Source organism: Clostridium sp. 1001283B150210_160208_E6, assembly GCF_015669365.1.
Taxonomy (GTDB): domain Bacteria; phylum Bacillota; class Clostridia; order Clostridiales; family Clostridiaceae; genus Clostridium; species Clostridium paraputrificum.
In genome coordinates, this window is record NZ_JADPAA010000002.1 from 82,572 (window position 1) to 313,257 (window position 230,686).

Annotated in this window: 231 protein-coding genes, 1 riboswitch and 1 other annotated feature (2 of these 233 only partly in view); of the genes, 21 read left to right on the forward strand and 210 right to left on the reverse strand. The window is 30.1% G+C overall.

The window, feature by feature from the left end:
* Positions 1-1,727 carry part of the coding region annotated (locus I4V16_RS03080; protein WP_195966515.1) for a SpaA isopeptide-forming pilin-related protein on the reverse strand (this coding region is incomplete at its 3' end). Its footprint begins 268 nt before the window's first position, so 1,727 of the 1,995 annotated nt are shown.
* Between the two features lie 264 nt (positions 1,728-1,991).
* Here I4V16_RS03080 and I4V16_RS03085 point away from each other — a divergent pair.
* The 3 genes from I4V16_RS03085 to I4V16_RS03095 all read left to right on the forward strand — a co-directional run bounded on the left by I4V16_RS03085 (position 1,992) and on the right by I4V16_RS03095 (position 5,402).
* Positions 1,992-2,843 carry an aldo/keto reductase gene (locus I4V16_RS03085; protein WP_099329131.1) on the forward strand — a complete coding sequence of 284 codons (852 nt, stop codon included), beginning with the start codon at positions 1,992-1,994 and terminating at the stop codon, positions 2,841-2,843.
* Positions 2,844-2,985: 142 nt separating this feature from the next.
* Positions 2,986-4,239 carry an MFS transporter gene (locus I4V16_RS03090; protein WP_195572583.1) on the forward strand — a complete coding sequence of 418 codons (1,254 nt, stop codon included), beginning with the start codon at positions 2,986-2,988 and terminating at the stop codon, positions 4,237-4,239.
* A gap of 62 nt (positions 4,240-4,301) precedes the next feature.
* On the forward strand, positions 4,302-5,402 hold the full coding sequence (locus I4V16_RS03095; protein WP_099329133.1) for an ArsR family transcriptional regulator: 1,101 nt from the start codon (positions 4,302-4,304) through the stop codon (positions 5,400-5,402).
* A 173-nt stretch (positions 5,403-5,575) separates the two neighbouring features.
* Here the strand turns inward: I4V16_RS03095 and I4V16_RS03100 are convergent, their stop codons facing one another.
* From I4V16_RS03100 to abc-f, 6 genes are all read right to left on the reverse strand, one after another.
* Positions 5,576-6,121 (reverse strand): phosphohydrolase, encoded by a 546-nt coding sequence (locus tag I4V16_RS03100; RefSeq protein WP_099329134.1) that lies wholly within the window; start codon positions 6,119-6,121, stop codon positions 5,576-5,578.
* Between the two features lie 559 nt (positions 6,122-6,680).
* Positions 6,681-9,434 (reverse strand): glycosyl hydrolase family 18 protein, encoded by a 2,754-nt coding sequence (locus I4V16_RS03105; protein WP_195966516.1) that lies wholly within the window; start codon positions 9,432-9,434, stop codon positions 6,681-6,683.
* Positions 9,435-9,852: 418 nt separating this feature from the next.
* A complete protein-coding gene (locus I4V16_RS03110) occupies positions 9,853-10,383 on the reverse strand; it encodes a 2'-5' RNA ligase family protein (protein ID WP_195631502.1) in 531 nt (176 codons plus the stop codon).
* Positions 10,384-10,385: 2 nt separating this feature from the next.
* Positions 10,386-10,700, reverse strand: coding sequence for a hypothetical protein (locus I4V16_RS03115; RefSeq protein WP_195966517.1), 315 nt, complete (start codon positions 10,698-10,700; stop codon positions 10,386-10,388).
* Between the two features lie 55 nt (positions 10,701-10,755).
* Complete coding sequence (gene gltS / locus I4V16_RS03120) at positions 10,756-11,952, reverse strand: sodium/glutamate symporter (RefSeq protein ID WP_049176985.1); 1,197 nt, start codon at positions 11,950-11,952, stop codon at positions 10,756-10,758.
* A 71-nt stretch (positions 11,953-12,023) separates the two neighbouring features.
* Positions 12,024-13,655: a ribosomal protection-like ABC-F family protein gene (abc-f, locus tag I4V16_RS03125; protein ID WP_049176984.1), complete on the reverse strand. Its 1,632-nt coding sequence runs from the start codon at positions 13,653-13,655 to the stop codon at positions 12,024-12,026.
* 310 nt (positions 13,656-13,965) lie between these two features.
* Between abc-f and I4V16_RS03130 the strand changes: the two genes are divergently transcribed.
* The gene (locus I4V16_RS03130; RefSeq protein WP_099329139.1) at positions 13,966-14,412 is read left to right on the forward strand and encodes a hypothetical protein; all 447 of its coding nucleotides are present in this window, start codon (positions 13,966-13,968) and stop codon (positions 14,410-14,412) included.
* Positions 14,413-14,437: 25 nt separating this feature from the next.
* On the opposite strand, the gene I4V16_RS03135 is transcribed toward I4V16_RS03130, so the two are convergent.
* The 10 genes from I4V16_RS03135 to I4V16_RS03180 form a co-directional block, all read right to left on the reverse strand.
* Positions 14,438-14,839: a hypothetical protein gene (locus I4V16_RS03135; protein WP_049176982.1), complete on the reverse strand. Its 402-nt coding sequence runs from the start codon at positions 14,837-14,839 to the stop codon at positions 14,438-14,440.
* Between the two features lie 47 nt (positions 14,840-14,886).
* On the reverse strand, positions 14,887-16,044 hold the full coding sequence (locus I4V16_RS03140) for an alanine--glyoxylate aminotransferase family protein (protein ID WP_099329140.1): 1,158 nt from the start codon (positions 16,042-16,044) through the stop codon (positions 14,887-14,889).
* 155 nt (positions 16,045-16,199) lie between these two features.
* Positions 16,200-16,529 (reverse strand): hypothetical protein, encoded by a 330-nt coding sequence (locus I4V16_RS03145; protein ID WP_049176980.1) that lies wholly within the window; start codon positions 16,527-16,529, stop codon positions 16,200-16,202.
* Positions 16,530-16,846: 317 nt separating this feature from the next.
* Positions 16,847-17,167: a rhodanese-like domain-containing protein gene (locus tag I4V16_RS03150; protein ID WP_099329141.1), complete on the reverse strand. Its 321-nt coding sequence runs from the start codon at positions 17,165-17,167 to the stop codon at positions 16,847-16,849.
* Between the two features lie 107 nt (positions 17,168-17,274).
* On the reverse strand, positions 17,275-18,249 hold the full coding sequence (locus I4V16_RS03155) for an SPFH domain-containing protein (protein WP_049176978.1): 975 nt from the start codon (positions 18,247-18,249) through the stop codon (positions 17,275-17,277).
* Between the two features lie 12 nt (positions 18,250-18,261).
* The gene (locus tag I4V16_RS03160; protein ID WP_049176993.1) at positions 18,262-19,320 is read right to left on the reverse strand and encodes a hypothetical protein; all 1,059 of its coding nucleotides are present in this window, start codon (positions 19,318-19,320) and stop codon (positions 18,262-18,264) included.
* A 13-nt stretch (positions 19,321-19,333) separates the two neighbouring features.
* Positions 19,334-19,963 carry a PspA/IM30 family protein gene (locus tag I4V16_RS03165; RefSeq protein ID WP_049176976.1) on the reverse strand — a complete coding sequence of 210 codons (630 nt, stop codon included), beginning with the start codon at positions 19,961-19,963 and terminating at the stop codon, positions 19,334-19,336.
* 152 nt (positions 19,964-20,115) lie between these two features.
* Positions 20,116-20,889, reverse strand: coding sequence for an ABC transporter ATP-binding protein (locus I4V16_RS03170; RefSeq protein ID WP_099329142.1), 774 nt, complete (start codon positions 20,887-20,889; stop codon positions 20,116-20,118).
* Between the two features lie 6 nt (positions 20,890-20,895).
* Positions 20,896-21,684 carry a hypothetical protein gene (locus tag I4V16_RS03175; RefSeq protein ID WP_195966518.1) on the reverse strand — a complete coding sequence of 263 codons (789 nt, stop codon included), beginning with the start codon at positions 21,682-21,684 and terminating at the stop codon, positions 20,896-20,898.
* A 7-nt stretch (positions 21,685-21,691) separates the two neighbouring features.
* Positions 21,692-22,180, reverse strand: a complete 489-nt coding sequence (locus tag I4V16_RS03180) for a hypothetical protein (RefSeq protein ID WP_195966519.1) — start codon at positions 22,178-22,180, stop codon at positions 21,692-21,694.
* A 129-nt stretch (positions 22,181-22,309) separates the two neighbouring features.
* Here I4V16_RS03180 and I4V16_RS03185 point away from each other — a divergent pair, with 129 nt between their 5' ends.
* The 3 genes from I4V16_RS03185 (at position 22,310) to I4V16_RS03195 (ending at position 24,124) form a co-directional block, all read left to right on the forward strand.
* On the forward strand, positions 22,310-22,633 hold the full coding sequence (locus tag I4V16_RS03185) for a hypothetical protein (RefSeq protein ID WP_049176971.1): 324 nt from the start codon (positions 22,310-22,312) through the stop codon (positions 22,631-22,633).
* A gap of 133 nt (positions 22,634-22,766) precedes the next feature.
* Positions 22,767-23,339, forward strand: coding sequence for a LemA family protein (locus I4V16_RS03190; protein WP_049176992.1), 573 nt, complete (start codon positions 22,767-22,769; stop codon positions 23,337-23,339).
* Positions 23,340-23,341: 2 nt separating this feature from the next.
* The gene (locus tag I4V16_RS03195) at positions 23,342-24,124 is read left to right on the forward strand and encodes a TPM domain-containing protein (RefSeq protein WP_195966520.1); all 783 of its coding nucleotides are present in this window, start codon (positions 23,342-23,344) and stop codon (positions 24,122-24,124) included.
* Positions 24,125-24,170: 46 nt separating this feature from the next.
* Here I4V16_RS03195 and I4V16_RS03200 read toward each other — a convergent pair whose 3' ends face one another.
* From I4V16_RS03200 to I4V16_RS03215, 4 genes are all read right to left on the reverse strand, one after another.
* Positions 24,171-25,559, reverse strand: coding sequence for a methyl-accepting chemotaxis protein (locus tag I4V16_RS03200; protein ID WP_111938169.1), 1,389 nt, complete (start codon positions 25,557-25,559; stop codon positions 24,171-24,173).
* 106 nt (positions 25,560-25,665) lie between these two features.
* Positions 25,666-25,983 (reverse strand): DUF1540 domain-containing protein, encoded by a 318-nt coding sequence (locus tag I4V16_RS03205; protein WP_049176966.1) that lies wholly within the window; start codon positions 25,981-25,983, stop codon positions 25,666-25,668.
* A 6-nt stretch (positions 25,984-25,989) separates the two neighbouring features.
* Positions 25,990-26,541 (reverse strand): NADH peroxidase, encoded by a 552-nt coding sequence (locus I4V16_RS03210; protein ID WP_049176964.1) that lies wholly within the window; start codon positions 26,539-26,541, stop codon positions 25,990-25,992.
* Positions 26,542-26,664: 123 nt separating this feature from the next.
* Positions 26,665-26,883, reverse strand: a complete 219-nt coding sequence (locus I4V16_RS03215; protein WP_049176963.1) for a hypothetical protein — start codon at positions 26,881-26,883, stop codon at positions 26,665-26,667.
* A 117-nt stretch (positions 26,884-27,000) separates the two neighbouring features.
* Here I4V16_RS03215 and I4V16_RS03220 point away from each other — a divergent pair, with 117 nt between their 5' ends.
* On the forward strand, positions 27,001-27,981 hold the full coding sequence (locus I4V16_RS03220) for an amidase domain-containing protein (protein WP_111938168.1): 981 nt from the start codon (positions 27,001-27,003) through the stop codon (positions 27,979-27,981).
* Between the two features lie 24 nt (positions 27,982-28,005).
* Here the strand turns inward: I4V16_RS03220 and I4V16_RS03225 are convergent, their stop codons facing one another.
* Both I4V16_RS03225 and I4V16_RS03230 read right to left on the reverse strand, forming a co-directional pair.
* Entirely contained in the window at positions 28,006-28,548 is a 543-nt protein-coding gene (locus tag I4V16_RS03225) for a hypothetical protein (RefSeq protein ID WP_153061851.1), read from the reverse strand.
* A 97-nt stretch (positions 28,549-28,645) separates the two neighbouring features.
* Positions 28,646-29,029: a hypothetical protein gene (locus tag I4V16_RS03230; RefSeq protein WP_049176957.1), complete on the reverse strand. Its 384-nt coding sequence runs from the start codon at positions 29,027-29,029 to the stop codon at positions 28,646-28,648.
* 186 nt (positions 29,030-29,215) lie between these two features.
* Between I4V16_RS03230 and I4V16_RS03235 the strand changes: the two genes are divergently transcribed.
* Positions 29,216-29,560 carry a phenylpyruvate tautomerase MIF-related protein gene (locus tag I4V16_RS03235; protein ID WP_049176955.1) on the forward strand — a complete coding sequence of 115 codons (345 nt, stop codon included), beginning with the start codon at positions 29,216-29,218 and terminating at the stop codon, positions 29,558-29,560.
* A gap of 50 nt (positions 29,561-29,610) precedes the next feature.
* Here the strand turns inward: I4V16_RS03235 and glpK are convergent, their stop codons facing one another.
* The 38 genes from glpK to I4V16_RS03430 form a co-directional block, all read right to left on the reverse strand.
* Positions 29,611-31,095 carry a glycerol kinase GlpK gene (gene glpK / locus I4V16_RS03240; RefSeq protein WP_049176953.1) on the reverse strand — a complete coding sequence of 495 codons (1,485 nt, stop codon included), beginning with the start codon at positions 31,093-31,095 and terminating at the stop codon, positions 29,611-29,613.
* Positions 31,096-31,200: 105 nt separating this feature from the next.
* A complete protein-coding gene (gene purB / locus I4V16_RS03245; RefSeq protein ID WP_049176951.1) occupies positions 31,201-32,631 on the reverse strand; it encodes an adenylosuccinate lyase in 1,431 nt (476 codons plus the stop codon).
* Between the two features lie 427 nt (positions 32,632-33,058).
* A complete protein-coding gene (locus tag I4V16_RS03255) occupies positions 33,059-33,319 on the reverse strand; it encodes an HPr family phosphocarrier protein (protein WP_027097561.1) in 261 nt (86 codons plus the stop codon).
* A gap of 127 nt (positions 33,320-33,446) precedes the next feature.
* Positions 33,447-33,707, reverse strand: coding sequence for a stage V sporulation protein S (locus I4V16_RS03260; protein ID WP_027097560.1), 261 nt, complete (start codon positions 33,705-33,707; stop codon positions 33,447-33,449).
* Positions 33,708-33,883: 176 nt separating this feature from the next.
* Positions 33,884-35,425, reverse strand: a complete 1,542-nt coding sequence (gene rny, locus I4V16_RS03265) for a ribonuclease Y (RefSeq protein ID WP_049176949.1) — start codon at positions 35,423-35,425, stop codon at positions 33,884-33,886.
* A gap of 350 nt (positions 35,426-35,775) precedes the next feature.
* On the reverse strand, positions 35,776-36,825 hold the full coding sequence (gene recA / locus I4V16_RS03270; protein WP_049176948.1) for a recombinase RecA: 1,050 nt from the start codon (positions 36,823-36,825) through the stop codon (positions 35,776-35,778).
* A 265-nt stretch (positions 36,826-37,090) separates the two neighbouring features.
* Positions 37,091-37,681 carry a CDP-diacylglycerol--glycerol-3-phosphate 3-phosphatidyltransferase gene (gene pgsA / locus I4V16_RS03275; RefSeq protein ID WP_027097557.1) on the reverse strand — a complete coding sequence of 197 codons (591 nt, stop codon included), beginning with the start codon at positions 37,679-37,681 and terminating at the stop codon, positions 37,091-37,093.
* Complete coding sequence (rimO, locus tag I4V16_RS03280) at positions 37,665-39,002, reverse strand: 30S ribosomal protein S12 methylthiotransferase RimO (protein WP_049176946.1); 1,338 nt, start codon at positions 39,000-39,002, stop codon at positions 37,665-37,667. The genes pgsA and rimO overlap by 17 nt, the downstream gene beginning before the upstream one ends.
* 78 nt (positions 39,003-39,080) lie before the next feature.
* On the reverse strand, positions 39,081-41,453 hold the full coding sequence (locus I4V16_RS03285) for a DNA translocase FtsK (protein ID WP_049176944.1): 2,373 nt from the start codon (positions 41,451-41,453) through the stop codon (positions 39,081-39,083).
* Between the two features lie 80 nt (positions 41,454-41,533).
* Complete coding sequence (locus tag I4V16_RS03290) at positions 41,534-42,259, reverse strand: ATP-dependent Clp protease proteolytic subunit (RefSeq protein ID WP_049176943.1); 726 nt, start codon at positions 42,257-42,259, stop codon at positions 41,534-41,536.
* 70 nt (positions 42,260-42,329) lie between these two features.
* On the reverse strand, positions 42,330-43,526 hold the full coding sequence (gene dapG / locus I4V16_RS03295) for an aspartate kinase (protein WP_049176941.1): 1,197 nt from the start codon (positions 43,524-43,526) through the stop codon (positions 42,330-42,332).
* 17 nt (positions 43,527-43,543) lie between these two features.
* A complete protein-coding gene (locus I4V16_RS03300; RefSeq protein ID WP_027097552.1) occupies positions 43,544-43,825 on the reverse strand; it encodes a YlmC/YmxH family sporulation protein in 282 nt (93 codons plus the stop codon).
* Between the two features lie 56 nt (positions 43,826-43,881).
* Positions 43,882-45,189 carry a pitrilysin family protein gene (locus I4V16_RS03305; RefSeq protein ID WP_049176939.1) on the reverse strand — a complete coding sequence of 436 codons (1,308 nt, stop codon included), beginning with the start codon at positions 45,187-45,189 and terminating at the stop codon, positions 43,882-43,884.
* Positions 45,190-45,312: 123 nt separating this feature from the next.
* Complete coding sequence (locus I4V16_RS03310) at positions 45,313-47,424, reverse strand: polyribonucleotide nucleotidyltransferase (RefSeq protein WP_049176936.1); 2,112 nt, start codon at positions 47,422-47,424, stop codon at positions 45,313-45,315.
* Between the two features lie 84 nt (positions 47,425-47,508).
* The gene (rpsO, locus tag I4V16_RS03315; protein WP_027097549.1) at positions 47,509-47,772 is read right to left on the reverse strand and encodes a 30S ribosomal protein S15; all 264 of its coding nucleotides are present in this window, start codon (positions 47,770-47,772) and stop codon (positions 47,509-47,511) included.
* Positions 47,773-47,892: 120 nt separating this feature from the next.
* Positions 47,893-48,819 carry a bifunctional riboflavin kinase/FAD synthetase gene (locus I4V16_RS03320; RefSeq protein ID WP_049176934.1) on the reverse strand — a complete coding sequence of 309 codons (927 nt, stop codon included), beginning with the start codon at positions 48,817-48,819 and terminating at the stop codon, positions 47,893-47,895.
* Between the two features lie 16 nt (positions 48,820-48,835).
* Positions 48,836-49,711, reverse strand: a complete 876-nt coding sequence (gene truB / locus I4V16_RS03325) for a tRNA pseudouridine(55) synthase TruB (protein ID WP_049176932.1) — start codon at positions 49,709-49,711, stop codon at positions 48,836-48,838.
* Between the two features lie 2 nt (positions 49,712-49,713).
* On the reverse strand, positions 49,714-50,685 hold the full coding sequence (locus I4V16_RS03330) for a bifunctional oligoribonuclease/PAP phosphatase NrnA (RefSeq protein WP_049176931.1): 972 nt from the start codon (positions 50,683-50,685) through the stop codon (positions 49,714-49,716).
* A 1-nt stretch (position 50,686) separates the two neighbouring features.
* Positions 50,687-51,037 (reverse strand): 30S ribosome-binding factor RbfA, encoded by a 351-nt coding sequence (gene rbfA / locus I4V16_RS03335; RefSeq protein WP_049176929.1) that lies wholly within the window; start codon positions 51,035-51,037, stop codon positions 50,687-50,689.
* Between the two features lie 13 nt (positions 51,038-51,050).
* Positions 51,051-53,132: a translation initiation factor IF-2 gene (gene infB, locus I4V16_RS03340; protein ID WP_049176927.1), complete on the reverse strand. Its 2,082-nt coding sequence runs from the start codon at positions 53,130-53,132 to the stop codon at positions 51,051-51,053.
* A gap of 19 nt (positions 53,133-53,151) precedes the next feature.
* Entirely contained in the window at positions 53,152-53,466 is a 315-nt protein-coding gene (locus I4V16_RS03345; protein WP_049176925.1) for a 50S ribosomal protein L7ae-like protein, read from the reverse strand.
* Positions 53,459-53,725 carry a YlxR family protein gene (locus tag I4V16_RS03350; protein ID WP_049176924.1) on the reverse strand — a complete coding sequence of 89 codons (267 nt, stop codon included), beginning with the start codon at positions 53,723-53,725 and terminating at the stop codon, positions 53,459-53,461. The genes I4V16_RS03345 and I4V16_RS03350 overlap by 8 nt, the downstream gene beginning before the upstream one ends.
* 12 nt (positions 53,726-53,737) lie before the next feature.
* Positions 53,738-54,820: a transcription termination factor NusA gene (nusA, locus tag I4V16_RS03355; protein WP_027097541.1), complete on the reverse strand. Its 1,083-nt coding sequence runs from the start codon at positions 54,818-54,820 to the stop codon at positions 53,738-53,740.
* Positions 54,821-54,836: 16 nt separating this feature from the next.
* Positions 54,837-55,298, reverse strand: coding sequence for a ribosome maturation factor RimP (gene rimP, locus I4V16_RS03360; RefSeq protein ID WP_049176923.1), 462 nt, complete (start codon positions 55,296-55,298; stop codon positions 54,837-54,839).
* Positions 55,299-55,693: 395 nt separating this feature from the next.
* The gene (ispG, locus tag I4V16_RS03365; RefSeq protein WP_049176921.1) at positions 55,694-56,743 is read right to left on the reverse strand and encodes a flavodoxin-dependent (E)-4-hydroxy-3-methylbut-2-enyl-diphosphate synthase; all 1,050 of its coding nucleotides are present in this window, start codon (positions 56,741-56,743) and stop codon (positions 55,694-55,696) included.
* A gap of 14 nt (positions 56,744-56,757) precedes the next feature.
* Complete coding sequence (locus I4V16_RS03370) at positions 56,758-57,771, reverse strand: M50 family metallopeptidase (protein ID WP_049176918.1); 1,014 nt, start codon at positions 57,769-57,771, stop codon at positions 56,758-56,760.
* An 11-nt stretch (positions 57,772-57,782) separates the two neighbouring features.
* Entirely contained in the window at positions 57,783-58,943 is a 1,161-nt protein-coding gene (dxr, locus tag I4V16_RS03375; protein ID WP_049176917.1) for a 1-deoxy-D-xylulose-5-phosphate reductoisomerase, read from the reverse strand.
* A 19-nt stretch (positions 58,944-58,962) separates the two neighbouring features.
* On the reverse strand, positions 58,963-59,886 hold the full coding sequence (locus tag I4V16_RS03380; protein WP_242974230.1) for an AI-2E family transporter: 924 nt from the start codon (positions 59,884-59,886) through the stop codon (positions 58,963-58,965).
* Positions 59,887-60,014: 128 nt separating this feature from the next.
* Positions 60,015-60,809, reverse strand: a complete 795-nt coding sequence (locus I4V16_RS03385) for a phosphatidate cytidylyltransferase (RefSeq protein WP_099329154.1) — start codon at positions 60,807-60,809, stop codon at positions 60,015-60,017.
* 15 nt (positions 60,810-60,824) lie between these two features.
* Positions 60,825-61,595, reverse strand: a complete 771-nt coding sequence (locus tag I4V16_RS03390) for an isoprenyl transferase (RefSeq protein ID WP_195541905.1) — start codon at positions 61,593-61,595, stop codon at positions 60,825-60,827.
* Between the two features lie 69 nt (positions 61,596-61,664).
* Complete coding sequence (frr, locus tag I4V16_RS03395; RefSeq protein ID WP_027097533.1) at positions 61,665-62,222, reverse strand: ribosome recycling factor; 558 nt, start codon at positions 62,220-62,222, stop codon at positions 61,665-61,667.
* 10 nt (positions 62,223-62,232) lie between these two features.
* Entirely contained in the window at positions 62,233-62,946 is a 714-nt protein-coding gene (gene pyrH, locus I4V16_RS03400; RefSeq protein WP_027097532.1) for a UMP kinase, read from the reverse strand.
* A gap of 70 nt (positions 62,947-63,016) precedes the next feature.
* Positions 63,017-63,928, reverse strand: coding sequence for a translation elongation factor Ts (tsf, locus tag I4V16_RS03405; RefSeq protein ID WP_099329156.1), 912 nt, complete (start codon positions 63,926-63,928; stop codon positions 63,017-63,019).
* A 90-nt stretch (positions 63,929-64,018) separates the two neighbouring features.
* Positions 64,019-64,720, reverse strand: a complete 702-nt coding sequence (rpsB, locus tag I4V16_RS03410; protein WP_027097530.1) for a 30S ribosomal protein S2 — start codon at positions 64,718-64,720, stop codon at positions 64,019-64,021.
* A gap of 309 nt (positions 64,721-65,029) precedes the next feature.
* Positions 65,030-65,806, reverse strand: coding sequence for a GTP-sensing pleiotropic transcriptional regulator CodY (gene codY / locus I4V16_RS03415; protein ID WP_111937891.1), 777 nt, complete (start codon positions 65,804-65,806; stop codon positions 65,030-65,032).
* A 153-nt stretch (positions 65,807-65,959) separates the two neighbouring features.
* On the reverse strand, positions 65,960-68,065 hold the full coding sequence (gene topA, locus I4V16_RS03420) for a type I DNA topoisomerase (RefSeq protein ID WP_099329158.1): 2,106 nt from the start codon (positions 68,063-68,065) through the stop codon (positions 65,960-65,962).
* 41 nt (positions 68,066-68,106) lie between these two features.
* Positions 68,107-69,117 (reverse strand): DNA-processing protein DprA, encoded by a 1,011-nt coding sequence (gene dprA / locus I4V16_RS03425; protein ID WP_049176904.1) that lies wholly within the window; start codon positions 69,115-69,117, stop codon positions 68,107-68,109.
* A 15-nt stretch (positions 69,118-69,132) separates the two neighbouring features.
* Entirely contained in the window at positions 69,133-70,656 is a 1,524-nt protein-coding gene (locus I4V16_RS03430; protein ID WP_049176991.1) for a YifB family Mg chelatase-like AAA ATPase, read from the reverse strand.
* A gap of 184 nt (positions 70,657-70,840) precedes the next feature.
* Here I4V16_RS03430 and I4V16_RS03435 point away from each other — a divergent pair, with 184 nt between their 5' ends.
* A complete protein-coding gene (locus I4V16_RS03435) occupies positions 70,841-71,197 on the forward strand; it encodes a YraN family protein (protein ID WP_243282784.1) in 357 nt (118 codons plus the stop codon).
* Positions 71,198-71,250: 53 nt separating this feature from the next.
* Here the strand turns inward: I4V16_RS03435 and I4V16_RS03440 are convergent, their stop codons facing one another.
* The 20 genes from I4V16_RS03440 to pta all read right to left on the reverse strand — a co-directional run bounded on the left by I4V16_RS03440 (position 71,251) and on the right by pta (position 87,964).
* On the reverse strand, positions 71,251-72,057 hold the full coding sequence (locus I4V16_RS03440) for a ribonuclease HII (RefSeq protein WP_049176900.1): 807 nt from the start codon (positions 72,055-72,057) through the stop codon (positions 71,251-71,253).
* A gap of 16 nt (positions 72,058-72,073) precedes the next feature.
* Positions 72,074-72,916, reverse strand: coding sequence for a ribosome biogenesis GTPase YlqF (ylqF, locus tag I4V16_RS03445; protein ID WP_049176898.1), 843 nt, complete (start codon positions 72,914-72,916; stop codon positions 72,074-72,076).
* Between the two features lie 81 nt (positions 72,917-72,997).
* Complete coding sequence (gene rplS / locus I4V16_RS03450) at positions 72,998-73,345, reverse strand: 50S ribosomal protein L19 (protein ID WP_027097522.1); 348 nt, start codon at positions 73,343-73,345, stop codon at positions 72,998-73,000.
* Between the two features lie 120 nt (positions 73,346-73,465).
* Complete coding sequence (trmD, locus tag I4V16_RS03455) at positions 73,466-74,182, reverse strand: tRNA (guanosine(37)-N1)-methyltransferase TrmD (RefSeq protein ID WP_049176896.1); 717 nt, start codon at positions 74,180-74,182, stop codon at positions 73,466-73,468.
* Positions 74,172-74,669, reverse strand: a complete 498-nt coding sequence (gene rimM / locus I4V16_RS03460) for a ribosome maturation factor RimM (protein WP_049176894.1) — start codon at positions 74,667-74,669, stop codon at positions 74,172-74,174. Before rimM ends, trmD begins: the two co-directional genes overlap by 11 nt.
* Before the next feature lie 58 nt (positions 74,670-74,727).
* A complete protein-coding gene (locus tag I4V16_RS03465) occupies positions 74,728-74,955 on the reverse strand; it encodes a KH domain-containing protein (RefSeq protein ID WP_027097519.1) in 228 nt (75 codons plus the stop codon).
* Positions 74,956-75,001: 46 nt separating this feature from the next.
* The gene (rpsP, locus tag I4V16_RS03470) at positions 75,002-75,247 is read right to left on the reverse strand and encodes a 30S ribosomal protein S16 (RefSeq protein WP_027097518.1); all 246 of its coding nucleotides are present in this window, start codon (positions 75,245-75,247) and stop codon (positions 75,002-75,004) included.
* Between the two features lie 36 nt (positions 75,248-75,283).
* Positions 75,284-76,639 carry a signal recognition particle protein gene (ffh, locus tag I4V16_RS03475; RefSeq protein WP_049176892.1) on the reverse strand — a complete coding sequence of 452 codons (1,356 nt, stop codon included), beginning with the start codon at positions 76,637-76,639 and terminating at the stop codon, positions 75,284-75,286.
* Positions 76,640-76,658: 19 nt separating this feature from the next.
* The gene (locus I4V16_RS03480) at positions 76,659-76,988 is read right to left on the reverse strand and encodes a putative DNA-binding protein (RefSeq protein ID WP_027097516.1); all 330 of its coding nucleotides are present in this window, start codon (positions 76,986-76,988) and stop codon (positions 76,659-76,661) included.
* Between the two features lie 81 nt (positions 76,989-77,069).
* Positions 77,070-77,981, reverse strand: coding sequence for a signal recognition particle-docking protein FtsY (ftsY, locus tag I4V16_RS03485; protein ID WP_049176891.1), 912 nt, complete (start codon positions 77,979-77,981; stop codon positions 77,070-77,072).
* A gap of 17 nt (positions 77,982-77,998) precedes the next feature.
* Positions 77,999-81,553 carry a chromosome segregation protein SMC gene (gene smc / locus I4V16_RS03490; RefSeq protein ID WP_111937890.1) on the reverse strand — a complete coding sequence of 1,185 codons (3,555 nt, stop codon included), beginning with the start codon at positions 81,551-81,553 and terminating at the stop codon, positions 77,999-78,001.
* Between the two features lie 15 nt (positions 81,554-81,568).
* Positions 81,569-81,664, reverse strand: a complete 96-nt coding sequence (locus tag I4V16_RS03495; RefSeq protein WP_193394351.1) for a DUF4044 domain-containing protein — start codon at positions 81,662-81,664, stop codon at positions 81,569-81,571.
* Positions 81,665-81,788: 124 nt separating this feature from the next.
* On the reverse strand, positions 81,789-82,787 hold the full coding sequence (locus I4V16_RS03500; RefSeq protein ID WP_195541906.1) for a radical SAM protein: 999 nt from the start codon (positions 82,785-82,787) through the stop codon (positions 81,789-81,791).
* A complete protein-coding gene (gene rnc, locus I4V16_RS03505; RefSeq protein ID WP_049176886.1) occupies positions 82,780-83,478 on the reverse strand; it encodes a ribonuclease III in 699 nt (232 codons plus the stop codon). Before rnc ends, I4V16_RS03500 begins: the two co-directional genes overlap by 8 nt.
* Before the next feature lie 98 nt (positions 83,479-83,576).
* The gene (gene acpP / locus I4V16_RS03510; protein WP_049176885.1) at positions 83,577-83,807 is read right to left on the reverse strand and encodes an acyl carrier protein; all 231 of its coding nucleotides are present in this window, start codon (positions 83,805-83,807) and stop codon (positions 83,577-83,579) included.
* 84 nt (positions 83,808-83,891) lie between these two features.
* Positions 83,892-84,890 carry a phosphate acyltransferase PlsX gene (plsX, locus tag I4V16_RS03515; RefSeq protein WP_049176883.1) on the reverse strand — a complete coding sequence of 333 codons (999 nt, stop codon included), beginning with the start codon at positions 84,888-84,890 and terminating at the stop codon, positions 83,892-83,894.
* 56 nt (positions 84,891-84,946) lie between these two features.
* A complete protein-coding gene (gene rpmF / locus I4V16_RS03520; protein ID WP_027097509.1) occupies positions 84,947-85,129 on the reverse strand; it encodes a 50S ribosomal protein L32 in 183 nt (60 codons plus the stop codon).
* 2 nt (positions 85,130-85,131) lie between these two features.
* Positions 85,132-85,641, reverse strand: coding sequence for a DUF177 domain-containing protein (locus tag I4V16_RS03525; protein WP_049176881.1), 510 nt, complete (start codon positions 85,639-85,641; stop codon positions 85,132-85,134).
* A 97-nt stretch (positions 85,642-85,738) separates the two neighbouring features.
* Positions 85,739-86,935 carry an acetate kinase gene (locus tag I4V16_RS03530; RefSeq protein WP_195966521.1) on the reverse strand — a complete coding sequence of 399 codons (1,197 nt, stop codon included), beginning with the start codon at positions 86,933-86,935 and terminating at the stop codon, positions 85,739-85,741.
* 27 nt (positions 86,936-86,962) lie between these two features.
* Positions 86,963-87,964, reverse strand: coding sequence for a phosphate acetyltransferase (pta, locus tag I4V16_RS03535; RefSeq protein ID WP_111937888.1), 1,002 nt, complete (start codon positions 87,962-87,964; stop codon positions 86,963-86,965).
* Between the two features lie 214 nt (positions 87,965-88,178).
* Here pta and I4V16_RS03540 point away from each other — a divergent pair, with 214 nt between their 5' ends.
* Complete coding sequence (locus I4V16_RS03540) at positions 88,179-89,390, forward strand: nucleotidyltransferase (protein WP_049176876.1); 1,212 nt, start codon at positions 88,179-88,181, stop codon at positions 89,388-89,390.
* A 50-nt stretch (positions 89,391-89,440) separates the two neighbouring features.
* Positions 89,441-90,616, forward strand: a complete 1,176-nt coding sequence (gene ylbJ, locus I4V16_RS03545) for a sporulation integral membrane protein YlbJ (RefSeq protein WP_049176874.1) — start codon at positions 89,441-89,443, stop codon at positions 90,614-90,616.
* Here the strand turns inward: ylbJ and I4V16_RS03550 are convergent.
* From I4V16_RS03550 to I4V16_RS03575, 6 genes are all read right to left on the reverse strand, one after another.
* Positions 90,596-91,141, reverse strand: coding sequence for a hypothetical protein (locus I4V16_RS03550; RefSeq protein ID WP_049176872.1), 546 nt, complete (start codon positions 91,139-91,141; stop codon positions 90,596-90,598). The two genes, ylbJ and I4V16_RS03550, sit on opposite strands and share 21 nt — an antisense overlap.
* 13 nt (positions 91,142-91,154) lie before the next feature.
* The gene (coaD, locus tag I4V16_RS03555) at positions 91,155-91,634 is read right to left on the reverse strand and encodes a pantetheine-phosphate adenylyltransferase (RefSeq protein ID WP_027097502.1); all 480 of its coding nucleotides are present in this window, start codon (positions 91,632-91,634) and stop codon (positions 91,155-91,157) included.
* A 10-nt stretch (positions 91,635-91,644) separates the two neighbouring features.
* A complete protein-coding gene (gene rsmD, locus I4V16_RS03560) occupies positions 91,645-92,193 on the reverse strand; it encodes a 16S rRNA (guanine(966)-N(2))-methyltransferase RsmD (protein WP_049176871.1) in 549 nt (182 codons plus the stop codon).
* A gap of 66 nt (positions 92,194-92,259) precedes the next feature.
* Complete coding sequence (gene recG, locus I4V16_RS03565) at positions 92,260-94,296, reverse strand: ATP-dependent DNA helicase RecG (protein ID WP_049176869.1); 2,037 nt, start codon at positions 94,294-94,296, stop codon at positions 92,260-92,262.
* Positions 94,297-94,349: 53 nt separating this feature from the next.
* A complete protein-coding gene (locus I4V16_RS03570; RefSeq protein ID WP_099329164.1) occupies positions 94,350-95,999 on the reverse strand; it encodes a DAK2 domain-containing protein in 1,650 nt (549 codons plus the stop codon).
* An 11-nt stretch (positions 96,000-96,010) separates the two neighbouring features.
* Positions 96,011-96,361, reverse strand: coding sequence for an Asp23/Gls24 family envelope stress response protein (locus tag I4V16_RS03575; protein ID WP_027097498.1), 351 nt, complete (start codon positions 96,359-96,361; stop codon positions 96,011-96,013).
* A gap of 197 nt (positions 96,362-96,558) precedes the next feature.
* Here I4V16_RS03575 and rpmB point away from each other — a divergent pair, with 197 nt between their 5' ends.
* The gene (gene rpmB, locus I4V16_RS03580; protein WP_027097497.1) at positions 96,559-96,750 is read left to right on the forward strand and encodes a 50S ribosomal protein L28; all 192 of its coding nucleotides are present in this window, start codon (positions 96,559-96,561) and stop codon (positions 96,748-96,750) included.
* Between the two features lie 272 nt (positions 96,751-97,022).
* Here rpmB and I4V16_RS03585 read toward each other — a convergent pair whose 3' ends face one another.
* From I4V16_RS03585 to I4V16_RS03675, 19 genes are all read right to left on the reverse strand, one after another.
* Positions 97,023-97,658, reverse strand: coding sequence for a thiamine diphosphokinase (locus I4V16_RS03585; RefSeq protein ID WP_049176865.1), 636 nt, complete (start codon positions 97,656-97,658; stop codon positions 97,023-97,025).
* Positions 97,658-98,308, reverse strand: coding sequence for a ribulose-phosphate 3-epimerase (rpe, locus tag I4V16_RS03590; protein WP_049176863.1), 651 nt, complete (start codon positions 98,306-98,308; stop codon positions 97,658-97,660). The genes I4V16_RS03585 and rpe overlap by 1 nt, the downstream gene beginning before the upstream one ends.
* Positions 98,302-99,171: a ribosome small subunit-dependent GTPase A gene (rsgA, locus tag I4V16_RS03595; RefSeq protein WP_049176860.1), complete on the reverse strand. Its 870-nt coding sequence runs from the start codon at positions 99,169-99,171 to the stop codon at positions 98,302-98,304. The genes rpe and rsgA overlap by 7 nt, the downstream gene beginning before the upstream one ends.
* A 110-nt stretch (positions 99,172-99,281) precedes the next feature.
* On the reverse strand, positions 99,282-101,249 hold the full coding sequence (pknB, locus tag I4V16_RS03600; RefSeq protein ID WP_195572613.1) for a Stk1 family PASTA domain-containing Ser/Thr kinase: 1,968 nt from the start codon (positions 101,247-101,249) through the stop codon (positions 99,282-99,284).
* A gap of 1 nt (position 101,250) precedes the next feature.
* On the reverse strand, positions 101,251-101,970 hold the full coding sequence (locus I4V16_RS03605) for a Stp1/IreP family PP2C-type Ser/Thr phosphatase (protein WP_195572615.1): 720 nt from the start codon (positions 101,968-101,970) through the stop codon (positions 101,251-101,253).
* Between the two features lie 20 nt (positions 101,971-101,990).
* Entirely contained in the window at positions 101,991-103,034 is a 1,044-nt protein-coding gene (gene rlmN / locus I4V16_RS03610; protein ID WP_195572617.1) for a 23S rRNA (adenine(2503)-C(2))-methyltransferase RlmN, read from the reverse strand.
* Positions 103,035-103,042: 8 nt separating this feature from the next.
* Positions 103,043-104,362: a 16S rRNA (cytosine(967)-C(5))-methyltransferase RsmB gene (gene rsmB / locus I4V16_RS03615; protein WP_195572619.1), complete on the reverse strand. Its 1,320-nt coding sequence runs from the start codon at positions 104,360-104,362 to the stop codon at positions 103,043-103,045.
* 12 nt (positions 104,363-104,374) lie between these two features.
* Positions 104,375-105,064: a zinc metallopeptidase gene (locus tag I4V16_RS03620; protein ID WP_195617837.1), complete on the reverse strand. Its 690-nt coding sequence runs from the start codon at positions 105,062-105,064 to the stop codon at positions 104,375-104,377.
* Positions 105,065-105,078: 14 nt separating this feature from the next.
* Complete coding sequence (gene fmt, locus I4V16_RS03625) at positions 105,079-106,005, reverse strand: methionyl-tRNA formyltransferase (protein ID WP_195617835.1); 927 nt, start codon at positions 106,003-106,005, stop codon at positions 105,079-105,081.
* Positions 106,006-106,023: 18 nt separating this feature from the next.
* Positions 106,024-106,467 carry a peptide deformylase gene (gene def, locus I4V16_RS03630; RefSeq protein WP_195572625.1) on the reverse strand — a complete coding sequence of 148 codons (444 nt, stop codon included), beginning with the start codon at positions 106,465-106,467 and terminating at the stop codon, positions 106,024-106,026.
* Positions 106,468-106,478: 11 nt separating this feature from the next.
* Positions 106,479-108,686, reverse strand: coding sequence for a primosomal protein N' (gene priA / locus I4V16_RS03635; protein ID WP_195572627.1), 2,208 nt, complete (start codon positions 108,684-108,686; stop codon positions 106,479-106,481).
* Positions 108,687-108,731: 45 nt separating this feature from the next.
* The gene (coaBC, locus tag I4V16_RS03640; RefSeq protein WP_195617830.1) at positions 108,732-109,922 is read right to left on the reverse strand and encodes a bifunctional phosphopantothenoylcysteine decarboxylase/phosphopantothenate--cysteine ligase CoaBC; all 1,191 of its coding nucleotides are present in this window, start codon (positions 109,920-109,922) and stop codon (positions 108,732-108,734) included.
* Between the two features lie 2 nt (positions 109,923-109,924).
* A complete protein-coding gene (gene rpoZ / locus I4V16_RS03645) occupies positions 109,925-110,143 on the reverse strand; it encodes a DNA-directed RNA polymerase subunit omega (RefSeq protein WP_027097484.1) in 219 nt (72 codons plus the stop codon).
* Positions 110,136-110,759, reverse strand: coding sequence for a guanylate kinase (gene gmk, locus I4V16_RS03650; RefSeq protein WP_195966522.1), 624 nt, complete (start codon positions 110,757-110,759; stop codon positions 110,136-110,138). Before gmk ends, rpoZ begins: the two co-directional genes overlap by 8 nt.
* A 1-nt stretch (position 110,760) precedes the next feature.
* Positions 110,761-111,030: a DUF370 domain-containing protein gene (locus tag I4V16_RS03655; protein ID WP_027097482.1), complete on the reverse strand. Its 270-nt coding sequence runs from the start codon at positions 111,028-111,030 to the stop codon at positions 110,761-110,763.
* Between the two features lie 19 nt (positions 111,031-111,049).
* Positions 111,050-111,931 carry a YicC/YloC family endoribonuclease gene (locus I4V16_RS03660; protein ID WP_049176845.1) on the reverse strand — a complete coding sequence of 294 codons (882 nt, stop codon included), beginning with the start codon at positions 111,929-111,931 and terminating at the stop codon, positions 111,050-111,052.
* Positions 111,932-112,699: 768 nt separating this feature from the next.
* A complete protein-coding gene (locus I4V16_RS03665) occupies positions 112,700-114,067 on the reverse strand; it encodes an NCS2 family permease (RefSeq protein WP_049176843.1) in 1,368 nt (455 codons plus the stop codon).
* Between the two features lie 80 nt (positions 114,068-114,147).
* A riboswitch (purine riboswitch) is annotated at positions 114,148-114,245 on the reverse strand.
* A gap of 86 nt (positions 114,246-114,331) precedes the next feature.
* Positions 114,332-115,327 carry an asparaginase gene (locus I4V16_RS03670; RefSeq protein WP_049176842.1) on the reverse strand — a complete coding sequence of 332 codons (996 nt, stop codon included), beginning with the start codon at positions 115,325-115,327 and terminating at the stop codon, positions 114,332-114,334.
* Positions 115,328-115,504: 177 nt separating this feature from the next.
* Positions 115,505-115,918: a PBECR2 nuclease fold domain-containing protein gene (locus I4V16_RS03675; protein WP_049176841.1), complete on the reverse strand. Its 414-nt coding sequence runs from the start codon at positions 115,916-115,918 to the stop codon at positions 115,505-115,507.
* Between the two features lie 150 nt (positions 115,919-116,068).
* Between I4V16_RS03675 and I4V16_RS03680 the strand changes: the two genes are divergently transcribed.
* The gene (locus tag I4V16_RS03680) at positions 116,069-117,094 is read left to right on the forward strand and encodes a branched-chain amino acid aminotransferase (RefSeq protein WP_195572635.1); all 1,026 of its coding nucleotides are present in this window, start codon (positions 116,069-116,071) and stop codon (positions 117,092-117,094) included.
* Between the two features lie 32 nt (positions 117,095-117,126).
* Here I4V16_RS03680 and spoIVA read toward each other — a convergent pair whose 3' ends face one another.
* A complete protein-coding gene (spoIVA, locus tag I4V16_RS03685; protein WP_195966523.1) occupies positions 117,127-118,605 on the reverse strand; it encodes a stage IV sporulation protein A in 1,479 nt (492 codons plus the stop codon).
* 242 nt (positions 118,606-118,847) lie between these two features.
* Between spoIVA and I4V16_RS03690 the strand changes: the two genes are divergently transcribed.
* On the forward strand, positions 118,848-119,372 hold the full coding sequence (locus I4V16_RS03690; RefSeq protein WP_195572637.1) for a hypothetical protein: 525 nt from the start codon (positions 118,848-118,850) through the stop codon (positions 119,370-119,372).
* Between the two features lie 31 nt (positions 119,373-119,403).
* Here the strand turns inward: I4V16_RS03690 and I4V16_RS03695 are convergent, their stop codons facing one another.
* The 39 genes from I4V16_RS03695 to I4V16_RS03885 form a co-directional block, all read right to left on the reverse strand.
* On the reverse strand, positions 119,404-120,396 hold the full coding sequence (locus tag I4V16_RS03695; RefSeq protein WP_195572639.1) for an NAD(P)H-dependent glycerol-3-phosphate dehydrogenase: 993 nt from the start codon (positions 120,394-120,396) through the stop codon (positions 119,404-119,406).
* Positions 120,396-121,715, reverse strand: a complete 1,320-nt coding sequence (gene der / locus I4V16_RS03700; RefSeq protein WP_027097473.1) for a ribosome biogenesis GTPase Der — start codon at positions 121,713-121,715, stop codon at positions 120,396-120,398. Before der ends, I4V16_RS03695 begins: the two co-directional genes overlap by 1 nt.
* On the reverse strand, positions 121,715-123,049 hold the full coding sequence (locus I4V16_RS03705) for a DUF512 domain-containing protein (protein WP_195631510.1): 1,335 nt from the start codon (positions 123,047-123,049) through the stop codon (positions 121,715-121,717). The genes der and I4V16_RS03705 overlap by 1 nt, the downstream gene beginning before the upstream one ends.
* Positions 123,050-123,254: 205 nt before the next feature.
* Entirely contained in the window at positions 123,255-125,252 is a 1,998-nt protein-coding gene (locus I4V16_RS03710) for a methyl-accepting chemotaxis protein (protein ID WP_195631511.1), read from the reverse strand.
* Positions 125,253-125,368: 116 nt separating this feature from the next.
* The gene (gene phoU / locus I4V16_RS03715; RefSeq protein ID WP_111937871.1) at positions 125,369-126,031 is read right to left on the reverse strand and encodes a phosphate signaling complex protein PhoU; all 663 of its coding nucleotides are present in this window, start codon (positions 126,029-126,031) and stop codon (positions 125,369-125,371) included.
* A gap of 15 nt (positions 126,032-126,046) precedes the next feature.
* Positions 126,047-126,796 carry a phosphate ABC transporter ATP-binding protein PstB gene (gene pstB / locus I4V16_RS03720; RefSeq protein WP_027097469.1) on the reverse strand — a complete coding sequence of 250 codons (750 nt, stop codon included), beginning with the start codon at positions 126,794-126,796 and terminating at the stop codon, positions 126,047-126,049.
* Between the two features lie 9 nt (positions 126,797-126,805).
* Positions 126,806-127,687: a phosphate ABC transporter permease PstA gene (gene pstA, locus I4V16_RS03725; protein ID WP_111937872.1), complete on the reverse strand. Its 882-nt coding sequence runs from the start codon at positions 127,685-127,687 to the stop codon at positions 126,806-126,808.
* The gene (pstC, locus tag I4V16_RS03730) at positions 127,687-128,577 is read right to left on the reverse strand and encodes a phosphate ABC transporter permease subunit PstC (protein ID WP_111937873.1); all 891 of its coding nucleotides are present in this window, start codon (positions 128,575-128,577) and stop codon (positions 127,687-127,689) included. The genes pstA and pstC overlap by 1 nt, the downstream gene beginning before the upstream one ends.
* Positions 128,578-128,596: 19 nt before the next feature.
* The gene (locus I4V16_RS03735; protein ID WP_111937874.1) at positions 128,597-129,466 is read right to left on the reverse strand and encodes a phosphate ABC transporter substrate-binding protein; all 870 of its coding nucleotides are present in this window, start codon (positions 129,464-129,466) and stop codon (positions 128,597-128,599) included.
* A gap of 194 nt (positions 129,467-129,660) precedes the next feature.
* The gene (locus I4V16_RS03740) at positions 129,661-131,337 is read right to left on the reverse strand and encodes a HAMP domain-containing sensor histidine kinase (RefSeq protein ID WP_111937875.1); all 1,677 of its coding nucleotides are present in this window, start codon (positions 131,335-131,337) and stop codon (positions 129,661-129,663) included.
* A gap of 1 nt (position 131,338) precedes the next feature.
* Positions 131,339-132,037 (reverse strand): response regulator transcription factor, encoded by a 699-nt coding sequence (locus I4V16_RS03745; RefSeq protein WP_049176821.1) that lies wholly within the window; start codon positions 132,035-132,037, stop codon positions 131,339-131,341.
* A gap of 13 nt (positions 132,038-132,050) precedes the next feature.
* On the reverse strand, positions 132,051-132,785 hold the full coding sequence (gene pgeF / locus I4V16_RS03750; protein ID WP_195572642.1) for a peptidoglycan editing factor PgeF: 735 nt from the start codon (positions 132,783-132,785) through the stop codon (positions 132,051-132,053).
* 145 nt (positions 132,786-132,930) lie between these two features.
* Positions 132,931-133,383: a transcriptional regulator NrdR gene (nrdR, locus tag I4V16_RS03755; RefSeq protein ID WP_027097462.1), complete on the reverse strand. Its 453-nt coding sequence runs from the start codon at positions 133,381-133,383 to the stop codon at positions 132,931-132,933.
* Between the two features lie 74 nt (positions 133,384-133,457).
* The gene (locus I4V16_RS03760; RefSeq protein WP_049176818.1) at positions 133,458-133,724 is read right to left on the reverse strand and encodes a YlmC/YmxH family sporulation protein; all 267 of its coding nucleotides are present in this window, start codon (positions 133,722-133,724) and stop codon (positions 133,458-133,460) included.
* A 312-nt stretch (positions 133,725-134,036) separates the two neighbouring features.
* On the reverse strand, positions 134,037-134,810 hold the full coding sequence (gene sigG, locus I4V16_RS03765; protein WP_049179053.1) for an RNA polymerase sporulation sigma factor SigG: 774 nt from the start codon (positions 134,808-134,810) through the stop codon (positions 134,037-134,039).
* A gap of 81 nt (positions 134,811-134,891) precedes the next feature.
* Positions 134,892-135,596: an RNA polymerase sporulation sigma factor SigE gene (gene sigE, locus I4V16_RS03770; protein WP_027097459.1), complete on the reverse strand. Its 705-nt coding sequence runs from the start codon at positions 135,594-135,596 to the stop codon at positions 134,892-134,894.
* A gap of 11 nt (positions 135,597-135,607) precedes the next feature.
* Positions 135,608-136,411, reverse strand: a complete 804-nt coding sequence (locus tag I4V16_RS03775; protein ID WP_099329819.1) for a sigma-E processing peptidase SpoIIGA — start codon at positions 136,409-136,411, stop codon at positions 135,608-135,610.
* A 366-nt stretch (positions 136,412-136,777) separates the two neighbouring features.
* Positions 136,778-137,899: a cell division protein FtsZ gene (gene ftsZ / locus I4V16_RS03780; protein WP_099329818.1), complete on the reverse strand. Its 1,122-nt coding sequence runs from the start codon at positions 137,897-137,899 to the stop codon at positions 136,778-136,780.
* A 13-nt stretch (positions 137,900-137,912) separates the two neighbouring features.
* A complete protein-coding gene (locus I4V16_RS03785; protein ID WP_099329817.1) occupies positions 137,913-139,130 on the reverse strand; it encodes a cell division FtsA domain-containing protein in 1,218 nt (405 codons plus the stop codon).
* Positions 139,131-139,411: 281 nt separating this feature from the next.
* Positions 139,412-140,467, reverse strand: coding sequence for a type IV pilus twitching motility protein PilT (locus I4V16_RS03790; protein ID WP_049179046.1), 1,056 nt, complete (start codon positions 140,465-140,467; stop codon positions 139,412-139,414).
* A 104-nt stretch (positions 140,468-140,571) separates the two neighbouring features.
* Positions 140,572-141,270 carry an RNA polymerase sporulation sigma factor SigK gene (gene sigK / locus I4V16_RS03795; RefSeq protein ID WP_027097454.1) on the reverse strand — a complete coding sequence of 233 codons (699 nt, stop codon included), beginning with the start codon at positions 141,268-141,270 and terminating at the stop codon, positions 140,572-140,574.
* 142 nt (positions 141,271-141,412) lie between these two features.
* Positions 141,413-142,951: a penicillin-binding transpeptidase domain-containing protein gene (locus I4V16_RS03800; RefSeq protein WP_099329821.1), complete on the reverse strand. Its 1,539-nt coding sequence runs from the start codon at positions 142,949-142,951 to the stop codon at positions 141,413-141,415.
* Positions 142,952-143,074: 123 nt separating this feature from the next.
* Positions 143,075-143,692 (reverse strand): uridine kinase, encoded by a 618-nt coding sequence (udk, locus tag I4V16_RS03805; protein ID WP_049179045.1) that lies wholly within the window; start codon positions 143,690-143,692, stop codon positions 143,075-143,077.
* 22 nt (positions 143,693-143,714) lie between these two features.
* A complete protein-coding gene (locus tag I4V16_RS03810) occupies positions 143,715-144,950 on the reverse strand; it encodes a U32 family peptidase (RefSeq protein ID WP_049179044.1) in 1,236 nt (411 codons plus the stop codon).
* A gap of 5 nt (positions 144,951-144,955) precedes the next feature.
* Positions 144,956-145,600, reverse strand: a complete 645-nt coding sequence (locus I4V16_RS03815) for an O-methyltransferase (RefSeq protein ID WP_049179043.1) — start codon at positions 145,598-145,600, stop codon at positions 144,956-144,958.
* A gap of 14 nt (positions 145,601-145,614) precedes the next feature.
* A complete protein-coding gene (gene mltG, locus I4V16_RS03820; protein ID WP_049179042.1) occupies positions 145,615-146,667 on the reverse strand; it encodes an endolytic transglycosylase MltG in 1,053 nt (350 codons plus the stop codon).
* Positions 146,668-146,749: 82 nt separating this feature from the next.
* Entirely contained in the window at positions 146,750-148,576 is a 1,827-nt protein-coding gene (typA, locus tag I4V16_RS03825; RefSeq protein ID WP_049179041.1) for a translational GTPase TypA, read from the reverse strand.
* A 136-nt stretch (positions 148,577-148,712) separates the two neighbouring features.
* Entirely contained in the window at positions 148,713-150,380 is a 1,668-nt protein-coding gene (locus tag I4V16_RS03830; RefSeq protein ID WP_099329816.1) for a ribonuclease J, read from the reverse strand.
* Between the two features lie 40 nt (positions 150,381-150,420).
* Positions 150,421-150,882: a Fur family transcriptional regulator gene (locus I4V16_RS03835; RefSeq protein WP_049179039.1), complete on the reverse strand. Its 462-nt coding sequence runs from the start codon at positions 150,880-150,882 to the stop codon at positions 150,421-150,423.
* Positions 150,883-150,908: 26 nt separating this feature from the next.
* The gene (locus I4V16_RS03840; RefSeq protein WP_027097445.1) at positions 150,909-151,178 is read right to left on the reverse strand and encodes a DUF1292 domain-containing protein; all 270 of its coding nucleotides are present in this window, start codon (positions 151,176-151,178) and stop codon (positions 150,909-150,911) included.
* Between the two features lie 75 nt (positions 151,179-151,253).
* Positions 151,254-151,673, reverse strand: a complete 420-nt coding sequence (ruvX, locus tag I4V16_RS03845; RefSeq protein ID WP_099329815.1) for a Holliday junction resolvase RuvX — start codon at positions 151,671-151,673, stop codon at positions 151,254-151,256.
* A 52-nt stretch (positions 151,674-151,725) separates the two neighbouring features.
* Positions 151,726-151,983: an IreB family regulatory phosphoprotein gene (locus I4V16_RS03850; RefSeq protein WP_027097443.1), complete on the reverse strand. Its 258-nt coding sequence runs from the start codon at positions 151,981-151,983 to the stop codon at positions 151,726-151,728.
* Between the two features lie 134 nt (positions 151,984-152,117).
* Positions 152,118-154,757 carry an alanine--tRNA ligase gene (gene alaS, locus I4V16_RS03855; RefSeq protein WP_195966524.1) on the reverse strand — a complete coding sequence of 880 codons (2,640 nt, stop codon included), beginning with the start codon at positions 154,755-154,757 and terminating at the stop codon, positions 152,118-152,120.
* A gap of 53 nt (positions 154,758-154,810) precedes the next feature.
* Positions 154,811-154,990 (reverse strand) — a binding site (T-box leader).
* A gap of 73 nt (positions 154,991-155,063) precedes the next feature.
* On the reverse strand, positions 155,064-156,095 hold the full coding sequence (locus I4V16_RS03860) for an AI-2E family transporter (protein WP_111937878.1): 1,032 nt from the start codon (positions 156,093-156,095) through the stop codon (positions 155,064-155,066).
* Entirely contained in the window at positions 156,073-156,573 is a 501-nt protein-coding gene (locus I4V16_RS03865) for a PRC-barrel domain-containing protein (protein ID WP_111937879.1), read from the reverse strand. The genes I4V16_RS03860 and I4V16_RS03865 overlap by 23 nt, the downstream gene beginning before the upstream one ends.
* Positions 156,574-156,687: 114 nt before the next feature.
* Entirely contained in the window at positions 156,688-157,764 is a 1,077-nt protein-coding gene (gene mnmA, locus I4V16_RS03870; RefSeq protein WP_049179034.1) for a tRNA 2-thiouridine(34) synthase MnmA, read from the reverse strand.
* Positions 157,765-157,773: 9 nt separating this feature from the next.
* Positions 157,774-158,211 carry a Fe-S cluster assembly scaffold protein NifU gene (gene nifU, locus I4V16_RS03875; RefSeq protein ID WP_027097438.1) on the reverse strand — a complete coding sequence of 146 codons (438 nt, stop codon included), beginning with the start codon at positions 158,209-158,211 and terminating at the stop codon, positions 157,774-157,776.
* A gap of 2 nt (positions 158,212-158,213) precedes the next feature.
* Positions 158,214-159,395, reverse strand: coding sequence for a cysteine desulfurase NifS (gene nifS / locus I4V16_RS03880; RefSeq protein ID WP_049179033.1), 1,182 nt, complete (start codon positions 159,393-159,395; stop codon positions 158,214-158,216).
* Positions 159,396-159,407: 12 nt separating this feature from the next.
* Entirely contained in the window at positions 159,408-159,851 is a 444-nt protein-coding gene (locus tag I4V16_RS03885) for an Rrf2 family transcriptional regulator (protein WP_049179032.1), read from the reverse strand.
* A gap of 154 nt (positions 159,852-160,005) precedes the next feature.
* On the opposite strand from I4V16_RS03885, the gene I4V16_RS03890 reads away from it, so the two are divergent.
* Positions 160,006-161,751 (forward strand): glycosyl hydrolase family 18 protein, encoded by a 1,746-nt coding sequence (locus tag I4V16_RS03890; RefSeq protein WP_099329813.1) that lies wholly within the window; start codon positions 160,006-160,008, stop codon positions 161,749-161,751.
* 48 nt (positions 161,752-161,799) lie between these two features.
* Here the strand turns inward: I4V16_RS03890 and I4V16_RS03895 are convergent, their stop codons facing one another.
* The 4 genes from I4V16_RS03895 to I4V16_RS03910 form a co-directional block, all read right to left on the reverse strand.
* Entirely contained in the window at positions 161,800-163,071 is a 1,272-nt protein-coding gene (locus tag I4V16_RS03895; RefSeq protein ID WP_049179031.1) for a replication-associated recombination protein A, read from the reverse strand.
* A gap of 93 nt (positions 163,072-163,164) precedes the next feature.
* Positions 163,165-163,962, reverse strand: coding sequence for an ATP-binding cassette domain-containing protein (locus I4V16_RS03900; RefSeq protein ID WP_049179030.1), 798 nt, complete (start codon positions 163,960-163,962; stop codon positions 163,165-163,167).
* Positions 163,922-164,848 (reverse strand): ABC transporter permease, encoded by a 927-nt coding sequence (locus I4V16_RS03905; protein WP_347707994.1) that lies wholly within the window; start codon positions 164,846-164,848, stop codon positions 163,922-163,924. Before I4V16_RS03905 ends, I4V16_RS03900 begins: the two co-directional genes overlap by 41 nt.
* Positions 164,848-165,849, reverse strand: a complete 1,002-nt coding sequence (locus tag I4V16_RS03910) for an ABC transporter substrate-binding protein (RefSeq protein WP_049179029.1) — start codon at positions 165,847-165,849, stop codon at positions 164,848-164,850. Before I4V16_RS03910 ends, I4V16_RS03905 begins: the two co-directional genes overlap by 1 nt.
* Before the next feature lie 280 nt (positions 165,850-166,129).
* Between I4V16_RS03910 and I4V16_RS03915 the strand changes: the two genes are divergently transcribed.
* Positions 166,130-166,936, forward strand: a complete 807-nt coding sequence (locus I4V16_RS03915; protein WP_049179028.1) for a mechanosensitive ion channel domain-containing protein — start codon at positions 166,130-166,132, stop codon at positions 166,934-166,936.
* A gap of 40 nt (positions 166,937-166,976) precedes the next feature.
* Here the strand turns inward: I4V16_RS03915 and I4V16_RS03920 are convergent, their stop codons facing one another.
* The 4 genes from I4V16_RS03920 to I4V16_RS03935 all read right to left on the reverse strand — a co-directional run bounded on the left by I4V16_RS03920 (position 166,977) and on the right by I4V16_RS03935 (position 172,072).
* Complete coding sequence (locus I4V16_RS03920) at positions 166,977-167,648, reverse strand: SprT family zinc-dependent metalloprotease (protein WP_049179027.1); 672 nt, start codon at positions 167,646-167,648, stop codon at positions 166,977-166,979.
* A gap of 639 nt (positions 167,649-168,287) precedes the next feature.
* On the reverse strand, positions 168,288-169,613 hold the full coding sequence (locus I4V16_RS03925) for a 6-phospho-alpha-glucosidase (RefSeq protein ID WP_195617499.1): 1,326 nt from the start codon (positions 169,611-169,613) through the stop codon (positions 168,288-168,290).
* Positions 169,614-169,652: 39 nt separating this feature from the next.
* Entirely contained in the window at positions 169,653-171,215 is a 1,563-nt protein-coding gene (locus I4V16_RS03930) for a PTS transporter subunit EIIC (RefSeq protein WP_049179025.1), read from the reverse strand.
* A gap of 71 nt (positions 171,216-171,286) precedes the next feature.
* Complete coding sequence (locus I4V16_RS03935; protein WP_049179024.1) at positions 171,287-172,072, reverse strand: carbohydrate deacetylase; 786 nt, start codon at positions 172,070-172,072, stop codon at positions 171,287-171,289.
* 237 nt (positions 172,073-172,309) lie between these two features.
* Between I4V16_RS03935 and I4V16_RS03940 the strand changes: the two genes are divergently transcribed.
* Positions 172,310-173,029 (forward strand): MurR/RpiR family transcriptional regulator, encoded by a 720-nt coding sequence (locus I4V16_RS03940; protein ID WP_049179023.1) that lies wholly within the window; start codon positions 172,310-172,312, stop codon positions 173,027-173,029.
* A 465-nt stretch (positions 173,030-173,494) separates the two neighbouring features.
* Here I4V16_RS03940 and I4V16_RS03945 read toward each other — a convergent pair whose 3' ends face one another.
* The 4 genes from I4V16_RS03945 to I4V16_RS03960 all read right to left on the reverse strand — a co-directional run bounded on the left by I4V16_RS03945 (position 173,495) and on the right by I4V16_RS03960 (position 177,518).
* Positions 173,495-175,054: a DNA mismatch repair protein MutS gene (locus I4V16_RS03945; protein ID WP_049179022.1), complete on the reverse strand. Its 1,560-nt coding sequence runs from the start codon at positions 175,052-175,054 to the stop codon at positions 173,495-173,497.
* 275 nt (positions 175,055-175,329) lie between these two features.
* A complete protein-coding gene (locus I4V16_RS03950) occupies positions 175,330-175,989 on the reverse strand; it encodes a response regulator transcription factor (RefSeq protein ID WP_049179021.1) in 660 nt (219 codons plus the stop codon).
* 3 nt (positions 175,990-175,992) lie between these two features.
* Entirely contained in the window at positions 175,993-177,135 is a 1,143-nt protein-coding gene (locus I4V16_RS03955) for a sensor histidine kinase (protein ID WP_049179020.1), read from the reverse strand.
* 146 nt (positions 177,136-177,281) lie between these two features.
* Positions 177,282-177,518: a TIGR04540 family protein gene (locus I4V16_RS03960; RefSeq protein WP_049179019.1), complete on the reverse strand. Its 237-nt coding sequence runs from the start codon at positions 177,516-177,518 to the stop codon at positions 177,282-177,284.
* 157 nt (positions 177,519-177,675) lie between these two features.
* Here I4V16_RS03960 and I4V16_RS03965 point away from each other — a divergent pair, with 157 nt between their 5' ends.
* Positions 177,676-178,083 (forward strand): hypothetical protein, encoded by a 408-nt coding sequence (locus tag I4V16_RS03965; RefSeq protein WP_195617484.1) that lies wholly within the window; start codon positions 177,676-177,678, stop codon positions 178,081-178,083.
* Between the two features lie 62 nt (positions 178,084-178,145).
* On the opposite strand, the gene I4V16_RS03970 is transcribed toward I4V16_RS03965, so the two are convergent.
* The 7 genes from I4V16_RS03970 to I4V16_RS04000 form a co-directional block, all read right to left on the reverse strand.
* Positions 178,146-180,101: a TetM/TetW/TetO/TetS family tetracycline resistance ribosomal protection protein gene (locus I4V16_RS03970; protein ID WP_111937882.1), complete on the reverse strand. Its 1,956-nt coding sequence runs from the start codon at positions 180,099-180,101 to the stop codon at positions 178,146-178,148.
* A 90-nt stretch (positions 180,102-180,191) separates the two neighbouring features.
* Positions 180,192-180,368, reverse strand: a complete 177-nt coding sequence (locus tag I4V16_RS03975; RefSeq protein WP_027097418.1) for a (2Fe-2S)-binding protein — start codon at positions 180,366-180,368, stop codon at positions 180,192-180,194.
* A 48-nt stretch (positions 180,369-180,416) separates the two neighbouring features.
* Positions 180,417-180,599, reverse strand: a complete 183-nt coding sequence (locus tag I4V16_RS03980) for a ferredoxin (RefSeq protein WP_049179016.1) — start codon at positions 180,597-180,599, stop codon at positions 180,417-180,419.
* Between the two features lie 100 nt (positions 180,600-180,699).
* Positions 180,700-181,470 (reverse strand): endonuclease/exonuclease/phosphatase family protein, encoded by a 771-nt coding sequence (locus I4V16_RS03985; RefSeq protein ID WP_099329810.1) that lies wholly within the window; start codon positions 181,468-181,470, stop codon positions 180,700-180,702.
* Positions 181,471-181,777: 307 nt separating this feature from the next.
* Positions 181,778-182,407, reverse strand: coding sequence for a DUF488 domain-containing protein (locus tag I4V16_RS03990; protein WP_099329809.1), 630 nt, complete (start codon positions 182,405-182,407; stop codon positions 181,778-181,780).
* A 32-nt stretch (positions 182,408-182,439) separates the two neighbouring features.
* Positions 182,440-182,853: a hypothetical protein gene (locus I4V16_RS03995; RefSeq protein ID WP_049179014.1), complete on the reverse strand. Its 414-nt coding sequence runs from the start codon at positions 182,851-182,853 to the stop codon at positions 182,440-182,442.
* A gap of 12 nt (positions 182,854-182,865) precedes the next feature.
* Positions 182,866-183,366 carry a gamma carbonic anhydrase family protein gene (locus I4V16_RS04000; protein ID WP_099329808.1) on the reverse strand — a complete coding sequence of 167 codons (501 nt, stop codon included), beginning with the start codon at positions 183,364-183,366 and terminating at the stop codon, positions 182,866-182,868.
* Between the two features lie 107 nt (positions 183,367-183,473).
* Between I4V16_RS04000 and I4V16_RS04005 the strand changes: the two genes are divergently transcribed.
* Positions 183,474-184,565, forward strand: a complete 1,092-nt coding sequence (locus I4V16_RS04005; RefSeq protein WP_099330183.1) for a heavy metal-binding domain-containing protein — start codon at positions 183,474-183,476, stop codon at positions 184,563-184,565.
* A gap of 56 nt (positions 184,566-184,621) precedes the next feature.
* Here the strand turns inward: I4V16_RS04005 and I4V16_RS04010 are convergent, their stop codons facing one another.
* From I4V16_RS04010 to I4V16_RS04090, 17 genes are all read right to left on the reverse strand, one after another.
* Positions 184,622-186,970, reverse strand: coding sequence for a PAS domain-containing sensor histidine kinase (locus I4V16_RS04010; RefSeq protein ID WP_053089765.1), 2,349 nt, complete (start codon positions 186,968-186,970; stop codon positions 184,622-184,624).
* Positions 186,971-186,991: 21 nt separating this feature from the next.
* Positions 186,992-189,823 (reverse strand): helicase C-terminal domain-containing protein, encoded by a 2,832-nt coding sequence (locus I4V16_RS04015; protein WP_065423225.1) that lies wholly within the window; start codon positions 189,821-189,823, stop codon positions 186,992-186,994.
* Between the two features lie 322 nt (positions 189,824-190,145).
* Positions 190,146-191,339, reverse strand: coding sequence for an acetate kinase (locus tag I4V16_RS04020; RefSeq protein WP_049180298.1), 1,194 nt, complete (start codon positions 191,337-191,339; stop codon positions 190,146-190,148).
* 334 nt (positions 191,340-191,673) lie between these two features.
* The gene (locus tag I4V16_RS04025; protein ID WP_049180297.1) at positions 191,674-192,090 is read right to left on the reverse strand and encodes a HutP family protein; all 417 of its coding nucleotides are present in this window, start codon (positions 192,088-192,090) and stop codon (positions 191,674-191,676) included.
* Between the two features lie 32 nt (positions 192,091-192,122).
* Entirely contained in the window at positions 192,123-193,055 is a 933-nt protein-coding gene (locus I4V16_RS04030) for a DUF4003 family protein (RefSeq protein WP_049180295.1), read from the reverse strand.
* 147 nt (positions 193,056-193,202) lie between these two features.
* The gene (locus I4V16_RS04035) at positions 193,203-194,012 is read right to left on the reverse strand and encodes an acetyl-CoA carboxylase carboxyltransferase subunit alpha (RefSeq protein WP_049180292.1); all 810 of its coding nucleotides are present in this window, start codon (positions 194,010-194,012) and stop codon (positions 193,203-193,205) included.
* Positions 194,005-194,871 carry an acetyl-CoA carboxylase, carboxyltransferase subunit beta gene (gene accD / locus I4V16_RS04040; protein WP_195573284.1) on the reverse strand — a complete coding sequence of 289 codons (867 nt, stop codon included), beginning with the start codon at positions 194,869-194,871 and terminating at the stop codon, positions 194,005-194,007. Before accD ends, I4V16_RS04035 begins: the two co-directional genes overlap by 8 nt.
* A complete protein-coding gene (locus tag I4V16_RS04045; RefSeq protein WP_099330182.1) occupies positions 194,864-196,216 on the reverse strand; it encodes an acetyl-CoA carboxylase biotin carboxylase subunit in 1,353 nt (450 codons plus the stop codon). The genes accD and I4V16_RS04045 overlap by 8 nt, the downstream gene beginning before the upstream one ends.
* Positions 196,217-196,225: 9 nt before the next feature.
* Positions 196,226-196,648 (reverse strand): 3-hydroxyacyl-ACP dehydratase FabZ, encoded by a 423-nt coding sequence (gene fabZ / locus I4V16_RS04050; protein ID WP_049180287.1) that lies wholly within the window; start codon positions 196,646-196,648, stop codon positions 196,226-196,228.
* 3 nt (positions 196,649-196,651) lie between these two features.
* Positions 196,652-197,143: an acetyl-CoA carboxylase biotin carboxyl carrier protein gene (gene accB / locus I4V16_RS04055; protein ID WP_049180285.1), complete on the reverse strand. Its 492-nt coding sequence runs from the start codon at positions 197,141-197,143 to the stop codon at positions 196,652-196,654.
* 18 nt (positions 197,144-197,161) lie between these two features.
* Entirely contained in the window at positions 197,162-198,397 is a 1,236-nt protein-coding gene (fabF, locus tag I4V16_RS04060; RefSeq protein WP_049180284.1) for a beta-ketoacyl-ACP synthase II, read from the reverse strand.
* Positions 198,398-198,409: 12 nt separating this feature from the next.
* Positions 198,410-199,150 carry a 3-oxoacyl-[acyl-carrier-protein] reductase gene (gene fabG, locus I4V16_RS04065; protein ID WP_049180282.1) on the reverse strand — a complete coding sequence of 247 codons (741 nt, stop codon included), beginning with the start codon at positions 199,148-199,150 and terminating at the stop codon, positions 198,410-198,412.
* A gap of 9 nt (positions 199,151-199,159) precedes the next feature.
* Positions 199,160-200,104, reverse strand: a complete 945-nt coding sequence (gene fabD / locus I4V16_RS04070; RefSeq protein WP_049180281.1) for an ACP S-malonyltransferase — start codon at positions 200,102-200,104, stop codon at positions 199,160-199,162.
* Positions 200,097-201,035: an enoyl-[acyl-carrier-protein] reductase FabK gene (fabK, locus tag I4V16_RS04075; protein WP_049180279.1), complete on the reverse strand. Its 939-nt coding sequence runs from the start codon at positions 201,033-201,035 to the stop codon at positions 200,097-200,099. The genes fabD and fabK overlap by 8 nt, the downstream gene beginning before the upstream one ends.
* A gap of 119 nt (positions 201,036-201,154) precedes the next feature.
* Positions 201,155-201,379, reverse strand: a complete 225-nt coding sequence (gene acpP, locus I4V16_RS04080; protein WP_049180277.1) for an acyl carrier protein — start codon at positions 201,377-201,379, stop codon at positions 201,155-201,157.
* Between the two features lie 60 nt (positions 201,380-201,439).
* The gene (locus I4V16_RS04085) at positions 201,440-202,417 is read right to left on the reverse strand and encodes a beta-ketoacyl-ACP synthase III (RefSeq protein ID WP_195966525.1); all 978 of its coding nucleotides are present in this window, start codon (positions 202,415-202,417) and stop codon (positions 201,440-201,442) included.
* 10 nt (positions 202,418-202,427) lie between these two features.
* On the reverse strand, positions 202,428-202,880 hold the full coding sequence (locus tag I4V16_RS04090) for a MarR family transcriptional regulator (RefSeq protein WP_049180275.1): 453 nt from the start codon (positions 202,878-202,880) through the stop codon (positions 202,428-202,430).
* Between the two features lie 232 nt (positions 202,881-203,112).
* On the opposite strand from I4V16_RS04090, the gene I4V16_RS04095 reads away from it, so the two are divergent.
* Positions 203,113-204,096, forward strand: a complete 984-nt coding sequence (locus tag I4V16_RS04095; RefSeq protein ID WP_049180273.1) for an alpha/beta hydrolase — start codon at positions 203,113-203,115, stop codon at positions 204,094-204,096.
* Between the two features lie 57 nt (positions 204,097-204,153).
* On the opposite strand, the gene I4V16_RS04100 is transcribed toward I4V16_RS04095, so the two are convergent.
* The 28 genes from I4V16_RS04100 to I4V16_RS04235 form a co-directional block, all read right to left on the reverse strand.
* The gene (locus I4V16_RS04100; protein WP_195573280.1) at positions 204,154-204,567 is read right to left on the reverse strand and encodes a DUF3592 domain-containing protein; all 414 of its coding nucleotides are present in this window, start codon (positions 204,565-204,567) and stop codon (positions 204,154-204,156) included.
* Positions 204,568-204,635: 68 nt separating this feature from the next.
* A complete protein-coding gene (locus tag I4V16_RS04105; RefSeq protein WP_195966526.1) occupies positions 204,636-205,130 on the reverse strand; it encodes a flavin reductase in 495 nt (164 codons plus the stop codon).
* A gap of 53 nt (positions 205,131-205,183) precedes the next feature.
* Positions 205,184-206,077, reverse strand: a complete 894-nt coding sequence (locus tag I4V16_RS04110) for a tetratricopeptide repeat protein (protein ID WP_111938210.1) — start codon at positions 206,075-206,077, stop codon at positions 205,184-205,186.
* A gap of 96 nt (positions 206,078-206,173) precedes the next feature.
* On the reverse strand, positions 206,174-206,995 hold the full coding sequence (locus tag I4V16_RS04115; protein WP_243282785.1) for an energy-coupling factor transporter transmembrane component T: 822 nt from the start codon (positions 206,993-206,995) through the stop codon (positions 206,174-206,176).
* A 4-nt stretch (positions 206,996-206,999) separates the two neighbouring features.
* Complete coding sequence (locus tag I4V16_RS04120) at positions 207,000-208,709, reverse strand: ABC transporter ATP-binding protein (RefSeq protein ID WP_195966528.1); 1,710 nt, start codon at positions 208,707-208,709, stop codon at positions 207,000-207,002.
* 149 nt (positions 208,710-208,858) lie between these two features.
* Positions 208,859-209,305 carry a GNAT family N-acetyltransferase gene (locus I4V16_RS04125; protein ID WP_195542386.1) on the reverse strand — a complete coding sequence of 149 codons (447 nt, stop codon included), beginning with the start codon at positions 209,303-209,305 and terminating at the stop codon, positions 208,859-208,861.
* A 22-nt stretch (positions 209,306-209,327) separates the two neighbouring features.
* Entirely contained in the window at positions 209,328-210,008 is a 681-nt protein-coding gene (locus I4V16_RS04130; protein WP_195966529.1) for an HD domain-containing protein, read from the reverse strand.
* A 1,116-nt stretch (positions 210,009-211,124) separates the two neighbouring features.
* On the reverse strand, positions 211,125-211,676 hold the full coding sequence (locus I4V16_RS04135; protein ID WP_111938212.1) for an ECF-type riboflavin transporter substrate-binding protein: 552 nt from the start codon (positions 211,674-211,676) through the stop codon (positions 211,125-211,127).
* Between the two features lie 96 nt (positions 211,677-211,772).
* Entirely contained in the window at positions 211,773-212,567 is a 795-nt protein-coding gene (locus tag I4V16_RS04140; RefSeq protein ID WP_049180260.1) for an RnfABCDGE type electron transport complex subunit B, read from the reverse strand.
* A 13-nt stretch (positions 212,568-212,580) separates the two neighbouring features.
* The gene (locus I4V16_RS04145) at positions 212,581-213,159 is read right to left on the reverse strand and encodes an electron transport complex protein RnfA (protein WP_049180259.1); all 579 of its coding nucleotides are present in this window, start codon (positions 213,157-213,159) and stop codon (positions 212,581-212,583) included.
* A gap of 19 nt (positions 213,160-213,178) precedes the next feature.
* Positions 213,179-213,865 (reverse strand): electron transport complex subunit E, encoded by a 687-nt coding sequence (locus I4V16_RS04150; RefSeq protein WP_027097384.1) that lies wholly within the window; start codon positions 213,863-213,865, stop codon positions 213,179-213,181.
* 22 nt (positions 213,866-213,887) lie between these two features.
* Positions 213,888-214,499, reverse strand: coding sequence for an RnfABCDGE type electron transport complex subunit G (locus tag I4V16_RS04155; protein WP_049180257.1), 612 nt, complete (start codon positions 214,497-214,499; stop codon positions 213,888-213,890).
* Positions 214,500-214,501: 2 nt separating this feature from the next.
* Complete coding sequence (locus I4V16_RS04160) at positions 214,502-215,395, reverse strand: RnfABCDGE type electron transport complex subunit D (protein ID WP_242974279.1); 894 nt, start codon at positions 215,393-215,395, stop codon at positions 214,502-214,504.
* Between the two features lie 33 nt (positions 215,396-215,428).
* Positions 215,429-216,592 carry a 4Fe-4S dicluster domain-containing protein gene (locus I4V16_RS04165; RefSeq protein WP_195573268.1) on the reverse strand — a complete coding sequence of 388 codons (1,164 nt, stop codon included), beginning with the start codon at positions 216,590-216,592 and terminating at the stop codon, positions 215,429-215,431.
* A 282-nt stretch (positions 216,593-216,874) separates the two neighbouring features.
* Positions 216,875-217,639: a DUF4097 family beta strand repeat-containing protein gene (locus I4V16_RS04170; protein ID WP_099330117.1), complete on the reverse strand. Its 765-nt coding sequence runs from the start codon at positions 217,637-217,639 to the stop codon at positions 216,875-216,877.
* A gap of 161 nt (positions 217,640-217,800) precedes the next feature.
* The gene (locus I4V16_RS04175; RefSeq protein WP_049180250.1) at positions 217,801-218,094 is read right to left on the reverse strand and encodes a nitrous oxide-stimulated promoter family protein; all 294 of its coding nucleotides are present in this window, start codon (positions 218,092-218,094) and stop codon (positions 217,801-217,803) included.
* Complete coding sequence (locus I4V16_RS04180) at positions 218,087-218,482, reverse strand: YbaN family protein (RefSeq protein WP_049180306.1); 396 nt, start codon at positions 218,480-218,482, stop codon at positions 218,087-218,089. The genes I4V16_RS04175 and I4V16_RS04180 overlap by 8 nt, the downstream gene beginning before the upstream one ends.
* A 54-nt stretch (positions 218,483-218,536) precedes the next feature.
* A complete protein-coding gene (cydC, locus tag I4V16_RS04185; protein WP_195966530.1) occupies positions 218,537-220,207 on the reverse strand; it encodes a thiol reductant ABC exporter subunit CydC in 1,671 nt (556 codons plus the stop codon).
* The gene (locus I4V16_RS04190) at positions 220,207-221,946 is read right to left on the reverse strand and encodes an ABC transporter ATP-binding protein/permease (RefSeq protein ID WP_195966531.1); all 1,740 of its coding nucleotides are present in this window, start codon (positions 221,944-221,946) and stop codon (positions 220,207-220,209) included. Before I4V16_RS04190 ends, cydC begins: the two co-directional genes overlap by 1 nt.
* A gap of 300 nt (positions 221,947-222,246) precedes the next feature.
* A complete protein-coding gene (locus I4V16_RS04195; protein WP_195966532.1) occupies positions 222,247-223,692 on the reverse strand; it encodes a DEAD/DEAH box helicase in 1,446 nt (481 codons plus the stop codon).
* 138 nt (positions 223,693-223,830) lie between these two features.
* Positions 223,831-224,727, reverse strand: coding sequence for a hypothetical protein (locus tag I4V16_RS04200; protein ID WP_195966533.1), 897 nt, complete (start codon positions 224,725-224,727; stop codon positions 223,831-223,833).
* A 68-nt stretch (positions 224,728-224,795) separates the two neighbouring features.
* The gene (locus I4V16_RS04205; protein ID WP_195966534.1) at positions 224,796-225,179 is read right to left on the reverse strand and encodes a hypothetical protein; all 384 of its coding nucleotides are present in this window, start codon (positions 225,177-225,179) and stop codon (positions 224,796-224,798) included.
* A gap of 188 nt (positions 225,180-225,367) precedes the next feature.
* Complete coding sequence (locus tag I4V16_RS04210) at positions 225,368-226,435, reverse strand: ABC transporter permease (protein ID WP_195966535.1); 1,068 nt, start codon at positions 226,433-226,435, stop codon at positions 225,368-225,370.
* The gene (locus I4V16_RS04215) at positions 226,426-227,520 is read right to left on the reverse strand and encodes an ABC transporter permease (RefSeq protein ID WP_195573260.1); all 1,095 of its coding nucleotides are present in this window, start codon (positions 227,518-227,520) and stop codon (positions 226,426-226,428) included. The genes I4V16_RS04210 and I4V16_RS04215 overlap by 10 nt, the downstream gene beginning before the upstream one ends.
* A gap of 12 nt (positions 227,521-227,532) precedes the next feature.
* Positions 227,533-228,468 carry an ABC transporter ATP-binding protein gene (locus tag I4V16_RS04220; RefSeq protein ID WP_099330112.1) on the reverse strand — a complete coding sequence of 312 codons (936 nt, stop codon included), beginning with the start codon at positions 228,466-228,468 and terminating at the stop codon, positions 227,533-227,535.
* 85 nt (positions 228,469-228,553) lie between these two features.
* The gene (locus tag I4V16_RS04225) at positions 228,554-229,195 is read right to left on the reverse strand and encodes a response regulator transcription factor (RefSeq protein ID WP_049180235.1); all 642 of its coding nucleotides are present in this window, start codon (positions 229,193-229,195) and stop codon (positions 228,554-228,556) included.
* A 1-nt stretch (position 229,196) separates the two neighbouring features.
* Positions 229,197-230,348: a sensor histidine kinase gene (locus I4V16_RS04230; RefSeq protein ID WP_195573258.1), complete on the reverse strand. Its 1,152-nt coding sequence runs from the start codon at positions 230,346-230,348 to the stop codon at positions 229,197-229,199.
* Positions 230,349-230,442: 94 nt separating this feature from the next.
* Positions 230,443-230,686 carry the end of a S8 family peptidase gene (locus I4V16_RS04235; protein ID WP_195573256.1) on the reverse strand. Its footprint extends 1,517 nt past the window's final position, so only the last 244 of its 1,761 coding nucleotides appear in the window; its start codon lies beyond the right edge, outside the window; its stop codon occupies positions 230,443-230,445.

A 230,686-nucleotide genomic window follows, 5' to 3' on the forward strand; every position in this document is an offset into this window, starting at 1 on the left:
GTGTAGCTTCCGTATGGAAGTTCCTTTGAAGTTCCTACTCCGTTTTCGTCAGTAGTTATTGTATCTACTACAGTTCCTTCGGAATCCTTAACTTCAAATACTGCTCCTGATAACTTAACACCTTCATCAGCACCATCTACTTTTAGGATATTTATCTTACCTAAAATCTTTGTATTTTCAAATGTTAGCTCTATTGTTTCTCCATTTGAATCTATTGTTACATTCTTAGATTCTCCTGATAACTCATATCCTGATGGTGCACTTACTTCTGCTACTGTGTAGCTTCCGTATGGAAGTTCCTTTGAAGTTCCTACTCCGTTTTCGTCAGTAGTTATTGTATCTACTACAGTTCCTTCGGAATCCTTAACCTCAAATACTGCTCCTGGTAACTTAATATTTTCATCAGCACTATCTACCTTTAGAATATTTATCTTTCCTAAGATCTTTGTATTAGTTATTGTTTTATAAGTTATTCCTTCTGAATTTACATTAACAGTAATTCTATCAGAAGATAATACATATCCTACTGGTGCTGTTTTCTCTACTAATGTATATTCTCCATATTCTAGATTTCCAAGGCTACCTTTTCCTTGAGAATCAGTTGTTATGGTTCCCTTTAGTTTTTCTTCTGAATCATATACTTCAAATACCGCTCCAGATAGCTTAATGCTACTATTTTTACTATCTACTTTTTCTATTTCTATTGACCCTTTTGAATCCAAGTCCCAATTCCACCTACTAGTGAAATTATGAAGTTCAAATCCGCCTTCTTGATGTAATGAAGATGCGAATAATTGGCCATTTACTGATGAACCATTACCATGAACTTTAGCCTTTGGTGCAACAACGCTACCTATAACTGCATAATTATTTATCTCTACTGTTTCAGCATTAGGGAATACCCAAATAAAATTCGATGCAATTTTAAATAATGGAGAATCCTTTGGTAAACTGCTTCCCCATACATCTGCACCATCATATCTAACACTACCACCACTAAACTTAATATCTTTAGCATTGCTATAAATAACATATTGTTTGTCTAAATCCACACTTCCTTTTAAATCTAAGGACGGAATTATGCCTGAATCTAGCTTAACTTTTACGATATTTTTTTCATTATTGGTAATAATATTTTTACCATATAAATTATCTTCAAAGATTCCGTTAGTTTCTATACCTTCTATATATCCAATAGTATTTGAAACCTTGCTCTTAAATTTAGAAATAGCATTTTTTATATTCTGTCTAGTTGAATACTCCACATCTGATCCTGTTACTGTAAACCCTTGATTATCTTCTTGTGCAAGCAAGACTCTGCTTCCATATACAGTTATATTACTACCATTGATCTTATCCCATTTGCCACTTGTCATTACAGTTGGCATTCCGTTATCTTCGTACTTGCTACCTATTCCTGTGTAACCTGATGCAGCACTTGCTCCAAAATCCATACTATTATCTAAATATGGAACATGCATATCTCCTCCTACAGCAACTGCACCTTCATTATCACCACCTTTAGAAATATACGCATAATTTTTATTATCATATGAAACTAAATTATCATCCCCAAATAAAATACCATTATAGTGTTCTATAGTACCGTACTTCTTATTTTCTTCTTCTTCTGTTGTTGCATTAATAGTTCTAGCCGGAATTATTTGTGTAATAACAAATAATATCCCCACCCACGCTGCTAGTTTCCTTTTAAAACTCTTTTTCATCCTTTCTTTACCCTCACCTGCTCTCACAAAAATTTATTTTACATTATATAGGTATTATTCTTTATTTACTTATATTTCTAAATTGACATATAAATTTAATAAAAAATTCACCCAAAGTTATTATTTACCATTTTCTTACAGTTGTTAATACAGAAAATTAATTATTATATAATTAAAATAGTAATTTAAAAACGTAACAATTCCAAAATGTGGTAATATAAGGTATAATGTTATATATAGAAGAATTAAGGAGGTATTTATGATATGAATAATTTAAACGATACTTATACTCTTAGTAATGGTGTGAATATTCCTTGTGTAGGTTTTGGTACATGGCAAACTCCAAATGGAGAAACTGCTACAAATTCAGTTTTGGAAGCTATAAAATGTGGATATCGTCACATTGATACTGCAGCTTGTTATGGCAACGAAGAAAGTGTTGGCAAAGCTATTAAGCTTTCTGGAATCAATAGAGAAGATTTATTTGTAACAAGTAAACTTTGGAATACTGATCAAGGATATGAAAGTACTTTAAAAGCTTTTAATAAAACCATAAAAGACTTAGACTTAGACTACTTAGATTTATATCTAATTCATTGGCCTGTAGTGAAAGGGCATAAAGAAGATTGGGAAAAATCAATTTGTGAAACTTGGAAAGCTTTTGAAAAGCTTTATAGCGAAGGTAAAATTAGGGCCATTGGAGTAAGTAATTTTAAACCACATCATTTAAAAGTTATCTTTGAAAATTGTAATATTAAACCAATGGTTAATCAGATTGAACTACATCCAAGCCATAATCAAGATGAAACAGTTAAATTCTGTAGGAATAATAATATATTAGTTGAAGCTTGGGGACCTCTTTCCACTGGTAGAATATTTAAAGTTAAAGAAATGCAGGATATAGCTGATAAATATAGTAAATCAATTGCTCAAATAACTTTACGTTGGCATATTCAAAATGAAATTCTGCCACTTCCTAAGTCAGTTACTCCAAGTAGAATAAAAGAAAATTCTATGATATTTGACTTTGAATTATTAAAAGAAGATATGGAATTAATACAAAACTTAAAAGGTTGCGAAGGCTCTGGAATAGATCCTGATAATATTAATTTTTAAATATAAAAGAAGCTTAATGGTTTTAAGCTTCTTTTATATTTGTCGAACACTTTTATTTGATATTCATAAAATATAGTATTACACTATAATCAAACATTGAGTTTCATGCTTATCTAACCATTATAAAAGGGGGCTATATTTTATGAATGATTCTATAACCTATAAAGATATTTTTAAACAGAAAGAAGCATTTAAGCTTTTTATTGCCAATATTGTTAGTAGATTTGGGGATTCTATAGATTCAATTGCTTTCACATGGCTAGTTTACGAAATTACAAATAATCCATCTTGGTCTGCAATTATATTTGGAGTAAATATGCTTCCATCTATTATCTTTCAACCATTTGCTGGGGTATGGGTAGAAAAAATGGATAAGAAAAGAATTATGATTATAACAGATGTTATAAGAGGGGGATGCGTTTCTCTAATAGCACTACTCTTTATTTTAGGCCTATTAAATCCATTTATATTGCTGTTTATAACTTTTATTAACTCCACTGTAGAAGCATTTAGACTTCCTGCAAGTTCTTCTATTCTTCCTAAACTATTGCCTACAGATTATTACGAATATGCTATATCTTTTAGTAATACAGCATGTAAAATTTCAGAATTAGTAGGGCTTGCAGTCGCTGGTGGTATTATTGCAACATTTGGTATGCAAACAGCTATTTTATTAGATGCAATTACATTTATTATGTCAGCTATTATAATAAGCTTCATAAAGTTAAATACTCATGTTAGTAAATCTTTTTCTTCTTTTAGTGAGAAAAGCACTTACTTCACTGACTTAAAAGACGGATTTAAGTATATAAAAACAAAAAAAATTATATTAACCTTATGTATTATATGTGCACTTTTAAATACAGGACTTGTACCACTAAATTCGCTTCAAGCTCCACTTGTAAAGACTGTTTTTAATGGTAATGTAGGACTTCTTACTATTTTAAGTGTTACTCTTAGCTTAGGTATGATTATTGGTTCTCTTATTTATCCTACAATAAATAAGCGTATTAAAAATACACTCCTTATGTCTATATCTGGCTTATTTTTAGGGATTTATTATATATTAATAATCTTTATATCCACTTTAAATTTATCTTATTTTATGGCAAATATTCTATTGGGAATAATCTCTGCTATACTTGGACTATTTGTATCATTGCTCTCTGCTTCGTTACAAGTTTTATTTATTAAATCTGTAGAAGAAAACTATTTATCAAGGTGTAGTGCAATTTTTAATGCTTCTTCATGCTCTACAGTACCAGCTATGTCTTTCATTATTTCTATTGCATCATCTTCTATGTCCGTTAATAGTATATTCTTAATCAATGGTTTTTTACTCAGCTTTATATTTTCCCTATATTTATTTAAATTTATAAATAAAGGAGAGTTATAACTGCTGATTAAGTTCTTTTAAAAGTTAACAATAATTGCTATTATATACTTGAGGTGTTTATTTTGAAAACAATTTTAAAAAAAGATATAAATTATTATTCTGAATCACTAGATCTTCTAAAATTAATGACTAATGACTTTAGCTTTGAAGATTTAAAAAATAGATTAAAAAGAAATTATCCCTTATGTAATGACTATACAAGCACCGTAATAGATATAATATCAAGGGTTGCTACCAAAGTATTTTCAAATTTGGATTTTTCAAAAGAAAGATTAGACTTCTTTTTTAAAGATTTAAACTTAAATGATTTGAGCATTGCAGATATATTACTCTTAAATCAAAACAGATTTTTAGATATTTCATTAGAAGAACAAATCACTTTAATTAAAAATCTAAGTTATAAAGAAAAGATTTATAACTTTGCCCAACTTCTTTCTTCCAATGATATTGCAGGTACAGAGCTTAAAAATACTGAAATTGCTTCTTTTAAGGAACTTGTATCTCTTATATCATCATTAGATACAAGTATAGAAAACAAGTGGAATATTCAACTGGCTTTTTTAAATATAGACTCATTAATAGAAGAACTTTCATCAATACTAAATACTTGCGTACTTCAACTAAAAAAATATGATAAAGAATTCTCTAAGTTGACTAAAGATTTTATAGATTATTGGGAACCATTTATTGAGCAAAATGATATATTGCATTTTCTTACCTCTTCTCTAAACTATGATTTAGGTTCTGGATATGAAGAAATAATTGTATCTCACTCAATATTAAACCCTTCAAATATTTCATTTTCTTTAGATAATGATAATAAAAATAAAAATGTTATAAAAATTGGTGTTTTATTTAATGATAAATTTACTATTGAAACTAGAGTTAATTCAAATCATTTGGAAGTATATCAAAATCTAAAGCTTCTAGGTGATAAAAGTAAATTTGATATATTAGTATCTATTAAAGATACTTCTGCATATGGCCAAGAACTATCTGAAAAATTCAACCTTTCTACTTCAACAATATCACACCATATGACTGCACTAATAAACGCTAGATTTGTTAAAGTTGAAAAGAAAAATAATAGAATTTACTACAGTATGAATAAAGATATTCTTGAAAATTTTCTAAATGAAGTTAATAATCTACTACTAAAATAAGAAGAGCCATAAACTCTTCTTTTATTTTTCAAAAAAATTATTTTTTTTGTATATTTATTTTTTTATTTGTCCATAATACTAATGTAATCATAATAACCTACTATATATGGTAGCAATACCATATATAATCCCCCTATGTCAAAGGACAGTCCCTAACCAAGACTGTCCTATTTTTATGCATAGATTTTTATTTCATCAAATAATTCTAAGAATTCCCTTTCAACTTCATTCATAAGAACAAAATCTAATGAATAGTTACCCACTAAATCCTCTCCTACAATTTCATGAAAATTCATAAGGTACTTCATCTCATATTTTAGCATTGAGTCATCAACATTTTTAATTAGATTAAGCTCCTCTTCTGTTAAGTCTCCAATACCATACTTCTTATAAATTGCATTTTGTAATTTATCTTCTATAATAAGATATTCTTTAAGTTCCTTTTTAACAGGTCTTGTAATATCTGAAAGATACGCTTCCGACCCATCATGTAACAAACAAGCAAGCTGAACCCTATTTGAATATCCTCTTGCCTTTGCTTCTTTAGCACAATTTATTGAATGTTGTGCTACACTATAGAAATTATTAGTATGTCCATTCCCCCTACATGTTAAAGACAATGCATGTCCAATATCTTCTATTAGAATTTCCTCTTCTCTTGGATCTAAAGGATAAAACTTAACCTCTTTTCCTGTATATATAAAATCACCTTTTCTCATGTTATCTCCTTTCAAAATAGAAACCACACTATAAGTGTGAAACTATCTATAAAATAAAAATTACTTATGGAACTTCCATGTATTATCCTCTCACCTATACATCGATAATCACTATGGACCACTCAAATATTAACACAGAATCATGTGAAAAAAAACCCTTGAAGAGCGTATTACTATTCAGCCTCCCCTTAAAGATAAATTAACGTCGTATAAAATAGTTGAGGGAATAAATGAACCAATTAAAAAGATTTGTACAAATTCCTTCGGTCACTTTAATACTAACACCAAGAAATATTTATATATTATTTTAAATATATAAATATAAAAAGAAATAAATATATAAATATATGAATACATAAATATATAAATATATAGTAAAATTCCGGGTTTGTAGGAGCTTTCACGATAAAATTCTAAAAGGAATTTATTTATGATAAGATTGCTAGAATAACTACTAAACTACTTTTTATATTTATTTAAACACCTTGTTCACACTTACTAATTCTCTTCAAAAAAGTGGACCCTGCACAAAAATGCAAGATCCATTTTTTATTTTATACTATTCTGCAACTCCTAAGTCCTTCCAAATTACAGCCATAGTTCCTGGAGTTATTCCTGTTGTAGAATACCATACACATTCATATTTATGTCCATTATAAATTACTATATCTCCCATGACATAAGTTTTAGTAGCACTATAGTCATCCTTAGGGACTGTTGTAGTTTTTGTAACTGTTACTCCTGCCTTTACAGTTCTTTCTGCACCTTTACTATCCTTAACTGAGTACACTAACTCATATTTTCCTGCCTTAGTTGTATCTACAGTTCCTGTAATAACTATTTTACTAGTTAAATCTCCATCTTCCTTATCTAAAGCTTTAATTCCAGCTAATGGATCAAAAGTGGCTCCAACTAATATACCTGAATCTTTTACTCCCCATAAAGTAGGAAGGTAATTGCCACTTGGTTGTTGTATTTCTTGTGTTGGATCTAGTTCAATAACAATTTCAGCTGGGCCTAAGTCCTGCCATATTACAGCCATAGTTCCTGGAGTTATTCCTGATGCAGAATACCATATACATTCATACCTTCTACCACCATAAACTACTATATCACCTTTTGTATAAGACTTATTTGCAACATAATTATCAGCTTCAATTATTGTTTTTTTAGCAACAGTGATTATAGCTTTAAGAACTCTTTCTCCTCCATTACTGTCCTTAACTGAATAAGTCAAGCTATATTGTCCTTCTTTACTTACATCTACAACACCTGTAACAACTATTTTACTAGTTATATCTCCATCTTCTTTATCAGAAGCTGTTATTCCTTCTAATGGATTAAACTTATCTCCTATTGCTATTTTCTTGTTTCTAACTCCAGCAATATTAGGTATAGTATTTCCATCAGGAGTTAGGGTTTCCTCATCTGATGAATATCCATATAATGTTTGCATTCCATAGGTTTGTGAAGACTTATAAACTTTTTGATTCATAGTAAGACTAATTACACCTTCTAAATTATCAACAGATTCCTTTGTATCTAATGTATACGTCTTACTTTCACCAGGCTTTATAAATTTACCATCGTAAGTATCACTTAATTTTATAGCATACTTGCCATCCTCTTCTACTACATTAGAGCTTTCTAATGGATATTGTACTCCAGATATAGTAAGACCGTAGGTTTCTAGATATAATGTTGGATTCATTAAGGTTTTTGCAGGTAATTCTACTGCACTTAATACCTCATCCGATTCAGACAGTCTTTCATTATTTGTAATTGTTATTTTTAATTCACCATTTCCGCTACTTCCCATTATCGCCTTTGTAGGTTCTATTTTTGCGGTAACGTTTACTTTATAGTTAGAAACATTATATTGAGGCAAACTTACTGATCCAAATAAGGCATCTTTAGTGGCTTTGGTTAATTCATCACGCTTTGTAGATGTAGTTGATTTATCCATTGATGCCATCCAAGCAATCATTCCACCAAGGTTATTCTCCTTCACATATTTACATTTCTCTTGTATTGACCTTACATTATCATAGCTAAAGAAAGCACCTGTTGTAGGATTATATAAATATGGAGCCTTAGCCTCATCATCCCAATACTCTTTTAATCCAGAATATTTTGCTTTTAATCCATCTAAAGCATTGTATGACCATACCCCTGTCATACGGCCACCCTCACCATTCTTTAATGGCGCCTCAGGCCAAGCACCTGTTGTTGGCGTTCCATCTGCATCTGTTGTAACTAAGGCTGCATCTCCAAACAAACCAGGTGTTGTGGTAGATGTTCCCTCACTACTAACTTTTTCCCAACCACGAGTATAATAAGCTGCACCAATTACTATTTTCTCAGATGGTGCTCCTTGGGATAGATAGTACTTAACACTTTCATCTACAGATAATCCCTTACCCTTAAATGGATCTTTAGAATTAGTATATAATCCTGTTTGGTGTCCGCTAATATTATCCCATGCTCCTCTCATATCATAGGTCATGATATTAGCAAAGTCTACTAAACTAAATAATTTGGGTACATCTATTCCTGCAGATACTTTTTTTATTGGAGCTGGTAGGGCTACTGAAAGTTCATAAGTTTTATTTAACTCTTTACCTTGAGTATCTAGAGCATTTCTTAAATCTTGCAATAAAGAAATAAAGTCTTCTTTATCAGCTGGAGTACTATATTTTGTTCCTTCATCCCGTGAGTTATCACAAAGGTCAGGTTCCCTTACAAAGGTTGGATACTCCCAATCCACATCAACAAAGTCCATGTTAGTATATTTAATAAATGCCATTACATTCTGTACAAACTTAGCACGAGTTTCTTTATTGGCACAGACTGTTGAAAAATCTCCTGATTTAGACCACCCACCTAATGAAATGCCAATCTTTAAATTAGGATTTTCACTCTTTAGTACTTTAAATCCATTTAAAATACCAGCGTTAGGTTCACCAGCTAAGACGTCACTGTTTCCTACTGCATGAGTCATTGCAGCATCTTTATCGGTAAATTGTAGATTGCCATCCTTATCAAAATCTAAAAATGCAAAGTTAAGATGTGTTAGTTGATCCGCAGGTATATCCTTTGGATTAAACTGTTTCTGACCTCCCCATATAGACCAATCACCATAATACATAACATTACGGTACTTTTGTAATCCTTGTGCTTCAACAGTCATAACTGATCCATTCTCCTTTAGATCAGCAGCTATTACAGGAACTGTACTTGTCATAAGTATAGAAGCAATTGTAGCTATGGCTACCATTGCTTTAGCATTTTTATAAAATGCTTTTTTTAACATGACTTAACTCTCCTTCATTGATATATAATTTATTTTCCATGGGAAACAATATCAATCATTTTAAAGCAAAACCAAGAAGCAATTCTATATTTAATTATATTCTATAAAAGTCACAGTAATACATATATTGACAAAAGTAAATTTATTTAATAAAAAAATCGCCAAGGCGACTGTGGAGCCGTCGATTTTTTTCGCCCATCTGCATAAGTGATATTACAAATTTAAATTTTGTAAATAGAACTTACTCATTAGAGCTTCCGAAGCTTGCCTGAGGAAAATCTTACAGGGGCATATATTTTATTTTTTATTCTTTAGGAAGAATATGAACTAATGTATCGCTAAATTGTTGAAGTTATCCACAATTTAATTGAAGCTATAATTTCCTAAAGAATAAAAAAACCACACTATAAGTGTGGTCTTATTCATTAAACGCGTATTCTTTATGGACCTTCCATGTATTATCCTGCCAATTATATATTGTTACATTATCAAAGCTACAATTAAAGTTACAAGGATATTCATTTACATAATCCCAAAGCTCATTATAGATATCTCTTATTTTTTTCGAAGAGATAGTCACATGAATTATTTTATTTTTCCCATCTTTTTTATCGAAATTTATATAGGATACTTTTGATAATTCATCAATAAGTCTATCATGGACCTCTTTCCCTTCCTTAGACATCTTTACATCCATATATATAACCCTATCATCAAAATGGTTATATCCTTCTATCTTATAAGGAGTTTTGCTATACTTTTTAGTAAAGTTCTCAAGAATATATTCTATTTCTTTTATTTCGTCCTCTACCTCAAAAGGTGCTTTTATTGTAAAGTGTGCAGGAAGTTTAGAGGATTTTGCTTTGAACTTATTAAATATTTCTCTTCTTAGATCGTTATTAAAATCCCCTCCCTCTCCATGCACAACTGAAACTATAACATACCTCATTATTATCTCCTATCTATAAGATGTGTTGAAGCAAAATCTGGCCCATTATGATTATTTTGGGTCCTATCCACTACTTCATCTCCCCTATCTGATACATCTAATGAATCCATAACCTTATTCTTTGAATTATAAGTTTCTAGTGGCATTTGTAATTTTATTTGTTCACCATTAGAAAAGTCTTCACCTATATTCATTGTTGTTAACTCACTACTCATTTGAGTCACCATCTCAACATCATCATTTGTATTACTTATCTCATTAATATTAGTTTTAGCTTTTTCTACTATCTCTTCAAACTTATTTTTATACTTTTCCATATTAAGTCCTCCTAAAAATAAAAACTAGAGTATTTCAACTCTAGTCTTTACTTAACTACCTTAATATATTTATAAACAATGTTAATACTGCTGTATTAACAAAATCAATGAATAAACAACCTACTATTGGAACGACTAAATATGGAGTTGGTGCATATCCAAACTTTACTGTTAAGGCATCCATATTAGCTACTGCATTTGGAGTCGCTCCCATACCAAAGCCACAATTAGCTGATGCAAAAACTGCTGCGTCATAATCTTTCCCCATAATTCTAAAGGTTATAAAATATGCAAAGAATCCCATTAATAAAGCTTGCGCTATTAACATAAATACCATAGGAAGTGCTAAATCAAATAACTCCCATAATTTTAGTCCCATTAATGCCATAGCTAAAAAGAATGAAAGACTTATTCCACCTATAGTTTCAATCTCTTTATCTTCAAGCTCTACCTTTCTAAAATCACAGATATTTCTTATAACTGCAGCTGCTACCATAGCACCAATATATGATGGGAAAGTTAATCCTAAATCTTGAATGAATTTTGAAATGATTGACCCTATCCCCATAGCTAAAAATATCCACGCAACACCATTCATCAATCTTTTATGACAAAGTATAGCTTGATTGTCCTCATGAAAATCGCTAAGCGGCAATGAATGGTCTTCTGAATGCTTTGGTGTATCTATATTTTTTCTTTCAATTAAATTTTTTGCTACAAAACCTCCAATAAAGCTTCCCATAACTAATCCAAATGTAGCTGAAGCAAATGAAACTGTAGTAGCACCAGCCACCCCCATCTCTTCTAATAATGGTCCAAAGGAGCCTGCTGTTCCATGACCACCTACCATTGGTATAGACCCAGTACATAAACCTAATAAAGGATCTAGATTAAATACAGTTGCTAAACTTGCCCCTAAAACATCTTGTAAAATTACTAAAACAGTAGCTAAAGCTAAAAATATTCCTACTTTTAGCCCACCTTTTTTTAGTACTTTTAAACTAGCTGTATATCCTACACTAGTAAAAAATGCAGTCATAAAAACACTTTGAAGTGTTATATCTAAATTTATCATAGCCATATTAGTTATTCTTAAAATTAGTACTAATACAGCAAATAATAACCCTCCTATTACTGGAGCTGGTATACAATATTTTGAAAGTAATTTTACTTTCTTTCTTAAATACAGACCTATATAAAACACTATTGTTGCAAGTGCCATAGTCTCAAATATATCTAAATTAATTATCATAAACTTGTTCCTCCAAAACTCTTCTAATGTAAATTAAAAAATCATCTTTAGCTGTGATATTTTTCTATCTATTAGATATTATTCAGCTTTTCTAAGATTTTATTATATTCTTCTTCTAACTTTTCCTTAATAATATCACTTTTTTCTATTGATAACCTTGATAGAACCTCTGAAAGTTTCGTCCTTAAAAGCATTTTCTCATCTTCTTTATTATTCCTTACTTTTTTATTATGACTCTGAGAATAATCATAATAATTTCCGTTAAAAGTTATAAGCTTACAGTCTTTAATTTCAAAAATCTTATTACAAATAGAAGATATTAATTTTCTGTCATGACTTATTATAATAAACCCTTTATCAGTTCCACTAAGAGCTTGCTCTAAAGCTGATATAGAATTTATATCTAAGTAATTAGTAGGCTCATCTAATATTAAAAAGTTATTGTCATCTAATAATATCTTACATAAACTCACTTTAACTTTCTCGCCGCCGCTTAGTATTCCTACATTCTTATGAACATCATCTCTTTTAAATCCAAATCCACTAAGGCATATCCTTATAAAACTCTCATCAAACCTAGAGTTATATTTTATATTTTCTAAAATACTTAAATTCTCATTTAAGATTTTTTGTTCCTGGTCAAAATAACCAATCTTCACTCTTTTATTAACTTTTATATTATCGCTATTATTTATAATTTCTTTAATCAATGAGGTTTTACCCGAACCGTTATCTCCTATTAAAGCAACCTTATCCCCCTTATTAATTACAAAATTACTATCTTTAATAAGAGTTTTATTTCCATGCTTTATGGATATATTTTTACCCTCAACAACAATTTTGGAATATATATCTAGTCCATCTTGAACTTTTATTTTTATATTTTCAACTTCTTTTGGCTTTTCTTTTACCTCTAGATGTTCAATTCTACTTTTTAACCCTTTTATATTACCATCAAGCTTTTTCTTTCCCTTTTGTCCACCCATCTTATGAAGTCTAGCTTCAGAGTTTCCCATTCTTTTAGGTACTCTCTTTATAGAATTCTTAATTTTATCCTTTCCAACTATAGCTCTTTCAAGATGCTCTTTTTCATCAATGTATTTAATGTATTCTCTTTCTTGACTTAACTTTTCCAATTCTTTAACTTCTAAATATTTAGAATAATTCCCATTATACTTTTTAACTTTACCATCCTTTAGTTCTATGATTACGTTACAAACATTATCTAAGAACTCTCTATCATGAGATACTAACAAAAGTCCCCCATCATATTCTAACAATACTTTTTCTAGAGAATCTATTGTACTTCTATCTAAATTAGAAGTAATCTCATCTCCAATTATAAGTTTGCATCTCTTTTTTAACGCATTTGTTATCTTAAACTTTATTTTTTCGCCTCCAGACAAATGCTTCTCAAAAAGTTTTGGTGCTTTAATATTAGTAGAATTCCACTCATAATCAAAGTCACATTCTTCAACAAAATCTACACCTTGGCTTATATAGGAATAACTATTACATATAGTTACTTCTCCACTATCCCTTTCCTCTTCACCAATAAGTATCTTAATCAAGGTTGATTTTCCCGAACCATTCTCACCAACTAATCCAATTCTATCACCTTGGAATATTTTTAGTTCATCTATATCCAGAATTATTCTATCTCCATAACTTTTTTTAACATTAAATAAGCTTCCTAACAACAAAAAAATCCCTCCAATCTTAAACGGAGAGAGCAGAAAAATAACGTAATGTAAAACTAATCTACCCTCAAACTTGCACAACAAAAAAACCTTATTATAAGGTGAATTTTTTCTTATTGCACTAAAATTTAACAATAGATTATATTCTCATTTCTTAAATACCTATGCCTTTCTTTAACTTTTAAAAAACTTACGTTCATATTATATCACACTTGTTCATTTTATCAATAATTATGTAAATGTCACAAGTTTTATCCAACTTGAATAACTTATAATAGAAAGCAATCACCTGAATAGGCCAAAGGAGGATACTATGACTATCAACTCAAAATCTTTTGATACCTTCGAGGAGTTGTCTCAAGAATTGGATCTTATAGGCTTTATGTCTGCTTATACTAACATACAATTATCCGAGATAAATACTTATATTAAGTTTGATAATATTGAGTTTGGTGGAGCTAATGATATCACTTATAATAAGGAGGAGAGTTCTTTTTCTATAACTGAAAACCATACCTATATTCTTCTTTCTAGGTATATTGGAAAAAATATTGCTAATAGCATTAATTCTTTTATTATTTATGCTAATAACATCCCAATAAGTTCTTTAACTCAAGAAACTTCAGCTAATGGTGAACTTAATTGTAACAACTATATTTTTTATACCTCTACCACACCTACTAATATAAAAATACTTAATACTGGAGAAAATAATATACAAGGCTTTAAGTGTAAATTTCTCATATTAGAAATAGATTAAAAAAGAAGGAGTTATTCTCCTTCTTTTAAATATTTAAAGATAATATCCTATCTTCAAATTCTTTTCGCTGTTTCCCATTTATATCACCTAAGTTAATTTGAAACTTTTTATTTTCTTTAGTAACTACTATAACTTCATTCTTGGTTTTATCACTCTCTACATTTTCAATACTATCAATAACAATTTCCTTTTTAGTAATCATCCCCAAAAGTTCAATCTTATTATCAGAAAATTTTAAAGTAGTTAAATAACTTTTTGCAAATCCTAATGCAATTAATATACAAGCTAATATGTATGTAATAATTATGAAATCTGACTGATTTTCATATAATTCACTTGCTTTTATTGATATAAGCAAAAAAGCTGCAGCTACATAAATTAATGAATATATAATATTTAATGTAGTTCCTCTATAATTCTTTATCATTTTATCCTCCAAAAAACAACTTATTTCTCTCAATTATATAATATTTTTTATAAAGAATAAATAGATGAATAATAAACATTAAATAAATCTAATAGACTTTTTTCTGATTCATATCCTAAATCTTCTAAAGCTCTCCCTATGAAGTTTAATGCATATGATATTTTCTCTACCCTAGCATTCTCTCCCATATGTCCAATTCTAATTATTTCATTATCATAAGGTTTAAGTGATGTTGAAATTATTGAGTTATATTTATCATTTATATAATTTTTTAATTTAATTGCCCCAATATATTCAGGAACTTTAACAGCTGTTACAGTATTACAAAATCCATTTTCTAAAAACAATTCTAGCCCAAACTCTTGAAGTGCCTTTCTTGTAGCCTCAGCAACTTTACTGTGCCTAAGTATTACGTTCTCTATTCCTTCTTTAAGTATATTATCTAAAGCTACATCTAGCGCCATAATATCACTAATAGGCATTGTGTAAGGGAACCATTTTTCTCTATAATAATTCTTCCATATATTTAAATTGCAATAAAATCCTACAACAGGAGTTTTCCTACTTTCCATAACTTCCTTAGCCCTATTGCTTAAAGTTACTGTAGTCAATCCAGTAGGTGCTGAAAAAGCCTTTTGAGAGCCTCCTAAAAGTACATCTATTTTCCAATCATCGCCTCTAACCTCTTCTCCACCCATTCCTGCAACAGAATCTACTACAGACAAGATTCCATACTCATTTAATAACCTACATATTTTAGAAAGATTATTTTTAACTCCAGTAGGAGTATCACAATGTACTAAGGTTGCATATTTAAAATCATGATCTCTCTGTAAAAACTCGTTTAATTTCTCAGTATCAATTTCTTTTCTATAATCTGATGAGTAATACACTCCATCCCCACCATACATTTTTACAAAATCCATAAACCCTTTTCCAAAGATACCATTATCAATAACTAAAACCCTATCTCCTGGTTCTGTTAAAGTTGCACAAGCAGCCTCTAAACCTAATATCCCTTCTCCACATAATATATATGTTTCATTTTTAGTGTTAAGAATTTTGCTAACTTTATTACATGTATTTTTATAAAATTCAACAAAATCAATGTCCATATCTGGATTAGTAGTTACTTTAGCTCTTTCTAATCTAACATTTTCTCTTACATTTGTTGGTCCAGGTGTATAAACAAATTTATTATTCATCCCCAATCTTCCTTTCCCTATGAATATAGATAAATACTAACATAGCCTAAATACTTATTCAATTGTACTGATACAATACCTTGCTCAATTAATGTATATAAAAAAGGTTATTGTATATTTCAACAATAACCCTTTAATATTATAAATTTATCTTATTATTTCTTATCTAATTTATTATTCCACTTATGTCCACAACATGCACATACTAAATCTAAATTTTTAGATGATACACTTCCTAAAACATTGCCATCAAAATCTGTAAGCATAGCTTCACCACCAGTATTTAGAATCTTGTACTTTTTCTTTGTGGTTTTTAAATTTGTAGCTAAACATTTTGGACAATATAAAATACCTTCTTCAGTATATTTCTCTATTTTTAGCTTATCATCTTTTTCCTTCATCTTTAAAAACTTTTCTGCTTCTTTAGCTTGCACTAACATTAAGCTTTCCTTTTGAGACCTCTTTAATAATTCTAAAAAACCCATCCTTATTCCTCCCCTTGTAAGCTTAATTATATATTACATCATTTTTTTTTATAAAAAAAGGGTGGAATAAATTTTAAACTTATTCCACCTAGTAATTATAATTTTTTATGAATTTAGGATTAATATTAGTTTACCAAACTAATATTTTTTTATACCCAAATAATTTATATTTTAAATTTTATTTGTTTAAAATAATTTATTCCGTCAATAATTAAAATATAAATAACTTTCAAATCAATATTTTAATTTCATATATGATTTAAACCCAGACTTAGAGCGAAAATAATTTGCTCTATTTTTTTATCTATTTATTACATTTAAATAGGTTCTAATCTTCCTGTATATCCTAATGTACCATATGACAAGTTATATAATTTTTCAAATCCTGCATCATTAAGTATATTACATGCAACAACACTTCTATGACCTGCTCTACAATAAACTAAAATCGGTTTATCTTTATAATCTTCTAACTGCTCAATTTCCCATTCAAGTTCTTCTACAGGAATATTAATAGAATTTGGTATATTGCCTGCTTTAAATTCATTATATCTTCTAACATCTAGAATTACTAATTCTTTATTATTTTCTATAAAAGCCTGTGCTTCTTTATCACCTAAATTTTTTATAAAATCCATCACTTTACCTCTTATGTTTTAAATTTATACTTATTATATTATTTGAATAATAAATTTTCAATAATACAAATAAACTCTAGTAAAATTATTTACTAGAGTTCTTATATTTATGAAAGTTTTTGACCACACTCACTACAGAACTTTCCTCCAGAAGTCTTTGTTCCACAACTTGGACAGAACTTTGGATAAGCTCCATTGCTTGAATCTTGAGTATTATTATTCGTAGTAGTATTACTATTTTGTTGCATATTATTCATCATTTGTTGTCCCATTGACATACCCATTTGCATTGCTACCATATCAGATGCAACATTACCACCATTCATTTTTCCAGATGTCATTCCTTCAACCATACTAACTTGTTGATATTTACTCATATCCCCAACCATACTTTGAGAAGCTATTTTATTAATCATTTTTTGAACTTCTTCAGGATATGAAAAACTTGCTATATTAAAATTAGTTATAGATATTCCAATTTTACTCATTTCATAGTCTAAATCCTCACAAATTCCTCTTGATATATCAAAAGAATTAGCTTGAAGATTAAACATATCTTTTCCCTCTTTAACTATCCACTTCATTAAAAGTTGATCAAGGAAAGATAAAACTCTCTCTTTAGTTTCATCAATTGAATATTGATGCTTTATACCAGCTATTTTATCTATAAAAGCCATATGGTCTGAAAGCTTACAATTAAATGTTCCATTTGCTCTTACAGGCATTCCTCCTGGTAATGCTTGATTAGGAATATTTATAGCTTGTCTTGTTCCCCATCTTACAGTAAACTCTTTTGTATTAATGAATAATACCTCAGCTCTTATTCCACTATTAAATCCAAATTTAAAGCCTTTTAATGTAGATAAGAAAGGAATAATTTCAGATTCAATATCATAACTTCCTTCATCGGTAAATACACCTTCAAGTTTTCCATTATACATGAATATGGCATCTTGCCCTGGACGAATTATTAATCTTGAACCTTTTTTAATTTCTTTATTGTCCCATTTCCAAAATAATAAATCATCTCTATACTCTTCCCATTCAACTACATTTGAAAATTGTTTTGAAAATAAACCCATGCTCTTCTCCTCCTATGAATTGCTTAAATACATAAATAAACAAAATACTATAATTAAAACTATCACTATTAATACTATTTTGGCAATACTATATGGATATAATCCACTAACTTTTCCTGTTTGACCATTTATCATAACAGTATAATTTTTACCTTTATAGTCATATGTTGTAGAATATACAGGAATTAAAATATACTTATATGTTTCATTAGAATATCCACCACTTAACCTTACACTTCTAACTCTATCATATCTACGTCTAACATTACTTTCTGCCATAGATCTTACTCCATCATTCATAATACCTATTGCATCCCTATGGCCACCTTCTAATCCTACGCTATAGTTCTCTGATAAATGCCCTGATATATAATCAGGTGAATAAGGTAATAACTGCTTTAAATTAAATGGTTCTATTCCTTTAAATAGACCACTCTTATATCTAATTGAAGCTGGCACTTGTATATCATCAAAGAAATTTTCTATATGCCCTGAGGTAAAATACCAATCAGTAACTACCTTACGATATGTCTTACCATCTGCTCCTGTTCTAGTTACAGTCCTATCTCTTCCACCTTCTGCAGTGTAATTAAAAGAAGCTTGTGCATCAAATGTCCAATAAGGTACATAAATGCTTTGAAATCCACCTCTTTGATATAAATTCTTTAGTTCATTTGGTGCTAATAGTCTTTTTTTCATCCAAGTATTAAATCTTTCATGAGCATCATTTTTATCAATTTTAAAAGGAACAACACCATCAGGTATTAATGTTTCCTCTTGCTTATCTGCTAAAACGTAGGCAGAACCACAATAAGGACATTTTTTAGCCGTCTCTAATCCTGAAACCTCAATTAAAGCTCCACAACCTTTACATTCCATTGTTTGAGTTTCTTTCATTTCTACCTTTATACTTCTTTTAGCATCTATTGTTAATGTATGTTCCTCTATAATTCCATCATTAGATTTTACATTCTCACTATTACCACAGTTTGGACATTTTAAGCATTGAGCTTTAGCATCAAACTCCATTACACCACCACAGCCCTCACATTTGTAAACTGTACTAGACATATTACCCTCCCCCTTATTCTTTTTCTAACTCATCAAATAATCTCTTTAATTCCTCTTCCTCTGCTTTATCACTTGATAAATCATTTAATTCCTCCAAAGCTTTAGCCTTAAATAACTTTTTGTCTGCCTCTTCCTCTAATCTTGAAACCTTATCCTCTATAGACCCACCATTTTTTCCTGGAAGATTTCTCTCTTCAATCACTTTAGCACTATCTAATGTATTTTTAATTGTATTCATTCTTTCCTTTAAGCTGTTAATATCTTTTGTCAATTTTTCTTCCATCTGTTTCATCTTATTGGAATTGTCCAAAATCATATTGTAATCACTAACTAGTTTACTTTCTTTAATCTTAAGCTCATTTACTTTATCTAGAAACTCACTTTCCCTTGAACTATCCCTATCATCTTGAGCTCTTCTTAAATATCTCTCAGCTTTTGTTATCTCATCTCTGCATTCATTTAAACTTCTCTTCATTCTCTTTTCCTCAGTTATAATAGTTGCAGTCTCTGACCTAATACTTCCTAAATCATCTTCGATTTTTCTTAAATATTCGTTAACCAGCTTTTCTGGAGCATCTTCCTTAGTTAAAATAGAATTAATGTTTGATGTCATTATGTTTGTAAATCTTTTTATAATACTCATAGCTCCCCCTTATATATACCATTTATTTATGCCTATCTCTTAATATAATATTAATTTTACTGTAGATTACTGTCAATATAAACTATTCTTTACATATCTATAATATTAAAAAAACCAGAGTAAAATTCTATACTCTAGCTTTTTATTATTTATTATTCCATTTCATTTAATAAACTTTGTGATTCCTTAGATGTCATGTCCACTATTTTGTAAAAGAATTCTTTTTGTGATAAACCTTTTCTTTCTAAATGCGCTTCTATTTTCCCATCTTTTATTAGTAATATTCTTTCACAGTAACTTGCTATCATTGAATCATGAGTTACCATTACTATTGTTTTTCCTTCTTTACTATTTAATTCTTTTAAAGTCTTTAATAACTCATGAGAATTCTTACTATCAAGGTTTCCTGTAGGTTCATCAGCAACAATTATAGAAGGATTATTTACTAGAGCCCTTGCAATTGCAGCCCTTTGTCTTTGTCCCCCAGAACACTCATTAGGATATTTATCTACCACTTCTTCTATTCCTAATCTTTTTGCATACTCAACTGTTTTTTCCCTAATTTCTTTTGTGCCTAACTTTTTAGATAGGGTTAGGGGGATAGCTATATTTTCTCCAACAGTTATATTATCAATCAAATTAAACTCTTGAAATATAAATCCTATATTTTCATACCTAAACTTACTTAATTGAGTATCATACATTGAACATACTTCTATTCCATTTAATTCAACTAGTCCTTTTGTTGGATTGTCTATTGTAGAAACTATATTTAAAAGGGTAGTTTTTCCTGAACCTGATGGTCCCATTATCCCTACAAATTCCCCTTTATAAACCTCTAAATTTATATTATCTAATGCTATTGTCTTACTTGTTGCAGTTCCATATATCTTTGTTAAATTTTGAACCTCTATAACTTTTTCCATCTCTAATCACCCCTTAATCATTCTAAACACTCTATCTTTATATAACTTATAGGATATACCCCCTAATATAATAATAGTAATTAAGGGTACTATAATTATTTGAATTAACTCTTTTATTAATAAATAATTTTTAATTACTGATGAAGTTCCCATTATAATTAAAGGAATAAATGTTAACACTAAAAATATAGAGTAAAATATAAACATTTCCTTTTTTATAATAGATTTTAATTTTTTATCACTATACCCAATAAACTTTAAATTTCTATAAATTATTTTTCTGTTATTTATTTCAATTAACATCTTAAAAATAATTGCAAAACTTAATAAAGCTAATAAACTAAATAATTGTATATTAGTTATAAATATAGTTGAATATGACACATTTATAGAATTTAATACAGGTCCTATTGTAGATGTTATTGCCACCATTATAAATGCCATTAGAGGGGATATTTTCATTATTAAATTTATTACATTTCCTGACCATACACTTCTTTCAGAATCATATAGCTTTCCAGTTTTCCTTTTTTTATCTAAATATTTGGGAATACCAAATCTTATGGTTCCCATAGCACCTCCAACACACATAATCATATTTAACCAAATTACAGGGCCAACGTTTTCTCCTGCAAGATAATATGTTGATACTAATCCTAAAAGATATGTTATAAAATACATAGCCGTTGGCTTTTTTAATAGCCTTTTATCTTTTTCAAATGTAGTTCTATTATAATTCATAAGTTCCAAAATAGTTCTTCTATAGCAAAAACCTGTAGATACTAAAACAGACATAACAAATTCAATTATTATAACCCCCTATAGTAAGTCCTATTGCCTCTGGAGATATATATAATATTGATCTTTCTATTTCTAAATTTATTTTTATAAAATAATTATATATTGGTGAAGATAGTACAGCCAGTACTAATCCAATAGTAATTCCAATGCCTTGTAATATGATATTTTGAACCCCTATATAAATAGCTGTCTTTTCAACTGATCCTCCACTTATCCCAATAATACCTATATCACGTACTTTCGTAGTTCCATAATAATTACTAATATAGCAACACATTAAAAAAGCTATAATTACAATTACAAGCATTATTGTCATATTAGATGTTAGTATTTCACCACTCATATCACTAGAATAAAATATTCCTTTATCATAAGTAGAATTCAGAATATTAAATATTACTATAACTGAAATTGCGTAGGTTCCTATACATACATAATATTCTTTTAAATTTTTAAGTAAGTTGTCTTTTGCCATTCTAATAAAATTCATATATTCATCTCCCCACAACAAATTACATATATTAACATTATAACATTTATGGTATTATTTACAATATATTGTATTAATCACCACGGTATGTTACTATATTTAAAAACTTATAAAAAAGGAGGAAATAAAATGTTTATACCATATCCTATGCTAATAATATTCAATCAAACCTCTATGCTTATAAAGGATGTTAATATTACTTCCACACATCCATTATGGAAAGAGAAATGTAAAAAAATTAAAAAGAATGATAACAAAAGCTTCGGATTGGGTAAGTTCACACAAAATGGAGTTACTGACATAATTATTTCTTTTAAAGATTCTGAAGGTAATTCTCACGAAGTTATAGCCGCAAAGGATGTTTGCATGAAAGGTATGCCTAAAGTGAAAATGTTCATTAAAGATAGTGAAGATGGTAATTATATAGCTGATTATAAATTAGATTTCGAATAATTATATATAAAAATTTTAAAGTGTGCTGTTATAAAAATATTAATTATTATGACAGCACACTTTTATTATATAAATATATTTTTTATTGCACATACTAACAATATAAGAAAGGAGTGATACTATGAATTTTAAAATGAGTAATGGACTAAAAATAGCTTTAATAGTTCTAGCTGTAATTCTAGTTATTGCTATTCCCATTGTTGGTAGCTATAATAGCTTAGTTAATTTAGAACAAACTGTTAATAAAGCGGAATCAAATATTGATACTCAACTTCAAAGACGTTCAGATTTAATTCCAAACCTTGTTAACACAGTAAAAGGATATGCATCTCAAGAAAAAGATATATTTACTGACATAGCAAATGCAAGAAGTAAACTTGCTGGAGCCACTTCAGTAACAGAACAAGCAGATGCAGATAGCCAATTGTCTAATGCATTATCTCGACTTCTTGTTGTTGTTGAAAGATATCCAGACCTTAAATCAAATCAAAACTTCAGGGACCTTTCAGTACAACTAGAGGGTACTGAAAATAGAATTGCCGTTGCTAGACAAGACTATAATACTGCTGTAACAAACTATAATGCTAAAAGGAGAAGATTTCCTACAACAATTATTTCATCACTCTTTGGATTTCAAGAAAAACCTTTATATAAAGCTAGTGCAGGTGCAGCTGATGTGCCTTCAGTAGATTTTAATCAACAATAAAGATGAAATCTAAAGTATTTAAATTCTTATCTTCTCTTTTATTGATACTGCTATTAAGTTTCAACTCCGTAAGTTCAGTGATTTCTATACCTAATCAAACAAATCTTAAATATTTAAATGATTATGTTGGAGTTATAAATGAGCCTGAGAAAGGAAATATACTTGGAATAGGACGAGAGCTTGAACTAAAAACAGGTGCACAAGCCACTATAGTAATTATTAACTCAACTAATGGAACACCTATTGAAAATTATTCATTAGAGTTATTTCGTAATTGGGGAATTGGCCAAAAAAATAAGGATAATGGTTTATTAATTCTTATTTCAATTGATGATAAGACTTGGAGAGTTGAAGTTGGCAGAGGATTAGAGGGTGCTATTCCTGATGCTTTAAGCAATAGAGTTATGGAAACCTTAGGTAAACCAAGCTTCTTAGAAGGAAACTATAGCCAAGGGTTAATGAATTCCTATAGTACATTTTGTGATATAATTGCTAAAGAATACAATGTAACTTTAGATAAATCCTTAGATCTTACAGTCCCTAGTTATGGTAATACAACAGAAAATTCATCAAGAGGTTTTGCATTTTCAGGAGGTATAATACTCATTTTATTTTTGCTGGATATCATACTGAATCGTGGAAGGATTTCTTCTACCCTTCTTCAAATAATATTTTGGAGTAATATTGGTAGAGGTGGTCCTAGAGGAGGATCCGGTGGAGGCGGCAACTTTGGTGGCTTTGGTGGAGGATCTTCAAATGGTGGAGGATCTTCTGGAGGATGGTAAAAAGGACATACAAGAATCTTCCGTTTCTTGTATGTCCTTTTTTATATTAATCCTCTTCTGTTGGACCCTCTAGTTCAAATTTATTAACGTACACTGAGGTATTATCAGCATTCTTTTCCAATTCCTTTGCATATTCTGCTAAGTGACTTGAAGATTCCTTAGTTGCCTCTGAGGATACTGCAATTTCTTCAGCTGAACTAAATATCTGTTGATTTACTAAAGACAATGTTTGTATTTGTTCCATAATAATATTGCTACTCTTATAAATCATATTTGAACTATTTGCTAAATTACTCATCTTCGGAGCCATAGTGGCTACAGACTCTGATATATTAGCAAATGATTTAATAGACTTTTCTACCCCTATCCACTGCTTGTCCAATTCAACTTTCATACTTGATGTATTATCAACAAGATTTTTAGAATTAATAAGTACATTATTAATTAACTGATTAATTGAAATAGATGATTCCTTAGTCTTTTCTGATAACTTTCTTATTTCATCTGCAACAACAGTAAATCCTCTTCCAGCTTCACCAGCTCTTGCAGCTTCAATTGCAGCATTTAATGCAAGAAGATTTGTTTGTTCTGCTACATTATTAATTAACTCAGTAATATCGTTTACCTTTTTTATATTATCATTCATTGCTTCTAATGTATTTAAGAAGGTCATAAAAATATTATTAAATCCTTTTAAAGAATTAGTTAGCTCTTTTAAATCTGCATTACTTTCAACAGCATTATTATCTACAGTCACTGTCATATCAGAAACTGTTTTTATATCCTGTGCTACTTCTTGAACCATGCTTGTAAGAGTATTTATTTTCTCAATCATTCCCTCAATATTTGATGATTCATCAGAAATCGCTTTCACTATACTATTTATAGATGAAGAAATATTACTTGTAGTATCCTTTAATTCAGAAGAAACACTAGTTAGAGCTAAGGATTGATTGTTCATAGAATATGTTGATTCTCCCAATTCTTTTATCATATCTATTGTAGATTTTTGCATAATGTCTAATGCTCTACATATTGCTCCAATTTCATCTTCCCTCTTAAAATATTTATCTTTAATTTTATAATGATATACCCCATTTGTTAAATATTCTATATGTAATCTTAAGCCGTTTAATAGCCTTGCAGTTTTACCATAAAACTTCCAAGAATACATTGCTGCTACAACAATAGCTAATATACTAAATATTAATAAAATTCCTAAAATTAAATTTAGAGATGAATTTATTGATGCAGTAACCCTCTCCATTTCATCTGGAAAAACAACCTCTTTTAAGTTACTAGAAATTATTATACCAGAAATAATTCTCGACAATCCCACAATCCCCAATACAACAAAAGATAAAATTAAAATCGTAGTTCTCGTTGTATTGTACTTAAAACTTTTTTTTGCGTCAAAATTTGCATTTAACCTCATAATATTCCCCTATACCCTTTCCCTCTTTTTATGTATAAAATAATTCTTTTTTACAAATTATCCATAAATTAATGGTAGCATTAATTTATGGATAATTCAATTAAAACTATTCTAGTTTAAAACTATGACACTTAGTTTCTGTATACACTTCTACATTATTTCCGGCTACTTGTATTCCCTCTAATGAGCATAAATTATTATCATGATACTTACATGATTTCACAAAACATACTAGGCTATCGCACTCCCCTTCAGAATTTGTATTGTTTGTAAGATCACTATATAAAAGCCTATTTAAGAAAGATCCACAGCATGTTTCTTCATCTACTGCCGCTGCTTTTCCCCCTATATTAACTCTATTAGCATAACAAGTTCCACACTTATTATGTGAACAATTTGTAACACTACAATCTATTCTATTCATACCATCTTACCTCTTTCCACTAAAATATCTGTCTAATAATCCCTTAAACGCTCTTCCATGTCTAGCTTCATCTTTACACATTTCATGAACAGTATCATGTATAGCATCTAGATTATTTTGTTTTGCTACTGTAGCAAGCTTTTTCTTACCTTCACAAGCTCCATATTCTGCTTCTACCCTAGCTTCCAAATTTGATTTAGTATCTGCAACTACTACTTCCCCTAATATTTCTGCAAATTTTGCTGCATGTTCAGCTTCCTCATAAGCAATTCTCTTATAAGCTTCTGCAACTTCTGGATATCCTTCCCTATCTGCCTGACGAGACATAGCAAGATACATACCTACTTCTGTGCACTCACCCATAAAATTTGCTCTTAAATCATCAATAACCTCTGATGATAAATCTTTAGCAATTCCAATTCTATGTTCATCAGCCCATTGTAAATCACCTTTAATTTCTTCAAACTTTGAACTGTCTACTTTACAAATAGGACAAATTTCTGGTGGTTCACTACCTTCATGTATATAACCACAAACAGTACAAATAAACTTTTTCATTATCTTACCTCCTATATATTCTTCATTACTATTATTCCTATCTTTCCATTTAATAATTCTATTTGCCAAGAAAAAAAGAGAAATTGTTCTACAATTTCTCTTTTAATCTTATTATTCTATTTTCTAAGCCCATATATTTAATATTGCCAATATACTAACCACTATAATTGTTATAAAAGAACATACCATGGATATTATAGTAAACTTCATAGCCTTCTTACTCATAACTTCATTTTCTTCCTCTGATTCACTTACTCTCTTTGATATTTTTCTTCCATATATATATAAAGAAATATTAATTGCTATCATGACAAAAATTATCGATATTAATAAAATCTTCATTATAAATCCTCCTCTTATTGTAACAAAATTAATTTCAAAAACATTATATCATCTACATTCACATTTATCCATACATTCAATATATACTGTAATATCTAAAGAAAATAGGAGGTTATAATGGTAAAGCTATACATCTATAAATTATTCTATCTTCTACAAAACCCATCATCTAATTTTAAAAAATTATCATCCCATATAATGAATGATAGTATTTTAAAAGAAATTTCTCTACAAAATAAATATAAAAATAAAATAAGAAAAACCTTTGGATATAATATTCAAGATGAAAAATATAAAATAGAAAACATATCTATTGATAAAGAAAAAACAATATTCCGAGTAAAAATTTCAACTATTCATTCTTTTAATTATATTAATAGCACATTAAAGACAAGATCCTCTGAAAGACTGTACTTTATCCTTATCTTAAAAAAAGTAAATAGACTTTGGACTATATTAGATATGTGTAACAAAGACATCTTTCCTTCTACATATGATAAACTCTCAAAAAGAACTCTATTTTATAACATTAAGGAATGTCTTGACTTAGACTATAGATTAAAGTTTTTAGAGAATCAATTATCTTCTCTTAATTCTTTTCTTATAGATTATAAAAGAATGGTTAGGACCTCAAACTCACTTATCCCTTTTAGAGGAAGCAACTATAATTCTAAATTAGCTAGCGAATATGCACAAAAACATGCTTTAAATTATAATACTAAATATAAAAGCTTTGATACTTCTGGAGGAGACTGTACAAATTTTGTATCTCAATGTTTACATGCAGGCAATATTCCAATAACAAATAGTTGGAGACCTTATAGCACTTCTTGGATAAGAGTTAATGAATTATATAATTACCTTATCAAAAATGGTATTGGTGTTGATATAACCTCAAAACACCCTTATAAAGAAGGTGATGTAATACAATTTTATGCTAATAGCAAAGGATACTTTTCTCACTCTGGTGTAATAACCAAAGCTCTTGGCTACGGTGAATATTTATATTGTTGTCATAGCTATGATAAGCTAAACTTTCCTCTTAGCGAAATATTTCCTTTTATGTACGATAAAATACGTGTAATTCAACCAAAATAAAAACGGGAATTTTAACTCCCGTTTTTATACTTTATATACCTTCTTCATCTTAAATTTCTTATTTGCTTTCTTTTGATTTGCTTCTTTTAATAATCTCTTCTCTCTATCATTAGTGGATTCCTCATAATCGTCACTACTCATTATTTCTTCAGGAAAATATCCACTTATATTTTCTTCCTTTGTCTCTACATTAATAACTTTATAAATTCCAAACTTCCTACTTAAAGTAACTATTCCCTTTCTATACTCTACATCTAACAAACTTAAATCTTTTTTTTCTTTTCTATATCTACATATACAAATAAAAATATATACATTTTCTAAATCATTTAAATATCTACTTCCAATCATTCTAAATGTACAAATTGTCTTTTCTTTTTTCTTCTTTGAAACAAAAGTATCTTCAATATATTTTTCTATAGTTTCTCTCTTAGTGAAACTAAGACCTAACACTGATGGCAAATCTGAAATAAAACCTATTCCAAGTAATACAAGCAATATTACCAAGATGATTATAGCCTGACCTATCCACAAATGCTGTAGCATTGCTTCACCCCTTCTCTTCATTGATTAATTACATAATACTATAAAACTTTTCTTACTTCTATAGTATAGATATTTTATGTAAATATCCATACCAGTAAGTAAAAAAGATAGCCTTTAGCTATCTTCTTTCAAAATAATCCTTAAGAATTTTTTTATCTAAGTTATTAATTTCAAAATTATCTATATCATTTATATTAATCCATTTTGCTTCTTTGTAGTTCTTATCCAAAGTTACTTTTTCCTTTAGTGTACCTAAGTATACCATAACACTTTCATCTTCATTTATAGAATATTCATTTATAGGCTCTAACTCAAAAACAATAGATTTCAATACATCCTTAACACCTCTATGTATTGTTTTTTCATGCTCTTCCTTACTTCTCTTCTTTTGATTTAAAAGAGACCATTCTTCAATTTGTCCTCTTTTAACCTTTTTCTTAAGCAATAATACGTTATTAAAATCATCTCTTATAATTAGGCTACAACTGACAACCGTGGACATAATGCTCCCCCCTATTAATAAATTACTTTTTCTATATTTTATCATATTTTGACTAATTAAGCCATTATTTTGTTGTTTTTTTAATCTAAATAAAATTTGCAAAAAGTCATTTTAATTTGTAGAGTTCAAGATTAATTGCTATAATATGGATATAAAACATATCATTTATGATTAGGGGTGATTTAAATGCCATATATTAATTCTAAAGTAACAGTAAGTTTATCAGAGGATAAAGTTAATAAGCTAAAGGAAGAACTAGGAAAAATAATTTGTGACATTCCTGGGAAAAGTGAAAACTTTCTAATGGTAGGTTTTGAAGATAATTACACACTTTATTTTAAAGGCGAGAAACTTAAACTTGGAGCTTTTATAGAAGTAAAAATTTTCGGTAAAACCTCAAAAGATTCATTAAATACAATGACAAAGCACTTATGTGAATTATTCACTAGAGAACTTGGAATACCTGGTGAGACTATATATGTCAAATATGAAGAGGTGGATAATTGGGGATGGAATGGTTCTAACTTTTAGTATACCTATTAAAATTAAGAAGCATAGTTTGTACTATGCTTCTATTTATATTATTCTTCCCATCCTAAACTTCTCTCTACAGCTTTTTTCCACTTAGAATAAAGCTTATTTCTCTCTTCCTCTGCCATGTTTGGATAATACCTTTCACTTTCATACCATCCCTTTGATAATTCATTTCTATCCTTCCAAAATCCTACTGCTAATCCTGCAAGATAAGCTGCTCCCAATGCTGTAGTTTCTGTTATTATTGGTCTAGAAACTTCTATATTCATAATATCTGATTGAAATTGCATTAAAAGTTTATTTCTACTTGCTCCACCATCAACCTTTAACCTTTTTATCTTTATATTTGATTCTTTTTCCATTGTCTCCATTACTTCTTTTGATTGATAAGCAATAGACTCTAGGGCTGCACGAATTATATGGTTTTTGTTAGTTCCTCTTGTTAAACCAAAAATAGTTCCTCTTGCATACATATCCCAATAAGGAGCTCCTAATCCAACAAATGCAGGTACCAAGTAAACTCCTCCATTATCTTTTACTTTACTAGCAAAATATTCGCTATCACTTGCATCACTTATTAATTTAAGCTCATCTCTGAGCCATTGAATTACTGCTCCTCCTACAAATACAGAACCCTCTAATGCATATTGAACCTTGTTTTCAATGCCAATTGCAATGGTTGTAAGCAAACCTTCTTTACTTTCTACCAATTCTTCTCCTGTATTCATTAATAAGAAGCACCCAGTACCATATGTATTCTTAGCCTCTCCCTTATTAAAAGCAGTCTGACCAAATAATGCTGCTTGTTGATCTCCAGCAATTCCTGCAATAGGAACTCTCCACTCTTTTAAACTTGTGTACCCATATACTTCTGAAGAACTTTTCACCTGTGGTAACATGGATAATGGAATATTGAAAATCCTTAATAATTCCTCATCCCACTTTAATTCTCTTATGTTATATAACATAGTTCTTGAAGCATTTGTATAATCAGTAACATGCACTTCGCCTTCTGTCATCTTCCAAGTAAGCCATGTATCAACTGTTCCAAATAATAACTCTCCTCTATCAGCTTTTTCCCTAGCACCTTCTACATTATCTAAAATCCACTTAATTTTAGTTGCAGAAAAATATGCATCAGGAATTAAACCTGTTTTCTTTTGTACATATTTATCTATTCCACTATCCTTCAATTGGTCAATCATCTTTGAAGTACGTCTACATTGCCATACAATTGCATTATAAATTGGTTCACCTGTTGTCTTATCCCATACTATAGTAGTTTCTCTTTGATTTGTAATGCCTATTGCAGCTATATCTTTAGGGCTAATATTAATCTTTGCCATTACTTCTTGAAGTACACCATATTGACTAGCCCAAATCTCCATAGGATTATGCTCTACCCATCCCTCTTTAGGGTAAATTTGTGTTATTTCCTTTTGACTTACCCCTAATATATTTTGATTTTTATCAAATACAATAGCTCTTGAACTTGTTGTTCCTTGATCTAAAGCAATAATATATTTTTTCATAATTAATTTCCTACTCCTTTTATTAGACAGTGTAAATGTTTTCTTTAACAATAACTATTATAGCAGAAAAAGCCCAAGCATACCATGCTCGGACTTTTTAATAAACTATACATTAATTTCACTATGAATATCAACAGCATCCTTATTATCTTCTATGATTGGAGTAATATACTCATCAATAAATTCAACAACTTGGCTTGGGGCTCTACCTACAAACTTAGTTGGATCTATTATAGCTAAAATTTCTTCTTTTGAAAGATTAAAGCTATCATCTGCAATGATTCTCTTAATAAGATCATTATCTAAGCCTTCACCCTTAACTCTTTGAGCTGCAGCCATTGAATGTTCTCTAATTCTTTCATGAAGTTCTTGTCTATCTCCGCCTCTTTTTACTGATTCCATCATAATATTTTCAGTAGCCATAAATGGTAGTTCATTATTAACATGAGCTGCTATTACTTTATCATAAACAACCATATTTTCTGATATATTTATATAAAGATTTAATACACCATCTAAAGCTAAGAAAGCTTCTGCTACTGAAATTCTCTTATTTGCAGAGTCATCTAGAGTTCTTTCAAACCATTGAGTTGAAGCAGTTATTGCTGGATTTAATGCATCAACTATAACGTATCTAGCAAGAGCTCCCATTCTTTCACTTCTCATAGGGTTTCTTTTATACGCCATAGCTGAGGAACCAATTTGATGCTTTTCAAAGGGCTCTTCCATCTCCTTCATATTTTGAAGTAATCTTAAATCATTTGAGAACTTATAAGCACTTTGTGCAACTTCTGATAATGTATTTAAGATTATTGAATCAAGCTTTCTTGGATAAGTTTGACCTGTTACTCCAAAACTCTTATCAAATCCCATTTTTTCAGCAACCATTTTATCAAGAGCTTTAACTTTAGCTTCATCTCCTTCAAAAAGGTTCATGAAACTTGCTTGAGTACCAGTTGTTCCCTTAACCCCTCTTAACTTTAAAGTTGATAATAAATGGTCTATATTCTCAATATCCATTACTAAATCTTGCATCCATAAGGTAGCTCTCTTACCAACAGTAGTTAATTGTGCAGGTTGGAAATGTGTAAATCCTAGAGTAGGCATATCCTTATATTGCATAGCAAATTTACTTAATCTATCTAATACTGTTACTATCTTCTTCTTAACTAATAAAAGTGCATCTCTCATAATTATTACATCTGTATTATCACCTACATAACAACTTGTAGCACCTAAGTGTATGATTCCTTTTGCACTTGGACATTGTAATCCATATGCATATACATGACTCATTACATCATGTCTTACTTCTTTTTCTCTCTTAATTGCATCTTCATAATTTATATTATCAATATGAGCTTTTAACTCATTAATTTGTTCATCTGTTATGTTTAAGCCTAATTCTTTTTCACACTCAGCTAAAGCAACCCATAACTTTCTCCAAGTTGTGAACTTCATATCATCTGAAAATATGTAACTCATTTCTTTTGATGCATATCTTGAATTCAATGGACTATTATATAAATTTCTCATCACTTACCTCCACACGAATATATTTTTATTTTTCTAAAACATCATTCGTATTATATCATATATTTTTAAGTTTTACATTACTTTATGAAAAAAATATTTCACCTAGTAATATTTATGTTTTGTTTACATATAAATTAGATTAGAATAAACTTTTGATAGGAGTGAACTATATAATGTGCAAATTAAATATTTTCGATAAAATTTCATTTTTAATTTCTCTTTTAGGTGGGCTCAATTATGGCATACTTGCTTTAATAAATATCAATATTTTTTATATACTTTCATTTGGTTCTGCCTTAATACTTAGAATCTTCTATTTTCTTATATTCTTAAGTAGTATTGACTTAATATCACTAGTATTTAGATGTAAATATATTTTTGAAAACAAATAAAAGGTTCCTCTTACGAGAAACCTTTTTTTGACATACTAGTCTTCTAAGTTTTCAATTAACTTAACTATTTCTTCAACAGCTAAAGCTTCATCATCACCGTTAGCAATAACGTTTATTACAGAATCCTTAGTTACAGCTAATGAAAGAACTCCTATTAAGCTCTTAACGTTTGCTTTCTTACCATTGAATTCTATGCTTACATCTGATTTGAAAGATGAAGCCTTCTTAACTAATAAAGTTGCTGGTCTAGCATGTAAACCAGTTCCATTCTTAACTACAACTTCTTTTGAAACCATTACATTCACCTCTTTAAATATTCTATAAGCTTTCACTTAACTTTTATTATTATATATGAGATTGAAAAGAATTTCAAGACTTTTATAAATCTTATCTTTTATACCATAATAAAGGTGAGGTTATTTCTTATCTAGGTTGTACTATTAACTTAATTGCAGTTCTTTCTTCACCATCAATTTCTATATCAGTGAATGCTGGAATGCAAACGATATCTTTACCGCTTGGTGCAACAAAGCCTCTAGCGATAGCTATAGCCTTAACAGCTTGATTTATTGCTCCTGCCCCTACAGCTTGTATTTCTACAATATTTTTTTCTTTTATAATTGCAGCTAGAGCACCTGCAACTGAATTTGGATTGGATTTTGTTGATACTTTTAATACTTCCATTTCTATTTCTCCTCCCAGACCTACTAATCGTTTACAAAATAAAATATAATTACTTTCTCTATTAAATATATTCTATGTAAACTTTTAAAATCCTTTTTTTTAACTACTTTTTTTCTAAAATAATAATAAATTTAAAAGAGTTGTTAATATTGAATAATATTAACAACTCTGATTCTTTATTTTGCAAAATCTACTGCTCTAGTTTCTCTTATAACATTTATCTTTATTTGTCCTGGATATTCTAGCTGTTCTTCAATGCTCTTAACAATATTATGTGCAAGTTCAACCGCACCTAAATCGTCAACATGATCTGGTTTAACCATAATTCTAATCTCTCTACCAGCTTGAATGGCATATGATTTTTCTACACCTTCATACGAATTTGCAATTTCTTCTAATTTCTCTAATCTCTTGATATAGGCTTCTAGAGTTTCTCTTCTTGCACCTGGTCTAGCTGCTGATATAGCATCTGCTGCTTGAACCAATATAGCTTCTAAAGATTGCATTTCAACATCGCCGTGATGGGCCGCAATTGCATTAACTACTATTGGTGACTCATGATACTTTTTAGCAAGATCTCCACCTATTAAAGCGTGAGGTCCCTCTTGCTCTTGATCTACAGCCTTTCCAATATCGTGTAGTAAGCCAGCTCTTCTAGCTAGAGTAACATCTAATCCTAATTCTGAAGCCATTAAACCAGCCAAATATGAAACTTCTATGGAATGTTTTAGAACATTTTGTCCATAACTTGTTCTATATTTCAATCTACCAAGTAGTCTTATAAGTTCTGGATGAAGTCCATGCACACCAGTTTCTAGTGCTGCTTGTTCTCCTTCTTCCTTAATGTCATTTTCAACATCTTTTTGAGCTCTTTCAACCATCTCTTCGATTCTTGCCGGATGTATTCTGCCATCCACTATTAACTTTTCTAGTGCCATCCTAGCAACTTCTCTCCTAATTGGATCAAAACTTGATAAGATAACTGCTTCCGGAGTATCATCTATAATTAGATCTACTCCTGTTAATGTCTCTAGGGTTCTAATGTTTCTACCTTCTCTACCTATTATTCTACCCTTCATTTCATCATTTGGTAAGGCTACTACATGTACTGTTGTTTCAGACACATGGTCTGCAGCACATCTTTGAATAGCAGTGGTAATGATTTCTCTTGCCTTTTTATCTGCTTCTTCCTTTGCCCTACTCTCGATGTCCTTAATCATTAAAGCTGCATCATGAGATACTTCTTTACGAACTTCTTCTAAAAGGATTTGTCTTGCTTCATCAGATGATAACCCAGAAACTCTTTCAAGTTCTTCTCTTCTTTGGTTATAAACCTCTTGAACCTTTTCCTCCATTTTTTGAACTTCGTTCACTCTCTCATTTAGTGCATCTTCTTTCTTTTGTAAAGAGTCACTCTTTTTATCTAAAGACTCTTCTCTTTGTATTAATCTTCTTTCAAGCCTTTGAACTTCATTTCTTCTTTCTCGTGAATCTCTTTCACAATCAGTTCTTAATCTATGAACTTCTTCTTTTGCCTCCAAAATAGCTTCTTTCTTTAAAGCTTCTGCTTCTTTCTTTGAACTTTCTAAAACAGTTGTAGCTTCTTTTTCAAGTAATTCTATTTTCTTTTTTGATGCTGCTTGAATCGTTTTATAAAATACTATTCCTAAAACTAATAAAACAACAATGTCTATTAATATTATCATATACGTTTGCACGTAAACACCTCCTAGCTTGTAAACTTTCTATTATAAGTAAACAAGAAAGCATAGTAGGTATCATATAATTCTCACTGTTTATAGGAATATGATAAACCAGTATTTGTTATTATTTTATCTGAAAAATCAAATTATGTCAAGTTAGCACGTCTTTATAAGTATTCCCTTTATTATATTATCAATACACTATTTTACTAGCTTTTCCTCCTATTTTCTATTTATTTCGCCTATTATGAAAACCTTTTTATTCTTTTTTATTATCTATTTTTCATATTTTTTCTTCCTATCATTCACCTTTATTTTCTTTACATATAACATACAACAAAAAAGAGACGGTATACCGTCTCTTTTTACTCTTTATCTGTAGATACTTCTTGTTTAACAGCAACTTCACCAACGTATAAAGGTAAAGAATGCTTCTCTCTAATTTGATTTTCAATTTCTAATGCTACTTCAGGATTATCCTTTAAGTAAATCTTAGCATTTTCTCTACCCTGACCTAATCTAACATCTCCATAAGAGAACCAAGCTCCACTCTTTTGTACTATTCCTTCCTTAACTCCAACATCTACTATATTACCTGTTCTTGAGATACCTTCATTGTACATAATATCAAACTCAGCTTGTTTAAATGGAGGGGCTACCTTATTCTTCATTACTTTTACTCTAGTTCTATTACCTATTATAGCATCAGCTTGCTTGATTGAATCTATTCTTCTAACATCTAATCTTACAGAAGCATAGAATTTAAGCGCTCTACCACCTGTTGTAGTTTCTGGATTACCAAACATAACTCCAACCTTTTCTCTTAATTGGTTTATGAATATTGCAACACAATTAGTTTTACTAATAGTTCCTGCTAACTTTCTTAATGCTTGAGACATAAGTCTTGCCTGTAACCCTACGTGAGAATCACCCATTTCTCCTTCAATTTCTGCTCTTGGTACTAATGCAGCAACAGAGTCAACTACAAGAACATCAATAGCACCAGATCTAACTAAGGCTTCTGCTATTTCAAGACCTTGTTCTCCTGTATCTGGTTGTGAAACTATAAGATTTTCAGTATCAACACCAATCTTTCTTGCATAACTAGGATCTAAAGCATGTTCAGCATCAATGAAAGCTACTGCTCCCCCTGCCTTTTGAGCTTCAGCAGCAATATGTAATGCAACTGTTGTTTTACCTGAACTTTCAGGTCCATATATTTCTACTATTCTTCCCTTTGGAACTCCACCAATTCCAAGTGCTATATCAAGATCTAAACATCCTGTTGATATAGAATCGATACTTAATGTACTATCTTCTCCTAATTTCATTACAGAACCTTTACCAAATTGCTTTTCTATTTGGCTCATAGCACTTTCTATAGCCTTTAATTTATCCATATTTATGTTACTCATTTTTATTCCTACACCTCTTTCATAAACGAACTTATGTTCTATAATCATATTATATAGTATTTATTATTTATAGTCAACACAAAACTTTCTTTTCTCCATTTTATGGCAAATTCTTCTTTAGTATTATCCTAACTGATTGTTTTTATACATCTATATATTTTTTATTAAATTTTATAAAAAATTACTAATTTAACTGCTAAAGTTACCTTTAAATTATCCAAAAAAGAGATCGTGCTAAATATATTAGTACGATCTCACATGTATCTTATTTATTCATATCAATTGTATGCTTATTCTTTCTAAAATAATCCCAACCAGATATTAATGTTATTACTACAGATATATTTAACATCCAACTAGGTACATTCATGAAGAACCAATTCCAAACACTACTTGATTCAACTAAATTTGTTAAGTATGAAGATGTAGTAATATTAAATTGTAATAACAATAGCACTATAGCTATTATTTGTATTACTGTCTTTATCTTACCCCACCAACTAGCAGCTATTACTTTTCCTTCTGAAGCTGCTATTGTTCTTAATCCAGATACAGCAAACTCTCTTGCAATTATAACTATAGCTGCCCAACTAGGTACCATTTGTAGCTCTACTAAAGATATTAAAGCTGATGTTACAAGCAGCTTGTCTGCAAGGGGGTCCATAAACTTTCCAAAGTTAGTAATTTGATTCCTGCTCCTAGCTATATACCCATCTAACTTATCTGTAAGTGACGCTAAAATAAATATAAATGTTGCAATAAATGTACCATATGGTATACCTTGAACAGCAATAAATATCAAAAAGATGGGAACTAAAAAGATTCTAATTACAGTTAATTTATTTGCAAGATTCATAAACCACAACTCCCATTAAATCATAATCGGCACAATTAGTAATCTTAACTTTAACTATTGCCCCAGTTTTTATATTCTCTTCTGAATCAAAGAATACTACACCATCTATTTCAGGAGCCATTTCATAACTTCTTCCATAGTAATATTCTCCATTATGTCCTTCAACAAGAATATCATAAATATTACTAATTTTCAATTCATTTATTTCTTTTGCCACTTCTTGTTGAACTAACATTAAGTTTCTTTCTCTAATTTCCTTTATCTCTTCAGGCACTTGATTTTCCATCTTTGCAGCTGGTGTTCCCTCTTCTTGAGAATATTTAAACACCCCTACATTATCTAATTTATAATCTTGTAAAAACTTTGTTAATTCATTAAAATCTTCTTCTGTTTCACCTGGGAACCCTACAATTAAAGAAGTTCTTACTACAATACCAGGAATTCTCTCTCTTAATGTTTCAATCTTATTTATTATAGCTTCTTTGCTTGTTTTTCTTGCCATTAATCTTAAAATGTTATTGCTTATATGTTGTATTGGTAAATCTAAATATTTAACCACCTTATTGTTATTAGCTATTTCATCTATTAATTCATCATAGATTTCTTCTGGATAACAATATAATAATCTTATCCATTCAATTCCTTCAACCTTTGATAATTCTCTTAATAATTCATGTAACTTTTGGCCACCATAAAGATCTGTACCATACATAGTTAGGTCTTGAGCTATTAAAATTAATTCTTTTACACCACTCTTACTTAATAATTCTGCTTCTTTTATAATACTTTCTTTATCTCTACTTCTAAATTTTCCTCTTATTTTAGGAATAATACAATAAGTACAGAAATTGTTGCATCCTTCTGCTATCCTTAGATATGCTGTATGAGATTTTGTTGTAAGAATTCTTATACCTTCATTAATCTTTTGATCTGAATAATTTACTTCTATTAACTTTTCATCATTATTAATGAAGTTCATTATATACTCATTAATCTTTTCGTAGTCATTAACTCCAAGAGTAATATCTATTTCTGGCATTAATTCTTGTAGCTCTTTTCCGTATCTTTGTGTAAGACAACCTGTAGCTATCAACATTTTACACTTATACTTATTCTTGTATTCTGCCATCTCTAAAATTGTATCTATAGATTCTTGCTTTGCTGACTCTATAAAACCACAAGTATTTACTATTATTATATCTGCTTCCTTTGGATTATTTGTTATTTCGTATTGCTCACTCATTCTACCTAGAATTATTTCTGCATCTACTCTATTCTTATCGCAGCCTAAGCTAACCATTCCAACTTTATACTTTTTCAAATGTGTTTCCTCCTGTGTATTACTCTACTTTAATACTATATCAAAAACATTTTATATCGCTTTTATAAGTATTACAAGTTAATTTTCTTCCATATTATCTGAATTATGGAGTAAATCTTCTTTTTTCATCAAAACTTGCCTTGGTCTACTTCCATCTTTAGGTGAAATTATTCCCCTTTCTTCTAGCTGATCCATTATTCTAGAAGCTCTATTAAAGCCAACTCTTAGTCTTCTTTGCAAGAAAGATGTTGATGCCTGCTCATATTCAATTACTAAATTTATAGCTTCTGGTAACAACTCGTCAGCATCATCACTACCATCTATATTCTTGCCTTCTGTTTCATTATTTATATGATTTAAAATAGATTCTTCATAAACTGCATCTTTTTCTTCTGACTTAATAAATTCTATTACCTTTTCAACTTCCTCTTCTGAGATGAAACATCCTTGAACTCTTTGAGGTTTACTTTCTCCAACAGGATAATAAAGCATATCACCTTTACCAAGTAATTTTTCAGCTCCAGCTGAATCTAGTATTGTTCTTGAGTCAACTTGTGAAGAAACAGCAAATGAAATTCTAGATGGTATGTTAGCTTTTATAACACCTGTAATTACGTCTACAGATGGTCTTTGAGTTGCTATTACAAGATGCATACCAGCAGCTCTTGCCATTTGTGCCAACCTTCCTATATAATCTTCCACATCATTAGGACAAACCATCATTAAGTCAGCAAGCTCATCTACAATTATAACTATATAAGGTAGCTTCTCCTCAATAATTCCTTTATCCATTAAAGCATTGTATGAATCAATATTTCTTACTCCCATTTCAGCAAAAAGATTATATCTTTTTGTCATCTCATTAACAGCCCAATTTAATGCAGCCGCCGCTTTCTTTGGGTCTGTTACTACAGGAATTAAAAGATGAGGTATTCCATTATAAACATTTAACTCAACAACCTTAGGGTCCACCATAAGTAATTTAACTTCATCAGGAGAATATTTATATAATAAACTTATAATTAAAGAATTAATACATACACTCTTACCAGAACCAGTAGCCCCTGCAATTAATGTATGTGGCATCTTACTTAAATCTCCTACAACGCAAGCTCCTCCTATATCTTTTCCTAAAGCAAAGGCTAACTTTTTATTACTACTAGTAAACTCTTTTGAATCTAGTACTTCTCTTAAAAATACTGGTGTTTGCTTTTTATTTGGCACTTCTATACCAACTGCTGCCTTTCCAGGAATAGGTGCTTCAATTCTTACCCCAGAAGCTGCAAGACCTAATGCTATATCATCTGATAAATTTACTATTTTACTAACTTTTACACCGGGACTAGGCTGAAGTTCAAATCTAGTTACTGAAGGTCCCTTTGTAACTTGCACAACTTTTGCATCTACTCCAAAACTTCCTAGAGTTTCTTCTAGCTTATTTGCACTATCAATTAACTCTTTTTTATCAGAGCTATTTAATTTAGTTTTATTATTAACATTTAAAAGATCTGTATTAGGGAATACATATTCTTTTTTCTCAATTTCTTCTTTGTCTTCATTTAGTATATCTTCAATTTCTTTATTCACACTTTCCTTTATTCCGTTATCAAGCTTTTCTTTTTTAACAGAAGGCATAGCTTCCTCCCTGTTAATAAATGAAGATATTTCTTTTTCTGTGTTATTTTCTACAGCCACTTCAAGCTCATCATCAATAGTTGCATTTTTCATAAAATCAAGAATCTTTATTTTATGATTTACCCCCTTTAAAAACTCTTCCCTATTTGGCTCTAGTTTTTCTTCTTTTTCAATTACATTTATAAAGTCATTTCTTTCCTCGTTTTTGATTGTTGGTGAAATTTCTCTTCTCTTTTTAAATTCTTTCCTTTTTACATTTGCTCTTTCACCTAAATCAAAAATTGAAATACTAAATGTTAGTATAGCAGCTATAATTAGAAGAGCTATATACACAATAAATGAACCTACAAATCCAAGTATTTTAAATAAAGGATAAGATATAAGGTGTCCAACAAGACCTCCATTAAATCCATAATCAGCTTTTACTATCCTTTGAATTATATCACTCATACCCTTTCCAAAGGTAATATTACTTAATGATTCTACATAAAATGTTCCTGAAAATAAAATAATTACCCCAACAAATAGAGTAATACCATAAAACTTTTTATCAAGATTTATTTTTCCTCTTCCCTTTAAATAATTATATCCTAAATAAATTAAATAAATAGGTACTACATAAGCTCCTATTCCTAATAGTAAATGTGATATCTTCTGTGAAAATGTAGATAAAAATCCAGCTAGGTTTGTATATATTGATACTGCGCTCAGTATTCCACATGCTATAAATATAATTCCAGTAATTTCACTATTATGACTTTGTACTTTTTTCTTTGTTTCTTTTGTATTTTTTCTTTTACTATTACTTCTACTCACTTAAAATCACCCCATCATAATAATTTCTACACTTTCTCCTTAATTCCTTTTTAGAAAGAAAAAAAATAGGGCTTACTTCCCTATTTTTCATCTCCTATTAATTCATTTAATTTTTCAAGGGCTTTACTTATTCCCCCAACTTCATCTATAAGTCCACAATCTACAGCTTGCTTACCAATCAACATAGTTCCTACATCATTTAATAATTCATCTGTTTGCATCATAAACTCTTCTAATGTTTCTAGTTTAATATTCGAAGTTCTTACAATAAAATCATTGATTCTCTCTTGCATCTTCTTAAAGTAATCGAAAGTTTGTGAAACTCCTATAATAAATCCATTCATTCTTATTGGATGAATTATCATAGTAGCTGATGGAGTTATAAAAGAATAGTCAGAAGAAGTAGCTAAAGGTACTCCAATAGAGTGACCTCCTCCTATAACTATTGAAACCGTTGGTTTAGAAATTGAATTTATCATTTCTGATATTGCAAGACCAGCTTCAACATCTCCTCCTACTGTGTTTAGTACGATTAGTACACCTTTTACATTTTTATTTTGTTCTATAGAAATTAGTTGTGGTATTACGTGTTCGTACTTAGTTGCTTTGGTTTGGGCTGGTGAAACATTATGCCCTTCAATTTGCCCTATTATTGAAAGGACTTGAATTCTTTCATTTGGTACTGCCATCGTTGTGTTACCATATTCCTTAACAGATTTCATTTTCTCATTGTTTTCTTTTAATTCTTCTTGTGTTTCTTCACTTCCAGATTTTGTTGATTTATTTGTTAATTTAATATCCTCCATAAAAACATTCCTCCTGTACAGTTTTATTTTGTACAGGAGGAATGTTTTTATACTTTATAAAGATACAATTTTAAAGTTTAAAGGCTTTATGAAGAGCATTTATAGCTTTTTCTAAGTTTTCGGTATGAATTAAACACCAAATAGTCATATGTGAATCTGCAGTTTGTAATACCTCTATATTGCTATCGCTTAATGTTTTGTAAATTTTCGCCATAACACCAGGTATTCCCTTCATTCCTGCTCCTACTAAAGCTATAGTACTACAGTCATCTATTAATGTATATTTCAAATTTAATTTATCAAATATATCTTTTACAATATCCTTTGCTGCTTTAGATATTGTGAATACTTGTTGCCTTGGAAAAATATTAATTAAATCTAAACTAATCTTATTTGCAGCTATTATTTCTAACACATCATTATATCTATCATTCCCCTTATTATCATCAAGATTTAAGGTAACCTGAATTCTATCATCATGATTTGTTATGCTTGTAATTAGTCTTCTCTTCTTTCTATCTCCTACATTATTAATTAATGTACCTATTGTATCATTTAAAGTATTTTTAATCATAATAGGAATATTACCTTCTCTAGCATACTCAATAGCCTTAGGATGTATTACCTTAGAACCTTGGTCTGCAAGTTGGAACACCTCATCATAACTTATAATATCAATTACTGATGCACTCTTTACTATTCTAGGATCTGCAGTCATTACCCCATCAACATCTGTATATATTTCAATTCTTTCTGCATCTAACATTACTCCAAGTATTGAAGCTGTAGTATCGCTTCCACCTCTTCCTAATGTAGTGAAATATCCATTCTCTGTTATTCCCTGGAATCCAGTTACAACAGGAACTCTTCCTTGTGATATTACATCTAATATTTCTTTTTCATTAGTTGAAATTAAAGTTGCTTCACCAAAATTTTTATTAGTAATTACTCCAGCTTGTCCTCCTGTCATAGGAAAAGCATCAATGTTTTTACTACTCATATCTGATGACATTACAACAGAACTAATTATTTCTCCACAGCACATTAAAAGATCTGCTGCTAACTTATTTTCTTTTATAAAATTTTCATTAACTAAAGAAAGTAAAGTATCAGTTGCATATGGACTGCCCTTTCTACCCATTGCTGATACAACAACTACAGGACTATATCCATTATCAATTGACTCCTTTACTTTCGCCATTACTTTTTCTCTATTCTCCTTGGTAGAAACTGATGTACCGCCAAACTTTTGTATAACTATTTTCAAGTCATTACCTCCAGATTTTATAGCTTAGCTCTCTTTACATCATTATCTTCTGCATCAAGTATTATAGTTCTTGATCCAATCTTCTTTACACACTCCCATGGAATCTCTAAAAACTCTCTAGACCTACTGAATAGCCCCATCTTACTTCCAGTAGTATTTATAATAAGATATCGTATCTTTCCATCATCATCTACTACTAAATCATTATTTTGAAGATAATCGTACTTTTCTCCATCATTAATGTTTATAAGTTCATATCTTTCTATTTCACTAAGTAACTTTATGTTTTCTCCTGACATAAAAATCCCTCCTTATTACCTACATAATACATATGATATAAAGAGAGATTTTATTCTTATATTTCTATTTTTCCAGAATTATTTTTATTATTATATGCTTTATCAGAGTCTAATATTATAGAGTTTAACTTATCAGATTCAACATTTTGTCCTACGTAAGAAGTATTTAATACTCCACTTCCAAAGCATTCCTTTAATACAAAATCAATATCATCCATATTGATTCTATCAACTTTTTCTATAACCTCTTCTTGAGTAGTTACTCTATTTTTAAATAATACAGATTTTGCATTGCTAAACATTCTCGAACTAGTACTTTCTAATCCTAAAATATAATTTGCTTTTATCTTTTCCTTATTAACATCTAATAAATCCTTACTTATACCTTCTTTAACGAATCTATTTAACTCATGTTTAATAGCATCTAAAGCCTTTTCGCCATAATTCTTTCCAAGACCAGCATATATATTTAATACTCCTGCACCTTGATATGGTTGAGGGTAACAATAAATACTATAGCATAAACCTAGTTGCTCCCTTACTCTTTGGAATAGTATAGATGATGCTCCACCACCAAATATATTACTTAATAATACAAGGCCATATCCCTTATCATGGCCAAAAGGAAGCCCCTTTAACCCAAGGCTTACATGAAGTTGCTCTATCTCCTTTGTAGCTGTCATGGAGTTTAATTGTACTAAAGTTTCACCATAAGTTGGAACATAGATATTATCGCTTTTCCACCCTCCAAAATATTGTTCTACTAAAGTCTCCACTTCCCTCTCATCAAACTTACCACATATAGATATTACTGTGTTGTATGGAGTATATTTTTCTTTTATAAAATTCTTTATTTTATCTCTAGTAAAACTTTTAACCTTATCTATTGTCCCTAAAATTGGGTAGGCTAAGGAATTATTATCAAAGCATGCTTTTGAATGTAAATCCTCAAGAACATCTTCTGGATTGTCCTCACTCATATTAATTTCTTCAATAACTACTCCCTTTTCCCTTTCTATTTCATCCCCATCAAACTTTGAGTTTAATATCATATCTGAAAGCACTTCTAAGGATAAATCTAAATGAGTGTATAAATTTTTAACATAGTAACAAGTAGCTTCCTTACTTGTAAATGCATTTATTTGTCCACCTATATTCTCAATTGATTCTGCAATTTCTTTTGCCGTTCTCTTATCTGTTCCCTTAAAAAACATATGTTCAATAAAATGTGATATTCCATTAACTTCAGGAGTTTCATTTCTAGAACCATTTTGTATCATTATCCCTACGCTTATAGAGTTTACCCCATCTACTTTTTCTGTTATTACTCTTAACCCATTTTTTAAAGTATAAAAATTATACATATTTTCCTCCTATAATAAAAATCACGAATTCTCTTTATATAGTATAAAGTAATTCGTGGTATCTTATTCTATATTTCAATATATATAGAAAAAAGGCAATGAATTGCCCTTTTTATGTTCATATTATTCTTGTTCTTTATTTTCTTCGTTTTCAGCTAAAGCATCTTTTCTAGAAAGGTTAACTCTTCCTTGGTTATCTATTTCTACAACCTTTACTAAGATTTCATCACCAACAGTAACTACATCTTCAACCTTATTAACTCTTTCCTTAGCTAGCTTAGATATATGAACTAATCCTTCTTTATTTGGAAGAACTTCTACAAAAGCACCAAAAGTAGTTATCTTTGTAACCTTACCTAAGTACACTTCACCAACTTGAACTTCCTTAGTAATACCTTCAATAATTTTAAGTGCTGCATTAACTCCATCATGATCAGGTGAAGATACGAATACTGTACCATCTTCCTTAATATCAATCTTAACTCCAGTATCAGCTATAATCTTGTTTATAACCTTACCACCAGTTCCAATTACGTCTCTAATTTTTTCTGGATCTATTTGAATAATAGATGTTTTTGGAGCGTATAGAGAAACTTCTTCTCTAGGACTTCCTATACATTCATTTATCTTATCTAAGATAAATAATCTAGCTTTTCTAGCATCTTTAATAGCATTTTCAACTACATTAAATGAGAAACCTTGAAGCTTAGTATCAACTTGAATTGATGTAATACCTTCTGTTGTACCAGCTACCTTAAAGTCCATATCTCCAAAGAAATCTTCTATTCCTTGAATATCAGTTAATACTGCTTCTTCACTTAAATCTTCAGATGTGATTAATCCCATTGCAATACCTGCTGCTGGTCTCTTTATTGGAACACCTGCATCTAATAATGCTAATGTTGAACCACAAACTGATGCTTGTGAAGTAGAACCATTAGAACTTAAAACTTCAGATACTAATCTAATAGTATATGGGAATTCTTCTTCTGATGGTATTAATGGTTCAAGAGCTCTTTCTGCTAATGCTCCATGACCAATTTCTCTTCTTCCTGGTCCTCTTAATGGTTTAACTTCTCCAACACTATATCCTGGGAAGTTATAATGATGCATGTATCTCTTAGTAGTTTCGCTTTCATCTATACCATCTAATACTTGAATATCTCCAACTGAACCTAATGTAGCAACTGTCATTACTTGAGTTAATCCTCTTGTAAATAAACCTGTACCATGAGTTCTTGGTAATATACCAACTTCACAGCTTATTGGTCTTACTTCATCAAAAGCTCTTCCATCTGGTCTTCTCTTTTCTTTTAATAACATATGTCTTACAACTTTCTTTTGCATGTTATAAAGAACTTCTTTTATATCACCAGTCTTATCAGCGTACTTTTCACCAAATTCTTCAGATACCTTTTCATTGATTTCATCAATTGCTAAGTTTCTTTCATCCTTATCAGTGATGTACATTGCCTTCTGAACCATTTCTCCTGCAAACTCAGTTATATCCTTTTCTACATCTAAATCAACATGGTATAATTCAGGAACTTCTTTTTCTTTTCCCATTGTAGCCATAGCTTCTTCTTGGAATGAAATTATATCTTGACATCTTTCAAATCCATATTCTATAGCCTTTATCATTGTATCTTCTGGAATTTCGTTACCTCCAGCTTCAATCATCATAACCTTTTCTTTTGTTGCACAAACAGTAAGGTGCATGATTGATTCTTCTCTTTCTTCAGCATTTGGATTAACTACAAAGTTTCCATCTATTAATCCTATTTGAACTGCTGCCACTGGAATTGTATAAGGAATGCTTGATAAACATAATGCCATTGATGCTGCATTAATTGCTAAAATTTCTGGTAAGTTATCCTTTTCAACTGAAACCACTGTACATACAACTTGAACATCATTTCTATATCCCTTTGGGAATAATGGTCTTATTGTTCTATCTACTGCTCTACCGTTTAGAATTGCTTTTTCTGTAGGTCTACCTTCTCTCTTTATAAATCCACCTGGAATTTTACCTACTGAATATAATCTTTCTTCATATTCAACGCTTAATGGGAAGAAATCTATACCTTCTCTAGGTTGTTCTGAAGCATTAACATTTGTTAATATTACTGTATCCCCATAACTCATAAAAATTGCTGCATTTGATAACATCCCTATCTTACCAAATTCAACCTTCATCTCTCTACCAGCAATGGTTTTGCTTAATACTTTATTCATGATAGGACCTCCCTTCACTATCTACATTTTACATAATTTTCTTGTAATTTTAAAATAATAGAGCGGAGTTATCCGCTCTAAAGATTATCTTCTTAAACCTAATTTTTTGATAATAGCTCTGTATCTTTCGATATCTTGAGACTCTAAGTAATTTAGAAGACCTCTTCTTTGACCAACCATCATTAATAATCCTCTTCTTGAGTGGTGATCCTTCTTGTGAGTCTTTAAGTGACCAGTTAAAGAATTGATTCTTTCTGTTAATAATGCGATTTGAACTTCTGGAGAACCAGTATCTTGTTCATTTCTTCCAAATTCTTTAATTATTTCTAACTTTTTTGCCTTATCCATGCGTAATGCACCTCCATAATTTATCGCCTTAGTGCCATGTATAAAGTTGGCATTCTTTAAACATAGGACTAGGTTCCTAATGGCTATTATAACAAAAGCCATTCTTATTGTAAATATTTTTTATAAGTTTACAAAGAACTTTTCCTCTAGAGCATAATCTTTATCTTTTTTTAATTGAATAACTAAATCATCTATTGAGTTAAACTTTTTCTCATCACGTATCTTTTTAATAAAGTATACTTTTATATTATGCCCATATAAATCATTATTAAAATCTAAAATATAAGTTTCTATTGTTAATTTATCACCATTAACAGTTGGATTATTACCTACAGATGTTATTCCCTTATATATTTTACCTTGCCATTGTACATTAGTATAATATACACCTTTTCTAGGAATTAAAGCTTCCTTTGAATAATCTAAATTAGCTGTTGGAAAACCTATAGTTCTTCCAAGCTTCTTACCATGTACCACTTTACCTTTTATAATGTAAGGTCTATTAAGCATCTTCATAGCTTTATCAACATTACCATTAAGTAATTCGTCCCTAATTCTAGTACTACTTATAACTTCATTTTCATAATTGCAAGGTTCCATTACATAAAGTTCATATCCATACTTAGTTGATAATTCTTTTAACATCTCTATATTTCCAATATTCTTATATCCAAATCTATAATTGAATCCAACAACAATTCCTTTTACTTTAAACTTTTCACATAAATATTTTATAAATCCCTCTGGGGTTAATTTCATATATTCTTCATTAAATTCTTCAAAGTATATTAAATCAACACCTAAAGCTTCTAATATCTCTTCCTTACTCTCATTATCCATAAGTAGTTTAGGAGGAGTTGCTCCTTTTATTAAAGTTCTTGGATGATTTTTAAAAGTATATACTATACTTCTACCTTTGTTTTCATTTGCTAGCTCAATAATCTTATTTACTAATGATAAATGTCCTGAATGTAAACCATCAAAGCTACCAAGGGCAACATAACTATATGTACCTTCTTCTAAAAATCTATTAAGCTTCTCATTCATACTTCATTAGCTCCTACTATATTAATAGTTTTTCAATTTTAAATCCGTTAAGTTCTCTTTTCCCAAGGCCTAAAAATTTATCATTTTCATCATAAACTCTATATAGAATATTATTGTCTATTTTTTCATTTGTTAATCTTCTATCCATTACTCTAACACCATTTATAAGTAACTTGCTAAACCCTTCATTAACTTTAAGTTTAGGATAGGATTTTAATGCATCCTCTATTGATATAATATAATTATGTATGTTTTCACTAGTTAAATCCTTAATATTAATGCTATCTCTTTCATGAAAACAAGATGTTTCAGTTCTTCTAAGCTCTGTCATACAAGCCCCTACTTTTAATTCTTCACCAATATCGTAGCAAAGGCTTCTTATATATGTTCCCTTAGAACAAGTTACTTCCATAGATATATAAGGAAGATTAATTTCTATATCTTTAATATCATATATAGTTATGGGTCTTCCTTCTCTCTCTACTTCTATTCCTTTTCTTGCAAGTTCATATAGCCTTACTCCATTTTTCTTTAGGGCAGAATACATAGGTGGAACTTGATTATATGTTCCTTTAAATTTATTTATAGCTTCTAATGTCTCTTCAACTGTAATATTAGAAGTGTCCGTTTCTGATAATATTTCACCTTCTAAATCATATGTAGTTGTAGTAACTCCAAGCTTAAATTTCACCTTGTAGCTCTTCTTATCATTCATAATGTAATCTATTATCTTGGTTGCCTTTCCTAAACATACTGGTAAGACACCAATTGCTTCTGGATCAAGAGTGCCTGTATGTCCAACTTTTTTCTCACAAGCAACTTTTTTTACAATTCTTACAACATCAAAAGATGACATTCCTGAATTTTTAAATATATTTAATACACCATTCATATCTATATCTCTTTTTCTATTTCAATTATTACTTTATTGAAAGCTTCTTCTAATGAAACATTTTTCATTTTAAATCCAGCAGCTTTTATATGGCCACCACCACCTAAGACCTCTGCAACTTTTCTAACATCAAAATCTTCTCTTGATCTTAAACTTCCCTTTACTCCATCTTCAACTTCTTTTAATACTAAGGCAACTTTTACTCCCTTTATCCCTAATGCCATAGAAATAACATCAGAAGTATCTACGTTCCCTAAATTATAAGAGTCTAAAAGTTTTTTAGAAAGTTTTATAGCTGATAATTTTCCATCAAGTAAAAGCTCTAAATTATTTAAAGCTTCGCCAATAAGTTTAATTTTTTCATAAGGTCTATTATCAAATAGATTATTATGAATTTTAGTATTATTAACCCCAATGGCTATCAGCTCAGATGCTATTTTATGAGTTCTTTCTGTTACATTTGAATGTCTAAATCCACCTGTATCTGTAACTAGGGATGTATATACACATCTTCCTATTTTCTCATTAATTTCATCCTTTTCTTTAAAATCAAAGCCTAATTCTTTTAGAAGTAAATAAACAATTTCTGCTGTTGCAGCAGATGATGCTTCAACATAATTACTTGTTCCATAGTTTTCATTAGTAACATGGTGATCTATGTTTATAAGCTTACCATCATAATTTTCAAGATTTGCACATATTCTTTCATAATTACCACAATCTAAAACGATAACCATATCTGTTCCTTCTAGAGGTTCAGGTATATCACCATTAATTTCTTCTCCTAGAGGTAGGAAAGAGAGGTTATCTGCGATAACTTCTCTTGATATTATATATGAATCTTTTCCTAGTTCTCTAAGCCCATTTAATAGGGCTAATGTACTTCCTAACGCATCTCCATCTGGGGATATATGAAATGTTAGCCCTATTTTCTTACTTTCAATAATATCTTTTGAAATATCTTTTAAAGTCATATTATTTATCTTTAATCTTTTCTATCAAACTATCTATATGCATACCATAGTCAATAGAATCATCTATTTCAAAAATTATTTGTGGATTATGCCTTAAATTAATTCTTTGTGCTATCTCTCTTCTTACAAAACCTGCTGCACTCTTTAGTGCATCAAGATTGCTTTTCTTCTCTTCTTCACTATTTGCAAATATACTTACATATACCTTTGCATATCTTAAATCTTTAGTAACTTTTACAGAAGTTACAGAAATCATAGCTGTAAGTCTTGGATCTTTAATTTCATTTCTAATTAAATTACTTACTTCTCTTTTAACTTCTTCATTTATTCTGCCGCCTCTATAATTTGGCATTTATATCACCTCTTTAAAGCTCTTTTCTCTTTATAGCTTCTATCTTGAATGATTCAATAATATCGCCTTCTTTAATATCATTGAACTTTTCAACACTTAAGCCGCACTCATATCCAGCTGCTACTTCTTTAACGTCATCTTTAAATCTCTTTAATGAAGCTAAAGAGCTTTCAAATATAACTATACCATCTCTAATAACTCTTATATCAGAGTTTCTTAGAATCTTACCATCTAATACATAGCATCCTGCAATTGTACCAACATTAGAAATCTTATAAGTTTCTCTAACTTCTGCCTTACCAAGAACAACTTCTTTGTATTCTGGTTCAAGCATACCAACCATAGCTGATTTAACATCTTCTATAGCATCGTATATTATTCTATATGTCTTAACATCAACCTTTTCTCTTTCTGATGCAGCTATTGCATTTGAGTCTGGTCTTACGTTAAATCCAATTACTATAGCATTTGAAGCTGTTGCAAGAGTTATATCTGTTTCTGTTATTGCACCAACAGCACCATGAATTACTCTTACCTTAACATCATCTGTTGAAAGTTTTTCAAGAGATTGTCTTATAGCTTCTACTGAACCTTGTACGTCAGCCTTAACTATAATAGCTAATTCCTTAACTGTACCTTCTTTGATTTGGCTATATAAATCTTCTAATGATACTCTATGGGAAGCATTTAAAGTTTCATTCTTTATCTTATCTTTTCTTGCTTCTGCCATAGTTCTAGCAGTCTTTTCATCCTTAACTTGGATAAATCTATCTCCTGCTGCTGGAACTTCTGATAACCCTAAGATTTCTACTGGAATTGATGGTCCTGCTGATTTAATCTTCTTACCTTGGTCATCAAACATAGCTCTTATTCTTCCATAAGTAGAACCTACAAGTATAGAATCTCCTACACTTAAAGTACCACTTTGAACTAATAATGATGCAACAGGTCCTCTTCCCTTATCAAGCTTAGCTTCTACAACTGTTCCCTTAGCTTTTCTATCTGGGTTAGCCTTTAATTCTTGCATTTCAGCAGTTAATATAATCATTTCTAATAATTGATCAATATTTTGGCCTTCCTTAGCTGATACTGGTACACATATAGTATCTCCACCCCAGTCTTCTGCTACTAATCCAAATTCAGTTAATTCTTGCTTAACTCTATCAATATTAGCACCTGGTCTATCTATCTTATTAATAGCAACTATCATAGGAACTTCTGCAGCTTTACAATGGTTTATAGCTTCTTTAGTTTGTGGCATTATTCCGTCATCTGCTGCAACAACTAATATAACTATATCTGTAACTTGAGCTCCTCTAGCTCTCATTGCTGTGAAAGCTTCGTGTCCTGGAGTATCAAGGAATGTAATTTCTTCTCCATTTAATGTTACTGTGTAAGCACCTATATGTTGAGTAATTCCACCAGCTTCTGTTTTAGTTACTCTTGTTTTTCTAATAGCATCAAGTAAAGATGTCTTACCATGGTCAACGTGACCCATTACTGTTACTATTGGTGGTCTCTTAACTAAGTTTTCATCATCTTCTGCATCTACTTCTAAGCTTTCTAGTTCAGATGATACTTCTTTCTTTTCATATAAGATTTCATACTTATCACATAACTTTGCAGCTGTTTCAAAGTCGATTTCTTGGTTAACAGCAGCCATTACACCTAAGAACATTAAATTCTTAATAACATCTGCATATGGCTTTTGTAAAGAATCTGCTAATTCTTTAACTGTAATAGTTTCACCAATTTCTAAGATTGTGTTTTCAGCAAATTCTTGTTCTCTTCTTGCCTTTTCTTCAGCAATTTGCTTTCTAGTTTTCTTTTTCTTTCCGTTACCCTTATTAACTTCTTCATTTAATTGTTCTTCGTACTCTTCAACAATGCTACCATTATCTGCTGATACTTCCTTTGTAGCTTCATCTTTATTTGGCTCACCTAATAATTCCTTTATTAAAGCTGCATCTTCATCTTCTATTACGCTCATATGATTTTTCACTTCAACGTTAAATTCTGTCATTAATAATTCTATTAGTTCCTTTGAGCTTACATTTAATTCTTTTGCTAATTCATATACTCTAATTTTTGACATACAGTCACCCCCGAATATTTTACTTCATATATTTTTCCTCCTCGTAAAGAGCATTAAGCTTATTAGCCATATTCTGGTCTAAAATAGCTAGGATTTTAACCTCTGGTCTTCCAACTGCTCCTCCTAATTCCTCTTTTGAGAAATCTTCAATATATGGTATATTATTTTCCTTACAATGATTTTTAAACTTTTTTCTTGTCGCTTCTGATGCATCTGGAGAAATTATAAATAGAAAAAGCTTTCTTCTATTTCTCTCCTCATTGCATTTACTGTAACCCTCTAATATGTTACCTGACCTTTTTGCTAAACCTAAAAAATTAAAAAACTTATTCATTCTCAATTTCTTCCTTTAGCCTATTATATATATCTTCGCTTATAGCTACATCTAGGTTTCTACTTAATCTCTTAGCTTTAAATGCCTTTTCTAAGCATTCTCCACTTTTACATATATAAGCACCTCTACCTGATTTCTTTCCAGTTAAATCAACAGAAACTTCACCCTCTGGACTTTTAACAACTCTTATTAATTCCTTCTTAGGCTTCATTTCCATGCATCCTGTACACATTCTTAATGGTATCTTCTTAACTTTCATAAAAACACCTCATTATTCAGTTACAGTAGCTTCTTCACTTTCTTTTAAAGCTTCTGCTTGAGATTTGCTCTTTATATCTATCTTCCAGTTAGTTAACTTAGCTGCTAATCTAACGTTTTGACCTTCTTTACCTATTGCAAGTGATAATTGATTATCATCAACTACAACCTTTGCAGACTTGTTATCTTCATCTACTTCTACACTTAATACCTTTGCTGGACTTAAAGCATTTGAAATAAATTCTTCTGGAGATTTACTCCACTTAATTATATCTATCTTTTCATTCTTTAATTCATTTACTATATTTTGAACTCTTGCACCCTTAGGTCCAACACAAGCTCCCATTGGATCTACAGATTCATCATTTGAGTAAACAGCTATCTTACTTCTAGATCCTGCTTCTCTTGAAATGCTCTTTATTTCTACAACTCCATTATAGATTTCAGGAACTTCAAGTTCAAATAATCTCTTAACTAATCCTGGATGTGTTCTAGAAACATGTATTTGAGCTCCCTTTGATCCATTCTTAACTTCAACTATATAAAGCTTAAGCTTTTCGTTGAACTTATATTCTTCATTAGGTATTTGCTCATTTGGTCCTATTACTCCCTCAAGCTTTCCAAGGTTAACAAAAACCATTCCCTTATCTTTTCTTAAGATTGTACCAGTAATAATATCAAATTCTTTTTCCTTGTATTCATTGTAAATGATATTTCTTTCAGCTTCTTTTATTCTTTGTGTTACTACTTGCTTAGCTAATTGCGCTGCAACTCTACCAAAGTTCTTTGGAGTAACTTCTATTTCTACAATATCATCTACATCATATTTTGGGCTTATTTCCTTAGCTTCTTCTAAAGAGATTTCAGTTACATCATCGTATACTTCATCACAAACTACTTTTTGTGCATATACATGTATTTCCCCTGTTTCTCTATGCATGCTAACCCTAACATTTTGAGCTGAAGTATTAATATTTGCATAATTCTTTTTATATGCTGCAACTAATGCATCCTCTATTGTTGTGAATATTAATTCTTCACTAATCCCCTTTTCTTTTACTAGTTCTTTTAGAGCGCCTATAAACTCTTCATTCATTATTATATCCTCCTTGCTATATCTCCCCATCCAAATTAGCTTTTTTTATCTTATTTTTTGGTATAGTAACATCTTCTCCATTATTAACAACTATTGAATCTTCTGTTACATCTTTTAATATACCATTAAAATTTTTACTTCCATTAACTGCTCCATTTAGCTTAATTGCTACTTCTCTTCCTACAAATCTCTTATAGTGGTTATCATTATATAAACCTCTATTAAGACCTGGTGAAGATACTTCTAAATAATATGAATCTGGAATTGGATCCTCTTCATCTAGCATAGTACTAACTCTTCTAGAAAGCGTTTCGCAATCTGTAAGACTTATGCTTCCTTCTTCCTTATCTATGTATATTCTTAGAAAATTCTCTCCGCTCTCTTTAACATACTCAACATAGTATAATTCATAGTTTAATTCATCTGCAATTGGTTGTATTAGAGCTGATACCTTTTCTACTAACCCATCTTTTTGCATCTTTAAACCTCCTTTACAATATTCAATTTTCTCAAGATTATTATTCCCAAATACTAGTTTAATATTTTTTACCTAATCAAAAACGCAACTATTGTAGTAGTTGCGTTACAAATAGAAAGAGCGGGTATTTCCTCCCACTCCTTTTTTCTAGCTATCTGAAATAAAATCTTCTTAAATTAGAATATCATACTTTTTTCAATAATACAAGTAATTAGATAAAATTTTACATCAATTAGGGTTTATCACAATCTATTCCTCCATCTATACACCCCTCTCTTAAGGCTAAAGATGCAATCACCATTTATCTTCACTTAAAAATAAGGCTCCTTATATTGAATTATGCAAAAAGAGACTTAGTCAAAATCTAAGTCCCTTCATCATATTTCTATATTTAATTAAAGTAACTCTATTTCCTTCATTAATTCTTCAATTAAATCCTCTTCTTTGCACTTTTTAATTATTTCACCTTTTTTAAATATAATGCCTTCGCCTTTACCGCCAGCTATACCAATATCAGCCTCTCTAGCCTCTCCTGGTCCATTAACTATGCATCCCATAACAGCAACTTTTATATCTTTATTATTACCTTCAAGTCTTCTCTCAACTTCATTTGCAATTTCAATAAGCTTTATTTGTGTTCTTCCACATGTTGGACAAGAAACAAATTCTAGGCCACCTTTTCTTAATCCTAAAGCCTTTAACATTTCCTTTGCAACCTTAATTTCCTCAATTGGATCACTTGTAAGAGAAACTCTTATAGTATCTCCTATTCCTTCTGCAAGTAATGTACCAATACCTATACTTGACTTTATTGTTCCTCTAAATGGAGTTCCTGACTCAGTAACCCCTAAATGAAGAGGATAATCAACCTTTTCACTCATAAGTCTATAAGCATCTATCATCATTCTAACATCTGAGGATTTAATAGAGATTACTATATCATTAAAATCTACTGCTTCTAATATTTTAACATGAGCTAGCGCGCTTTCTACTAATCCTTTAGCTGTAGGCTTTCCATCTCTCTCTAGAATCTCTTTTTCTAAAGAACCTGAATTCACACCAATTCTTATTGGAATATTTTTAGCCTTACAAGCTTCAGCAACCATTCTCACTCTTTCAATACTTCCAATATTTCCCGGATTAATTCTAACTGCTGATATACCATTTTCAACAACTTTAAGAGCTAATCTATAATCAAAATGTATATCTGCAACTACTGGAATAGGTGATTGTTTTACTATTTCTTTAATTGCTTCAGCAGCCTCCATATCAGGCACTGTACATCTTATAATTTCACATCCTGCGTTATAAAGCTCTCTAATTTGCTTTAATGTAGCTTCAACATCTCTTGTATCTGTATTAGTCATAGATTGGATTGTAACAGGAGCATCTCCTCCTACATATACCTTTCCTACTTTTACTTTTCTTGTTAACTTTCTATCCATTTTATCCTACACTCCTAAAAACTAATAGGGAAAATTATATCCTTTATTGTTACTAAGATCATAATACCTATAAGTAGCATAAATCCTACTGTATTTAGAGCCCCTACTATTTTGTCTGGTACCTTTCTTCTTGTTATTAATTCTATAAATAATATAACTGCCCATCCACCATCTAAAGCTGGGAATGGTAATAAATTAAACACTGCTATGCTAACAGAAAGTATTGCAACAAGCTTCATTAAGTTCCATACACCTACTTCTGCTGCACCTGCTGACATCTTAATTATTGTAACAGGACCTCCAACATCAGTTTTTAAGTTGGCTTCTCCTGTAAATATCATTTTTAACCCTTTAAAAGTTTGAGAAATCAAAGATGCAGTTTCATTAAAACTTTCCTTTATACTACTTAATATACTAGGATTTTCTTCACCCTTGAAATAAACTCCTATCATATATCTTCCTTCATCCTCTATGTATGCAGGTTGTATAGTTACTGTATCTTTTAGTCCTCCTCTTTCATACTCAAGGTCAATTGTTTTTCCTTTATTCATATTTACGCCAACAGAAATATCGCTATTTGTAAACACTTTGCTTCCATTTACTCTAGTTATTCTATCTCCTGGCATTAATCCTGCTGAAGCAGCTGGTGTTCCAGCCTCAATTCTATCTAAGCTTGTAGTTGCAAATCCAAAAATATTAAATATAGTACTTAAAATAACTATTGCTAAAACAAAATTCATGAAAGCTCCAGCTAATATTATAGAAATTCTTCTTAGTGGTGATTTAGCTGAAAAACTCCTCTCGTCATCTACAGCTTCTTCTTCCCCTAACATTTGAACATATCCACCTATAGGTAATAATGAAAGGGAATATCTTGTTTCTTTTCCTTGATGGGAAAGTATTTTTGGTCCCATACCTATAGAAAATTCAACAACCTTAACACCATTTAATTTTGCTGCTATAAAGTGTCCAAATTCATGTACTATGATTAATAAACCAAACCCTAAAATCGCCAAAATATAATTCAATGTCTTTCCTCCTAACCTCTATTACGCGCTACATATTCTCTTACTTTTCTATCTAATTCAATTACGTTATCTAAGGATAACTCTTTTTGGCATTCAACACTAAAGTAATTTATAGCTTCTTCAATAATATCTCCTATTTCTAAGAATTTTATCTTCTTATCTAAGAAAAATTGTACAGCAACTTCATTAGCAGCATTTAAAACTGTTGGAACTAAGCCACCCTTTTTCCCAGCTTCATACGCAAGTCTTAGACATTTAAATGTTTCTAAATCTGGTTTCTCAAAAGTTAATTTTGATATTTCCCAAAAATCAATAGATTTAGCTACTTCTTTTTTTCTCTCTGGATAATTCAATGCGTATTGTATAGGAAGCCTCATATCTGGAGATCCCAGTTGAGCTATTATACTTGCATCTTTATATTCAACCATAGAATGTATAATGCTTTGAGGATGAACTACAACTTGAATATTATCATAACTACAATTAAACAACCAATGAGCTTCAATTACTTCAAGTCCTTTATTCATTAATGTAGCTGAATCTATTGTAATCTTCTTTCCCATACTCCAATTTGGATGATTAAGAGCCTCTTCTAAAGTTATCTCCTTTAAATCATCTATTTTTCTTCCTCTAAAAGGACCACCAGATGCAGTTAATATTATCTTCTTTAAGCTATCTAAGCTATTTCCTCTTAAAGACTGAAATATAGCACTATGTTCTGAATCAACTGGAAGAATTTTTACTCCATTATCCTTTGCTGCCTGCATAACTAATTCCCCTGCAACAACAAGAGTCTCCTTATTTGCAAGAGCAATGTCTTTCTTTGCTTCAATAGCTGCCATTGTAGGCTTTAACCCTATCATTCCTACAACTGAAGTAACAACAATATCTATTTCTTCAAGGGATGCTATTTTTATTAGCCCTTCCATTCCTTCAAGAACCTCAATATTAAAATTATTCTCAGTGCAATATTCTTTTATCTTTAAAGCTGAGTCACTATCCATCATTCCTACATATTTTGGCTTAAACTCATCTATTATTTCTATCATCTTTCCTACAGATGAATTAGCAGTTACCCCAATTAATTCTAACTCTTTATTAGATTTTCTAATTACATCTAAAGTTTGAAGTCCTATTGACCCTGTTCCCCCTAATATTGAAAGTTTCTTCATGTCCTTATCCTCCTAATTGCTACTTATCTTCTCCATAGATTATATCCTTAGCTAGAATCCCATACATAGGGCCTACAACTATTCCAAGAATCCCAAATAACTTAATACCTATATATATAGATAATAAAACTAATAAGGGATGTAATTCTAGTTTATCACTTAAAAATTTTGCTTCAAGAACTTCTCTAATAACTTGAACTAAAATATATAAGCATATTAACCCAAAAGCTACTATATAATCTTCTACTATAATATTGTATATTATTATAGGTACAAATACAATTATTGTTCCTACATAAGGTAATATGTCTAATATTCCACAAATAACACCAAGTAAAACTGCTTTTGGCACCCTAAACACCATAAATCCTATAATTATTTCAAGAGTTGATATTAATACTAATATAACCTGAATACCTATCATTTGCTTAAAGTTACCACCTTGATACTTAGCTTTATACAATATATCTTTTGGTATCAATCTTTTAACTAAATCCTTCATTTTTTCTTTATCTACTAAAATAAAAAAAGCACATATATTGCCTATAAAGAATGCTGCTATTCCTTCTCCTGTTGTTATAGCGCCTGTTTTTATAAAATCCTGATTTAATATAGATATAACACTACCCGCAATACTTTTCCCATCTCCTATATCAATAAATCCAATATAAGTTCTAATTAAATCTTCTATAAGTTTAATATTTCCCTCATAAAGTTTTTTTAATAAAACGAATATACTGCCACCAAGATAAATAATAAATATCACTAAGGCTAAATTTACAAATAAAATTGATAATGCTCCTGCAATTTTATCATGTACATTTAACTTTATAAAAAACTTGTATAACGGATTTGCAATAAGAAACATTATAACCATCCATATAAAGGGTTTGAAATAGTATTTTATAGTTAATGTTAGAACCGTTATTATTAATAAAAGCATAATCAAATCAATTAGTTTCTTATATCTTCTTCTAAACTCCAAAAAACCCCCTCCCTTGCACATACATTAAAATATATGCAAAGAAAAGGGGTTATATTTACAGAAATAAAACATAATATTTTTTTAATTTACAATGATAATATAAAAGTTAAGTAATAAAATACTATCAATCCTGAGAATAATATTGAATCAAACCTATCTAATATACCACCATGACCCGGAATAAGATTACTATAATCCTTTATTCCAACATATCTTTTTACAGAAGATGCTACTAAGTCACCAAACTGACTAAATACTCCACATAATGCTCCTATAATAAAGAAATGATATATTGGGAAAGTAGCTATATATCCTTGGGCAACAAATCCTAATATTCCACAAGAAATTGTTGACCCTATAAGTCCTCCAATAGAACCCTCTATAGTTTTCTTAGGACTTACTTTTGGACATAACTTTGTTTTTCCAAATAATCTACCAGCATAATATGCAGTCGTATCTGTCATCCATGATCCTATAAATATTAGCCATACATAAAAAGCTCCACCACTTTTTTCACTTACTAGGTATATAAAACTGAACAAAATGCCCACATATAAGAATCCTAGCAAAGTAATTGCAACATCAATAAAGTTATACTTTAAATCTATTACTGGTATTATTAAAAGTATAAATGTTGCTAAAATTATCATAAAAATAAGCTTTTCAAAATCATTATTAAACAAATAGAATAGTATTAATAAAATATATCCTACCATTTCAATTGGTTTAAAATCTTTTTCTTTTAACGCTTTATAAAATTCATACATTCCAAAAGCAGATAAAATGAAAGTAAATATTTTTAGAGGTAAACCTCCCCAAAATATAAATAATATAAATGGTGCTATCATAAGTGCACCTAGATATCTGTTATCTGATTTCAATACCTTCACCCCAATCTATTTTATTCCACCAAAACGTCTATCTCTGTTTTGGTAATCATAAATTGCTCTTTGTAAATCCTTCTCCTTAAAATCAGGCCAATTAATATCTGAATACCAAAACTCTGAATATGCACATTGCCATAAAAGAAAATTACTTAATCTTTGTTCTCCTGATGGTCGAATTATTATGTCTGGATCTGGCATTCCTGCAGTATATAAATAATTATTCACTAGACTATCATCTATATTATTTATATCTATTTTTTCATCTTTATAATCATTGGCTATTGCTTTTATTGCTCTTATAATTTCATCTCTTCCACCATAATTTAAAGCTACATTCATAACTATTCCATTATTATTTTTTGTTCTTTCTTTCGCTCTCTCTATTTCACCTATACACTCTTCTGGTAGTCTAGAGATATCTCCAAGAACATTTATAACAACACCATTTCTATCTAATTCATCTATTTCTTGCTTCAAGTATTGAACAAGTAACTTCATTAGCGCTCCAACTTCTTCTTTAGGTCTCTTCCAATTTTCAGTTGAAAATGCATATAAAGTCATGTATTTAATGCCAAGTCTATCCCCTTCTTTAATTATGCGTCTTATGGTTTCTACACCAGCTTTATGACCCATAGTTCTTGGAAGATTCCTTTGTTTTGCCCATCTTCCATTACCATCCATTATAATAGCTACATGTTTAGGGATATTATTCATATCTAATTCTATATTTTCGTCATTATCGAAGTTATTCTTTTTCTTATTCTTAAAAAAACTAAACAAGGTTGGCCCCTCCCATAATATCTAATTAACAAAAAACCTGCCCTAGGAGCAGGTTTTTTATTTGCTAGCCTAAATTGACATTATTTCCTTTTCCTTAGCTGAAATTATGTTGTCAATTTCTTTAACGTAAGAATCAGTTATTTTTTGAACTTGATCCTCACCCTTCTTAATTTCATCTTCTGATATATCTGAATCCTTCTTTAATGCCTTTATCTTTTCATTAGCATCTCTTCTTACAGATCTAACTGCAACTTTAGCATCTTCACCTGTTTTTTTAACATTCTTAACTAAGTTCTTTCTAGTTTCTTCTGTTAATTCAGGTATTATTAATCTTATTACTGAACCATCATTTGAAGGATTTAATCCTAAATCCGACTTAAGTATAGCTCTTTCTATATCTTTTAGTAATGGTTTTTCCCAAGGTGTTATCATAAGTACTCTTGGTTCTGGAGCAGATACATTGGCAACTTGATTAAGTGGACATAAACTTCCATAATACTCTACTTGAATTCTGTCAAGCATAGTTGGATTAGCTCTTCCTGCTTTCATAGTCGATAGCTCTGAATTAAGAACTGAAATAGTCTTTTTCATTTTTTCTTCTGAATTCTTAATAATGTCCTTGATCATTTTAACCCTCCTACTTTTTTGATACAAGCGTTCCTATTTTTTCGCCTTGTGCAGCTCTTTTGATATTTCCAGGTTCATCTAAACCAAATACAAGTATAGGAATATTATTATCCATACATAAAGAAGTAGCTGTTGAATCCATTACTTGTAATCCTTGTTCAAGAACCTCTATATATGATAGTGTATCATATTTTTTAGCATCTGAATACTTATGAGGATCCTTATCGTATACTCCATCAACTTTTTTAGCTAATAATATTACATCTGCTTCTATTTCTGCTGCTCTTAGTGCTGCAGTTGTATCAGTTGAAAAATAAGGATTTCCAGTTCCTGCTGCAAAAATTACAACTCTTCCTTTTTCAAGATGTCTCATAGCTCTTCTTCTAATGAAAGGTTCTGCAACTTCCTTCATTTCTATAGCAGTTTGAACTCTTGTCATTACTCCAACTTGTTCTAACGAATCTTGTAATGCTAAAGCATTTATACAAGTAGCTAGCATTCCCATGTAGTCAGCAGTAGTTCTATCCATACCTTCACCGCTTCTACCTCTCCAAATGTTACCGCCACCAACAACGGCACCTACTTCAATACCCATATTTACAAGTTCTTTAATTTCTAAAGCTATTCTTGTAGCTACATTAAAATCTAAACCGAATCCATTTTCTCCTGCTAAAGCTTCACCTGATATCTTTAGCATCACTCTCTTATACTTAGAATTAGACATCTCTATACCTCCAACGTAAATTCCTATATCTTTAAAAAAAGAGAACACTTAGTGTTCTCTTTGGTTTTAACTATTTACCCATTTGCTTTGCAACTTCTGCAGCAAAATCTTCAACAACTTTTTCTATACCTTCGCCTCTTTCAAATCTTACGAAGCTATTAACAGTGATTGGAGAACCAACTTCTTTAGATTTTTCTTCAACAAGCTTTGTTATGCTCTTATCTCCATCTTTAACCCAAGCTTGATCTACAAGACATACTTCTTTATAGTATTTCTTGATTCTTCCTTCAACCATTTTATCAACGATCTTTTCTGGCTTACCTTCATTAAGAGCTTGAACTCTGTAGATTTCTCTTTCCTTTTCTACAGCTTCCTTATCAACACCTTCTTCATTTAAGAATAATGGATTTGCAGCTGCAACTTGCATACAAAGTTCTTTAGCTAAATCTACAACAACTTGAGATTCAGTTTCGCATCCTAATTCAACAACAACACCGATTCTTCCACCACCGTGAATATAAGTTTGAACTGCACCATTAGCAACTTCAACTTTCTTGAATCTTCTTACTGTCATGTTTTCACCTAAAGTAGCAATTAAAGCAGTTAAAGCTTCTTGAACTGTTTGTTCTTCATTGTACTTTTCGTTTAAGAATTCTTCAACAGTTGTAGCTGTTGTATCAACAACCATCTTAGCTAGTGAATCAGCAAAAGCTACGAATTGTTCATTAGCAGCAACGAAGTCTGTTTCACAGTTAACTTCTACAATACCAGCCTTTTTATTATCTTCTGTAATATATGTCTTAACAAGACCTTCAGCAGCAACTCTTCCTGCTTTCTTTGCAGCAGCAGCTAATCCTTTTTCTCTTAAGAATTCTACAGCCTTTTCTATATCTCCATTAGTTTCTGTTAAAGCCTTTTTGCAGTCCATCATTCCTGCGCCAGTCATTTCTCTTAATTCCTTAACTGATTTTGCAGTTATCATATTCATTTCCTCCTTTATATTAAGTAACCCTTATCATTTAGGTTAAAAGGTAAATGAAGAATTCTTCACCTACCTTTTTTACATAGCTAATTATTCAGCTAATTGCTCACCTTGTCTTCCTTCGATGATTCCGTCAGCCATTTTAGCAGTTATTAACTTAACGGCTCTTATAGCATCATCGTTACCTGGAATTACGTAATCAACTTCTTCTGGGTCACAGTTAGTGTCAACTATAGCTACTACAGGAATTCCTAAAATCTTAGCTTCTGAAATAGCATTCTTTTCTTTTCTTGGGTCAACTATGAACATAGCTCCGATGTTTTCGCAGTCTAAGTTTCTGATTCCACCAAGGTTCTTTTCTAACTTTTCTAATTCTCCCTTAAGCTTTATAACTTCTTTCTTTGGAAGAACTTCGAAAGTTCCATCTTCTTGCATTCTTTCGATTTCAGCTAATCTCTTAATTCTAGTCTTTATTGTTTCGAAGTTAGTTAACATTCCACCTAACCATCTGTTGTTAACAAAGTGCATGTTTGATCTTATAGCTTCTTCTTGGATAGCTTCTTGAGCTTGTTTCTTAGTTCCAACGAATAAGATATCTTTTCCTTCTGCAGCAACTTCCTTAATAAAGTTGTAAGCTTCTTCAGCCTTCTTTACAGTCTTTTGTAAATCTATGATATAGATTCCGTTTCTTTCTGTAAAGATGTAAGGAGCCATCTTAGGGTTCCATCTTCTAGTTTGGTGACCAAAGTGTACACCAGCTTCTAATAATTGTTTCATTGATATTACTGACATTTTCTTACCTCCTGGTTTTTCCTCCACTACCTTCTTCACAAGTAGCTACCTAATAGGCACCAACTACCTGCATTGGGTAATGTGTGTATTTTATTACCTTTGTTAGTATACCACAAGGTTTTTATTGTATCAACAAAATTTTATATTATTTTTATCCATCTCAAAAATAATATAAAATATACTCATTACAATTTTCCCCTTCATAAAAAATAACTATTCATAAAATACACTTTTCCACATAATAATGTATTTTATAATTTTATATATTAAAAAATCTGTATCTAAAACAGATACAGATTTTAAAACAAACTATTTAATCTTTTTTAACTCATCTAATAACTTTTCATTAAGTATTCTTATATGAGTTCCCTTCATTCCAAGAGATCTTGATTCTATTACTCCAGCACTTTCAAATTTTCTTAAAGCATTAACTATAACACTTCTTGTTATACCAACCTTATCAGCTATCTTTGAAGCTACTAAAAGCCCTTCAGTTCCATCTAATTCATCAAATATATGTTCTACAGCTTCTAGTTCTGAATAAGATAAAGTTCCAATAGCTAGTTGTACAACAGCTTTCTTTCTTGCTTCTTCCTCTATCTCAACTTGTTTTCCTCTAAGCATTTCTATTCCAACTATTGTTGCACTATATTCAACTAAAACCAAATCATCATCAGTAAAACTTCTACCAAATCTTGCAAGTTGTAATGTTCCTAATCTCTCTCTATTTCCTACTATAGGAACAATTGTAGACAGCTTGTCTTCTGCCATACAATCTCCTTCACCTTCAAAAACACAATAACCTTTATTAGGTAAATTAGATATAGTTTCTGTAATATTAAGAAGTTTTTCATTGTAATCTGCTGGAAATCTTCTTTCCTCCATTATTTTCTTCTTCATCACATGACATTCGAAATCTTTTGCGAAAGTATATCCTAATATTTTTCCTTTTCTACTAGCAATATACACATTACATTCTAACACTTCGCTTAAAAGCTTACATATATCTTCAAAAGCAACTGGCTCTGTTCCTGATTTCTGCAATATCTTGTTCAACATCCTTGTTTTGCTAAGTAATGATGACATATAACTCCCCCTTAAATAATCTATTAAAATTCAAGTATATTTTAAATTTTCATAATTTTTAAAATTTTTATTCTTTTTACTATAGACTATCTCAGTTTATCATACAGAGCCATTTATTTCAACTCCATTTTTGTTCTTTCGACATTTTTATTACTATTGATTATCTTCTTTGTCAGTTTTTTCTTCCTTCTTAATAACTTCTTTATATCCACATTCACTATTTGAACATTGTACATAATTTCCATCTTTTTTAGAATATTTTAAAACCATATACGCGTTACACTTAGGACACTTGTCTTTTACCGGTTCATTCCAGCTTACAAACTTACATTCAGGATATCCAGAACATCCAAAGAACTTTTTACCTTTTTTACTCTTTTTAACAACAATCTTTTTACCACATTCAGGACATGGCACATCTAGCTCTTCCACTATTGGCTTAGCATTTTTGCATTCAGGATAACCTGGACATGCAAGAAAGTCACCATATCTTCCTCTTTTTATAACCATCATTCTTCCACACTTATCACATGGAACATCACTAACTTTATCTTCAATCACTACTTTTGCAACTTCTTTTTCAGCCTTATCTATAGCTACCTTCAATGGTTTGAAGAATTCATCTACAACTTCTCTCCATTCTTCGCTACCCTCTTCAATATGATCCAGCTTCTTTTCCATATCAGCAGTAAACTCTACATCTACAATTTGATTGAAATAATCACTTAAAATCTTATTTACTATAAATCCTAACTCTGTAGGAATAAGATTCTTCTTTTCTCTAAGTACATAACCTCTACTTAATATTGTTGAAATAGTAGGTACATATGTACTTGGTCTTCCTATTCCCTTTTCCTCCATAAGTTTTACAAATGAAGCTTCAGTAAATCTTGCAGGAGGTTGAGTAAAGTGTTGCTTTCCTTCTATGGATTCCTTCTTTAAAACTTCCCCTTCTTCTAAAACTGGAAGAATAACTCCTTCTGCATCTTCCTCATTAGAATACTGATATAGTTTCATAAAACCATCAAAGTCAATTGTTGACCCACTAGCTTTAAATTTATAATCACCATTCGTTATATCTATTGAATTTGTATTCAATCTGCATGAAGCCATTTGACTTGCCATAAATCTATTCCAAATTAATGTATATAATTTATATTGCTCACTAGTTAAATTTGCTTTTGCAACCTCCGGAGTAATTTCAACATAAGTAGGTCTAATAGCTTCATGAGCATCTTGGATATTTTTCTTTCCTTTATACTCCCTAGGCTTTTCTGGTGAATATTCTTCTCCATAAGTACTCTTAATAAATTCTAAAGCCTTTCCTTGAGCTTCTTCTGAAATTCTAACAGAGTCTGTTCTCATATATGTTATAAGACCAACCGTTCCATGTCCCTTAACTTCAACACCTTCATATAAAACTTGTGCTACAGACATGGTTCTCTTTGTCATAAAATTAAGCTTTTTACTTGCTTCTTGTTGAAGTGTACTTGTAGTAAATGGTGGAAGTGGATTTTTAACCTTTTTACCTTTTTTGATCCCAGCTACTACAAATTCACCTTTTTCTAGTTCTTTAACTATAATTTTAGCTTCATCTTCATTTTTTATTTCAATCTTTTTGCCATTTTTTGTAGACAACTTAATAGGAAATTTCTTTCTTTCCTTTTTCATTACACAATCAACTGTCCAATACTCTTCTGCATTAAAAGCTTTTATCTCTTCTTCTCTATCACAGATAAGCTTTAAAGCTGCTGATTGAACTCTACCTGCACTTAGCCCCCACTTTACATTTCTCCATAAAATAGGACTAATCTCATATCCAACTAGTCTATCTAATACTCTTCTAGCTTGTTGAGCATCAACTAAATTTATATTTATTTTTCTAGCTTGTTTTATTGATCCTTTTACAGCAGTCTTAGTAATTTCATTAAATACTATTCTACATTGAGAATCTTCTGATATCTTTAAAAGATTTGCTAAATGCCACGAAATTGCTTCTCCCTCACGGTCGGGGTCAGTTGCAAGATAAACTTTATCAGCTTTTTTTGCTGCTTTTCTTAACTTATCTATTAATTCTCCCTTACCTCTTATTGATATATACTTTGGCTCATAATTATTTTCTATATCAACACCCATTTTACTTTTAGGCAAATCTCTAACATGCCCCATAGATGCTTCAACTGTATAATTTTTTCCTAAATATTTTGCGATTGTCTTAGCCTTTGCAGGTGACTCTACTATAACTAAATTTTGACCCATATAAAAACTCCATTTTTATGGAGCCTTCACCCCCTTAAAACTCACGTAATCTTTGCATAATAATTGCCAGGAAGGCTAACTATTTCATTTCTAATTTGCATTTCAAATAATACCTTAAACAAAGCAGCCCTGTCAATACAAGACTTTTCAACGATTTCATCTATATGTGTTGGCGCCTTTGCTATAACAGATAATATTTTTCTCTTTATTGGAGATATTATTCCTTCTTTCTTTGGAATTTTTAATTCCAAAATAGAATATAGATCCCCCATTCCACTAAAAATCTGTGCACCATCTCTAATAAGCTTATTACATCCATTACTTCCTTTTGAAAAAATTGATCCAGGAACAGCCATTACTGATTTTCCTTGTTCTGCAGCATAATTAGCCGTAATTAAAGAACCACTTTTACTCGATGCCTCAGCAACTATTACTAATCTACTTAACCCACTAATTATCCTATTTCTCATTGGAAAATGGTATGGAAGTGGCTTAGTGCCTGGTAGAAATTCCGAAATAATCAATCCAGTATCTTCAACATTTTTAAATAATGATGCATTTTGTTTTGGATATACAATATCTATACCACAACCTAAAACAACAATAGTGTTTCCACCATCTTCTAATGCTGTTTTATGTGCTACTGAATCTATCCCTTTAGCACCTCCGCTTATTATTGTGATATTATAGCTAATTAATTCTTTTGTCAATAGTTTTGTAATTTGTGCACCATACTGAGTACACATTCTTGAGCCAACTATACCAACTATATCTTCATTAAGTAATTCTATATTTCCCTTATAAAACAAACCATATGGTGGTTCATCTATATTCTTTAAATCCTCAGGATATTGGGGATCACTATATGTAACAAGCCCTATATTATCTTTAGCTAATATCCCTACATATTCCTCTGCATCTTGTAATGAAGAATTACTAAAAGTACTGTTTAATTCATCATAAACAACTTTTTCGTTTCCATATCTCTCAATAAGAGAAATTTTATCCGAATTTGATATATTTAACATTATTAACCATATCTTATATTTCATAAACTGTCTACCCCTTTACACAATTTCTCCATGATAATCCCTCCTATAATTTATTCCCTCTAGAATGTTTTCTTCTAATATATCCTTATTTCCATCTAAGTCTGCAATAGTTCTTGATATCTTTATAAGCTTTCCATATCCTCTTAATGAAGGACTATTTAAATCAAAATAACTTTCTAATATGCTCTCTATACTTTTTGAAACTCTACACAATTCAAAAACATCTTTTCCTCTTATTTCTGAATTATATTTATACTTAGTCCCTTTTAACCTTTCTTTCTGAACTTCTATTGCCTTAATTACTCTCTCCTTCATTTTCAAGGAAGAATACATTTCATTATTATTTCTTATTTCTTTATATCCTACCTTTGGTACATAATTATATAGATCAATTCTGTCCCTTAAAGCTTTTGACATTCTATTTAAATATTTCATCTTTTGATTCTCACTACAAGTACATCCATCTACATCGCCATTTTCTAACCCACTCTTACCACATGGACAAACATTAAATGAACCTATCATTATAAAATCACATGGTAATTCATAACTTCCATATAATCTATTAATTTTTATTTTTCCCTCTTCTAATGGTTCTCTCAAAACCTCTAGCACATCTCTTTTAAACTCTAATATCTCATCTAAAAACAGCACCCCTCTATGTGCTAAAGTAATTTCTCCAGCTTTAGCAATATTTCCTCCACCAATTAAAGCTCCTTTTGTAATTGAATGATGAGGATTTCTAAATGGTCTTTTTACATTACATAATTTATCGTTTCCAGCTATACTATAAACCTTAGCAACCTCAAGTTCTTCCTCTTTAGTTAAATCAGGTAATATGGATTGAAGCGCATTTGCTAACATAGTTTTCCCTGCTCCTGTACTACCGTAAATAAGTATATTATGATTTCCTGCAGCAACTATTTCCATTGCTCTTTTAGAACTTTCTTGCCCTATAATATCGCTGAAATCTAAATACTTTTCCCTAGATACTTCTTCTAATAAAAATGAATCATAAGGCAACATATCTCTATAATTCAAAAAAGATATACTTTCTTTTAAATTACTTAAAGGATAATATTTTGCCTCCTTAATATACTTACATTCATTTAAGTTTTCATAAGGTAATACAAAATTCATTTTCCCTTCACTAACACCAGCTAATATTATTGGCAGTGTCCCCTTTACCCCTTTAATATCTCCTGCTAATGATAACTCTCCAAATAAAATGTAATCTTCTATATACTCAGAGTTAATTTGCTTAGAGCAAGCTAGTATACCAATAGCAATAGGTAAATCTAATAATGAGCCTATCTTTTTTACATCCGCTGGTGCTAAGTTAACTACTATCCTTCCTAGAGGAAATTCGAATCCACTATTTACTATTGCTGATCTCACTCTTTCTTTAGCTTCTTTTATAGCAGCATCTGGTAGTCCAACAATACTGAAGTATGGAATCCCTCTTGTAATATCAACTTCAACATCTATAAGCTGCCCTTCTAATCCAGAGTAAGTGGCACTAATTATTTTTATTGCCATGCGCTCAATCCCTTCTATACAATTTCCTCTTAGATTATTACCAATATAATTTATACTAAACATAAAACCCCGCTTACATTAACCAAATAAAGGTAATAATTATTTATATAAATAAAAAAATATATAAACACATAAATATACAAATACTTAAATATATAAATACGGGAGTTATAAAATGAAAAATATGAACAAACTAATAGGCAACCACGGTGAAGACATCGCTGCTAATTATTATTTAAATAATGGCTACACTACTCTTGATAGAAATTTTCTAATTAAAAAAGGTGAGCTGGATCTAATTGTAAAAAAAGATGACGTCATAGTATTTGTTGAAGTGAAATCTAGAAGTAACAACTCCTTCGGTACTCCTTGCGAATCAGTAACATTCTCAAAGCAAAAAAATATAAAGTACTTATCTAAATACTATTTAACTATTCATAATCTCTATAACTATTATGTTAGATATGATGTGGCAGAAATATATTTTAACTACTACGATAATTCGTACAAATTAAATATAATAAGTGATGCTTTTAGATAAAATAAAAAACAAAAAAGAACTCTTAAATAAAACTTTAGAGTTCTTTTAAATAATTATAATATTTTTGTTAAAAAACTTTTTCTATGTATTTCACATGGCCCAATTGTTTTTAAAGCTTCTACATGCTTAACAGTTCCATATCCTGCATTTTCATCAAAATAATATTCAGGATACTTCTTTGAATATTCTTTCATTAAGTTATCTCTATATACCTTTGCTAAGATCGAAGCAGCAGCAATAGTAGCACTTTTAGCATCACCTTTAATAACATATTTATTCTCTATAGTAATATTTTTTACCAAATAACCATCAGACAAAACTAAATCAGGTTTTATTTTCAAACCATAGCAGGCTTCTAAGAATACATTATTATTGCAATAAGCAATTCCTTTACTGTCTATATCTTCATTTGATTCTTCAGCTATATGATACGCAAGTGCTTTTTCTTTTATTATTTGGGCTAATTCTTCTCTCTTCTTTTCAGAAATCTTTTTAGAATCATTTAGCCATAAAATTAGTTCATCATCAATTACATTTAAATCTAAAATTACAGCACAAGACACAATAGGGCCAGCAAGCGGACCTCTTCCAACTTCATCTACACCCGCAATATATTGATAGTTTCCAAAACTCTTATCAAAAGCATACATTACTTTAACTCTAGAAATCTCTTTAATAATTTTATCTCTATTCTTTTGAAGAGATTCTCCTAGCTTTACAACATTTTTTCTACTATCAGAAAGGAGTAAATCTATGTATCTTTTAATTAATTCGCTATTATAATCTTTTTCTATATTTATATTAGAAACAATTTTCTTTATCTCATTAAACTTAAGTTGATTAAAATCTACACTATTCATACCCTAATACCTTTCACTATGGACGTTCCAAAGTTATATTTCCAATTTTTCCGCCTCTAAATTCATCTAAAAGAATAACTGCTATTCTCATATAATCAATTTCGCTACCCTTCATTAAACATCCTCTTTTTCTAGCTATAGCATCCAAAGTATCTAAAGGATTTTCAAATATCTCATCAATTTTATATCTTTCCTTTAACTTTTCAGGATAATAAGTTTGTAATCTTTCTACAAGTTTATAAGCTAATTCTTCTGAATCCATTACTTCATCCTTAATAGCTCCTGTAAAAGCAAGATTTAGTGCTGTTTCTTCATCTTCAAACTTTGGCCATAAAACACCTGGCGTATCAAGCATTTCTACACCTAACGGAGTTTTTATCCATTGCTTATTTTTAGTAACTCCAGCCCTATCTCCTGTCTTAGCTATATTATTCTTAGCCATTTTATTTATAAATGTAGACTTACCACAGTTAGGAACACCTACAACCATTACTCTTGTTATTATTTTTACTAAACCTTTTGCCTTTAATCTATCATGCTTTTCTTTTAATAACTCCAGAATTGCAGGCTTAATTGCATTAAGGCCACTTCCAGTTAAACAATTAACTTCAAGTACCTTAACATTTTCAGAAGATAAGTGCTTAATCCATTGCTTTGTAACACTCTTTTCTGTTAAATCACTCTTGTTTAATAAAATTATTCTTGGCTTATCTCCCACCAATTTATCTATATCTGGATTTGCTGAACTTCTAGGAATTCTAGCATCCCTTATTTCTATAACAGCATCCACTAACTTTAAATTTTCTTTTATTTCTCTTTGAGTCTTTTTCATATGACCTGGAAACCAGTTTATTGCCATATAATTTCCCTCCTTCACGCTAGTTTAATTCTAAATATTAAAAAAGGAGACTTCATAAAAGTCCCCATTTTTATAAAGAAATTATCTAACTAATTCTTTAACCTTAGCAGCCTTACCTACTCTGTCTCTTAAGTAGTATAACTTAGCTCTTCTTACTTTACCTCTTCTAGTAACTTCAATCTTTTCGATGATTGGAGCGTTCATAGGGAAAGTTCTTTCAACACCAGTTCCGTAAGCAACTCTTCTTACAGTGAAAGTTTCTCTGATTCCACCGTTTTGCTTTTTAATAACTGTTCCTTCGAAAGCTTGAACTCTTTCTCTGTTACCTTCTTTAATCTTTACGTGAACTCTTACGTTGTCACCAACGTTGAATTGTGGTAAATCAGTTCTGATTTGTTCTTGCTCTATAGCTCTTAATATTTCGTTCATTGTGCATTCCCTCCTTAAAGATAATTTGACGTTCTTACCGAAGCCTAGTTCAGCAGAGGAGCGCCCGTACTAGCACAAACTATATTCTAGCATACAACTTTATCTAACGCAACATAAATATTATAATCTATCATCCTTTAAAATTTTCATATCCTCTTTAGTAAGTTGAATGTTTTTATAGAGATCTTTTCTTCTTTCTTTTGTTATAAGTAAAGATTGTTTTCTTCTCCACTTCCTTATATTTTCGTGATGACCAGAAAGCAATACTTCAGGTACTCTTTCACCTTCATATACTTCTGGTCTAGTATATTGTGGATATTCTAATAAGCCATCAGAATAAGATTCATCCATAAAACTTTCTTCTTTACCTAAAACACCTGGTATAAGTCTTAAAACAGAATCAATAACAGGAATAGCTGCCATTTCTCCTCCAGTAAGAACAAAATCACCTAAAGATACTTCCATATCAATATACTTATATGCTCTTTCATCTATACCTTCATAATGACCACATAAGAAAATTAAATTTTCTTCTTTTGAAAGTTCTTGTGCCATTTCTTGGTTAAAGGTTTTACCTCTAGGTCCTAGAAAAATTACCTTTCCTGAATTCTTTTCTTTTGCAGCTTTTATAGAATCAATTATTGGTTGAGGTGTCATAACCATTCCTGCACCTCCACCATATGGATAATCATCAACTTTCTTATGTTTATTTAAAGAATAATCTCTTATATTATAATACTCTAAATTTACAAGACCTTTTTCCTTAGCTCTTCCTATAATAGAATGATCAAATATGGAAAACATCTCCGGAAAGAGAGTTAAAATACTAATCCTCATCTTGCCATTCTCCTACTGGTCTTATAAGAACTTTCTTTTCATCTATATTAACATCTAGTACTATATCTCTTAACACTGGAATTAATAATTGTTTAGGTTTTTCAATCCAATAAACATCATTATTAGGAGTTTGCAATACATCGTATATTTTACCTAAGTCTTTCCCATCTGTATCATATACTGTGCATCCCACTAAATCTACAACATAATAAGTATCCTCAGGTAGTTCAGGCTCTTGTTCCCTTAAAACTTGTAGATACTTTTGCTTATACATTTCTGCATCATTCATAGAGTCTATTCCCTCTAATTTAAGAATAACTCTATCCTTTTGGAACTTTACTCCTTGGATTTCAACCCACTTATCATCAATTAAAACTTTTCCATATCTTTTAAAATTGTTAACATCATCAGTAAAAGACATTACCTTTACTTCTCCCTTTATTCCATGAGTATTAACAATTTGACCTACTTTGAAATATTCACTCACACTTGTTCCCTCCTGTGTAAATGTATAAAAAGAGTTAGGTACACCCTAACTCTTTCATTTAGATTATTTCTACTACTACTCTTTTTTCTTCTTTAATTGCTGCAGCCTTTACTACGGTTCTAATAGCTTTCGCTATTCTTCCTTGTTTCCCAATAACTTTACCCATATCATCTTGAGCAACTTTAAGTTCTAAAATAATTGATTGCTCACCAACTACTTCATTTACTTCAACTTGCTCTGGATGATCAACTAAAGCTTTGGCTAATATTTCAACTAATTCTTTCATATAGTGCCTGTAATTATACTATAACTACAGTGTTCACCTCCAAAAATTACTTGTTAAGGCCTGCTTGGTCGAATAATCTCTTAACTACATCTGTAGGTTGAGCACCATCGTTTAACCATTTAGTAGCTTTTTCTTCATTAATCTTAACTTCAGCTGGTTCAGTTATTGGATTGTAGTATCCAATTTCTTCGATGAATCTACCATCTCTTGGGCTTCTTGAATCAGCAACTACTATTCTGTAGAAAGGAGCCTTCTTAGCACCCATTCTTCTTAGTCTTATCTTTACTGCCATTGTAATTTCACCTCCTTTTAAAATGTACTTATATTTCTAACTCATGAAAGGCATTTTTCCAAATAAACCTTTTCTAGATTTCTTTGTTAATGATTTAACCTGTTTCATCTGTTTCTTCATTGCTTCATAGCCTTTAATAAGTTTATTAACTTCTTGAATTGTTGTACCTGCACCTAATGCAACCCTCTTTTTTCTAGAGGAGGATCCAATTAAAAGCGAAGGATTTCTTCTTTCCTTTAAAGTCATTGATTGAATAATAGCTTTAGTTTTATCTAATTGCTTTTCACTCTTTTCAAAATCAATTTTCCCAACATTTTGAGATTCCATTCCAGGAATCATCTCCATAATCTTGTTTAAAGGACCAAGCTTTTTCATCTGTTCCATTGCAGTTAAGAAATCTTCAAAATTTAGTTCATTGGTCATCATCTTCTTAGCTAAGTCACCAGCTTCTTTTTCATCAATAGCCTCTTGTGCCTTTTCTATTAAAGATAATACATCTCCCATTCCTAAAATTCTTGATGCCATTCTCTCTGGATGGAAAACTTCAAAATCGCTCATTTTTTCCCCAACACCAATATACTTAATTGGTTTTTCAGTAATGCTTCTTATTGATAAAGCTGCACCACCTCTTGTGTCACCATCTAACTTTGTCAAGATAACTCCTGAAACATCAAGTTCTTTATTAAAACTTTCCGCAACATTAACAGCATCTTGACCAGTCATAGAGTCAACAACCAATAGTATTTCGTTAGGTTCAACTGCAGATTTCACATCTTTAAGTTCTTGCATAAGTTCTTCATCAATATGTAATCTACCAGCTGTATCTATAATAATTACATTATTACCATCATTTCTTCCTTGTTTAATTGCTGCTTTAGCAATATCAACAGGTGATACTTTATCTCCCATAGTAAATACAGGAATATCTATTTGTTTACCAACTACTTGTAATTGCTTAATTGCTGCAGGTCTATATATATCACATGCAACTAATAAAGGCTTTTTATTGTCCTTTCTTAATTGAAGTGCTAATTTTCCACACATAGTTGTTTTACCAGCACCTTGTAAACCTACTAGCATAATTACAGTTGGTCCATAACTTGAATAATTTAATTTACTCTCACTACCGCCCATAAGATTAGTAAGTTCTTCGTTAACTATTTTTATAACTTGTTGCCCTGGTGTTAAGCTTTCTAGAACGTCGCCTCCAACACACTTAGAACTAACATTAGATACAAAAGTTTTTACAACCTTATAGTTAACATCTGCTTCTAATAAAGCAAGCTTTACCTCTCTCATAGCCTCTTTTATATCTTTTTCATTAAGCTTCCCTTTTCCCCTTAATTTCTTAAAGGTACTTTGAAGTTTTTCTGATAATCCTTCAAAAGCCATATTAAACCTCCTAAATATATTACAACTCTTCTAACTTAAATCTTAATTCTTCAAGTTCTTCATTAGATAAAGAATACTTTTCCTTAAAGTCTTTTAAAAGAACTGTAATCTTTTTTTCACGTTTTATACTCTTTTGAAGTAAGTGAAGCTTACTCTCATATGATAGAAGTAGCTTGTAACATCTTTTAATTAAATCATGGATAGCTTGACGGCTTGTGTTATTTAATTCAGCAATTTCAGCCAAGGATAAATCCTCATTATAATAAAGCTCCATAATGTTACCTTGTTTTTCTGTTAATAATGGACCATAAAAATCCATTAATAAAGAAATTTCAACTCTATCTTCCATATAATCACCTTACCCACAAAAGAGATAATAACAGAATAATTTATGGGTGTCAAGTATTTTTACTTAACACCTGTAGAAATATTAAAATAAAGCTTCTGCAAAAGCTTCTGCATCAAATTCTTGTAAATCTTCTATACCTTCTCCAACTCCAATATACCTAACTGGAATATTTAAAGTTTGTTTAATTGATATTACAACTCCACCCTTTGCAGTACCGTCTAACTTTGTAAGTATTATTCCGTCGATAGGACATGCTTCCATAAATTGTTTTGCTTGTATAACAGCATTTTGTCCTGTTGTTCCATCCAATACTAATAAGGTTTCTTTTTTAGCTTCACTATATTCTCTATCAATTATTCTATTTATTTTGGATAATTCATTCATAAGATTCTTTTTATTGTGCAGTCTACCTGCAGTATCACAAATAAGTATATCTGCACTTCTTGATTTTGCAGCAGTTACAGCGTCAAATACTACAGCTGCAGGGTCTGACCCTTCACTTTGCTTAATTATATCAACACCAGCTCTTTGACTCCACACCTCTAGTTGGTCAATGGCAGCAGCTCTAAATGTATCTGCTGCTGCTAAAAGAACTTTTTTGCCTTCTGCTTTATTCTTAGCTGCAAGTTTTCCAATAGAAGTTGTTTTACCAACTCCATTAACACCAATAACTAAAAGAACCTTTTTGCCTTCTTGATCTTCCTCTTCTTCAGCTCCTTCCATCATCATCTCTTTAATAACAGATTTTAATGTTGGAATTACTAACTCTGTATCATTTATTTTTTCTTTTCTAATCTTCTCTCTTAGCTTTTCTATGATTTCCATAGTTGTATCCATACCAATATCAGAAGTTATTAAAATCTCTTCTAACTCTTCATATAAATCCTCATCAATTGTTACTGCTAACTTTAAAGCTTCGTTAATCTTATCAGTTAATCCATTTCTTGTTTTTGATAATCCATCCTTAAGTTTGTCAAATAATTTTCCAAACATACTTCTTCCTCCTAGTTCTATTTTGTTAAGTCTACTGATACAACCTTTGATATACCCTTTTCTTCCATTGTAACTCCATACATTACATCACTAGCTTCCATTGTACCTTTTCTGTGAGTAATAACTATAAACTGAGTTCCTTTGGAGAATTCTTTCAAGAATTCAGCATATCTATATACATTAGCATCATCAAGTGCTGCTTCAATTTCATCTAATATACAGAATGGAGTTGGCTTCATCTTTAATATTGCAAACAATAATGCAATGGCAGATAAAACTTTTTCTCCCCCTGACATAAGATTAATATTTTGAAGTTTCTTTCCTGGTGGCTCTACATTTATGTCTATATTGGCAGTTAATTCATCACCTTCTGCAAGAATAAGTTCTGCACTACCACCCTTAAATAATTCTTTAAAAGTTTCATTGAAGTTTTTATTTAACACCTTAAAGTTCTCTTTAAATAATTCCTTCATTTTAGTAGTCATTTCATATATTACAGATAAAAGTTCTTCTTTTGATTTTTGTAAATCTTCTTCTTGAGAAGACATAAACTCATACTTTTCTTTAACTTCATCATACTCTTCAATAGCAGCTAAATTAACAGTTCCAAGGGCTGTAATTTTTCTCTTATAACTATTGATACTTTCTTTTATATCATGGACACTCTCAATATCTACCGCTATTTCCTCTGCTTCAGCTAATGTAAGGTCCAACTCCTCATTTAACTTTGTATAATGATTATCTTTTTCCATTTCATATTTAGCTCTCTGCACTTCTTGCTTGTTTAATTCGCCTTCTTCTTTATTTATTATATCTAAGGTTTCGTTTATTAAACTATCTTTAATCTTAAAGTCTTCTTTTAATTTAGCTTTTTCTACTTCCTCTTCTTTAAAACTTTCCTCAAGTTCAACAAGTCTATTCTTCTCTATCTCAATTCTATCTAATCTTTCATGTATATTATTATTTAAGATTTGAATATTCTCTCTATTGTCTTTATTTTCATCTTCCATCAACTTAGCTTTTGAAATATTCTCATCTATTTCTTTTTCTTTCCTTGATATTTCACTTAACTTACCAGTTAATGCTTCATCTAAAGATGCCTTATTAACCTTAAGTTCCGTAATATATTCTCTTTCTTTATTAAGCTTCTCCCTAGCAACCTTTACTTCATCTTCTAGAGATATAGCTCTTTCTTTATTCCAACTATTTTGCTCTTCTATTTTTTCTAGCTCATTAGTTTTTTCCTTTAATTTATCATTTAATCTTTGTATATCTTCGTCATTTCTTTTAGACTCAAGCTTAGAAACCTCTAAACTATTTTTTAGCTTTTCAGATTCATTTTTTAAAGAAATTATTTCAGATTCATTCTTTGCAACTTCAACATTCTTAGCATGAATTTCATCTCTATCATTTAATATACTTTCATCTAAATCTGATACTTTCTTTTTAAAACTATTGTACTCATTTAAGGATTCTTGTAATTTTTGCTTTTTACTTTCTAATAACTCACCTATCTCTTCAATTTCTCTTTTTCTTCCAAGAATATTAGTGTGCTTACCCTGTATACTTCCCCCAGTTAAAGCTCCTCCTGGAGATATTAATTCTCCTGATAAAGTTACTATTCTATAGCTATTATTACTATTTCTTGATAGTTTTAAGGCTGAATCCATATCACTACATACAATAGTTCTTCCTAAAGCATTATTAATAGCTTTGGTATACTTTTCATCATATTTTATTATCTCTGATGCTATTCCTATAAATCCTTCCATTGAAGTAATTCTTGAATCCAATGACAGCTTGTTTCCTCTTATATTATCTAGAGGTAAGAATGTTGCTCTTCCTATATTATTCTTTTTCAAATAATTAATAAGATCTTTTGCTATCCTTTCATTCTCAGTAATTACATTGGATATACCAGCACCTAAAGCTATTTCTATAGCTGTTTCATAATCTTTTTCAACAGTAAAAACTTCTCCAAGAACTTTAGTCCCATCTGCTTTTGGTGTTAAGCCCTTCTCTATTCTTTCCATAAGAATTTTTACTGACCTATTATATCCTTCATAGTGCTTTTCTAAATTGGATAACATATTTTTATTTGCTTCAAGTTCGTTAATATTTTTATTAAGAAGTTTTATCTCATTATCCCTTTTGGTTATTTTAGAATTTAATATTCCTATTTCTTTCCTCTTCTCATATATAGAAGCTTCTAATTTTCCTATTTCATCTTTTATTGTCTCTACCTTATTTTTTAAACTTTCTAAAGTAGCAATATTTATCTTTATATTTCCTTCTAAAGACTGAATAGAAGATTTTAATGTTTGCTCCTTTTCAATCCTTAACTTAATTTCATTATTTATTAATGTAACAGAGTTTTTAATTTCAGAATTACCTCTTAATAACTCAAATTCATCCTCTTTTAACTTTTTAAGTTCTTCATCCATATTATTAATATTTTTTATGGACTCGCTATTCTTATTTTCCAATAAAGAGATTTCATCTTCCTTCTCTCTTTGTTCTTCCCTTTTTATTAAAAGTTCCTGTTCAACTCTGTCTTTTTCCTCTTTTATAATAGAAATTTTATTTTTATACTCATCTAAACTTAAAGTATTCTTCTCCATTATAGTTTCAAGGTTTTTAATACGCTCTCTAAATACATCTATATCATTTGAGATTTTAGATATACTTTCTTTTTTCTCATAATACTCAGCTTTTTCTTGTATTGTCTTATTTTCTATTTCTTCTATTTTACTCTCTATTTCTTTTAACTTTTCTTTTTCAGTTAGTAAAAGATTTTTCTTTTCATCTAATTTATTTCTCTTTTGTATTACAGCTTCACTGTACTCTTTTAATGTTTTTTCAATATTATTTATATAATGAACTAACAAAGACACTTCACTTACCCTTAAAGTATCATATAGTCCTCTATATTCAATAGCTTTTTCTCTCTCTATTCTTAATGGTTCAATTCTCTCTTCATATGTAGATATAATATCTCTAATTCTCACAAGGTTTTCATCTGTATTAGAAAGTTTCTTTTCAGCTTCTTCTTTTCTAGATTTATACTTTACAATACCAGCTGCTTCCTCTAATAAAGATCTTCTTTCTTCAGGTTTTCCACTAAGAATAGCTTCAATCTTACCTTGTCCTATTAATGAATATCCTTCTTTACCTATACCAGTATCCATAAATAGCTGAGTAATATCCTTTAATCTACACTTAGTTCCATTTAAAAGATATTCAGTCTCACCTGATCTAAATATTCTTCTTGAAACAGTAATTTCATTGTAATCAGAACTTAATGAACCATCTGTATTATCAAGAGTTAAAGATACTTGGGCTAATCCTACAGGTTTTCTATATTGAGTTCCTGCAAAGATTACATCCTCCATCTTGCCTCCTCTTAATGTCTTAACACTTTGTTCACCCAGAACCCATCTAACTGAGTCAGAAATATTACTCTTCCCACTTCCATTTGGTCCAACTACAGCAGTTACACCTTTTTTAAACCTTAATTCTGTTTTGTCTGCAAAGGATTTAAATCCTCTTATTTCTAGCGACTTTAAAAACAATACGCCCACTCCTTACTAGTGAAATATAGCTGGAATTAATCCCATTATAAAAATAATCACCATAAATGTTGCTAATATATATTTCAATTTATCTCTTGTCTTCTTTTTCATAAAAACACTTCCTATCTTCTTTATAAGTTTATCTTAACCTTGTACAAAATTCAATATTTCTTAACTCTTAAGAACAAAATAACCTGAATTATAACGCTTCTTATAATTCAGGCTACATCTCCATTTATTTAAAAATAATCTGTCCTCTTTCTAAGGCGTCATCTCTTTGAACATCTATTACGAATCCATCAGATAATAACTCTTTAAAATACTTTTTCTTATTTGCATATAACTTACTTAAATCCCTACTATTTAAACAGATTATTCCCTTTTTACTTTCCTTAAAGGCTTCACGTATTCTATCACTAATAAGACTACCTTCAACTAGCTCTCTAAAGGCTGGGTGGAATGGACCGTCTACAATATCTTTTCCTTCAGTAATAGTATCTGTAGGCTGAAGTCCTATTCTTATAACTTGAACACCAGCTTCCAAATACATTTTATATAACTTTTTACATATAGAAACCGCTTCATCTAGTGTATAAGGAATATACTCCCCCCTATTATACATAACTGCCATTGGAGTATCCTTAATAACAAGAGAAGGATATATTCTACAAACGTCAGGCTTCATACTAATAGACCTTTCAACTGTTTCTATATCTTTTTCAAAACTATCCCTAGGTAATCCAGGCATAATTTGATGCCCTAGTGTAAAGCCATACTTTTTTATAAGTTTTGATGCATCTTCAACCTGTTTAATTGTATGCCCTCGTCCTGCACCTATTAAAACATCCCCAACTAATGATTGCACTCCTAATTCAATTATATCTACGCTATACTCTTGTAAATAACTTAGTATATAATCATTAATATAGTCTGGCCTAGTTGACATTCTTATCTTATCTACAAGACCTTTATCTTTATATTCTTTTGCAACAGAAAGTAACTCTCTTTGTTTTTCTTCTCTTATTCCTGTGAATGTTCCTCCAAAGAATGAAATTTCTATAGTTGCATCTTTATTATCAATTGTTTGTAAATACTCTTCAACAGTATCGTATACCGTTTGGGCTGTAACACTTTCTTTTGATCCTGTTATTCTATCTTGGTTACAGAATACGCACTTATGTGGACAACCTTCTTGTGGCACAAACAACGGTATAATATAATAATTTTTACTCATCAATGACCTCCAGTTTAACTAGTGCTTCTTTTGCTGCATTTTGTTCTGCTTCTTTCTTGCTATATCCTTCCCCACTACCCAATAATTTACCTTCTACATATAAGTTAACAAAAAACTTTCTTCTATGTGGTGGCCCCTCATGTTTATAAAGTTCATAATTTATATCAATATCTCCATCCTTCTGTAAGTATTCTTGTAACTTAGTTTTAAAATCTAAAATTATCTTATTATCTATAGCTTTTTTAATAATATCATTAAAATTAGTTAATATAAATTCCTTAGCAACTTCTAATCCTTTATCAAGGTAAATAGCTGCAATAATAGCTTCTACTGCATCGGCTTGTATAGATATTCTATCTCTACCACCAGTTAACTCTTCACCCTTGCTCATCATTATAAAATCAGATATTCCTAGCTTTCTTGCTACATTATATAAGGAGTTTTCACAAACAATTAAACTACGTAACCTTGTTAGCTCTCCTTCTAATTTGTTTTTATAATTTGAAAACAAATACTCTGTAATTGTTAACTGCAAAACAGAATCGCCTAAAAACTCTAGTCTTTCATTATATTGAGATTCCTTAAACTGTTTTGCATATGAGCTATGAGTAAAAGCTGTTTGTATTATTCTTTTATTATTAAAATTTATCTTCAAGTTTTTTTCTACATTACTTAAATTAAAGTTATTCATATATACCCCTCTTCTAAGTTTATTCTTCAATCTTTAGCTTACTAATAAATTCAAGAATAAACTAAAATACAAAATCCCGCGAAAGATGCGGGATTACATTATTCTTCGTGATGAGTTTTTACATAATTCACAACATCTCCAACTGTTTTAAAGTTTTCAACGTCTTCATCTGGAATTTCCATTTCTAGTTCATCTTCTAAAGCCATAATAAGTTCAACAATATCTAATGAATCCGCATTTAAATCGTCTATAAATGATGAATCTAAAGTTATTTCTTCAGCATCAATGCTTAATTTATCAGCAATAATTTCTTGTATTTTTTCAAACATTATATTCACCTCCTAAGTCCTTTCATTTAGATGATAGTATATATATTTTTATTCGTCAATATAACTTATAAATAAAATCTAATATTATTTTTCTTTGTGAAATTCTTTTTTCATTGTATCAAGAATTCCTCTTTCATTAAATAATATCGTTTGTCTTATGGCATTTTTAAATGCCTTCCCATCAGAACTTCCGTGTGCTTTTATACATATGTTATTAACGCCTAAAAATGGTGCACCACCAACTTCTTTATAATCAAACTTAACCATTAACTTTTTAAATACAGGTTTTAATAATGCTGCTCCTAACTTAGGTATTAAAGGTGCTGAATAAATTTCGTCTTTAATCATTTTTAAAAGAGTGGAAGCAGATCCTTCATACATCTTTAAAACTGTATTTCCAACGAACCCATCAGTGACTAATACATTAACATCTCCTGTAGGAATATCCCTTGGTTCAACATTTCCCACAAAATTAAAGTCTTCTTCCTTTAACAACTGATACGCTGCTTTTGTAAGCTCATTTCCTTTTTCTTCTTCCGCTCCAATATTTACAAGACCAATGCTGGCATTATTAGTATCGAACATAGCTTCATAATAAATTCTGCCCATCTTTGCAAATTGAGCTAGATATTGAGGCTTACAATCCACGTTTGCTCCTACGTCAACAACCATAAAGTTACCATTTCTACCTGGCATTATAGGTGCAAGTGCTGGTCTTTCAACCCCTTTAATTCTTCCTATTATAAATGTACATCCTGCTAAAAAAGCTCCTGTGCTTCCACCAGAAATAATGGCATCACATTCTCCTTCTTTAACTAAATGTAGGGCCTTTACAATACTAGAATCTTTTTTCTTTCTAACTGCCATTACAGGATGTTCATTAGTAGTGATTACTTCAGTAGCATCAATTATTTTTACTCTATCCTTTGGATAATCATACTTTTTAAGTTCTTCTGCTATGATATTTTCAGGCCCAGTTATATACATCTCTACGCCTTCAAATTCCTTTAGTGCTTGAACAACACCTTCCACAACAGCTTGCGGTGCATGATCTCCCCCCATACCGTCTATAGCTATCTTCATATTATTATCTCCTTTTTTTATCTGAATATAAAGAAAAGAAAGTCTAATGACTTTCTTTATTCTTCAGTAACTACTACTTCTTTACCCTTATAGTAACCACAGTTCTTACATACTCTGTGAGCAAGTTTCATTTCGTGACATTGTGGACACTCTACGATCCCTGGTAAGCTTGCCTTAAAAGTTTGAGCTCTTCTTGAATCTCTCTTTGCTCTATATGTCTTTCTAGCTGGATTTCCCATTGTTACACCTCCTTATTATCTAACAACGCCTTTAAGCCTGCCAATCTAAGATCTACATCTTCATTGTTACAGTTGCATGCTTCTTTATTAAGATTAGCACCACAACTTTGGCATAGGCCTTTGCAATTTGTGCTGCAAAGTCTCTTAATAGGTAAGGTTGATATTATTGAATTTTCAACAATTTCTGTGATATCTAATGCATCACTTTTTACAAAAACAACATTTTCATCTTCACAATGTTCGCTGTCATTTGTAAACCTTTCTTCTATATCAATATCTATTGGATAGATAAAGGTATCTAGGCATCTAGAACATTTTAATTCTAAATCTACTTTAACATGAGCTTTAATCGTTATTATATTATTATCAGATGTTACTTCACCCTTAACATCTACTTCGCTTAAAGGTTTAATATAATCCCCTTCAAAGTAGAATGGTTCAGCTTCCACCTTATAAGTAATATCTTTTTTTCTTTCTTTTCTAGAAATAAGATCTAAAAACTGTATCTCCATAAAAACGACTCTTTTTGAGCCTTTTCACTCCTTAGCTAAAATATTTACTGAATAAACACAATTTATTATATAAACTGCATGATTAAAAGTCAATGGATTAATTTAACAATTCTACTGTTTCTTTTGCTATCATTAATTCTTCATTAGTTGGAACAACATAAATTTTTACTTTTGATGCATCTTTAGACACTTCTTTAAGCTCTCCACGAACTTTATTCTTATCCTTATCTATTTCAACACCAAGGAATTCAAGTCCTTCAACACATCCTTCTCTTGTTTCAATAGCATTTTCTCCTACACCAGCTGTAAATACTATTACATCTACTCCTCCCATTGCTGCTGTATAAGCACCAATTTGACATCTAACCTTATAATGATATAAATCTAAAGCTAACTTAGCTCTCTCATTGTTTTCTTCATAAGCTGCTGATCTTATATCTCTAAAATCAGAACTTACTCCTGATACCCCTAATATTCCTGACTTTTTATTTAAAATATCATTAACTTCTTCTACAGAATATCCTAACTCTTGTATTAGATAAATAACAACTGCTGGGTCTATACTTCCTGATCTAGTCCCCATAACAATTCCATCTAATGGAGTAAATCCCATAGTAGTATCTATAGCTTTTCCATTCTTAACTGCTGTTAAACTTCCTCCATTACCTAGATGGCATGTTATTATTTTTAAATCTTTTATATCCTTACCCATAGCTTCTGCTACTTTATTAGATACATATTTGTGACTTGTTCCATGGAATCCGTATTTTCTTATCCCATGTTTTTCGTACATTTCATATGGTAAAGCATACATATACGCTTCTTTTGGCATTGTACCATGGAAAGCTGTATCAAAAACAACAGCCATAGGTGTATTAGCCATAAGCTTCTTACAAGCTTCTATTCCGATTATGTTAGGTCTATTATGAAGAGGTGCAAGTTTTACACATTCCTCTAAATAATTCATAACTTCATCATTAACAAGTACTGATTGTGAGTACTTTTCTCCACCATGAACAACTCTATGACCTACTGCATCAATTTCGCTCATATCCTTAATTATTCCATGCTCTTCATCTATTAAAGCATCTAATACATGCTTTATAGCATCCTCATGATTAACCATTTTTTCCTCAACCACGTATTTTTCTTTACCATTTATCTTTTGAGTTAAAATTGAACCATTAATTCCTATTCTTTCTACTAACCCTTGTGCAAGCACCTCTTCATTTTCCATATTTATTAACTGATATTTTAATGATGAGCTACCACAATTGATAACAAGTACCTTCATTATTAGAGACACTCCTTTTTAGCTTTATTATTTACTACTTTGAGCTTGAACAGCTGTAATTGCAACAACCTTTACTATGTCTTCTGAACTACATCCTCTTGATAAGTCATTAATTGGCTTAGCAAAACCTTGACATATTGGCCCAATTGCTTCTGCCTTAGCAAATCTTTGTACTAATTTATATCCTATATTTCCTGCTTGTAAATCTGGGAATACTAATACATTTGCTTTTCCTGCAACCTTGCTATTAGGAGCTTTTTGGCTAGCCACTGACTCAACTATTGCTGCATCTAATTGCATTTCTCCATCTATTAATAAATCTGGTCTTAATTCTTTTGCTTTTTCTGTAGCAGTTCTAACCTTTGATACTAACTCATGGTCAGCACTTCCCATAGTTGAGAATGAAAGCATTGCAACTCTAGGTTCAACCTTACATAAGTTTTTAGCTGTTTCTGCAGTAGCAATTGCTATAGCAGCTAATTGATCTTCATTAGGATTTGGGTTAACTGCACAGTCAGAGAATAGAAGCATTCCTTCTTCTCCGTATACAGAATCCGGTACCATCATTATAAAGAAACTAGATACAACCGAAACTCCTGGAGCTGTCTTTATTATTTGTAGACCTGGTCTTAAAAGATCACCTGTTGTGTGAACAGCACCTGATACCATACCATCTGCGTCACCAAGCTTTACCATCATTGTCCCAAAATATAACGGGTCTCTAACTATTTTCTCAGCTTTACTCATAGTCATGCCCTTATTCTTTCTTAATTCATAGAATGCTTCTATATACTTACTTAAGTTTTCTGATGTTTCAGGATCTATAATTTCTACCCCTGTTAAATCAGCATTTAAAGCAGTAGCCTTGTTTAATATTTCTTCTCTATTTCCTACTAGAATAGGATGTGCATATCCTTGCTTATATATTTCTTCCGTAGCTACTATTGTTCTTTCTTCGTTTCCTTCTGGAAGTACAATTCTTTTTTTATCTGCTTTTGCTACTTCCAATATTTTATTCATCAGTTTCATGTTCATTTCTCCTTTCAAAGACACGTTGTCTCTTCATCTTATACTATACTCCTACACCGTACACTATTTCAACCTTAAAATCCCCTATTTGCCAAAGTCTTTAGATTAAAAATTATCTTAATTATCAGAAAAATTCCCTCTATTTTATGTTGTGACCTAAATGGATATATTTTATGTTATAATATCTCTATATTTTCCGTATAGGAGGAAAGCTATGAATATAACTGGCTTAATAACTGAATATAATCCATTTCATCTTGGTCATCTTTATCATCTACAAAAAGCAAAGATAGATACAAATTGTGATGGTGTAATATGTATAATGAGTGGTAACTTCATGCAAAGAGGAATCCCAGCTATAATTGATAAGTGGGAAAGAGCTAATATAGCAGTAGCTAATGGCGTTGATTTAGTAATAGAACTACCTTTAGTATATTCTATATCTTCAGCTGAAGGCTTTGCTCATGGAGCATGTAGCATACTAAACTCCACAGGAGTAGTAAACTCTATTTACTTTGGAAGTGAGTCTGGTAATATTGAAGAACTGAAAAGAATCTCCCAGGTATTAATAACAGAGCCTGAGGACTTCAAACTAAATCTAAAGCTTCAACTTGATAAAGGTGTGCCATTTCATACAGCAAGAAAAATTGCTTTGAAGAATTCTCTTCATGATATTTGTTGCGAAGAAATTATAGGTAGTTCTAATAACATTCTTGCTATTGAATATATAAAGTCTTTATCAAAATTAAATAGTTCCATTGTCCCATATACATTAAAAAGACAAGGAGCAAATTATAATGATTCAGAACTTAACAATATTTTTTCTTCTGCCACTTCAATTAGAAATGCTTTAAAGAACAGTGGTAATTTAAAAGAAATTGAAACTACTGTTTCCAAAGAAACTTTCTCATATTTAAAAAAATTGAAAGAAGAAAAATATAATTTTGTTTTTAACGATGATATCTTTCAATATGTAAAATATAAGATTTTAACTTCAGGAGAAACTCTCAATAAAGTTTATGATGTAAAAGAAGGTTTAGATAATAAGATAGTAAAAGAAATAACTAACTCTAAAAGTATAGATGAGTTAATTTTAAATATTAAGAGCAAACGATATACATACACAAGGATAAACAGAATTCTAACATCATTCTTTTTAGGATTGGAAAAGTATGATATTGATAAACTTGTTCATGAAACACCGAATTATATTAGACCCCTTGCTTTTAATGAAACTGGAAGTAAAATACTTAAAGAAATAAAAAAGAAAGGTAATATAGAAATATTAACAAAGTTGCCTAAAAAGCTTAATGATGAATACTTAGAAATTGATTTACTAGGAACTAAAGCTTATTCTATCCTTAATTCTTCTGTTTCACCTTATGATGATTATTTAAAAAGTCCAACATTTTTTAGTAAAAAATAATATTGTAAAGCCATAGGAAATATAAATACTATATAGATTGGAGTGATTTCATGTTAAGTATTATTTTCTTATGGCTTTTAATTATTCTATTAATTCAAATTTTATTTAAATTAATAGATATAAAAAAGAACTATATTATATCTTTTTTAATAAGCATACTTATAATTTTATTTTTTGTTAATTTAAAAGTATCTATGGCATCTGCAATTGAAGGGTGCAAGCTATGGTTTAAAGCAATGGTTCCTACATTATTTCCTTTTTTAGTAATCTGTAACTTGTTAATATCTTATGATGGTATTTCCTTATATTCAAAAATATTAGGGCCTTTTTTATGTAAACCCCTAGGTTTGTCAAAAGTATGCTCTTTCCCATTAGCTGCTAGTTTTTTATGTGGATACCCTCTAGGAGCAAAGTATTGTACTGATATTTATGATTTAGGTTATATAAACAAAAAAGAATATTGCAGACTACTTAATATAGCTTCTAACTGCGGTCCTTTATTTATTGTAGGTTCAGTTTGTACTGCAATGCTAGGAAATGCAACATTGGGGTACTTACTATTAATAGCAAATTATTTTTCTTTAATTCTTATAGGACTATTTACAAGAAAGAATAAAGAAATATCCAATAATAATTCATCTAACTTATCAAGTCCAAAAATTAATTTTGGTCAAGCCTTTAAGAACGCAATAGATAATGCAATTTCTACTACCATACAAGTTGGTGGATTTATAGTCATCTTTTCAGTAATTATCGGCATAATAAAAAATAATGCTAATATAAGCATTATTTTTAATAATTTAGAATCATTTTTAAGTTTACCTAAAGACTCTATATATGCACTTTTTCTTGGCAGTATTGAAATTACTAACGGTTGTAATATAATAGCCAATTCTACATTAACAATACCATTAAAACTAAGTATAATAAGCTTCTTATGTTCTTTTTCCGGGCTATCAATAATAGCTCAAGTAAGTTCTTTTATTAGCAAGCATAATGTACCTATGTTTAGATATACTTTACTTAAGCTAGTCCAAGGAATCTTAAGCTTTATAATAACCTTTATAGTTGCAAAGTTATTTGTAGGCAGTATAGCAACATCCACTATAGTAGCCCCTACAACTCCTTATATAACGTCATTTATGTATTTTATACCTTTTGTAATAATTTTAGGTATATATGCAATAGGGAAAACTTTCAAAAAATTACTTCTTCATATCTCGTAGTTCTTTAATATTATCTTTAATGGTAGAGCTTATACCAGTGAAGTTCTTATCTAGGTCACTAGCAACTTCTTCAAAGCTTACTTGTAAGGCCTTTATAAGCTCTGCCTTCTTTACTTCTAATTCTCTATCAAGATCTGTTAATATTTCATCAGAATAGTCTCTTGATCCTAACCTTATGGCTTTTGCATCTCTTTGAGCAGCTGACACTATTTCCTGTGCTCTAATTTTAGCTTCTTTTACAACATCATGATTTTCAACATTTTGTCTCATCATTTCCATTGTTTCTTTCTTTACTGAATCATACTCTTTTTTAGCTTCTGATAAAATTCTTTCTCTTTCGTTCATAACCCATTGTGCCTTTTTAAATTGATCTGGTAGATAGTTTATTACTTGGTCTATTACATCAAGTACTTCTTTCCTATCAACCATTGTTTTCCCACTTATAGGTACCTTCGGAGAATTCTCAATTAAATCTTGAAGATATTCTAATAATTCTACGATATTAACATCTACGTTCTTATCCACAATACCACCCAACCTATTCCTTTATTTTTTTTATAATATCTGGAATTATATCACTAGGAACTAATCCTTCTACACATCCACCAAATTTAGCAACTTGTTTAACAGCAGACGAACTTAAATATGAATATTGAGCAGAAGTCATCATAAATAAAGTTTCCACTTCTGGATCTAACTTATTGTTCATTAATGCCATTTGAAACTCATATTCAAAATCTGAAAAAGCCCTTAACCCCTTTAAAATTACATTTGCATCATACTTTTTCATAAAATCTATCAATAAGCCATGAAAACTTACCACTTCAACATTAGGTAAATCTTTTGTTACTCTTTTTATTAACTCAACTCTCTCATCTATATTAAATAATCCCTTTTTATCTACATTAACCAGTACCCCAACAATAAGCTTATCAAAGGTCTTTGATCCTCTTGTTATAATATCTAAATGTCCATTTGTTATTGGGTCAAAGCTTCCTGGATAAACAGCTATCTTCATTTTCTTCCCCCTAATATTTATAGAAACATACTGTAGTGTTTCCATATTTCTTACTTCTATTAAGCTTTATATCTTTATAACCTTCGTATATCTCTTCTACAGAATCTATCTTTGTAACTATTATTCCATCCTCTACTAACATATCATTTTCTTCTATTAATTTAATAGCTTCTGGAATCATTTCCCTACAATATGGAGGATCTATAAATATTAAATCAAATTTCTTACCCTTCTTCGCTAATAATCTTAACGCATCATAAGAATCCATATTCATAGGATTACAAAATTCCTCAAATTTTAGATTTTTAACATTTTCCTTTAACAAAGGAAACGTTGTGGAACTCTTATCTACCAGGTATACTTCCTTAGCCCCCCTGCTTGCAGCTTCTAAACCTAAGCTACCAGTCCCTGCAAAAACATCTACAACTACAGCATTAGGAATGTATCCTTGAATCATGCTAAACATTGCCTCTTTAACTCTATCTAAAGTTGGTCTTGTTTCTAAGGTTGCTGGAGGAATTAACTTACGTCCTTTTGCTTTTCCTGCTATAATTCTCACTTCTTTTCTCCTCCTCGAAGTTTTATCACTAACATTTTATCATATTAGATAAATATATACAATTTATTAGTTAAAACATATATATTTGCTACTTTTTTCTAACCCTTGCTTAACTTCATATACTAATCGTTTATTATTCAAATCCTCAGACTCTAGCATTTTATTAGCTTCTCCCCTTGCACATTTTAAAATATTAATATCTTCATATATATCTGCTAATACTAGTCCTTCATCTCCACTTTGTCTCATACCAAATACTTCACCAGTACCTCTAAGCTTCATATCTTGCTCTGAAATGAAGAATCCATCTGTAGACTCTGTCATTATACTCATTCTTTTCTTAGTTACATTGCTCTTTGCATTAGCTATTAAAACACAATAAGATTCATATTGTCCTCTTCCCACTCTTCCTCTTAGTTGATGAAGCTGAGCTAATCCAAATCTTTCTGCATTTTCAATAATCATAACTGACGCATTAGGCACATTTACCCCTACTTCTATAACTGTAGTTGAAATTAAAACCTTAGTTTTATTTTCTTTAAATCTAGTTATTATCTCATCTTTTTCAGAAGGTTTCATTTTACCATGTAGAATTTCAACCTGAATATCATTAAATATTCCTTCCTTAAGTTTCTTATATATACTTTCTACAGAGTTTAACTTTTCCTTTTCATCCTCTTCTATTAATGGGCAAACAATATAAACTTGCCTTCCCTTTTTAATTTCTCCAAGAGCTAATTCATATGCACTATTTCTTGATGATTCATTAAAAAATCTTGTATCAATTTTCTTTCTTCCTGGAGGAAGTTCATCTATTGCAGAAACATCTAAATCCGAGTATAGATATAGTGCTAGAGTTCTTGGAATAGGTGTGGCAGTCATTACTAATACATCTGCCCTTGCTCCCTTATTTATAAGCTTGCTTCTTTGTTCTACTCCAAATCTATGTTGTTCATCAGTTATAACAAGGCCAAGCTTATTAAAATTAACATCTTCCTGTATTAATGCGTGGGTTCCTATTACAACTAAAGGAGCACTATCTGCAATTCTCTCCTTTATTCTTTTCTTTTCCTTTGCAGAAGTACTACCCGTAAGTAGCTCAATTTCCACCCCAAATTGTGATAATAACTTTTTAGCTTCTTCATAATGCTGATTTGCTAAAATTTCAGTAGGAACCATAAAAGCTGATTTATATCCATTTGTATATGCATTATATATTGCTATTAATGCTACTACAGTCTTACCACTTCCTACGTCTCCTTGAACTAATCTATTCATAGGATAAGTACTTTTTTGATCTCTTAATATTTCTCTTACAACCCTCGCTTGTGCTCCAGTCAATTGGTACGGAAGTGCTTCCCTAAGTTCTCCCATTCTTTCATTGTTCCAAGGAATGCTAATACCTTTATTATTTTGTTTGATTTTTCTTTTTAATAAAAGTAACTTCATTGAATAAGTAAATAACTCTTGGAACTTTAGTCTTGTTATTGCCTTATCTAACATTTCCTTATCTTTAGGAAAATGAATTTCTCTTATAGCTTTATCTAAGGAAATCATTCCATACTTTTCACACATTTCTATTGGTAAGTTTTCTGTTATCTTTATTGAGTCCAGAACTAAACTAATAAGCTTTGTTATAAGTTTATCTGTTAAATCTCCCTTTAGTGGATATTTAGGTATTATTTCACTCTTTAGAGCATCTTCGCACCCTACTAATGGATTAACTATCTCTAAAGTCTTTCCAACCCTTTTAAACTTACCTATCAAATTATATGTAACACCAATTCTATAATTATTCTTTATGTAGGGTTGATTAAACCACTTACCCTCTACCTTATGCCCATTATAATCGAATTCTATTGTTGTTATAGTTTTTCCTGTTCTAGTTCTAACATCTCTTTTAAAGGCAACTACTTTGCAACTTAGTATTTGCTTTTCCTCACCATCAATCTCTTCAAAAGGTATGTTTCCATTAACAAATTCATAATCTCTTGGAAAATATAACAATAAATCAAGAATATTAAATATAGATACTTTATTAAGTTTTTCTAATACCTTAGGTCCTACTCCTTTTAACGTAGATACTGAACTATATATATCCATTCTTTTTACTCCTTATATAACAAAAAGCACCCAAGGTGCTTTTTGAAAGAAATTTATTCTACTGATATAAAGAAATAATAAAGTGGTTGATCTCCCTTATAACATTGAACATCACACTCATCATACTTTTCTTCTAGTTTAGAAATAAAATCATTTACTTCATCTTCATTTATATCTTCACCATAGAAAACAGTTATAAGTTCACTATCTTCATCAACCATGTTTTCGATAACTTTTTCAGCTACTTCATAAGTATCTGCTCCAACTTCCTTAATCTTACCTTCGATTAATCCAAGTTTGTTACCTGCTTCTACCTTTTGGTTGCTTCCTTCTAATTCAGTATCTCTTACAGCGTAAGTTACTGAACCAGTTTTAACAGACTTCATTAATTCCTTTAATTCTTCTTCATTTTCATCAACTTCTGCTTCTTGGTTAAACATAGTTACACAAGTAATACCTTGTGGTATTGAAGTTGTTGGAATTACTCTAACATCCTTCTCTGATATTTCTGAAGCTTGGTTTGCTGCCATAACAATATTCTTATTGTTTGGTAATATAAAAATATGTTCAGCATTTAGTTTGTTTACACATTCTAGTATATCTTGAGTTGATGGATTCATAGTCTGACCACCTTCAATTACGTAGTCAACTCCTAAATCCTTAAAGATATTTGATATACCTTCTCCCATAGCTACAGTAACAAATGCATATTTTTTAGCTTCTGCAGCTACTTCTTCATGTGCTTCTACTTCAGCATTAGCATATTCTTCTTCACTCATAAGAAGTTCTCTGTGTTCTTCTCTCATATTATCTATCTTAATCTTAGATAATTCTCCTAATTTTACTGCCTTTGCTAATACATCTCCAGGATCATTTGTATGGATATGAACCTTAATTACATCATCATAACCAACAACTATCATTGAGTCCCCTAGTGGTTCAATTTCATCTTGGAATGCTTTTGCATTGCTTGCATCACCTAAAATTATAAATTCTGTACAATATCCAAATTTAATGTCAGCTTCTGCAGTAGATTTTGCACCAACTGCTCCACCTTCGCTTACCTTTATATCCTTAACTTCAGCTTGAATTCCTTCTTTTAATGCAGCTGTCATACCTGAAAGGATTATGTATAATCCCATTCCTCCTGAGTCAACTACCTTAGCTTTCTTTAAAGCTGGTAATAAATCTGGTGTCTTATCAAGCATAATTTTTGCAGCTTTTGTAGCTTCATCCATTAAATCTGCAACATCTGTCGCTTCAATTTCAATAGCTGCTTCTGCTGTTGCTCTTATTACTGATAGGATAGTACCTTCTGTTGGTCTCATTACAGCCTTATATGCTGAATTTGATCCTTCTTTTAACGCCACAGCAATTTGAGCAGCATCTGCCTCTTCTAATCCTTCTAATCCCTTTGATATACCTCTTAATATTTGAGAAAGGATAACTCCAGAGTTACCTCTTGCTCCCATTAAAGCACCTTTAGCTAGCTTTTTAGAAACTTCTCCAATTGAAGTTGAGTTTATATTTTCAATTTCTTTAACTGCTGCCTTGAATGTCATAGACATATTAGTTCCTGTATCTCCATCTGGAACAGGGAAAACATTTAAAGAATTTACAAAATCGCTTTCCTCAGCCAATCTATTACTAGCATTCACGACCATGTTATAAAAATCACGGCCATTTATTGATTTATATTCCATCAGATTACCTCCTAGACTCTTACCGCTTGAACATTAACTGTTATAGAAGAAACCTTTAATCCTGTAAAGTTTTCTACATTGTAACGTACCTTTTGTACTATATTGTTTGCAATAACGGAAATCTTAGTTCCGTATTCCACCATAACAAATAATTCTATATTTAACTTCTCATCTTCTGTAAGAGTTAACTTTACTCCCTTGCTTAAATTTTCAACTCTCATTAGTTCCCAAAAACCTTCAGTAGCGTTCTTAGATACCATTCCAACAACACCATAGCATTCCATAGTTGATAAACCAACTATTTTTGCTAAAACCTCATCAGAGTAATGTATATATCCATTTTCTTTAGAAAATCCAACCATTACAATTCCTCCTCATACTATCCTTAACTTCTATTTTATCTTAGAAATATATTTTATTCAAGAATTATCTACCACAATAGCTATCTCACCTCAATTTATTTTATATTTTACTTGCAAATATTATACTACATGTGGTAAAATCGTATTTGTCCTATTGAAGAGAACTTTATCTTCACTATATAAGGAGGTGTTTTCAAGTGGCAAGAAGATGCGAAGTATGTAATAAAGGTGTTGTTTCTGGAGTACAGTACAGCCATTCACATCGTCAATCAAAGAGAACTTGGGCTCCTAACATAAAGAGAGTAAAGGCTTTAGTTAACGGAACACCAAAGACAGTTCACGTATGTACAAGATGCCTTAGATCTGGTAAGGTTCAAAGAGCAATATAAGTTCAAATAGAAAAATGCAATGCTTAAGCAATGCATTTTTTTATGCTTTAAAAAGCCGGAAGTTTATAACTTCCGGCTTTTTCTATTTTTTATTCATTTTAAAGTTATGTATTATTTTTTTCTTCTAAAGAACCTTATAAAACTCGAAATGAATCTTGGTAATTTTATAGCTACTATCTTCATAAAATCCTCCCATTTAAATTATTAAAAAACCACCAAATTTTCTCTTTACTCTATTGTATGAACAAAAAGTCAATTTGGTGATTACTTTTTTAATCTTTAGGAAAATTTACTAAAATTAATCCACTTTCAAATGTAATTCTTATATCTTCATCCAAGAACTCATTACATATAGCTCTAGGCTCCAACAATTTCATATCATAGTCCTTTAATTTATACTTTCCACCTATTATATTAAGTTTTTTAACCTCATCACTTAAAGCATGAAAGCTAATTGTTTCTCCATAACTTCCTTTAAAAGTTGCTTCTTTGTTTACAACAAACATTCTATTATTATCATCAATAATTTCTAAATGAACATTATCAATTATCGAATTCCTAAAAAGTCCTAAGTTGCCAAGCATATGATCAACTCTTGTGCCTGTTGCTCCAAACAAAAGGATTTTATCTGCCCCATTTTCAATAGCTGTAATATACCCCAAATGAGTGTCAGAATAATCTTTTTCTGAATTATAAGTTAATATATGAGTATTTTTACTATTTAATACCTCATATACATCCTTATTTATAGAATCAAAGTCACCTAAGGCTAAGTCTATATGAATATCATATTCAACTAATGCATTGCATCCTTTATCTACTCCAATTATAAAATCACCTTTTTGGATATAGCTCTTTAGTAACTTTTCTGATGGAGGTGTTCCACCACTTACAATAATTGCTCTCATTAAACACTTTCCTTTAATAATTTAATGTTTTCTTCAATCTTATTGTCCTTAAATACTGCTGATCCTGCAACAACAACAGTAGCTCCAGCTTCAACAATTTCTTTTATGTTATTAGCTCCCACACCACCATCAACTTGTATCATTAAATCATTGTTATATTTTTTCTTAAATTCATTTACTTCTCTTATCTTTTCAAGAGAATAATCAATAAACTTTTGACCTCCAAAGCCTGGATTTACAGACATAATTAGAACCATATCTAATTGAGGTATTAAATCCTTTATAAGGCATACAGGTGTACCTGGATTTAATGCTAGTCCTACTTTTACTCCTTTAGATTTCACATATTGTATTGCTCTATCTATATGTACCTCTGATTCATAGTGAATTGTAATTAAATCTGAACCTGCTTCTACAAAGTCATCTATAAATCTAGTTGGGTTTTCAACCATTAAATGAACATCAAAAACCTTATCACTCTTATCTCTTAGAGCTTTAACAACAGGAGCACCTATTGTTATATTAGGAACAAATGCTCCATCCATTACATCTATATGTATCCAGTCAGCACCTGCTTCAGATACCCTCTTAACATCCTCTCCTAGTTTTGCAAAATCTGCTGATAATATTGACGGTGATATTTTTACCATCTATATTTCCTCCCCTCAAGTATTTCTTCTAATGTTCTTATATAAAATTCATATCTATGTTTATTAATTTTACCTTCTTCAACAGCTTCCTTTATTGCACATCCTGGTTCTTTATGATGTAAACATCCCCTAAACTTACATTCATTATTAAGCTCTTCAAACTCAGGGAAACAATATTTTAAATCATCTTTATCAATAAAAGTTACATCTAATGTAGAGAATCCTGGTGTATCTACAATATATCCACCTGACACATCTATAATTTCACTATGTCTTGTAGTATGTCTACCTCTACCTATTTTTTCACTAACAATACCTGTTTCCATGTGCTCTCTATCACTTAAGGTATTTATTAATGTAGATTTTCCCGCACCCGATGGACCACACAAAACAGTTATATTGTCCTTCATTCTTTCTTTAAGTAACTCTATACCTTCACCTTTTTTTGCATTTATATAAAGCACTTCATATCCAATATCATTAATTTTCTTCTTTACTTCTTCTCTTTCTTCATCTGTTACTAAATCTATTTTATTTAAACATACTATTGCTTCAATATTATTACTTTCGCATAGTACTAAAAATCTATTTAATAAGTCAAAATTTAAATCTGGATTTTTTATAGCAAATACAACAAAAGCTAATGTTACATTTGCAACTGTAGGTCTAATAAGTTCTGATTTTCTTTCATGAATATCTTCTATTACACCTTTGCCATTCTCAATTTTTATTGTAACATCATCTCCAACCATAGGTTTCATATCCTTATGACGGAATTTTCCTCTTGCTTTACACTCTATTATTCCTTCAGATGTTTTTATATAATAAAAGCCACCTATACCTTTAATTATTTTTCCTTCCATATTTCCTCCATGATTGTATTTCTATTATATATAATAACCAGATTTAATCTATAATTGCAATTAAAATATAAAAAGAATGTATCATTTTATTATGATACATTCTTTTTCACCTATTCTTTCGGTTCTGTACTTGTTTTAAGAATTATCTTGTCACTCTTCTTAACTTTTGAAGTAGGATCCCATGATGTTACTTTCTCATTAGGGTCTCCTTGAATTTCTACATTCTTATATCCTGCATTCATTAATGCGCTCTTAGCATCTGCTCCAGTCATATCTGTTAATTTAACACCTTGTAAAATGTTATTTACATATACCTCTTCTTCTTTTGGTTCCTCATATCTTCCAACTGTTAGAGTAATCTTTGTTCCTTCTTCTACCCTTACACCAACTTGATGAGATGCTTCTAATACAACACCATCTTCTTCCTTGTTGTGAGTAACAATATACTTAGGATCTTCGTTATCCAAGTTTACTTCAGCTAGTTTTCTTATTGCTTTATCAAGCTTTAATCCTTTAACTTGTGGCATTGTTGCATATTTAGTTTCTTTTCCTTTACTAACCACTATAGTTATAGCAGTATCTTCAGTTATTTCTTCATCTTTTTCAGGATTTGTACTTATTACTTTACCTTTTTCTATATCATCTGAAAACTCGTACTTAACATCATAGTTTTTCAAATTTAGTTTATCTAAAGTAGCTTTTGCATCTGTTTCAGTTTCTTCAACTAAATTTGGCATTTTTATCTTAGTAACGCCTGCACTAGTTATAACTCTTATCTCAGATCCTTTTTCAACTTCTTTTCCTGCTTCAGGATCAAATTTAATTACAGTGCCTTCTTCTTCATCACTCTTTTCAGTTCCTGCATCTACATACTCTAATCCTGCATCTTCAATTGCTTTTTTAGCTTCTTCAAGAGTCATTCCTTTTAAATCTGGAACCTTAACAGTTTTAGCAGCTGAGAATCCTCCAGATATAGCAAATGCTCCTACACCTAATAAAAGTAATCCTACAACTACAGCTACACCTATTATTAAGTTTTTATAAGATTTTTTCTTTTTCTTCTTACCATCATACTCTTCATCGTCATCATCTTCATCATAGTAGTCATCATCATAATACTCATCATCTTCATCATCTTCATAATACTCATCTTCTAAAGCTTTATTAACAGACTTAGTATTATCTGGTGCATTTACACTACCCATGATTATTGTGTGTTCATTTTCTTCATTTTCAACAACATTATTAATTACAGCATTAGGATCTTCCTTAATCTTTTGAAGATCATTAATAATATCTCTAGCATTTTGATATCTCATACCCGGATCTTTTTCCATAGCCTTTATAATTAATTTATTAAGACTTTCAGGTATTTTCGAATTAATTTGTTTTGGTGGCACTACCTCTTCTTGTATATGTTTTAAAGCTATTGTTACTGGAGAATCAGCTTCAAAAGGGACCTTCCCAGTAACCATTTCATACAATACAACTCCTAGAGAGTATAGATCCGTTCTATTATCAACTAAAGTTCCTTTAGCTTGTTCTGGAGAAAAATAATGTGCAGATCCCATTATAGTTGTTGTATTTGTAAGAGTAGCAGAACTTGTTGATTTAGCTATACCAAAATCAGTAACCTTTATTAAACCTTCTTCTGTAACCAAAATATTTTGAGGCTTAACATCCCTATGAATAATATTATTTTTATGAGCACATTCTAATGCTTTTGCAATTTGAATAGCTATAGTAATTGCAGTTTCATAATTTAATTTACCAAACTGTTTTATCAACTCTTTTAAAGTTTTGCCCTTAACATACTCCATAACTATATAGTTAACATCATCTTGGCTTCCAACATCTAAAATATTTACTATATTGTTATCTGAAAGTGCTGCTATAGCAGTTGCTTCTCTTTTAAATTTATTTACTATATCTTCGTTATCTGACATCTCTTTCTTCAGTACTTTTACAGCTACATATCTATTAAGCTTGTTGCATCTAGCTTTATAAACAATAGACATGCCACCTTCGCCTATTTTTTCTTCTATCTCGTACCTATTACCTAAAACTTCTCCTATCATCTTACATCTCTCCTCCAAACAACAAAACTGTTATGTTATCTCTTCCACCTTTATACTTTGCTATATTAACAAGTCTTTCACAGGCTAATGATAAATCTTTTTCTTCATTAATTACTTCGATGATATCTTCTTTAGTAAGTTCATTGGTTAATCCATCTGAACACAATACATATTTATTATATTTGTTTTCAATTATATCAAATATGTCAACATCTACCTTATCACTCGTACCAATTGCCCTAGTTATAATATTCTTTTTGGGATGATTAGCAGCCTCATTTTCAGAAATCGATCCAGAATCAACTAGCTCTTGCACCAAAGAGTGATCCTTTGTTATTTTTATAATTTCATTATTAGTAATGCCAAAACAAGAGCTATCACCTACATTAGCTATTTTTATCCAATCCTTAGTAATTAAACAAGCAGTTATTGTTGTCCCCATTCCACTTAAACAATCATTTTTTAATGAATGTAAATAGATATCTTTATTAACTTTTTCTATTGCATTTTTTAACACAACATCTTTAGTATTTTCACTGAAATTCTCTCCAACATAGTTTACGATTCCTTCTGCTGCCATCTTACTAGCGACTTCACCAGCATTATGTCCACCCATTCCATCTGCAACAACATAAATTTTAAAATCATTGCATTCTAAGTACTTGGCATAATCTTCATTTAAGTTTCGGACCATACCTATATCGCTCACCATACCTACCATACAATCTCCCCCCTTTTTAGTTATACTAGCTTAATATCATTCTCTTTTATGTAACTTCTTCTTAATTGTCCACAGGCCGCATTAATATCGCTTCCCATTTCTCTTCTAACAGTTACTTCTACACCAGTATTTTTTAATATATTTTCAAAGTTTTGAATTGTCTTTTCTGAAGACCTTTTAAAACTATTTTCTTTAACTTCATTTACAGGGATTAAGTTTACATGACATAACATTCCTTTTAGTAATTTTCCTAAAGCCTTTGCATCTTCACTTCCATCATTAACGTCTTTTACTAAAGAGTATTCAAATGTTATTCTTCTCTTAGTTTTTTCTATGTAGTAATTACATGCATCTAATATTTCTTTTATTGAATATTTATTAGCTATTGGCATAATTTCTTTTCTTTTTTCATCGTTGAAAGCATGAAGCGAAATTGCTAGTGTTATGCTTAGCCCCTTATCTGCTAATTCATACATTTTAGGCACAATTCCACATGTAGAAAGAGTTATATGCCTTTGACCTATGTTTAATCCATAATCTGCATTTACTATTTCTAAGAATTTCATTACATTATCAAAATTATCTAGTGGCTCTCCACTTCCCATTAAAACAATATTAGAAATTCTTTCCCCAGTAATCTTCTGAGCGACTAATATTTGCGAAATTATTTCACCTGCAGTAAGATTTCTTATTCTTCCCTCTAGGGTGGAGGCACAGAATTTACATCCCATTCTGCACCCTACTTGTGTAGAAACACATATTGAATTCCCATGTTTATACTTCATTATTACTGTTTCTATTAAATTACCATCATTAAAAGCTAATAATAACTTTTTAGTACCATCTAATTTTGAAATATATTCTTCCTCAACCTTTGGAATTCCAAAATAAAAGTTATTGCTTAATTTATCTTTTAAGTTCTTTGGAATATTTTTCATTTCTTCAAAATTCCATATTTCTTTATATATCCAAGAAATCACTTGTTTTGCTCTAAAGGCACTTTCTCCATTTTCTTTCATCCAAGTTGATAACTCTTCTTGTGTATAATCTAATATATTCTCCATAGTTTCTCCTAGTTTTTCTTAATCTTAGCTACAAAGAACCCATCCATATATTCATTTGGTAATATTGTTAAAGTTCCCATTTGGTCGTAACAAAGATTTGCGCCCTTACCTATAAACACCTTTTCTATAGTTGCATCTTTGTGCTTACTTAAGAACCACTTAATATTTTCTTCATTTTCTTCTTTATTTAAAGTACAAGTTGAATATACCATAACTCCACCTGTCTTTAAATATTCCCAAGCATTTTCAAGAATTTCTCTTTGAACTTCTACTATTTCCTTTAAGTCTTTTCTCTTTTTAGTCCACTTTATTTCAGGTTTTTTTCTTATTATTCCTATACCTGAACAAGGCACATCTAGTAATACTCTATCAGCATAAGATACTAATTTAGCATCAAGCTTAGTAGCATCCATTTGTGCTAACTTTATGTTTGTTATTCCAAGTCTTTCATAGTTTTCTTTAACTAATTCTAACTTATTTTCGTGCAAATCAAAGCCTAACACTTCACCTGTATTATTTAATAATTCACCTATATGAGTAGTCTTACCTCCTGGTGCACAACATAAATCTAGTACCTTCATACCTTCTTCTAAGTCAAGTAAAGGTGAGATAAGCATTGCACTTTCATCTTGTACTGTTATTTTTCCATCTACAAAAGCCTGATTATTTTCAATTCCCTTTCCACCTTTTATAGATATAGCTTCAGGACAAATGCAACCTTCCTCTATATTATATCCAGCTTCCTCAAGTTCTTCATATACCTCTTCATAATCTCCTTTAATGCTATTTACTCTAACAGTCATCTTTGGAGTATTATTTAATCCTTCTAGTATTTCAAGTGCTTCATGTTCACCATATTGTTTTATAAACATTCTAACCATCCATGGTTCAAATGATAAATCAAAGGCTATTTCATCAATTTTATTTCTAAATACAATATCAAATTTACCTTCTTTTTTAACAAAGTTTCTTAAAATACCATTTACTAACTTTGAATCTTTATCTGATATTTCTTTTGCTTCTTCTACTGCTTCATTACATGCAGCATATGAAGGTACCTTATCAAGATAGTTCATTTGGTATACTGCTACTCTTAAAATATTTAATATTTTTTTATCCATTATAGATATATCTTTTACAAAAGAAGCTATTATAGTATCTATAGTCTTTAATCTTCTTAAAGTTCCATATACTATTTCTGTAACTAATGCTTTATCCTTATCTGATAAATCAGAATTATTTAACTCATTAGATAAAATTATATTTGAATATGCTCCTTCATTTATTATTCTTTCTAGTATATTTATTGCTACTTTTCTACAGTTCATATCGCTACCTCTTTAATCATCTCTTCTACTTATTAAAATTAAACGCACTAATTGTAACACTGCCATTAATGCTGCTGCCACATAAGTCAATGCTGCTGCTCTTAATACCTTTTTCGCACCATCAACTTCATCACCATATAATATTCCTCTACTATTTAAAATTCCAAGGGCCCTACTAGATGCATTAAATTCTACTGGCAAAGTAATTAGTTGAAAAATTACCGTTGCTGAGAATAAGAATATCCCTATTGTTACTAATGGCTTAAATGAAAAGAATATACCTGCAAAAAATAATACCCATGAAAAAGAACTACTAAAATTCACTGCTGGTACTATTGCATTTCTTATAATAAGTGGACTATATTCTTGCTGGTATTGTATTGCATGACCTACTTCGTGTGCTGCAATTCCTGCTGCTGCAATAGTTGACCCATTATATACCTCTGGTGATAGTCTTATTACACCAGCTCTAGGATCATAATGATCTCCTAAGCTTCTTTCACATCTTTCGATTGAAATTCCTTGAAGTCCTGCTTCATTTAGCATCATTCTTGCTACTTGTTCACCAGTATATCCATTTAAGCTTCTAACTCTTTTATACTTATTAAATGCTGAATTCACCATCATTTGAGCTATAAAACTTAAAATAACTGCTGGTATTAATATTAAGAATGTAGGGTCAATGTAATATCCATAAGGCATCTTTAACCACTCCTCTATCCTAATTTTTCTTTTTTCTCAATCTTATGCCCATTTATATACTGTTCTATGGTTAAAGGCTTTCCATTTGGAAGTTGAATTTTTTTTATTAGCAGAACATTACTTCCACATGAAACCTTCATACCTTCCTTTGTTGCACTAATAATTGTACCTGGTTCTTCTTTACTTTCTTCATTAAGTGGATTACTTTCATAAATTTTCATTCTTTCACCCTTAAAGTTTGTAAAAGCTACCGGCCACGGATTTAACCCTCTTATAATATTATGAATATCTTTAGCACTATCATTCCAATTTATCTCTGCTATCTCTTTATTAAGCATTTTTGCATAGAATGTTTCATCGCTTTGCTTTTCTGGAATTATAGTATGGTCCTTAATCCCTTCAATAGTATTAACTAAAAGGTCTGCTCCTCTATCCTTAAGTATATCATATAGTTCACCAGCAGTCATATTCTCTGGTATCTCTACTTCATCCTTTAATAACATATCTCCGGTATCTAAACCAACATCCATAAGCATAGTTGTATTTCCAGACTTCTTTTCACCTTTAATTATTGCCCAGTTTATAGGTGCCGCACCTCTATACATTGGTAATAAAGATCCATGTAGATTAATGCATCCATGCTTAGGTATATCTAACACTTCTTTTGTTAATATTTGACCAAAAGCAACAACTATTATAAAGTCAGGATTAATAGATTTTAACTTTTCTATCATATCTCTATCATCCTTAAGCTTTAAGGGTTGATACACCTCTATATTATTTTCTAACGCAACTTCCTTAACTGGTGAAAAGGCTACTTTTTTACCTCTTCCCTTTGGTCTATCTGGCTGTGTAAATACTGCACAAACATCATATTTTTCAATTAGCTTTTTTAATGAAGGAACAGCAAAATCAGGTGTTCCCATAAAAACTATCTTCATAAGTTACCCTCCAGTTTTCTACTTTAAGTGATCTACAAATAACACTCCATTTAAGTGGTCATTTTCATGGCATATTGCTCTTGCTAATAATTCCTCTGCCTCTAAAATAAATTCTTCACCTTTTTCATTTAAAGCCTTTACTTTAACATAGTTAGGTCTTTCAACATCTTCAGAAACTCCTGGTACACTTAGGCATCCTTCTTCTCCTATTTGAGATCCCCCTACCTCTAGTATTTCAGGATTTATGAATACTCTTGGACCATAATCATCATATACATCTATGACAAAAATTCTCTTTAAAATTCCAACTTGTGGTGCAGCAAGACCTACTCCATCTGCATCATACATAGTATCTATCATATCTTCTATTAATGTTAAAGTACGCTCATTTATAACATCAACATTTCTACACTTCTTTCTTAAAACTTCATCGCCTTTAGTTCTTATATTTCTAATTGCCATTTTCCATCCTCCTAAGTCATATTATTTGGATTAATATCCATACTAATTCTTATTTCATTATATACACTCTTATTCAATTCATAAAGTATATCTTTTATTTTTAACTTTAAATTATTATCTAAGTTCCCTTTAATAATTATTTGCCATCTATAGTTATCCTTCAGCTTGGTTATTATACATGGTACAGGTCCTAATATTTGAATATCTTCCCTACTATCTAGTAGTTTTCTCAAACTTTCTCCTACCTTATTCATAAATTCTTTTAATTTCCCTTCATCTTTACTAATAGAATTTATTAAAAAGATAGTACTAAAAGGTGGATAATTCATTATTTTTCTAACCTTTATCTCTTCATTATAAAGATCATTATAATTGTTTTCTATGGCATATTGAAGGCTTAAGCTATTTGGAGTATAAGTTTGTATGACTACTTTACCCTTCTTTTCTCCTCTACCAGCACGGCCAGCCACTTGCGTTATTATTTGATAAGTACGCTCTGAAGACCTATAATCAGGAATATTTAATGATATATCAGCAGCTAATACCCCTACTAATGTTACATTCTTAAAATCTAGCCCTTTTGATACCATTTGTGTACCAATAAGAATATCTCCTTCTCCACTTTTAAAAGCATTATATATATTTTCATGAGAATCCTTACTTCTTGTTGTATCGACATCCATCCTCATTACCCTAGCTTTCGGAAAATACTTTTTCACCTCTTCTTCCACTCTTTGAGTTCCTGCCCCAAAAAACTTAACATACTTACTTCCACACTCTGGACACACCTTTTGTTCCCTCTGTGCTCTACCGCAATAATGGCATATTAAATATCCATTTTTATGATAAGTCATTGATAAATCACACTCTGGACATTTAAAAACATAACCACAACTTCTACATGAAACAAAACTTGAAAAACCTCTTCTATTTAAAAATAAAATTATTTGTTCTTTCCTTTCCAAAGTTTCTTTCATCTCATTATATAAGCTTCTACTTAATAGTGACAAATTTCTAGATTTTAATTCTTCTCTCATATCCACTATTTCCATTTGTGGAAGTGGTCTATTACTTACTCTATTTTTTATTTCTACTAATTCCAGCTTTCCATTTAAGGCCTCATAGTACGTTTCAATAGATGGAGTCGCTGATCCTAAAATATATTTACACCCTTTTATTTCACTAAGAAATTTTGCTACTTCTTTAGTTGAATATTTTGGATTTTGTTCAGATTTATATGTGTTTTCATGTTCTTCATCAATAATTATTATTCCTAGATTATCTAAAGGTAAGAATATTGCACTCCTTGCACCTACTACAAGTCTTGCTTCTCCTTTTTTTATTCTATACCATTCATCAAACCTTTCACCTTGAGATAATTTACTATGAAATAATGCAACATTCTTACCAAATCTACCTTTAAACCTTTCTATCATTTGAGGTGTTAATGATATTTCTGGAACAAGAACTATTGCTGATTTTCCTTCTTTTAAAGTTTCACCTACTAAATTCATGTAAACCTCAGTTTTTCCTGAACCTGTAACCCCTTTTAAAAGAAATCCCTTTTTATCCGAATTAAGTATCTTATTAAAAGCATTTTTTTGTTCATCATTTAGAACATTTTTACTTTCTTCTATATAACTTCTAGTATTATATCTGTAAACAACTCTGTCTTCTGTTAGTAAATAACCATTTTCTATTAATTTATTTAATGAATATGATGATAAAGAATAATCATTAATTATTTCACTTTTAGTTAATTCTCCATTCTTTTCTTTTATTAAATTAACTATTTTCACATAATTATCTTTATCTTTAAACATTCCATCTAGTTCTTTATTAAAAACAATTACTGTTTTTTTCTTATTTTTAATTCCTTTTGATAATCCAGAAGGAATTATTGTTCTTATTGCATCTATGTATTTACAAAGATAGTTTTCTCGTAAGAAATCAATTAACCTTAAATCGTCTCTTGTTAAAATAGGAATATCATCAAGTATTGAAGAAATATATTTTATTTTTTTAACATTTTCTATCCCTTCGCACTTTAAACCTAGAACAAATGCTTCAGTAGGTTTATTTTTAACTCCAAAAGGAACCTTTACCCTATGTCCTACCTCTATTATATCAAGTAATTCTTCCTTAACTTTATAAGTGAAGGGTCTATCAATTTCTATTGCATCACTATTTATTATAACTTCAGCATATAATTCAAACAATTACCCTCACTCCTTTTAGGTGTATAATATGAGAAAAAGCGCATTTTAGCGCTTTCCTCCTATAATGTCAAATAAATTTCTAGCCACTTCCCTTTTACTCATTTTCTCTAGGGAAAGCTCTTGTCCTTCTCTTGTAACGATAGTTACTCTATTGTCATTTGAAGCAAATCCACTATCTTTTGATGTAATATCATTTGCTACAATATAATCTAAATTCTTTTTAATAAGCTTACCTTTAGCATTTTCAATAACATTTTGACTTTCAGCTGCAAACCCAACTAAAATTTGTCCTGACTTTTTCTCTCCTAATTCCTTTAAAATATCATTGTCTCTAGTAAGAATTATTTCAAGATCGCCATTTCCCTTTTTAATTTTGTTTTCACTGTACTCTTTAGCCTTATAATCAGCAACTGCTGCTGACTTAATAACAATATCAGAAGTTTCAAAATGCTTTAAAACCTCACTTCTCATTTCTTCATTAGTGTTAATTTTAATTACATTTATTCCATATGGTGCAGCTTCATTTGTAGGTCCTGAAACAAGAACTACTTCTGCCCCTCTATCTCTTGCTTCTTCAGCTATTGCATATCCCATTTTACCTGTAGATCTATTTGAAATAAATCTAACTGGATCTATATTGGCTCTAGTTGGTCCTGCTGTTACAAGAACCTTTTTGCCTATTAAATCTTTCTTATCATAAAGTTCACTTAGAACTTTTTCTACTATATCTGAAGCAGGTGCTAACTTTCCTTTTCCCTCATCGCCGCATGCAAGCCTACCACTAGCTGGTTCAATAAATTCATACCCTAACTTTTTAAGTTTGGCTATATTTTCTTGAACTATAGGGTTCGTATACATATTAGTGTTCATAGCTGGTGCAAATACGACTTTAGCCCTAGTTGCCATTATAGTAGTTGAAAGCATATCATCTGCAATACCATTTGCAACTTTTCCTATAATATTTGCTGTAGCTGGTGCTACTAAAAACACATCTGCCCTTTTAGCTAAACTAATATGTTGTATTTCCCAAGCCTTAGGCTCTGCAAACATATCTGTTGTAACAATATTTTGGCTCATAGATTGAAAAGTAAGAGGCGTTACAAACTCGGTAGCTGACTTTGTCATTATAACTCTAACATCTACATCTTTTTTTCGTAGTGCACTTATAACATCCAAGGCCTTATATACAGCAATGCCTCCAGTTACACCTAAAACAACACACCTTTTATTTTCCATGATTACTTAGTTGATTCCTTTACTCTCTCATATCCAACTGCGCCATCATTTACTTCATTTATTGCAATAGTTAAAGCCTTTTTAGAATCTACATCTACTAATTGTTTAGAACCGTCTATTAACTGTCTAGCTCTTTTTGATGTCACTATTACTAGTGAATATCTATCTTCTACCTTTTTTAATAAATCTACTACTGATGGATTAATCATTGAATTACTCATGACTTATGCCCTCCTCTAAATTCAAAATTGTTCCTTGTATTCTATCAACTCTACATTTTTCTGCAGCTAGTATATTTTCAATCTTATTTACTGCATTTTCTACAGTATCATTAACTACTGCATAATTATATTTAGAAATATAGTTAATTTCTTGATAAGCTGAATTAAATCTTCTCATTAAAGATTCTGGCGTTTCACTTCCTCTATTAATGATTCTTTGTTTTAATTCTTCCATTGAAGGCGGAAGTATAAATATAAATACCCCTTCTTCAGTATTTTCTTTTACTTTTAATGCACCTTGTATATCTATTTCAAGAATTACATCTTTTCCAGTGTCTAAAAGTTCTTGTACATTTGACTTAGGTGTACCATAACAATTACCATATACCTCAGCCCACTCTAAAAAATCATCTTCTTCTACTTTCTTTAAAAACTCATCCTTATTTAAGAAGTAGTAGTTAACTCCATGAACCTCACCTTGTCTTGGCTCTCTAGTTGTAGCAGAAACAGAAAGGTGTATATCTTTATGTTTTTCTAAAAGTGCTTTACATATTGTACCTTTTCCTGCACCTGAAGGACCAGAAATAACTATTAAAACTCCCTTGTTTTTTGCCATATTAATCTTCAACCTCGTCTTCTACTTCATCCTTTGTAGATAATCTATGAGCTACTGTTTCTGGTTGAACAGCAGATAATATTACATGATCTGAATCTGTTATTATAACTGCTCTTGTTCTTCTTCCATATGTTGCATCAATTAGCATTCCTCTATCTCTTGCTTCCTGAATAATTCTTTTTATTGGTGCTGATTCAGGACTAACAATTGCCACTAATCTATTTGCAGAAACTATGTTCCCAAAACCAATATTAATTAATTTAATACCCATGTTCTAATCCTCCTAATTATTATTCAATATTTTGAACTTGTTCTCTTATTTTTTCTAATAAGTTCTTTATGTTAATGACTATATTTGTCATACCCATATCATTAGCTTTTGATCCAATAGTATTAGTTTCCCTATTCATTTCTTGAACTATAAAATCAAGTTTTCTACCTATTGGTTCATTTAATTCTAGTGTTTTTCTCATTTGATTTATATGGCTATTAAGTCTTGTAATTTCTTCATCTACAGCAGCTTTATCTGCAAAAATGGCAACTTCTGTAGCTATTCTTTCTTCATCTAATTTAATGCCACTAGTTAATTCCTTTATTCTATCTTCTAATTTACGTTTGTAATTTACAGGGACATTTTCTGCTATTTCTTCAATTTCCTTAACATTTGCTTCTATATCAGATAACTTACATAAAATATCTTCCTTTAACTTTTCTCCCTCACTTACTCTCATATCATTCATCATTTCTAATGACGATATAACAAGAGGTTTTATTTCCGTTAAAATTTCTTCTAGATTTTCTTCTTCAGCTTCTAAAGTTAAAACATCTGGAAATCTTGATATTCTTGTAGCTGTTATATCATTAACAACTCCTAAAGTTTCTGATATTTCCTTTAAACACTCATAATATCCCTTAGCAAGATCCATATTTACTTTAGGAAGAGCATTGCTTTTACTATAGCCTTTAAAGTTTATAAAAACATCTACCTTACCTCTATTTAGATAATTATTAATTATTTTTCTCACTTCATCTTCTAAAGCAATCATAAATTTAGGCATTCTTATATTAACATCAAGATATCTGTTATTCACACTTTTCATTTCTATAGAAAATAAGTGTTCTTTCCCTTCTTCGCTTTGAGCTCTTCCAAAGCTAGTCATACTTTTAGCCATAATTATTCACTTCCCTCTCCCTTATTATAGACTCATATTAATTTATTTTTCTTTACCAGTCAACGCTTTGTTAACAGAATGTTTACATTTATTCTTTTTCTTTTCTCCTCTAAACTTTATAGCAACCCTTCAGGTCACTCCACTTATTTTTAATAACTTTTATATTATAATCCTCATGACATTATCTCCAACTTCAAATAGAAAACTAACAACACTACTGTTTATCTTTTATTTTTTTGCCATCTCCACAAATAGTATTCTAAATTTTAATTTCACAAACAGAACTTACTCATTAAAATTTCTAAAGCTTGTCTAAGAAAAATCTTGCAGAGTCATATATTTTATTTTCCATTCTTAAGGAGCAAACAAACTTTATCAATATCAAACCATTGAAGCTAACTACAATTTAATTTGAATTATAATTTACTAAGGAGTAAAAAACATTTTATCAACTTTTCTTTTTCTAAATAAAATCTATGAAGCCCCATTATAGCTACATATTTATATATTTATATACTTATATATTTATATATTGTTATATTTATTTCTTTAAATCTTTAAAACAATATTTAAATATTTATTTATATGCAATAAAATTTAAAGCATTTAATTTAGAGCATCCCTATTAAGAAATCTCTAGAGCAAACTCTTTATTCTTAACTACTCTCACCACAATTATTTTCTTTTATCCATTTAATTATAGCTCAATCAAAAAAACAAAAAGTGGTTATACCCATAAAGGATATAACCACTTAATTACTATAATAATTAGATAAATATTAATTTCAATAAGAATAAGAATGCAAGTATTATCATTACCCAAGATACTTTCTTCTTATCTTCCTTAACAAAGAATGCATTGTATATTAAATTAATTGCTACATAAGCAATTACACCAAATGTTAAACCATCACCAATGCTATATGCAAGAGGCATCATAGCAATTGTAATAAACGCTGGAACACCTTCTGTTAAATCATCGAAATCGATATTCTTAACTGATCCTAACATTAAATATCCAACATAGATTAATGCTGGTGCAGTTGCACATGAAGGAATTGCTATAAATATTGGAGAGAAGAACATTGCTAATAAGAATAAAACACCTGTTGTTATTGCAGTCCATCCTGTTCTACCACCTGCAGCTACACCTGTTGAACTTTCAACATAAGTTGTAACTGTAGATACTCCTAAACAAGCCCCAGCTGTTGTACCAATAGCATCAACTAATAAAGCTTTACCCGCATTAGGAACATTTCCATTCTCATCTAACATATTAGCTCTTGAGCAAACACCAACTAATGTACCAACTGTATCAAAGAAATCTACAAATAAGAATGTACAAACTACAACAAAGAAACTACCAATTGTTGTTGGATGTAACATATATCCAAAATCAATCTTACCAGCTATAGGTCCTATACTTTCAAATTTAAAAATCCCTTCTGGAAGATAAATACCAAGTGATGCTGCATAGGCAGGATCAAACTTTGCATATCCCCAAGCTACTAAAGTTGATACTAATATACCAATAAGAATTGATCCTTTAACACCTTTTTTATCAAGTACTGCAATAATTAATAGTCCTAATAAAGCAATTAAAAATGTAGGTGATGTAAATCTACCAAGTGCAACTAATGTACTATCATTGTTAACAACAATTCCAGAACCTTGTAATCCAATAAATGCTATAAATAAACCAATACCTGCAGTAACTGCATATTTCATGTTTTTAGGAATTGCATTTACAACAGCTTCACGTACTTTAAATAATGATAAAAGAATAAAAATGATACCTTCTACAAATACTGCTGTTAAAGCTATTTCCCAAGGAATTTTATTTTGTCCTACTACTGTAAATGCAAAATATGCATTTAATCCCATACCAGATGCTAATGCAAATGGTAAATTAGCGAAAACACCCATTAAAATTGTAGATAAACCCGCAGCTAAACAAGTAGCTGTAACTAAAGCTCCTGCATCCATTCCTGCAGCACTTAAAATATTAGGATTTACCGCTATGATATAAGCCATAGTTAAGAATGTAGTAATACCTGCCATGATTTCCCTTTTGAAATCAACATTTTCGTTTGTGAAGATTTCTAATAATCTTCTTTTTTGTTTAACGTCTTGCATTTTTCTCCTCCTAAATAATAAAAAGGTCCTTATGAGCTAGAGAAAAGCAACAACTCATAAAGACCTTTTAAAATTTAATAATATACATTCAGTCCACTCATAGTCAGATATTTACGGTATCTGGTAGAAACTGTGACCCTTATTGACACATTATATGAGTTATTCGCTTTACGAATATTATTATATAATGTCCAAGTAATAACTGTCAATAGAAACGTATGAAATTCATATATATTTTCACGAATATTCGATTCATTTTATTATTTATAATTCATTATTATACAATCCATCTTCCATAAACTCTTTTATAGCACTGTATTCATTAGTATAACTTAAAGCTACCATCAACTTAATTCTAGCTTTTTGCCCTTGCATAGTATCTCCAAATATAGCACCTCTATTTCTTAAATCTTTTCCACCGCCTTCATATCCATAGGAATCAAAGACTCTCCCTTCAAAACACCTTGACACAATTACAACAGGAATATTTCTCTTTATAGCCCTTTCAACTCCAGGAACCATTTGAGGAGGTATATTCCCCCTTCCTAAGGCTTCAATAACTATTCCTATGTAACCTTTTTCTATAGCAAAATCAATGAAAGAATAATCCGAACCAGATACACACTTTATTAGCGCTACATCCCCTTTAATATTATCTATTTTTACATGCTGTCCCTTTTTACACTTTCTATAAAATATTACATTATCATTATCCACTATACCTATAGGACCAAAATTAGGTGTTCTAAAAGCATTAAGAGCCATAGAGTTTGTTTTTGTCACTTCTCTTGCACTATTTAGCTCTCCATTAAAACACACTAACACTCCTCTTCCAATAGCCTTTTCTGATGCAGCCGTACATATTGATGTAGCTAAATTAAATGGGCCATCATACCCTAACTCCGAGCTACTTCTCATGGCTCCTGTTATAACCACAGGCTTACTACTATCTAAAGTTAAATCTAACATATATGCTGTTTCTTCTAATGTATCTGTTCCATGAGTTATTACAACTCCGTCTATATCATCTCTTTCTAATAACTCATTAACAAATCTTGATAATTCAAACATAAGATTAGGTGTCATATGAGGAGATGGTAGACTAGAAAAGTTATAACTTTCTATTTCTGCATAATCTTCTATACCTGTTACCATAGTCATTATTTCTTCACCAGTTAATGAAGGTACTGCTGCCTTAATCCTTTCATCTACTTTCATAGATATTGTTCCACCATTAAAAACCACTGCTATTTTCTTCATGTCAAACCTCCATATTTATCTAAAAAAATAACTTTTGGTAAAATCCAAAAGTCATATAGTTTTTGGCAGGTCGGCGTATCCTGCATCTCTATTTACTAAATTTAGCGTGTGAGGAGCCATTTCTCACCTCAAAATAACTATTCAATTTATATATTATAATTCTTTAAAAATAATCTTTCAAGTATCTAGTTGCTCTATACTGCAACTTAATAATTTTCCACCATATATCTTATTATCTATTTTACTTTTTGTGATTGGGTATAAAGTAGAAACATAAATATACCCCTCATCTTTATCTACTTCCATCCCTAATAACAAAATACTATCTACCTTTTTTGCAAACTCTATTGCTATCCTATTATTTTCTTTTATCTTCGTCCCTATATAATCAGGATCCTTTAAAATACTTTCTATTACATTTATAAGATTATCCTTTACATTTCTACTTAACTGCTTATTGTGGCGTCTTATTATATGCCTAATTACACCTGGTGAGATATATACACATCCGTAACACATAACTCCCAACTTTTCTGCTAAAGAAGTCTCTATTTTCCCTACTTTTTTATAAGCCTTATAATAACTTCTCATACTTTACTCACCACGCCTTTTTGTATTCTATTTACGCTTTATAGTATATTTTATTCTACACAATTCAAATAAGATTACATTTTTTATTTACCTATTGAAAAATAGTGATAAAATATAATTATTATTAAAATAATTAGGAGGGCTATATTTATGGATACAACAAAAGAAATAAATTGGGACGAACTTGGTTTCAATTATATTAAAACAGATTTCCGTTACATATCTGTTTGGAAAGATGGTAACTGGGATGATGGCAAGCTTACAGAAGATAATATGCTTAGAATAAGCGAGGCATCAACAGCTTTACATTATGGTCAACAATGCTTTGAGGGGCTAAAAGCATATAGAACAAAAGACGGTAGCATTCAACTATTTAGAGTAAATAGAAATGCTGCTAGAATGAATGACTCTTGTAGAAAACTTTTAATGCCTGAAATACCTGAAGAAAAATTTATAGATGCATGCATGCAAGTAGTTAAAGCAAATGAAAGATTTGTTCCACCATATGGTTCAGGAGGTACCCTTTACTTAAGACCATTTATGATTGGTGTTGGTGATAATATTGGTGTAAAACCTGCTCCAGAATATATCTTTTCAGTATTTTGCGTTCCTGTAGGAGCTTATTTCAAGGGAGGGCTTGCTCCAGTTAACTTCATGATTTCAGATTTTGATAGAGCTGCTCCATATGGAACTGGTCAACAAAAAGTAGGTGGAAATTACGCTGCATCTATGGAACCACATAAAATTGCAGCTGAAAGAGGCTTTGCAGACTGTATATATCTTGATCCAGCTACTCATACAAAAATCGAAGAAGTTGGAGCTGCTAACTTTTTTGGAATTACCCATGATAATAAATTTATAACTCCAAATTCATCATCAATATTACCAAGTATAACAAAGTATTCACTATTAGAGCTTGCAAAAGATTATCTTCATTTAGAAGTAATTGAAGGTGATGTTTATATTGATGAAATTGATAAATTTAAAGAAGCAGGAGCATGTGGAACTGCTGCTGTTATTACCCCAATTGGAGGAATTGAATATAAAGGTAAACTTCATGTTTTCCATAGTGAAACAGAAGTTGGCCCATTAACAAGAAAATTGTATGATCTTCTTGTTGGAATTCAGTTTGGGGATGTTGAAGGACCCGAAGGATGGGTATTTAAAGTTAAATAAAAGAAAACTCCTGAATTATCAGGAGTTTTTTCTTATAAAATTATGCAGATTAATCCACCATTACCTTCGTTAATAATCTTTTGAAGTGTTTTTTGGATTTTTACCTGTACATCTTCTGGCATCTTATATAACTTATTTTGTAATCCTTCCTTAACCAATACTTCTAAGGACTTACCAAACATATTACTTTGCCATAAACTTGTTGGGTCACTTTCAAACTGATCTAAAATCGCCTTAACTAACTCTTCAGATTCTTTTTCAGAACCCATTATAGGACTTATTTCAGTTTTAATGTCTGCCTTAATAAGATGTAAGGATGGAGCACTAGCTTTAAGTTTAACCCCAAACTTATTACCTTGCTTAACTATTTCTGGTTCTTCGAACTTCATTTCACTTAGTTGAGGTGCTACTAGTCCATAACCAGTTTCTTTTACATCTATTAATGCATCCTTAACTTTGTCATATTCCTTCCTTGCTACATTAAGTTCCTTTACTAAAGATAATAAATCACTCTCTGAAGAAACATCTAAATCACAAATTTCACTAAGTACTTTATAAAAGATACCATCCTTAGGCTTCATAAGAATTCTTCCAGTTCCAACACCTAAATCTATTTCCATTAGTTTAGAGCTACCTAAATTCTCTTCCTCTTTAAAGGAATCCAAAGAAGCCTTAATATCTTTTACCTTTGATATGTTGATACTCATATCCCTAACTATGTTTAAGAAATCTTTCTTTAGCCAATGAGAAGGCTCAAGTCTTTCTAACCACTCTGGCATATCAATATTTATTTCTCTTACTGGGAATTCTGTAAGCACAGACTTAAATATATCCTCTATATCCCCTTCCCCCATATTATAAACATCAAGAATTTGTACAGTTACATTATACTTTTCTTCAAGTTCCTTCCTTAGGGCTCTTGTTTCAGGTGCATTTGGCTTCGTACTATTTAAAACCATTATAAATGGCTTATTTATAGATTGAAGTTCAGATATTACTCTTTCTTCTGCCTCTACATATTCCTCTCTAGTTATTCCTGTTATACTACCATCTGTAGTTACAACTATTCCTATTGTTGAATGATCTGTAATTACCTTTCTTGTTCCTATTTCTGCTGCATCCTCAAAAGGAATTTCATACTCATACCATGGAGTATGAACCATTTTTGCTTCCTCACCATCAAGATAACCTAATGCGCCTTTTACGATATATCCAACACAATCTACCATACGCACTTTAAATACTAACTCATCGTCAAGGCTTATCTCAACAGCTTCGTTAGGAACGAATTTAGGCTCAGTTGTATGAATACTCTTTCCTGATCCACTTTGTGGCAGCTCATCCTTAGCTCTTTCTTTTTTATAGTTATTATCAATCTTTGGTATTACCATAAGGTCCATAAACTTCTTTATAAAAGTTGATTTTCCAGTCCTTACAGGCCCAACAACTCCTACATATATGTCCCCTTGGGTTCTTTCAGCTATATCTTTGTATATATTGAAGCTGTCCAAGTTACGACCTCCTATATTATTTTTTAACAATATATATATATTCTTGATTTATAAAAGATATACTACCTTTTATATTTATCCTCAAATAATATATCTATTTTTCTATATATGATATGTTCCATACCTTAAGTAAATACCATATAAAATCAAACTATTTTTTCCTAATTATAGAATATATGCATATTATGTGTTAAACTATAATTAAGATAACATTTACAGTAATTGATAAAAGAGGGATTAATATGGAGAAGAAGGAAATCATAAAAAGATTAATTAACTTTCTTAAGGGTATAACTAAAAGATGTCTTATAATTGATACTAATAACACCGAAGGTATGTCCAAGCTTACCTTAAATATATTAGTAAAAGAATTTACTAACCCACTTAACATAGCGATTGTTTCTCCTTCAGAAAAATTTTTTAATGAAATATTCCCTACAGCAAAAGATGGAATTAAGCTAAATACAAATTATTCTGTAGGTATTCACAAAATTTCTTTCCATATATTCGAAAAATCTTTTGTGAAAACCCCTCCTAAGGATACGGAAATTCTAATTGTACATCCTATTGACGGAATAAAAGATAAAGATTTACTAAAAGTATTAGAGGGAAGCAAAAAAATGAAAAAAGCTATTCTTTTAGCAGATTCAATCAACGATGTTAGTAAAGTATTCAAAAAATTTAACGTTGACTTCTTTTCATTGAAGCCACCTGAAGATGTAAGCTATTACGATGTTATGAAACAAAAATTATTTGATATCAAATAAAAGACCACGGAGTACCCGTGGTCTTTATACTTTACCATCTTTCATTCTTTTTATCACGTTCCATAAGTTCTTTAACGCCTTCTTCTGCGCTTTTCCCTTGGAATAGAACTTTATATAAAGAATCTGTGATAGGCATTGAAATATTCATTTTCTCTTTTAATTCATAAAAAGCCTTACAAGCTTTAACTCCTTCTACTACCATTCCAACTTCCTTTAAGGCAGAATCTAGAGTTTTACCTTTTCCTATTAAAATACCTGCTCTTCTATTTCTTGAATGCATAGAAGTACAAGTTACTATTAGATCTCCCATTCCAGTTAGTCCATAGAAGGTATCTTCTTTCCCTCCAAGAGCTACACCTATTCTTGAAATCTCCTTCATACCTCTAGTCATTAAAGCAGCTTTTGTATTATCTCCATATCCTATTCCATCAATTACTCCAGCAGCTAGTGCAATTATATTTTTAACAGCACCACCAATTTCTACACCAACAATATCATCATTTGTATATACTCTAAAGTAAGATGTCATAAATAAATCTTGAATTTCCTTTGCACATTCCATATCTTTTGATGTTACAACTAAAGTTGTTGGAATTTTAAGTGCAACTTCTTCCGCATGGCTAGGGCCTGATAGCACAACAACTTTATTAGGTAACTCTTCATTAATAACCTCTGAAAGTCTTATATCAGTTCCTTCTTCAATTCCTTTAGCTATTGAAACTATAGGAACATTAGCATTAAGCTTTCCTTTCAAACTTCTTGCAACAATTCTAATTATATGTGAAGGAACAGCTAATACTAAATAATCAATTCCTTCAATAGCATCATCTAAGTTATTATAGGCAGTTAAATTTAATGGTATATCTAAATCTTTTATATACCTATCATTTTTTCTGTTGATGTTAATATCATCAACAACACTTTGATCCTTATCATATATAGACACTTCATTTCCTTTGTTCGCCAAAAGGATTCCTAAAGCTGTACCAAAGCTTCCTCCTCCTATAAACCCGACTTTACTCATTACTTGTCCTTCCTCTCTCTATATTCTATCTCTATACCTGTTCCCTTAAAATCAAAACTTTCTCTAATTTGGTTCTCTAAATATCTTTCATAAGAGAAATGTCTTGCTTGTAGATCGTTAACAAAGAATACAAACTTAGGTGGCTTTGTAGCTACTTGAGTAGCATAATATATCTTTAATCTCTTTAATGCTACCACAGGTGGCTCTTTCATTAATACAGCCTTACTTATAACATCATTTAAGATACCTGTTGATATTCTCTTGTTATAATTATCATAACACTTTTTAGCTAATTCTAAAACCTTATGTGTTCTTTGACCTGTTAAAGCTGAAATAAATAAGTATTCTGCATAAGATAAGAACTTAAGATTTTGTTGTAAGTCCTTTTTAAACTTATCCATAGTCTTATCATCTTTTTCTACCAAGTCCCACTTATTAACTATAACCATTATAGCTTTTCTCATTTCATGAGCTAACCCTATTATCTTTTCGTCTTGTTCTGTAATTCCTTCTGTTGCATCTATCATAAGTATACATACATCAGCTCTTTCTATGGAAGTAAGAGTTCTTACAGCACTATATCTTTCTATTTCTTCTTTAATCTTACTCTTTCTTCTAAGACCAGCTGTATCTATAAGAATAAACTTTCCTAACTCTGTTTCTAAAGTACTATCTATGGCATCTCTTGTAGTACCTGGAACATTAGATACAATTACTCTATCTTCTCCTAAAAGCTTATTTATTAAAGAAGATTTACCAACGTTAGGCTTACCTATCATTGCTATTCTAATGAATTCATCTTCCTCTTCTTCATCATCAAATTTATCGAAATTTTCTACAACTCTATCAAGCATATCCCCAAGACCTAATCCTTGAGATGCTGATATTGTTATAGGGTCTCCTATTCCTAAATTATAAAATTCCCAAGCATTTTCTTCTTCTTTTAAAGAATCTACTTTATTTACTACTAAAACAACAGGCTTTTTACTCTTTCTAAGCATATTTGCAACTTCTTCATCAGCTGCAGTTATACCTTCTTTACCATCAACGATAAATACTATAACATCTGCTGTTTCTATGGCTATATTCGCCTGTCTTCTCATCTGTTTTACAATGATATCATCTCTTTCAGGTTCAATCCCTCCAGTATCAATCATAGTAAAGTTATAGCTTAGCCATTCAGCCTCTGCATATACTCTATCTCTTGTTACACCTGGTGTATCTTGTACTATTGATATTCTCTTTCCTGCTAATTTATTAAATAATGTAGACTTACCTACATTTGGTCTTCCTACTATAGCAACTATCGGTTTACCCATTATATCTCCTCCTGGTTATATTCATTTATTAATGATATAAGATCTTCTCCTGTATAATCACAAACAATAACTTTAACATCTAAAGCCTTCTCTATATCATTTATAGTTAAATCATCTAGCATAATACTATCTTGAGGTGCAAGTTCATATCCACGTCTGAACATATTATCTGCCATAAATAGATAAGGTGTTCTTATCTTTCCTTTTAATTGCCCAATAATATCTCCTCCTGTTAATAATCCATTAACAGTAATAGTATTTCCAAAGAAATTATTTATTATCTTAAATACATCTATGTGTATTTTAGGATTCTTCTTCACTATTTTTTCAGCTGCACTTTTCACTTCATCATAAGCTAAAGTACCAGTTATCATTGTATAACTTCCCTTTTTATTTAGATCTAATATATCTAAATCACTTTCTATCGCATCTCTAAAGCACCTAGTAACTCCAACACCATCTTCTATTTGGGTAAAACCATTATAAAATTCTGCATCTGGAATTTCTTCTCCTGCAACAATATAAAATTCATCTGAAAGTCTTACAAAAGGCTCTCCAACTTCATTATAAAATTTATTTTGAAGCTCTTTAACCATATCTATTGTATATTTTGAACCTTCTTTAGTAAAAGTATTTACTTTTTCAAGGCCTTCTCTAAATTTTGTAATACCTATAGGAACAACAGCTACATTATTAACCTGAGGATATAATTTATATAAATCCTCAATAGTTCTTTTAAGCTCTTCTCCATCATTAACATCTGGAATACACACTATTTGTGCATGCATTTGTATTCCTTCATCTGATAGCCTTTGCATTCTTTCCAAAACATTTCCTGCAAATCTATTTTTCAGCATCCTTACTCTTAATTCTGGATTAGTTGTATGTACAGAAATATTAATAGGACTTATTCTATATCTAATAATTCTATCAATATCTTCTTCTTTCATATTTGTCAAGGTTACAAAATTTCCTTGTAGGAAAGATAGTCTTGAATCATCATCTTTAAAGTATAGAGTATCCCTCATTCCTTTTGGCAACTGGTCAATAAAGCAGAACATACATTTATTACTACAGCTCTTAGCTTTATCCATTATTCCGCCGCCAAATTCAATTCCAAGTTCTTCTCCATAATCTTTTTCTATCTCTATATCCCAAACTTCACCATTAGGCTTTTCTATTTGTAATACTATCTCTTCATCAGCTGAAAGAAATCTGTAATCTATTATATCATCAATAATATTATCATTTATAGAAATTAACACATCATTAACTTCTATTCCAACTTCTTCTGCGATACTATCAGGAAGTACTTCTTTTATAACATTTTTCATTTTTTCACTCCCTTTTTGTATAAGTTTCTACCTATGCTATATTACCTTATTAATAAATTCAAGTCAATTATATTGCCAACTTAATCCTTTTTTTAATTTTAACCAAAATTAATAAATACATTCTTAAATAGCTCTTATGATTTTGTGGTAAAAAACTATCTTTAATATAAAAGGTGAATTACCCTATAGTAACCCACCTTTTTACTTATTGTTTAAAATGATTTAGTTTTTCCACTAAGTTTTCATTTAATTTAACTATTTTTTCAGATAATTCATTTACTGAATTATTTATTGATAACTGTTCTTCTGTATAAGCAGTTACCTCTTCTGTTGATGCAGAAGTTTCTTCTATTCCAGCAGCTAAGTTTTGCATTGAATTAGATATATTTTCTTTCTTTTCAATCATGGTTTCATTACCTTCGCTAGCAACCTTTATAGAATAATTTAAATTATTTACTCCATCAAATATGTTAACAAATGATGTTTCTGTTTCTTTTACATTATCATTTTGAGCATTTATAGCTCCATTTACAACTTTAATTCTTTCAACAGCATCTATAATTTTATGTTGCATAGCTAAAATAATATTTTGAATATTAGATGTTGCTTCTTGAGATTGTTCTGCAAGCTTTCTTATTTCTTCAGCTACAACTGCAAAACCCTTTCCATTTTCACCAACTCTTGCTGCTTCTATAGCTGCATTTAAAGCAAGTAAGTTAGTTTGTTCTGAAATACTATTAATGAAAATTATAATGTTTTCTATTTCTTTAGAACTTTCTTTTACATTATTAACACTATTATTTATTTCTTTTGTAGCTTCTATTGTATTTTTTGACCCTTCAACTAAGTTATTTACTGTCAATAAACCACGTTTAGATAAATCTTCTAGTTTGCTACACGCACTCTCCATTTCATTTAAAGAGTTTGACACACTTTCTATTATATTAGATAAATCTTCTGACTCTTGAGCTACTGACTCAGTATCCTTAGCTTGCTCATTTGATACATCAGCAATCTGATACATTGTAGATGCTATTTGATTAGAAGAATTCTTTAATTCATCTAAAGCAGAATTTAATTCTTCATTTCTTTCCATTAATGAAGATAAGGTAGCCTTAGTATCGCTTATTGCTACAGAAAAATCCTCTAACATTAAGTTATAAGACTGTGCTATAGAGGTAACCTCATCATCTTCATTATCAATTTCAACCTTACTACTTAAATCTCCCTCTCCTGCTTTCTCCATAGCTTTTGCAACTCTATTTAATCTTTTAACTATTTTATTAATTATTGTAGTTACTATAAATACAGTTGCAATAATCATAATTATCATGTCAATGACAACATTTATTATTACACCATTACTTACATCCACATTCTCATTTTCATTTATAAAACTTATCATCTTCCAACCAGTTCTTGATACATCTGTAGAAAGATATTTATATGCATCTCCATTTAAATCTATCTCTCCATCACCATTACCTTCTTTTGAGACAATATCTAAAATATTTTTATCTTCTACCTTTGTATGAACTTTTGACATATCACTTCTATCAGATAATATAGTACCTTCTTTATTTATTAAAACTGAATACCCTGTTTGACTAAAACTTTTTTCCGAAAAATTAATTGATATATCATTAAAGTTTATATTCATTCCTATAACACCTATAGGAGTATCTCCATTTTTTACACTTCTATATATAGTAAGTGCTATATTACCTGAGAGCTTGTCTTCATACGGCCCAACCCATACAATATCTTCTTTTATAGCTTTTTCATAATAATCATTAGGGATAACATTATCCATACCCTTACTCTTATAATCTATAGAAGGAGTAATTAAATTAACATTACCACTTCTAAATACTGTGCTCATAATAACATCTGTTGCACCTTTAAGACCTGATAAAATTCTCTCAGAATTAGTGAAATTCCCATTAGCTAAATCAGCTTGGAATATTCCTGTTTTCCCCATTGTGTCCACTCTATATTCTAATCCCCAAAAATAATCTTCTAGGGACTGAACAGCTGAATTATAACCATTCTTTAAATCTGTTGATAATACTTGATTACTAAACCTATTAATACTCCTTATACAGACAAAACTTAATAATACCTGTCCTAAGATAATAACTGGTAAAAGAATTAGTAAAACTTTTACTTTTAACGATTTTTTCTTTTTAATTATACTATTCATTTGTACCTTCCTTTCTTCTGTGCTCCTTACCTCTTATTGTTTTACCTTACTTTATAATTTCGCCCGAAACACTATATTTCTTTAACAAAAAAAGACAAATTCTCAAAGAATTTGTCTTATTCATTCAAATCTACATATGTTCCTTTTTTTGAAAAAATCGTCCATTCACAAATATTAGTTACATGATCCGCTATTCTTTCTAGGTATTTTGTAACAAATAGCAATTGAGCACTCTTATTTCCTTTGCTATCATCTAATTTTACACCCTTTAGCAACTCTCCAAATATACTACCATACAGTTCATCTATTTCATCATCCATGGCACAAATTTCATAAGCTTTATCTACATCACCCTCAATATAAGTTTCTATAGATAATCCTATCATATTTCTTACTTTCTCTTCCATATCCCACAACGGAAGAGCCTCATCTCTCGTTTCTCCACCATTTCCATTTACTTTTTTAACAATCTTACATATATCAACTGCATGATCAGCCATTCTTTCAAGGTCTGTTACTATTTTAGATGCTGTAAATACATTTCTTAAATCTTTAGCTAATGGTTGTTCAGTAGCTATAAATTTTATGCATTCTTCTTCTATTGACTTCTGTAACTCATCTACCTTATCATCATCTTTTATTATTTCTTCAGCTGACTTAACATCAGCATTTCTTAAGGCTAACATACTTAAATAAATTTGTTTTTCCACCAAACTTGACATGAGTATTAATTGCCTATTTATTTCATTAATCCTTGCTTTTTGTGAAGTTCTAGTCATAATGCACCTCCTATTTTAACCGAATCTACCTGTTATATAATCCTCTGTTCTCTTATCCTTTGGTTTATAGAAAATATCCTCTGTTTTACCAAACTCAATTACTTCACCATTTAAGAAGAATGCTGTTTTGTCTGCAATTCTTCCTGCTTGTTGCATATTATGAGTAACAATAATAACAGTATATTTTTTCTTTAGTTCATCCATTAATTCCTCTACTTTGCTAGTAGAAATAGGATCTAAAGCTGACGTAGGTTCATCCATCAATATAACTTCAGGAGATACAGCAAGAGTTCTTGCTATACATAATCTTTGCTGTTGTCCACCAGATAATCCTAAAGCACTCTTTTTTAATCTGTCTTTTGTTTCATCCCAAAGAGCTGCACCCCTTAAACTTCTCTCAACTATTTCATCTAATGTCTTTTTATCCTTTATACCGTGTATTTTAGGACCATATGCAATATTATCATAAATTGACATTGGAAAAGGATTAGCCTTTTGAAATACCATTCCTACCCTTTTTCTTAATGCAATTTCATCGTAATCATCATATATATTTTTACCCTCAAATAAAACTTCTCCAGTTACTTTAACTCCTTCAATCAAGTCATTCATTCTATTTAATGTACGTAGAAATGTTGACTTTCCACATCCTGAAGGCCCAATTAAGGCTGTAACCTCATTTTGATTTATATTCATATTTATATTTTTTAAAGCTTTATTAGTTCCATAATATAAATCTAAGTTTTTAGTTTCTATAATCGACATAATTTCCTCCTACTTTCCACCATAAGCCTTTAGTAATCTGTTTCCTATAACTCTTGCTAGTATATTAAATAACAATACTGCTATTATTAATACAGCTGCTGTTCCATTAGCGATTGCTGCTGCATCTGGAACTATAGCTTCAGAATTTAACTTCCATATATGAACTGCTAGGGTTTCAGCTGGCCTAAATAATGAGAATGCTGACTTCCCAGTTAAGCTAATTGTATTGAAGTTTAATTTCCCTGAACTTAATCCTGCTGTATAAAGGAAGGCTGCTGCTTCACCAAATATTCTACCTGCTGATAAAATAATACCTGTTAATATTTCTCCCATAGCTATTGGAAGTGTTAGCTTAACAATAGTTTGCCACTTACTAGCTCCTAAACCTAATGAAGCTTCCTTAACTCCCTTACTAGCTGTTTTTATAGCATTTTCTGAAATTCTTGTCATAGAAGGAATATTTAAAATACTTACTGATAAAGCACCAGCAATTATAGAATATCCCCATCCTGCAAAATTAACAAAAACTAATAATCCAAACATACCTATTACTATTGATGGTAATGAAGACATAGTTTCAAGTGATAATCTTACAAATCTTACCAAAGGTCCTTCCTTAGCATATTCAGCTAAGTATATTCCAGCTCCTATTCCTATTGGAACAGTTATTATTAATGATATTAAAAGCATATAGAATGAATTAAATAACTGAGCGCCTATTCCTCCTCCAGGAGATGTTGTCTTAGATGCGCCAAACAAGAAACTAGGCTTTAACATTCCTAACCCTTGATATAAAATATATGCTATGAATGATCCTAAAAGAAATACAACAAAAAAGCTAACTATATATATAATTACGGTAGAAATCTTATCTACTTTCTTTGCATCCACTATCCTTCACTCCTCTTTTCAATCTTTCTAATTGCAAGTATAAATAAGAAAGATATAACAAGTAATATTAATGCTAGGCTCCACAATGCGTCATTCCAAGCTGTACCACCTACTGTATTTGCCATATCCATTGTCAAAATACTTGTAAGCGTAGATGATGAAGATAATAGTCCATTAGGAATCTTTACTGCGTTACCTATTACCATTTGTACTGCTAATGCCTCACCAAAAGCTCTTGCTATTCCTAAAACTACTCCTGTTAAAATACCGCTTTTAGCTCCTGGAATAATAACATTTTTTATAGTTTGCCATCTTGTTGCCCCTAATCCATAAGAAGCTTCAATATGCTCTCTTGGTATGCTCTTAATAGCATCAATAGATAATGTTGCTATAGTTGGTAGTATCATTAAGGATAATACTAATATACCTGCAAGCAATGAAAATCCCATTCCACCTACATGATTCTTTATAAAAGGTACTAATACAGATATACCTACCCACCCATAAACAACAGATGGTATACCAACCAATATTTCTAATGATGGCTTTATAAGTTTATTACCTAACCCTTTAGAAATTACATTAACAAAAACTGCTAATGTAATAGCAATAGGTGCACTAATTACTACTGCACCCATTGATACAAAGGTTGATCCTAATATGAAAGCCAAAGCTCCAAAAGAGGCTGGTGTTTCACTTGGGTTCCAATTATTTGTAAACAGAAATTCTATTATTCCGTAGTTTCCTTTAGTAAATGTTTGAATTCCTTTTTGACCAATGAATATTATTATTGATAATGTAACTGCTATTATTAACATTCCACATAATGTTGCAAATGTTTTTCCTATATATTCATTAAATAGCCTCTCTTTAAAGCTTCGTTTTTCCATACCTATCATTCCTTAACTATTATTCTACTTTCATTTCACTTCCTGAAATAAATCCTGTATCTTCTACTACCTTTTTATTATCTTCACTCATAATGTAATCAATAAACTTCTTAGCTTCTGCTGTTGGTTCTCCCTTAGTGTACATATGCCCCCAAGACCAGAATGGATATTTTCCAGTAGTTATATTTTCCTTGCTAGCTTCAACACCATCTATAGCTACTTTAACCATTGACTTAGCTTCATCTGAACTTAAGTAAGAAAGTGCTAAATAACTAACTGCTCCATCATTTTGAGCCATTGCCTTTGCTACTGCTCCACTTGAATCTTGAACTGATCCTAATGAATCATTTTCTAAGTTCTTGTCTCCACCTAAAACAGTTTTAACAAATGTTGCTCTAGTACCTGAAGATGATGGTCTGTGAATTAAGAATATTTCTTTATCTGCTCCTCCAACTTCCTTCCAGTTCTTAACTTTTCCTGAGAAAACATCTTGAATTTGTTGTTTTGTTAACTCTTTAACTCCAGCAGCTTCATTAACTACAATTGCAAATCCTTGAGCTACCACTTTATGATCAACTAACTCTTTTGCTTTATCTTCTTCTAATTTTTCATTTGCAAAAATATCTGAATTACCAATATTTACGCTTCCATCTAATACTTGTGTTAAACCGGCACCAGAGCCACCAGCTTGTGCATTAATTTCATAACCTGGATTCTTTTCTATAAAGCCGTCAATAGATGCTTCAACTAATGGTAGTAACGCTGATGAACCGCTTAGTGTTACTGTTCCACCTTCTTCTCCTTCACTAGAGCCGCAACCTACGAAAGCGCCTCCAATCATTGTTATAAGTAATGCCCCAACTATTAATTTCAAACTTTTCTTTTTCATTTTTATCTCCTCCAAAATTTTTAATGAAGATTTTCTTTACACTTTATATTTTAGTTTCTTTAAGTTAAGGCTTTATTATACAAATGTTAAGTATCTTTATAGCTATGTTAAATAGATTTTACATATGGCAAAGTAATTATCCCTAAAAATATACAAAAAGAGCTGAGCACTAAATAATTAGTGCTCAGCTCTTTTTATATATGTTTTATTTGTATTATAAATTTACTTCCTACACCCAATACACTTTCAACCTTAATATTTCCATTAAAAGTTTTAACAATATGTTTTACTATTGCTAAACCTAAACCAGTACCTCCACTTTTTCTTGCTTTATCAACTCTATAAAACCTTTCAAATATTCTTGGTATATCTTCTTTGGGAATACCTATACCATTATCTTCTACAATTAAATTATAATTATCTCCCTTAGTAAAACTTGAGATCTTAACTGTTGAACCTTCATTAGAATATTTAATACTATTTTCAACTATGTTAAGTACTAGTTGTAGAAACCTATCCTTATCTCCAAAAAGCAGGTCGTAATTTCTTTCGTCTAGTTCTATCGTAATATTTTTATTATCTGCTAAAACTTTTACCATATTTATAACATCATCTACTACTTTATTAGGTAAAAATTCATCTTCTTCACCTGAAATATCACTTTCAATCTTAGATAATATTAAAATGTCATTTATTAATCTTCCAAGCCTATCAGCTTCTTTTTCAATAATATCTAAAAACTTCTTACGTGTTTCTTCATCCTCAACATATTTTAATGTTTCTGTAAATCCTTTAATTGAAGTTAACGGTGTTTTAAGCTCATGAGACACATTGGCAACGAATTGACTTCTCATATTTTCTAGACGTTTTATATCTGATATATCTTGAACTGCAATTACCTTACCAATTCTATCAATACCATCTATTATTGAAGCTTTTTTTATTCTAAGCTCCCTCTCAACTGGATGAAGTATTTTTACCTCTTTCTCACTATCATCTTCTTCATTCAAAAAGGTATTTATATCGTAATCTTTAATATATTTTGATATCTTTTCCCCACTTATATCTCTTCTTATGCCAAATACTCTTTTAGCATATGGGTTAATAGTAATCACTGTATCATCTCCATCAACAGCAATTACCCCACTTTCCATACTTCTTAAAATTGATTCTAATCTATTTTGTTTATCAACTACTTCTCTAATTTTTGCTTGTAATTGATCCGCCATATTATTAAATGTCTTACCTAAAGAACCTATCTCATCATTTGAAAGAGATTTCACCCTAATATTAAGATCACCACCAGCTATACGTGCTGTTACATTCTCTAAGTTTTTTAAAGGCTCAATAATAGTTCGTACAAGCTTCATTGATAATGAAACAGAAAATAGCATTACTATAGTTACAATACCAATATATACTTTAAGGTTAGTTGGTTCAAAAATATCTATTGTTTCAAAAGGTAAGGACGCTCGAAGAATTGTACCATCCTCTAACTTTTCTGCGTAATATACAGTTTTTTTACCTGTTGTCTCACTTATCCTAGTAGAATATCCTTCCCCATACTTGTTAGCTTTTATTACTTCATCCCTATCTCTATGACTATTTAAGTCTTTGTCTACACTATCATACACAACATTTCCATTCTTATCTATCACTGTGCATCTAACAGGTGTATTATTTATTCTATATCCCGATATAAGATCTTCATAATCACCATTTACATTAACAATATAATTAGCAAAATCCTTTAAACTTTTTTTAGTACTGTTTAGATCCTGATAATTGTATAAGACAACAAATGATGAACATGCTATAATAAGTGCAAATAAAACAGTTATAATTACAGATGTTAATATCTTTTTTCTCATATTACTCAACAGGATTAAATCTATATCCCACTCCTCTTATAGTTTCTATAAACTTAGGATTTTTATCATCATCTTCAATCTTTTTCCTTAGATATCTTATATGTACATCTACAGTTCTAGTTTCTCCAATATATTCATATCCCCATACCTTATCAAGTAGAGTCTCTCTTCTAAGAATTTTTCCCTTATTCTTAATTAAAATCTCTAACAATTCAAATTCCTTTAGGGTTAATTCGACTTTCTCATTATTAATTAATACTTCATGTCTCTCAAAATCTACTTTTAATCTTCCAAGTTCATAGATTTCTTCAGATATCTCATCTGAATTAGACCTTCTTAATACAGCTTTAACCCTTGCTAATAACTCCCTTATTGAAAATGGTTTTGTAATATAGTCATCTGCTCCAAGTTCTAAACCTAATATCTTATCAAGTTCTTCACTCTTTGCAGTCAACATTATTATTGAGGTTTTTGATGTTTCTTTATCTCTTTTAATTTCTTTGCATACATCTAGCCCGTCCATCCCAGGCAACATAAGATCTAATAAAAGTAAATCTGGTTTATTTTCTTTTACCTTCTTTAATGCATCTAATCCATTATTGGCTGTAATAACTTTATAACCTGCATTTACTAAATTAAACTGTAATAACTCTACAATATGCTCCTCATCATCTACAATCAGAACTTTTTCATCAGCCATTTTTATATCCCCCTTATTTTAAAATAACAAACGAAAATAATCTTCCATAATCTCCATTTGATTTTCTATACGAATGTAGCTTTATATCTTCATTGCAATAAGTACATAAATTTAATGTATATATATTTTCCTCTAAAACACCAATTTCTCTTATATCTTTTAATATACATTCCTCTAGAGATAATCTTCTTCCATCAAATAAAACCTCTTCTGGTATCCTTGTCTCTTCTAAAAAAGTTTCTTTTAATTCTTGAGATACCTCATAACAACATTTTCTTATGTGAGGTCCAATATATACCTTCACATCTTTATATTCAGTGTTATACTCTCTATTCATTGCTTCAATAGTTTTCTTAGTAATTGAACTTATTGTTCCTCTCCAGCCACTATGTATAGCTGCCACAACACCCTTAGCATCATCTACTATAATAACTGGTACACAATCTGCAGTAAAAACACCTATAGCTGTATTAGTTTTAGATGTTATTATTGCATCTCCTTCTTTTTCAATAAAATTTTTAATATCGTCATTTGATAAAACATGTATAGTAGATGAATGTACTTGTCTAATATACGCAACTTCCTCTACTTGAAATTCTTCTATAATGGCATTTAAAGTTTTTACTCCATCTTCAGTATGCCTATTAAAATTTTTTCCTGTTTCTGCAGTTGAAAAAACTATCTTTGCCTTATCACTCTCAAATTCAATATATCCTTCTTTATTTACTGTAATATCTAAATACTCCATACTTCCTCCAAACTTATATATATTTTAACATCCTAGCTATATTTTATCTATTTTAGTTAAATAATTTAACCTATCTTTAACGAAATTCATTAGAAACTAAAAAGAATTGAAAGTCCCCTTCCAATTCTATACATATATACAAAACTTACTTAGTCATAAGATTTTTTATTTCTTCTAAAAATGTGTTTATATCTTTAAATTGTCTATAAACAGATGCAAATCGTACATAAGAAACTTCATCAATATCTTTAAGTCTATCCATAATCATTTCTCCAATATACTCACTAGCTACTTCAGTTAACATTCTATTAGAGATATTCTTTTCAATATCATCTGCTATATCTTCAATTTGCTTTCTTGAAACTGGTCTCTTTTGACAAGCAGTTATTAATCCATTTATAATTTTTTCTTTATTAAAATTCTCTCTAGTAGAATCTTTTTTTATAACTAAAATAGGAATGTCCTCAATCTTTTCATAAGTTGTGTATCTTTTATTACATTTTAAACATTCTCTACGTCTTCTTATAGCCGTATGATCCTCAGTAGATCTAGAATCAACCACCTTGCTTTCTTCATATGCACAAAAAGGACATTTCATATTTATTCACCTTCCAGCTAATCTTTACTTTACCTTAAGGTAATTATACATATTTTTATATACTTTTGCTAGTATTAATCAAAAATATTCTCCTTATTGCTAGAGTCAATATTAACTAATATAACGTCTATTCCAACCTTAACTATATCACTCCAAAGAACTTCTACATCTTCAGTCTTTGAAAACCATCCTTTAGCCTCTCCTGGAAGTAAAATTGATAATATTTTATGTTCATCACTGTCTATCTTTATGTCTTTAATAAATCCAACCCTACTACCTGTATTTATATCAATTACCTCCATAGACCTCATAGCATTTATAGAATGTAAATTTTCCTCCATAAATATCACTCCCTCCATTACATAATTATATGTGCTAAATGTTTTAATATAACAAAATCTCATCCAATTTAGAATAAAAAAGATGGGGTGTATATTTATTTTGTTTGTTCCGTCGCTGCGCTCCAAGTCACATCAAAACAAATATCCACCTCACTGGTACTAAAGGTAAGGAAATTATAAAATTATTATCCTTCATTTTATATTTTTTAATATGAAATTGTAATAATACCTTTGATTTATAGCTAATTAAAATTTTATACTTTCCTAGACATTAAAAAATAAGATGCAAACTTAAATTTGCATCTTATTAATTCATACATGTTTTCTCATGTGTTTTAAAGCTGTTTTTTCTAAACGAGATACTTGTGCTTGTGATATTCCAATTTCATCTGCAACTTCCATCTGAGTTCTTCCATTAAAAAACCTTAGGTTTAATATTAATTTTTCTCTATCACTTAACTTTTTCATAGCCTCTTTAATCGATATATTCTCCAGCCAATTCTCATCAGTATTTTTATTATCACTTACTTGATCCATTACATATATTGCATCTCCACCATCATGGTATATAGGCTCATATAACGAAACTGGATCTTGTATTGCATCTAAGGCAAATACCACTTCTTCTCTTGGTATATTTAATTCCTTAGATATTTGAGAAATTGTCGGTTCCTTATTATTTTCTTTTATTAGTTTATCCCTAACAACTAAAGCCTTATAAGCTATATCTCTTAAAGACCTACTAACTCTTATAGGATTATTATCTCTAAGATATCTTCTAATTTCACCTATTATCATAGGTACTGCATATGTAGAAAACTTTACATTTTGGCTCAAATCAAAGTTATCTATTGCTTTCATTAACCCTATACATCCTACTTGAAATAAATCATCTACATTTTCTCCTCTATTATTAAACCTTTGTATAACACTTAAAACTAATCTTAAATTTCCTTTTATAAAAGATTCCCTAGCAGAATTATCTCCTTGTTGCATCTTTAAAAGTAGTTCTCTCTTTTCCTTTTCTTTAAGTACTGGAAGTTTTGAAGTATTTACGCCGCATATTTCCACCTTGTTTATTATCAATGTCATCAATCCCTTCAGAGGTAATAACGTTCTGCATTAAACATTATCTCCGATAGATGATACTTTTATACTAAAGACAAACTATATCATTCTACTAATTTCTTTTTTCAATCTATTTATAATTTTCTTTTCAAGTCTTGATATATATGATTGTGATATGCCAAGTAAGTCTGCCACTTCCTTCTGAGTCTTTTCTCTCTTTCCATTTAACCCAAACCTAAGTTGAACAATTTCTTTTTCTCTATCATTTAAATTTTTTAAAGCCATAAATAATAATTCCTTATCAACTTCATCTTCAATCAAATTATAAACAGTATCATTTTCTGTTCCTAAAATATCTGATAATAACAGTTCATTTCCATCCCAGTCTATATTTAATGGTTCATAAAAAGATATTTCAGCCTTTACCTTACTGTTTCTTCTTAAATACATAAGGATTTCATTTTCAATACATCTAGATGCATAAGTTGCTAATTTTATTTTTTTCTCAGGATTAAATGTATTTACAGCCTTTATTAACCCTATTGTTCCAACTGATATTAAATCTTCTATATAAACTCCAGTATTTTCAAACTTTCTTGCTATATAAACTACTAACCTTAGATTTCTTTCGATCAAAGTACTTCTAATGCTTTCTTCCCCATTTAATAATTTACCTACTAACTCTTCTTCTTCCTCCTTTGTAAGTGGTGGTGGCAATGCATCATTTCCTCCTACATAGTGTAACTTTTTAGATAGAAATTTAAACTTTTGTACAATTCTGTTTAACAATACATCTAACTTCATATTATCCTCCTCTAAATAACTCCACGTGACAATAGAGCGTTGAATTCATTTTCCTTATTTAGTACTTCTTTACATGGACAAATAATAGCTGAGATTTCCATCTCTTCATTATCACTCTTTTTTAAAATAACCTTGTCCACTTTAAAACCTTTCATTTTTCCTCTATATCCAATACCGTTATATTGAATATAGTATGTGTTACTGTCTGTTTCCTGGAAATAATTAATATATTTCTCCTCAACAATAATACATGGTAAATTTGTTATAGACTCCTTCAGTTCATTTCCGGTGTCTAAGAACCCTCTTACTACATACCGTACTCCTCTAATATACAGCTCCACTTCATAAATAAAATTAGTGATTAACGCTCTTTCTCTTAAGTAACTTAAGACCCTGTCCGAAATTATATATACTAGTATAATGGATATAAGTAAGTACTGCATTGAAGCATTACTAATTACATAACTATGTTCAAAAGAATACTTATTTTCCCAAGTAGAAAATCCAAAGCTTATCCCACTTAATAGAAAAGCTATTAATATATATATTCCAGTTGCTTTCAATTCCACTTTAAAATTATTTCTTTCTAGAAGTATTCTTATCATTATCCACCCTACTAATATTTGAAAGGGAAATAAAGAAAAAATCTTTAGTTCTGGAAATACAGAAACAACTGTATATAACGCGCCTAAAGAGGATGCTAATAACAAACTTTTATTATCATGCTTTATATGCATCAACTTAGCAGTTATAAGTAATATAAACATATCAATTACAAAGTTTTCTATCAATACTATATCTAAATATATCTCCATATCTCCACCCCCTCTCGTTAAGATTATTATAGACCTAACCCAAATAAAATTTTGTCAGTTTTACTTAGTGTAAACAGTTTTTTTAACTGTTCTTTTTTACATTAATGCACAAAATAATTTTTATATGAGTAAGTTTTATTTATTTCCTTCTTTTTTTCATACTTTTGCAAAACGTCTTATAATCCCATCTTTAGGAATATTATTATTTTATCTTTAAATATAAAGCATACTAATTTCAAGGTTTGCAGCCTTTATTCCCACTAAAGCTTGTAAGACTTAAACCAACTAGAATTTTGCCACAAAAAGAAAAGTCATGCAGAATAAAAATTCGCATGACTTTAAAATCAATTTCATAAAAATAATATATTAACTTTTTCTAGCTCTTCTTAAGAAAACTGGAATATCTAAATCATCGCCCTCATCTTCTCTAGCGGATTGAGTTTCTGTTTTCTTTTCTTCTTCTGTAGTTGCTACTTCTTCTCTAGCAGTTTCTTGCTTCTTAGTTTCCTTAACTGGTTGAGTTGTACTAATTCCTTCTGCTTCAAATCCAGTAGCTATTACAGTGATTCTTATTTCATCATTTAAAGTTTCATCAATAACAGCACCAAATATAATATTAGCATCAATATCTGCAGATTCTCTAACAACATCAGCAGCTTCATAAACTTCTAAAGCACCTAGATCAGCACCACCTGTAAAGTTTAAAATAACTCCAGTAGCTCCATCTATAGATGTTTCTAATAATGGGGATGCAATAGCTTGTTTTACAGCATCAGATGCTCTATTATCACCTTTACCATAACCAACTCCCATATGTGCTAAGCCTTTATTAAGCATTACAGCCTTTATATCTGCAAAGTCAGCATTAACTACACCTGGTATAGTAATTAAGTCAGATATCGCTTGTACACCTTGTCTTAATACATCATCAGCTAACTTGAAAGAATCAAGAAGTGTAGTCTTCTTATCAGCCATTCTTAATAATCTTTCATTTGGTATAATTACTAATGTATCAACCTTTTCTTTTAATCTTGCAATTCCCATTTCGGCATGCATCATTCTTCTTTTTCCTTCAAAAGGGAAAGGCTTAGTAACAACACCAACTGTTAAAATATCCATTGATTTAGCGATTTCTGCTACTACTGGTGCTGCACCTGTTCCAGTTCCACCACCCATACCAGCAGTTATAAATACCATATTAGCGCCTTTAATTGCAGCTGTTATTTCTTCTCTACTTTCTTCAGCTGCCTTCTGCCCAATTTCTGGATTTGCTCCAGCTCCTAGACCTTTAGTTAACTTTTCTCCTACTTGAATCTTTTGATTTGCGTGAGATAACATTAATGCTTGCTTATCTGTATTTATCGCAATAAACTCTACGTTTTTTAAACCTTCAACTATCATCCTATTAACGGCGTTACTTCCTCCGCCACCACAACCTATTACCTTTATATTGGTTAATTCTTGCATATCTACTTCAAAATCTAACAAAATAATACCTCCTTTAGAAAATTTCATCTAGGAAGCTTCTAAACTTCCCCATTATTCCTAGATTGTTTTTGCCAACATTAGCTTCTTCTTCTTCAATTTCTTCCTCTATAGGACAATCATAAAGTAACTTTAATCTATCATATACTTCTTTAATTATAGATAAAGATGATATATTTGAAAAATCCTCCATACCTAAGTAGTGGCTGTTAATAAGTTTAACTTTTTTATCCATCTGCTCTTTAATTACATCAAATACATTTTCGTAACAGGATATACCATCTCCATATATGATTATACTACAAATTCCCTCAAAAAAGGAAGTCTTTTTTAACTCTAAGTTAATATACTCCACTATTTCTTCTATTCTTGCTCTTGTGACTTCATAAAATAATTTAGTAGAAACTACAGCTGTACCAACATTAACTTCTTCTTCTTGAAGAAGTCTTTCATATGTAGAACTATATATTTTCTTTATATTTTCTGCTTCTGATAATGTAAAGTTTCCACAAATAGATAAATCCTTAGTAATATTTTCTCCGCCTAATGGCACAGATGATGTATATTTTAGAATGCCATTATTAAATATTGCAATATCAGATGTTCCTGCTCCTATATCTATAAGAGCTTTCATCCCTAGTGAGTTTTTCTCACTTAGAAATACCTTTCTTCCACTTAATACATTTGGTACAAAACCTTCTAACACTAATCCGCAATTATTTATAACCCTTTTGTATTTTTCAAGTTCATCAGAACTACCAATTAGTATAGAAAGATTAATACTTAATATATTAGCTCTCCATCCTATAATGTTTTCATTGAATATATTGCCATCTATATTAAAAAAGTTAACTATTGTATCTACTATTTCTTCACCATCACCTAAAATAACATTTCTCTTACCTTTTTCTATAGCTCTTTTTAAGTCAGCTCCTCTTACTTTACCTTCACGCAAATTTACACTGCTAGTTACTTCTGATAGTCGAATATTTCTTGATGAAATACCAACGTAAACATTACGTAACTTTTTTAATGTCTTCTGTTCTACTTCTTCAATTAATCCCATTAAACTTTGACAGCACTTTTCTTCATCTATGATAGTCCCTTTATTTATTCCATCTGAACTTTTAAAGTATGATCCAAGAATTTCTATATCATCATTATTTTCTCTTCCTAAAGAAATAGAAATCTTTTTACTTCCAAAGTCTATAGCTGTCAATGTCAATTCATTCATCTTTTTCTTGTCCCTCCCTTGTAGCAACTTACATTATTCTTATTCAACAAAAGATCTTTATTTCCTTTCTATTTTAATTTAATTATAAAATTTTATTTGAAAAAGTAAATGCATTTTGATTTAACATAAAAGGAATTAATTAGAAGTTAGTTTTTTACCCTTTTATTTATCCTCATTTATCCAGCAAATATAGTTTTATATAAATAAAAAAGTGGCTCTCTACGCTTTAGCGAAGAGGTCACTTTTTAGCCATACCACATTTTGTTGTTCTATGGTGGCGTTTATAACATCATAATTCTTTTTATAGTTTCTCTATCAACTGAATATGTTAAAGCAGTTTCTTTAGATATAATTCCCTTCTTATACAAATCTGCTAAGGCCATATCCATTGTCTTCATTCCATACTTAGTTCCTGTTTGTATAGATGATTCAATTTGATGTGTTTTTCCTTCTCTAATTAAATTTTGTATACCAGGTGTTATTGTCATTATTTCAAGAGCTGCAACTCTACCTAGACCATCTGCTGTTTGTACTAATTGTTGAGATATAATTCCTTGTAAAACAGCTGATAATTGAATTCTAATTTGTTGTTGTTGATGTGGTGGAAATACGTCAATTATTCTATCTATTGTTTTAGCAGCACCAATTGTATGTAATGTTGAAAATACTAAGTGACCTGTTTCAGCTGCTGTAATAGCGATAGAAATAGTTTCAAGGTCTCTCATTTCTCCTACTAGAATAACATCTGGGTCTTCTCTAAGTACCGCTCTTAATGCGTTTTGATAGCTTCTACTATCTTTTCCAATTTCCCTTTGGTTTATTATACACTTATTGTGCTTATGAAGATATTCTATAGGATCTTCTAATGTAACTATATGTGCTTGTCTTGTAGAATTGATTTCATTAATCATAGCTGCAAGTGATGTAGATTTACCACTACCTGTTGGTCCAGTTACAAGAACTAACCCTCTTTGTTTTTCAACCAAATCTTTTAGTATTCTTGGATGTTTAAGTTCATCAAGAGTTGGAACTTTTAAAGTAATTACTCTAAGTGCGATAGCATCACTATTCCTTTGCTTAAATACATTAACTCTGAATCTACCTACCCCTTGTACAGAATATGATGTATCTGCTTCACCTATTTGATTATATCTTTCAAATCTTTCCCCTAGTATTTCTTTTGCAAATTCTCTTATATCTTCTGGCATAAGCTTATTAGGACCTATTGGAATAAGCTTACCATTTACTCTTACTGTTGGCTGTATTCCAACTGTTAGGTGTAAGTCAGAAGCTTTTAGTTCAAGAGTTCTAATAAGCAAATCATTCAAAATATACATGTATATACCCCCATCTTTTTTACAGTTAATTTTTACTATTTATATAATATTCTATATAAAAAGCTAAATTCCTTTAAAAATAAAGGAATTTAGCTTTCAAGCAATTATATCTTTGTATATAAAGCTTTTTGTAACTTTTTCAAAGCTTTTTTTTCAATACGCGATACATATGACCTAGAAATATTAAGATTTACTGCTATCTCTCTTTGTGTCTTACACTTTCCATCTTCTAACCCATATCTCATAATTAGGATATCACATTCTCTTTTAGTTAACACTTCATACATTTTATTGTATAGAGATTTTATCTGAAGATTGCTTTCCACCTTTTCAATTACAGAATCTTTTTCGCTACTTAAAACATCAATAAGGCAAATTTCATTACCTTCTTTATCCACTCCTATTGGATCCTGCAAATAAACCTCACTCTTTTGTTTCTTATTATTTCTAAACAACATTAGTATTTCATTTTCTATACATCTAGAAGCATAAGTAGCAAGTCTAGTACCTTTTGATGAATCGAAGGAATCTATCGCTTTTATAAGTCCTACTGTACCAATAGAAATTAATTCATCTACATCTTTATTAGGAAAAGAATATTTCTTTACAATATGAGCAACTAGTCGGAGATTCCTTTCAATTAAGATACTTTTTGCTTTTTTATCTCCCTCTTTTAGTTTATTTAAGTATAATTCTTCATCTTTTTCATCAAGTGGTAAAGGAAATGTGTTATTTCCAGTAATATACCCAGTTAAGAATAGGGAGTTAGTTATAAGATTTAAAAAATTTGATAATATAAACACCTTACTCCTCCTAGTAATGCTTATTACTATAATATTCACTTGAAAAGATTTTCTTGCCTAAATTTCTAAATAATTAATTTAATAAATTTTAAAGGATAAGAAAATATAAATTCATATTTCCTTATCCTTCATACATACTTTTTTATTTAACTATATTTCTTACTATATCAGAGAATATTGGAGCAGCAGTATTACTACCTCCTAGATCTTGCCCCTTATCATTTACAGACTTAATATTAGGCACTATAACCACCACTGTATAATACTTATTATTATACTTATAATATCCTGTAAACCAGCAATGTACTGAATTTTCATCACTTGTATTAGCAGTTCCTGTTTTTCCCCCAACTTCAACTCCATCTACATTTGCCATTTTTCCAGTTCCAGAACTTACTACTTTATTCATGCCATTCATTATTATTTTACTAGTCGTACCACTAAATATTCTTTCTTTTTTAGTAGAATATTCTTTAACAATATTATCATCCTTATCTAATATTGCTTCTAACAAATATGGTTTTATATATTCTCCTCCATTTACTATTGCATTAGTTGCTCCAAGCATCTGAAGTGGTGATAGGGTCATACACTGCCCTATAGATATATTAGCCATACCATCTTCAATATCAGGTGCAATGCCTTCTGTTTCATTCTGTCTAGGTGCAGTTACATTTAGAACTTTAGAAAATAGCCCTAACTTTTTACAATAATCCATCATTGTAACATAGCCTACTTTCTCTCCAACTGCAGCATACACATCATTACAAGAATTTAATAAAGCCTGTTCAACAGTTTGAGTGCCATGTATTCCCAAGCCACATATCTTTCCTGTACAGGTATACTTATCATTCATAGTAACCAAACCTTTATCTAAAGCACTAGCTAATGTAATAAGTTTAAAAACAGATCCTGGCTCATAGCCGTTACCTTCAATCCCTAAATTAACATTGGCTTCACTTTCATCCTTTTGAACCATTGCTTTTATTTTACCCGTATCAGCTTCCATTATAGTTACCCCTATATTATTAAAATCTTTATACTTTTCAGAAGCTAACACCTCTCTTACCTTATTCTCTATATCTAGGTCTATAGTCAATTGTAAATTTCTATTATTATCAGATATAGAAACTTCATTTTTTCCATAAACAGCTTTATCATCTAAATAAAATCTTTTAGTAGGTAACTCATTATCTTTTATATTGTTATATATTTCTTCTTGTATTGAATTACTTACTATATCTTCTTCTTTAGGTAAATTAGATAAGAAGTTACTAACTTTCCATGCCTTCTTTCTATCTACATTATCATATGAGTAATAATACAAGCCTTTAATATTATCTAACTTTTTAACTTTATTGTAAGTTTCTTCCGAAACTGTGTAATATAACTTTCCAGTACTTTTCATAACATCAGTATAATTAAAATCACTATCTTCACCTTGCATTATAAAATTAAGTGCCATTAGATCTTCTAATGTTTCTTCATAATTATTTAAAGTAAATGGTTTTTTATCTATGACAATTACATATTTCTTATTATAATTCATCATATCTTTGCCATTAGTATCTAGTATCATATAGCTTGAATTACTTATGTGTTCTGATTGATGATTTTGATACTGGCTAAGAACTTGTTCACTTGGAAACAGCTGTAATACAGCTAATCTAATTGACAACATTGTTAATATAGTTATAAAAAGAGATAACACCCCTAACTCTCTTTTTTTTAATTTTCTTACCAAATAAAAACACCTCCCTCTGCCTAAATTCTAGACAAAGAGAGGTTTTTTTATTCATAGATATTATTTTAGTATATCTCTAATTTTAGCTACTAAAATATCAATCGCTACTTTATTATGACCACCTTCAGGTATAATTATATCTGCAAATCTTTTTGATGGTTCTGTAAATTGAAAATGCATAGGTCTTACAACTGATAGATATTGATCTACAACTGATTGTACTGTTCTGCCTCTTTCTTCAATATCTCTTAATAATCTTCTAATAATTCTCACATCGGAATCTGTATCAACAAAAACCTTGATATCTAGAAGATCTCTAATTCTTTCATCCTCTAATATTAATATTCCTTCAACTATTATTATATCTTTAGAATCAACCTTTGTAGTTTCTTTTGATCTATTATGAACTGTAAAATCATATATTGGCTTGTTTATTGATTCTCCATTAATTAAACTCTTTAAGTGCTCAACTAAAAGAGCATTATCAAAAGCATTTGGATGATCATAATTTGTTTTAGTTCTCTCTTCCATTGAAAGATGGCTTTGATCCTTATAATAAGCATCTTGCTGAACCATTGCAATGTGTTCATCCCCAAAAGTTTCAAATAATTCTTTTGCAATAGTACTCTTACCTGATCCAGAGCCTCCAGTTATTCCTATTAATATTGGTTTCTTCATTAGTTTTCCTCCTAATTATGTATTAAAGTGTTAATACTTTTGTACCTTTTATTAACATATCATTTTTCTTTAAAGGCGTATCAACTTTAACTCTAAACATCATCATAGCCCTGTTTGCTACATTTGTTTTAACTTTTTTATCCAAGTCAAACATATCTTCTAACTTAACATTAAAGTCTGGAGTATGAGCTCTTAAAACTTCAACTTCATCCCCTTCAAAGACTCTGTTCTTTTGTAAAATAGTTGCAGTTTTAGTTTCCTCATCATAGGATTGTACAATTCCAACAATGTCGTAATCTCTTATATATGATGATTCATCATAGTTTTGTTCACCCATTTTTCCATAATAGAAACCTGTGTGATAGTTTCTATGACTTATTCTAGTAAGTGTATGCATCCATTCTTCTTTAAATTCATATCCTTCAGGGTTAGCCATGTAACTATCAATAGCTTCTCTATAAGCCTTAACTACTGATGCTACATAGAACTCACTCTTCATTCTACCTTCAATTTTGAAAGAATTTATACCACTCTTCATTAAATCAGGTATATGCTTAATCATACATAAATCCTTAGAATTCATTATGTATGTACCATTATCATCTTCAATTACTGGATAATATTCTCCTGGTCTAGTTTCTTCAACTAGGTAATACTTATATCTACAAGCGTTTGAGCATATTCCCTTATTTGCATCTCTTCCTAGCATATAATTAGAAATTAAGCATCTTCCTGAATATGCAACACACATTGAACCATGGATAAATGCCTCTAATTCACATTCTGCTGGAATATTTTCTCTAATTGTCTTTATTTCTTTAAAAGTTAATTCTCTTGCTAAAACTATTCTTTGGCAACCTTGTTCATACCAGAACTTAACTGCCTTCCAATTAGTTATATTAGCTTGAGTACTTATATGTACTTCTAAATTTGGAGCTGCTTCTTTTGCTGCAACAACAATAGATGGGTCTGCAACTATTATTGCATCTATCCCTAAATCTGCTAATCCTTTTATATATTCCTCAACACCTGTTAAGTCATGATTTCTTGGGAACACATTCATTGTAACATATAATTTTGCCCCTCTATCGTGGCAATATTTTACACCTTCTGCTATTTCTTCATTAGTAAAGTTATCAGAGAATGCTCTAAGGTTTAATCTACCTCCACCTATGTATACAGCATCTGCTCCAAAATCTATTGCTATTTTTAATTTTTCTAAACTTCCTGCTGGTGCTAAAATTTCTGGTTTCATCATATTAATTACCTCCTCTTAGTCACTGCAATTCCATCCCCCATTGGTATTACAGACGTTATTAAGCTTTCATCCTTTGATACCATCTCTAAGTATGTTCTCATTCTTTTTACTATAGTTATTTTTCTTCTTTTTACAAGTTCATCTGTTGCAACCATTCCCCTAAATAGAACATTATCAGCTATTATAATTCCATCCTCTTTAAGTAATCTTAAACAATGTGGAAGGAAATGATTGTAGTGTCCTTTTCCTGCATCCATAAAAATCAAATCAAAAGGTTCTTCTAGCTGTTCAAGTATTTCTAAACAGTCACCTTCTTTAATCTTTATTTTGTCTTCAAGATTAAACTTCTTAAGATTTACATTAGCAAGTTCTATCATTCTACTATCTCTTTCAATAGTAACTATTTCAGGTTCTGTGCCTGATGCTTCATACATTAATATTGAAGAAAATCCTATGGCTGTACCTAACTCTAAAATACGTAATGGTTTCTTCATACTAACCATAAATTCTAAAAACTTAGCAGTTTCTTTTTGAACTATAGGCACTCCATTTTCTCTAGCAAAATCCTCTATATCTTTTAAGATACCCTCTCTATCTGAAATAAGCTCCCTAATATAGCTTTCCATATATTCAAAAGTAATTCCACTCATCCTAATCCTCCAAATTAATTGCTTGCACTACCTCTTTTTTTGTTTTGTTCTACATTAACTCTTTCATGTTCCTCATAATTAGTTGAAAAATGATGTTTTCCATTTTCGCCATATAAAAGTACAAAATATAAATAATCAGTATCTGCTGGTTCTAAAACAGCTTTTATTGAATTATATCCTGGACTTCCTACTGCTCCAACTGGCAATCCTGCATTCTTATATGTATTATAAGGAGATTCAACCTTTAAATCATTGTATGATAAGATTTCATTTCCTTCATATCCTATTACATAATTTACTGTAGAACAAAATTCTAATTTCATACCTTTTGATATTCTATTATTAATTACTGAAGCAATCATAGGTCTTTCTTCATCTAGTCTTGCTTCTTTTTCAACCAATGAAGCCTTTATAATAATACTCTCAATTTCATCTTTATTTATTTTCTTTCCTGTTTCTTTTTCTAATTTAGATAACTTTTTATCAAAATTATCTAACATAACTTTTATCATTGATTTAGCATCAAAGTTTTTATCAAAAAAATATGTATCAGGAAATAAATAACCTTCAAGGTTATACTTTTTATTAGAATCTGCTTTAACATAATCAGGAAGTGGATAGTTTTTAATTTCATTTATGAATTCATCTCTTGTACATATTCCACTCTCTGCAATTACATCAGCAATAGTATCTATAGTATATCCTTCTTTTATAGTAACTTTAACTTGATTTTTCAAAAAATCTTCTGTAGTTAACATTTTTATTAACTCTTTTAAAGTTACGTCACTCTCAACCTCATAACTACCAGGTATAATTTTAAGATCCTGATTAGTTAATTTCAAATTAACTTTTATTAAGGTTTCATTCTTTATTACTCCCTCACTATTAAGTCTATCTAATAGATTATAAAATCCTTCGCCCTCATTAACTTCTATGGTTATCTTGTCAGAATCAGTTTTCAAGGGACTTTTTACGACATTATTATATGCAATAAACATTCCTATTATAGAAATCAACAAAATTCCTATAATAACAAGTACTATTTTCTTTAAATGAATACTCTTCATAAAATCCTCCTAAATATAAAAGTAAATAGCCTATTCTTAGGCTATTCACTTTATTATAATACTTTTTTAGGATTTAAGAAAGTTACTTTTTATTTCTGCTAAGCATTCTTCTTCTTTCGCCACTGTCTAATACTGTCTTTCTCATTCTTATGTTTTGTGGAGTTACCTCTACTAATTCATCATTATTAATGAATTCTAGACAATTTTCTAATGACATAACAACTGGTGGAACTAACTTAACAGCATCATCTGATCCTGATGCTCTTGTGTTAGTAAGCTTCTTACCTTTACATACATTTATATCTAAGTCTTCTGCTCTTCCACATACACCTACAACCATTCCTTGGTATACTGGTACACCAGCTCCTATAAATAATTGTCCCTTATCTTGTGCATTAAATAATCCATAAGCTATTGCATCTCCTGTTTCAAATGCAACAATTGAACCTCTACTTCTTGATGGAATGTCTCCCTTGTATGGTCCATATCCTTCAAATACATGATTCATGATACCATTACCCTTAGTATCTGTCATGAATTCATTTCTAAATCCTATAAGCCCTCTAGCTGGTACTACAAACTCTAATCTTGAATAACCATTTACTGCTGATGTCATATTAACCATTTCAGCTTTTCTTGGCCCAAGCTTTTCCATAACTGGTCCCATAAATTCTTCTGGAACATCAATTGTTAAGTATTCCATTGGTTCAAGCTTTTTACCATTTTCTTCTTTATAAATTACGTTAGCCTTTGATACTTGGAATTCATATCCTTCTCTTCTCATTGTTTCTATAAGTATAGAAAGATGTAACTCTCCTCTACCTGAAACTTCAAAGCAGTCAGGAGTAATTTCTCTTACTCTTAAACTTACATTTGTTTCAAGTTCTTTCATTAATCTATCTCTTAAGTGTCTTGATGTAACAAATTCACCTTCTTGACCTGCAAAAGGAGAATCATTTACCATAAAGTTCATGCTTAATGTTGGTTCATCAATATGTACGAATGGTAATGCTTCTGGGTTTTCAGCATCTGCTATAGTCTCACCTATGTTTGCATCTGTAACACCACTTATTGCAACTATATCACCAAAACCTGCTTCATCTGTTTCTTCTCTCTTTAATCCATTATATACAAATAAGTTAGTAACCTTATAGTTCTTTGTAGTTCCATCATTAGAAACTAGAGCAACATTTTGGTTCTTTTTAACTTTTCCTCTATGAATCTTTCCTAAAGCAATTTTTCCTACGAATACGTTAGAATCTAATGTTGTAACCAGCATTTGGAATGGAGCATCTAGGTATCCTTCTGGTGGAGCAACATGCTTTATTATTGTTTCAAATAATGGTTGCATGTCTTCATTTGTATCTTCAACGTTATATCTAGCAAATCCATTTCTAGCAGAAGCGTAGATAATTGGGAAATCTAATTGTTCATCATTTGCTCCAAGTTCAACAAATAAATCAAATACTTCATCAATTACTTCTTCTGGTCTAGCATCTGGCTTATCTATCTTGTTTATAACAACGATTGGCTTTAATTCTAATTCTAATGCCTTCTTTAATACGAACTTTGTTTGTGGCATTGGTCCTTCATATGAGTCAACTACTAGTAATACTGAGTCAACCATCTTAAGTACACGTTCAACTTCTCCACCAAAGTCAGCATGCCCTGGAGTATCTACTATGTTTATCTTTACTCCTTCATGCATAACTGCAGTATTCTTAGAAAGTATTGTAATTCCTCTTTCTTTTTCTAAATCGTTAGAGTCCATTACTCTTTCTTCTACCTTTTCGTTTGTTCTAAAAACGTTACTTTGTCTTAAAAGAGCATCTACTAGAGTAGTTTTTCCATGGTCAACGTGAGCTATAATAGCTATGTTCCTTATATCTTCTCTTTTATTTAATTCCATGCTTTGCCTCCAAATTCTTGGTTTTCAAATATGTAAACCTATAAATATTTTTTTCAAAAAGAAAATTGGATACACAAGTACCCAATTTTTTAAACCTTTTTTATTTTAATCTTTTAAGCTTTAAAAGTCAACCTAATTATATCTCCATAATAATAGGTAAAATCATTGGTTTTCTCTTAGTTTTTTCATATAAGAATTCTCTTAACTCTTCTCTTATATTAGATTTCAGCGTAGCCCAGTCGCTAATTTTCTTTTCTTCACACTCTTCTAATACATTTTTTACTATTTCTCTAGCCTCATCCATTAGTCCTTCAGACTCTCTAACATAGACAAAACCTCTTGAAATAATATCTGGTCCAGCTATAACAGTACTTGTTTCTTTTTCTATTGTAACAACTACTGTTAATATTCCATCTTGAGATAAATGCTTTCTATCTCTTAATACAATATGACCTACATCACCTACACCTAAACCATCTACAAATACTTGACCTGAAGTTACAGTTCCATTCTTCTTAATATAATTTCTTGCAACTTCAACTACGTCTCCATTTTCTGCTATAACAAAATTTCTTTCTGGAAGACCTAATTTACAAGCTAATTCTGCATGTTGTTTTAGATGCCTGTACTCTCCATGCACAGGAATAAAAAATCGTGGCTTTACTAATGTTTGCATCAACTTCAATTCTTCTTGACAGGCATGACCTGATACGTGAACTTCAGCTAATGATTCATATATAACTTCAGCACCTTGTTTAAATAACTGATTAACCACTCTAGATACAGTTTTTTCATTTCCTGGTATTGGATTAGCAGAAATAATAACAGTATCTCCCTCAACTATACTAATCTTTCTATGTTCGGAAGAGGCCATTCTTGCCAAGGCTGACATTGGCTCTCCTTGACTTCCTGTAGTAATAATTACTGCCTTATCATTAGGATATTTTAAAATCTGATCCAAAGAAATCAATGTATCTTCCTTTGATTCTAAATATCCAAGTTCTTTAGCAACTTGAACTATATTCTCCATACTTCTTCCAGATACAGCAACTTTTCTTCCATAACTCTCTGCTGCATCTATTATCTGTTGGATTCTATGAATATTAGATGCAAATGTAGCAACTATTATTCTTCCTTCTGCTTTAGAAAATAGCTTCATAAAGCTCTCTCCTACAGTTCTTTCAGACATAGTATATCCAGGTCTTTCTACATTAGTAGAGTCAGCCATCATAACAAGTACGCCTTTTCTACCAAGTTCAGCTAATCTAGCAAAATCAGTTAGCTGACCATCTATAGGAGTATAGTCAATTTTAAAATCACCAGTATGTAATATTACTCCTAAAGGTGTATGAATTGCTATTGCTACTGAATCAGCAATAGAATGATTTGTTTTTATGAATTCAACAGAAACAGAATTCAACTTTATTGTATCTCTTGGTTTTACAGTTATTAAAGTTGTTGAACCTAATAATCCGTGCTCTTTTAGTTTAGTTTCAACTATACCAAGAGTTAATTTTGTTCCGTAAACTGGAACATTTAATTGTCTTAAGACATAAGGTAACGCTCCGATATGATCCTCATGTCCATGTGTCAAGAAAATACCTCTTATTTTCTCCTGATTTTTTAATAAATATGATATATCTGGTATAACAACATCTATACCGAACATATCCTCATCAGGGAATCTAAGGCCACAATCTATGATAACAATATCATCTTTAAACTCAATGGCTGTAATATTTTTTCCAATTTCGTTTAAACCACCTAGAGGTATTATTTTGACCTTTGCTCTCTCTGTTCTCATATTTCCCCTCCTTTTACTTTACGTAAAAACTTTTGTTATATTACTTCTCATTTTTCTTCTGACATTCTTTACAAATACCATAGAACTTTAGAGCATGGTCTACTATCTTAAATCCGTATTCTTTTTCAATTTCTTCTTCTAGTTCTTCTAATAAGTCATCTTCTACTTCTATAACCCCATTACATTCATTACATACTAAATGATGATGTCTATGTGTTTCGTCACTATGAACTAATTCATATCTACTACATCCATCATTTAAATGAAGTCTACTTAGAATACCTATATCTTCAAGTAATAAAATTGTTCTATATACAGTTGCAAGTCCTATTTCAGGGCAACTTTTTTTAACCTCATCATAAATCTCTTCAGCTGTTAAGTGCTTACCTTCACTTTCTACAATGGTATCTACTATAGCTCTTCTTTGAGGAGTAAGTTTATATCCCTTATTTTTCAAATCCTCTTTTAGTGCTACATAATCAATTTCTATATTTTTCCCCATTAACAACACCCTCTTCCTTTTCTAATTTATTCGTCTAAATCCTCTTGCATTAAAAGTTCATATGTCTCTGCAACTAGATTAAATTCCTCATCATTATCTATAGTCATATAACTTTCGTTACCTTCTTCATCCTTTACAAACTTAAGTACATAAGCTTCCTCTACATCTAAATCTGCTGGAGTAACAACAACATACTCTTGGTTAGTATCCTCTATTTTAAAGAAAGTAATTACTCTCATTTTTTCTTCCTTACCTTCTTCGTTTAATAAATATATAAATTCAAGTTCTTTTACCATTTTTATATCTCTCCTTTTTGTTTATTTTAAAATTTCTTCATGGACATTGTCAATAATAATTTTCAATTGGGAATTTTATTTCATATTTGATAACCTATCTAGATAACCTTGTAAAATATATGTAGCTGCAATTTTATCTACTATCTTTTTTCTCTTGCCTCTTGAAAGATCAGCTTCTAACATTGCTCTATGTGCAGCAACTGTTGTAAGCCTCTCATCCCAAAGTTCAATTTTACATTCTACAGAATCCTTTAATAGTTCTGTAAACTCCATTATTTTCTCTCCTGCAAAACCAATTGAACCATTCATGTTTTTAGGTAATCCAACTACTATAGTCTCTACAACATATTCTTTACATAAATTTATAATTTCATTTATGTCTTCTTCTTTTTTCTTTCTTCTTATTGTTGTAATACCTTGGGCAGTAAATCCTAAGGGATCTGATATTGCTACCCCAATAGTTTTTTGCCCTATATCTAAGCCAAGTATTCTCATTTTGTGCTCCTATTCTAAATATATTAAAGGTGCCCGTATAAACGGGCACCTTCTACTTAATTTCTAAATAAGATTTCATTACTTCTTCAAGAATTTCGTCTCTTTCAAGTTTTCTTACCAAAGCTCTAGCTCCGTTATAATTTGTAATGTAAGTAGGGTCTCCTGATATTAGATAACCAACAAGTTGATTTATAGGATTATAACCTTTCTTCTGTAAAGAATCATAAACCTCTGTCAATATAGCTTTTGTTAATGCTTCCTTATTTTTTTGTACATCAAATTGCATTGTATGTTCTATATTTTTACTCATTTTCGTCGTTGCCTAAAGTGCAACTCCACCCCCTTACATATTGTTAAGGAAATTATATTTCATCATTAATAATATAACCACTTTTTATGTTTCTATTCATATATAATTATACATTATTTAATTGGAAATGTATACTACTTTACTAAAGATTCTACTATTTCATAAACCTTATCCACTGCTTCATTTATCTTTTCAGGGTTCTTACCGCCGGCTTGAGCCATATCTGGTCTACCGCCTCCCCCTCCTCCAACTATTGAAGCAACTTCTTTTATTACCTTTCCACAATGTACACCTAATTGAACGCTATCCTTAGTAGCCATTGCAACTAAATTAACTTTTCCACCTACATTACTAATAAGTACCACTATGCCTGACTGAACTTTGTCTCTTATTTTGTCTGCTAAATCTCTTAAAGCATTTCCATCAACATCCTCTAACGCATATGAAACAACCTTAACTCCATTTACTTCTTTAACAGAATTTAAAATATCATCTTCAGCTCCCATAGTTAACTTACTCTTAAGTTCAGAAATTTCTCTCTCTTTTTCCTTAAGTTCAGCATTACTATTAGAAATTCTATTTAGTATTTCCTTTTCACTACATTTTAAAGCATGACAAGCATCTATAAGAAGCTTTTGTTTATCTTCAACATATTTAATTGCATTAAATCCTGTTAAAGCTTCAATTCTTCTAATTCCAGCTGCAACACCAGCTTCACTAACTATCTTAAATAGTCCTATTTCACCAGAATTATGCACATGAGTTCCACCACAAAGTTCTTTAGAGAATTCTCCAACACCTACTACTCTTACCTTATCGCCATATTTATCGTCGAATAAAGCCATTGCTCCTGATTCCCTTGCTTCATCTAGTGTCATTAAATTAGTTCCAACATTATAAACTTCCATAATCTTTTCATTTACTAATGTTTCTACCTTTTCTAACTCTTCCTTACTTAATCCTTGGAAGTGAGTAAAGTCAAATCTTAATCTTTCATCATCTACATGTGAACCAGCTTGATTAATATGATCTCCAACAACCTTCTTTAATGCACTGTGTAGCATATGAGTTGCTGTATGGTTCTTACAAATGTTACTTCTTCTAATTCTATTTACTTCTAAAGTAACCTTTGAACCTACTTTAACAGTTCCTTCTTCAACTTTAATATATTGAACAGTCTTACCACCAACATTTTTCTTTGTGTCAAATACAACTATCTTAAATCCTTCACCATGGATTATACCTTTATCTCCAACTTGACCACCCATTTCAGCATAAAATGGTGTCTTATCTGAAACTAAGTATCCTTTTTCCCCTTCTGATAATTCTTCTCTAAATTCATTATCATCAGCTAAAACTAATACTTTACCTTCGCAAGTAAGAGTTTCATATCCTAAGAATTCACTTTCTACTGCGGCATCAATCTTATTTATTGGAAGTTCATCACTACCCATGTAAGAAGATTCCCCTCTTGCATTTCTAGCTCTTGTTCTTTGGTCTTCCATTTCTTTATCAAAAGCTTCTCTATCAACTTTTAATGACTTTTCTTCACATATTTCCTCTGTAAGTTCATATGGGAACCCAAATGTATCATAAAGCTTAAATGCCTTTTCTCCATCAAGAGTATCTTTTCCTTCTTTAATTAATTCATCAATATATCCAAGTAAGATATTCATTCCTGAATCAATAGTTTCATTAAATCTTTCCTCTTCTAATGTAACCATCTTCTTAATATAATCTTGGTTTTCTTTTAATTCTGGATAAGCTGGTGCATAGTTTTCTACTACTGAATCAACTACATCCTTTAAGAATATACCCTTAATTCCAAGTAATCTTCCATGTCTTGCAGCTCTTCTAAGAAGTCTTCTAAGTACATAACCTCTTCCTTCATTGCTTGGTGATACACCATCAGATATTAGCATAGTTACAGCTTTTACATGGTCAGTAATTATTCTTAAAGATACATCCTTATTAGAATCTTCTCCATACTTAACTCCTGACAATTCACTTACCTTAGCTAAAATATTTTTAACTGTATCTATTTCAAATATGTTATCTACTCCTTGCATTATAGTTGCAATTCTTTCTAATCCCATTCCAGTATCTATGTTAGGATGCTCTAATCTATTGTAATTCCCTTCTTCGTCCTTATCAAATTGTGTAAATACTAAGTTCCAGAACTCAACTACTCTATCTTCATCTGCAGCCTTTAGGAAGTCTTCTACATTAGTTATTACACCTTCACCTCTATCAAAGTGAATTTCTGTACAAGGTCCACATGGTCCAACTCCAATTTCCCAGAAATTATCATCCTTACCTAATCTAAAAATTCTATTGGGATCCACATCAGTTTTGCTCTTCCAAATTTCAAAAGCTTCATCATCTTCTAAGTATATAGTTACATAAAGCTTATCCTTTGGAATTTGAAGTACCTCTGTAATAAACTCCCAAGCCCATGGAATTATTTCTTCTTTAAAATAGTCACCAAAAGAGAAGTTTCCAAGCATTTCAAAGAAAGTACCATGTCTTGAAGTCTTACCTACGTTTTCAATATCACCTGTTCTAATGCATTTTTGACAAGTTGTTACTCTTCTTCTTGGTGGTTCTTGAAGACCTGTAAAATATGGCTTAAGAGGAGCCATTCCAGCATTTATTAATAATAAACTTTTATCATTCTTAGGAACTAAAGAAAAACTCTTCATTCTTAAGTGATCTTTACTTTCAAAGAACTTTAAAAACTCTTCTCTTAGATCGTTTGTTCCAATATTTTTCATATTAATTACCTCCATCTAAATTTAAATATAAAAAAATCCCTTCATCCCTATAAACAAGGGACGAAAGGCTAAACTTCCGCGGTACCACCCTAATTATGCACAAAAATAAAGTGCATCACTTAGTATACTTATAGCTCCAAGGCAGCTTCGAAACTTTTTCTAGAAAGTTTTCACCAACCACTTTCTCTCTAAATAGAAAAACAAAATCTACTAATCCTCTTCACAGCTTAATATTAATTTTTCATCTCAAATTATATTTTATATAGAGAATTATGTCAATATTTTTGTATTCTTTGTTGATCACTTCTAAAATATATAGTAATTTATATCTTCATATATAACCTTAATGATAACCCCTATTGGAACAGCTAATATCATACCAACAAATCCACAAAAGCTTTCTCCTATAAGTAGCAGTATTATAATGACTAAAGGATGCATATTGGTACTATTTCCTGTAATCTTTGGAGATAGAATATTACCTTCTACCTGTTGAATTATTAAGATAGCTAATGCAGCCCATAACGCTTTAGTGGGAGATTCTAATAATGCTATAAAAACTACTGGCACTGCTCCAAAGATAGGACCAAAGTAAGGTATTATATTAAAAACTCCATTTAATATAGATAGCCATAAAGGAAATTTTACTCTTATCAAAATCAAAGCTATAAATGTTATTATACCAACTATTAAGGATAATAATAACTGCCCTACAATATAACTTTCTAATAACTTATTTATATCCTTAATAATCTTTTTAACTAGTTCCCTTTTTTTAATTGGTATAAGCAAAGAACATTTATTCCATATAAATTCATCATCTGCTAAAAAGTAATATGTAATAACTGGCACTACTGCAAAGCTCATAATATTCTCACTAAATGCAATAATATACTCCACTATACTTCCTGAAAGCCCATTTATAAATGAGGATATTCTTTCTCTACCATCTTCATACAAGAACTTGAGAAAGGTAGAGTTTCCTATGTTAGACGTAAGAAAAAAATCTTCTATAGAATCCGTTAATTTATTTATCATTGGCCCAATATTATTCATTTCTTTAAACATTGTAGGTATTAATAATACGATAGAAAGTATAGCTATTATTAGTATGCCTAAAATAATTATCAAAGCTACCTTTTTCTCTTTTATCTTAGTATGTTTTGCAATATATATTTTTAAAGGCTTTAATATGTAAGCTATAATAAAGGATAGAAGTACTAAATTAAATATTTTTCTTATATTTAAATTAAATATATATACGGCTATTAAAACTAGAAATAATACACCTATACTAAGTTTTATAATTATATTTTTATGCTTTTTTATAATATTCATTATTCTTCACTTCATGAGGTATATTTTTAACTACTACATTAGAATCACCTAGATACAAAATGCAATCCTCACCTAAAACAGACTGATTAATTAAAATAACTTCACGTCCATATATCAATTTATCAATTATTCCTGCCCCAACTACTATACCTTTTATAGAATAATCATCCTCTTTTATTAAAACATCCTCAACAACGCCTTTAATAGTTCCATACCTATTAATTACTTCCATTCCTATTATCTCAGTTATCTTTAATCCTTCTCCTTTTATACATTCCTTTACTAATATATCATCATCTATATTTAGGACTTCATCAATTGGAGTGTAATTATTCTTCAACTTCAATGAGTAACTCCCTACTGATAGCCCCATTACCTTCCCCTTATAGAAGTCAATAAATATATCTCTTACAGAACCTAATTTCTTTCCTTTTATATCATATACTGTCTTATAAAAAAAATCCTTAATTCTATACATCTCGATTCCCCTTTCATTAAGTACAGGAATAGTTTACCCATTATGGTATTTTTGATACAAAAAAAAGAAACAGTACTAGTAATAATTTTACTAATACTGTCTCTTTTATTTCAGCTATAATATTTTTTCAATTATTCCCCCGCCAACTACAATATTACCGTCATAAAATACTACTGACTGTCCTTTTGTAATAGCTCTTTGTTTATCTTTAAATGATACTCTAACTTTACCATTCTTTTCAGGATATAAAACTGCCTCTGCTGGTCTTGCAGAATATCTAACCTTTGCAGTTACTTTTAACTCACCCTCTAAATTATCAAAAGGAATGAAATTAATATCCTTAGCTAATAAATCTGTTTTAAATATATCTTCTTCAGGACCAATTACAACTTCATTTGTCTTTGGTCTAATATCAGTTACAAAAACAGGTCTTCCTAAGGATAATCCTAATCCTTTTCTTTGACCAATAGTATAATATACTATTCCTTTATGTCTTCCTAATACATTACCTTCTTTATCAACAAAGTTTCCTGGTTTTATTTTCCCAGGCTTAGCTTCTAAGATAAATCTTCCATGGTCATTATCGGGAATAAAACATATTTCTTCACTATCTTTTTTGTTATGAACAGCTAATCCTATTTCCTTAGCTATTTCTCTTATTTTATCCTTAGTATATTCTCCACAAGGCATTAATGTATGTTCTAATTGATCTTGTGTAAAATTATATAAAGCATAAGTTTGGTCTTTCTTATCATCATCAGATTTAATTAGAAGGTATCTTCCATCTTCTTCTACAATCTTAGCATAGTGTCCTGTTGCAACATATTCTGCACCTATACCTCTAGCTTTTCTAAGTAAAGCATCAAACTTTATATGTTTATTACAAGCAATACATGGATTAGGAGTTTTTCCAACCATATATTCATCTATAAAATAATCAATTACCTTTTCTTTAAATACATCTTTAAAATTTAACACATAAAAAGGTATACCTATTCTGTCACAAACTCTTCTAGCATCTTCTACAGCAGAAAGTGAACAACATCCACCTTCATTTTCTATAGTTTCATCATTGTCTGGTGACATTCTTAAAGTTATACCTATAACATCATATCCTTGTTCTTTTAAAAGATAAGCAGCGACGGAGCTATCAACTCCGCCACTCATACCTACAACTACTTTTTTCTTCATAGACTACTCCTATTCTTCTCCATGAACGTGATCGTGTAAATCATCTCCATGTTCTTCGAAATCCCAAAGTTCCATTCCTTTGCTCTTTCTGTAGTCGTTAATTGCCTTGTGTATAGCTTCTTCTGCTAATACTGAACAGTGCATTTTTACTGGTGGAAGTCCATCTAAAGCTTCTGCAACTGCTTTGTTTGATAACTCCCAAGCTTCATCTATATGTTTACCTTTAATTAGTTCAGTTGCCATTGATGATGATGCTATAGCAGAACCACAACCAAATGTCTTAAACTTAACATCCTCTATAATTCCATTGTCATTTACTTTTAAGTAAATTTTCATTATATCTCCGCACTTAGCGTTTCCTACTTCACCTACGCCATTTGCATCTTCAATTTCTCCTACGTTTCTTGGATTTCTGAAATGATCCATAACCTTATCTGTATATATCATAATTATCTTACTCCTCTCTTAATGAAATCTTCCCATAATGGTGACATATCTCTTAATCTTTGAATAATTGGTGGTAATACTTCTATTACATAGTTAACATCTTCTTCTGTTGAACCATCACCTAATGTTAATCTTAATGATCCATGAGCTTTTTCATGTGGAAGTCCTATAGATAATAGAACATGTGATGGATCAAGTGATCCTGATGTACATGCACTACCACTTGAAGCACAAACTCCTTCAAAGTCTAATGAAAGTAATATAGATTCTCCTTCAATAAATTCAAATCCAATATTAACGTTACCTGGTAATCTCTTATCACCAGTTGGTCCATTAAGCTTTGAATATGGAATCTTTAATAAACCCTCTATTAATTTATCTCTTAAATCTGTCATTTTATTTACGTGTTCTTCTAGGTTTTCAGTAGCAAGTTCAATAGCTTTTCCAAGACCTACGATACCAGCAATATTTTCAGTACCTGCTCTTCTAGCTCTTTCCTGTCCACCACCGTGAATTAAGTTGTGTATTCTAACACCTTTCTTTATGTAAAGAGCTCCTACACCCTTTGGTCCATATATCTTATGTCCTGCTAAAGATAACAAATCAATATTCATATCCTTAACATCAATTTCTATATTACCAATTGCTTGAACAGCATCAGTATGGAATAAAACCTTCTTTTCTCTACATATAGCTCCAATTTCTTTAATTGGTTCAATAGTACCTATTTCATTATTAGCAAACATTACAGAAACTAAAATTGTTTTATCTGTAATTGCATTTCTTACATCTTCTGGATTAACAAAACCTTCGCTATCAACATCTAGATATGTAACTTCAAATCCGTTCTTTTCTAAATATTCACATGTATGCAATACAGCATGATGCTCAATTTTAGTTGTTATTATATGGTTACCTTTATTCTTATAAGCTGAAGCTATCCCTTTAATTGCCCAGTTATCAGCTTCTGAGCCTCCACCCGTAAAGTATACTTCATTAATATCACAATTAAGTGCTTTTGAAACTTGGCCTCTAGCCTTATCTACAGCTCTCTTAGTAATTCTTGATATTTCATAAAATGAAGATGGGTTACCAAATTTACCTGTGAAGTATGGTAACATTTCTTCTAGAACCTCTGGCTTAACAAAAGTTGTTGCAGCATAATCCATATATACTGTATTCATGTTTCTTCACCTCTATATTTTAAGTTTTAATGATTCGTTATTTGTCTTGATTCTTTCATAGTCATTTACTATATCTTGAAGAGTTACTGACTTCATTACATCATCAATACTGTTTTTAATCTTTGCCCAAAGTAATCTTGTAGCACAGCAATCAAGATTATCACAAGAAACACCATCAATGCATTCAGCAATTTCAATTGGTCCTTCAAGTACATACATAATTTCAGCTACAGTAATATCTTTAGGTTCCCTACTTAAAACATACCCTCCTTGAGCACCTCTAATACTTGTTATTAGCTTTGCTTTTCTTAAAGGAGAAAATAATTGTTCTAAATAATATTCAGATATATTTTGTCTTTTTGAAATAGTTTTAATTGATAAAGGCGCTCCACCATAATTAATAGCAAGTTCAACCATTGCTTTTACTCCATAACGCCCCTTAGTTGAAAGTTTCATTCTCTTCACCTCTTAATGTTGAGTAAATTACTATGCTTTATATTTCATATCATAGCAAAACACTCGGACTTTGTCAATAATCTAAATACATCATTATTTACTTTACTTAAATATAATTCTATAATTAAATGTAATAATATGTAAGGAGGTCTCTATGAAGAAGAAATTATTAATATCTGCATCTATTGCACTTATACTATGTTTAAGCTTATTTATATCCTATAAAAATATAACAAAAAATAACTCTAATAATAATTCTAATGTAAATGATGAAGTCTCTAATAGTTCTGCTACAAACTTAAACAATACATATAATAGTAACAAAAATATTATTATGTACTTTCCTAATTGGGGAGTTTACAGTGAATCTCACAACAATCTTACTGTTGGAGATATTCCTTGGGACAAGGTTACAGTTATAAATCATGCTTTCTTTACTGTATCTAAAGACTTTAAATTAGAGTCTACAGATAAGGATGCTGATTTTGAAAAATCCTTTCCTAATTCAGAAGGATGGGATCAAGGCCAACTTAGAGGACATATTGGTGAATACAAATACTATAAATCTAAATATCCTAATGTAAAAGTTCTTATATCTGTTGGTGGTTGGACACGTGGAGAAAATTTTCATGATATGGCTAAAACAAAGGAAAACAGAAAAATATTTATTGATAGTATAATAGATTTCTTAAAAAAATATCCCTTTATTGATGGTATAGATATAGACTGGGAGTATCCTGGAGAAAACCGCGAAAAAGACCCTAATGATGAATATAATAAAGGTTGTCCTGGCGGTCCAGAAGATAAAGAAAACTTCACCCTTTTACTTAAAGAAATAAGACAAGCTTATGATGATAACAATCTTCCTGATAAAATGCTTACTATAGCTAACACTGGGAATTACGAAAAGCTTCAACTTCAAGAGCCTGATAAATATATAGAATACTTAGATTTCATTAATGTAATGACTTACGATTTTCATGGTGCCTTTGAAACCCAAACCAATCACCATGCTCCTATCTACTACAATGAGAACGACCCTACTAGATATAATAAATATACTTTTTGTGCAGAGGATGCAATGAAAATGTATGTTAAGGAATACAACATTCCTACTGAAAAACTAAATGTAGGATCCCCATTCTATTCAAGAGGATGGAGTGAAGTAGATGATTCTACTGGTAAAAACGGTTTGTTTTCAACTGCTACAAAAGCATATAAAGGTTCATGGGATAGCGCAACAAGCCCTGGTGGTCAAATACCATGGTTTCAAATAAAAGAAATGGAAAACAAAGACGGATGGAAAAAGTACTGGGATGATAAAGCTAAAGTTCCTTATTTATATAATAAGGATTTAAAATCTATGATTACATATGAGGATGAAAAGTCCCTAAAAGAAAGGTGTAACTTTGTAATAAAGAATAATTATGGAGGAATAATTGTCTGGGAAATAACTGGTGATGATAAGAGCAAAAACTTCCCTCTAACCACTCTTCTATGGGAAAGCCTTGGTAAAACAACTGAAACTTCTACTGAGAATAATTCATCTATTAAAGATAATGAAGAAAATATTAATGAAGAAGTTATGAATAACAATTTAGATGGTTTTAATATAAACTTTGAAGTAACTTCAGATTGGACTTCTGGTGCAAATTGGTCTATGACTATTGAGAACAATAGTGGTAAGGATATTTCTTCATGGAAAGTATCCTTTGATTTTGACAAGAAGATTTCTCAATGTTGGGAAGGAGTACTTTCATCCTCTGGTAATACCTACACTATATCCAACCCAAGTTGGGGAGGAAGTATTAAAGATGGTAGCTTCATTACAGTAAATGGAGCTTGTGAAGGTAATTCCAAGGACCTTAAAATTAAAAATATTAAAATAGAAGTGAACTAAAATAAAAGGAGATATTGCAAACTATGTTTAGCTATATCTCCTTAATTTCTATTTTCCTTTAACTTTATCCCAATAATCCTTAGAGGTTCTTTCCATCTTATTATCTCCATACTCATAATATACCTTATCTTTAATATTATTAGGTAAATACTGTTGTTTAACATAATGGTTAGGATAAATATGAGGATATTTATATTCCACTCCTCTACCTAATTTTGATGCTCCAGAATAATGTGCATCTTTCAAATGAGGTGGTATATCATCAATAGATAGATTATCTAAATCCTTTAAGGCACTATCTATTGCATTAATTGCTGAATTTGATTTTGGTGATGTAGCCAGTAGTATAGTTGCCTCAGCTAGTGGAATCCTAGCTTCTGGAAAACCTAACTCCCTTGCTGAATCCACTAATGATTTTACTATTAAAGCCCCTTGAGGATATGCCAATCCTATATCCTCTGCTGCTATAACTTGAAGTCTTCTGCATATTGAAATCAAATCACCTGCTTTTATAAGTCTTGCTAAATAATGAATTGCACCATCTGGGTCACTCCCCCTTATTGACTTTTGAAAAGCACTTAAATAATCGTAATGGCTATCTCCATTCATATCATAGGCAACTACCTTTGTTTGAGTAGAATCTCTTGCAATTTCCTCATCTATATATACTACTCCATCCTCATTAGGATTAGTTGACCTAATGGCCACCTCTAAACCATTAATAGATTTTCTTACATCTCCATTTGATGCTCTTGCAAAATAGTCTAAGGCTCCATCAGTTACTTCTAAAGAAATTTCAGTATAGTCCTTTTGTTCAATTTGAATTGCTCTACTTAAGGCCTTTTTTATATCATCCTCACCTAAAGGTTTAAACTCAAAAATAGTAGATCTACTTAATAAGGCTTTAAACACGTAATGATATGGGTTTTCTGTAGTTGAAGCTATTAAAGTAATTCTACCATCCTCTATGTATTCTAATAGTGACTGCTGCTGCTTTTTATTAAAATTCTGAATCTCATCTAGATACAGTAATACCCCTTCTCTTCCCATAAATGTATCTAAGTCCTTACAAATATCTTGAATATCTTTTAAAGAGGCATTTGTAGCATTTAGTTTATAAAACTGTTTATTGGCTTTTTTTGCAATTATATTAGCTACAGTGGTCTTTCCTATACCTGGTGGGCCATAAAAAATCATGTTACTTATAGCTCCACTTTTCACCATTCTATCTAATATTCTATTTTCACCTAATATATGTTTCTGACCACATACATCCTTAAGTTCTGTGGGTCTAATCTTATCTGCTAATGGTTTATACATCTCTATCTCTACCTTTACTTTAAATATATATAAATCATATCATAATTTAACACATGAATAAAACTCCTACATTTTCATATAGGAGTTTACATTTTAAACAAATAAAGTTCTATCACTAAGCTCATCTTTAATATGAACTTTTTCAAAAAGTTGCATTAACTTATCAGTTGAATCTAATTCTTCCCTCTCTTTTCCCTTAACATCTATAACTATATTTCCTCTATGCATCATAAACAATCTATTTCCAGAATCTATAGCATGCTTTAAATTGTGAGTTACCATTAAAGTAGTTATCCCTCTTTCTTTAACTATCTTTTTAGTAATCTCCATTATCTTTTCTGATGTCTTAGGGTCTAAGGCTGCTGTATGCTCATCTAATAATAATAACTTAGGATTTGACATTACAGCCATTAAAAGTGTTAAAGCTTGTCTTTGTCCACCAGATAATAGTTCAACTTTATTATAAAGCTTATCCTCTAAACCTAAATTTAGCTCTTTAAGAAGTTCCTTATAGGCCTCTATTCTCTTTTTATTAATTCCCAAAGATAAACCATATTTTTTTCCCTTATTATCTGCAAGTGAAAGATTTTCTAATATAGTCATTTTAGGTGCTACCCCAAAGGATGGATTTTGATATACTCTACCAATCTCCTTGCACCTATAAAACTCTTCCTTACTAGATACATTTTCTCCATCAATATATATAGTTCCAGAATCCTGTTCTATGGATCCTGCAATGATGTTTAATAAAGTAGATTTTCCAGCTCCATTAGAACCTATAATAGTAACAAAATCACCTTTATCAATTTCTACTGATAATTTATCAAACACCTTATTTTCATTTATACTATTAGGATTGAATACTTTCGATAGCTGCTTGATCTTCAGCATTTTCTTCAGCACCACCCTTCACTTCAGTTTTTTTCTTTTTAAATAGTCCATTTTGTGTACTTAATGCAATAACTAGTACCCCTGCTGTTAAAAGATTTAAAAGATTTGGATTTAACTTCATCTTCAATGCTACAGAAATAGCAAAGTAATATATTACAGTGCCTATAATAGCTTGAGTTGTAGATTTAACTACCTTAAACCTTCCTAATAATGATGTACCTATTATTACACAAGCTAGTCCTTTTACCACTACGCCAGTACCCATACCAACATCAGCATATCCGTTATACTGTGCTGTAAGTCCTCCAGCCAAAGCAACTAACCCATTACTTAACATAAGACCTATTATCTTTATATTATTTTTGTTAACTCCAAGAGAAGTAACAACTTGCTCGTTATCCCCTACAGCAAATAGTAAAAAACCAACCTTCGTTTTCATAAAAACATCTAATAAAATCTTAAATATAATCAAAAGTACAGCAACAATAAGTAATGTTGTAAATAGTCCACTTACTTCTGAGAATATGTAAGTTGTTTGAAATAATGGGGTATTTGATTTATTACCCATAACCAATAGGTTAACTGAATAAAGCCCTATCATTACTAATATACCAGACATTAAATTCGTTATCTTTAGCTTTACATGCAAGAATGCTGTAATAAATCCTGCTATAGCACCTCCTAGGGCCGATGCAATAACTGCTATCCATGGATTTACTCCATTTACTAAAAGAATAGCCGATATACATGCTCCTAAAGGATAAGTACCATCAACTGAAAGATCAGGAAAGTCTAATATCTTGTAAGTGATAAATACTCCCATTGCTACCAAACCAAATAATGAAGCTTGCTCTAAGACATTGATAGCTATTTTAAGAATATCCACTACTTAACGCCTCCTGTAACCTTCTTTGCTGAATCTAAAATATTTTGAGGTATTGTAATACCTAGCTTTTTAGCTACATCTGTATTTACTGTTATTGCAAGTTCTTTCATAGTTTCAATTTCAATATCTTGAGGGTTCTTTCCATCTAATATTTCTGCTGCCTTATAACCTGCCATCTTTCCAAGTTCATAGTAATCTATTCCCTTTGAAAGTAATCCACCTTTTTCAACCACTGCTGGCTCTGCTCCAATTACAGGCTTATTTGCTTTTAATGCTATTTGTGCAACTAATTCATAAGAAGCTGCAACATTATTATCTGTTGGAGCATATAAAACATCTATATCTCCCATAGCATTAGATAACACTTGGTTTATTTCGTTTATATTAGCAACACCTATCTTCTTAATTTTCAAATTGTATTTAGCTGCTAATAATTCTAATTCATTCACTTGATTTACTGAATTTGTTTCAGATGTTGTATAAACTACACCTAAAGTTTTAGCATTAGGCAAAACTTCTTTTAGCAAAGCTAATTGTTCATCTATATTTGCCATATCTGATGTTCCAGTTGTATTGCAATCTGAACTCTTCCAATCCTTAGCTAGTCCATCATTTACCGGATTTGTAACTGCACTAAATACAATTGGAATATCCTTTGTAGCATTATAACAAGCCTGTGCTGTTGGTGTAGCTATAGCAAATATCAAATCCTTTTTTGCTGATACAAATTGCCCTGCTATTTGTTGTGCAGTATCTTGTTTACCTGAAGCATTTTGTTGTTCGATTTCAATGTTTTCTCCATCTTTATATCCTTTTTCAGCTAGTCCATCAATAAAACCCTTATTAGCTTGATCTAATGCATCATGCTGAATAAGTTGAATTATCCCTACCTTTTTCTTTACTGTTTCTTTTTCATTTTCATTCTCTCCGCCACATCCTACAAGTAAAGATGCACCTAAAAGACCGCATAGCAATAAAGCTATCTTCTTTTTTCCTACCATAATACCATCCTCCTAAATTTTTACACCTTAAATTCCACCAAACCACTACAAGCAAATATCTATTTCTTAAAAAAAGTCTATATTCTTTGCTTATTACTACTATATTACATTCATTTAATCTAAATATATTAATTATTTAAGGTATATGTTAATAATTTATAAAATACTTTTGTTTATAATACCATAATTTATCAGCATTGTAAATATTACTCACGCTGTGCTGTTGTATTATTTTTATATGTGTGTAAAATAATACTTATTATAAAAAAGGAGAGATATTATGAATTTTGAAGACTTACTAAATGACTTTTTATCATGGTCATTAAAAAACGGAATAAAATTAATACTAGGTATTATAATTCTTGTGGTTGGTTGGAAGCTTATAAAGAAAGTTATTACTACTTTAAATAACTTTTTAGAAAAAAAGGGATTTGATTCTACCCTTCATTCTTTTTTAGATGCTTTAATAAATATCGCATTGAAAACTCTACTTATTTTTGTAGTTCTTCAATTTATGGGTATAGAAATAGCAGGTCTTGCTGCTATAGTTGCATCTGCAGGTTTCACTATTGGTCTTGCCCTTCAAGGAAGCTTATCAAACTTTTCTGGTGGAGTAATACTATTATTAATGAGACCATTTAAAGTTGGAGATTATATAGAAACTTCAGGGCATTCTGGTACTGTTGAAAATATAAAAATATTTTATACCCATTTAGTTACTCCAGATAATAAGGAGATTATGATTCCAAATGGTACAATTGCAAACAACAGTATGATTAATTACACAAATAAAGATACTAGAAGAGTTGATTTAACTTTTGGGGTAGGATATGAAGATGACATACTTCATGTAAAACAAACATTATTTAAGATCATAGAAGCAAATGATAAAATTTTAAATCATCCAGAACCTTTTGTAAGTATTTGTGAGCATGGACCAAGTTCTCTTAACTTTGTTGTAAGAGTTTGGACAAAAACAGAAGATTATTGGAATGTATATTTCTACTTACTTGAAGAAGCTAAGATAAAATTCGACGAAGAAAAAATTAACATACCATATCCTCAAATGGATATTCATATGAAATAATATAATAAGAGAGTGAAGTTTTCTAAACCTCACTCTCTTATTATATTAGCTTTATATTTGCAAGATGAGAATTCTCCCTCAAATACTCATGTTCCTCTTCATAATTTGGCATTATGTTCTTTACTAAAGCCCAGTAATCTTTAGAATGATTTTTATGAATCATATGACACAATTCATGAATAACAACATAATCAATAGCTTCATTCCTAAACATTATAAGTTTTGAATTAAACACCAACACATTGTCATAAGAACAACTTCCCCATCTGCTTTTTAACTTTTTAACCTTAATATCTTTAGGAATAATATCAAATAAACCTTTATACCTAATTACTTTTTCTTTTACTACTCTTAAAGTTTCTCTCTTTAAATATTCTTCTAAAACTTTCATAGCATTTTCTTTGGCTATAACATTTACCACAAATTTATCATTAAAAAATGCAATAAAATTTCTTTTCAAAAAAGGTTGTTCAATAATTTCTATAGAGTATTTTTTTCCTAAATACATAATTTTATTTACTTCTAACTCTTCTCTACTATTAATCTCCTTTATTTTTCTTGATATCCATTCACTTTTGGATTTTACAACTCTTTCTATGGTGTCCTCACTTGTATTATTAGGAACACTAACTTTAATATTTCCTTCTACATCAATAGAAATTGATATAGACTTTTTCTTCTTATAAATTACTTCATACTTTATCTTACTCATATTAATAATAATAAAATAAGTTGGAATAATTAACAATATAAAAAAGGTGGGGGGATATTTATATATTTATATATTTATATATTTATATATTTATATATTTATATATTTATATATTTTTATATTTTTATATTTATAACAATATATAAATATTTCTTTTTAGGTTAATAAGCTTTAATCAATTAAAATCTCTCTATACATATAGAATTTTACTAAATCTATCCCAGATATCCTTTTTTAATCTATAGTTTTCTAAAAATAAAAGAAGGATAATAAACCTATCCTTCTACCAACATAATTAATCTATATTAATTCTGCCTAGTCAATTTAATGCTCTAAATGTATCGTTTTTCCTTTCTGCCCTTCTTCTAAGGCTCTTCTATGCTTTACTAAATCTGTTTTTATCATTACAGTTTCAATCACGATATATTTTAAATAATCTCTAAGATTAAACCAATAATGTCCTGCTGATTCAACACCTGCTCTATATTGAAAAATTTATAATAAAAAGTATATATTAGTATCTTTAATAAATCCATATTAATTTTCTCCAAAAACGAAGGAGCTGTATCAGATTGAATTAATAAATTCAGTCAGAACACATCTCCTTTTTTATTGTTATATTAAATTTCAAGTAATAGCTTACTTTAATTCAGGCCATAGTCCCTTATTAGCTGCGTATAATTCATCTAACACCTTTTTACCCACAGTGTAATTAGGCATTGTTTTGTTAAGCATCACAGCTTCTAAGGCTTTTTGGTAAGATCCAGATAATGCTGCGTCAACTGTCATTTTTTCATATGCTTTTTGCATTTCCATCAATCCTTTTTGGAAAGTTGGTATTTCACCAATATTGATGGTTTCAGCTCCCATTGAACCAATATAAGCTGGTGTCTCAACAACTGCTTCTGGATCAAAATTAGAGATTGCACCATGATTCTTTTTATTGACTATAAATCTTTCCCTAGTATTATGAATAATCGCATAAGCAATATCTACAATATAATTGCCATGAACTCCTGCATGTAGTGAAGAATCCTTAGCCGACCCTTCTGAAATCACTCTACGACATTCATCATAAATACGTTTTTCCCTACCTTGCATTACATAATCTCCACGAGTAAACGAAACGTCATCATGCGCAACCATTTCATCTGGAGTCAAATAATACTGTAAGTAACAATTAGGGAAATACTCTGGGAATCTTTTAAATAGACTAATCATTTGTTTATAAGTGTTCACCCAATATTGATCTCCAACAGTTTCATCATTTGACATTAAAAGCGTATCAATTTTACCCGAAAGAACATCTTCACGTAATTGTGGCAACAAATCAAAGCCATTTTCATCATAAACATTTGTCCACCAACCAAAATGATTCAGTCCAAAGTATTTAAAGGTTAAATCACGGTGTTCCTTATTAAAGTACTTTGCAATGGCACCTTCAATTGAAATCGGCATATCACAAATACACAAAACATTTGCATCTGGAAACTCACGATAAATTGCTTCTGATAAAATAGCCTCTGGATTTGTATAGTTTAAAATCCAAGCCTTAGGACAAATTTCTTTTACCTTTTTAACGATTTCTAAAACAGCTGGGATTACCCTCATAGCAAATGAGAATCCACCTAAACCACAAGTTTCTTGACCAACAACACCATTGTTTAAACATATTTTTTCATCAATAGCTCTTTGTTTATTCAAGCCTGGACGAATTTGCATAAATAAGAAGTCAGCACCTTTTAAAGCTTCATCAATATTTGTTGTGTATGTAACGTTTACTTTAGAGCCTAATTCCTTATAATACATTTTCGTATATTGTCCAAGCAAAGAAACTCTTTCTTCATCAATATCATATAAAACTAAATCACTTAAGTTTAATTCTTTTGCACGCTTTCTTAAAACTTCTAAAATACCAGGTGACTGAGTAGAACCGCCACCAACCATTACAAATTTATTACCCATTTTCTATCTTCCTCCAATTTTCAAAAACTATTTCTTACTTTATACATGTACTTTTTTTAAATAATCTATATAAGCTTCAACTTTTTCACGTTCTTGTTCTACACCCATACCAATTACGATTTGGATGTGTTTACCTTTATCAACAATTCCAGAAGACTTGACCTTTTCTTTTAATACTTTAATGTTAACTTTATTTTCATCTTTTACATCAACACGTAATCTTGTGTAGCAATTAATGATGCTTTCAATATTGTCTGCACCACCTAAACCAGCAACGATATTTTGAATTTGTGGTTCAAATCCTGAATCAGAATTACCTACAATAGAATCAAGGACTGGCTCACTTACAACCTCGGATCCTTCACGTCCTAATGTTGGAATATTTAATTTCACTATTAATTTTTTAAAGACAAAATACTCTAAAACAGCAGTTACTATAAAGATTACTGGAATTAAATATTGATGACCTAAGCGTGTTGGAATTGCAAAACTATTGATAATCATATTTATTCCTGTATCAAACTGAATAGCAATACCTACTAGGTTTGTAATGAATAAACTCAATCCATATACTACAGCATGCGCTACCCATAAAACTGGTGATAAAAACAAGAATAAAAATTCTAGTGGCTCAGTAACACCAGCCAAGAAAGCTGTAGTTACAGTTGGAATTAAAATTGTAGCAACCTTCTTCCTATTTTCTGGACGTGCTGTTTTCCAAATTGCAAAGGCAATACCAATTGGTAAAGAAATTGAACCAAAGTTTGATAGATAACCTATCGATGGATGCATTGTTGTAATTTGACTTGCATTTCCTAATTCTGCTAACCAGATATTAAATGCACCGTTATACGTTTGACCCGCAATTTCTGCGATACCACCAAGTGGAGTATAAAAAATTGGCATCCACAAAAAGTGATGTAAACCTACTGGCAAAAGAAGACGATTTAAGAACCCATAGAAGAAGAACCCCACTGATCCCGCAGTTGTAGTTGTTTTAACCACTCCTTCAACTGCTGAATTAACTATTGGCCAAACATAAGTAATTCCTATTGCAAATAGAATTGTTGCAAATACGATTAAGATGTAAACAGACTTTGTACCAGCATATGGTGACAAATACTTATGTAGCTTAATCTCTCCGAATTTATTGACCATCCATCCTACGAACACACCTAAAGATATTCCTAGAAAAACTCCCATATCAGTTACTTGAATACCAAAGACCATTCCTTGTCCAGTACCATAAAGTCCTTGTTCTCCAGCAACAGCCAAGCGATCCGTAATTGTTAACCAAGAATTATTTGCATATAAAAATATTAAAAATGTAATAATTCCTAAAATTGCCGCATCTGTTTTATATTTTGGTTTTGCTAATGCTGCAGCAATTCCTACACAAAATATAACACTTAGTTGACCAATCATACCACCAGATAAAATATTAAAGATAAAATCCCCAATATTTTTTGTGAAGGTTGGCATAAATTCCAGTTTTAAAATTGCACAAACTGATAAAATAATTCCAGTCACCGCCATAAACATTACTGGCTGAATAATTGCTTTTGAAAAAATACTAGCTGATTTAACAAATTTCTCCTTCATATATATCTCCCCCTTTAATAGTATTAATTTAATTATTACAACTTTTAAAAAAGTTAATAATTAACAAATACTTATACATTTTTGTAACTACATGTAACAATCTGATTATCTGCAAATAGTTGCTTCATTTGAGAGTCACACAAAATTGATACTTCCTTCATCCTTTGAATATTGAATGAAGAATTGAAATACAGAATCTCATCTACATAAGCTGGATGAACCATAAGCTCTGTTATCTCATTATCCTCAACTTGATCAAGGACTGCTTGAACTTCCTCGAAACATCTAATTCGATTTTTTTCAAAGGGTATTGTTAAGTCACGAATTGCGGAATGATCCATTAAATCTAGAAATCCCTTAATTCCCTTCTGAACAGGTAAATCTATATTTTCTTCTAACTCAAAGACATTTCTAAAACACAAATGATATTTATCTGCAATTCTTTTCGTTATCTCCAAGTTTTCAGGAAATGTATGGGCATGATGATGACTATCCAAATGAGTCAGCTTAAGTCCATGATCCATTAAATAATCTATTTGATGAGACCATTCCTGAAAAATTTCTTCATCACACATTTCATTACGATGTTTTTTATATTCAGCTAGACTATAAAAATCTCCGTTTTCATCTATGAGTGACTCTCCTTTAGTTAAAGGTTTTCCACAAGTTAAGACAAGATGACCTCCCACTCCAAGATCTGGGTTTTCCTTAGCAAGCGTAATAGCTTCATCACATCCTGGCATATTTGCCATTAAAGTTGTAGAGGTCAGAATCCCTTCTTTATAAGCTTTTATGATTCCTAGGTTGACCGCTGAAGAGTATCCAAAATCATCAGCATTTATAATTACTTTTTTCATAATCTCCCTCTTTCATTAAAGACGATCTTTTAATTTAAAGAACAATAAAATCTAGATTTTATTAAGCTATTCTTTCATAACAGCTTAACAGATTTATTAAAGAAACTATATTCATACAATTGTATTTGCTTTCTTTATGTTAATAGTATATTATATAAAAAAAACGTAAACAACGCTTATACACTAGTATGGCTACGATTTCATTTTATGAATATATTTTCACAGGAGCGTGATATTATGTCCAAAATTTACTATTTAAATCGTTTGTTTCCCAACAGTAACTTTCGCGATGAAGATGAAAAAATAATAGAGAGCATTATAGAATCAATTAAAAGCAAAGCCATCATCGACATTCGTACTGTTGCACAAATGAACTATACCTCACAATCCTCAATCAGTCGCTTAGCAAAAAGAGCAGGCTTTAATAATTTTAAAGAACTCATTTTTTTCCTTTCAAAAGAATACTCACATAAGTCTACAAATCAATTGGAATACTTGCCTTTTGTGAGTGTAACTCAAGACTGGGATCAAATAGATAGTTATTTTAATGATGCTTTTTCTAATAAAAAAATCTACTTGTTTGGTGAAGGATTTTGTCAAACTCTAGTTAATTATACTTATCGTAAATTACTCTTAAAAAAAATTTATGCTATTGATTTAGAAGGTGTGGAAATCAGTTTGGTGTCAGATCAAACACCATATACCTTAATTACATTTTCTCAATCAGGCGAAAATAAAAACGGTTTGCTCAAAATGGATGAATGTAAGAATTATGGTGGTAAAGTTATTGCTTTGACAGCTACAGAACACAGTAGCTACACTGCCAAAAGTGACCTTTCCTTCATTGTAGAAAGTGGAAGAACTGGTATAGATCATGAAAATCAAAATTTAAATTACTTTTTTGGTAACTCTTTAAATTTAATGGAGTACCTTATAAATCGTTATACAAAAGCATAAATCTTTTTGATTTATGCTTTTTCAGTTTGTTGAAAAAGGGGCTATATCAAAAAAAATTTGATACAGCCCCTTTTTATTTACTAAATGTATTTTTTGAAAAATAATATTAATTATATTTTGATGACTAATTGTAAAATGAAATTGAACTAAATAAAAAACTCAAGAAGAGTTATTTGAGTTACACTTAGATCAAATATATTCAATTTAAGTAACTTCAAGTGTTTAAATCATAAATACAGATTAGTTCAATTTGTTATTGCAATTTATAATATTTATATACTTATATATTTTTATATTTATAACAATATATAAATATTTCTTTTTAGGTTAATCAGCTTTAATCAATTCAAATCTCTCTATACATATAGAATTTTACTAAAGCTATCCCAGATATCCTTTTTAATCTATAGTTTTCTAAAAATAAAAGAAGGATAATAAACATATCCTTCTCTTAACATAATTAAGCTATATATACTTTTCTAATTCCTCTGATCTCTTATAAGATTTCTGTATAATCTCATTTGGATATCCAATATACTCTAAAAGCCTTATGGCATTTCTAGTTTTAGAAACTCCCTTCTTTAATTTGTAATCAAAGCTTAATCCAGTATTATCATCTATATCTTCGCTAAAGTAATAAAACTCATACTCATCTTTAAGCATATCTGTTAATTCCCTGTCATGAGTAGCAACAATTGCAATAGCATTTCTTTCATTAATATAACTTAATATTTCCGCTGAAGAGGATATTCTTTCAACAGGATTTGTTCCTCTAAAAATTTCATCAATAGGACAGAATACAGTTACATCCTTTTCTAAAGCTTTAATTATTCTAAGTATTGATTCTGCTTCTGCTAAATAATAGCTTTTCCCAGCATTTATATCATCCTTAGGAGCAATAGATGAAACTATATTTAAAAAACATCCTTCATACTCTTTAGCCATAACAAAATTCATAGTTTGAGCTAGAACTATATTAGCCCCAAGCATTCTTAAAAAAGTAGATTTTCCAGACATATTTGTACCTGTAAGGACTATTCCTTTACCATTAATACTTATTGAGTTAGGTACAGGTTTTTTTAAAGCAGGATGTACCCCATCTACAACCTTTAATTTATTTTCATTAATGAATCTAGGTTTTGACAGTTTACTTTTATTGCAAGCCTTATAGCTAGCCATAGCTGTTAAAGCATCTAATTCACCTATTAAATAATAAATTCTATATATTTCACCTGCATTCTCTTCAATTTTGTCACTTATTTTATAGAAAGTAGTTTCTTCTAATAAAAAAGGTATTGATAATAACTCAAGTAATCCTCCAAAGGCATTAATAATTTTAATTACTGTAGTACCCTTTTTTAAATAACTAATATTCTCTAAGTTATACTTTAAGTTTTCTACATAGTGAGATATCTTAGGATCTTTAATTTTACATATCTTTTCACTAGTTATAAATAAATCACTTAAATAACTTAGTCCATGAGATTTAATTATTTCCCTCTCTTTTCTATTAATCTCTATAGTTACAAATACACTTACTAATAATAAAAGATTTAGTCTAGGTTCTTTAAAAATAAAGGCTAAAGCAATTAATGCTATAGGAATAAAATTTCCAAGAACCTTATATAACCAATACTTTTTCTTATTTACAGGTAATTTATCAGATATCATCTCTAACAATCTATTTTTCTTATCATGTCCTAACTTAAATAGATTAAATCTAATCTCTGTAGTTAAATCTTGATTTTCTATAAAATAATCTATTAATTCACTTCTTTTATTAAGTTTCTCCTCACTCATTAAAGGATTTTTAAAAATAGAATATAACACCTGTTCTCCAGGAGTGGAATATGTTTTATCTATCTCCTCATATATATCATTCATATTCAAATCATTCCAAGTTTGATCATCAATAGAATATTCATTTTCTTCACTAATATCACTTAAAACCCTTATTTTATCAAACTCTCTTGTTTTATTTTGTTCCTTCAAAAAGTCAACTCTTACATCATCTTTTAAGCTCATAATCACCCCTCCAATTTATTCTATATTATCACATAAAAAATGCACTTAACAATGTTTTACTTATATAAAGCAAAAAGGTGTAGAAAAATCTACACCTTTTTATGAAACACTGCAAACGATATAACATTATAAAATCATCTTGCCCGTTTGGGGAAACAGGTACTTAATCCTGGGAGAATTAACTACAAAGCAAGATTAATTTTATAATTTAATTATATAGTAATTTTTGCCAAGCTCAAGTAGGCAAAAGTCCCCTTTTTCTTAGGACCTTTTTCCTATTTTGTATGTACCCTTCTGTTATAATATTCCTCTATACCATTATTTATGGCAAAGATAGTAGCATGAACCCTATCTTCAACTCCTATCTTTTTAAATATAGTTGTTACATAATTCTTTATCGTTTTTTCTGATAAATATAACTTTTCTGCTATATCTTTATTTTTAAGTCCATTAGATATTTCAAGTAATATTCTAAGTTCTCTATTAGTTAATGAATCAAGTAAATTATTTGTCCCCTCAATATTTACATCATTAATAAATGAATCTATCAATGATTTATCTATGTATTTTCCACCAGCATATACTGTTCTAATAGCATTAGTTATTTCACTTCCAGCTGATTCCTTTAATACATATCCTGAGGCGTCTAAATCCATTGCTTCCCTTATTTTTCTTCTTTGTTTTTCAACTGTTAAAATAATAACTTTTATTTTATCATACTTCTTCTTTATGATTTTTAGGGTTTCTATTCCATCTAAACCATACATATTTATATCTAAAAGGACTATATCAACATCTATTCCTTCTATTTTTTTAATTAAGTCTTCTCCACTACTACTTTCTGCCACTATATTTAAATCATTTTCATGACTTAATATCTTGCTTAATCCTTCCCTGATTAAAGCGTGATCATCAGCTATTGCAATATTAATCATCTATCATACTCCCCCTAAAATAGGTAACCTTATCCTATACCTTGTTCCCTTATTCACTCTAGAATTAATGTCTACCTTACCACCTAATCCTTCTACTCTATCTAATATCCCCACTATTCCATATGATATTTTCTTTAGTTTTGATTCATGCACAACCTCATCTAAGTCAAAACCTATTCCGTCATCTGCAAAATTAATAAACAAGTACTCTTTTCCTTTTTCTATTAAAATATCTACATAATTAGCCTTAGAATGTTTCTTTACATTACATATAAGTTCTTGTACTATTCTATAGACACCTATTTCTATAGTATCATTACATTTATCGTAATTTAACATCTTAAACTTTATATTTACGTTACTTTCATCTGAAAAAGTATCAATTAAATCTTGAATTGATTCCTCTAAAGTTTGCTTTTCTAAATACGGTGGTCTTAAATTAAATATAATTCCTCTTACTTCTATTAGTGCTTTTTTTACTGTACTTTTCAACTCATCTATTTCTTGGAGCCCCCTCTCCAAGTCTTCCATCAATATTTTCTTGCAAAAGTCTATTCTCATTATTGAACTTGCTAAATATTGAGCTGGCCCATCATGAATATCTCTTGCTATTCGTCCTCTTTCTGCCTCCTGTATTTCTAGTACCTTTATAACCATCTCTTGATTGTTCTTTTCATTTATACTAGCAACTGTTTTGCCTAAATCACCACATAAATAGTTTAAAACTACATTTACTTGACATACAACACTTTCAGCTTCTTCAATGTTTTTAAGATAATTTTTTAAGGATATCTCAAGCTTATCCCTTTTTACCCTTAATTCACGCTCTTCTTTTTGTTTTGTTATATATCTTACTTTAGTTTCAAGAGCTTCGTTATAAACGCCCTTTACTACTTCGTCAGATACATTTAAATCAGCTGAAACCTTAGCTAGTTTGTTTCTCATCTCCCTATCCTTTTTTTCTAATTGGTCTACCTCTTTAATTGTCTGCTTTATATTAAATAAAATTATCTCTAATTCTTGCTTTTGATTTTCAAACTCATTTTTAAGATTCTCTGTAATATTAAATATTTTATCTTTACCTTCATTTATTTCTTCTATTACTTTTTCTAAAATTAAATTTATATCTTTTATACCATTACCCATTACATACCCCTTATTAAGTAAAATATTCTTCTAAGATAAAATATTCAATATTTTACTTAAAACTCCTTCTTTTTATATATAATTATATATTTTTACATATTTATCCACTATATTTATAAAATAAAAAAACTCACAATCGTGAGTTTTTATTTTTCATTATCTTTTATTATCTTGTTAATAATTTCAACTCTATCTTCTCCAAGAACCAATGATACCTTTCTATCAACGTTGCCATTCTTAACTAATCTCTCTTCATTTACTTCTATCATTTTTAAAATCTTTTTTTCTAAATCTTCATAAGACATTAGATCTTCTAAATAAGTATCAATTGCATCTTTTACGGCTGTAGCTAATTCTTTAGGATTTCTATAACTAACTCTCATCTTTAAGTACTCCTTATAATTTAATGTAACTTTCACTTAAAGTTTAACAACTGGATAATAAAAATGCAACACTTAAGATTTAATATAGATTTTTTATCATTTTATCTACTTACTTTACATATATTTTTATAAATAATATTAATGAGGTGATTTTAGAATGAATGAAACTAAAGTTTATAAGACATTAAATATATCTCTTCAATCAAAAAGGTATACAATAGTTCAAGATATTATAAATAGCTGGGATGATAATTTAACTAAAAGTGAAGTTGTTTGTGAAGATATTCTCGCTATGTATAAAATTAAACAGATACCTTGTTTAAAAGATATAGTTAACCTAATAATTAATAAGTCTGAACCTTTAACTAATATAAATGATAGTGAATATTTTCTTTCTCTTAATAAATCAATTATCAATTATTTTCAAGATAAGTATTCTAAAAATCCAGAAATAGCAATGACTAAGGAATCAAATGAATTAAGTAATTATAAAAATCTACTTAGTTTACTTATTGAATATGACCCAGCCCTTGCCATTAGCCTTATAAAGAAGCTAGATAGTTAAAAGAGGATAGACTAGGATAAAAAAATTTTCCTAGTCTATCCTCCTTTATAACAAGTGAATCATTAAATTAAACCTTCTAAATCACAATGAACTTCTTCTTTAACCTTGTCCCATTTAACTAAATATCCTTGTCCTTTTGAGCAAAAAATTGAAGTAGATGTGTATTCTATATCTGCATCTTTATTATATCCTCTACTTTCTATCACATCTTCCCAGTTATGACACTTATCATACCCATCATATATAAGACTAATACTACCTTTTCCCTTTGTAAATGCATTAAATTCATTACTATAATCCATAAATGTAGATACTGGCCCTCTCCCCTGTATAACTACCTTATTTTCATTTTGTCCTGGGGCATTAAAACTTCCACTTAATCTTTGTATATCTGAAATAATTCTTCCCATATATTCTATATCTGCACTAATTTTAAACCTATAGTATGGCTCTAAAAGAATATTTTCCACCTGTTCTAACCCCTGCCTTATTGCTCTATAGGTAGCTTCTCTAAAATCCCCTCCACTAGTGTGTTTCAAATGAGCTTTCCCTGTTAAGAGAGTAAATTTTATATCAGTAATTGGAGAACCTGTAAGTATTCCTCTATGCTCTCTTTCAAATACATGCGTTTTTACAAGATTCATCTGTCCTATATTTAAATTATCACTATGACACTTATTTTCAAATGTTATTCCTTTGTCCCTATTATTAGGTTCCATTAATAAGTGAACTTCTGCATAATGTCTTAACGGTTCAAAATGACCTGATCCAATAGCTTTTTCTTTAATGGTTTCTTTATATAAAATATTACAAGGACCAAATTCAATATCTAAGTTAAATCTTTCCTTAACTATTTCCTTTAAAATTTCAGTTTGAATCCTTCCCATAATATGAACATTTATTTCTTCAAACTCTTCCACCCATGTTACATTCAATAAAGGGTCCTCACTATTCAAAATCTTAAAGTAATTAAATACTTCTTTAGCATTGATATCATCATTAAATATTACCTTTGATACCATAATTGGAATAAAGTCATATACTATATTTTCTTTCTTATCCCCTATAGTTTCACCTGGATATAATTCTGTAACTCCTGCAACTCCAAATATATCTCCAGCCTCTACAGAATTAACACTCTTAAATTTTTCACCATTATAAATTCTAATATTACTAACCTTATCTTTTTTGTCTTTATATTTAATTTCATCCCTTACTTTAAGCTTCCCATTAGTACATTTAATAAATGTTATCCTAGTTTTATTATCTTCATCATATTTCACCTTATATACAGTACCTTTAAAGTCACCTTCATTATCATAACTTGTATATGTTAGATTATCTAAAGCGTATATAAATTCCTTCATACCTATATCTTGTAAAGCTGACCCTGAAAATACTGGATAAATTTTGCACTCCTTTATTTGATTTCTTAAAGCCCTAATCCACTCATCTTTACTATATTCACCATTTAAATACTTTTCAATTAGCTCATCATCATTTTCTGAAATTCCTTCAACTACCTCTTCACTTAGCTCCTCTTCTAAACTATTTTCTATGAAACAAATTTTATTAGAAAAGTTAGTTTTTATTTCATTTATAACCCTATCTACCTCTGCCCCTACCCTATCTGTCTTATTTATAAACATGAATGTAGGAATCTTATTTTTCTTTAATACATTCCATACTGTTTCTGTATGGCCTTGAATTCCTTCTACTGCACTAATTATTAATATGGCATAATCCAACATGGATATAGTTCTTTCCATTTCTGTAGAAAAATCAACATGACCTGGGGTATCTAACAAATAATATGTAGATTCACCAATGTTAAATATGGCATCATGGGAAAATACAGTTATACCACGTGACCTTTCTATATTATGATTATCTAAATATGAATTTTTGTAATCAACCCTTCCTCTAGTTCTTATACTATTTGTATGATAAAGTAATTGCTCTGAAAAAGTAGTTTTTCCCGCATCTACATGTGCTAATATTCCTATAGTTTTCTTCATATGATATATATCCCTTCTTTTATTACTTACTTTTATTATACAAAAAAATAATCCTAGTTTGAAAACCAAACTAGGATTATTTACTAAAAACTACTTATTTTCATCTATTAATTTTAAAATAGTTTCTTTACATCTTGATGCATGGCAGAATCCAGTACCTGCTCCTGTCTTTTCACTTACTTCATCAAAAGTTTTTGCACCATTCTTTATTGCTTCAACTATTGTTTCTTCTGAAACACCTTTACATAAACATACTGTATTTGACATATGCTCAACTCCTTTTCTATAGATATAATTTCTGCAAAAAAATTTTTTTTATTCTTCTATAGATATTGCTGCTACTGGGCAGTTTTCGCACGCTTCTCTTACAGCATCTTCAGTTCCGTCTACAACTTCACCTGCAACTGCTATTCCAGTATCTAATGAGAAAACTTCTGAGCATGTTCCTTCACATAATCCACATGATATACAAGTATTTTCATCAACGAATGCTTTCATAAAACTAAAACCTCCAAAATAACCTTTATAGCATTCCAAATCCGACTAGAATGCTCAACTATATTATCAATTAATAATTGTTATTTGTCAATACTTTATATCATTCCACTTCTGAAATTAGAGGATAATGATCTGAAGGATACTTTCCATTTTCATTATATGTTAGTATTTCAGTGCTTTTAATTGATAAATTATCTGTCACAAAAATATAGTCAATATGAATTCCCTTACTTCTTCCTTTAAACCTGCTCATTGTAGTATGATTATATATTTCTTTTTTGTAGTCCTGTACTGCTACAAACTTTTTGTTGTTATAGTTATATTTTCTTATTTCTTCTATAACTTTAGAATTTGGTGATGCATTAAAATCTCCCATAAGAATGGTTGGCATCTTTTCTTTATCTTCTTCATTTTCAATAAAACTTAGAATTTTCCTCACTTCATATACTCTTGATTTTGTAAACAAAAAATCTAAATGTGAATTACATATCCTGTACTTATTCCCATTATTGTCTCTTATCACAGCTGCTGTGCATATTCTAGGAAATACAGAATACCATCTAGAGCTACTTATTTTTTGTGGAGTATTAGAAAGCCAAAAAGTTTTATATTCTTCTACATGAAAGTCTCTAGCTATAAATATATCATTTCTTTCTACAAACATTTTTTTACTTCTTGGAGTTCCAACCACATAATAATCCTCTAATGCATCCACCAATTCTCTATGCATAACATTGCTTAACTCTTGCACTCCAATAATATCAGGCTTATATTTCTTTATAATATTTATTACCATATCTTTTCTATTTGACCATCTGTTATTAATATCTAAAATAAAATCACATCTTAAATTAAATGTCATTATTCTCATAAGAAAACCTCTTTTTAAAAAAATATTTTTACAGCACAATTTTTACTTAATTACATAGTATATAGTATAGTTAAAAGGGAGTAGTTATAACTATAGGGTCAACATACTGGTCGTTAGCGCCTGGCCTTATAACCCATTGGGTAACGAGACTTTTAGCACAATCTATTTAGGTTGTGTTAAAGGTCTTTTTTAATTCTTCAATTGTTTATTATACTTAACTACCTGTATTTATCCCCAGTTATTTTAGATATAGGTACTTTAAAAATTTATCCCTAATTAATAATAAAAAGTGGTAGACTCCCTACCACTAATTTTTTTCTCTATCTTCACCTATATGTTCTATTCTATACCCAATTTCTTTATTAGCATGCCTATATCCTTCATTTATCATATCCTCTTCTGAAATATTGCTATTTAAACAGTCTAAGGTTAATTGATATCCAGCTTTATAATACTTTTCAAGTAAAGAGTTTTCAATATCTTCTTGATTTCCTATAGAATAATCATGAAGAATATGTTTAACATTAAATCCTGCATCTCTTAGAGCTCTTCCAACCAGTATTGCTCTATGACACCTTATTGGATCTTGCATAGCACCAAGTAAGGCAATTCTATACCCTTTTTTACAACCATTTCTTAATCTTTCAATTCCCTTTATAAATTCTTCTTCCTTAACTACTTTCTCAAAATCTGAATATCCTTCATCATTATAAGAAACTTTATTTATACGTTTAGCAGCTAACTCTTTCGCCATATAAATATATATAAAACCTTCTCTTTCAAGAGTTTTTTGTATAGTTTCTTTATTATATTGGATATTGTACTTAGAATAAGGAGTACCTCTAATATCTACAACACAATTAATATTATAACGTCTTAGCATATCTATTAATCTCTCTACATCATAATTTGAATGACCTATTGTAAATATCTCCACACTAAAGACTCCCTTCTTTATATTAATATAATCTATTCTACTTGGGTTAATAGTCTTCTAGTTACATCTTTAAGCTTTCCTTCGCTAAAATCTTCATGAACTATAACAATTATTCCCCTTACATCATTATCGCTTTCATCCCATTTGTAGCTTTCAACATTAATAACAGAATCATCTGGCATGAACTCCTCTAAATCTGTACCAAGTTCAGTAAATAATCCTAATAATTCTTCAAATAGTTCATCTTCCGTTAGCTCATTAATATCATAATCATCTGATAATATTTCCTTTAAAATATCAGCAGATAAACTTAAATTTAAAGCTACTACATCCTCTCTCTTACTTCCTTTAGACATATCCTTTAACACTTTAAAATTACTATTCTCTTCTATTAATTTCTTAAAATCTAAACTGTCTACAACTCTATTTCCAAATGCTACGTACATATTAATTACTCCTTATTTATGCATATTTGCCATTTCAATATAATGAACGGAAGATTCTTTTATAGATCTTATTTCTTCCTCAGTTAATTCTCTTACTACTTTTGCTGGACTTCCCATACAAAGTACACCTGATGGTATTTTCTTATTTTGAGTTACTAAGCTTCCAGCTCCTATAATAGTATTTTCTCCAATTTCTGCTCCATTTAATATTACAGAACCCATTCCTATTAAAACATTATTAGAAATTTTACATCCATGTATAACACAATTGTGTCCTATAGTCACCTCATCACCAACTATAGTTGGAATCCCAAAATCATTATGTAATGTGCTATTTTCTTGTATATTAGTATTTTTTCCAATTATAGTTTTATCCATATCACTTCTTATACAAACACCATACCATATAGATGTATTTTCTCCAATAACCACATCTCCAACAACTGCTGCGTTTTCTGCAACAAAACAACTTTTATGAATATTAGGTATTTTTTCTCCAAGTCCTTTTATCATGCTTTCCTACCTCATTTATTTTTTTCTTAATTATATTACCACAAATTTTAATCTTTTATCTATATATTGTATAATTAAAATATATTTATAAAGGCGGGGGGAAATTTATGAGAAGTATATTAACTGTTACAACTTCAACTTTAATGGGTAACTATGAAATCGAAAAGTATTATGGATATATATCTATAAACTTTGTCACTGGAGCTAACTTTTTAAGGGACTGGTTAGCAGGATGGACTGACATTTTAGGGGGAGTATCAAAATCTTATACAAGGGAATTAGATGAATTAAAATCTATGGCAAGAAATGCATTAGAAAACAAAGCACGTTTACTAGACATGAATTGTATACTAGGGTTAAATATTGATTTAGAGCCCATCTTTGGTTCAAACTACTCAATGTTTATGGTTTCTGCTACAGGAACGGCTTGTAAAATCAATAATCTTATTAATGATGATGATAGTAATTCTGAAGAAGAAAATATCAAATTAGATTTATCAAGGTTATATTCAAACACACTTATTTCTAATGCTCCCTTAGACTTTTACAATTGCACTATAGATGAGGTTGAAGGATTTTTAGCATCATTACCAAGCGGAAGTGAAAAAATACTTGTAGACAAACTTATTAGAGAACTTGGAAATAACCAAGCTAAGAATATATTCTCCGGTTTTAAGGATAATATCGATTCTGTTACTGAGTTTCTAATGGGTAAAAATTTCTCTGAGGTATGTAAGTACGCAACTGATGATATAACAAAAGAAAAGGCTCTTTTTATTAAAACCTTCAATATTATTGACTATAGCTCTATATTAGAACAGTTTAGAAATTTAGATAATAATGATACAGAAATTGACCTTTTAGTTTCACTAACAGCTAAACCTCCTCTTGTAACAAAGGATAACTTTTATGCCTTAGGAGAGCTTATTGATTTATTAGAAAAAAAATATCAAAAGGATGTTACCATAAAATCTCAAGGTTTTGGAAAGAAAAAAGATACATGGATATGTAAACATTGTGGATCTCCAGTAGAAATGGATAGACAAAGTTGTTTCAATTGTAATTATGATAGATATGGTCTACCATCTAGAATTACAAGATATGTTGCAGGAGATGGACAAATATTTAGTTATGAAAAGAGGATATCGAATCTTAAATCCATTTATGAAATTCTAAAAAAATATTATAGCAATAAATAATTTACTTTGAAAAAAGTGGATGTATTAAAACTTTCTTTAATACATCCACTTTTTTGTTATATATCATAAATATCAGAAAATTCTATATTAATCTTTTCTTGTATTGCGGTCTCAGCTGCTCTATTATCATCATCATGCCATACATCATCTCTAACTAAATTAGGAATTTTAAATAAAAATGTACTACCTATTTCTGAACTATCTTCTAACATAACTTCCCCATTATGTTTGCTAATTATATCCTTAACTAAAGCTAAGCCTATTCCACTACCTTCTCTCTCCCTACTAAATGATTTATTACTTTGAACAAATCTTTCAAATATTACATCCTTTAAATGCATAGGAATACCTATTCCTGTATCTTTCACTCTTACATATACCCAAGTTTCATCCACTTGAATATCAACGAAAATTTCTCCACCTGTAGGAGTGAATTTAACAGAATTAGAAATAAGATTTAACATAACCCTTTCTATTTTTTCAGGGTCACATCCTACTATTAATTCCTCTATAGAAGTGTCAAACATTATATTTATATTTTTTTCTTCAACATACGGAACAGTAGACAATGTTATATTTTCAATTAAACTAATAATATCTATATTCTTAATTTTTATTTGCATTGCTCCTGTATCTAACTTGGAAATATCTATAAGGTTATTTACTAATCTTAACAATCTAAATGCATTTTGACTAATAGTTTTTTCGTATTTAATATAGTAGTTAGCTAAAGACTCATAGCCATTCTTTTTTTGATTATTTAGTAATTGAAGACATGAATAAATAATATTTATAGGTGTTCGAACCTCATGAGATAAGTTTGCAAAAAACTCTGCTCTTATTCTATCATATTCTTTAATTTCATTATATTTCACTCTTAGGGAATTTAGTTCTTCCTTCATTTCTAGACTTCTAGATACAACAACATATCCTTTAAATTCACTGTTAATACGTTTAAAAACAGATTCTACTCTTACACTTTTCCCATTCTTACATAATATTTTATGTTTTATTATATCACTATTTTTAATATTATTAATTGCGAATATATCTCCATCATCCCTTTTTAAAAATTCTTCATACCTATGCCCTACTAGCTCCTCTACTTCAAAGCCTAAACTTTCTATAGCTGAGGTATTAGCAAAAGTAATTATTCCACTTGTATCAATAGTAATAATAAAATCTAATATATTCTCTGTTACACTCTTCAGCCTATTTTCACTTATTTTTAACTTATCTATGGCCTCACATTTATCAGTTTTATCTATAAAGTTTCCTATTATCCACTTTGAATCATCTGTTACTACCTTTTGAAGGTGTACCTCATAATATTTCTTCAACTCACTAAAATACAGTATATTCGAGTAAGTACCATTTTCTTCGAGTACCTTTTTTATATTTTTAGAGAGATCTTCATTGATGTTGAATATAGATATTTTCTCCAATCTATTATACTGATCTTCTAGGGTTATCCCCTCATCAATAACTCCTCTTGCCAATTCATTTGCATATACAATTTTATAATTATCGTTGTACACCAAGATATTACTTTGTAAATTCTTTTCATTTGCAGCATAAAAAACATTTAGATTATGTTTTAATTGATCAGACTCTTTAACTCTAAAAATCATTTCATAAAACAAACCTATTATTATTACCAAAAAGGCCATAAATGTTAATACATATCCAAGCACGCTTATATTATAAGGATATTTATTATACAATATAAAAATATATAAATTCTTTACGGTTAATATATTTATACTTGCTCCAAATATAGAATAAATAATTCTCTTTGTATTTATACTATTCTTAAATAATATAAATACTAGTATAAAGTGGAATAAGATTAATCCCCAAACTAAATAAGAAAATATTCTTTCACTTACTATATCTCCATAACTTATTATTTTATCTATTCCTCCAAATATTATTAATAAGGACATAAAAGATACTAATATACAGGATAATAGCTTATTCTTTAATATATACTTAAATAATATATTTTTCTTATATACTATAAAAGATAATAGAAAACCTTCATACAGGTATATAGCCGTTATTGTTATAAATCTATCCCTTATCGCTACTTCCCAATAATTTCCCAAGACATTGATTATAATAAACTCAATAGTCATCATTGTATATACTTGGCTTATTATAAATATATCGTCTTCTTTATAAATATAGTAAAATGTGTAACAACATATTAATGAAAATATAGCCAAGATTATGTCACCGTTTATTACAAGACTCTCTATATTAGATTCTTCTATTACTTTTGCATTTCCAAAAAATAATATTAATATTGCCACTAAGTTAAAACAGATTATAGAAAAAATAATTGAATATATAGTCCACTTAACACCCATGTTATCTTTATATCTATCCTCATTTAAAAACATATATTCCCACCTCTTGTTTTTCTATTTAGTAAACTTAAAATTCATATTTGTAATTTCATATCTTCCATTATTAATATTTATCTTAAAGAAAGACTTTCTTTTCTTATTTTCTTCTATAAATAAATTATAAAATTCCTCTTCATTTATACTTTTACAAATAGATTTTAAGTTCTCCAAATTCCACCTATAATAATCCCTTTCTACACTTCTTAATACTTCCTTCTTAGATATATTCTCAATAATAGGTCCACCCAGGTCTCTTTGCAGATTTAAAAGAGTTTTATTATTAGTTCCTCCATCTAAAATACAAAAGTATCCGTAATCTGTAGTGCTTCTAATTAATCTTCCATAAACTTGTTTAACTTTTATACAAAGTTGTGGATAGTTAACATATCTATAGTCCTTTTTTCTATAATTAACTATTGCTTTTAATAATGGATCTTCAATAGATTTATTTGGTATCTTATCCAAGATAACTGATGTTAATGCATCTCCAGGTAAATCAATCCCTTCAAAAAAGCCCTTACTTCCTAATATAATAACTTGTCTATCTATATCACTTAAATATCTTATAGCCTTTTTATTTGAATGTACCTCTATTTTACTTCCTTTTACAAGTTCATTAAGTCTATCCTCAACAGCTTGTTTTCTTAAATTATTAGTAAATAGTACTAGTATGTGACCATTTAGCTTCACAGCCATTTCATATATAAACTTAGAAGAATTTTCTATAAAATCTCTACTATTATACCTTCCAATATCCTTTAAAGTAATTATCCTAGTTCTATCTCTTAAGTTAAAAGTAGGCGGAACCACCCACTCCTTTGCTTCTTCCTGACCTAATATAGACTTAATTCTTGAAAACGAATTATTAATTCTAAGTGTTGCAGACAAAAATGTAACACTTTTTACATCCTTTAATATCTGTTCATTAAATAATTCATCTACATTTAATGGTATGTTTCTTATTCTAAAATAACTGTTATCTTTTGATACCTCAAACTCTTTTGCGGTATTTCCTTTTCCTTCTGACTGTTCTATAAATGAATCTAGAGTATCAAAGGAAGACTTTAGTTTTAAAATATAGTTTGTTACCATCCTATATTCATGTTCTTCCTTACCTTCCTCCCCCTCTAAGGTTATGTTATTAAAATATTTATTTAACACTGAATATAAAGCATATATATTTTCTTTTAACTTAGATATATATACATCTAACCCTTTCAGCTTTTCCTTAATATGAGATTCAGCTAAGACATATTCTACTTTAAAATTATATTCATCATTAGGTAGCTCTGCATTACTTAAATAAGCCAATATACCTTGAATATCTAAATTTATTTGTGATACCAAATACTTCAATTTATCTAAATCTAATACTTCCCTATATCCTAAAGATGCATTTAAATAATTTAAAATTCTAAAGATAGAAGGTTCCTTTCCATATAAGTACTCTAGCTGTTCTTCTAACCCTTTAGATTCAAATTCATCTGCAAAAAAGTCATAGCACTTATCCATTAAATTATGGGCCTCATCTATTATAAGATGAGTAATCTTTTTCTTTTCACTATATGGCCAACTAGCAAGTAGGGAATGATTTACAACTGTTATATTTTCTTGTGGTAATTCATTATATCTCTTTCTTAAATAGCACTTTTTGTAGCATCTATCTAAATTACATTCATCACTATCACACAGAAACTTATTTATATCTCCATCTAAATTAAAATGATTAAAGGCAAATTGAGATACTTTTTCAATATCCCCATACTCACCATCTTCACATAGTCTTTTTAAAAAGACCTCTCTTAAATTTTCTATTAAGTTACCAGTGACTTCACTATTTTTAGCTAATCGTTCTGGGCACAAATAATTTCCTTTTCCTTTTATATATCCAAACTTTATCTTATCACTTAACCCAAGCATCTCTAATATACTGGGAATATCTCTATCAATAAGTTGATTTTGTAACTCTTTAGTATCTGTAGAAATAATAAAGGATGCATCTTCAACCTTATGTGTACTTAAGTTTTTATAACATTGAAGTATTCCTATAAGCAAATATGCAAAGGTCTTACCGCTTCCTGTTGGAGCCTCTATAAATATACGTTCTTCCCTCTCGATGGTTTCTCTTATCTTAAATGAAAACTTCTCTTGCTCTTCTCTATACTGATAATTAAACTCACCGCCTCTATTCCATATATCCTTCCTTCTTAACAACTTTTCAAATTCATTATAAGGAATTCTCTTCTTAGTATCTTTAATTTTAACTTCTTGTTTTTTATTATATTTAACATAATTAAATTCATTATAATTAAAAAACAGTGGTTTCTGTACATACTCTGCCCATCCCCATTTTTCATGGATGTCATAATCAAGTTTTAATATATTATATAAACTAATATTTTTCTTTTTATACCCTTCTTCCTTATCCCACAATCTACATAAAAATGCATTAAGTACATAAAGGATATTTTTTGCTTTATTTATATTCTCAAACTCAATTGATGTAACTTCTTTTATTAAACTTATAACTCTATAATCCCTTCTCCAAGGTTCTAAAATGGAGCAAAGTTCCCTTAAATCTAAAACTTTATTCTTTATATCACTTATATATTTTTCTAAAAGTCTCTTTGTAAATGAAGCATCCTCACATATTATTGGGAGCACTTCTATAAATGATATTAACTTTTTTACATCTTGTACTTTATTCTTTAAGGAAGTAGAGAAAACTTCAACAATACCTTCTTTTACTTTGACTCCATCTATTCTTATTATTTCTGAGTATAATGGATCAAAGGATGTAGCATCAATATGAAGATATACTACATTATTTAAAATACTATTATCCATAACCCTACTCCTTTCTTTATACATACCTTAGTATTTTACAAGAACTACTCAAATAAGTAAAATATTATTTTTTAGCTAAAAAAAGTGGAGTGGATATTCATTTTGCTTGTTCCGTCGCTACACTCCAAGTCACATCAAAACAAATATCCCCCCACGCCTACTAAAGGCAAGGAAATTATGAAATTATTATCTTTTATTCTATATTTTCTTATATGAAATTTTAATAAACCCTTTGATTTATAGAAAATTAAAATTTTATACTTTCCTAGACGCTAAAAATAGTCCTATCAAAAAACTTGATAGAACTATTTCTTAAATAAAACTACTTTACTAATTTCTTTGTATCTCTTGCTATAACTAATTCTTCATTAGTTGGTATAACAAATGCTTTTACTGTAGAATCTTCAGTAGAGATTTCTCTTACTTTTCCTCTTACATTATTCTTTTCTTTATCAACCTTAACTCCTAAGAACTCTAAACCTTCTAGGCAAGCTTCTCTAGTTTCAGGACCATTTTCTCCAACACCAGCTGTAAATACTATAGCATCTACACCACCCATAGCAGCTGCATAAGCTCCTATTTGTGTTCTAATTCTGTAGTGATATATATCTAAAGCAAGTATAGCTCTTTCGTCTCCCTTAGCTGCTGCATCTTCAATATCTCTAAAGTCTGAGCTTACACCTGAGATTCCAAGTACACCTGATTTCTTATTTAATAATGTATTTACATCTTCTGTTGAATATTTTAATTCATTTATTAAGTATAAAACTATTGCAGGATCTATGCTTCCTGATCTTGTTCCCATTACAATACCATCAAGTGGTGTGAATCCCATTGTAGTATCAATTGAAACACCATTTTTAACTGCACATAAAGATGCACCATTTCCAAGATGACAAGTTACTATCTTAAGATCTTTTATATCTTTACCCATAACTTCTGCAACTTTATTTGATACATACATATGTGAAGTACCATGGAATCCATATTTTCTTATTCCATTTTCAGTGTATAATTCATATGGTAATGCATAAAGGAAAGCTTCCTTTGGCATTGTTTGATGGAATGCTGTATCAAATACTGCTACCATTGGTGTATTTGGCATTAACTCTTCACATGCTTCTATACCAATCATGTTTGGTGGGTTATGTAATGGAGCTAACTTATAGCATTCTTCAATTGACTTCTTAACTTCCTCAGTTATTAATACTGATGAAGCATATTTTTCTCCACCATGTACTACTCTATGACCAACTGCAGTAATTTCATCCATTGATTTAATTACACCATGTTCACCATCAACTAAAGCCTTTAGTACTATTTCAATAGCTTCTTTATGGTTCTTCATAGGAGTCTTAACTATATACTTATCTTTTCCTTCAACTTTTTGTGTTAAAACTGACCCTTCAATTCCAATTCTTTCAACTAACCCTTGTGCTAGTGAGTTCTCTGTTTCCATATCAATTAATTGATACTTTAAAGATGAACTACCACAATTAATTACTAAAACCTTCATGTTCAATTCCTCCAACTTCATTGTCTTTTATGCTATAAAAGCACTAAATAATTATTATTTCTTATAATGATACATATCTAAAATACCACTTATATTCTTGACATAATATCATTAAATAATTCATTTCTAAATCGTTTCCATCAATGTAAAATATATCCTGATAACTACTATCAACAATACCTTTATAATAATGGGTAAAACCCCTGTAGTCAACAGTTTTAACCTGTTTTTTAATGTTAAGTTTTTAACATACATACTGTACTAATTATATTTAAAATTTTGTTATAGTAGCAAAAAAAGAGAGTAACTAGCACTCTCTTTAAAAAACATCTTATTATTCAGGTAATGACCTATGCCCTATTCCTATTACAACTTCATCTAAATGCAATAGTCCAATACTTAAAAAAATACATACAGAAATATGTTCCCCTTTTCTTGCTATACCTATTTTCCCACCTACATTTTGTGCATTTGCTCTATTACTTACTTGCATTAATGCATCTCTAGTTGCACCTATTACTGCACCTTCATGAAGATGTTCATCTCTAATTAGGTTATTCCTTTTAGATGCCACTAAGGCTCTTTCAAGAATTATATGAATTGATTCATTAATATTGCCACCAACATTAACTGCTGTAACCTTTACTCCTTGCTTAAAATAGCTTTCTTTTAAAATTTCTTCCTCATCTCTATTACTAATTGCCATTCTGGTAGCAATTCTTGCAACTTCTGTACTATTTTGATTTGCCATTTTATATTCTCCATCCTAAGTATAATATTTTGTTATATAACTGATAATGAAAAAACTGTACATTCTTCTATTGCTAAGAAAACATTAATTTCATCACTTACATTTATATCAATTAAATCAGCCTTTAACTCCTCAACATATTTATTTAGTAATAAACCTAAAGAAATTATTATCCTTAAATCTCTATTCATAAAATATCTATATTTCTTAGTATTTTTCAAAGAATTATAAACATCCTTTAATTCTACACAAAAGCTTTCAGGATCTTCTACTAACATAGTAGCTAGTCCCAATAATGGATATGCTTTACCTGGGATTTCGAATAACTCTGATTTTATATTGCATATTATATTTAATGCTTTTTCAACTTTTGTTTCAACATCATCTTCATCTATCATCAGCAATGTTGAAAAACTTTTTATATCTACAGAACTTTCTCTTCCTGTTACCTTCAATATATTTTCTATTTCAGTAAGTTCTTTTGTTATTCTATCAATACTTCTATTGGTACATGATAAATTTGCATAACTTATATAATCATTATCTTTTAGACTACTATTTATATCAATTATTCTATTGATTCTATTGTCTAATTCTTTACCAGAAAACCTTTTTGCAAGCATTAATGATGCAAAGGCAGCCTTCTCATTTCCTTTAAACCCATTTTGGATTAATCTTTCATATACATATAATGTATTATTAAATACTTGTACATAATCATCCCTATCATCTAACATAATAGAACAAATTTTATTAAATACACCTTTAAAAGGATAAGGCAGTTTTCTACTGTCTAAATACTTTCTAACTTCTTTTATTTTCTCTAAAGAAAACTCTTTATCTGTCCTAACATATAGCAATGCCTCAAAGTGATTAAGAAGATTTCCATCCCACCTTAATGCCTTTCTAATATCATTATAATTGTCAGAAAGTAAGTCTACCTTACTCCTCAGCTCAACGTCCATATCATCATCCTTTTTTATTCTTATATATTTTCATTATAATAATACCATATATTTGATAATATTTGAATTCTATATTTTTAACATTTTATTAATAACTCCCTATATATATTAAAGAGGATAAGCATATTAAATACTCATCCTCTTTAACTATCTTCCCATTTTTCTAAATTTATCATATCTATGAACTAGTAATTCTTTCCTATCCTTATATCTTAATGAATATACCTCTTCTACAAGTTCCCTTTTTATAGCTGATGCCATCTTAAGTGGATTCTTGTGAGCGCCACCATTAGGTTCCTTAATAACTTTATCTACTATATTATAATCTATTAAATCCTGTGCTGTTATCTTCATAACTTCTGCTGCTTCCTTAGCTTTACTACCATCCTTCCATAAAATAGATGCAAAGCCTTCTGGTGATAGAATAGAATATATAGAATGCTCTAACATAAGAATCCTATCTGCCACTGCCAGTGCTAAAGCACCGCCACTTCCACCTTCACCTAAAAGAACAGTTATAATAGGAGTTTTTAGCCGGCTCATTTCTAATAAATTCTTCGCAATTGCTTCTCCTTGCCCTCTTTCTTCTGCATCAACTCCACAAAAAGCTCCTGGAGTATCTACAAAGCAAATAACAGTTCTATTAAACTTTTCAGCTTCCTTCATTAGTCTTAATGCCTTTCTATAACCTTCTGGTTTAGGCATTCCAAAATTTCTTTCTATATTTTCTTTAGTGTTAGCCCCCTTAGTTATTGCAATAATTGTAACAGGAATTCCTTCTAAAAAACCTATGCCTCCAATTACTGCATTATCATCTCCAAAATGTCTATCTCCATGTAGCTCTATAAAATCACTAAAAATATTTTCAATGTAAAAAGCTCCTGTAGGTCTATCCTTGTGTCTTGCAATTACTACCTTATCCCATGCTGACATGGTTTTAATTGTATCCTTAGTCATTGTTACTCACCCCATGCATTAAAAGAAGCTTATAAAGCATCTTCCTAAGATCTTTTCTATGGACTATAGAATCTACAAAGCCTTTTTCTAACAAGAATTCAGCCTTTTGAAAGTCATCTGGAAGTGTTTCTCTAATGGTATTTTCAATTACTCTTCTTCCTGCAAATCCAACTAATGTTCCTGGTTCACTTAAAATAATATCACCTTCCATAGCAAAACTTGCAGTCACTCCTCCTGTTGTTGGATTAGTTAGTACTGTTATATATAGCAAACCTGCATCATCATGTTTTCCTATTGCTGCACTAATCTTAGCCATCTGCATCAAAGAAAAGATTCCTTCCTGCATTCTAGCTCCTCCAGAGGTTGTAAATATAATTAATGGTAGTTTTCTTTCTGTGGCATATTCAATTAAGGATGTAATTCTTTCACCTACTACAGTTCCCATACTTCCCATCATAAAATAGCTATCCATAACAGCTATAGCTACAGCTATACCATTAATTTTACCAATACCTGTGATAACTGCTTCACTACTCTCAGTTTTTTCCTTACTTTTTTCAAGTTTTTCTTCATATCCATCAAAGCTTATAGGATTGGTTGTTTTAATATCTTCTCCCATCTCTTTGAAACTTCCCTTATCAACTAGAAAATTAATTCTAGTTCTTGCTTTTAATCTTAAGTGGTTATTACAACTATTACAAACATAAAGGTTTGATTTTAAGTCTTCCTTATAAATAATACTTCCACACTTATCACATTTTAACCACATTCCAGATGGTATATTAGGTTTTTCTTCTGCTTCTACATTTACATTTTTTACTGTTCCGTATTTATTTTTCTTAAATAAATCCTTAAGCATTTCTCTTCACCATCACTTTTTCTAAGAAAGAGGTATCATACTCCCCTCTTACAACTTCATCCATTTCTAATAAAGAAAATTGAAAGTCCACATTTGTTTTTACTCCACCTACGCCAAACTCTCCCAAAGCTCTTTTCATTATTGTTATTGCTTCTTCTCTATCTTTACCAAAAGAAATTAGCTTAGCTAACATTGAATCATAACAATGTGGAATTTTATAACCACAGTAAATAGCTGAATCTAGTCTTACTCCTCTTCCTCCAGGAACATACAATTCTGTAATTTTTCCAGGACAAGGCATAAAATCTCTATCCGGATCTTCTGCATTAATCCTACATTCTATAGCATGACCTTTAATTTTAATATCATCTTGATTTAACTCTAATTCTAATCCTGACGCAATTTTTAATTGTTCTTTCACAAGGTCTATGCCTGTTATCATTTCTGTTATAGGATGCTCTACTTGTATTCTTGTGTTCATTTCCATGAAGTAATAATTACAATCCTTATCTACTAAGAACTCTATTGTTCCTGCATTTTTATAATTAACAGCCTTAGCTGCTCTTTTCGCAATTTCTCCCATCTCAATTCTTAAATCTGAAGTTAAAAATGTTGATGGTGCTTCTTCTAATACTTTTTGATTCTTTCTTTGAAGAGAACATTCTCTTTCATTTAAATGTATTACATTTCCATAATTATCTGCTAAAATTTGAAATTCTATATGTCTTGGATTTTGTATATATTTTTCAATATATAATCTATCATCTCCAAAGCATGCTTTAGCTTCTGCTTTTGCTGTATTATATCCTCTTCTTAACTCTCCTTCATTGAAAGCTATTCTAATACCTTTTCCTCCACCACCTGCTGATGCTTTTATCATTACCGGATAACCTATTTCCTCGGCAATATGGGAGGCATGTTCTTCACTTTCAATTATACCTTCAAAACCAGGTACAACAGGTACATTGGCATCCTTCATTACTTCTCTTGCCTTAGCCTTATTTCCCATTAATTCAATTGAGGTATAATCAGGACCTATAAACTTTATATTACACTCCTTGCACATCTTTGCAAACTTAGCGTTCTCCGATAAAAAGCCAAAGCCTGGATGGATAGCATCTGCACCTGTAAGTACACATGCACTTAATATATTAGTTATATTTAAATAACTATCCTTGGCCGATGCTGGTCCTATGCATACTGCTTCATCTGCTAGTTGAGTATGAAGAGCCTCTTTATCAATTTCTGAATATACTGCTACCGTTAAAATACCAAGCTCTCTACAAGCTCTTATTATTCTAACAGCTATTTCTCCTCTATTTGCAATAAGTACTTTCTTAAACATCCTTATCACCTATCCTATAGCAAACATTATTTCTGCTTCACAAACCTTTTTTCCATCAACAGTAGCTACTGCCTTTCCTATTCCTATAGGTCCTCTTAACTTAATAATTTCACAACTTAAATCTAATCTATCACCTGGTACTACTGGCTTTCTCCATTTAACTTTATCTGCGCCAGCAAACATAGGTATTTTTCCCTTAAACTCATCCATACTTAATATTGAAACTGCACCTAATTGCGCTAGAGCCTCCAATATTAACACACCTGGCATTATAGGTTTTTCTGGAAAATGTCCTTGAAAAAACTGATCATTTATAGTTACATTTTTATATCCTTTTATACTTTTGCCTTCAACTACTTCAGTAACTCTATCTACTAAAAGGAAAGGATATCTATGAGGTAAAATTTCCCTAATTTCATTTATGTCCATCATTTTTTATATCTCCTTTACCTTAAATAATGGTTGCCCATATTCCACCATTTCGCCATCTTTTACTAAGATCTCTTTTACTACTCCATTTACATCACTTTCAATTTCATTCATAAGCTTCATTGCTTCTATTATACATAGTGCATCACCTTTAGAAACTTCATTTCCTTCAGATACAAAAGCTTTACTATCTGGAGATGAAGAACTATAAAAAGTACCAACCATTGGAGACTTAATAACTTTTAAGTCTTCATCCTTTTCTTCTACCTTTATTTCACTTCCATCTGTAGCAACATTTACTGAGATACTATTATTCATATCCTCTTGACTACTTGGCAATTCTTTTTTAACAACTTCATTATCCTTTTCTTCTGAGAGAATATTTCTACTTAATGATTTATCCATTTTTATATGTCCATCAGCAGTTTCTATCTCAAAGTATGCTAATTGTGATGAATTTATTAACTCAATTAACTCTTTAACCTCTTTAAAATTCATAATAAAACCTCCTAAATCCTACTCCCACTTCTTAAATAGTAAAGTAGCATTGTGGCCTCCAAAACCTAGAGAATTTGAAAGAACATATTTCAGTTCCTTTTCTCTTCCCTTATTTGGTACATAATCTAAATCTAATTCCTCATCTACATTTTCTAGCCCTATAGTAGGAGGTATAAAACCCTCTTGAAGTGCCTTAATACATGCAACAGCCTCTATAGAACCAGCTCCCCCTAGCAGATGTCCTGTCATTGACTTTGTTGATGAAACAGGTATATTGTATGCATAATCATTAAATACTTTTTTAATAGCATATGTTTCATACTTATCATTTAAAGGTGTTGATGTACCGTGGGCATTTATATACGAAACTTCATTTCTTTCTATTCCAGCTTCTTCAATTGCTTCTATCATAGCATCAGCTGCACCTTCTCCTTCTGGATGTGGGCATGTAATGTGATAAGCATCACAAGTACTACCATAGCCTACAATTTCAGCTAGGATTTTTGCTCCTCTTGATATAGCATGTTCTTCTGACTCTAATACTAATACAGCTCCTCCTTCACCAATTACAAATCCACTTCTATCTTTATCAAAAGGAATTGAAGCCCTAGAAATATCATTATTAGAATTTAATGCTTTCATGCTAGCAAATCCAGCAACCCCCATTTTCGTAATTGGAGCTTCTCCACTACCTGCAAGCATTACATCTGCATATCCATCTTTTATTAATCTAAATGCTTCACCTATATTATTATTACCAGTTGCACATGCTGTAACCATTGATGTACATGGTCCCTTAGCTCCATATTTTATAGCTATGTTACCTGCGCCAAGATTTATAATAGTCATTGGTACAAAAAACGGTGAAACTCTTTTAGATTTTCCTGTGACTATTTTTTCAGTTTCACTTTCCATAGTCATAAAACCACCAATTCCTGATCCAACATATACTCCAAATCTTTTACTATTAATACTTTCTACATCTAATCCAGATGACTTTATGGCCTCATCTGCTGCATATAACACAAATTGTGAAAACTTATCTAATCTTCTTACTTCTTTCTTTGGCATAACCTCTTCTGGATGAAACTCCTTAACTTCTGCTCCTATTTTTACATCTATAGTTGATGTATCAATGTTTTTTATATAATCTATACCGCTTTTTCCATTCTTAAGGCTATTCCAATACTCTTCAACATTATTTCCTATAGGAGTAACAGCTCCCATTCCAGTTACAACTACTTTTCTACTCATAACATTCCTCCACTACATTACCATTCCACCATCAACGTGGATTACTTGACCTGTTATATAATTAGCACTATCACTAGCTAAGAAAGCTACAACTTCTGCCACATCTTCTGCTTTTCCTAATCTTTTTAAAGGAATATTCTTTTTTGCTTCTTCTTTAAACTTATCTCCTAGTACATCAGTCATATCTGTCTCAATAAAACCAGGTGCTACTGCATTTACAGTTATTCCTCTAGATCCTATTTCCTTTGCAAGAGATTTTGTCATTCCAATAACTCCTGCCTTTGATGCAGCATAATTTACTTGCCCTGCATTTCCAACTAAACCTACTACAGAAGAAAGATTAATTATTTTCCCTTCTTTTTGCTTTACCATAACAGGTGTTATAGCCTTTAAACAATTAAATACGCCCTTTAAATTTACATTTATTACAGAATCAAAGTCCTCTTCTTTCATTCTTAATAATAATGTATCCTTTGTAATTCCAGCATTATTAACCATAATATCAATCTTACCAAATTTCTTTTTAGCAGAATCTATTAAATTCTCCACATCATTTGGTTTACTTATATCACCTTTAACCCTTAATACCTCTACCCCTAAACTCAAAATTTCTTTTTCTGTTTCTATAGCCTTATCTTCACTACTTCTATAATTTAAAACTATATTTACTCCTGAACTTGCTAGCTTTAAAGCAATAGCTTTGCCAATACCTTTTGCAGCACCTGTAACAACTGCACACTTTCCCTTTAACATTTGTACCTCCTACCTACCTTCTTTTAACTCATTTAAAGCATTATTTAAGGACTCCATATCTTCCACATTAAGTAGCCTTGAATTTTTATCTATCTTTTTTACAAATCCTCTTAATGCTTTACCTGGGCCTACTTCTACAAATGTATTAACCCCTTTATTAATCATATCCTGAATTTCCTTCTCAAAATAAACTGATGACATTATATGCTTTTTTAAAATAAATCTAATATCATCTTCCTCTTCATATGGCAATCCTTTAACATTAGAATAAATAGTTTTCTCTACCTTTTTAATGTCTACCTTTTTTATAGCTTCATAAAACTCATCACTAGCCTCTTTTAATAATGAACTATGGAATGGTCCACTTACCTTAAGTAAAACTGCCCTTCCCCCTAATTCTTGAGCTATTTCAACAGCCTTATCTATAGCCTCATTTTCACCTGCTATGGATACTTGCCCCGGGCAATTATAATTTGCTCCCTCACAAACTCCATATTCACTTGCTCTAGATAAAAGTTCCTCAACTTTTTCATTATCTAATCTCATTATTGCAGCCATTTTACCTAACCCCTTAGGTAAGGCAGAGCCCATAATTCTTCCTCTCTCTTTAATAAGCTTTAAACCATCTTCAAATGATAAAGCTCCACCATAAATCAAAGCTGCATATTCTCCTAGCGAAAGTCCTGTTGCATATTCTGCTTCTATCCCATTAACTTCTAGTGCTTTCAACGCTGCCAATGATGTAAGTAATATTGCTGGTTGAGCCACTTCAGTTTCCATAAGCTTTTCTTCTGGTCCATTAAATATTAAATCTTTAATAGGCATATCTAGTATTTTTTCTCCCTTATCAAAGATTTCCTTACACTCTGGAATACTTTCATACAGTTCTTTTCCCATTCCAACGTATTGGGCTCCTTGACCTGAAAATAAAAATGCTACCTTCTTGCTATTCATTGTTACCTCCAAAAACTTGGAATCTGTCTGAAGCTTCCTTCATGATTTCTTCAATAATTTCTTTACAGCTTTGTTCTTTATTTATTAATCCTGAAATTTGGCCTGCCATTACAGATCCAAAATCTACATCACCTTTAACAGCTTTAGAAAGACATCCTCTTCCTAATTCCTCTAGCTGATCAACTGACGCTCCTTCTTTTTCAAGCTTCATAAATTCTCTAGTTAATTTATTTTTAATAACTCTTATTGGATGTCCTGTAGACCTTCCTGTAACTTCTGTATCAATATCTTTTGCCTTTATTACTCTATTCTTATAACTTTGATGAACTGTACATTCTTTTGCTACTAAAAATCTTGTTCCCAATTGAACACCTTCTGCACCTAACATAAAGCTAGCTGCAACACCTCTTCCATCACCTATTCCCCCTGCAGCTAAAACTGGAATATTTACTGCATCAACTACTTGAGGTACTAAGGCCATAGTAGTTAATTGGCCAACATGACCACCTGATTCTGTTCCCTCTGCTATAATGGCATCTGCTCCTGCCTTTTCCATTCTTTTAGCTAATGCTACTGAAGCTACAACAGGAATAACTTTTACTCCATGTGCTTTCCACATCTCCATATACTTCCCTGGACTTCCTGCACCAGTTGTTACAACTTTAACGCCTTCTTCACATACCATTTTAGCTATTTCATCTGCATGTACATCCATAAGCATAATATTTACACCAAAGGGATTATCAGTTAGCTTTTTAGCCTTTCTTATTTCATCTCTAACCCAGTCAGTTGGTGCTGTTCCTGTAATAATTCCAAGGCCACCTGCTTCACTTACAGCTGCTGCTAAAGATGCATCTGCAATCCAAGCCATCCCACCTTGAAATATAGGATATTCTATATCTAATAATTGACAAACCCTACTCTTCTTCATACATAACCCCTTCTCACTTTGTTAAATAAAACACAATCATTTTTATGATTATGTATATAATTAAATCGGGCACCCTATATTTATAATGAAACCCGATTTAAAACTTAATATAATACTTTTTACTTATTTACTTTCTTTTCTACATATTCAACTGCATCTCTAACAGATTTAATACTTTCAGCCTCTTCTAATTGAATTCCGTATCTTTCTTCAATTTCAATTACAACTTGAAATAAATCTAGTGAATCTGCTCCTAAATCTTCAAATGTAGTGTCCATTGTAACCTCTTCTGGTTCAACCTCTAATTGTTCACATATAACCTTTTTAATTTCTTCAAATATCATTTTAATACCTCCAAATTTTAATAATCTCTTTCATTTTAACATTTAATGGTAAAATCAACATTATAATTCTATTAAAATTGACCCGTAAGTCAACCCACCACCAAATCCAACTAATATTATCTTGATTCCCTCTTTTAACAAATCTTTTTCATACATTTCATTTAATGCTAAAGGAATTGATCCAGAAGATGTATTGCCATATTTATCCAAGTTCATAAAGAACCTTTCTATACCAATTCCTAGCTTTTTGGCAGAATAATCAATTATTCTAGAATTAGCTTGATGGCATACGATATAGTCTATATCCTCTATATCCATTTCATTTGTTTTAACTAATTCTTTTACAGAATTAACTATTGAAGTAGTTGCAAATTTAAAAACTTCTCTACCATTCATGTAAATCTTCTTGTTTCTAATGTTTTCTTTCTTTATATAAGGGTTTATAACATCAAAAGCATAGGTTGTTAAAAATTCTCCCTTATCACCCTCAGATTTAGAATAAAAAGAGAATTTCTTTGAAAAACTCTTATCTTCCTTAGATAAAACAACAGCTCCTCCACCATCTCCAAAAAGAACACAAGTACTTCTATCTTCCCAGTCCATAATTTTCGATAAGGTCTCTGCTCCTATTACTAAAGCATTGGTAAAATTATTAATCTTCATCATTGAATAAGCAACCTGCATTCCATATATAAATCCAGAACATGCTGCATTAATATCAAAAGCCATAGCATTTTTTGCCCCTATTTCTTTTTGCACCAAACAAGCTACTGAAGGAGTAAACATATCCGGTGTTATAGTTGCAACTACAATTAAATCAATATCTTCACCTTTAAGTTTTGACCTTTCAAGTGCCATTTTTGCTGCTTTAATGGAAATCTGAGATGTATCTTCTCCCTCTGAGATTCTTCTTTCTTTTATCCCAGTTCTAGAAGTAATCCACTCATCACTTGTATCTACTATTTTGGATAAATCATCATTTGTAATAACAAGTGAAGGTGCGTACGCCCCAAAACCTTTAATATTAATTTCCTCCATAATACTCTCCTTAATCAATTAACTCATATTTCTCTTTAAAGAAGACATTTAATCTCTCTAATGAAGAAATAAGTATTTCTTCTTCATCCTCCTTTAATCCACTTATTGTTTCATTTATCATGTCATTGTGAAACTTTTCATGTAATCTATATGCTAGTTTACCCTTTTTAGTTAAGTGAATCAGAACTACTCTTCTATCCTCTTCAATTCTTTTTCTATCTACATAGCCTTTTTTTATAAGTTTATTAATTGCAGTTGTTAATGTTCCTACTGTAATTTTTAAGTCTTGTGCAACTTCAGTCATTGTTCTTTCTTTATACATTCCTATAGCTTCAATAGTATGTAACTCCGTTACAGATAAATCTGATAGTGGACCATTCTTCAAAGATTTTTCTTCAATTTGAAGAATGTCATTAAATAATTGCACCAAAAGTTCATTAAGTATCTTCTTTCCTTTTTCCATGTAAAATTTTCCTCCATTTTTCTAACTATATTAACATAATAATAGCTTTCCTTTTAAAATTCAATTGGTGCATCAAAATATTATTATTATTCAAATATTTTGATATTCAAAATATACTACACTCAAAATATATTGTCAATAATATATTTATTTTTTTTACATTATTAATATTAATTTTATAATTTCTGTCAATCATTTATAATGGATAGTAACTACAAAGGGGAGATACATAATGAAAAAATTTTTTAAGTACTTTTTCTTAATTTTATTAGTAATAACTCTATCAGCTGGCTTTATCTTTAGAAACAGAATATCTCTTTGCATAAATATAGTAAGTAAATTTACTAATGCCAAAGAATCTCTTGCAACAATAGATACAGTAGCAAGCTATAATGATATAAAATGGATGAGTGATTCAGATTCAGAAAAGGTAATTTATAAATCTACAAATAATAAACCACTAACTTTAGATATATATAAATCTAAAAAAGAAAGCACGAAAGCCTCTCCTGTAATTATTTATGTACATGGTGGAAGTTGGGTATATGGTACTGACAGTATTCCTCAAGCACTCTCCCCTATACTTGATATTTTCAGAGAAGAAGGTTATACAATCATAAGTGTATCTTATGAAATGTCACATAATAGCATTGACTTTAAGAAGCAAATTTCGGATGTTAAAGATGCTATAAGATGGGTGTACAAAAATAGTAATGGTTATAATTTAGATACTAACGAAATAGGATTAATGGGAATATCTGCTGGTGCTCACTTATCTTTAATTGCTGCATATTCAGAAAATGATGCTTTTATAGATAGTCCTGATTTAGCTGAATACCCAAGTAGAGTAAAATATCTTCTAGATTGTTTTGGTCCAACAGACCTTTCAACTTTAGATCCATCAAATATTGACCCTAATCTAGCAAATGTATTTAATTCAATAGAAAACAAAGAAGAATTAATAAAAAAATATAGCCCTATCAATTATCTAAAAAAGGGCTTGCCTAAAACAATGATAATACATAGTAAGGTTGATTCCCTAGTTCCATACTCTAACTCTGAGACGCTCTATACAGAAAGTAAAAAACTTGGAAACAATGTTGAGTTGGTAACTCTTGATTATTTAGGACATGATTTATCTAACTTTACTACTGAGGATGGAAAAAAAATAGCCTTAAACATTTTAAAATTCGTTGTATTTAATTCACCTTTGTAATATTAAGTATACAAAAAATAAAGACTCAGATATTCTACTCTGAGTCTTTTGATTGTATTAAATTATCATTAACACTATAGCAAATACTAATAACATAATAGATAAACTAATCAATACAATTGGTAGTTTTAATGTATTGGGATAATCGTTAACCTCAAAACCCTTTGGATCATTTGAAGGATATACTATATTAATAAAATCTCCCTCTTTATAAATTGGTGGATTACTACCTTCATCGCATACTGCTTGTAATTTTAATCCATCCTCAGTCTCAAACTCTATAATAGGCCTATAAACTGTAATTTCAATTATTTGATCGAAAGAATCTACTGTATGCTCTATAAATTTTTCATTTCTAATTACTCTTCCTACAGCTTTTACTCCATACTTTTCAAGTATTATCTTAGAATAGAACATCCATAATCCACCGGCTAACAATATAAGGCTTATAACCACTAATAATATAAACATAATTATGGAAAGAGCCTCCTTTATATACTTTTAGTACATAATATGAGAGGCTCTCTATAAATGTTATTCTAGTATTCTTCTACTATTTCCCCAAAATAAAGAACATGCTTTGCATCCTTTGAATAAACTGCTTTAACAATATCTTTATCCATATTCTCTAAATCTATTTCTTGCTTATAAACAATCTTACATTCAAAATACCTATCACATCCTTCTACTATTGGTGTTTTAACAGATTTTGAATCAATAAATTTAATATTAGCTTCCCTTTCCTTATCTATATCTCTTCCTGACTTAGTGCCACAGATAGTTAGTGCTTCCTTTTTACTTCCTCTTTCAGGAACACTAATTGTATATGTTTCTCCTAAATCTAAAAATTCATTTGTGTATCTATTAGTTCTTATTAAAGCCATAAACATTGGCTTCCTCCACATATATCCTACGCTTCCCCAGCTTATAGTCATAGTGTTAGCTTTATTTTTATCTCCAGCTGTAAAAAATGCACCCTCTAAATAAAGATTATCCATTACATTTTCAAGATTTTCTGTAAACTTATTTATCATTTTTAACCCTCCCCAACTTTTTCTATTCTTATAATATCATATATTTACCAAAATTAAATCTTATCCCAAATTTCTTCTAATTCTTTATCCTTCTTAGAATATTCTATAAAAAAGGAATTAAGTTCTATGCTCTTTTTTACATCCTTCAAAGAATTTTCATAATCCTTTAAATTTATATAATTACACCCTCTGTTATAATAAAGAAAAGCCTCTTCATTAAATTCTAATCCCTTATTCAATATTTCTATTGCCTTTTTATAGTTTTTCTCTTCCTTATATGTAACTGCTAAATTTAAAAAACTATAGGGATAAAAGGGATTTGATTTGATTGATTCAAAATAGTATTTTCTACTCTCTCCTACATTTCCTAATTTATTAAGCACTACTCCCACATTAAATAATACTCTAAATTGTCTATTATCTATTTCTAAAGCCTTTTTAAGATATTCTAAAGCTTCTTCATTCTTATTTTCCTCTTCTAAAATGCATCCAATATTAGCATATGCCCAAAGTTCATTAGGGTTTATATCTATTACCTTTTTATAATTTTCTATAGCTTCCTGCTTTTTTCCAAGTTCATCTAGTATGTTAGCTAAGAAAAAATATGCCTTATCATACCTTGGATTTAACTCTATTGCTTCTTTATAGTACTCAATAGCTTTTTCATATTCCTTATCTTCATCGTATAATACTCCAAGACCATAATAGGCACTAGCTTCTCCTTTATCTATCTCAATAACTTCTTTATATTTCTTTTCAGCTAAATCCTTAAATCCAAGTTCATCATATAAAAGTGCCATATCTAGTAGTAAATCTATATCCCCTTTTCCTATTGGAAGACTGTAAGCTTTCTTATAAAACTTAAGTGCCTTTAAGTTATCTCCATCAATTTTAGAGTTTCTTGCTATATTTATATAATTATCAAAAAGATAATTCTTATTTTCCATGTAAAATCCTCCATAAATTTATATAATTTAATATACAACAATAAAGAGGTTGTTGCAAAATAATTAAATATTTGCAACAACCTCTTAAATCCCTTATTAAATAAAAGGATTATAAAATCGCTTATCTGGATTATTTAAAGTAATCACTAAGGATACTATAAACAGGATAATCATAAAAGCAATTGCTATATAATCTCCCTTTTCAAATTTTCTTCCACTATACCATGTCCTTTTCTTCTTATTACCAAAGGCTCTAAGTTCCATTGCACAACTTACAGTTTCTATTCTCTCTAAACTAGAGAAGATTAAAGGCATAAGAATAGTAGACATGTTCCTTACCCTCTTTATCAACTTTTCCTTATTTGACATATCTATTCCCCTTGCTTGTTGAGCAAAGGAAATCTCCATATAATCTCTTTGTACATCTGGTATATACCTTAATGCAATTGAAACAGAATAAGCTATTTTATAACTTACCCCAATTCTATTTAAGGATGCTGCAAACTCACTTGGATTTGTAGCTACCATAAATAATAATGCCATAGGAATTATTGAAAAATATTTTAAAGTAACGTTAAATTGATAGAAAAGTTGTTCCAAAGTAACATTATAGTTTCCTACAAGGTGAAATAAATCTGTCCTTGATTTATAAATTTCAACCCCTTCATAAGGTGAAAATATAAATATAGCTATATTATTGATTAATAAAAATACCAATATAAAATATAATACAAATGAAATTTCCTTAAACTTCACTTTCGATATTTTAAAGAATACTATGCTTAATATGAACATTAATATCAACACCCTTGTGTCGTAGGTAACCATTGCTGTTATAGCCCATATTATTAATGCTATAAGCTTAGTTGCACCAGTTAACTTATGTATAGGTGACTTTAAATCCGTGTATTCAAGCATTGCATTATTCACTTTCTCGAGTCCTCCTATCATAGTCAATAAACTTATTTACAAATTCTCTTGGATCAGCTAAATTTGCTTTTAAAGCAAGTTGATACAGAGATGTTTCTTTCAAGTTTGCTTTTTCTATAACTTCATCATCAGTTAAGATACGAAAAGCTTTATCTTCTGCAATCTTCTCTCCATCAGATAAAACTATAGATCTATCTGTATATTCAAGCATAAGATGCATATCATGAGTTATCATAACTATAGTTACACCTTTTTTATTAAGCTCTTTTAAGAACTCCATTATTTCTGTATAATGCTTAAAATCCTGTCCTGCTGTAGGTTCATCTAATATTATTAATTCTGGATTTAGTACTAATATAGAAGCAATAGTTACTCTCTTCTTTTGTCCAAAGCTTAATGCAGATATAGGCCAATTTCTAAATTCATATAAGCCACATATTTTCAAGGCTTCATATACTCTTCTCTTAGTTTCATCTTCTGAAACTCCTCTAATTTGTAATCCTAAAGCCACTTCATCAAATATCATGGTTTTAGATATCATTTGATTAGGGTTTTGCATTACTAAACCTATTTTCTCTGCTCTTTCTTTTATAGTACTATTTTTAAGATTATTTCCTTCAAATAGTATTTCTCCTGATGTTGGGTGATAGAAACCACAAATAAGCCTAGATATAGTTGATTTACCTGCTCCATTTCTACCAACTATACTTACCATCTCACCTTTGTTAATTTTAAAAGAAACATCCTTTAAAACCTTTTTATTTTTAGAGTATTCAAAGTTTACATTCTTTAACTCTAGTAAAGGTTCTACAGATTCTTTTACTTCTTCATTAACTACTCCATCAGCCCATGATTTAAGAGCCCCACTTAAGGAGTTTAAGTTAATTTCATCTATATTTTCTAAATTCATATCTTTATCCAGTTTACAACCAGCATATTTTAATGCTGTTATATAAAGAGGTTCTCGAATTCCACATTCTTTTAGAACTTCTGTAGCTAATAGTTCTCTTGGAGTAGTATCCTTTACTATTTCTCCATTGTTAACTACTATTACTCTATCTACATTTCTATATAAAACATCCTCAAGACGATGTTCTATAATCACTATAGTTTTATTACTATCATTTTTTATCTTATCTATAAGATCTATAGCATTCTTTCCTGTAGCAGGGTCAAGACTTGCAAGAGGTTCATCAAATAATAAGATATTAACCTCATCTACCATTACCCCTGCAAGAGAAACTCTTTGCTTTTGTCCACCTGATAAACGCTGAGGAGATGAATCTAAGTGAGTATCAATTCCTACTATTCTAGAAACTATGTTTACTTTCTCCTTCATTGTATCTACATCTACACAATTATTTTCTAACTTAAAAGCTATGTCTTCTGCAACTGTCAATCCTATAAATTGACTATCAGGATCCTGAAGCACAGTTCCAACTGAATTTGATATTTCTGCTATGCTCATATCCCTTGTTTCTTTTCCATTTATCTTTAAACTTCCGTTTATATCTCCTTCATATAAAAATGGTACTAATCCATTTATACAATTAGAAATAGTACTCTTTCCAGAACCAGACGGTCCAACAATAAGTACCTTCTCACCTTCATATATAGTTAAATTAATATTATTCAATGTTGGTTTAGCTTGAACTCTATATTGAAAGCTAAAATCTTTGAACTCTATTACTGGTTTCTTCATTCCATTCTCCTTTGTACATTTTGTCTATAATATTATATACTATTCGACAATATTTTCAAAAGGATTTTTAATTATATTTTTTGAATATATCATTTTTACAAATTCTTTTTTATATCTAAATTTAATCTATTAGATAAATTGAAATTTGATTATTTCTTCATAATATAATTTTGTAACACAATCCCACTTCTTTCCACATTCTGTTTCTTAATAACTTTGTACCCTCGTTTCTCAAAAAAGGGTCTTGCCGTAATTGAAGCATGGGTAGTTACTTTGCTCTCATTAAAATTGCATTCCAATTCATCACAAATTGCAGTAGCAATACCTTGATTTTGATAATCCTTATGAACGTACAATCTATCCAGATATCCCGTGGAATCTATATCGCCAAAACCAACTATAATCCCATTTTCAACTGCAACAACAGAAAAATGTGATAATAAAGATTTATTCCATTTCTCTAAATCTACATTTCCTGTCGCCCATACATTCAGCTGTTCCGGCCTATAATCTTTTGCATTAATAGAATGTACTGTATTATAAAATAATTCAGCTAAATATTTACAATCTGATTCTTCATACCTTCTTATAAACATTTATTTTCTCCCCTTTAAATTCCTATTCATATAATAATTGTAACATATGAAGCATTTCCCATTCTTCATTGTTAAATAGTACCTTGGGATTCAAATTCATCTTTTTTGAAAAAGCTATTATTGCTCTAAAAACTTTTTCCATAAAATAAAATTCTTCTAATTCATTCTTATTAATCTTCTCATGGCAAACAAATTTGATTTTTAAATTTTTATTATTAATTTCAACCAATATATCCTTGATGTATTGCAACTCTTTCATTCCTTTTACTTTATATCCTTCTTTAGCAACTCTAGTGTATTTTATATCTAATTTATCACTTAAAATAAGAGCTAAAGCAATAATATTATCACTATCAAATCCACCACTATGAATCTTTATGGCTTCTAATACTAAATCTTTATTTTCTAATATAATATTGTTTTTCTCAAAATATTTTTTTGCAAATTCATAACTTCTTAGTGAATGATTATTCTTTCCCTCTATTGCACCAGTATCATGTAATAAGGCTGCTATTTTAGCTTCTTCTATAAAGCTATCATCATAACCCAATTCACTAAGTAAAGACTCAATTAATTTAGCCACATTTTTAACATGATGAAAATTATGATGTGCCCATCCTTTATCTAGATCTTCAAATTCAGAAATTCTATTATAAACTTCAATTATTGTTTTATCATTTTTTATTTTTTCAAACCTATTCAATACACTCTCCCAATTGGCGAAAAGTTAAAGATAACTTTCTTATCTTTTTACCATTGTTCTTCTCCACCAATATTTCCTCTACATATTTATATATTGTTATATTTATCCTAAAGTGAAAAAGAAAGAAACTTCTAAAGCAGTTTCCCAATTAACTTTATTATCCTCCTTACTCACAGAGTACCTCTATGTTGCTAAATCATAGATTTAGATATTCAGGCATCTTAATTATCTCGATTATCTTCCTAACCACGCATTTTTCCTATAACTTTTTACCTTGCTTCTTTCTCCCCAGGTATCTTCTCTACATATTTTTATATTTTTATATTCAAAAGCTCTTATGTTCATAACTTGTTATATTTTTTCACTCCCCTAAGAAGAAAATAATATTTTTAACAAAAATTCTTTTCTTAAATATATTATTTATATTAATAATATTATTTTTATTATTAATATAACTTATTATAAAGAGAAGAGTTAATAGTAAATAATTTAGGACAATTTTATTACAGAAATTTTTTAATCTTAAACGCTTGTCCACCCTAATGCTCTTAATCCATAAATAACCCTCACTACTAAAGAATAAAGTTCTCATCCCATCACTACCGACTTATATATAGGAATGCAATCCTAATGGATTGCATAAGTTCATCTACCCAAAATAAATTTTAGAGATTCACTTGAAACTTTAGCGATAGCAAAGTTTCCTCCTTACTCATTGAGTATCTTCATATTACTAAATCATAGATTTAGATATTCAGGCATCCTTTTTATCCTTTTTATCTATATTAACTCTCTTATCCTAATTATCTTGATTAACTCTTCTTACCTTTTTACATAATACCTTTTCTTACCTATACTGTGCATAGCACTGCTTGCACCTTCTTACCTAAAAAGAAAGAAACTGCAAAGCAGTTTCCTCCTCAACTCTTTTATCTCTTTTATCTTATTTATCTATATTAACTCTCTTATCTTAATTATCTTGATTAACTCTTCTTACCTTTTTACCTAATACCTTTTCTTACCTATACTGTGCATAGCACTGCTTGTACCTTCTTACCTAAAAAAGAAAGAAACTGCAAAGCAGTTTCCTCCCATCCTTATCTTTTTACCTTGTACCTACTCTCTATCTAGGCTTCCCTTTTTAGTTCTTGTCTTTGAGTAAGCATAAATTAATAATGATCCTACTATTCCAACAGTAAGTCCATTAGAAACAAACGCAACTGCTCCTTGAACAAACACTTTATTAGCTGGTTCTGCATAAGCAAGAACATCTAACCCTGGAGCTACTAAAAGCCAAGCTATAGCATTTCCTATTATTTGATAAATATTGAATCTAATAATATCCTTCTTATTAAATTCACCATCATTAATGCTTAATCTTTTGTATGCAAATCCAATTACTAATCCAACTACTGCTGAAGCTAAAATCCAACTAAACCATGGTGACCCATATGTAGTTAAATCCTTTAATGTATGCCCTATAAATCCAATTGAAAAACCTGCAACAGGTCCATATAAAACTGCCATTAATGCTAGAAAGGCATATGCTGTTTCAATGCTTGTGTTTGGTATACCTGTTGGAATTGCTCCAAACCTTCCAAGTATCATAAACACAGCAGCACCTATACCTATAGCTACAATAGTTTGTATTCCTGATCTTCTATTCATATAAATTCTCCCTTAGTTTTAATTTATATATATTTTTCATAATATTCTATATTTATATACACAAAGATAAAAAGCTGACTTATGTCAGCTTTTTAATTAATTTTCTAAGAATGAAATTGCCTTAGTTGGACATTTAGTTGTACAAATCTTACAGTTAACACAGTTTTCATAGTCAACCTTAGCTAAGAATCCATCAACTTTAACTGCACCCTTTGGACAATTCTTTTCACAAATTTTACATCCAATACATCCAGCTGAACAAGCATTTCTTACATCCTTACCAGCATCTTGTGAGTTACAAGCAACTCTTACCTTCTTATCATATGGAACAGCTTCAATTAATCCCATTGGACAAATATCTATACAAGCTCCACACATTGTACACTTTTCTTTATCTACCTTTGCAATACCATCTACTATATGTAAAGCATCAAACTCACATACATTAACACAACTTGCAAGTCCTAAACATCCATATGAACACTTCTTAGCACCACCACCTACTAAAAGAGAAGCTTCTAGACAGTTAGTTACACCTTCATATTCATAATTTTGTTTAGCTTTTTCACAGTTACCAGCACACTTAACAAATGCTGTCATTTTAGCTCCAGTTTCAACTGAAACCCCTAAAACTTCACCCAATGCTTCTGCAACTGGTGCACCACCAACAGAACAAAGGTTAGGTTTTGCATCACCAGATGCAACTGCTTCTGCATAAGCGTCACATCCAGCATATCCACATCCACCACAGTTTGCACTTGGAAGACATTCTCTAAGCTTCGGAATCTTTGGATCAACTTTAACTTCAAACTTCTTTGAAGCAAATCCTAGTAATATACCAAAAACTAATCCTAAGGCACCTAAGCTAAGTGCTGCATATAATATACCCATCTATAAATACCTCCTAGTGAATTAATCCTTGGAAGCCTAAGAATGCTATAGCCATTAACCCTGCTGTAAATAGAGTTATTGGAAGACCTCTTAAAACTTCTGGTATATTCTTATTGTTATCAATTCTTTCTCTAATGAATGATAATAAAACTATTGCAAGAGTGTATCCTGTAGCAGCTCCAATACCATTTACTAAAGCTTGTAATAAGTTATAGCTCTCTTGAATATTTAAAGAAGCCATACCTAAAACTGCACAGTTTGTTGTAATAAGAGGAAGGTAAACACCAAGAGCCTTATGTAAACTTGGCATCATCTTCTTCATTGCCATTTCTATAAATTGAACTAACGCAGCTATAACTAGTACGTTAGCTATAGTTGATAAATAATTTAATCCTAATGGATCTAATATTTTATTGTAAACTAACCATGACATAACTGATGCCACTACCATAACTAGTGTAACAGCCATTCCCATACCAAAGGCAGCATCCTTCTTCTTAGAAACTCCTAAGAATGAACAAATACCAAGGAACTTTGATAGTACGAAGTTGTTTACTAGCATAGCACTAATAAAAATTAAAAATAAACTCATCTATCTTCTCCACCTTTACTTATTTTCTTGTAGAACATCCACCGTTTCCACATCCAGAACAGCTTCCGCATCCACCTGCTTGCATTTCAATAACTTGCTCGTTATTTTTCTTAGCTTTCTTGATCTTTCTATAGTTTAAGAAAGTAACTAGTCCACCTAATGTGAAGAAAGCACCTGGAGCAAGAATCATAATTGATGCTGGCTTATAACTTGCTGGCATTACTTGCATACCTAAAATTTGACCTGCACCTATTACTTCTCTGAATGCACCTATTAAGAAAAGAGCTACTGTAAATCCAAGTCCCATACCTATAGCATCAAAGATTGATGGTATTACTGGGTTCTTTGAAGCATAAGCTTCAGCTCTTCCTAAAATTACACAGTTAACAACTATAAGTGGAATAAATATACCTAGTGACTTATATAATGCTGGAACATATCCATGCATTAACATATCAACTATTGTAACGAATGAAGCAATAACTACGATGTACGCAGGAATTCTTATCTTATCTGGTACAAACTTTCTTATTGCAGAAATCATCATATTAGAAAATATTAAAACTACTGTAGAAGCTAGTCCCATACCTAAGGCATTTTCTGCACTTGTTGTAACCGCTAAGGTTGGACACATAGCTAATACTTGAACAAAAATTGGATTTTCAGTAATTATACCGTTTTTTAGTCTTTCAATTAACTTGTTCATTTTTATCCTCCTTATCTTTAGGTTACTGAGTTGCACTTGTAGTAGAGTCTACTTCTTCCTTAGGTGCTACCTCTTCTCCCTTAATGTTTTCTTTATAGAATCTTATTGCGTCATTTACTGCAGTAGCTACTGCTTTTGAAGATACAGAAGCTCCTGATACACCTTCAACTTGATTATCCTTTGATGGAGTTACTTTAACAATTTCTATATCTTCAGCAATTGGTAAGTCCTTTATTCTTTCCATAAAAGCAGGTTCTGTAATTTTAGCTCCAAGACCTGGCGTTTCAGAGTGAGCTAAAACCTTCATACCAGTAACCTTATCTTCGCTTGAAATAGCAATAACTAATTCTACAGGTCCATGGAACCCTTTTGTTGTAACCTTAAATACATTACCTACTCTATTTCCACTTCCATCTAATGCATCATATACTTCATTAATAGTTTCATTTGTTTCTATTCCTTCAGTATCAGCAATTGATGAAGCAGCAGGTAATATAACCTTTAAATCTTCTTTACTAACCTTTGAATTTTCTAAGATGGCTTCAGCAGTTAATGAGTTAGCAAAACCTAAAAGTAAACCAGCTATTACTGTAATAGTTAATAAAATACCACCTAATTTTAAGTTTTCTTTCATTATTAAGCCACCTCCTTCTTAAACTTTTTAGTAGTGAAATATTCAATCATTGGAACTACTAAGTTCATTATAATAATTGCATAGTATGGTCCTTCTGGATTATATCCAAGTACAGATATAACTGATGCTGTAACACCAAGACCTATACCAAATATGTATTGACCAACTCTAGTCATTGGTGAAGTTGCATAATCACTTGCCATAAATATCGCTGCAAAGAAGAATGCCCCTGAAAGTAATCCTTCCTTACCTAAGTAAAGGTTCATAGCATAACCTGAAACTAAGAAAGCAAGTGGAGCTCTTAAGCTTATTCTTCCTCTTAAAGCAAGGTATAAAGCTCCTACAGCTATAGCTAAAATAGAAGTTTCTCCAATGCTTCCTGAAGCTTGACCAATTATTTGATCCATTAAAGTAACAGTTTCTTCAACAACCTCTGATGCTGCTGCAACTGTATCTACTACAGGTTTTGCCATTACTCCTGCCCATGAAGCTATTAAGAAAGCCTTAGCAGCTGCTACTGGATTCATGAAGTTTTGACCAAGTCCACCAAAGAATTGTTTAACTACAATAATAGCAAAAATTGAAGCTATAACTGGTATCCATAATGGAACATGTGTTGGTAATATAAGACCCATCATTAACCCTGTAACTATTGGGCTTAAATCTGTTAAAAAGCTAGTCTTCTTAACAAACTTGTTCCATAACATTTCTATAACTAATGCTGATAAAGTTGATGCAACTAATATTTTAACTGCATCTTTTCCATAAAAATATATTCCTGCACCTGCTGCTGGAAGTAATGCAATAATCATATCAATCATTATCTTGTTGATAGTATTGTTACTTCTTATATGTGGAGCAGGTGAAATATTAATTTTTCTCTCCAAAATGTTCACTCCTTATCTTTTTTCTTTAGGAAATCCAAACTTTTACTTTATAAAAGCCTTTGCAGTAACAATCTTGTTTGCTACCTCTACCTTAGACGGACATACATAACTACATAAACCACACTCTATGCACTTATTTCCTCCAAACTTTAAGAACTCTTCTTTTTCTCCTCTTTCCCAAAGCTCCATAAGCTTTATTGGATTTAACCCTTCAGGACAAGCTCTTAAACATTTTGCACATCTTATACATGGTGATTCAGTTGCCTTTGTAGCATCCTTTGTATTTAAGAAAAGTATAGCTTTAGCATTGTAAGATATTGCTGAATCCTCACTAAATTGAGGTACACCTCTTAATGCTCCACCTACAACTACCTTACCTAATTCTTCTTTATTTCCACCTAATGTTTCTAAAACTTCATCTAAAGTAGTACCTAACTTAACCTTAAGTAAAACATTTTCTTTAATAGCAGAACCTGAAACAACAACATACTCATCTAAATGAGGTTGTCCACTTAAGAAGCATTCTCCAAGATATACTAATGTTAAAATATCTTCAACTATAACATCTTCATTTTTTACGTCTTTACCAAAGAATTTAGAAATAAGTTCTTCTCTCTTTAACTCAATTGTCTTCTTTGACACACTCTTACTATCAGCTTTCTTTATTTCTAAAGATACAAATAGCTTGTTTAAAACTTCTAAAGCTTTATTTATTTCCTTTTCCTTAGTATTTAAAAGATCATAATAAGCTATATTTGATTCATAACTAAAACTCTTAACTAATAGCTTATTTCCACTAAAAGCTCTGTACTTTAATGATAAAGGTACTCCAGCTTCATCTAATAAACCAAACTCTTGAATCTTATTTAATATTTCCTCTTTTGATAAAGAGTTAATATTAACTTCTTTTTCTTCAAGTGTAGTTTTTTCTTTTACTTCAATAACTACTGCTTTTGACTTTTTACCATCAGTATTATAAGTATCTCTTATTTCTACAACAGTTCCATTAACTGAGCTTAAAACAGGTATTGATAAATCTTCTTTTTCTTTACCAATTACACTACCTACAACTACTTCATCTCCCTTTTTAACTAGGGCTGTAGTATTAACTCCCTTTCCTTCTAAATAGAATACACATTGTTTAGTTGGATAAAGGGACTCTTCCTTTGATATTTTAGTCTCTTTAATTAAATTAAATAAACTCATATAAGTCCTCCTATTTTATGATTAACTTGAAACAAAGCTTTACATTTAAATTTTCGACTTCATTCTGCTTTATAGTAGTCCATTTGTCATTTTATCATCTTATATAGTACTTAACAACTCATTGTTTTATATTTAACATATATTTTTTAAAATTATTTTATTAAAAAATAAAAAAAGATGCCTTAGAATATAGCTCTAAGGCACCTTTTCTTGAACTCTAATATTTTGAATCTACCATATAGTAATTTTTACCACCCAATCTTTGTTATATAATTAACTATATTAATTATATATTCTAATACTTCCTACCCCAACACTTATATCGAAAATATAGTCACCATTACTAGAAATAACTGCTTCATTTTCTATTGACCCTAATCCTGATTCTGATTTAATAATTATTGGCGAATTCTTTGGTATCTTAATATTAGAACTACCAACTCCACCATCATATATTAAATCTCCACCAACCTTCTTAATGTTCACATTTACCTCTCCAACACCTCCATTTATATCAATATTTCCACTTCTATCTCCTGTCTCTATATTAACTTGCCCTACTCCACTATCTAAATCTAAGTTATTAAAACATATATTAGATAATGTTAGTTTTCCAGCTCCACCATCTATATTAATATCTTTTAAGTCTAGGTTATTAATATCGGCTTTTCCTGCCCCTTGATTAAAATCTAAATTCCCATTAAAAGTTTTTGGTATCATTATATCTAACTTTGTATGTTCAATATTGACACCTATATTTTTCTTACTTTCTTCCTTTATATATAATGTATTCCCTCTTTTGTTAATTTCAAGACCTTTACTATAATCTCCAAGTTCACCTTTTACCTTTACTTCGCTTCCATCATATGCGTATAAATTAATTTCTGATGCTCCACTTTCAATCCGTATTTCTTCAACCCCAGAAATAGATTCTGTTTTATCAATTTTTGTTACAGTAGAGTTCACATCTTTAGCATTAGAATTATTGCAGCCTATAAAGAATACACCTAACATTACTGATGCTAAATAAAAACTTATTTTTTTCATAACTTCACCCCTTACTATACATTATATCCCAATACTTTCCTTTTACTTTCTTAAAAAAACCTTATTTTTATTTATAATAGCAAAAAAACTATACAAAATTTCTGTATAGTTTCTCAATTACTTGTACTTGATTTTCATTATCAGTTATCCTTCTAAAAAAATCACTTGAATATATGTCTAACATACTCAAATGGTCTATATATTAGAAGTCTTGGTCCTGAAAATCTCATTACCTTTTTTATTTTTTCCTTCATATCTTTCTTATAGCAATGAATTGGACATTTACTACAAGATGATTTTTTATCTCCAAACTTACAAAAACTCAATCTTTTATGAGCATATTCTAAAAGTTCCTTACAATCATCACAAAGTTCATCCTTACACTTATGATTTTTTTCACAGTAAAGCCTAATCATTAATTCTACAATTTCTTTTTCCTTTTCTACTCTACTCATTTACATTCTCTCCTACAACTTTTATAGTCTTAATTTTAAATGTAAAGTAATATAACTTGAGCAATATAACCACTGACATTGCAATTCTTGCATGAAGATTATTTACAAAATACATAGCTATAAGAATCATAGTATCTGCAAATAGTAATATACATACCTTTTGTTTTAAAGTCATAGCTCTATTATTCACAAAATTCTCTAAGTGCTTTTTATATATTTTTGTTTCTTTGAACCACCTATCAAATTTATCAGAGCCCCTAACAAAACAAAATGATGCCAATAACAAAAATGGTGTTGTAGGTAATACTGGCAATATCACTCCAATTGCCCCTAATCCAAAAGATATTAATCCAACGATTATATAAAGCGATTTCTTTATCTTATTCATATCTATTTTCCCTTGAAGCCTAGACTCCCCCCTAGGCTTCAAGGATCCTCCTTATTAAATTACTTCAGTTAACTTTTTATTTTCTAACTTTAAAGTTCTATTGCATATAGAAGTTGTTGAGTTTCTATGTGTAATTAATATTATTGTTTTATCCTTGCAATTTTCCTTAATTGCCTTTAATATGGCACCTTCATTTAATGTATCTAAGTTACTTGTTGGTTCATCAAGAATCATTATTTCACTATCTCTTAAGAAAGCTCTAGCTAGCCCAATTCTTTGTTTTTCACCAGATGATAAATTACCACCTAATTCTCCAACCTTAGTTTCATATCCATTAGGTAGAGTTTCTATAAATTCATGTATTGAAGCTTTCTTAGCTGCTTCTACTACTTCCTCTCTTGTTGCATCTAATTTAGCTACCTTTATATTCTCCTCAATTGTTTCATTGAAAAGATATGTTTCCTGACTCATTAGTGCCTCTACTTTCCTAAGTCCATATGTTGTAATATCCTTTATGTTCTTATCTCCTAAAGATATTTCTCCACTATTTACATAGAAGAATCTCATAAGTAGCTTAACTAGTGTACTCTTACCACTTCCACTTTCACCAATTATAGCTACCTTATCTCCATTTTTTATATTTAAGTTAATATCTTTTAATATTTCTTCTCTTCCTTCATAACCAAAGTTAACATTCTTATAAGAAATATCTACATTACTAACTTCTTCTTTTCCATCAACATCTTGAACTGCAGCTTCTTCATCTAAAAGATTAAATAATCTATCTGCTGAAGCAAATGTTTGTAAAAGGTTATTTGAAAGATTGCTTAAAGCAACAACTGGTCCAAAGGATGATGCTAGTATAAATACACAAAGTATATATTGATCCATTGGAAGTGTTCCATTTTGAACAAAATCTCCCCCTACAAATACAAATGTTAAAATTGCTATCATTATTGTTGTATCTGATAATGCTCTAATAAGACCTTCATGATACTTAATTTTCTTTTGTTTTGTATTTAGAAGTTTAGAACTTTTACTTATTTCTTCCCCTCTTTCTTCTGAAACCTTATATATAAGTACTTCCTTTAATCCTCTTAAAGAATCTAAAAGATATGAATTAGCTTCTCCAAAAGTTTTTCTGTATTCTTCTCCAGCTTTCTTTCCATACTTTGAAGTAAAATATGGTATACAAAAACCTACTATAAAGAAGAATATCCCTCCTAGTATTCCTAGTGTTAAATTAATTGAACAAAGTATTATTGTAATTATTATATTAGTTATTATTGCAATTGATATTGGCGCAATAGTGTGAGCATAGAAAACTTCTAAAAGTTCAATATCAGCTGTAATTAAGGATACTAAATTTCCTTTACCCATTCTTTCAAGTTTTGCAGGTGCAAGCTTTCTTAGCTTAGTAAAAACCTTATCTCTTAAAATAACTAATATTTTAAATGCTATATAGTGCCCTGAAAGTTGTTCTATATATCTAAGTGGCCCTCTTGAAATTGCAAATATAATCATTATCCAAATAGCAGTTTTCATTGCTACTCCTAGAGTACTTCCAACCATTTCTCCTATAGCAACTGCACCAAATGATGTGATTCCAATAGCTGCTAAAAATCCAAGTACACCAAAAGTTATAGTTATAAACATAAAAGGTAGTAATGGCTTTAATTCAAGAATAAGCCTACTCATTATTTTAAATCCTGATCTTCTTTCCATTACATCACACCCTTTCCTTCTAGTTCTTCTTGCATTGATACAAGATTAAAGTATTTATTCTTTTTATTCATAAGTTCTTCATGATTTCCTTCTTCAACTAAGTTACCTTTATCTAATAGATAAATCTTATCTGCATTCTTAACATTAGCTAATCTATGAGATATAACTATTAGTGTCTTATTATTTCTTAGTTTCTCAACTGAGTTCCAAATCATTTCTTCGCTTTCAACATCAATATTTGAAGTTGCTTCATCTAAAATAAGTATTTCTCTATCAGACAGTATTGCACGAGCAAATGCTAATCTTTGCTTTTGTCCTCCAGATAAAAGAGAACCACCCTCTCCTACTTGTGTATCTAATCCATCATCTAATGAATATACAAATTCTTTTATGTTAGCTACCTCTAATGCTCTATTAATTTCTTCAACTGTAGCATCCCTTTTCCCTATTAATAAATTATCTTTTATACTTCCATTAAATATGAAACTATTTGTAGATATAATAACCATCTTTTCATATAGATCTTTTAACGGAATTCTATTTATATCAATACCATTAACTTTTATATTTCCTTCATTTACTTTAAATGTATTTAAAAGTAGTGATGCAATGGTACTCTTACCACTTCCACTTTCCCCTACAATAGCAGTAAACTTATCCTTTTCAAACTTCATTGAAACATTATTTATTACATTTCTTTCACCATCATAGCTAAATGTTATATTATCTACTTCTATATCAGCTTTATGGCTTAATTCTTTAGTAAAATCTTCTTTTCTTTCTTCTAATTCATCAGAATCTAATAATTTAAAGATTCTATCACAAGCTGCCATACCATTCATTGCTATATGGAAAAATGATCCCAAAAGTCTTAATGGTATAAAGAATTCTGAAGATAAAAGTATTATAATTATTGTTCCAGCTAAAGTAACTTGTCCATTATAAAATGCATTTAGGGTTATAATGCTTCCTAATGCTGCACCACCAAAAGCAACTAAATCCATAACATTTATAGAATTAAGCTGCATACTTAAAACCTTCATAGTTATTCTTCTAAAGTTTTCAGCTTCATCATTCATCTTCTTGTGTCTTTCTTCATCAATATTAAATACCTTTAAAGTTGTAAGACCTTGAAGATTTTCTAAAAAAGTATCTCCTAAGTTAGCATAGTTATTCCAGTAATCCTTAAGTATTCTTTTAGCTATTTTCATTATTGCAATAATTGAAACAGGTATTAAAGGAACACACACTAAGAAAACTATAGCTGCCTTTAATGATATAAATGAAAATAGTATAAATAATGTTATTGGTGCTAGTAATGCATAGAAGAATTGGGGTAAATATCTACCAAAATAAACTTCTAATTGCTCTACACCTTCAACAGCAACTTGCACTACTGAACTAGTTGATGTTACCTTATTATAATTAAGACCAATTCTTGTTAACTTTCGAAAAATCCCATCTCTAAGCTTTACCTTTACTCCTTCAGAAGCTTTATGGGAAAAGTGACCGTAAGATAAGTTAGCAGCTATTCTTATTAAAATTAGCATTCCTAAGATAATTAATCTTAAAGTATTATTACCTAAGCTATCCCCCGTAAAAAGTTTTCCTATAAAATCTCCAACAATTAATATAATTCCTATATTACATAAAAGAGAAATCCAATTTGCCAGTACAGTTAGTACTATATATTTTTTTGACTCTTCACAATAATTTATAAGCCTTTTATTTATCATCATAAGCATTCACCTCGTAGTTTAATTGATAATAATTTTCATTAACAAAGTAACTATACCATGATTGATAATCATTTTCAATACTTTTTCTCATATTTCCCAAAATAGACCTATAAAAAAAGTGGAGTAGATATTTATTTTGCTTGTTCCGTCACAAAGCTCCAAGTCACATGGAAACAAATATCCACTCCCCCCATACTAAGGGTAAAGAAAAAAGAGAAATTGCAAAGCAATTTCTCTTCCTAATCTTAATTATTTTTATTATTCTTATTAATCCCTTTATCTTTTTACCTTCTTACCCTATTATCTCTTTTTAGCTATTTCAACCTTAAGCTTTTTCCCTTTAATAGTACTATCCTTAAGCTTCTCTAAAACTAGTTTACCTTTTCCATTAAGTATTTCTACATAAGATCCCATATCCCCAATTTCAATGATGCCTATATCATCTGAGCTTACTCCTTCAATGTTTGATATGGTTCCAACAAAATCTACAGCTCTAATCTTTTTCTTCTTACCACCATTAAAGTATAGCTTAGTAATTTCCTTGTTTATGTTTTTACCCTTACTGTCCTTCTTTTTAGCCTTCTTCTTTAATACATTTTCTTCAGATTCTAAAATTTTCTCATCTAAAGCTATTTCCTCTAAACTCTTTTCTGGAATCTTAAATCCTATATATTCTTCTATATCATTTAAGAATCTATCTTCATATGGAGTTACAAATGTTATAGCCTTACCACTTTTACCTGCTCTTGCAGTTCTTCCTATTCTATGTACATAAGCTTCCCTCTCTAAAGGTACATCAACATTAATTACATGAGTTATCCCCTCTACATCTATTCCCCTTGATGCAATATCTGTAGCAACTAAAATTCTAAAATCCCCCTTTTTGAATCTTTCCATAGTGGATATTCTATCCTTCTGTAACATGCCACCATGAATTTTATCAACAGAATACCCCAAGCTTTTTAGATAATCATACTCTACATCTACATTTTCTTTAGTTCTACAGAATATAACTGCTGTTTCTGGCTTTTCTTTTGCAAGTAACATTCTTAAGTATTTTAACTTTTCTTCTCCTCTTACCCTAAATAAAACATTTTCTATTTTATCGACTACTAGTCCACTACTTTGAATTTCAATATTAACTGGTCTCTTTAAATGCTTTGAGCATAATTCTTGTATCTCTTCAGGTATTGTTGCAGAGAAAAGCATAGTTACTCTTTTTTTAGGAATTCTTCTTATAACACCTTCTACTTGTCTAATAAATCCCATATTAAGCATCTCATCTGCTTCATCAATAACTAAATATTTTATATTAGATGTATTAAATGTTCCTCTATCAATATGATCTAAAACTCTTCCTGGAGTACCTATTACTATATGAGTTTTCCCCTTTAACTCTTGTGCTTGATCTTTAAAAGGAGCTTTTCCATATACGCTTACTCCCTTTATTCTTTTATATCTACCTATATTTTTAACATCTTCACCTATTTGTATAGCTAACTCTCTTGTAGGTGCAAGTATAAGTACCTGCGGATCATTTTCTTCCCATTTTACTTTTTCACATAAAGGAATTACAAAGGCTCCTGTTTTTCCAGTACCAGTTTGAGACTTTACAATTAAATCTTTATTAAACAATACTTCTGGTATTACCTTTTCTTGAACCCCAGTGGGTTCTTTATATTCTAAGGCATCTAATGCCTTAATTAATTCTTTGCTTAAATTAAAGTTATTAAATTTGTTTATCATAATTTTCTCCTTTAGATTTTATAGTATTAGTCTAACCTAAAAGTATGATTATTTCTACAAAAAGAAAAAGAGCTATTGTAATAGGGAAAATTCATACTCTATTACGGCAGCTCTTTTTCACCTTACACTAAAAATTAATTAGTCTCCACCATTCAACCAATGAAGCCAACCTTCTTTTCCTTCTGACGTTTTAACCTTAATCCTAATATTTCTCGGATTCCCCTCTTTAAACATTCCATAGTTTGTATTATCAATGTCAACTATTGTGAGAATTTCATTGGGATTACATACTTTAACAATATCTTCTTTTTTGAACTTAGATATTATCTTTTGAATCTCTTCTTTTCCAATACTATCATCAACATAACTTTCAAAAGCCCCATCAACATTAGGAGAGTCTGAAAATAAAATAAGAGAATTATCATATTGAAGAGTTTTACCTACTAAATTATTTTTATCATTATAGACTACTTTCCCTGTAACAATATCATAATAACTTAAAAGCACAGAAAATTTATCATTAGTTCTAGAATAATCAGTATATATCTTCCCCTCACCATCATATTTTTCTATATATCCAACAGTATCATATATCTTCTTTATTTCATTGCCATCAAACCTAAATATTGCTGAACTTGGATCATCACTTTGTCCCTCACTATTTATATAGAATTCAATATACTTATCCTTAATATTAAAATCTGCGAAACTTACTTTAGGAACTATACCAATTACATCCTTCTCCTCAAAGGTATATTCTTTATCACTTGAAATAATGGATATTAAATATTTTTGGTTTTGTATCCCGTCTTTCTCATATTGAAAGGTAATCTTGATTGTTTCTTCAATACCATCATTGTTTAAATCCCTCTTATAAACTTGTACATCATCAGGCTTGTTATTTTCTAAATTTCCATTCTCTTCTGAAACATTATTTTCTGTACTATCATTTATTGACTTAGCTTTTATAGTATATCCTATTAAACTAAAGATAATTGCTACAATCACAATAATACCAAAATACGTTTTCTTCATTATTTGCCTCCATTTATCATTGTTAAAATATAAACTGACATTTTTTACTTTTCGATAGAATCAGAGTATTATGAATAATTTACACCGATGCTATATGGTACCGCCCCCCCCCAATCATAATTCCTAATTCCTCGATATTTATTATTTTTTAAATCTGCTTTGCTATGTGTTGTAGCTCTTGCATAATATTGTGTTTGTTCATAACAACCTAGAGTATCTCCATTTATATAATTAATAATAAATGTATGCTCTTTTCCCGCAACATTTGTTACAACCGCATCTCCAGGCAATAAATTATCAAGACTAGATAATTTGGTAAACAAACTATCACTAACCAGAGTCCATGTTGTATGTCTTGACACATAAAAGGCAAAGCTTACAAATCCAGAACAGTCACTTCCATACATTGACATAGATGAACTATATGGAGTATAGAAATTAGAGTTATTCATACTTGATTTAAAACTCTTTTCATCAACTTGATTTGGTGTTTGCGAGTAAGGTATTCCTATCAAAATAATTGTTTTGGAATTTGATAAAACTACGTAAAAAAAGAGTCGGCAATAGAGAAGATTTATTTTCTATTGAAACAACTCCCTTTTTATCCCCTACCATACCTCATTGTTTTAATACAACTTACTTACTCCTTAGCATAATCCCTTAATCTAAAGCTTCCTGCTGTAAAGAATACTAAAGACATAAATATAATCACTATAGAAGGTACTATATACTGATTGTTTTGTGCTATTTTTATCATCCAAGTAAATGGAGATATAATACTTAACTTTTCAATAATCTTAGGTACATTTTCAAAACTATCTAAATTCATACTAACCATAGAAATACCAAAACAAAGTAGCCCAAATATTACTGTAGCTAAACTTGTAATGATTGGATTCTTAAGCCATCTTGTTACACATACTACAATGGTAGTAGATATTAAACTACATAATACTATTACTAAAATTGTTGATAATATACTATATGAATGTAGCCCTACTATTTTAGAAGTAATAAGAAATGCAATTGTACTTAAGACAGCTTGTAAAAAGAATATGGATAAGAATATTCCTCCTAGAATTTCATAATCCTTATTAGCTGTAGATATAGTTCTTTTTAATACTTTCTGATTTCTTAATTTTATTATATCTTCTGTAATTACAGACCCACCTATCATCATAAAGTAACATATCATCATTAAAGCCATAATAAATTGAGAGTCATCTTCCACCACATCATCTTCTATAATTGTTTCTATATAATTAGTACTTAATCCCTCTCTAACTTCTTCTTCAAGCTTATTATTGATATAATTTTCTATAATTTCATCTCCAATTACAGATCCTATTTCCTCTTCTGTTTTATATACTTTTACTTCAGGTGTTCTACCAGATGCTAAAACCTCTCCAAAACCATTTTCTATAACATATATGGCTCCTACATTATTTTTTCTTAACTCACTATAATTATCCTCTGCCCTTCCTTCATATTCTTTAATTGTATATTTACTCTTTAGTTCATTTACTAATTCTTGAGAATATGCGGAATTATCATTACATATTATTCCGATATGACCACCACTCATATCATCTGGAGCCTTAAACAAGCCAACCAACACAATTATTGGAAGTAAAAAAGAAATAGCCCAAATTAAAGGATTTTTTACATGTCGTTTCATATTAATAAAAACAACTCTGATTAAACGCATCTTCTTACCTCCTTAACCATGCTTTCTTTTATCATTGATATTATAAAGAAAATTACTGATAATCCAAACAGAATTAATATGGAACCATATACTCCTTTTAATGTTCCATATAGAGTAAACCAATTAACTATTTTTATAATTAAATGTGTAACAGAAAGTGATGATAGTATGCTTTCTACTCCAGAGAACATTTCCATACTTGCTACTGGAATCAAAAACATAATTACCCCTACAATCTTTCCATACTTAGGACCAAATAGGCTTAAAACCAACATGCTAATAGTTGACATAAATAAAGAACTTACTCCTAAAATTAATGTTAAGGAAAGTATATTTCCAGTAAAATTAACCCCAGTAAATCTAAATATTAGTACATAAACACTCATAATTATAAAACAATATATAAAGTTAGTAGCTAAATCACTTATTAATAAACCTAATCTACTTGTAGGAGTTGATCTAATCTTATTAGTTAAATCTACTGATTGCTTTGAATAACTTCCTTCAATTAATCCATATATAAGCATTGTTACTACAAAACCTATCATTGATGAAGACATCATTTTATATGAAGAAATGTTTTCTTCCACATCAATTATTGTACTTTCTACAGCTTTATTATCATTTAATCTTTCCAAATCTTCCTGAGAGCCCCCACTAATCCCAACATACATACTCTTATGATATTTATCTAATATAACTTTTAACGTTTCAATTGCTGTGTTTCTTTCATTATTATTTTTCTTTATTACAATATTTCCTTTATTTAATGATGTTAAGTTTTTTTCATATCCTTCTTTAATAATTAAATCGCAATTACTATCTTCATTACTTATAGTAACTAGCTCTTGCATGTCTTCACTCTTTAAAAAATCTATTAAACTTTTTGACATCTTTGTTTTATCTTCATCCACAATACTCACTGTAACCTTTTTTAGTTTCAAAGGATTATCATGGGTACTACTTTTCATAAATCCCATAACTCCTGCAAGTATTACAGGTAATAAAACAAAGTAGGCAATTGTAATTAGTCCATTTGCAAACATTCCCTTTAAGATTGTCTTCACATAATATAAAACTTTCATTGCCACTGCCCCCTAGTCCCTTAGATTTTTTCCTGTTAACGTTAAGAATACATCCTCTAATTTAGCTTCTTCATAACTTATTTTCTTGATGATTACATTTTCTTTTTCTAAAATATTTAGAGCATTTCCAAGTTTAAAATTACTATTTATAGTTAATGTTATTAAATTTTCATTATCGACAATTTTTAATATTCCTTCTACATTTTCTAATTTAATTAAGGCCTCACCACTCATATTTGAAGCATCAATTATTACCTTGTTATTAGGAAAAACTGAACTCTTTATATCTTCCTTATTTCCATAAGCTATTTCTTTTCCTAAATCAATAATAAATACTCTTTCACATAGCTCTTCAACCTCCTCCATGTAATGAGAGGTATAAATAACTGTTGTTCCCCACTCTTTGCATATCTTCTTTGTAAAAGTAAATATATGATTTCTAGACTGTGGGTCTACCCCAACTGTTGGCTCATCCATAATTAAAACCTTAGGATGATGCATTATAGCTGTAGCTATATTTAATCTTCTCTTCATTCCTCCAGAAAACTTCTTAACTTTTTGCTTTCTCTTATCTTCAAGTCCTGTTACCTCTAAGGCTTCTTTAATCCTTTCCTTTAAAAGTTTTCCTTTCAATCCATATAAAGCTCCAAAAAATTCTAAATTGTCATAAGCACTTAATTCTTCTAGTAGAGCTATATCTTGAGGTACATATCCTATATTGGCTTTAGCTTTAAGGCTTTCTTTTACTATGTCATATCCACAAATCTTAACACTTCCACTATCAGGTACTAAAAGACTAGTCATTATGTTAATTAAAGTGGATTTTCCTGCTCCATTAGGACCTATAAAACCAAAAATTTCACCTTTATTAATTTCATAACTTATATTGTCTAAAACTAATTTATCATTAAATCTCTTAGTAATATTTTTAATTTCTATAATTGCCATAAAAAATACCTCCTTAAATTTCCTAATACCATAATAGAAAATTCAGGAGGTTTTATCCATATATAAAAGTCACTACCTAAATGACTTAAGTCATTATTCCAGTTTTAAATGCAAATATAGCAATTTGAGTTCTATCTCTTAACTCTAGTTTAGATAATATATTTGTTATATTATTTTTTATTGTTCCTTCTGATAAAAATAATTCCTCTGCTATTTCTTTATTGCTTAATCCCCTTGCTATTCCTTCAATAATATTTATTTCCTTTTCAGAAAGGCAATACCTTTCTATATCTTTATTCTTTATTATTGGGGATTTTAATATCATTTGAGATGCCACATCTGGATGAACTACCATGTTCCCCTTATAGGCAGTCTTTACTCCTTCATAAATAACATCATAAGAACTATCTTTTAACATATATCCAAAAGCACCATATTTAAGAGCTTCATCTATATATTCCTTATCTTTAAATGTTGTAAGTATAATAACCTTTATCTTATTAAACTGCTCCTTAATAAGTCTTGTCCCCATTACTCCATCGCAATCTTTCATTCTTATATCCATAAGTACTATATCAATTTCTTTTGATTTACATATATCTAAGGCCTTAAACCCATTTTCACAAGTATCTACAACTTCAATATCCTCAAAAGTAGAAAGCATTATCTTAAGTCCATCTCTAATTAACTTTTCATCATCTACTATTAAAAGTTTTATTTTTTCCATCCTATATCTCCTTTTCCTTAGGAATTGTAATTTTTACAAAGAATCCATTATTTATAGATGATTTAATATCTACTAATCCATTCATTTCATTAACTCTTTCTTTTATACTCTTTAAGCCAACTCCAGTTTCTTGAATTTTATCAGTTCCTTCGCCATTATCTTTAAAAGATATTACAAAATCATCTTCAGTAAAATTCATAATTATATTTACTACAGTAGCCTTCCCATGCCTTAAGGCATTAGATAAAACTTCTTGTGTTATTCTATATAAGTTACTCACTTGCTTTGTAGATAGATTCCATTCTCCTTTAGAAACTATAACCTTAACATCTACACCAGACATCTTCTTAAAGTTTTTACAAACTTCTTGTATTCTTAAGACTCCTTGATAGTTATCATATTCATCTGGCTTCAATTCTTTAACAGCTTTTTTAACATCTTGAAAACTTTCATTTATAAATTCTCTTAAGTTTCCTGCCATTTCCCCAAGACTACTTTCTTCTTTTTTCCCAATAGCCTCCATAGCAGATAATTGTATCATAGCTGTAGATAATGCATGTCCTACACTATCATGTATTTCTCTAGATATCCTATTTCTTTCTTTTAATAGGGTTATTTCTTCAATAGATTGTACATATACTTCTAATTCCTGATTTGCTTCAATCAACTTTTCTTCTGATACTCTCAATTTGTCATAAAGCTTTTGTGCTTCTAGCTTTGTTGAATAAAGACGTTCAATATAATTTAAAAGTATAATAAACACTCCTAAAATAAATAAATTAACCATACCACTTTCATAGGATTTATTAAATTTTTCTGTAATTCCTATTAGTGCAGAAACTATAATAAAGCCCTTCTTAATATATCTATTTTTTAATGTAAATACATCAATTATTGCACCTATTAAGTAAAAAAGTATCCAGCCTCCAAAATTCAATTGAGCAATAGGAATTAGTATAAACTCTAGTGCTATGGATATAATTTTTATTTTTTCATTTTCAATAAAAAATACTCTAAGATTATTATTGATAATAATTAGTAAAATAAAAATCAAGCTAAACAAGCTAGAATTGCCACTTTCACAAAACAACTGATAAATTAAAAATATAAATACTATATATCTTACACATAATAACTCTTTACTCTTATTCATAAAATTCTCCATACTATATATATGTTTTACCTATATAATACTATAGTTTTATAAAATAAGAAAAGAAGAAACTACGAAATATAGCTTCTTCATATTAATTAATATTACTAAATATATCATATAAATTTAAAATTCCGTACCCCCATTGTGCATTAGGGTATATATCTCCTTTTCTTTTTTGTGTTCCTCTAGCAATAAAAGTTTTTATACTTTGAGTAGACATATATGGATAATTTTTTCTAACTATTCCCCACTCCATCAATAAAGCACAAGTACTGGCTGCTATAGCTGCTGCAACGCTTGTACCATTTATAATATTTATTTTATTATTTACCCCC

Coding starts and splice junctions, on each gene's coding strand:
- I4V16_RS03085 (WP_099329131.1), top strand. CDS start 1,992: ATGAATAATTTAAACGATACTTATACTCTTAGTAATGGTGTGAATATT.
- I4V16_RS03090 (WP_195572583.1), top strand. CDS start 2,986: ATGAATGATTCTATAACCTATAAAGATATTTTTAAACAGAAAGAAGCA.
- I4V16_RS03100 (WP_099329134.1), bottom strand. CDS start 6,121: ATGAGAAAAGGTGATTTTATATATACAGGAAAAGAGGTTAAGTTTTAT.
- I4V16_RS03105 (WP_195966516.1), bottom strand. CDS start 9,434: ATGTTAAAAAAAGCATTTTATAAAAATGCTAAAGCAATGGTAGCCATA.
- I4V16_RS03110 (WP_195631502.1), bottom strand. CDS start 10,383: ATGAGGTATGTTATAGTTTCAGTTGTGCATGGAGAGGGAGGGGATTTT.
- I4V16_RS03115 (WP_195966517.1), bottom strand. CDS start 10,700: ATGGAAAAGTATAAAAATAAGTTTGAAGAGATAGTAGAAAAAGCTAAA.
- gltS (WP_049176985.1), bottom strand. CDS start 11,952: ATGATAATTAATTTAGATATATTTGAGACTATGGCACTTGCAACAATA.
- I4V16_RS03130 (WP_099329139.1), top strand. CDS start 13,966: ATGACTATCAACTCAAAATCTTTTGATACCTTCGAGGAGTTGTCTCAA.
- I4V16_RS03135 (WP_049176982.1), bottom strand. CDS start 14,839: ATGATAAAGAATTATAGAGGAACTACATTAAATATTATATATTCATTA.
- I4V16_RS03140 (WP_099329140.1), bottom strand. CDS start 16,044: ATGAATAATAAATTTGTTTATACACCTGGACCAACAAATGTAAGAGAA.
- I4V16_RS03145 (WP_049176980.1), bottom strand. CDS start 16,529: ATGGGTTTTTTAGAATTATTAAAGAGGTCTCAAAAGGAAAGCTTAATG.
- I4V16_RS03150 (WP_099329141.1), bottom strand. CDS start 17,167: ATGGATTTTATAAAAAATTTAGGTGATAAAGAAGCACAGGCTTTTATA.
- I4V16_RS03155 (WP_049176978.1), bottom strand. CDS start 18,249: ATGGGTTTATTTTCAAAACAATTTTCAAATGTAGTTGAATGGGAAGAG.
- I4V16_RS03160 (WP_049176993.1), bottom strand. CDS start 19,320: ATGTCTAGTACAGTTTACAAATGTGAGGGCTGTGGTGGTGTAATGGAG.
- I4V16_RS03165 (WP_049176976.1), bottom strand. CDS start 19,963: ATGAGTATTATAAAAAGATTTACAAACATAATGACATCAAACATTAAT.
- I4V16_RS03170 (WP_099329142.1), bottom strand. CDS start 20,889: ATGGAAAAAGTTATAGAGGTTCAAAATTTAACAAAGATATATGGAACT.
- I4V16_RS03175 (WP_195966518.1), bottom strand. CDS start 21,684: ATGTCTGTTTTAGTATCTACAGGTTTTTGCTATAGAAGAACTATTTTG.
- I4V16_RS03180 (WP_195966519.1), bottom strand. CDS start 22,180: ATGAATTTTATTAGAATGGCAAAAGACAACTTACTTAAAAATTTAAAA.
- I4V16_RS03185 (WP_049176971.1), top strand. CDS start 22,310: ATGTTTATACCATATCCTATGCTAATAATATTCAATCAAACCTCTATG.
- I4V16_RS03190 (WP_049176992.1), top strand. CDS start 22,767: ATGAGTAATGGACTAAAAATAGCTTTAATAGTTCTAGCTGTAATTCTA.
- I4V16_RS03195 (WP_195966520.1), top strand. CDS start 23,342: ATGAAATCTAAAGTATTTAAATTCTTATCTTCTCTTTTATTGATACTG.
- I4V16_RS03200 (WP_111938169.1), bottom strand. CDS start 25,559: ATGAGGTTAAATGCAAATTTTGACGCAAAAAAAAGTTTTAAGTACAAT.
- I4V16_RS03205 (WP_049176966.1), bottom strand. CDS start 25,983: ATGAATAGAATAGATTGTAGTGTTACAAATTGTTCACATAATAAGTGT.
- I4V16_RS03210 (WP_049176964.1), bottom strand. CDS start 26,541: ATGAAAAAGTTTATTTGTACTGTTTGTGGTTATATACATGAAGGTAGT.
- I4V16_RS03215 (WP_049176963.1), bottom strand. CDS start 26,883: ATGAAGATTTTATTAATATCGATAATTTTTGTCATGATAGCAATTAAT.
- I4V16_RS03220 (WP_111938168.1), top strand. CDS start 27,001: ATGGTAAAGCTATACATCTATAAATTATTCTATCTTCTACAAAACCCA.
- I4V16_RS03225 (WP_153061851.1), bottom strand. CDS start 28,548: ATGAAGAGAAGGGGTGAAGCAATGCTACAGCATTTGTGGATAGGTCAG.
- I4V16_RS03230 (WP_049176957.1), bottom strand. CDS start 29,029: ATGTCCACGGTTGTCAGTTGTAGCCTAATTATAAGAGATGATTTTAAT.
- I4V16_RS03235 (WP_049176955.1), top strand. CDS start 29,216: ATGCCATATATTAATTCTAAAGTAACAGTAAGTTTATCAGAGGATAAA.
- glpK (WP_049176953.1), bottom strand. CDS start 31,095: ATGAAAAAATATATTATTGCTTTAGATCAAGGAACAACAAGTTCAAGA.
- purB (WP_049176951.1), bottom strand. CDS start 32,631: ATGAGAAATTTATATAATAGTCCATTGAATTCAAGATATGCATCAAAA.
- I4V16_RS03255 (WP_027097561.1), bottom strand. CDS start 33,319: ATGGTTTCAAAAGAAGTTGTAGTTAAGAATGGAACTGGTTTACATGCT.
- I4V16_RS03260 (WP_027097560.1), bottom strand. CDS start 33,707: ATGGAAGTATTAAAAGTATCAACAAAATCCAATCCAAATTCAGTTGCA.
- recA (WP_049176948.1), bottom strand. CDS start 36,825: ATGAGTAACATAAATATGGATAAATTAAAGGCTATAGAAAGTGCTATG.
- pgsA (WP_027097557.1), bottom strand. CDS start 37,681: ATGAATCTTGCAAATAAATTAACTGTAATTAGAATCTTTTTAGTTCCC.
- I4V16_RS03290 (WP_049176943.1), bottom strand. CDS start 42,259: ATGGAGGATATTAAATTAACAAATAAATCAACAAAATCTGGAAGTGAA.
- I4V16_RS03300 (WP_027097552.1), bottom strand. CDS start 43,825: ATGTCAGGAGAAAACATAAAGTTACTTAGTGAAATAGAAAGATATGAA.
- I4V16_RS03305 (WP_049176939.1), bottom strand. CDS start 45,189: ATGTATAATTTTTATACTTTAAAAAATGGGTTAAGAGTAATAACAGAA.
- I4V16_RS03310 (WP_049176936.1), bottom strand. CDS start 47,424: ATGAATAAAGTATTAAGCAAAACCATTGCTGGTAGAGAGATGAAGGTT.
- rpsO (WP_027097549.1), bottom strand. CDS start 47,772: ATGGATAAGGCAAAAAAGTTAGAAATAATTAAAGAATTTGGAAGAAAT.
- I4V16_RS03320 (WP_049176934.1), bottom strand. CDS start 48,819: ATGAATGAGAAGCTTAATAGATTTTTAGAAGAAGGTACATATAGTTAT.
- truB (WP_049176932.1), bottom strand. CDS start 49,711: ATGAATGGTGTATTAAATATATTTAAAAATTCAGGAATGTCATCTTTT.
- I4V16_RS03330 (WP_049176931.1), bottom strand. CDS start 50,685: ATGACTTTAAAAGATATTTCAAAAGATATTATTGAAAGTAAGAAAATA.
- rbfA (WP_049176929.1), bottom strand. CDS start 51,037: ATGCCAAATTATAGAGGCGGCAGAATAAATGAAGAAGTTAAAAGAGAA.
- infB (WP_049176927.1), bottom strand. CDS start 53,132: ATGTCAAAAATTAGAGTATATGAATTAGCAAAAGAATTAAATGTAAGC.
- I4V16_RS03345 (WP_049176925.1), bottom strand. CDS start 53,466: ATGAATAAGTTTTTTAATTTTTTAGGTTTAGCAAAAAGGTCAGGTAAC.
- I4V16_RS03350 (WP_049176924.1), bottom strand. CDS start 53,725: ATGAAAGTTAAGAAGATACCATTAAGAATGTGTACAGGATGCATGGAA.
- nusA (WP_027097541.1), bottom strand. CDS start 54,820: ATGAATGAAGAGTTTATAGGCGCTCTAAAAGAACTAGTAAAAGAAAAG.
- rimP (WP_049176923.1), bottom strand. CDS start 55,298: ATGCAAAAAGATGGGTTAGTAGAAAAGGTATCAGCTCTAATACAACCA.
- ispG (WP_049176921.1), bottom strand. CDS start 56,743: ATGGATAGAAAGTTAACAAGAAAAGTAAAAGTAGGAAAGGTATATGTA.
- dxr (WP_049176917.1), bottom strand. CDS start 58,943: ATGAAGAAACTTTCAATATTAGGGGGAACAGGGTCAATAGGACTTCAA.
- I4V16_RS03380 (WP_242974230.1), bottom strand. CDS start 59,886: ATGCTTTTATTAATAATAACGGTTCTAACATTAACTATAAAATACTAT.
- frr (WP_027097533.1), bottom strand. CDS start 62,222: ATGATCAAGGACATTATTAAGAATTCAGAAGAAAAAATGAAAAAGACT.
- pyrH (WP_027097532.1), bottom strand. CDS start 62,946: ATGTCTAATTCTAAGTATAAGAGAGTGATGCTAAAGATATCAGGTGAA.
- tsf (WP_099329156.1), bottom strand. CDS start 63,928: ATGATAACTGCAAAATCAGTTAAGGAATTAAGAGAAATGACTGGCGCA.
- rpsB (WP_027097530.1), bottom strand. CDS start 64,720: ATGTCAGTAATATCAATGAAACAATTATTAGAAGCTGGTGTACACTTT.
- codY (WP_111937891.1), bottom strand. CDS start 65,806: ATGTCATCATTACTTAGCAAAACAAGGATGTTGAACAAGATATTGCAG.
- topA (WP_099329158.1), bottom strand. CDS start 68,065: ATGGGTCAAAATTTAGTTATAGTAGAGTCACCTGCAAAGGCTAAGACA.
- dprA (WP_049176904.1), bottom strand. CDS start 69,117: ATGAAATATAAGATATGGTTAATAATGTTAAATATATCAAATTCGGAT.
- I4V16_RS03430 (WP_049176991.1), bottom strand. CDS start 70,656: ATGGCAATAAAAATAATTAGTGCCACTTACTCTGGATTAGAAGGGCAG.
- I4V16_RS03435 (WP_243282784.1), top strand. CDS start 70,841: ATGAACAAACTAATAGGCAACCACGGTGAAGACATCGCTGCTAATTAT.
- I4V16_RS03440 (WP_049176900.1), bottom strand. CDS start 72,057: ATGAATAGTGTAGATTTTAATCAACTTAAGTTTAATGAGATAAAGAAA.
- ylqF (WP_049176898.1), bottom strand. CDS start 72,916: ATGGCAATAAACTGGTTTCCAGGTCATATGAAAAAGACTCAAAGAGAA.
- rplS (WP_027097522.1), bottom strand. CDS start 73,345: ATGAACGAAATATTAAGAGCTATAGAGCAAGAACAAATCAGAACTGAT.
- trmD (WP_049176896.1), bottom strand. CDS start 74,182: ATGAGGATTAGTATTTTAACTCTCTTTCCGGAGATGTTTTCCATATTT.
- I4V16_RS03465 (WP_027097519.1), bottom strand. CDS start 74,955: ATGAAAGAATTAGTTGAAATATTAGCCAAAGCTTTAGTTGATCATCCA.
- rpsP (WP_027097518.1), bottom strand. CDS start 75,247: ATGGCAGTAAAGATAAGACTAAGAAGAATGGGTGCTAAGAAGGCTCCT.
- ffh (WP_049176892.1), bottom strand. CDS start 76,639: ATGGCTTTTGAAGGATTATCAGAAAAACTTCAAAGTACCTTTAAGAAA.
- I4V16_RS03480 (WP_027097516.1), bottom strand. CDS start 76,988: ATGGAAGATAGAGTTGAAATTTCTTTATTAATGGATTTTTATGGTCCA.
- ftsY (WP_049176891.1), bottom strand. CDS start 77,981: ATGTTTGGAAAATTATTTGACAAACTTAAGGATGGATTATCAAAAACA.
- I4V16_RS03495 (WP_193394351.1), bottom strand. CDS start 81,664: ATGAAAAAGAAGACAAGAGATAAATTGAAATATATATTAGCAACATTT.
- I4V16_RS03500 (WP_195541906.1), bottom strand. CDS start 82,787: ATGAGTAAAAATTATTATATTATACCGTTGTTTGTGCCACAAGAAGGT.
- rnc (WP_049176886.1), bottom strand. CDS start 83,478: ATGAATAACTTTAATTTAAGTAATGTAGAAAAAAACTTGAAGATAAAT.
- acpP (WP_049176885.1), bottom strand. CDS start 83,807: ATGTTTGAAAAAATACAAGAAATTATTGCTGATAAATTAAGCATTGAT.
- plsX (WP_049176883.1), bottom strand. CDS start 84,890: ATGAAGATAGCTATAGACGGTATGGGGGGAGATCATGCACCGCAAGCT.
- rpmF (WP_027097509.1), bottom strand. CDS start 85,129: ATGGGAAATCCAGCTAGAAAGACATATAGAGCAAAGAGAGATTCAAGA.
- I4V16_RS03525 (WP_049176881.1), bottom strand. CDS start 85,641: ATGGAGATACAGTTTTTAGATCTTATTTCTAGAAAAGAAAGAAAAAAA.
- I4V16_RS03530 (WP_195966521.1), bottom strand. CDS start 86,935: ATGAAGGTACTTGTTATCAATTGTGGTAGCTCATCATTAAAATATCAG.
- pta (WP_111937888.1), bottom strand. CDS start 87,964: ATGAAACTGATGAATAAAATATTGGAAGTAGCAAAAGCAGATAAAAAA.
- I4V16_RS03540 (WP_049176876.1), top strand. CDS start 88,179: ATGAATATAACTGGCTTAATAACTGAATATAATCCATTTCATCTTGGT.
- ylbJ (WP_049176874.1), top strand. CDS start 89,441: ATGTTAAGTATTATTTTCTTATGGCTTTTAATTATTCTATTAATTCAA.
- coaD (WP_027097502.1), bottom strand. CDS start 91,634: ATGAAGATAGCTGTTTATCCAGGAAGCTTTGACCCAATAACAAATGGA.
- recG (WP_049176869.1), bottom strand. CDS start 94,296: ATGGATATATATAGTTCAGTATCTACGTTAAAAGGAGTAGGACCTAAG.
- I4V16_RS03570 (WP_099329164.1), bottom strand. CDS start 95,999: ATGGAATATAAATCAATAAATGGCCGTGATTTTTATAACATGGTCGTG.
- I4V16_RS03575 (WP_027097498.1), bottom strand. CDS start 96,361: ATGGTTGGATTTTCTAAAGAAAATGGATATATACATTACTCTGATGAG.
- I4V16_RS03585 (WP_049176865.1), bottom strand. CDS start 97,658: ATGAGAGCAATTATTGTAAGTGGTGGAACACCTCCATCAGAAAAGTTA.
- rpe (WP_049176863.1), bottom strand. CDS start 98,308: ATGGTAAAAATATCACCGTCAATATTATCAGCAGATTTTGCAAAACTA.
- rsgA (WP_049176860.1), bottom strand. CDS start 99,171: ATGGAAGGAAAAATAATTAAAGGTATAGGTGGCTTTTATTATATAAAA.
- pknB (WP_195572613.1), bottom strand. CDS start 101,249: ATGATAGGAGAAGTTTTAGGTAATAGGTACGAGATAGAAGAAAAAATA.
- I4V16_RS03605 (WP_195572615.1), bottom strand. CDS start 101,970: ATGGTAGGTATGGTGAGCGATATAGGTATGGTCCGAAACTTAAATGAA.
- rlmN (WP_195572617.1), bottom strand. CDS start 103,034: ATGGAGAATATATTAGATTATACACAAGAAGAGTTATCAACTTGGATG.
- rsmB (WP_195572619.1), bottom strand. CDS start 104,362: ATGAACTGTAGAAAAGTAGCAATAAATATACTAGAAAGAATAATAAAT.
- I4V16_RS03620 (WP_195617837.1), bottom strand. CDS start 105,064: ATGCCTTATGGATATTACATTGACCCTACATTCTTAATATTAATACCA.
- fmt (WP_195617835.1), bottom strand. CDS start 106,005: ATGAAGATAGTTTTTATGGGAACACCTGATTTTGCTGTTCCTTCATTA.
- def (WP_195572625.1), bottom strand. CDS start 106,467: ATGGCAATTAGAAATATAAGAACTAAAGGCGATGAAGTTTTAAGAAAG.
- coaBC (WP_195617830.1), bottom strand. CDS start 109,922: ATGGAAAATAAAAGGTGTGTTGTTTTAGGTGTAACTGGAGGCATTGCT.
- rpoZ (WP_027097484.1), bottom strand. CDS start 110,143: ATGAGTAATTCAATGATTAATCCATCAGTAGTAGATTTATTAAAAAAG.
- gmk (WP_195966522.1), bottom strand. CDS start 110,759: ATGGCAAAAAACAAGGGAGTTTTAATAGTTATTTCTGGTCCTTCAGGT.
- I4V16_RS03655 (WP_027097482.1), bottom strand. CDS start 111,030: ATGGGTATTAAATTAATTAATATTGGTTTTGGGAACATAGTTTCTGCA.
- I4V16_RS03660 (WP_049176845.1), bottom strand. CDS start 111,931: ATGGCTAAAAGTATGACTAGCTTTGGAAGAGCTCAAAGCGAAGAAGGG.
- I4V16_RS03665 (WP_049176843.1), bottom strand. CDS start 114,067: ATGCAAGACGTTAAACAAAAAAGAAGATTATTAGAAATCTTCACAAAC.
- I4V16_RS03670 (WP_049176842.1), bottom strand. CDS start 115,327: ATGAAGAAAATAGCAGTGGTTTTTAATGGTGGAACAATATCTATGAAA.
- I4V16_RS03675 (WP_049176841.1), bottom strand. CDS start 115,918: ATGAGAAGTTATTATAAGGCTTATAAAAAAGTAGGGAAAATAGAGACT.
- I4V16_RS03680 (WP_195572635.1), top strand. CDS start 116,069: ATGGATACAACAAAAGAAATAAATTGGGACGAACTTGGTTTCAATTAT.
- I4V16_RS03690 (WP_195572637.1), top strand. CDS start 118,848: ATGGAGAAGAAGGAAATCATAAAAAGATTAATTAACTTTCTTAAGGGT.
- I4V16_RS03695 (WP_195572639.1), bottom strand. CDS start 120,396: ATGAGTAAAGTCGGGTTTATAGGAGGAGGAAGCTTTGGTACAGCTTTA.
- der (WP_027097473.1), bottom strand. CDS start 121,715: ATGGGTAAACCGATAGTTGCTATAGTAGGAAGACCAAATGTAGGTAAG.
- I4V16_RS03705 (WP_195631510.1), bottom strand. CDS start 123,049: ATGAAAAATGTTATAAAAGAAGTACTTCCTGATAGTATCGCAGAAGAA.
- I4V16_RS03710 (WP_195631511.1), bottom strand. CDS start 125,252: ATGAATAGTATAATTAAAAAGAAAAAATCGTTAAAAGTAAAAGTTTTA.
- phoU (WP_111937871.1), bottom strand. CDS start 126,031: ATGACTAGAACTTCACAAAAAGCAAGGATTAATGAAATAAATAGGCAA.
- pstB (WP_027097469.1), bottom strand. CDS start 126,796: ATGTCGATTATAGAAACTAAAAACTTAGATTTATATTATGGAACTAAT.
- pstC (WP_111937873.1), bottom strand. CDS start 128,577: ATGGAAAAACGAAGCTTTAAAGAGAGGCTATTTAATGAATATATAGGA.
- I4V16_RS03735 (WP_111937874.1), bottom strand. CDS start 129,466: ATGAAAAAGAAAAGTTTGAAATTAATAGTTGGGGCATTACTTATAACA.
- I4V16_RS03740 (WP_111937875.1), bottom strand. CDS start 131,337: ATGAGAAAAAAGATATTAACATCTGTAATTATAACTGTTTTATTTGCA.
- I4V16_RS03745 (WP_049176821.1), bottom strand. CDS start 132,037: ATGGCTGATGAAAAAGTTCTGATTGTAGATGATGAGGAGCATATTGTA.
- pgeF (WP_195572642.1), bottom strand. CDS start 132,785: ATGGAGTATTTAGATATTACAGTAAATAAAGAAGGATATATTGAATTT.
- nrdR (WP_027097462.1), bottom strand. CDS start 133,383: ATGAAATGTCCTTTTTGTGCATATGAAGAAAGCAAGGTGGTTGATTCT.
- I4V16_RS03760 (WP_049176818.1), bottom strand. CDS start 133,724: ATGGAGGAAAATTTACATTCTATAAATGCTATGAGGTCTATGGAGGTA.
- sigE (WP_027097459.1), bottom strand. CDS start 135,596: ATGAAGTTAGATGTATTGTTAAACAGAATTGTACAAAAGTTTAAATTT.
- I4V16_RS03775 (WP_099329819.1), bottom strand. CDS start 136,411: ATGGAGATATATTTAGATATAGTATTGATAGAAAACTTTGTAATTGAT.
- I4V16_RS03785 (WP_099329817.1), bottom strand. CDS start 139,130: ATGAATGAATTGACATTGACAGCTATAGACTTTGGAAGTAAAAAGATT.
- I4V16_RS03790 (WP_049179046.1), bottom strand. CDS start 140,467: ATGTATATTTTGAATGATTTGCTTATTAGAACTCTTGAACTAAAAGCT.
- I4V16_RS03800 (WP_099329821.1), bottom strand. CDS start 142,951: ATGTTGTCAATTAGATTAGCTGTATTACAGCTGTTTCCAAGTGAACAA.
- udk (WP_049179045.1), bottom strand. CDS start 143,692: ATGAAGAAACCAATATTAATAGGAATAACTGGAGGCTCTGGATCAGGT.
- I4V16_RS03810 (WP_049179044.1), bottom strand. CDS start 144,950: ATGATGAAACCAGAAATTTTAGCACCAGCAGGAAGTTTAGAAAAATTA.
- I4V16_RS03815 (WP_049179043.1), bottom strand. CDS start 145,600: ATGAGTGGAATTACTTTTGAATATATGGAAAGCTATATTAGGGAGCTT.
- mltG (WP_049179042.1), bottom strand. CDS start 146,667: ATGAAGAGTATTCATTTAAAGAAAATAGTACTTGTTATTATAGGAATT.
- typA (WP_049179041.1), bottom strand. CDS start 148,576: ATGGAATTAAATAAAAGAGAAGATATAAGGAACATAGCTATTATAGCT.
- I4V16_RS03830 (WP_099329816.1), bottom strand. CDS start 150,380: ATGAGAACAGAGAGAGCAAAGGTCAAAATAATACCTCTAGGTGGTTTA.
- I4V16_RS03835 (WP_049179039.1), bottom strand. CDS start 150,882: ATGGGGAAAAATATAGAAATTGATTATGTAGCACTAAAAGAGGATTTG.
- I4V16_RS03840 (WP_027097445.1), bottom strand. CDS start 151,178: ATGGTAAAAGAACTTGAATTTATATATTTATTAAACGAAGAAGGTAAG.
- ruvX (WP_099329815.1), bottom strand. CDS start 151,673: ATGAGAATACTTGGCTTAGATATAGGGCAAAAAACTATTGGGGTAGCA.
- I4V16_RS03850 (WP_027097443.1), bottom strand. CDS start 151,983: ATGAGTAAAAATATAGAACATACAATGCAATTTGATGTACAAAAAAAT.
- alaS (WP_195966524.1), bottom strand. CDS start 154,757: ATGAAAAATATTGGAACAAACGATCTAAGAGAAGAGTTTTTAAAGTTC.
- I4V16_RS03860 (WP_111937878.1), bottom strand. CDS start 156,095: ATGAATATTATAAAAAAGCATAAAAATATAATTATAAAACTTAGTATA.
- I4V16_RS03865 (WP_111937879.1), bottom strand. CDS start 156,573: ATGTATAGAATTAAGGATTTTTTTTATAAGACAGTATATGATATAAAA.
- mnmA (WP_049179034.1), bottom strand. CDS start 157,764: ATGAAGAAAAAAGTAGTTGTAGGTATGAGTGGCGGAGTTGATAGCTCC.
- nifU (WP_027097438.1), bottom strand. CDS start 158,211: ATGATATATACAGATAAGGTTATGGATCATTTCAGAAATCCAAGAAAC.
- nifS (WP_049179033.1), bottom strand. CDS start 159,395: ATGAATACAGTATATATGGATTATGCTGCAACAACTTTTGTTAAGCCA.
- I4V16_RS03885 (WP_049179032.1), bottom strand. CDS start 159,851: ATGAAACTTTCAACTAAGGGGCGTTATGGAGTAAAAGCAATGGTTGAA.
- I4V16_RS03890 (WP_099329813.1), top strand. CDS start 160,006: ATGAAGAAGAAATTATTAATATCTGCATCTATTGCACTTATACTATGT.
- I4V16_RS03895 (WP_049179031.1), bottom strand. CDS start 163,071: ATGTATAAACCATTAGCAGATAAGATTAGACCCACAGAACTTAAGGAT.
- I4V16_RS03900 (WP_049179030.1), bottom strand. CDS start 163,962: ATGCTGAAGATCAAGCAGCTATCGAAAGTATTCAATCCTAATAGTATA.
- I4V16_RS03910 (WP_049179029.1), bottom strand. CDS start 165,849: ATGGTAGGAAAAAAGAAGATAGCTTTATTGCTATGCGGTCTTTTAGGT.
- I4V16_RS03915 (WP_049179028.1), top strand. CDS start 166,130: ATGAATTTTGAAGACTTACTAAATGACTTTTTATCATGGTCATTAAAA.
- I4V16_RS03920 (WP_049179027.1), bottom strand. CDS start 167,648: ATGAGTAAGATAAAGTATGAAGTAATTTATAAGAAGAAAAAGTCTATA.
- I4V16_RS03925 (WP_195617499.1), bottom strand. CDS start 169,613: ATGGGTAATAAATTTGTAATGGTTGGTGGCGGTTCTACTCAGTCACCT.
- I4V16_RS03930 (WP_049179025.1), bottom strand. CDS start 171,215: ATGAAGGAGAAATTTGTTAAATCAGCTAGTATTTTTTCAAAAGCAATT.
- I4V16_RS03935 (WP_049179024.1), bottom strand. CDS start 172,072: ATGAAAAAAGTAATTATAAATGCTGATGATTTTGGATACTCTTCAGCG.
- I4V16_RS03940 (WP_049179023.1), top strand. CDS start 172,310: ATGTCCAAAATTTACTATTTAAATCGTTTGTTTCCCAACAGTAACTTT.
- I4V16_RS03945 (WP_049179022.1), bottom strand. CDS start 175,054: ATGAGCTTAAAAGATGATGTAAGAGTTGACTTTTTGAAGGAACAAAAT.
- I4V16_RS03950 (WP_049179021.1), bottom strand. CDS start 175,989: ATGATTAATATTGCAATAGCTGATGATCACGCTTTAATCAGGGAAGGA.
- I4V16_RS03955 (WP_049179020.1), bottom strand. CDS start 177,135: ATGGGTAATGGTATAAAAGATATAAATTTAATTTTAGAAAAAGTAATA.
- I4V16_RS03960 (WP_049179019.1), bottom strand. CDS start 177,518: ATGAGAGTTAGTTATAGAAATCCTAAAGAATTAGCTACAGCCGTAAAA.
- I4V16_RS03965 (WP_195617484.1), top strand. CDS start 177,676: ATGAATGAAACTAAAGTTTATAAGACATTAAATATATCTCTTCAATCA.
- I4V16_RS03970 (WP_111937882.1), bottom strand. CDS start 180,101: ATGAAGAAAACTATAGGAATATTAGCACATGTAGATGCGGGAAAAACT.
- I4V16_RS03975 (WP_027097418.1), bottom strand. CDS start 180,368: ATGTCAAATACAGTATGTTTATGTAAAGGTGTTTCAGAAGAAACAATA.
- I4V16_RS03980 (WP_049179016.1), bottom strand. CDS start 180,599: ATGAAAGCATTCGTTGATGAAAATACTTGTATATCATGTGGATTATGT.
- I4V16_RS03985 (WP_099329810.1), bottom strand. CDS start 181,470: ATGAGAATAATGACATTTAATTTAAGATGTGATTTTATTTTAGATATT.
- I4V16_RS03995 (WP_049179014.1), bottom strand. CDS start 182,853: ATGTACGTAGCATTTGGAAATAGAGTTGTAGACAGTTTAGATTTTAAG.
- I4V16_RS04000 (WP_099329808.1), bottom strand. CDS start 183,366: ATGATAAAAGGACTTGGAGAAAAAATACCTAATATTCATAAAAGTTGT.
- I4V16_RS04005 (WP_099330183.1), top strand. CDS start 183,474: ATGAGAAGTATATTAACTGTTACAACTTCAACTTTAATGGGTAACTAT.
- I4V16_RS04010 (WP_053089765.1), bottom strand. CDS start 186,970: ATGTTTTTAAATGAGGATAGATATAAAGATAACATGGGTGTTAAGTGG.
- I4V16_RS04015 (WP_065423225.1), bottom strand. CDS start 189,823: ATGGATAATAGTATTTTAAATAATGTAGTATATCTTCATATTGATGCT.
- I4V16_RS04020 (WP_049180298.1), bottom strand. CDS start 191,339: ATGAAGGTTTTAGTAATTAATTGTGGTAGTTCATCTTTAAAGTATCAA.
- I4V16_RS04025 (WP_049180297.1), bottom strand. CDS start 192,090: ATGGCAAATCAAAATAGTACAGAAGTTGCAAGAATTGCTACCAGAATG.
- I4V16_RS04030 (WP_049180295.1), bottom strand. CDS start 193,055: ATGGACGTTGAGCTGAGGAGTAAGGTAGACTTACTTTCTGACAATTAT.
- I4V16_RS04035 (WP_049180292.1), bottom strand. CDS start 194,012: ATGACTAAGGATACAATTAAAACCATGTCAGCATGGGATAAGGTAGTA.
- accD (WP_195573284.1), bottom strand. CDS start 194,871: ATGCTTAAGGATTTATTTAAGAAAAATAAATACGGAACAGTAAAAAAT.
- I4V16_RS04045 (WP_099330182.1), bottom strand. CDS start 196,216: ATGTTTAAGAAAGTACTTATTGCAAATAGAGGAGAAATAGCTGTTAGA.
- fabZ (WP_049180287.1), bottom strand. CDS start 196,648: ATGATGGACATAAATGAAATTAGGGAAATTTTACCTCATAGATATCCT.
- accB (WP_049180285.1), bottom strand. CDS start 197,143: ATGAATTTTAAAGAGGTTAAAGAGTTAATTGAGTTAATAAATTCATCA.
- fabF (WP_049180284.1), bottom strand. CDS start 198,397: ATGAGTAGAAAAGTAGTTGTAACTGGAATGGGAGCTGTTACTCCTATA.
- fabG (WP_049180282.1), bottom strand. CDS start 199,150: ATGTTAAAGGGAAAGTGTGCAGTTGTTACAGGTGCTGCAAAAGGTATT.
- fabD (WP_049180281.1), bottom strand. CDS start 200,104: ATGAATAGCAAGAAGGTAGCATTTTTATTTTCAGGTCAAGGAGCCCAA.
- fabK (WP_049180279.1), bottom strand. CDS start 201,035: ATGAAGAAGAGTAGGGTTTGTCAATTATTAGATATAGAATATCCTATA.
- acpP (WP_049180277.1), bottom strand. CDS start 201,379: ATGATATTTGAAGAAATTAAAAAGGTTATATGTGAACAATTAGAGGTT.
- I4V16_RS04085 (WP_195966525.1), bottom strand. CDS start 202,417: ATGGAGGAAATTAATATTAAAGGTTTTGGGGCGTACGCACCTTCACTT.
- I4V16_RS04090 (WP_049180275.1), bottom strand. CDS start 202,880: ATGGAAAAAGGAAAGAAGATACTTAATGAACTTTTGGTGCAATTATTT.
- I4V16_RS04095 (WP_049180273.1), top strand. CDS start 203,113: ATGAAAAAATTTTTTAAGTACTTTTTCTTAATTTTATTAGTAATAACT.
- I4V16_RS04100 (WP_195573280.1), bottom strand. CDS start 204,567: ATGTTTATATTATTAGTGGTTATAAGCCTTATATTGTTAGCCGGTGGA.
- I4V16_RS04105 (WP_195966526.1), bottom strand. CDS start 205,130: ATGATAAATAAGTTTACAGAAAATCTTGAAAATGTAATGGATAATCTT.
- I4V16_RS04110 (WP_111938210.1), bottom strand. CDS start 206,077: ATGGAAAATAAGAATTATCTTTTTGATAATTATATAAATATAGCAAGA.
- I4V16_RS04115 (WP_243282785.1), bottom strand. CDS start 206,995: ATGCTTGAATACACGGATTTAAAGTCACCTATACATAAGTTAACTGGT.
- I4V16_RS04120 (WP_195966528.1), bottom strand. CDS start 208,709: ATGAAGAAACCAGTAATAGAGTTCAAAGATTTTAGCTTTCAATATAGA.
- I4V16_RS04125 (WP_195542386.1), bottom strand. CDS start 209,305: ATGTTTATAAGAAGGTATGAAGAATCAGATTGTAAATATTTAGCTGAA.
- I4V16_RS04135 (WP_111938212.1), bottom strand. CDS start 211,676: ATGAATAGAAGATCAGGAATACAAACTATTGTAGCTATAGGTATAGGT.
- I4V16_RS04140 (WP_049180260.1), bottom strand. CDS start 212,567: ATGGGTATATTATATGCAGCACTTAGCTTAGGTGCCTTAGGATTAGTT.
- I4V16_RS04145 (WP_049180259.1), bottom strand. CDS start 213,159: ATGAGTTTATTTTTAATTTTTATTAGTGCTATGCTAGTAAACAACTTC.
- I4V16_RS04150 (WP_027097384.1), bottom strand. CDS start 213,865: ATGAACAAGTTAATTGAAAGACTAAAAAACGGTATAATTACTGAAAAT.
- I4V16_RS04155 (WP_049180257.1), bottom strand. CDS start 214,499: ATGAAAGAAAACTTAAAATTAGGTGGTATTTTATTAACTATTACAGTA.
- I4V16_RS04165 (WP_195573268.1), bottom strand. CDS start 216,592: ATGAGTTTATTTAATTTAATTAAAGAGACTAAAATATCAAAGGAAGAG.
- I4V16_RS04170 (WP_099330117.1), bottom strand. CDS start 217,639: ATGAAAAAAATAAGTTTTTATTTAGCATCAGTAATGTTAGGTGTATTC.
- I4V16_RS04175 (WP_049180250.1), bottom strand. CDS start 218,094: ATGAGTAGAGTAGAAAAGGAAAAAGAAATTGTAGAATTAATGATTAGG.
- I4V16_RS04180 (WP_049180306.1), bottom strand. CDS start 218,482: ATGAATAAGATAAAGAAATCGCTTTATATAATCGTTGGATTAATATCT.
- cydC (WP_195966530.1), bottom strand. CDS start 220,207: ATGGAAAGAAGATCAGGATTTAAAATAATGAGTAGGCTTATTCTTGAA.
- I4V16_RS04190 (WP_195966531.1), bottom strand. CDS start 221,946: ATGATGATAAATAAAAGGCTTATAAATTATTGTGAAGAGTCAAAAAAA.
- I4V16_RS04195 (WP_195966532.1), bottom strand. CDS start 223,692: ATGATAAACAAATTTAATAACTTTAATTTAAGCAAAGAATTAATTAAG.
- I4V16_RS04200 (WP_195966533.1), bottom strand. CDS start 224,727: ATGAAGAAAACGTATTTTGGTATTATTGTGATTGTAGCAATTATCTTT.
- I4V16_RS04205 (WP_195966534.1), bottom strand. CDS start 225,179: ATGAATAACTCTAATTTCTATACTCCATATAGTTCATCTATGTCAATG.
- I4V16_RS04210 (WP_195966535.1), bottom strand. CDS start 226,435: ATGCGTTTAATCAGAGTTGTTTTTATTAATATGAAACGACATGTAAAA.
- I4V16_RS04215 (WP_195573260.1), bottom strand. CDS start 227,520: ATGAAAGTTTTATATTATGTGAAGACAATCTTAAAGGGAATGTTTGCA.
- I4V16_RS04220 (WP_099330112.1), bottom strand. CDS start 228,468: ATGGCAATTATAGAAATTAAAAATATTACTAAGAGATTTAATGATAAA.
- I4V16_RS04225 (WP_049180235.1), bottom strand. CDS start 229,195: ATGGAAAAAATAAAACTTTTAATAGTAGATGATGAAAAGTTAATTAGA.
- I4V16_RS04230 (WP_195573258.1), bottom strand. CDS start 230,348: ATGAATAAGAGTAAAGAGTTATTATGTGTAAGATATATAGTATTTATA.